Raw genomic sequence first — 230686 nt, 5'->3', positions numbered from 1 at the left:
GAGGCCCACGACCATCCCCAGGAACAGTTCGGCGGTCATCTGGGGATCGGCCCGGCGCAGCAACTGCTTGTCCATCGCCCGCGCAAACCATGCAGCGAGCTTGTTGGTCAGATTATCGCAACTATCGTGGAATACCGCTTGTGCCATCTCCGGGAACTGGTGTGCTTCGGCACACATCAGCTGGCCAGTGGCCACGGTCCAGGGGTCGCAGAGATGGTTGAGGTGCTGTTCGGCGAAGGCCATCAGCGCGGTCGCCGGGTCATCCTGGCGCTGGGCCAGGGGCCCGGTCGCCTGGCCCAGGTGCGATTCGATGACCTGGCGCAGCAGTTCCTGCTTGCTGCCATATTGGTTGTACAGGGTCTGCTTGGAGCAGCCGACGCGCGCGGCGACGGCCTCCATGCTGATGCGGAAGCCCTGTTCGGCCAACAGCCCGCGCACGGCATCTTCCACGCGCGCGCGGCGTGCATCGGAAGAACTGGTCCGTTCGGGGCTACTCATGGCGGGTTGGACTATACCGTCCAGTTCAGATTCTGCCTAGCTATGCAAACCGGGCCAACTGTGCACAAACGAAGGGTCCGACCGGATGTGCCGGAAGTCGTCGTCCAGAGTCGCTGCGGCGAGGTTTCATGACGCCGCGCAACAAGTGTTGTCATGGCGCGCGGCAGTACAATGAAACATTGTCTTCGAACCTGTTGAGCATTGGCCTGCATGAACGCTGCCCGCAACACCAAAAAGCCTGTAAAAAAACCCTCCAAGACCTCATCAAGCACCCCCGCAAGGAACGCCGCGCCGGCCAAGGCGAAGACCGCAAAATCGTCATCCGCGAAGCCGGCAGCCAAGGTTTCGAAGCCGCCACGAGCAGGCCATTTAACTACCACTCAGCAGGCCAGGACCTTGAAGGTCAACGATGCCGTTGATCGCTCGACCGGCTTCTCGCTCGACCCGATCCTGGCCGAGCTGCGCAAGATCGTGCCGGCCGCGCGCCAGGAAGAAGCAAAAGCGTTCACCACGTCGTTCTACAAGCGCATGGAAGACGACGAATACCCCAATCACCCGCCGCAGAGCTGGGCAGCCATCGCCAGCGAGATGCTGGCCTTTGCCAGGGTGCGCAAGCCCGGCGCCGCCAATGTACGGGTGTTCAACCCGAGCCTGAAGCAGGACGGCTGGGAGTCGCCGCATACAGTGGTGCAGATCGTCAACGACGACATGCCGTTCCTGGTCGATTCGGTCAGCATGGCGCTGGCCGACATGGGCATTGGCATCCACGTGCTCGGCCATCCGCTGGTGCGCGTGCAACGCGACAAGGCCGGCCGCATCCAGGCCATCGGCGAAGGCAAGCCGGAGTCGATGATGCTGCTGGAAGTGGACCGCCAGGCCGCCGCCGACATGGCCTCGATCGAGAAGCGTATCGCCGAGGTGTTGCAGCAGGTGCGGGCGATCGTCCGCGACTGGGGTCCGATGCGCGAGAAGATGCTGGCGTTGGCCGATGATCTGGCCACCCGGCGGCTGCCGGTCAGCGACAGCGGCCGGCACGAGGCGCAGGAATTCCTGCGCTGGGCGGCCAACGATCACTTCACTTTCTTCGGCTATCGCGAATACCGGGTCGAGAAGGGCAGCGGCGAAGGCATCCTCAAGGCGGTCGATGACACCGGGCTGGGCCTGCTGCGCGACAAGGACGCCGGCGCGCCGCGCAGCGTCAAGACCCTGGCCGCGCACCAGCTGTCAAAGTCCAACACCCTGGACGCGTTGATCCTGACCAAGACCAACCATCGCTCCAGCGTGCACCGCCCGGGCAACATGGATTACATCGGCGTGCTCGAATTCGACGCCAAGGGCACCCCGATTGCCGAGCAGCGTTTCATCGGCCTGTATACCTCCAGCGCCTACAACCGCCGGCCGTGGGAAATCCCGATGGTGCGCGAGCGCCACGAACACGTGATGCGCCAGTCCGGCCTGTCGCCCAGCAGCCACAGCGGCAAGGCGCTGCGGCACATCCTGGAGACGTTGCCGCGCGAGGAGCTGTTCCAGTCCTCGGCTGAAGAACTGACCCGCACCGCGATGGGCATCCTCGGTCTGCAGGAACGCGTGCGCAGCAAACTGTTCCTGCGCAGCGACCGCTACGGCCGCTTCTTCTCGGCGCTGGTGTACATCCCGCGCGAACGCTTCAATACCGACGTACGCCTGCGCATCGAAGCGCTGCTGAAGAAGGAACTGCACGGCGAATACGTCGATACCAACGTGCAGCTGGGCGAGTCACCGCTGGCGCAGCTGCATGTGACCATCCGGCCGAAGGATGGCGAGCGCGTCGCGGTCGACATCGCCCAGCTCGAAAGCGAACTGGCCCATCTGCTGCGCAACTGGCAGGACGATCTGCGCGAAACCCTGATCAGCCGCCATGGCGAGTCCGAAGGGCTGAAGCTGACCAACCATTTCGGTCGCGCCCTGCCGGCTGGCTACATCGAAACCGTGTCCGCCGAACTGGCGGCCAACGATGTCCAGAATCTGAGCGCCCTGAGCGGGCCCGAGGATCTGCGCCTGAGCCTGCACAGCGCCTCGCGGCCGCGCGCCGGCGAAGGCAACCTGCGCCTCAACCTGTACCGCCAGGCAGCCGACATCGCCCTGTCCGATGCGTTGCCGATGATGGAGAACATGGGCCTGCGGGTCATTTCCGAACATCCGTACCGGCTGGAAGCCAACGGCGAAGTGGCCTACATCCAGCAGTTCGAGGTGCAGGCGGCCAACGGCGAGTTCGACGTCGAGCGCATCAGCGGCATTTTCGAGGAAGCATTCGCCAACATCTGGCACGGCAATGCCGAGAACGATGGTTTCAACCGGCTGGTGCTGGCCGCTGGCCTGAGCTGGCGCCAGATCGCGCTGTTGCGTGGCTACTGCAAGTACCTGCTGCAGACCGGGGTGCCGTTCTCGCAGAGCTATATCGAGGAAACCCTCAACCGTTATCCGTTGCTGGCGCGGCTGTTGATCGAGCTGTTCGAGGCACGCTTCGACCCGGCCGTCGGGCGCGAAAGCAAGGCCGAGATCCAGGCCGGACGCGAACGCTTCGCGCAGCAGCTGCGCGCGTTGGCCGATGGTGACGACGTCACCCGCAAGGCCCTGCAGGAAGTGCTGGACGCACGTGAAGGCAGCCGCGAACAGCAGGCCAGCGTCACCCACCGGGTGCTGCTGAAACTGATGGATCGGGTATCGAGCCTGGACGACGACCGCATCCTGCGCGGGTTCATGGGCGCGATGGAAGCAACCCTGCGGACCAGCTACTACCAGCGCGACGCACACGGCCAGCCGGCGCAGACGATCAGTTTCAAGTTCGATTCGGCTCAGGTGCCGGACCTGCCCAAGCCACGTCCCTACCGCGAAATCTTCGTCTACGGGCCACGGGTCGAAGGCGTGCACCTGCGCTTCGGTCCGGTCGCCCGTGGCGGCCTGCGCTGGTCGGATCGCCGCGAAGACTTCCGCACCGAAGTGCTGGGCCTGGTCAAGGCGCAGATGGTCAAGAACACGGTGATCGTGCCGGTCGGTGCCAAGGGCGGCTTCTTCGTCAAGCGACCACCGCTGACCGGCGACCGCGACGCGGTGCTGGCCGAAGGCATCGCCTGCTACAAATTGTTCATCCAGGGCCTGCTGGACATCACCGACAACATCGTCGACGGCAAGATCGTGCCGCCGCAGAACGTGGTCCGCCACGATCAGGACGACCCGTACCTGGTGGTCGCGGCCGACAAGGGCACCGCCACTTTCTCCGACATCGCCAATGGCCTGGCCATTGATCACAACTTCTGGCTCGGCGATGCCTTCGCCTCCGGCGGTTCGGTCGGTTACGACCACAAGGGCATGGGCATTACCGCACGCGGTGCGTGGGAGTCGGTCAAGCGGCATTTCCGGGCCATGGGCCGTGACAGCCAGAGCCAGGATTTCACCGCGGTCGGCATCGGCGACATGTCCGGCGACGTGTTCGGCAACGGCATGCTGCTGTCCGAACACATCCGCCTGGTGGCGGCCTTCGATCATCGCCACATCTTCCTGGATCCGAATCCGGATGCCGCGCGTACCTTCAAGGAACGCCAGCGCCTGTTCGCGCTGCCGCGCTCCAGCTGGGCCGACTACGACAGCAAGCTGATTTCCAAGGGCGGTGGCGTCTATCCGCGCTCGCTGAAATCGATCGACATCACCCCGCAGATCCGCGAGGCGCTGGATATCGCCGAAGGCGTCAGCACGATGACCCCGAACGAACTGATGAGTGCAATCCTCAAGTCGCCGGTCGACCTGTTGTGGAACGGTGGCATCGGCACCTACGTCAAGGCTGTCGGCGAGAGCCATGCCGATGTCGGCGACCGCGCCAACAACGGTCTGCGCGTCAATGGCCGTGACCTGCGCTGCAAGGTGGTAGGCGAGGGTGGCAATCTCGGCCTGACCCAGCTGGGTCGCATCGAGGCCGCCCAGCAGGGCGTGCTGCTCAACACCGACTTCATCGACAACTCGGCCGGTGTCGACACCTCGGATCACGAGGTCAACATCAAGATCCTGCTGAATGGCGTGGTCCAGGCGAAAAAGCTGACCCAGCCGGCACGCAACAAGCTGCTCGCCGACATGACCAATGAAGTCGGCGAACTGGTGCTGTGGGACAACTACCGCCAGAACCAGGCGCTGAGCCTGATGGAGCGGATGAGTGCATCGCGACTGGGCTCCAAGCAGCACTTCATCCAGACCCTGGAATCACAGGGGCTGCTGGACCGGCAGATCGAATTCCTGCCTTCGGACACCGAACTGGCCGAACGCAAGTCGCGTGGCCTCGGCATGACCCGGCCGGAGCTGTCGGTGCTGTTGTCGTACTCCAAGCTGGTGGCGTTCCAGCAACTGCTGGAATCGGACATTCCGGAAGATCCGTACCTGTCCAAGGAACTGCAGCGCTATTTCCCCAAGCCGTTGCAGAAGAAGTACGCCAATGAAATGGAGAATCACCGGCTGAAGCGCGAGATCATCGCCACGGCGGTGACCAACACCACCATCAACCGGATGGGCGCGACCTTCCTGCTGCGCATGCAGGAAGACACCGGCCGGACCCCGGCCGAAGTGGCCAAGGCTTTCACCATCACCCGCGAAACGCTGGATGCACGCGAGCTGTGGACGCAGATCGATGCGCTTGATGGCAAGGTGCCCGAGTCGGTGCAGATCGATGCCTTGCAGACCATCTGGCAGGTCCAGCGCACCTTCACCCGCTGGCTGCTGACCCGGCAGGGGCCGATTCCGGCGATTGCCACCGCGGTCGACCGTTATCACGACGGTTTCAATGAAATCCGTGCCGCCGAAGGCGTGCTGCCGGACTCGCTGCGCCCGACCTACGACGCCAGCCTGGCGACCTGGAAGCGCAAGGGCCTGCCGGTCGGCCTGGCTGGACAACTGGCGGCGCTACCGTACCTGGAGCCTTCCTGCGACATCATCGAACTGGCACGCGAGCGCAAGCTCAAGCCGGTCGAAGTGTCGAAGGTCCACTATCGTCTGGGCGAGGCGCTGCACCTGCCGTGGTTGCTGGCTCAGATCGAGGCCTTGCAGGTGGATGGCCGCTGGCATGCGGTGGCACGTGGCGTGTTGCGCGATGAACTGGCCAGCCACCAGCGCACGCTGACCGGACAGGTGTTGAAGATGCCCGGTAACAGCGCCGAAGCCAAGGTCCACCAGTGGATGCAACGCGACGAGCCTGGCCTGCGCTTTACCCTGCAGATGCTGGATGAAGTGGCCGCGCAGAAGAGCCTGGACTATCCGACCGCATCGGTGGCCGTGCAGCGCCTGGCCCAGCTGGCCAGCAAGGCCTGAGCCAGCGGCCTGGGCGCGTCGTCGCCAGCCACGGGTGTCCGTGGCTGGCGAGCCTGCAGTCAACGGCCCGCATGATGCGGGCCGTCCTGTCTGTGAAGCTGACGGCGGTATCTGCACATCCGCGGCTGGCATCCGCCGGCAAGCGACACCTCGCCATGGCAACCGCTATGCTGTATCCATCGCACGGAGAACCGGATGAGCACGACGCCGCACATCGCTTTTTTTGCCAGCCCCGCCGAGGAAGCGCAGCGGGCGCTGCAGTTGCTGACCGAGCGTTACGGCAGTCATCAACCGGAACAGGCCGACGTGTTGTGCGCGCTGGGTGGCGACGGTTTCATGCTGCAGACATTGCACCGGCATGCCAACCTCGGCAAGCCGGTGTACGGGATGAAGCTGGGCACGGTCGGGTTCCTGATGAACCAGTACCGTGACGCCGATCTGCTCGAGCGCATTGCCGGCGCTGAACCGGCCAACCTGCGCCCGCTGGAAATGCTGGCATCGACCGAGTCGGGGACCAGCACTTCATCGCTGGCCTACAACGAAGTGTCGCTGCTGCGGCAGACCCGGCAGGCCGCGCACATCAGCATCGATCTCAATGGCCAGACCCGGCTGGATGAATTGATCTGCGACGGGGTGCTGACCGCGACCCCCGCCGGCAGCACCGCCTACAACTTCTCCGCGCATGGCCCGATCCTGCCATTGGGTTCGCGCACGATTGCATTGACCCCGATTGCGCCGTTCCGCCCGCGCCGCTGGCGTGGCGCGATCCTCAAGGCCAACACCGAGATCAAGTTCCGGGTGCTGGATCCGTACAAGCGTCCGGTCAGCGCCACCGCCGATTCGCATGAAGTGCGCGACGTAGTCGAGGTGACCATTCGCGAATCGCAGGACCGCATGGTCACGCTGCTGTTCGATCCGGAACACAATCTGGAAGAGCGCATCCTCAGCGAGCAGTTCATGGTCTAGCGGCCCACGCCGCTGGATCGCGCCCGTCCTGCCTTCTGTTCCACAGTCACCCGCTGCCACTGCAGCCGCCAACCACGCAGACGCATTCGCGAGCCTGCCACGCGGCGCACGGCATGCGCCGGCCGATGATGCTATAACCGGCTGCGGACTGGCCGGGGGAGGGCCTTGCCAGCCGGGAGAGGGGAGTTGCAGATGAAACGGTTGATACTGACCGCACTGTGCCTGCTGGCACCGGTGCTGGAAGCGACTGCGTGTGGATTGGAGACGGGCCTGCAGCCGTTTGCCATTGTCGACAACAGTCAGGACAGCGGCGACGGCGAGCTGGAGGCGCCGGAAATAGAAGTCACCAACGTCACCCGTGGCATTGGCGCGGGCATCGGCCGCTGTGATGACGTCGGCCTGCTGAGCGTGCGCCTGTTGTGGCCACGTGGCGATTTCAAGGTTGACGAAGTCGGCTTCGTGTTCAAGGTGGTATCGGGTGAAGCGCCGTCCGAGATGTTTCCCGACAGCCCGGTCGCGGTGGTCGGCAACAGTCGTCGCAACAACATCCTGTTCATGTGGAACGACAGCGCACCATCACAGCAGAAGCCGTTCCGGCTGGAAGTGGAGGCTCGCGCGGTCACCCACGACAACCGCTTGGGGCCTGCCACGCGCTTCATCGTCGATTCGCGCGGCCAGGGCTGAGGCGCGGTAGGCCCGCTGCGTGCGCAAGCGTAGCGGCGGATCCGACCACGGCGGCGCGGCAGGATACGGTTGCGCCGGGCGGCCGCTCGCGCCGGCGCGGCCGCACCGCCATACTGTACGCATGGCTGACAACACCCCCCGCTTGCTGACCGTCGCGGTGACATCGCGCGCCCTGTTCGATCTGGAAGAAAGCCATCGGCTGTTCGAAGCCGAGGGCATTACCGCCTACAGCGATTACCAGCGCCAGCACGAGGACGATGTGCTGGCCCCCGGCATCGCCTTCCCGGTGGTACGCAAGCTGCTGGCGCTCAACGTCGGTGCGCCGGCGGATGCGCCACGGGTCGAGGTCATCCTGCTGTCACGCAACTCCGCTGATACCGGTCTGCGCATCTTCAATTCGATCCAGCATTACGAACTGGCGATCAGCCGGGCGACCTTCACCGCCGGCGAACCGACCTGGCCATACGTGCGGCCGTTCGGCACCGATCTGTTCCTGTCAGCCAATCCGGAATCGGTGCGGCGCAGCCTGGAGCACGGCGTCGCCGCAGCGACCATCCTGCCGGCCAGTGCACCACAGCAGCGGCATGACCAGCTGCGGATTGCCTTCGATGGCGACGCGGTGATTTTTGGCGACGAGAGCGAACGCATCTCGCGCGAGCAGGGGGTCGAGGCATTCGGACGGCATGAGCGTGAGCGCGCCAGGGAGCCATTGTCGGGCGGCCCGTTCAAGAATTTCCTGTCGGCGCTGCATCTGTTGCAGGCGGCATTCCCCAGCGGCGAGGCGGCGCCGATCCGCACCGCGCTGGTGACCGCGCGCTCGGCACCGGCGCACGAACGGGTCATCCGCACCCTGCGCGAATGGGGCGTGCGTCTGGACGAGGCGCTGTTCCTCGGTGGCCGCCACAAAGGCCCGTTCCTGGAAGCCTTCGGTGCCGACATCTTCTTCGACGACTCCCAGCACAACATCGAGAGCGCCCGTCATCACGTCGCCGCCGGCCATGTGCCGCACGGTGTGGCCAACGATCCCTGAAGCAGGAAACCGGGGCCGGCTGATGCGCCGCTCAGCGCGGCAATTCGATATTGGTCAACTTCCAGCGCAGGCCATCGCGGCTGAACACGGCGACGATCGGCTGGCCGTCGTCGCCGCGGATGCTGGCAGTGAAACGCGAGGTGGACTGGTAATGATGCTCGGCATCCTTCAGCGGGTCGGCGGGTACCGCTGCGGCGTAGGTGTCGCCGTTGATGGTGTCGCCAATGGCCTTCTTCCACATCGCCCGGCCCTGCAGCAGGGCGCCGATGCCCAGCGGCGTCACCGCCGCATCGACGCCACTGGCGACCAGCTGATTGGCCACTGACAGACCGAAGGCACCGAGCAGGCTTGATTGCACCTCACTGCCGGCCTCACGTGCCAGTCGATCCTGCAGCTGGGCGCGGAGGTTAACCCGTAGCGCGGGGAAATCAACGTAGCGCTCCAGCCTGGCGGTATCCTGTTCAATCAATGCCTGGCGGATGCCGTGGATGGCGATGTATGGCCCGGCGGCGACATAGCCGAACAGTGCCACCACGATCAACAGCGCCAGCGCCAGCCACTTCTTCATCATCCACCCGCCGCGCGTTGTTCGAGATGGGCTGCCGAGGGCTGCAGCAAGTCCCACATGTTGCCGTAAAGATCGAGGAACACGGCGACGGTGCCGTAAGCCTCCTGCTTGGGTTCGCGGACGAAGACCACGCCTTTTTCCCGGTACGCGTGGTAGTCGCGCCAGAAGTCGTCGGTATACAGGAACAGGAACACCCGGCCGCCGGTCTGGGCGCCGATGTGCAACTCCTGTTCCGGTGTCGATGCCCGCGCCAGCAGCAGTTGGGTCTCGCTGGCACCCGGCGGCGACACCACCACCCAGCGCTTTGCCTGCTCGGGCACCGGAATGTCCTCGACCAGACGGAAGCCGAGCGTGTCGACGTAGAACGCCAGCGCCTCGTCGTAGTCTCGTACCACCAGCGATATCAGGCCGAAAAATTGCTTCATCAGAATTCCAGGTCAAGAGCGGCGCACAGATAATCGACGAACGGCCCCAGCACCGCCAAATCCCTGGACAGGGTCTGGCGCAGCCGCGTGCTGGTCATCGCTTCGTCGTCCAGTGCGCGCCAGAAGATGAAATTCTTGTGCTTGAGGTCGTCGATGAACTCGAAGTCGGCCGGAAATCCACGCGGTGGCCGGGTGAGCACTTCGCTGGTGTCGAACTGGAACCGCCTGCGCAGTGCCGGCGCATGCGTGGTGGTCTTCCAGTTGCCGGGATTGTCGAAGATGAACTGCCGGACCTTGCGCTGAGTCGGTGTTTCCGGATGCCACAGGCCGGCACCGACAAAGCTCTCGCCGGGCTGCAGGTGGATGTAGAACGACGGCGCCGGCACCTGCTTGCGCCGCTCGTGATAAAGCCGCGCGCCCTGCCAGGATTTGTACGGCGACTTGTCGTTGGAAAAACGCGCATCGCGGTAGATTCGGAACAGCGAACCGCCGACAGTCTTCGGGTCCGAGCGGAAATGCAGGCTGACCGCGGCCAGATCCGGCTGCAGATCCGCCAGCAGGCGCAGGAACGGCTGCCGCACATGTTCCTCGTACTGGTGCTTGTGCTGGTTGAACCAGCTTTTGTCGTTGTGGCGGGCCAGGCCTTTCAGGAACTTGAAACTGGCGTCGGAAAAATATTGGCTCATAGCGTGGATTCCAGTTGCCTGCCCCAGACCTGCAGCTGGTCAAGCAGGCGCAGTCGCGCACCATCGTTGGCATGCTGCTGGCGCAGGCTGTCAATCTCCTGGTAGTAATGGTCGAAGCTGTATTCGGACAGGCCGCTGTCCTGGCCAAGTCGGATGCGCCGGTAATCATCCCAGCGCTGGCGTTCGGCCGTGGTCAAGGTGTCGGCATGATTGCGTGCACGGTAGCGGAACAACAGCTCCGGCAGACGCGCATCGCGGAAGCCGAAATCGACCTGACCCAACGCCTGTGGCGCGGTGCTGCGCAGCTCGCTGAAACGACGTTTGTCGGCGTCAGCCAGGAAGCCGGCATACAGCGAGGCATCGGCATCCGGGGTGTCGAACGCGCGCTCGCTGGCGAACACCTGGCGGACTTTTTCCGCCAGCGGCGCAGCCGCCGCCTGCAACCGCGCGGCTTTGGCCTGCGCCTGCGGCAGATCGATCGACAACCGTTGCAGGTCCGGCTCGCGCAGGTGCGCCAGCGCGACCAGCGCCGGCGCCTTGTTCAGATGGATTTCTTTCAACGGCACCCGCTGCACGCCTTCCGGCAAATCAGCGGCTGGCGTGTACAGGCGATCGGTGATCTCGCTGACCGACAGATCCAGCAGTTGCGCCGGGTCGCCATCCAGATCGAAGACGATGACCCGGTTGTCGAACTGCGGATGGCGCGCCAGCGGCAGCACCAGCGCCGCGCACAGGCGGGCGGCGGGGTAGCGCTGCGACACATGCAGCAACGGGGTCATGTGGGTGGTGTCGAGCAGGCTGGCGGCAAAGCGCTTGTCACGCAGCTTCAGCGCGTAATCCCACAGCCGTGGCTGGGCCTGGCGCATCAGCCGGGCCATGCCAATAGTGGCATGGACGTCCGACAAGGCTTCGTGGGCATCACCCTGGCGCACGTCGTTGGCCAACGCCAGCTGTTCCAGCTTGAATGATGTAGCACCGTCTTCGCGTTGTGGCCAGTGGATTCCCTGCGGACGCAAAGCGTGCATCAGCCGCATCACGTCCAGCAGATCCCAGCGTGAGTTGCCGCTGCGCCATTCGCGCTCGTAGGCATCATGGAAGTTGCGGAACAGGCCGTGGCGGATGAATTCATCATCGAAACGCAGCGAGTTGTAACCCAGGGTGCAGGTTTCCGGCCGCGCCATTTCCTCATTGATACGGGCGAACGCTTCGGCTTCGCTGACACCATCCTGCAAGGCCTGCTGCGGAGTGATGCCGGTGATCAGCGTGGCCATCGGCGATGGCAGCAGGTCATCGGCCGGCTTGACGAAGAAACTGATCGGCTCTTCGATGATTTGCAGCTGCGCGTCGGTACGGATCGCGGCGAACTGGGCAATGCGGCTGCGGCGGGGATCGGTGCCAAAGGTCTCCAGGTCGTAGAACAGGAAGCTGGCGGCCATCAGGCACCATCCGCCAGTGGCGACAGCCGTTCGCGCACGCGTGCGTCGGTGGCTTGCCAGTCCACTTGGTGCAGGCTGCTCAGCCCGCGGGTGGACTCGACCAGGATCTCGCGTTGAATCTCACTGCGCTGCAGGGCCAGCGAGTACGGAATACGCATGAAACTGACCATCGTGTAGTGCGGGATGAAACGCCCCGGATGCCGTTCCTGCAGGCTGCGTTCCAGCTCGCGCTGCAAGAGGAAGTCAGGATTGTCGACCTTGTCGCGCATCTCCAGATAGTTTTCCAGCGCCATGTGCTGGATCGCGCGCGCATCCGGCTGCCGCTGCCGTTCGAACGCGGCGAACGCCTGTGCGCGATCGGTGCCGGCCAGCAGGTGATTGGCCAGCGCCACGCAGTCCTCGAACGCGCAGTTCATGCCCTGGCCGTGGAATGGCACCATCGCATGCGCGGCATCGCCGAGCAGCACCGCGCGACTGTCGATATGCCAGCGATCCAGGTACAGGGTGGCCAGCAGTCCGGGCGGATTGCTTTCCCAGTCACTGCGCAGGCGCGGTATCAATGGCACCGCATCGGCAAAGTCGCGCTGGAACAGGGCCATCGCGTCATCACCGCTGCGGATGCTGTCGAAGCCGGGATCGCCGTGGTTGGGCAGGAACAAGGTGACGGTGAAGGTCTTTTCGTCATTCGGCAGTGCGATGCACATGTAGTGGCCGCGTGGCCAGATGTGCAGCGCGTTGGGCTCGATCATGAAATCACCGTCGGCGGCCGGCGGGATTTCCAGTTCCTTGTAGGAATGATCGAGGAAGTCGGTGCGCTCACCGAGGTCGGTGTTGCGCATCATCGCCGCGCGCAGCGAGGAACCGGCGCCATCGGCACCGATCAGCGATTCGAAGCCGATGTCGTGATGACCATCGTCGCGATCATCGACGAAGCGGGCCACGCCGGCGTCGAAATCGACATCGTCAAGACGGCGGTGGAAGCACAGCGAGGCGCCAGCCTGTTCGGCAAGATTGAGCAGGGTGATGTTGAGGTCGCCGCGGTGCACCGACCAGATCACTTCCGAGTCGTCGCGGCCGTAGCGTTGCAGCTGGGTGCGGCCATCCAGCGAATGGACCATGCGCCCGCGCATCATCACCGCCTGCGCCATCACCGCGTCGTCGGCGTTGGCCTGGCGCAAGGCATGACGACCGCGTTCGGCCAGCGCCAGGTTGATCGAACGGCCACCTTCGTAGCCCTTGACCCGTGGGTCGCCACGTTTCTCGTAGACCGCGACCTGCCAGCCCTGGCGGGCCATCAGGGTGGCGAGCAGGGCACCGGCCAGGCCGGCGCCGATGATGGTCAGGGATTTTTCGTTGCGCTGGGTCAATGCCGGTCCTTGTCAGACGCCACGCCAGTTCTCGACTTCTTCGACGAAGCGATAGACGTCCATGTAGCGGTTGTAGAGCGGGGCGGGGGAAATGCGGATGACGTCGGGTTCGCGCCAGTCGCCGAGGATGCCGACCGAGGCCAGGTACTCGAACAGATCGCGGCCGCGCTGGCGACCACCGACCACCCGCAGCGACAACTGCGCGCCACGCTCGGCCGGGTCGGCCGGGGTGACGATTTCCAGCACGTCGCTGACCCGCGCCTGGATCAGTTCTTCCAGGTAGCCGGTCAGCTTGCGCGACTTGGCATGCAGTGCTGCCACGCCGCCGGCTTTTTCGAACAGCTCGACCGAGGCGCGCAACGGCGCCAGCCCCAATACCGGCGGATTGCTCAGCTGCCAGCCCTCGGCACCACGGGTCGGCACGAACTCCGGTGCCATCTGGAAGCGGGTTTCCTTCTCATGGCCCCACCAGCCGGCAAAGCGCGGGCAGTCGCTGTCGGCGTGGCGTTCATGGACAAAGCAACCGGCCACCGCGCCGGGGCCGGCGTTGAGGTATTTGTAGTGACACCAGACCGCGAAATCGACGTTGTCATCGTGCAGCTGCAGCGGCAGGTTGCCGGCGGCATGGGCCAGGTCGATGCCGACCATCGCGCCCTGGGCATGGCCCAGTTCGACGATGCGACGGATGTCGAAAGCCTGGCCGGTGCGGTACTGGATGCCGGGCCACAACACCAGCGCCAGGCGCGGGCCATGTTCGGCGATGGCGCGTTCGATGGCCTGCATCGACAGTGTTCCCTGCGCGGTGTCAGGCTGCACTTCGATCAGATCGGTGTCGGGGTTGAAGCCGTGGAAGCGGATCTGCGATTCGACCGCGTGCCGGTCCGACGGGAACGCGCCGGCTTCGATCAGGATCGCCGGCCGCTCCGCGGTCGGGCGGTAGAAGCTGACCATCATGAAGTGCAGGTTGGCGGTCAGTGAATTCATCGCCACCACTTCCGACGGCTGCGCGCCGACGATGCGGGCCAGTGGCTCGCGCAGCAGTTCGTGATAGGTCATCCAGGCGGTATCGCCGCGGAAGTGGCCTTCGACCGCGTGATCGGCCCACTTGTCGAGCACGTCCTGCAGATGTGCCTTGGCCGCTTTCGGTTGCAGGCCCAGCGAGTTGCCGACGAAATAAATCTGATCATTGTGCCCATGCCGGGGGATGATGAATTCACTGCGCAGCTGGCGCAGCGGATCGGCGGCGTCCAGGGCCATGGCGTGGGTACGGGATAGCGAGTCAGTCATGCGTTTTCAGTCTTCCGGGAAATAATACGAATAGTGTGCGTGGTGCCGGCATCAGGCGAAACGCGAGGCCGGCAAGCCCAGCCATTCCAGCGCGGTGCCATGGTACAGGCGCGCCAGTTGCGCCTGGTCCAGGCCCTGCGCGGCAATCGCGGCGCCGGGCTCCTGCTCGCCGAGCGGGAACGGGTAGTCGGTGCCCAGCATCACCCGATCGTGGCCAACGGTCTCGAGCAGGAAACGCAACGCGTGGGCATCGGCGACCCACGAGTCGAAATACAGCCGGCGGATGTATTCGCGCGGATTGCGATGATTGTCGGTGGCGACCAGATCCGGGCGCATGTTGAAGCCATGCTCGATGCGGCCCAGGGTGTAAGGGAAACTGCCGCCGCCGTGAGCGAAACAGACCTTCAGATCCGGCAGCCGTTCCAGCACGCCGCCGAAAATCAGGCAGCAGGCCGCGCGCGATTGTTCGGCCGGCATGCCGACCAGCCACGGCAACCAGTACTTGGGCATGCTGGCCGCGCCCATCATGTCCCACGGGTGGACCAGGATGGCCGCGCCCAGTTCGGCGGCGGCCTGGAAAAACTCGAACAGCTCCGGCGCGTCCAGATTCCAGTCGTTGACATGGGAACCGATCTGAACGCCCTGCAGGCCCAGCTGATCCATGCAGCGTTCCAGTTCCTGCACCGCCAGCCGCGGTGACTGCAATGGCACTGTGCCGATGCCGGCGTAATGGCGCGGGTACTTGCGGCAGGCCTGCGCGGTGTGATCGTTGAGCGACTGGTGCAGTTCCAGCGCATGCTGCGGCTTGGCCCAGTAACTGAACATCACCGGCACTGTGCTCAGCACCTGCACCTGCACACCAAAGCGGGCGTAGTCCTCGATGCGGACTTCGGCATCCCAGGTCTTGGGCCAGATCTCGCGGAAGAACTTGCCGTCCTTGTAGATGCGATGGCGGCCATCATCACCGTGATGGATGACCGGGAAACGGTTCTCGCCGTACTTGGTCGCCAGGTCCGGCCAGTCGCGGGGCAGGAAGTGGGCGTGGGTATCAATCTTGAGCATGGCGACAGTGTAGTGGCTGGGCCGGAGCGGGGCGAAGCACGATCACGCTTCGACCACGCGGCCGTCGGCCGCATCGGCGGGCGTGGCCACGGCCGGCGAACCGGGCTGGGCATTTCCGCGTCGCAGCAAATGGCGCAATGTGTCACAACTGTTGGCGATCCGGTCACAGGTATCAAGCAGCGTTGCCAGCAGTTCCTCATCCGCGTCTTCGCTGTTCATTTCAGCAGCCAACCGGGTTTCGTGCGGTCGCACTGCCGGGATGTCGGCCGCTTTGGCCTGGCCCTGCAGGACCGCGGCAATGGCGGCGAGCGAGCGATGGGTGGCTTCGGCGAAGTCCAGCAGCGCTGGCTGTGCCGGCAACCGCGCCCCTTCGCGCATCATCGCCTCCAGTGACAACGGCGCCCGCATCAGCCGGCTGACGTTGGCCAGCAGTGACTCGCCGAATTCTGCCTCGCTACGGTTGTTGCGGCGCCGCGGCTCGTTGCGCAGGCGTTCCAGCGAGGCCTGGGTGTTGGTACGGGCCACGCGCGAGGCGCTGCGGGTTTCGTCCAGTGCGTCGACGCGGCCGGCGAACAGCGCATCCAGATGGGTCTGGTAGGCCTGGACCAGGCTGGCCAGGGCGAAGCGCGCGCCTTTGCCCTCCCAGGTCGGCCACAACGCATAGGCAATCATCGCCAGCGCGCTGCCGGCGGTGGTGGCGATGACGCGTGCCTGCACCGCTTCGCCCGGCGCCATGCCTTCGAACGACAGCAGCAGCACCAGCATGCCGGTCAGCAGGGCCACGCCAATGCCATAGTTGATCTGCGCGGTCAGCCGGAAGCCCACGCACAACGCCGCCATCAGCAGCAATCGCACCAGCACCCCGTCCATCGCGTAGTGCGCCAGCACGGTGGTGATCAGCAGACCGGCGAAGGTACCGGCCACGCGCAGTGCGCCAAAGCTCAGAGTGCCGCCGAAGTCGGGCTTGAGCACGATGGCCGCGGTCATCGGTATCCAGTATCCGTGTGGAATCGCCAGGCTGCGTTCGAGCGCGGTGGCGATGACCAGGCAGACACCGCAACGCAGCGCATGGCGGAATGCGACAGAGGACAATTTGATGTTGGCGCGCAGGGTCTGCCACGGTGCACCCGGACGCAGCGCTTTCGGCAGGCGCGCCTCGGCTTTCTGCGCACGTAGTTCGCCGCGGCTGCCGGCCCAGTAGCTGTTGCGCAGCAGCGCGCGCAGTTGCGCCGACAGGCCGACCACGCGGGCCTGGGCGATACGCAGCAGGCGCACGTCCCGTGGCTGGCGGGCGGCGGCGGCAGCCTCGGCCAGTGCCTGGCTGATCACCGGCAGTTTTTCCAGCGCCAGCTTGGCCTGCGCCGGTGCGTGTGGTGCGCGCAAAGCGTCGGCCAGATCGTCCAGCACCAGCGCCGATTGCTTGAGCAGCAGTTCGATGGTTTCGCGGGCGCGGTTGTCGGACAAGCGCTCGTGCACGTCGATCAATGACAGCAGGTCGATGCGCAGGCGCTCGCAGACCTGGGCCATGATCCGGAACGCATCCACCGCCATGCCGCTGGCGCGATGTTCGCCATGCAGCATCACCAGGGTGTCCTGCGCGGCCTGCAGGCTGGGCGAGGGCGCACTGCCTTCGGGGCGGGTGCGTGCGGTCAGCGCCAGTTGCTGCAACAGGTCGGCCATCGCGAAACGTTCCGGCCGATAGCGCTGCAACGGCCAGGCGGCAACCGCCATCAGCATCTGCAGCAGGCCACCGCTGGCGATCAGCAGCGCCACCGGCAGCGCCCGGCTGGCAGGCAACTGCATGTGCGCACAGATCAGGAACATGATGATGCTGGTCAGGCCGACCCGGGCGGCAATCGGCCCCAGTGCCACCAGCAGGCCGCCGGCGCAACCCATCACGAAGACTGCCAGCAACAGCGGCAAGGTGTTCAGGCCAATCAGGATGCCAAGACTGGCGGCCAGCCCGGCCGCCAGCGCGGCGGCGGCCATTCGCCGCATCCGCAGCGCGTATGGGCCCGGCAGATCGGTGAACATGGTGTTGAGCGCGCCGCTGGCCACCGCCAGTCCGGCCGAGGTCTGGTCCAGGGCGATGCCCAGCACCAGCGGCAGCATGACCGCGGCGGTGTTGCGCAGGGCCACGCGGACCGGCACTTCGCGCGGTTTGAGTCTTAGCAGGGTCCGTAGCACGTCGGGCGCGGGCTGCTCAGGTGTCCGGCATCACGTAGTGATCGGGCGCCGGATTGAGGAAGCCACAATTCCCGCAGGTCCGGTGCTCGCGCGAGGAGTAGAACCGTTCGAACACTGGCGGGAAATCCTTTTCGATGTTCTGCAACGGGAAATACTCTTCGTAGATCTTGTGGTTGCACTGCTCGCAGAACCACAGCAGGCCGTCATTCTCATGCGGCAGGCGCTTGCGCTCGACCACCAGTCCAATCGAATCGGGCAGGCGTTGCGGTGAATGCGGCACCCGTGGTGGCAGCAGGAAGATCTCGCCGGCGCGGATCGGGATGTCGCGGACCACGGTACTGCCTTGCTGGTCATCCGGTTCCTGCACCCGCAGGATCATTTCGCCTTCCAGCTGGTAGAACCATTCCGGGCCTTCATCCCAGTGATAGTCGGTACGCGAGTTGGGCCCGCCGACCACCATCACGATAAAATCGCCGGCGTAGATGACCTTGTTGCCGACCGGCGGCTTGAGCAGGTGGCGGTGTTCCTCGATCCAGGCCTGCAGGTTGATCGGAGCTGGCAGCATGTCAGTTGGCCTCGTCGAGCACGGCAATGCACTTGAGTTCGATGGCAATCGGCGTGGGCAGTGCATCGATGCCCACGGTGGTGCGGCAGGGCGCGCTGGCCGGATCCGGGAAATACTCGGCCCAGACCTGGTTGTAAGCGCTGAAATCGCGTTGCATGTCGGTCAGGAACACGGTCACGTCGACCAGTTGCTGCCAGCGCGCGCCGCTGGCGTCGAGCACTGCGCGCACGTTGGCCATGACCGCATGGGTCTGTGCGCCGATGTCGTAGCCGAGCACGCGTCCGTCGCTGTCCAGCTGCTGGCCGGGAACATGGTTGTCGAGCGGGTCGCGTGGGCCGATGCCGGACAGGAACAGCAGGTTGCCCACCCGTCGTGCGTGGGGGTAGCGACCCACCGCCACCGGCGCCGTCGACGCGTGGATGCCCGCCTTCATCGCGGCGAATCCCCACCGGCCTGGTTGACCCTGGCCAGCGCTTCGGCATAGGCCGACGCCAGGGTGTCGGGATCCGCGACGTTGATGCCCAGGTCGTTGACGCGTCCATTCTTCAGGCTGTAGACCCAGCCATGCACGGCCACTGGCTGGCCACGCGCCCAGGCATCACGCACGATGTTGGTCAGGCACACGTTCTGTACCTGTTCGATGACGTTGAGTTCGCACAGGCGGTCATGGCGCTCGTTGTCGTGTGCGTGTTCGACGCAGCCAGCGTGCTTGTCGGCGACGTCGGCCACGTGCCGCAGCCAGTTGTCGGCCAGGCCGACGCGCTGGTTGCGCAGCGCCGCGTGGACGCCACCACAACCGTAATGGCCAACCACCAGGATATGCTTGACCTTGAGCACGTCGACGGCGAACTGGATCACCGACAGGCAGTTCAGGTCACTGTGCACGACCACGTTGGCGATGTTGCGGTGGACGAATACCTCGCCCGGTGCCATGTCGATGATCTGATTGGCCGGCACCCGCGAATCCGAGCAGCCAATCCACAGGAATTCAGGCGCCTGCTGCTGCGACAGGCGCTCGAAGAAGTGTGGATCCTCGGCATGGATGCGGTCGGCCCATTCGCGGTTTTTCTCAAGCAGGTCGCTGAGTGAGTTCAAGCTAAGACTCCTTCGTTTCAGGTGGTTGCCGGCGCGTGTTCAAAACGCGCGCGGCGAACGAAAAACTGGCTGAGGCGTGACAGGATGGCCAACAGTGCGCCTGGAATCAGGGTCACCGCCAGCAACCGGCCAGCGAGCATCGGTATGGCCGAGTTGAAGCCGCCGAAGACGTTGGTCGATGCCAATACCAGGGTGGTGATCGCCAGCACCATGCCCAGTATCACGGCGGCGTCGCCGATGCAGCGCAGGGTGATCAGGAAATTGATGACGTTGTGCTTGTTCATTGGGCTTCTCCTATATCCAGACAGACGTTGCGCGCTTCGGTGAAGAAACGCATGGCTTCCATGCCGCCCTCGCGGCCGAGTCCGGAGGCCGCACTGCCGCCGAACGGTGTGCGCAGATCGCGCAGCAACCAGCTATTGATCCAGACGATGCCGGTGTTCAGTCGCGCTGCCAGCCGATGGGCGCGCGACAGATCGCTGGTCCACAGCATCGCCGCCAGGCCGTAGTCGCTGGCGTTGGCCAACGCCAGTGCGTGGGCTTCATCCTCGAACGGCTGCAGGGTGACCACCGGGCCGAAGATTTCCTCACGGTTGCTGCGACAGTCCGGGCCCAGCCCCTCCAGCACTGTTGGCGCGATGTACCAGCCATTGCGATCCAGGGGTTCGCCGCCCAGCAGCACCCGCGCGCCTTCATCGTGGGCAATCCGCAGACACTGGCTGACCTTGTCGAAATGGGCTTGCGATACCAGCGGGCCGATGTCGGTGTATTGGTCATCGGGCGCGCCCACCCGCAGTTCAGCCACCCGGGCCACGAACGCGTCGCGGAATTGCTGGTAGATGCTGGCCTCGACCAGCAGGCGCGAGCCGCACAGGCAGATCTGGCCGGCGTTCTGGAATGCCGAGCGGACCAGGGTCGGCAGCTGTGCGCGCCAATCGCTGTCGGCGAACACGAGGGTCGGGTTCTTGCCGCCCAGCTCCAGCGAAACCTTCTTCAGCTGTGGCGCCGCCACCGCGGCGATGCGGCGACCGACGGCGGTGCTGCCGGTGAACGACACCGCGCGCACCTGCGGATGTTCGACCAGCGCCTGGCCGGCTTCGTCACCACGCCCGTGGACGATGTTGAGGACGCCGGCCGGCAGCTCGATTTCGGCGGCCAACTGGCCGAGCATGGTCGCGGTCAGTGGCGTGACCTCGGATGGCTTGGCCACCACCGTGTTGCCGGCGGCAAGGGCCGGGGCGATTTTCCAGGTAAACAGGTACAGCGGCAGGTTCCAGGGCGAGATCGTCGCCACCACCCCCAGTGGTACCCGCAAGGTGTAGTTGAGGCCGGCTTCGCCATGATGCGATTGGCTGGCGAACTGGGTTGCCGCGTGCGAGAAGAAACGCAGGTTGGCGATGGCGCGTGGGATTTCGATATCGCGCGCCAGCCGGTAGGGCTTGCCGCCGTCCAGTGACTCGGCGCGGGCGAATTCCTCCAGGTGGTTTTCCAGCGCCTGCGCCAGCTTTTCCAGCCAGCCAGCACGTTGCGAATTGCGCAGCGCCGACCATGCCGGGAACGCGCGGTGGGCGGCGCGGATCGCCGCCTCCACGTCCTGTGCATCGCCGCGCGCGACCTGGGCGTACTGGCTGCCATCGGTGGGATTGAACACCGGCAATGCGTCGCCGCTCGCAGCGGGGCAGGCATGGCCATCAATCCAGTGGGTCAGTAATTGCATTGTCGGTGGAAGGCTCGAATCGGCAACAGGATAGCCCACGGCGGGGCAGGTGAACGTGCACGGTGGCGGTTTGGCCGTCGCTCAGATCGACTGCATGCGCCCGCCATCCACTGCCAGGCTGACGCCATTGATGTAGGCGGCGGCGGGACTGGCGAGGAAGGCAATCGCGGCGGCGACTTCGCGTGCATCGGCAAAGCGGCCGGCTGGCACGCTGGCCAGCATCCGGGCGCTGACCTGGTCGGCGCTGTCGCCACTGCTGGCCACGCGGTCGTCGAGTATCTGCTGCAGGCGCCGGGTCAGGGTGTAGCCGGGCAACACGTTGTTGACGGTGATGCCATCGCCACCGAGTTCGCGCGACAGGGTCTTGGCCCAGCTGGCTACCGCGCCGCGGATGCTGTTGGAAACGCCGAGGTTGGCAATCGGCTCCTTGACCGAGGTCGACACCACGTTGATGATGCGGCCCCAGCCGGCGGCCTGCATGCCCGGCACCACGCATTGGGCCAGGCTCTGGTTGGCCAGCAGATGTTGCTGGAATGCCGCCAGGTATTGACTGGCGTCGGCGTCGATGGCGCGACCGCCCGGAGGCCCGCCGCTGTTGTTGACCAGGATCTGCAGCGGTCGTTGTGCGGCCAGTGCGGCGACCTGCTGGCGCAGCGCGGCGATGTCGTTGCCATCGGCGACCAGCCAGCCATGGCGCTGCGCGTCACCTGGACGTGGCAGGGCGTCGGCCACTTCGCGCAACGCGGCCTCATGCCGCGCCAGCACGGTGACATCGGCGCCGAGCAGGGCCAGCTCGATGGCGGCGGCGCGGCCGATGCCGACCGAACCACCACAGACCAATGCATGTTTGCCAGTCAGATCCAGATCCATCATTCAATCCTGTGAGGTGAAGTATTGAGCCGGCGTCCCCGCTTGTTCATCCAGTCGGCAAACGCGCGCGCATCATCGACGCCAGCAGCGGGCCATCGGGATGGGCCTGGCGGGAAAGCTGCGAAGCCGCGGCCTCGATATTGGCCGGCGGGTGGTTCTGGCTCAGCTTGAATTTCATTTCCACCTGTTGCACGTGCAGGCGGAAGCCGATGATGCCACCCAGCTGGCGTGCGTTCTGCCCGCGCCCGGCATCGAACAGCCAGTCGCTGCCAACCGTGGCCTCGTAATGCCGGCTCAGCCGGCCGACGATATCGGCCAATTGCTCATGGTCGTCGGTGGTCTGCAGATCGCCGTGCAGGTGGGCGACCGCATAGTTCCAGGTCGGCACCCGCGCAGCGCTGTCCTTGTCCGGATACCAGGACGGCGACAGGTAGGCATGCGGGCCATGCACGATGGCCAGTGCCTGGCCGGCATGGCCAGCCTGCGGATTGGGCCTGGCCCAGTGACCGGTCAGGACGATGTGTTCGCCGTCGCGCTGGTACAGCACCGGCACATGGCTGACCGTCGGCAGATTGTCGCGGCAGGTCAACAGGGTGATGAAGGCATCGCGTGCCAGCAATGCATCCAGTTGCTCCAGTTCAGTCTCGACGAAGGCGCGCGGACGGTACACGCTTGCCGGGCTCAGGCGCGCGCGCCGAGCTGCTGGACCATGCGCGCGCGCAACAGGTCATCGTTGCCGCCCTGCGGCGGTGACACTTCCGCCAGCGAGAATCCGCGGCTCAATGCGTCCTCTTCGTCGAGGCCGTCGTAGGCCACGAATTCGGCATCGAACAAGGCCGCGCGGGCGCTGTCTTCGCTGTCATAGGGCAGCGTGTTGCCGTCGCTGTCCAGGACCTCGGCGGTGCCGGCTTCCAGCAGTCGCAGCCGTGCCCAGATCAGCGTGCGACCCAGTGATGCCAGCCACCACTGGTCGGCGTGCGAAGGATTGTTCATGACACCACCTCGGAAAGCAGCCATAGCAGGCCGGCCATCGCCAGCGCGGCGAAAATGACGATCAACGAAATCCGCGCCGGCAACGCCAGCCCGGTCAGCGAGCTGTCGGCCTTGGCCCGATACCCGCCGGCCAGCAACCAGCCCAGCGCGGCCGGGCGCAGGAACGCGCCTTCGCCCCAGTCGCTGGACAGATCCAGGTGACGATCGCGGACATGGACCAGGGTCAGCGGCCAGAAGATCACGAAGGCGCAGAAACCGGCCACCGCGGTGGCGACGAACAGCAGGGCGAAAAACAGGATCACGACTCAGAATTCCGCATTGCCGGGCGCACGCGGGTAGGGGATGGCGTCGCGGATGTTGCTGAGGCCGCAGACGTACACCACCAGGCGCTCGAAGCCGAGCCCGAAACCGGCATGCGGGACGCTGCCGTAGCGACGGAAATCGCGATACCAGCCGTAGTGTTCGGCATCCAGTCCGAACTGGGCCATGCGGCTGTCGAGCACGTCCAGGCGTTCTTCACGCTGGCTGCCGCCGATGATTTCACCGATGCCCGGCGCCAGCACGTCCATCGCCGCCACGGTCTTGCCGTCGTCGTTCAGGCGCATGTAGAACGCCTTGATGTGCTCGGGGTAGTTCATCACCACCACCGGCCGGCCGACATGTTCCTCGGTCAGCCAGCGCTCGTGTTCGGTCTGCAGGTCCAGGCCCCATTCGACCGGGAACTCGAACTTCTTGCCGGCCTTCTGCAGCAGCCCGATCGCATCGCTGTAGTCGATCCGCTCGAACGGCGCATTGATGAAAGCCTCCAGCCGGGTGATCGCATCCTTCTGCACCCGTTCGGCGATGAATGCCATGTCGTCGCCGCGCTCATCCAGCACCGCGCGGAACAGATACTTGAGGAAGTCCTCGGCGACGTCGGCGTCTTCGGCCAGATCGGCGAAGGCAATCTCCGGCTCGATCATCCAGAACTCGGCCAGGTGGCGGGTGGTGTTGCTGTTTTCGGCGCGGAAGGTCGGGCCGAAGGTGTAGACCTTGCTCAACGACAGGCAGTAGGCCTCGACATTGAGCTGGCCGGACACGGTCAGGAAGGTTTCCTTGCCGAAGAAATCACGGCTGAAATCAACCTCACCCTTGCTGTTGCGGGGCAGGTTGGCCATGTCCAGGGTCGAGACCCGGAACATCTGGCCGGCGCCCTCGGCATCGGATGTGGTCACGATCGGGGTGCTGATCCAGGCGTAGCCGTGGCTGTGGAAGTAGCGGTGCACTGCCTGTGCCAGGCAGTTGCGGATCCGGGTCACGGCGCCGAACAGGTTGGTGCGCGGGCGCAGGTGGGCGACCTCGCGCAGGAACTCCAGCGAGTGTGGCTTGGGCTGGATCGGGTAGGTTTCCGGGTCCTCGACCCAGCCCACCACCTGCAGCTGTTCGGCCTGGATTTCGAAACTCTGGCCCTGGCCCTGCGAGGCCACCAGGGTGCCGGTGGCGATCACCGAGCAGCCAGCGGTCAGGTGGCGGATTTCGGATTCATAGTTGGCCAGCGCGGCCGGGGCGACGACCTGGATCGGTGCGAAGCACGAGCCATCGCTGACGTTGACGAACGACAGGCCCGCTTTGGAATCACGCCGGGTGCGCACCCAGCCGCGTACCGTGACTTCGCCACCTACCGGGATCTTGCCCGCCAGCGCATGTTCGACGCTTACCACCGTCATGACTTGAATCCTTTGAGAACAGAACCATTTCAGGAGCAGGGAGTTTAACGGGTGCGAGCGCCTGCTTGCGATAGAGCAGGCGATGTCCTGGCAGATGGCGTCCGCGTTCGGCCAGGCGCCAGCGCTGCAACGGCGCATCCCGCCGCTGCCGCCACCGCGACTGCCCGCAGCCCCTTATAATCCACGCATCCTGCGAGTAATTGATCATGGCTATTTCACTGACCCCGGTTGCCTTCCAGCGTGTCCAGCGCTTCGTCAACGAAACCCCCGGCGCGCTCGGCCTTCGCTTTGGCGTGACCCGCACCGGCTGCTCGGGCTGGGGCCATGTCACCGATATCGCCCGTGAACGGAAGGACGGCGACACCGTGTTCGAACAGGACGGCATCCGCATCTATGTCGATGCCGACAGCCTGGCCCTGGTCGACGGCACCCGCATCGATTTCGGCAAGCAGGGCCTGAGCGAAGTGTTCATGTTCGACAATCCCAACGCCACCGCCGAATGCGGCTGTGGCGAAAGCTTCACCACCCAGGCCGATCTGGCCTGACCGCCGTCGCTGCAAAGCCGCGCCACGCAAGCCACGGCGGCCTGAACGCCATGCCGGACGGGCTTGCATGAAATCACATCAAGCGCGATAATTGCCGGCTTCCTGCGGGCATCCGCCTGCGGGATCCTTGCTCCACCGCCTTCAAACTGAATGGCCGGGGAGCTGTCCCGCCCCGCACGCATCCCGTGCCGGGCCCACATCCGAAAGGTAAAAACGATGCGTCATTATGAAATCGTGTTCCTGGTCCATCCGGACCAGAGCGAGCAGGTGCCGGCCATGGTCGAGCGCTACAAGGGCCTGATCGAAGCCGGTAACGGCAAGATCCACCGCCTGGAAGACTGGGGTCGCCGCCAGTTGGCCTATCCGATCCAGAATCTGGTCAAGGCTCACTACGTCATGCTCAACATCGAAGTCGACCAGTCGGTCCTGAACGAACTGGTGGAAGGCTTCCGCTTCAATGACGCGGTGCTGCGCCACCTGGTCATCAAGCGCGACGACGCCGACACCGAGCAGTCCCTGATCATGAAGAACAAGGACGAGAAGGGCGACAAGCCCGAGCGTGGCGAACGCCGCCGCCGTGACGACGATGACAGCAGCGACAACGCTGAAGCATCCAAGTCCGACGCCGCCGATTCCGATTCCGACAACGCCGAAGCCGCGTAAGCGCGCCTTCTAGGAGCACGACACATGTCCAAGTTCTTCCGTCGCCGCAAGTTCTGCAAGTTCACCGCCGAAGGCGTGAAAGAGATCGACTACAAGGATCTCAACACCCTGCGCCAGTACCTGACCGAAACCGGCAAGATCGTCCCCAGCCGCGTGACCGGCACCAAGTCGCGTTACCAGCGCCAGCTGTCGACGGCCGTCAAGCGCGCCCGTTTCCTGGCCCTGATCCCGTACACCGACAACCACGACGTCTGATCCCGGTCAGGCGTGTCGGCATCGCGCCCGTCGCAAGGCGGCCGCGATTGCCGGTTCTTCATTCCCGTCCATTCGGACAGCATGCGTTGCAGGGCAGGGTGGCCATCCACCCACCTGCTAACGAATACGGAGCAATAAAATGGATCTGATTCTTCTGCAGAAAGTGACCAACCTCGGCGCCCTGGGTGACAAGGTCAGCGTCAAGCCCGGCTACGGCCGCAACTACCTGGTGCCGACCGGCAAGGCCGTGCCGGCCACCGCCGCCAACGTCGCCGAGTTCGAAGCCAAGCGCGCCGAATACGAAGCCAAGGCCAAGTCCATCCACGACGACGCCGAAAGCCGTCGCGCCAAGCTGGAAGGCGCCAGCGTGACCATCAAGGCCAATGCATCGGCCGAAGGCAAGCTGTTCGGTTCAGTCGGCCCGCGCGATATCGCCGATGCCTTCACCGCCGCTGGCCTGCCGCTGGAAAAGAGCGAAGTGGTGCTGGGCGAAGGCGCGTTCCGCAACATCGGCGAGTACGAAGCCATCGCCAAGCTGCATGCCGACGTCGAGACCACCATCAAGGTGATCGTCGAAGCCGAGGCCTGATAAGCCGAGCTTTCAGTACAGGTTTGACGGACAGGCGCCTTTCGGGGCGCCTGTTTCGTTTGCGTCGGGCAAATCTCAGCTGCTGAGATGCCCACCGGTTATTCCAGCCTTATCCACAGGGTTATCTGCAACGCACGACCCCGTGGGCCGACTACCATGACCGGTCGTTTCATCCATCGCACGCCGCATCCCGGCCGCAGGAGCTTCCCCGCATCATGCCCGCCACCCAAGGTTTCCGCCCCGATCCACACGAAGCACGCATCGAACAACTGCGGATACCACCGCACTCGATTGAAGCCGAACAGGCGGTGCTGGGCGGCCTGATGCTGGCGCCGGAAGCCTACGACCGCATCAACGACAAGCTGACCGAGCGCGACTTCTATCGCCGCGATCACCAGCTGATCTACCGCGCCATCTGCGAGCTGGCGGAAAAAAGCCGCCCCTACGACGCGGTGACCCTGGGCGAATGGTTCGAATCGCAGGGCCAGACCGAGATGGTCGCCGGTGGCAGCTACCTGATCGAGCTGGCCAGCACCACGCCGTCGGCAGCCAACATCACCGCCTATGCCGACATCGTCCGCGACAAGGCGGTGATGCGCCAGCTGATCGATGTCGGTACCGGCATCGTCAACGACGCCTTCCAGCCCGAGGGCAAGGAAAGCGCCGAGATGCTGGCCATCGCCGAGCAGAAGGTGTTCGCCATCGCCGAGGCCGGCGCCCGCGGCCGCACCGATTTCGTGCCGATGAACAATGCATTGAAGGACGCGTTCGAAGTGCTGCAGAGCCGCTTCGAGAACGGCGGCAGCGTCACCGGCCTGCCGACCGGCTACACCGAGTTCGATGAAATGACCGCCGGCCTGCAGCCGACCGACCTGCTGATCCTGGCCGCGCGTCCGGCGATGGGCAAGACCACGCTGGCACTGAACATGGCCGAATACGCGGCGATCAAGTCGAAGAAGGCAGTGGCGGTGTTCTCGATGGAAATGTCGGCCGCGCAGCTGGCGCTGCGCCTGATTTCCTCCAATGGCCGGGTCAACGCCACCCGTCTGCGCACCGGCCAGCTGGAAGACGAGGACTGGAGCCGGGTCACCAGCGCCATCCGCATGCTCAAGGAAACCAAGATCTTCATCGACGACACCCCCGGCCTGTCGCCCGACGTGCTGCGCTCCAAGGCGCGCCGGCTCAAGCGCGAACACGACCTGGGCCTGATCGTCATCGATTACCTGCAGCTGATGTCGGTGCCGGGCAACAGCGAAAATCGCGCCACCGAAATCTCCGAGATCTCGCGCTCGCTGAAAGGCCTGGCCAAGGAACTCAACGTGCCGGTGATCGCGCTGTCGCAGCTCAACCGCTCGCTGGAAACCCGTACCGACAAGCGACCGGTGATGGCCGACCTGCGCGAATCAGGCGCCATCGAGCAGGACGCCGACGTCATCGTCTTCATCTATCGCGATGACTACTACAACAAGGAAAATTCGCCGGACAAGGGCCTGGCCGAGGTGATCATCGGCAAGCAGCGTTCCGGCCCGACCGGTTCGATCAAGCTCAAGTTCTTCGGCGAATACACCCGCTTCGACAACCTGGCCCACGATTCGATCGGCAGTTTCGAATAAGCGACCGCGCATGGCCACAGCCCTGGTCTGGTTCCGCAACGACCTGCGCCTGGATGACCACCCGGCGCTACGGGCCGCGCTGGAAGCCGGCTACACGCCGGTACCAGTCTACATCCACGCACCCGGGGAAGAAGCGCCTTGGCAGCCGGGACAGGCGTCCGAACGCTGGCGCCAGCGCTCCCTGCAGGCGCTGGATCTGGATCTGCGCCAACGCGGCGCGCAGCTGTGCCTGCGCCATGGTCCGTCGCTGCCGGCGCTGCTGAGCCTGCTGCAGCAAACCGGCGCCGAAGCGGTGTTCTGGAACCGGCGCTACGAGCCGGCGGTGCAGGCCCGCGATGCGCGGATCAAGCAGGCATTGCGCGCAGCCGGTCATCTGGCGCGCAGCTTCAATGGCAGCCTGCTGTTCGAACCGTGGACCGTGCAGACCGGCCAGCAGGGTCCGTACCGGGTGTTCACTCCGTACTGGCGCAACCTGCAGACCCGGCTGGATCAATTGCCGGCGCCCTGGGATGCACCGGCGACGCTGCCGCAACTGCCGATGCCTCCGTCGTCGTTGCCGTTGCCGGCCTTGCGCTTGAGCTCCGCGCTGGCCTGGGACGCCGGCTTCTGGCAGCACTGGCAGCCGGGCGAAGCGGGCGCGCGCGAGGCCTTGCAGGTGTTCATCGAAGGCGCTCTGAACGGTTACCGCAGTGACCGCGATCGCCCGGACCGGGTCGGCACCTCGTTGCTGTCACCGCATCTGCATTTCGGTGAAGTCGCGCCCTGGCGTATCGCCCACCGGTTGCAGCAGCAACGCAATGCAGGCAGCAGTGCCGATATCGACGCCTATCTGCGTGAACTGGGCTGGCGCGATTTTGCCCATCACCTGCTGCACCATTTCCCCGACAGCGCCCAGCAGGACTTCAATCCGCGCTTCGCTGGCTTCCGCTGGGCCGAACCGGCACCGGCGCTGTTGCAGGCCTGGCAGCGCGGCCAGACCGGGGTGCCGATTGTCGATGCCGGCATGCGCGAGCTGTGGGCGACCGGCTACATGCACAACCGGGTGCGGATGATCGTCGCCAGCTTCCTGTGCAAGCACCTGCGCATGCACTGGCGGCACGGTGCGCAGTGGTTCTGGGACACTTTGGTCGATGCCGACCTGGCCAACAACAGCCTGGGCTGGCAGTGGACCGCCGGCACCGGCGCCGATGCCGCGCCGTACTTCCGGGTGTTCAATCCAGTGCTGCAGGCGCGCAAGTTCGATCCGAACGGGCAGTACATCGCCCGTTGGGTACCCGAGCTGGCGTCGTTGCCGGTGCCGGCGCGGTTCGCACCCTGGCAACTGCCGGCTGACGCGCGGCCGCCCGGTTATCCGGCCAATCCGATCGTCGATCTCGAGCAGGGCCGTGACGCGGCACTGGCGGCTTATCGCGACAGCAAGGTGTGAGCGGGCAGGGCGTGGCGGTCGCGGTGACGACACCGCCGGGACAAACCTGAACGACGTTGGCGCCGCCGCTGTATCGTTCACGGATCGTTAGCCACTGCCTCGCGTATCTTGACGACGCTGAACAGCCCCGGCCGATGCCGACGACGAGGAGACACTGATGAAGAACACCGCTTTGAAGACCAGTTTGATTGCTTTGGCCACCAGCATGCTGATGGTGTCCTGCGCCAGCTACACCGGCCAGACCAGCGACCCGAACGATCCCAACCGTACCCGCAACGGCGCGCTGATTGGCGCCGGCATCGGCGTGCTGGCCGGCCTGCTGACCGGCGACGACGCTACCGAGCGCCGCCAGCATGCAATGGTCGGCGCCGGCATCGGCGGCCTGGCCGGCGGTTCCATCGGTGCCTACCAGGACCGCCAGGAAGCCGAACTGCGCCGCCAGACCGCTGGCACCGGCATCGACGTCAGCCGTGATGGCGATGTGATCAAGCTCAACCTGCCCAATGGCGTGACCTTCGATTTCGCCAAGGCCGATCTCAAGCCCGAGTTCTATGGCGCGCTCAACAACGTCGCCAAGACCCTGGCCCAGTACAACCAGACCATTGTCGAAGTCAGCGGCCACACCGACAGCGTCGGCAGCGATGCCAGCAACCAGACCCTGTCCGAGCAGCGTGCCAATGCCGTGGCCAGCTATCTGGTCGGCCAGGGCGTGATCCGCGAGCGCCTGGAAGTCATCGGCATGGGCGAACGCATGCCGATTGCCAGCAATGACACCGACGCTGGCCGCGCCGCCAACCGCCGGGTCGAGATCCGCCTGCTGCCGGTCCAGGCTGGCGGCTGATACACGCTTGCAGAAACGCCGGGGCCGTAGCGATACGGCCCCTTTTTTTGCGGTAGAGCCGAGCTTGCTCGGCTGAAGTATTCCGCTCGCAGGCACTGCAACGGAGCGGGCAATGCAGTTGGAGCAAGCATTGCAGCGGAGCGGCATTGCAGTTGGAGCAGGCACTGCAGCGGAGCAAGCTCCGCTCTACGTGGGGTTAGAAGCCGCGGGCGCTGCACTCGGCGGCCAGCGATGTCGCATCGCGGCCGCGGCTGTAGGCGGCCGCGGCCTCGGCCGGCATGCCTTCAATCAGGCATTGATGCAGGCCCAGCCGCTTGATCCGCTTGCCGAGCGGCCCCCGCGCCTTGTTTTCCTCGGCCAGCATGCCGGCGTACAGCACCGTCAACAGCACATCCATCAACAGTGCGTCTTCAGCATAGGCCGCGGCCATCCGCGAAATGTCCTGGTTCAATTCAGCATCCAGCTGGTCGCTGGTACGCATGAACACCTGCACAAAGTCGAGATAGATGCGCCAATGACCATGGCGTTCGCCCAGTCGGACCAGCTCAGCGAAATACCAGCCATCGCGCGGCGCGAACCGGCGTCCGCCCGGCGGGGTGACGTAGACACACCAAGGGTCGAACATGCCTCGGTCGAACTCGATCAGGGTGCTGTCGCTGAGCGTCTTGAAATGACGTGGCATGGCCGTGTGTTGAAGTTCCAGGAAGCAGGTTGCAGCGCGGACGCGCCAGCATTGGCGCGGTTGTGACAGTTTCGGGCGGGCAAAATCCGCAGCCTGTCAACGGGTTCCGCTGCAGCGGCTAGCTTGCCACAATCGGGCTCCTGCCCGGGATGCCGGGCAACCGCAAATCACACGCAACGGAACCAGCAAGAGATCATGCAAGACACCTCGTCCAAACTCGCCCTGCACATCGCCCGTACCATTGCCGCCGAAATCGGCGCCGACACCTCGCAGGCGTTGTCCGCGATCACCCTGCTGGACGAAGGCGCGACGGTGCCGTTCATCGCCCGCTACCGCAAGGAAGTCACCGGCGGCCTCGACGATACCCAGCTGCGCAATCTGGAAAGCCGGCTGGGCTACCTGCGCGAGCTGGAAGACCGCCGCGCCGCGGTGCTGGCCAGCATCGAAGAGCAGGGCAAGCTGAGCGACGAGCTGCGCGCCGATATCGAAGCCGCCGACAGCAAGTCTCGGTTGGAAGATCTGTACCTGCCGTACAAGCAGAAGCGCCGGACCAAGGCACAGATCGCGCGTGAGGCCGGGCTGGAACCGCTGGCCGACAGCCTGCTGGCAGATCCGCAACAGGTGCCGGAAACCGTTGCCCAGAGCTATGTCGACGCCGACAAGGGCGTGGCCGATGCCAAGGCGGCGCTGGATGGCGCGCGCGCGATCCTGATGGAGCGCTGGGGCGAAGACGCGAGCCTGGTCGGCGAGCTGCGCAACTGGCTGGGTGAGGTCGGGGTAATCCGCGCGCGGGTAGCCAGCGGCAAGAAAACCGAAGGCGCCAAGTACCGCGATTACTTCGATCACGCCGAAAACCTGGCCCGGATTCCCTCGCACCGCCTGCTGGCGCTGTTCCGCGCGCGCCGTGAGGAAATCCTGCACCTGGACCTGGACCCGGGCAGCGATGCCGAAGCCGGCCATCTGCAGGGCGAAGGCCGGGTCGCGGTGCACGCTGGCATCAGCGCCCAGGGCCGGCCCGCGGACAAATGGCTGCTGGATGCCTGCCGGCTGACCTGGCGGGCCAAACTGCATATGCACCTGCTGCTGGATCTGTTCAGCCAGGCACGCGAGAAAGCCGAAGCCGAAGCCATCGCCGTGTTCGGTGACAACCTCAAGGACCTGCTGCTGGCCGCACCGGCCGGCCCGCGTGCGGTGCTGGGCCTGGACCCGGGCCTGCGCACGGGGGTCAAGGTAGCGGTGGTCGATGCCACCGGCAAGCTGCTGGCCACCGAGACCATCTACCCGCATGAACCCCGCCGGCAGTGGGACCAGTCGCTGCAGGTGTTGAACAGGTTGTGCGTGGCCCACCAGGTGCAGCTGATCGCGATCGGCAACGGCACCGCCAGCCGTGAGACCGACAAGCTGGCTGGCGATCTGATCAAGCTGGCGCCGCAGTTGAAGCTGCAGAAAGTAGTGGTCAGCGAGGCCGGCGCCTCGGTCTATTCGGCCTCCGAATTCGCGGCCAGGGAGTTCCCGGATCTGGACGTCAGCCTGCGTGGCGCGGTGTCGATCGCGCGCCGCCTGCAGGACCCACTGGCCGAGCTGGTCAAGATTGAACCCAAGGCCATTGGCGTCGGCCAGTACCAGCACGATGTCGATGGTTTCCGGCTGGCGCGGGCGCTGGATGCGCGGGTCGAGGACTGCGTCAACGCGGTCGGCGTCGACGTCAACACCGCCTCGGCCGCGCTGCTGACCCGGGTCTCGGGCCTGTCGGCCAGCGTCGCCGACAACATCGTCCGCTTCCGCGACCAGCATGGCGCGTTCCGCAGCCGCAAGGCCTTGCTGGAGGTGCCGCGGCTGGGCGAGAAGACCTTCGAGCAGTGCGCCGGCTTCCTGCGCATCGCCGACGGCGATCATCCGCTGGACGCATCGTCGGTGCATCCGGAAGCGTATCCGGTGGTCGAGCGGATCCTCGCCGGCAGCCAGCGCGACGTGAAGCAGATCATTGGCGACACCAGCTTCCTGCGCGCGATCAAGCCCGAGCAGTACACCGACGACAAGTTCGGCGTGCCGACCATCCGCGACATCCTCAAGGAACTGGAAAAGCCGGGCCGTGACCCGCGCCCGGAGTTCAAGGCCGCGCGTTTCGCCGATGGCGTCGAGGACATCAAGGATCTGCGCGAAGGAATGATCCTGGAAGGCGTGATCAGCAATGTCGCCGCCTTTGGTGCCTTCGTCGACATCGGCGTCCACCAGGACGGCCTGATCCATATTTCGGCGCTGGCCGATCGCTACGTCAAGGATCCGCGCGAGGTGGTCAAGGCCGGTGACATCGTCAAGGTCAAGGTGCTGGAGGTCGACGTGGCGCGCAAGCGCATCGCGCTGACCCGGCGCCTCGACGATGCGCCGCCGGCCGCTGGCCCGCGCGAGGATCGCGCGCCAGCCGGGCGCGGCAATCCGGCCGCCCGTGGCGACCGTGCTGACGCGCGCAGAAGCGGCGGCCCGGCCAAGCCCTCGGCGGCGCCGGCCGACAGCGCATTGGCCGCGGCGTTCGCCCGCGCCAAGGGCCAGGGCTGAGCGCGCTGGCGGCGTGCGGTGCGCGGCGGATGGCGCCACCGCACACGGCAGTGCAACGAAGCGGGGCATCACGGAGTTATAAGCGCGCTGCCCCGCCTGATCAGCCGGATATCACACGCCGCGCATTTGATTGAACTATAGTGTCGGCAGTCGCGGATCTGCCGATCCGCCGTCGTGGAAAACCTTTATCAAGGAGCGTGATCGTGTCCATGAAATATCTGCTCGCCAGTCCCGTCCTGGCACTCGCCGCCTGTCTGCCCGCGATGGCCCAGGACGCCGGTGCCGCCGCCGCGCAGGCCAACAACCCGCTGGCCAACTTCACCGCGCTCAACTTCCATGACTACTACATCGGGGAACTGACCGCGCCGGAAGACAAGAGCGCCAACCAGTTCTGGGTCCGCTTCGCCAAGCCATTCAAGATTGGCGAAAGCAACTGGCTGCTGCGTGCGTCGCTGCCGGTCAACAGCTCGCCGGTCGGCACCAACCTGAGCACGGTCACCGGCTTTGGCGACATCAATGCGTTTGCCGCCTACCTGATCGACACCGGCAACCCGGCGGTCAGCTTCGGTATCGGACCGCTGGTCAATGCGCCCAGCGGCAAGGACGAGGTCGGCAGCGGCAAGTGGTCGGCCGGTTTCGCCAACGTGCTGTTCAATGCGGAGTCGGCGAAGTTCCAGTACGGCTATCTGTTGACCTGGCAGCACAGTTTTGCCGGCGATGATGACCGCGCCAACGTCAACCTGGGCGCGTTCCAGCCGTTCGCGATGTACCAGCTCGGCAATGGCGCGTACCTGCGTTCGACCGGGATCATGGCCTACAACTTCGAGAACGATGGTTACAGCGTTCCGCTGGGTTTGGGCATCGGCAAGGTCATCCAGACCCCGGGCACGGTCTACAACATCTTCATCGAGCCGCAGTGGTCGGTCGCCGACAAGGGCCCGGGCTGGCCGGAATGGCAGGTGTTCGTCGGCTTCAACATGCAGTTTGCCAACTGACCGGCAATTGCCTGGAGCATGAAAAAAAGCGCCCGGACAGGGCGCTTTTTTCTTTGTGGCCCGCGGACCGTTGATGACGGCCCGCAGGGTTGTCGGCAACGCTTACTTGATCTGGTTTTCCGGTTGCAGCGGCAGTACCAGGTTCATGTTGTTCTTCATCCCGTTGTCGAACACGCTGGCAATCTTGTTCAGCACTTCCTTGTCACCGGTGATGGCGGCCTTGCCGTTGCCGGCCAGATCGTCGAGCTTGGCCTTGCCGGCGGCGACCGCGATCAGATCAGTCTTGCCGATGCTCAGCGCCGCATCAGGCTTGTCGGCCGAATAGCCCTGCAGGTAATTGAGCACACCGTTGTGCAGGTCCAGGCGGAACTTGCCTTCGCCACGCAGGTCGACGTTGACGGTGTAATCGCCCAGTGCCTCGGCCTTGGTCTGATCCACGGTCATGCTGATGTAGGACATGAACAGATCCGCGGGCAACGCCGCAATCACTTCCGGCGAAATCGTGCTCAGCGCATTCGGCACGCTGCCACCCATGCGCAGTTCCTTGGCGCTGGACAGGTACAGGTTGCGATAGAGCGCGTTTTCCTCCTGGTAACCGAGTTGCTCGAAGGCATCGGCCATCAGCAGGTTGACGTTCTTGTTGCTGCCGTCATAGGCGACGATGTTGTTGAGCAGGTCGACGGTGAAGCGGTAGTCGCCCTTCTTGTAGCTGGCCAGCGCCGCATCCAGCACCTTGCCTTCGCCGCCCATGGCTTCGACGTAGCGTTTGCCACGTTCGCCGTCCGGGTACTTGGCCAGCTCGGTCGAGTTGCCGTTGAACCAGCCCAGGTTGCGGACATAGGTCGCCTTGAGGTTGTTCTTGGTGCTGCCGTAATACGGACGGTTGTTCCACTCGTTGAACACCGACTTCGGCAGCGCCGCCGATTCGGCGATGTCATCCGGGCGGTAGCCGTAGTTGGCGTAGCGCAGGGTGGTGTTGTAGATCGACTGGTAGAGGTCGCGCTGGTCGGCCAGGTACTTGGTGACGTTTTCGTTGCCCCACACCGGCCAGGTATGCGGACCGAAGTTGACCTCCACGTCCTTGCCCCAGCGTGCCAGCGCCGCGCCCAGGTACGAGGCCCAGACGCTGGCATCACGGGTCTGCGCGCCACGCAGGGTGTAGATGTTGTGCTGCAGGTGGTTGAGCTCCTCGGCCATCGACAGCGCCTTCCACTGCGGGATGTAGAACACCATCTCGGCCGGGGCTTCGGCATGCGGGGTCAGGTAGAACTCGAAGGTCACGCCATCGATGGTGACCTTTTCGCCATCCTTGGTAATGCTCTTGTTGGGGATCGGCAGCGAAGAGGCGCCATTGGCCAGCGCAGCGCCCAGCGCCGCGGTGATCGAGCCCTTGGGACCGGGTTCCAGCACGTTGCCGTACTGGTAACCGGCGCGACGGGCCATGATGTTGCCGGCCATGACGTTTTCACTGACCGATTCCTTGACGAAACCTTCCGGTGCGATCAGCGGGATCCTGCCACTGCTGAAGTCTTCCCTGGTTGCCAGGCCTGCTTTGTAGATGCCGTCGAAACCACCGAAATGGTCGGCGTGGCTATGCGAGATGATCACGCCTTTCAGCGGCTTCTTGCCGCGATGTTCCTCGTACAGTTTGATCGAGGCCGCCAGGGTGTCGGCGAAGTACTCGATGTCGTAGAGGATGATGCCGTTGTCGGTTTCGATGATGCTCAGGTTGACCAGATCCTGGCCGCGCACCTGGTAGATGTGATCGGTGACCTGGTACAGGCCGCCGCGATTGACCAGCTGTGCGTGCCGCCACAGGCTGGGATTGACCGTGGCCGGTGCGTCCTTGTCCTGCATGAAGTTCATCTTGGTGGCGCTGAACACACCCTCGATGTCGCCGTTGTTGGGCAGCGGGGCGATGAAGCCACGGTCGACGTCGGCGAATGCGGTCTTGTCGGCGAAGTCGAGCTCGCCGAGTACCTTCTGGTTGGCGTCGCGGGTGTAGTCGGTGGCGTCCTTCTGTGCATCGCTGAACTGGTAATCGCCGCTGGAAGTATTGCCGGCGGCATTGGCCGAGGCGGTTGGCGCGCTGGCCGTATCGCCATTGGCGGCAGGGGTGCCGTCCTTGCAGCCGGCCACGCCGAACATCAGCGCGGTGCAGGCGAGGAACAATTTGCTATGGGTGTTTTTCATTTCAGACTCCAACTTTCCTGTGTAGAGATCAATGAGTCGCTGCTCGGGGGAACGCGGTGCACCAACGGCCTGCTATCCATCGGCAGGGAAACGGCAAGCGCCGTCTGGTGGTGTTTGTGTCAAGTTGATGGGTTCGTTCTGGGCTGGCTGGCGACGCGACCGGGGCGGGCAGGGCGGCGGACGAAGTGTTCCAGCGTGGCGGCTTGCCCCTGGCGGAGGAGGCAAAAGTGGCTCCGATGCAAGTATTGCCAACCGACCGGATCCGTCATCGAGGTCGGCACGTTGATGCTGTCATTACCGACACCAAAAGAGCATAAGGTGTTACTCGAGTCAATATTACCCGGTGCCGGCGCCGCTGTATTTGATTGAGATCAACGGCGGTCGTGGATGAAAGACAACGGTTGCTGCGCCGGTTGCTGCAACGCAAGACGGGTCAGTCGAGGCATGCCCGCTGAACAGCGGAAGGTTGTGGACCAGGCCGGGCCCACGCGGCGCGCAATGCCGTGATTACCGTCGCAGGCGTTGCCTTTCAGCCAGCCAGCAACGCCTGCAGCGTTTGATTGACGGCGAAGCCACCGACCAGCAGCCAGCCGAACAGCACTGCCGCCAGCAGCAGCGGCCGCACGCCGGCCTGGCGGATGGCGTCCAGCGAGGTGCGCAGGCCGAGCCCGGCCATCGCGGTGGCCAGCAGCACCGTGTCCAGCAGGTTGATCCAGGCCAGCGTCGTCGACGGCAACCACGACAGTGAATTGAATGCACTGACCGCGATGAACCCCAGCGCGAACCACGGCACGCTGATGCGCCGGCCAGCATGACCGCCCGGCTGAGCGGTACCGCGGGTGAGCCACGCCGACAGCAGCATCAGGAACGGTGCCAGCAGCATCACCCGCAACATTTTCTCGATGACCGCGACATGGCCGGCGTCGCTGCCGATGGCCTGCCCGGCGACCACCACCTGGGCGACTTCGTGGACGGTCGATCCGACATACAGGCCGTAGCCGTGCGCGCTGATCCCCATCAGTGGATACAGCAGCGGGTAGAGGAACATCGCCACGGTGCCGAACACCACCACTGTCGCCACCGCCACCGAGACCTTGTGCGCCGGCGCGCGCAGCACCGGCTCGGTGGCCAGCACCGCCGCGGCGCCGCAGATGGCGCTGCCGGCGCCAATCAGCATCGCGGTGTCGCGGTCCAGCTTCAGCCAGCGGGTGCCGACCCACACCGCCAGCAGGAATACCGAGGCCAGCATCAGCGCGTCGATGGCCAGGCCGGTCGGCCCAACCGCGACGATATCGGCCAGGCTGACCCGGAACCCGTACAGCACGATGCCCCAGCGCAACAACCGGCCCTTGCCGATATCCACGCCGCTGCCGATGGCCGCTGCCCAGCGCGGAAACACGGTGTTGCCCAGCACGATGCCGGTGATGATCGCCAGGGTCAGCGCGCCCAGCCCATGCGCCTGCAGCCATGGCAGCTGGCCCAGGGCCATGCCGGCCAGGGCGACTGCGAGACAGAGCATCAGGCCCAGTGCCGGTCGCGGCTGCGTTGTGGGTGCCAGGGTTGCCATGTCGCCAGTTCCATCGTTGCCAGCGACAAGCGTGGCTGGCTGGCCTGATGGAATCAAACGCATATACTTCATCAATACATGAATCTGGCTCATGCAGCGATGAATCTGCACCGGTTGCGCGTTTTCCTGGCGGTGGTCGAACACGGTGGCGTCAGCCGCGCCGCGCAGGCGTTGTGCCTGACCCAATCGGCGGTGTCCAAGGCGCTCAAGCAGCTCGAACACCAGCTCGGCCTGCCATTGCTGGAACGCAGCCCGCTGGACGGCAAGAGCCTGCGCGGCGTGCAGCTGACCGGCCACGGTGAGGCCTTGCACCAGCATGCGCGGGTCATCTTCGCGCTGGAGCAGGCCGCCAGCGACGACATGGCCGATCGCGCCCAGATCAAGGCGGGTGCCCTGCGCCTGGGTGCCAGCACCACCATCGGCGGCTACTGGCTGCCGCGGTGGGTGGCGCGCTACAAAACCCTGCATCCGGCCATTGATGTCGAACTGCGCATCGGCAACACCTGCGATATCGCCCAGGCGCTGCTGGACTACCGGCTCGACATCGGCTGGGTTGAAGGACAGGTCAGCGAAACCGGCATCCAGGCGGTACCGTGGCGAGAGGAACCGCTGGTGCTGGTCTGTGGCAGCCAGCACCCCCTGGCAGGCACGGCGACGGTGACCGCGGCGATGCTGACGTCCTGTCTCTGGCTGACCCGCGAAGCCGGTTCCGGCACTGGGCAGATGATCGAGGCATGGCTAGCACAACAGTCGCTGCTGCCCGAACGCCAGCTGAGGATGGGCAGCAACGAAGCGATTGCCCAAGCGGTGGCAGCCGGCGACGGGGTGTCATTGTTGCCGCGGGTGGTGGTTGCCGATCTGTTGCAGCTGCAACGGGTGCACGTGGTTGCATGGCCATCGTCTTCGGCATCGTCGCTGCAGCGTTCGCTGTACCAGTTGACGCTGGCCCATCGCCCGCCCTCACCGGCGCTTCGCGCATTCCTGGCGCTACTGGACAGCGTCGCCCTCTGAACAAGCGGTTGCCAGCGCGGCGGCGAGGTGGTGGCGGTGTTTTTTCCGCCGGAAAGTGTCAAGACGGCGTGCACGGATTGTATCGACGGTGTTGTTCTTCACCTCGAATCGGCAAACATGAACCTGCAACGTGAACGCTGCCGACCACGCCGTAAATTGTTCATGTTTCTGATCCAGACTTGTCTCCCACGCACATCAACGGAGGCTCATATGTGGCACAGCACCAGGACGCGTCAGTCGCAGGAAAATCCCCTGGCCCAGGTGGTCGACATCGAGTCCGAGCTCAAGTACTGGCAGAGCCAGCAGAGCGACGGCAAGCTGCAACTGCTGGGCGCCACCCGCGACGCGCTGGAGAACTGCATCAAGATTGGTTACGACACCTACCTGCTCAATCACCGGCAGAGCTTTGACGAAGTCCAGCCGACTTTGCAGGCCCGTTACCACAAATATCGCGCCGACGACCTGATTGCCTGGCAGAACGCGCAACCGGTGATGCAGGCGATCTGGCAGCGCTTGAAAGGCGAACCGGCACAGTCGCAGGCCAGCCAGCGCGCGGGTCGCTGGATGTAAGCGACAGCTGGCTCGAGAGCCAAAGAAAAAAGCCCGGCTTGCACCGGGCTTTTTTGCTGGCCAGCGGGATCGCCGGTCAAATCGCCGGTCAACCCGCGTTGTCATGGTTCAGCGTGGCGGGTCGACGTCCAGCACGTTCTGGATCGCGCGGAACAGCGCCGGTATCTCCGGTGGCTTGGCGACCACGCCATTGACCAGCGTCTCCGGCAGGACCTGGTGGGGCAGCGCTTCTTCCATTTCCTGCAGGGCGATGACCGGGGCGCTGACGCCACGGTTACGCAGGGCGGTCAACAAGGTCGCCGCCGACATCAGCGACAGGTCCGAGTCGACGATGATCAGATCGATCTGGCTGACTTCGGCCGACGAGCGCAGGGCCGCGGCACCGTCGGCGACGCTCAACGGCAGGTAGCCCTGCGCCGACAGCGCATTGGCAATCAGCGGCAGGCGGGTGGCGTCTTCGTCGACCACCATCACCAGGCGACCACCACCGTCGACGAAGCGATCGGCCAGCGCCGGTTCGGCATCGGCCATGTAGCGGGGCAGGGTGAGGATGAACTCGCTGCCTTCGCCGAGCGTGCTTTCGACCCGCACGCCGCCGCCGACACCATCAATGAAACGCTTGCACGACATCAGGCCCAGCCCGGTGCCGTTGGGCTTGGTGGTGTAGAACGGAGTGAACAGGCGCTGTTTGACTTCATCGCTCATGCCCACGCCCTGATCGCTGACCCGCAGCAGCAGGTGGGTGTCGGGGGAGTCGGGATGCGCTTCGACCGACAGCAGGATTTCGCCGCCGCGGCCCTGCATCGCATGCACCGCGTTGATGCACAGGTTGAGCACGCACTGCTGGAACTCGGTGAAGTTGGCGCGAACGCTGAACTCCTCGTCCGGCACCTGCAGGCGCAGGGTCACGCCGCGGCGCAGGGTGCCCTGCATCAGCATCTCGATGGCGTCCAGCAGTTCGTGGATCTTGACCACTTCGCTGCCGACGTTGCGCGAGCCCTTGACGAACGACAGCATCGATTCGGTCATGTCATGGCCGCGGCGGACGCTTTCGGCGATGATCTTGCCGAGCTTGTGCACGCGTGCGTCTTCGGAATAGGTCGACAGCAGGTCCGGCACGATCAACAACGGTTGCAGCACGTTGCGCAGATCGTGGCTGAGGCCGGCCGCCAGCATCGCCAGGCAGTCCATCCGCTGCGAGCGCAGCAGCTCCTTCTCGACCATCGCCCGTTCCTGCTCCAGTCGGGCCTCGCGCACCGCGCGCGCGGCCGCGGCCGGCAGCCGTACGGGGTTGTGCTTGAGGATGTAGTCGATCGCGCCGTTCTGCAGGGCCTGCACCGCGATGTCTTCGCCAATCGTGCCGGAGACGAAGATGAAGGGCAGTTCCGGGCGTTTGCTGCGCACGATCTTCAGTGCCACGTCGCCGGAGAAGCCGGGCATCTGGTAGTCGGACAGCACCAGATCGTAAGGCGTGCCATCGAGCGTGCGGCGCAGCTCCAGCTCGCTGTCCACGCGCTCGAACTCCGCCTCCAGCCCGGACACCAGCAACTGGTCCTGCAGCAGTTCCGCGTCCTCGGCGGAATCTTCAATCATCAGGACCCGGAGCGGGCCCAGTGCGGGCAATCCCTGCGGCACGGTCATCAATCCTCGTCAGGGGCCTGGTTGATGACCGCCCAGAACTTGCCCAGGGTCTTGACCGCCTGGAAGAACTGGTCGACGTCGACCGGCTTGACCACGTAGGCATTGACGCCCAGATCCCAGCTGCGGGCCAGGTCGCTTTCCTCGCGCGAGGACGACAGGATCACCACCGGCAGCTTCTTCAGCTGGGCGTCGCCGCGGATCTTCTGCAGCACTTCAAGGCCGTCCATGCGCGGCATCTTGATGTCCAGCAGCAGCACCGCCGGCAGGCCTTCCTTGCGGTCGGCGTACTTGCCGGCGCGGAGCAGGTAATCCATCGCTTCGACGCCGTCCTCGACGTGGACGATGGGGTTGGCGAGGTGGGCCTCGCGCAGCGCGTCGATCGCCATTTCGGCGTCGGGGGCGCTGTCTTCGGCCAATAGGATGGTGCGCATTTCGGTCATGTCGTTTCTCAGTGTTGGGCGTTGGCCGGCAGGGTGAAGTGGAAGGTGGCACCCTGGTCCGGTACGGCTTCGGCCCAGATCTGCCCGTTATGGCGGGTCAGTACGCGACGGACAGTGGCCAACCCGACGCCACTACCCGGAAATTCGTCGGCCTTGTGCAGCCGCTGGAACACGCCGAACAGCTTGGACGCGTAGTTCATGTCGAAGCCTGTGCCATTGTCGCTGACGCTGAAATGGTGGCTGCCGTCGGCCTGTTGCTCGTAGCCGACGGTGACCTTGGGATGCGCGCGCTTGCTGCTGTACTTGACCGCGTTGCCGAGCAGGTTGGACCACACCTGGCGCAGCATGTTCTCGTCGCCAGGCACCACCGGCAGCGCCGGAATCTGCCATTCGACATCGGCATTGCCTTCACCGGAGGACAGCATGCCGCGGGTTTCCTCGACCAGCGAATGCATGTCCACCGCCTGGTGCCGCAGCGCGGTCTTGCCCAGTCGCGAATACACCAGCAGATCGTCGATCAGCCGCGACATGCGCTTGGCCGACGAACCGATGATGCCCAGGTAATGCAGCGACTTCTCGTCGGCGGCCTCGCCGAGATGGCGGGACAGCTTGTCGGCGAAGCCGGCGACGTGGCGCAGCGGCGCACGCAGGTCATGCGATACCGAATAGCTGAACGCCTCCAGTTCGCGGTTGACCTCGGTGACCTGCTGGACCTTGGTCTGCAGTTGTTCGTTGAGGTCGGCCACGCGCTGCTCATGGACCTTCTGCGCGGTCACGTCGCTGACGGTCAGCAACGCCACCGGCTCTTCGGAGTCGGGCAGATGCATGCGCCGCGAATTGATCAGTACCACCCGCGAGACCTCGTCCTGGGTCTGCTGGCGGACCTCGAAATCCCACAACTCGCGGCCACGCGCCAGCACGTCGGTGAGCTTCTGCAACACCACCGGGTCGTCCCATGAGGCGCCGGGCAGTTCGGACAGGGCACGGTTGTCGTTCTCGCGACCGTAGAACTCGTCGAACGCGGTGTTGCTGAGCAGGATGGTCTGTTCGGCGTCGAGCAGCGCAATCGGCTCGCGCACGGTCTGCAGTACCGCCAGCGCGCGGCCGCTGGCGGCCTGCATGTCGCGTTCGGCATTCAACCGCCGCTCGACCTGCCGGCTGAGCAGGAACGCCAGCGTGCCCAGCACCACCAGCTGCAGCAGCATCGAGGTCCAGCTCAGATAGGTGGCGCGCTTCTGGCTGGTGGCGGCGATGCGGGTACGTTCGGCCAGCAGCGCATGTTCGTCGGCCAGCACCTGGTCCAGCAGGCCGGCAATCTGCACGCCTTTGATCTGTTCGAACAGCTCGGCCTGTTGCCCGGCCGGCGCGGTGGACAGGCTGCGGAACAGCGCCAGCCGGCGCTCGACCACTTCCTGCAACTGGCCCAGTCGCCGCTGCTGGTTGGGGTTGTCGACCGTCAGCCGGGTAATCGTTGCCAGCCCCGGTTTGATGTTGCGACTGCCTTCGCTGATGCGCTTGTTCAACAGTGGATTGTCGGCGTCGCGCTGCAGCGCCTGTTGCAGCAGCGCGGCCTCGACATCGCGTACATCCATCGCCAGGGTCTTGACCGCTGCTTCAACCTGATAGGTGTGCGAGACCGCCTTGGCGGCATCCAGGGTGTCCCGGGCCAGGTTCATCGACAACAGATGCGGCAGGATGACGATCAGGAACAGTGCGACAACGACGGTTGGCAGGTACCAACGCTTGCCCAGGGCTTTCAGTAACGCTTCCGGCATGGCTTCCCCAAAAGTGGCGCGTCCGGGTGCGTCGCCGCCCCCATCGAATGTGACATGGTCATATTACTCTCAATCACATTTTCTGTGAGAACTGGACATTCATGTTTTGCTCCGCTGGCGGCCTCGCTGGCGTGATGAAGGCGTGAAGGTGGTGGATGCCCACCACCGGCCTTCACGGCCCGGCGACGACGCTGACGCGAAACACCAGATCTGTTCAGCTTGGCGCCGCTTGCACACATCAAGACCACATCGCCGGGTCGAAGCTGGCCGCACGCAGAAGGAGCGGGGGCAAGCCGATGAACACGTTGTTTTCAGGATTCTTCATCACGCTGGGGCTGGGTATCGGCTCGGTCATATCTTCGTTGTCGGCCACCGCCGCTGACGGCTGGAATGGCGGCCAGCTGGATGGGGTGAACGCACCCCGGGTAGCCAGCCAGGACGCCGGGCTGCCGACGCCGCCGGAACTGCGCCGTTCCGAATCACAGGCACTGGGCATCATGCTGGCCCTGAGCCACCACGAACGCGAAGTGGCCCAGGCCATCAGCGCCAGCCACAACCCGCAATTGCAGCAGACGGTCGCCCGCCACATGCAACAGCACCAGCAGCACATGCAGGAGCTGGAGACGCTGCCGGTCGATCTGGATTCGGATGCGACCCGCGACCTGTGGCTGACCGCCGCCAGTGAGGAAGCGGTGATTGGCATGCAGGACGAAGGTGATCGCGATGGTGCCTATCTGCAGGCAGCGCTCAAGTGCAACCAGCACGCGCTGGCGGTCATCGACCAGCAGGTGCTGCCGGCGGTGAGCTCGGAACCAGGGCTACGCATGGTCCGGCAGTCGCGCCAGGACACCCTGCAACGGATCAATGAGCTGAAGACCCTGCTGGCCGACAACGACGTGGCGCGGCAGCATGGCAGCTACGCTGATGGCCCGACCGACACCAGCGTGGCCCCGGCCGAGGCGCGGCCGGTGCAGGCGCCGTGAGCACCGGACAGGCACAGGCCGGCCAGCGCTATCGCCGCTTCATCGTGATGGTGCTGGTGTCCACGTTGTTGATGTTCGGCCTGATGTACCTCAACACCTATGCGGCCTCGCACCTGTTCTTCAGCCAGACCCGGATGTGGATGGCGCTGCTGATGGGTGCGGCGATGGCCTTGCTGATGCTGGCCTTCATGCACGGCATGTACAGCAACGGCCGCGCCAATCTGCTGATTGTCGTGGTCTGCCTGCTGACGTTCGGGGTTGCGCTATGGCTGGTGAGAAGCCAACGCACCGTCGACGACGTGGCGTACATGAAAGCGATGATTCCGCATCATTCCATTGCCATCCTGACCAGTCGCCGGGCGCGGATCGTGGATCCGCGCGTGCGTGAACTGGCCGACGGCATCATCGCTACCCAGGAGCGCGAGATAGCCAGGATGGAAGCATTGATCGCCGATCTCGAAGACCAGCGCCAGACTGCGACGCAGGCAGCGGAAAAGCGCTGACAGGCCGTTGCGCCAGGGATCAATGCCAATGGTTGCCACAGGCACGACAGGACATCCGGCTGGCGCGGGCAGGGAAAGGCGCTGAAGCGACCAGACAGGTGGCGACCGCGAGCAGCTTCTGCGTCAGCGGCACCGCAGCGGCAATCTGCAACGAGCCGCAGGCCGGGCAGGTATCGGCCCGGCTGGGGTCATCTGCCAGGAATGCCTGTTCCAGGACACCGGCATGGTAGTCGTCGATCAATGCCGCGGCCTGTTCCCGGAATGCCAATGGCACCTGCAGTGCGACCCCGCCCAACGCCATCGACATCGGCCAGTTGGCGACCACGTGCTGATCGCCGGCGACGCTGGCGGGAATCCCCTCGGCAAGCAGCAGCCCGCGCAGTATGTAGGCCTCCCAAGGATCGATGTATCGTCCGATGATGATGAGCATCTGTGAATCGAATCCTGATTGGAATGATGATTATCGCCAAGGCCGCAGGTTGCATGTGCTGGTCACGATCAGTGCGCCTCCGAGCAGGGTGAAGCCGATGATCGGGATCGCCGCATACATGCCTGTGTAGGTGATACCCCTCAGCTTGAATAGCGGGATACCTGTTGCCAGCCAGCGCAGCGACGCTGAACCTCCCATCAGGAAAAGCAGACATCCTCCGAACAGGAGCATCCATTGCGTACCGCGCGTGGGCTTGTCCATGGTCGACCACATTCGTATGGCTGCCCGTCAGCCGAAGATGAGCTTAGTATACTGACGACGTGCTCCGGTAACCAGGAAGATGCCGCCGTTGGCGGCTACGCCGACGCATCACGCATATGCACCAGCCCCCAGCCGTGGCCATCCGGATCGACAAAACTGTGCGAATACATGAAGCCATCGTCTTCGGACTGGTCGTAGCTGGAACCGCCGGCCGCGAGTGCCCTGGCGACCAGTTCATCCACCTCGTCGCGGCTCTGGCAGGTCAGGGTCAGCAGGACTTCGACCGCCTGGCGCGTATCGCATACCTGCTTGGGGGTGAAGTCGCGGAAGCGGGCATGCGACAGCAGCATGACGATGACCGTGTCGCTGACGACGATGCAGGCGCCACCTTCACCGCTGAACCGTGGATTGCGGGAAAAACCCAATGCTTCGAAGAAGGTCGCTGACCTGGCCACGTCGGTGACGGGAAGGTTGATGAAGATTTTCCTGTTCATGGCGTAGCCTCTATGGGTGTTCGCTGGATCGGTTGGACTGGATGGCGGGCAGGCGTCCATGCCCTGATGCAATGACGCACCAGCCACGCCTGGATCGACATTTCATGCGCAGCGCTTTGAATGGTTCCGCGCGCAGCGGGGGCCGACACCGGGCAGGCTGGGGTAACCACGGCATGGCGCGATATCGCGTGCAGTAACCACCGCAGGGCGCTACGCCCGCTCATGACGCAGGCGATGGCGGCCGGCTGGCCGGTCCGGCCTCCAGCGGCAACGGCAGCTCCGCCGCGCGTGCCTGCAGCATCCGTTCGATCCGCGCGTCCACCCATGGCCGCTCGGCGGGTGCCGCCCGTAGACGTATCTCGTCGGCCAACGCCTGGAACTGCGGCCAGAACGCGGCCGGATGCGGCGCGCTGGCCAGCCATGGCACCAGCGCGGCTTCCAGCTGCGCCAGCTGATCCGCCAATGGCCGGCGGCCGGGCATCAATCGACCGCCGGATACTCGATGCGGACGTGGTGGACGTGGCCGTCATCGAGCAATGGGATGTCGCCGTCGGCGCTGGCTTGTTCATCCACCCAGACCTGCTGCGTGGCATGGTCACCGGGACGCAGCTCGATCAGGTACACCGCCTGGCCGTGGCGATACTGCAACTGATAGCCGTCGCGCCATGCAGCCGGCACCCGCGGTCGCACCCGCAGGCGATCGCCGATGCGCTCCAGACCCAGCAGTGATTCTGTCAGCAGGCGATACATCCAGCCGGCCGAGCCGGTGTACCAGGTCCAGCCACCGCGTCCGACATGCGGGGCCACCCCATAGACGTCGGCGGCCATGACGTAGGGCTCGACCTTGTAGGTGGCAAGCCGGTCGGCGTCGTCGCCATGGTTGACCGGATTGATCATGCGGGTCAGTTCCCATGCGGTGGCGCTGTCGCCCATCTCGGCGAAGGCCATCGCCGTCCACACCGCGGCATGGGTGTACTGGCCGCCGTTCTCGCGCACGCCCGGGACATAGCCACGGATGTAGCCGGGGTCCTTGGGGGTCTTGTCGAATGGTGGATCCAGCAGCTGGATCAGGCCGGCGTCGCGCTTGACCAGGTACTTGTCGAGCGAGGCCATCGCGGTACGCACCCGTTGCGGATCACCGGCGCCCGACAGCACCGCCCAGCTCTGCGAAATGGAGTCGATGCGGCACTCGTCGCTGAGGTGCGAGCCGACCGGCGTGCCGTCGTCGAACCAGGCGCGCCGGTACCATTCGCCATCCCAGGCATGCTGGTGCAGGTTGTCGCGCAGGGTGGCGGCGCTGCTGCGGCAATAGTCGGCCACTTCAGCGTCGCCTTGTGCCTCGGCCACGGCGATGAACTGGGTCAGGGTCTGGTACAGGAAGAAACCGAGCCAGACGCTTTCGCCCTTGCCGGCATCGCCAACCCGGTTCATGCCGTCGTTCCAGTCGCCGCTGCCCATCAACGGCAGTCCCTGCTGCCCGAGCAGCTCGGTGCCGCGTTGCAGCGCCAGCACGCAGTGCCGGTACAGCGTGGCCTGCTGGTGCGAGGTGGTTGGCATGTCGTAATACGACTCTTCGTCGGCATTGACCGGGCGGCCTTCGACAAAGCGCACGCTTTCGCCCAGCACCGAGCGGTCGGCGGTCACCTGCAGGTAGCGACTGGTCGCCAGCGGCAGCCACAGGTAATCGTCGGAGCAGCGGGTACGCACGCCGCGGCCCTGCGGCGGATGCCACCAGTGCATCACGTCGCCCTGCGGGAACTGGTGCGCGGCGCTGGCCAGCAGGTGTTCGCGGGTCAGCTCCGGCGCGGCGTGCACGCTGGCCATGGTGTCCTGCAGTTGATCGCGGAAACCGAACGCGCCGCCGGACTGGTAATAACCACTGCGGGCGATGTAGCGGCAGGCCAGGGTCTGGTACATCAGCCAGCCGTTGACCAGCATGTCGACGCTCGGCTCCGGGGTGCTGACCTTGATCTTGCCGAGCACGTGCAGCCAGTGGATGCGCACGCTGTCCAGTGCGTCGTGGGCCAGCTGCACGCCGCGGCTGCGCAGCGCAAGGCGCTGGGCCTCGCCGGCATTGGTGGCCATGCCCAGGCGGAACACCAGCTCGTGGCAGCGCTGGCCGTTGTCGGCGGCCAGCTCCAGCGGCACCTGGATTGCCGCGCACGGGTCCATCGCCACCCCGCAGCGCCCGGACAACTTCTGCCGGCGCAACGCCGCCGGTTGCGCCAGGCTGCCATTGCGGCCGATGAACTCGGCGCGGTCGCAGGTGAAGCTGCGGCTGCCGGCATCGACGTCGAAGAACGCGGTGCGGCCTTCGAACTCGATGTTGTACGGATTGCGCGCGGTCAGCAGCCCGGTCTGGCTGTCGCATTCGGTCAGCACGTGCATCTGGTTTTTCGCGCGCAGATCACCCAGCACCCATTCGACGTAGCCGGTGGCACTGATGCGGCGGGCGCGGCCGGAATGGTTGCGCAGCCGCAGCGCCGAATACTTGACCGGGTCTTCCAGCCCGACATAGACCCACAGCTCGCTGGCGATGCCATCTTCGATGTGTTCGTAGACGCTGTAACCGAAGCCGTGGCGGGTGCGGTAGGCGCCGCTGCCGGGGCAGGGCAGTGGCAGCGGTGACCAGACCTTGCCGGTCTCCTCATCGCGCAGGTAGAACGCTTCGCCGCTGGTGTCGCTGACCGGGTCGTTGTGCCACGGTGTCAGCCGCAGCTCGTGTGCGTTCTCGAACCAGGTATAGCCGGTCGAGCTCTCGCTGACCACGCTGCCGAGCATCGGGTTGGCCAGTATGTTGGACCACGGTGCCGGGGTCGGCTGGCCGGGCCGCGATACGGCGATGTATTCGCGACCGCTGGCGGCGAACGCACCGATGCCGTTGTCGAACAACTGCTGCGTTTCGACCGGTTCGAATGGCCACGGGTCCTGGTCTTCGCCCAGTGCGACCGCTGGCGGCAGGCCCAGCAGCGGATCCTCGGCTGGCGCGCTGCCGGCATCGACCGTGTCCACGTTGTCGGCAACGCTGATGCGGGGTGTCTCGGCCACCTCCAGCAATGGCGGCAGATCGCGTTCCGGTGCCAGCCGCTTGCCGACCTGGCTGGCCAGGCTGCCCTGCTTGTCGCTGATGATGGCGCGGGCGACGGTGCTGAGCAGGATGCGATCTTCCTGGGTCAGCTGCTGCGCCGGGCGCACGAAGATGCCGCCCGGACGATCCAGCAGGGTGGCTTCGGGATCCGTGGCGATCATGCCCAGGATCTGATCCTGCAACTGCTGGCGATAGCCGGTCTGGCTTTCGTTCCAGATCACCAGATCCACGCGCAGGCCCTTCAATCGCCAATAGGCGTGTGCCTGCACCAGCTGGCGCACCAGTTCGATGTTCTCGGCATCGGAGATCTGCAACAGCAGGATCGGCAGATCGCCGGAGATCGCATGGCCCCACAGCCCGGACTGGCCACGCCGGTTCTGCAGCAGGATCTCGCTGTCGGCGCGCATCGACGGATGCGTGTACAGCATCAGGCTGGCCAGTTGCTCGTAGATCTGGGCATCGGTCTGGCTGGCATTGATCTGGCGACGAATTACCTGACTGTGGGTCCAGGCCAGATCGAACACCCGGTCGGCGAGGCGGCGGTCGCGGTATTTGTCGACCAGGGCGCTGCAGGCGGCGCGGTCAGGACCAGTGCCGTAGACCATGTCGATGGTCGCGGTCTGCTCCGGCTTGAGCTCGATCCGGGTGCGGATGGCGACAATCGGGTCGAGCACCGAACCGCTGGTATTGGACAGCGCCTCCAGTTCATCCAGTGCCAGCGGATTGCGCGGGGTGCGGCCGCGGCCGAGGAAGCGCGCGCGATCGGTTTCATAGGACATCGACTGCACGTCGGCATCGTGCACCGCCACCAGGTGGAACATCCATGGCGGCACTTCGTCATGCGAACGCGGCCGCCGGGTGCACATCAGTGCCTGTTTGGCGGCGACGATCTCGGTCTGCACGAAAAGATTGCTGAAAGCCGGATGCAGCTCGTCGGCGATGGCCGGGGCCAGCACCACTTCGGCGTAGGTGGTGATCTCGATCACCCGCGTGCGCCGCGAACGGTTGCTGATCCGCAAGCGGCGCAGCTCGATGTCGTCCTCGGGCGAGATGGCGATCTCCAGATGGCTGTCGAAGGCGCGGTTCTTGCAGCGGAACTCGGCCTTGGCATCGGTGAAGATGGCTTCGTACTCGTCGGTGTCGACGCAGGTGGGCTGATAGGCCGCCGACCAGCTGTCGCCGCTGTACACGTCGCGCAGATAGCACCAGATGCCCCACGGGTCGCGGGTGCTGTCTTCGCGCCAGCGGGTCAGCGCCATCTCATGGATGCGGCTGTAGCCGCCACCGGCACTGGTCAGCATGCCGTGGTAGCGGCCATTGGACAGCAACTGCACCGCTGGCCGGCTGGGGCTGGGCGAGCGCATCACCCGCAGCTGCATTTCCGATTCGTTCTGGGCCAGGTTGGGCGCCTGTGCTTCGGTCTCGTGCGGATGGAACACGCCGGTGTGCGGAATGCGTTCCTGCAACAGCAGCAGGGTGGCCTGGAATTCGGCGTCGGCGGTGAAGCGCTTCTGCATCGGCTGCTGGCACAGCAGGTAATCCAGGGCCAGGAAGCCCATGCCCTGGTGATGGGCCATGAACGAACGGATCAACGCGTATTCCTGTCCCGGCGGCACCCGCGCCGGGGTGTAATCGACTGCTTCATACATGCCATAGCGGCCACTGAAGCCCAGCGTGTGCAGCCGTTGCAGGTTCTCGCAGGCTGCGCGCGGCGCGACCATCAACGCCATCATCGTCGCGTACGGCGCTATCACCACGTCCTGGCTCAGGCCGCGCTTCAGGCCCAGTCCGGGCGTGCCGAAGGCGCGGTACTGGTAGTTGAGGCGGCTGTCGACGGTGTTGTAGCCGGACTCGGATACGCCCCACGGGATGCCCTGGCGTTCGCCGTGCGCGATCTGCGCTTCGACCGCATGCTGCGAGGTCTGGTCCAGCAGCGTGTCCGGATAGCTGGGCATCACCAGTTGCGGCATCAGGTACTCGAACATCGAGCCGCTCCACGACAACAGCGTGGCATCGCCGTTGACCTCGGTCAGCAACCGGCCCAGTGCAAACCAGGTGTCCTGCGGCAACTGGCCTTGGGCGATGGCGACGAAACTGCACAGGCGGGCCTCGGAAGCCAGCAGATCGTAGTGGGCTTCGTCCAGGCGCCGCTCGTCGACGTTGTAGCCGATCGACAACAGCTTGCGGCCGCGGTCATACAGGAACCCATACTCCATCAGCGACATCTGCCCGGCCAGGTGCGCCAGCCGCTCCAACTGGTGGATGCGTTCGCGGGCGCGGGTCCGTGCCAGCGGATGCCCGGCCAGGTCCTTGATCTGGCGCAGGCTGGGGATGCGTGATTCGGCCACGCTCTCGGCGGCCGCGTCGGTGGCGGTGTCTTCCAGCCACGGGGCCAGATGGCGGATTTCACGCAGCGCGTGCTGCGCCTGTTCGCGCAGCGCGCGCAGCCAGTAATGCGGGCTGCTGGCATCGTCGTGCAGCAGGCTGGGCGGGAAACTTTCCTGCAACCGGGCGCATTGCAGTTCGATCGCCGACAGCACGGCCAGAGCCTGGCCCAGCGTCTGTGGCGGTTGCACGGCGGCGTCATCAATCCGCGCGGCTATTGCCTCCAGCGCCTGGCGCATGGTCTGGTCCAGCCAGTCGCTGTTGTGCACGGTTTCGCGCAGCAGGCCACAGGCGTGGGCCAGCCCGGTCATGGTGCTCGCCGCCAGCACCGGCGCGTCGACCAGCGCCAGTAGACCCTGGCGCAGGGTCAGCAGATGGCCGGCCAGATTGCCGCTGTCGACGGTGGAGATGTAGCGCGGCGGCAACGGCGCCAGGGTTTCGGTGTCGTACCAGTTATAGAAATGGCCGCGGTGGCGGGGCAGGGCCTCCATCGTCGCCAGCGTCGCGCTGGTGCGCTGCATGACCCCATCCACCTGCAGGTAGCCGAAGTCATACGCCGACAGGTTGGCCAGCAGCGACAGGCCGATATTGGTGGGCGAGGTGCGGCGGGCGACGACCAGCGAAGGGTGTTCCTGGATGTTGTCCGGCGGCAGCCAGTGATCCTCATCGCGCAGGTAGACCTCGAAGAACGCCCAGGTCCGTCGCGCCAGCCGGCCGAGAAATGCGGTCTGCTGTTCGGACAGATCGGCGGTGCGCGCCTGCGGTGGCTGGCCCAGCCAGGCCATCAGCCACGGCGCCAGCATCCACGCCAGGGTCAATGGTGCGGCCACTGCCAGCGCCTGCGGATTGAAGTGCGCCACCGCGACCAGTGCCAGCACCGCCAGCAATGCCGAAGGCAGCATCCCGACCAGCTCGATGTTGCCGCGCTGGCCAAGCCGTCGTTCGACCTCGCTGGAAGGATCCCATTGCAACAGGTGGCGGCGACTGACCAGCAGTCGCCACAGGGTGCGCGTGATCGCGGCGGCACTGAACAGTGCTTCGTACGGCAGGCAGGCGAGGTTGATCAACGCCTGCTGCAATTGCCGCGCGACTGCCTTGCCCACCTGCAGCAGGTGGGTTTCCAGGGTCATGTCTTCGGGCTTGACGAAGGTGTTGCGCAGCGCCGGCACGATCGCCGGCAGCAACAACAGGCTCAACAGCCACAAGGTCCAGGTCAGTGGATGCGGCAACACCAGCCAGCCGGCCAGCAACAGGATCAGCGTCGCCGACGGCACCAGGCTGCGGCGCAGGTTGTCCAGCAGCTTGCCGCGCGACAGCCACGACAGCGGATTGGCCTGCCAGCCGTTGCCGGCCATCGGTACCCACGGCAACAACCACGGCAGCAACTGCCAGTCGCCGCGAATCCAGCGCGAGCGGCGCTTGACGTCGGTGGCATAGCGCGAGGGATAGTCCTCGAACAGGCGGACATCGCTGACCAGCCCGGCGCGCGCATAACAGCCTTCCAGCAGATCATGGCTGAGGATGGCGTTTTCCGGGAAGCGGTTGTCCAGCGCGTGTTCGAAGGCGTCGACATCGTAGATGCCCTTGCCGATGAACGATCCTTCGCGGAACAGATCCTGGTACACGTCCGAGACCGTGCGGGTGTACGGATCAATCCCCGGTTCGCTGCCGAACAGGCGGGCGAAGCGGGTCAGCCGGCCGCCGCTCATGCTGCTGCCGATGCCCGGCTGCAGGATGCCGTAGCCGCGGGTGACCACGTTGCGGGTCTCATCGAAGCGGGCGTGGTTGAGCGGATGCGCCAGGGTGCCGACGAATTCGCGGGCGGCGTCACGCGGCAGCCGGGTGTCGCTGTCGAGGGTGATCACGTAACGCACGTTGGCCAGCACTTCGGTGTTGCCGACCACGCGCATGAAGTCGTCACCGGCGGCGGCATTGCGCTGCCGGTGCTGGCGCAGCAGCGCGTTCAGCGCCGCCAGCTTGCCGCGCTTGCGTTCGTGGCCCATCCAGGCCCGTTCCCGCGGGTTCCAGCGCCGTGGCCGGTGCAGCAGGAAGAAGCGCTGGCCGTGCTCGGGGTCATAGCGGGTGTTGAGGTTGGCGATCTGGCGGCTGGCGTAGTCCAGCAGGGCGTCGTCGCCGGGCATGGTCTCCTCGCTGGCATCGAGGAAATCACTGAGCAGGGCGAAATGCAGGTGCGCATCGCGGTTGGCCAGATAACGTACCTCCAGCCCCTCGACCAGCGCGTCGATGCCATCGGTGCTGCCGAGCATGCACGGTACCGCCACCAGCGAACGCGATTGCGCCGGGATGCCTTTGCTGTAATCCAGCCGCGGCAGTGGACGCGGGGTAACCAGGATGGTTGCCAGCCAGTTGACCAGGGCGATCGCCAGCTCGCTGAACGTCACCACCGACAACAGCGCCGCCAGCGCAAAAGCCCACAGCGGCCAGCCCAGCCCGGCCAGCTGCGCCAGCAGGATCGCGCTGGCAGCCACGGTCAGCATGGCGATCGGCGTCAGGTACGCCCATAGCGGCAAGCGCTGCGGGCTGGTATGGGCGACCCTGCCTTGTGGAGATGCAGCGGCAACCGCCTGCTTGAGCTGCTTCAAGCCGTCATCGATCAGGTAATAGCCGACATGTGCGTGCAGCGGGTCGGACCGGTGCTGCCCGGCCAGTTGCCGGGCCAGTGCCGCCACTTCGGGTTCGGCCACGCCGCTGCGCTTGGCCAGTTTTTCGACCATGTGCCGGTAGACATCGCGGGTGTTGAAGTCCATCAGCGAATAGGTGCCGGCCGGATCCTGGCGCAGTTCGGCATCGACCTGGCTCATGGTTTCGACAAACTCGCGCCAGTCCATGTTGGCCAGGAAACGCATGCTGTGGATGCTGTTGCTGATCGAGACCTGGTCGGCGGCCTGCTGCTGGTTTTCCGCGTAGACCAGATCCTTGATGCTGTGGCCGCTTTCGGTGACCCAATGTTCAACCCAGGCCAGCGGCATCGACAGCACCGCGCCGCCGCCCTGCAGGTTGCGGGTCAGTTCGGCGACGAACGTGCCCGACAGTGGCGGATTGGAACGCGCCATGTCGGCGACCACCAGGACCATGTCGCGTGGGCTGTCGAGGGCGGCGCGATTGAGCGCGCGCGCCCATTCCATCGCCGAGCGCTGCTCACCGGCGTCACGCATCACCCGCGAGGCGACCCGGCGCAGGTTGTCGATCAAGGCCAGTCGCAACATGATCGGGATCGCCCACAGTTCACCCAGCCGCAGCGGGCTGACGTCCTGGTAGGCGGAGACGAAACGGCTGATGCTCTGCGCGTCGATACGGCCATCGCCGTGGGCAATCACTTCCTGGGCGAGGTCGTAGACCCGCGGCAGGCCGGCAAACGGGCCGCTGTCCAGGCAGGGCAGCTCGCGGCTGTAATGCTTGGGCAGATAGCGGCGGGCGGTGCGGATCTGTTCTTCAACCAGATAGAAGTTGTCCAGCAGCCATTCGCCGGCCGGGGCGATGCGCAGGTCCTGGCGCACCAGCGAGGTGAGCAGGCTGCAGGCCGAATCCAGCAGCACCTCGTTTTCCTTCAACCGCCCCAGCAACTGGTCGGGGCAGGGCCGGGCGGCGATGGTGTGGGCACGGGCCAGTGCCCGGCCGCGGTCCTCCATCTGCTCGCTGCTCAGCAGGGTCGCCCGCAACGGGGCTTCCAGCGCCGGCGCCTTGCGCATGGCGGCGCGCCCCCATCGCCACAATCGACGACGCAATCTCAACCAACGACTCAGAATCCGCCACGCGTTAGGCATTCGCCATCCTGTCCTGTAGAGGTGTGGTGCAGTGCATCATGGCACTGTCGGTGCCAGTGGCGGGTGAAATCCGGCCCGATGCTTCACCCGCTCATGACCGTATCTGTACCAGCATCCTTGCATTCCCCATGTAAAGGAGCGTTCCGTGGCAACCACGCGCAAACCGCCGGCCAAGGCAGCCGGCAAGCCGTCCGCCAAGCGCACCAGCGCCCGCCAGAAGCAGCTGCAGGACCAGGCTGGAACCGCCAACGCCAAGGCCGCCAAGCCGACGCCGCCGAAGAAGAAGCCGGTGCAGGCGGGTGCCCGCAGGCAGCCCGAGCCACCGATGTCGGCCCAGCACCTGGCCAAGCCCGGCAAGGAAAAGGATCTGGACCTGGCGCCGCGCTACCTGGCCGCGGACTATGCCGGCAGCGGCAAGCTGGAAGGCAGGCGCGCGATCATCACTGGCGGCGACTCGGGCATCGGCCGCGCGGTGGCGGTGCTGTTCGCGCGCGAAGGCGCCGATGTCGCCATCGTCTATCTGGATGAGGATGAAGACGCCCGCCAGACCGCCGCCCAGGTCGAGAAGGAAGGTGGGCGCTGCCTGCTGATCGCCGGCGACGTGCGCGACTCGGCGTTCTGCGATCGCGCGGTCAAGCAGACCGTCAAGCAGTTCGGCGGCGTCGACATCCTGGTCAACAACGCCGCCTTCCAGCAGCACGTCGCCCGGCTGGAAGACCTGCACGATGACCAGATCGAGGAAACCCTGCTGACCAACATCGGCGGCTACCTGCACATGGCGCGCGCGGTGCTGCCGCACCTGGAGCAGGGCGACTGCATCATCAATACCGGCTCGGAGACGGCGCTGTTCGGCAGCAAGGAACTGCTGGATTACTCGGCGACCAAGGGCGCCATCCACGCCTTCACCAAATCGCTGGCCAGCCAGCTGCTGCCGCGCGGGATCCGGGTCAACGCAGTGGCACCGGGGCCGGTATGGACCCCGCTCAATCCCGCTGACCGCAAGGCCAGGGACGTGGCCAGGTTCGGCGCCGACAGCGACATGGGCCGGCCGGCGCAACCGGAGGAACTGTCACCGGCGTACGTGTTCCTGGCCTCGCCGGTGATGTCGTCCTACGTCAATGGCGTGGTGCTGCCGGTGATGGGCGGACCGCGCGGTTGACGCAGGTGGCGTGCTCACGGCCTCCGTATCCGGATGATGCAGAGGCCGCGGCCAGCCAGCGTGGTCAGAACCGGTAGCTCCAGCGCAGCCGCACGCTGCGCGGCTCGAACACGTGGTAGTGCAGGTTATGGACCCCTTCGGCCGGCTCGCCGGGCAGGTGCGCGCGGACTAATTGCAGCAGTGCCGCCCTGGATGTTGATCAATTCGCATAGAGATCTACGCCTCACTGCGCCGGCAACATTCCGTGTTCAACCATGCGGCGCGCACGTGGGTGAGCTGGATCGCGGGGCAGGCACCCGCCAGAGATGCTCGGCATGCTCGTCATCACCGACATAGAACGCAATGCGCCCGTCCTGCTCGCGACGGAGTGTGGGGCTGAACTGGATGCGGTGGATTTCGCCGCCCTTGCCGATGAAACGCATTTCACCGCCGCAGACGAAATTGGAGCCGGGCTCCGGTTGCAGTGCGCCACAGTTCAATGGTGAGGATTCGGCGCGGATCAGCTGCTTGACCCTGGGCTGGAAGAGTCCTTGGTCGGCCAATTCGCAGAAATAGTCCGCGATGCTGGAACGCATCTCGGCCTGTGAGGGCATCCACGCCGGACATTGGGATGCATCGCCTATGCAACTGCTGCCCGGGGCGTTGGAGGCAGCCGGTGTCGACGATGCCGCCAGTGCCATCGAGAACGGCAGCAGGCAGGCTGCGGCGGCAAGCGGTAGGCGAGCATAATTGAGCATGCATATTCCAGTCAGTTGAGTGGCGGCATGTTAACTCACGGCTTACTGCCCTCCATCCAACTGAAGCTGCCAGCTGTTGCGATGTGCGCGCATGGCAGCAGCAATCAGGCCGTGCATGGCGCGGCAACGACGAGATGATGTCGATGGCTCGCGCCAGGCAACCGTGACTGTGACCTGCTGACGCCGCCGTTGTACAGAAGAGGAAGCGCGACCGCCGGCGGTGCGGCCGCAAAGTTCGCTCAACGTGGCGACTGCGGCACCTTGCGCAGCTGGCGGATGTCGTAACCGAGGGCGGCGATGCGTTCGACCGCCTGCTGGTAATCGGCATCAGAGACCTGCGGGGTGCGCGCCATGTACCAGACGTAATCGCGCTTGCTGCGGCCGACGATGGTCTGTGAATAGTCCGCGTCGACCCAGGCAATCACGTATTCGGCCTGGATCGGCCAGACGAACTGCATGCTCCACAACGCGCCGTTGCCTTGTTGCTCGACCCGGCCAATCGGATGCATCGTTTTGAGCGGGGCGTCGAAGCTGCCCTTGCGATAGCTGAAGGTGGTCTGGATGCGGCCATCCGGGCGTTGCCGGTAGGACTCCAGCGCGTCGTAAGCCTCGCGTTCCGGCCACGACGGGATGTGCGCGATGACATACCAGTCGCCCATGAAGCGTGGCACATCGACCGCCGGCGGACGCGGCAGCGGGCGGGTCGAGTGGCTGCTGCAGGCGCTGGCGAGCAAGGTCAGGGCGAGCAGGGACAGCAGGTGGACAGTGCGCATGGGGCCTCCATCAGCGTGGACGGAACAGGTAATGGGCGACCAGCCACTGCTGGCCATCGTCGTAACCAAACAGTTCGGCGCAGGCCATCCAGAACATGCGCCAACGCTGCCACCAGATATCGGCGGCATCGCCATAGGTGGCCTGCAGGACCGGCATCAGCTGATCGCGTTGGCGGTCCTGGTTGGCCAGCCAGTGGTTGGCGGTGCGCTGGTAGTGGCTGCCTTCCAGCAGCCAGCGCTGCTGCAGCTGCAGGTCGTGCTGGAAATGCAGCAGGGTGTCGGCGGCCGGCATCAGTCCGCCGGTGAAGAAGTGCCGGCCCATCCAGTTGTCCTCGCCATCGCTGTCGAACGGATACATCAACGTGCGATGAGCAAAGATGTGCACGAACAGCGCGCCTTGCGGGCGCAGCCAGCCGGCAATGTTGCGCAGCAGGCGGCCGTAGTTGCGCATGTGCTCGAACATCTCCACCGACACGCAGCGGTCGAAGGCCTGCGCCGGCAGATCCAGCTGATTGACGTCGCGGGTGATGACCTGGACGTTGACCAGACCACGTGCCAGGCACTGGGCCTGGATATGCTGGCGCTGGCTGCTGGAATTGGACACCGCGGTGATGTTGGCGCGCGGGAATCGCTCGGCCATCCACAGCGTCAGCGAACCCCAGCCGCACCCCAGCTCGAGGATGTCCTGGCCGTCGGCCAGTTCGGCGCGCTGCGCGTACAACTCAAGCATCGCCAGTTCGGCCTCGGCCAGGGTCTCGTGGCCGCTGCGGTAATAGCAGCTGCTGTATTTCATCCGCGGTCCCAGGCAGGCCTGGAAGAACGCCGCCGGTACTTCGTAATGCTGGCGATTGGCGGCATCGACGTGCAACGCCAGCGGACTGCCGGCCAGTTCGGCAATGCGTTCGCTGAAGATCCGCGACTGCCGGGCCAGGCCGCCGTCGGACTCTTCGCGCAATCGCTGCGCACACAGGCGACGGATACCCCAGCGCAGCACGGCATCGGGAATCCAGCCGCGTTCGGCAGCGCCGAGCAGGCCGGGTTCGGTGGCCGGCACGGCCGTCGTCGGGATTGCGGTGCTCATGGATCAGCTCCTGGTTCGGAAGGTGTGCGTGGAAACCACGGGAACAACATCGAGGTGCTGCGCTGGTAGCGCCGATAATCCTCGCCGCGGCTGCGCAGGGCCTGTTTTTCGGTGTAGGGCACGCCACTGAGGTAGCGCAGGAACAGGTACATCAGCAGCGGGCCGCTCCACGCCAGCCACCACCACGGCGACCCCGCCGCCAGCAGCACGTAGGTAAACCAGTGCAGCCATTCAAAGAAGTAATTGGGATGGCGCGAGTAGCGCCATAACCCGGTCCGACAGGTACGGCCGCGATTGGCCGGGTTGTTGCGGAAGCGCGCCAGCTGGCGGTCGGCGACCGCTTCGCCGATCACGCTGGCCAGCCATACCAATATCGCTGCCACCAGCCAGCCCCAGCCGTCGTCGTCGGGATTGGCGGCAACCGCGGCAAATGGCAGCGCGAACAGCACGATCAACAGCGCCTGGGCCTGGAAGAACGCGAAGATCTTTCCCTGATGGCCGTGCCAGTGCTGGCGCAGGTACTGGTAACGGCCATCTTCGTCTTCATGGCTCACCCGTCGCCACAGATGCAGGGCCAGGCGCGTACTCCAGCTGCCGGCCATCAGCGCCAGCGCGACCCGCGGCAGCACCGCGCCTTCGCCGAAGATGGCCAGCAACAGCGCCGCCACCCCCAGTCCTGCCGCCCACAGCACATCGACGATGCCGATATTCTGATGACGCTGCTGCCAGTGCCAACCCCAGGCCATCGACAGCAGCGCATACAACGCAACCCAGGCCAGCGCGATCATGGGTGTGCATCCGCTGTGTCGAGTGCGGGCGGGGCCGTGCGCGACCAGCGTCGCGCGGCGGCCGCCAGCAATGGCAGTACCAGCGCCCAACCAATGCCAAGCAGCAGTATTCCTCGCCATGTCGGTGCCGCGAACTGCACCGCATCCCAGCCGCGCGCCGCCGACAGATAGGCCAGCGGCGCCAGCAGCAGACCGAACAGGCTGGCCAGCCACGCACGCCGCTGCAGGAACGCCATCGAGGTGGTCAGTGTCATCGCGAATGCCGCCCACAGCGCCAGGATCCATGGCGGTGGCAACGGCCCCGGCACGCTTGCCGCATAGACGACAAGACCGCTGCCGGCGGCGACGCCATCGACCACCGCGCCGCAGGCCAACGCCAGCCACAACAGCCGCAGTTCGACCCGTGGCCTGGGCGCACCGGCTAGCTGGCTGGCGATATACAGCGCGGCGGCCAGCAATGCCGGCCATTGCAGGCCGCGTCCGGCGCCAATTACCGCGCACAACCAGACCAACTGGTTGCCGAGCAGGTTGATCCAGAACCGGTGCATGTCAGCCCGCCAGTGCCGGTCGATGGCCGGGGCGTGCCAGCAACAACTGCGACACGCCGATCGAGCGTTCAAGGAAACCGCCTTCGCAATACGCCAGATAGAACTCCCACAACCGCGCGAAGCGGTCATCGAAACCTTGTGCGCGCACCGCCACATGCTGGGCCAGGAAACGCTGGCGCCAGGCACGCAGGGTCAGCGCATACGACTGGCCGAAGTCCAGCTGGCCGATCAATTGCAGATCGCTGGCCCGGGTCTTGGCCGCCATGATCGCATTGAGCGAAGGGATGAAGCTGCCCGGGAATACGAAGCGCTTGATGTAATCGACGCTGCGCAGGGCCTGCCGATAGCGATGGTCCTCGATGGTGATCGCCTGCAGCATGGCCAGGCCATCGGGCTTGAGCAGGCGTTGCAGGGTGGCGAAATAAGTGTCGAGGAATTCAGCGCCGATCGCTTCGATCATTTCGATCGACACCAGTTTGTCGAACTGGCCATCCAGATCCCGGTAATCCTGCATCAGCACGCTGACGCGCTGGTTCAACCCGGCCTGCTCGACGCGTGCCTGCGCCAGTGCGTGCTGCTCGGCCGAGATGGTGGTGGTGGTCACGTGGCAGCCGTAATGGCGTGCCGCATGCAGGGCAAAACCGCCCCAGCCGGTACCGATCTCGACCACGCGATCACCCGGCTGCAGGTCCAGTTGCTGGCAGATGCGATCGAGCTTGCGCGTGGATGCCTGTTCCAGCGTTTCGTCTTCGCTGGCGAACAGTGCCGACGAATACATCATGTCCGGCGACAGGAACAGCGAGAAGAACGCGTTGCCGAGATCATAGTGGGCGGCGATGTTGCGACGGCTGCCACGCCGGCTGTTGCGGCGCAGCCGGTTCCAGCCACGCAGCAGCCAGCCGCCCAGCCGCGCCGGACCGCGTTCCATGCCATCCAGCAGGTCGCGGTTGCGTACCAGCAGCCGCACCAGCGCGACCAGATCGTCGCAGCGCCAGTCACCGTTGATATAGGCTTCGCCGGCGCCGACGCTACCCTGGGCGGCGACCTTGCGATAGAACGCCGGGTCAGTGATGGTCACCTTGACCACGGTCGCGGCGGCCGGGTCACCCAGCACGGCCTCACCCAGCGCATCGCATACGCGCAGGCATCCGGCACGCAGTGGCGCCAGCTGTGCCAGCAATCGGCCACGCAGGAAAGCATCGAGCGCGCCGGGGTGGGGTAGCGACAGGGATGGCGTCATTTCGGTCATCTTTGCTCCTTGGCCAGGGCAGGGTGGGTGTGCACGGGATTGCGCTTCAGCCACAGGCGCAATGCATGCCAGTGAATGGCGGCGACCACCTGCGTGGTCATCAACGGGTAATGCAGTAGCACCCGCGCCAGCCCGCGTGCGTCCAGCGGTCGGCGCTGCATCAGCTGAGTCGCATCGAACTGGCGTACGCCGTCGCGCCAGACCTGCATGTGTACGCGCAGGTTCTCGCCGGGTGCATTCAGGCGCCAGTCGTAGCGGCAGTCCATCGCCATGAATGGAGAGACGTGGAAGCACTTGTCGAACTGCCAGCGCCAGCCGTTGCCGTGGCGAACACCATCTTCAACTGGCAACACGTAAGCATGGCGTTCTTTCCAAGGCGTATTGGTGATCTCGGCGACAATGCAATCCAGCTGCTGTCCATCGGCGCGGTAGCAGTAGTAGAAGCTGACCGGATTGAAGACATGGCCGGCGTAGCGCAGATGGGTCAGCAGCCGCACCGGTCCGGTCGGACGTCGCCCCATTACCGCGGCGGCGCGGTCACGCACTGCGTCGGCCAATGGGATCTCCGGATCGCCCAGATAGTCGCTGCGACGGAACTCGGCTAGGTTTGGCCGGTTGATCGACCACAGCCAGCGCCTGTCGAATACCTGCTCAAGCTCATCCAGATCCAGCAGTAGTTGCGCGACCGGATAGCGGAAGGCATGCGCATGCGGATGGTGGCGCCGGTGCAAGACCTTGCCGAAATAGATCGCACTGGCGCTCATGCCGGCACCATCGGCGGCGGTGCCGGCTGCAGGCCGGGCAGGGTTTCGCGTAATGCATCGACCACGTTGCGGGCGCTGCGGATGCCGTCCTCGTGGAAACCCCAGCCCCAGTAAGCACCAGCAAACCAGGTATGGCGGCGTCCCTGGATTTCACGCCAGCGGCGTTGCGCGCGCACGGCGGCGTGATCGTGCACCGGATGGGCGTACTGCAAGCGGCGCAGGATTTTGTCCGGGTTGATCGCTTCGCTGCGGTTGAGGGTGACCACCAGCGGCGTACTGACCGGCAGACCCTGCAGCAGGTTCATGCAGTAGCTGACCGTGCAGGGCGCCCGCGGGTCCCGCGGCACGTGCGCGTTCCACGCCGCCCACGCCTTGCGGTTGCGTGGCAGCAGCGAGGCATCGGTATGCAACACCACCTCATTGGGCTGATAGCGTATCGCGCCCAGCACGGCGCGCTCGCTGGCGTCGGCATCTTCCAGCAGGCGCAGCGCCTGATCGCTGTGGCAGGCCAGGATCACCTTGTCGAAACCCTCAATGCCGGCGGCACTGCGCACCCGCGCACCCCAGGCCAGGCGCTCGATGCCGTAGACCGGGCACTCCAGCCGTTCGCGTACCCGCCAGCGTGCGCGCAGCGCATCGACATAGCGTGCCGAGCCGCCGCTGACCACCCGCCAGGGCGTGCGTCCGCTCATCTGCAACATCTGGTGGTTGGCCATGAACTGGACCAGATAGCGTGCCGGGAATTCCCTGACCTGCGCGGTGGGTGAAGACCACAGCGCCGACGCCATCGGCAGCAGGTGCTCTTCGACGAAGGCGTCACCGAACTGCTGCTCCTGCAGGTACTGGCCCAGGGTCGGGCTATCCGCATCCCGCAGCAACGAGGGTGCGTCACGATAGAAACGACGCAGATCCGCCAGCATTCCCCAGAAGCGCGGTGACAGCAGGTTGCGGCGCTGGCAGAACAGGCCGTCCAGAGTGCTGGCGTTGTACTCCACGCCACTGCGCTGGCTGTGGACCGAGAAACCCATGGTGGTCGGCTGGCTGGCCACGCCCAGTTCATCGAACAGGGCGGTCAGCAGCGGATAGTGCGACTGGTTGAAGACGATGAAGCCGGTATCCACCGCCAGCGCCTGGCCGTCGACCTGCAGCGCGTGGGTGTGGGTGTGCCCGCCCAGGTAATCGTTGGCTTCGAACAGGGTGACCTCGTGCTCACTGTCCAGCCACCATGCACAGGACAAGCCGGCGATACCCGAACCGATGACCGCGATGCGCATCTCAGCTCCTTGCCTTGGCCAGCACCCAGGCCGGGATCGGTTTCAGCCCATGCACCAGCCGCAGCGCCGCCAGCATCCGCAAGCCGTACCAGGTCATGTCGATTTCCCACCAGCGAAAGCCCTGTCGCACCGTGCCCGGGAAGAAGTGATGGTTGTTGTGCCAGCCTTCGCCAAAGGTCAGCAGCGCCAGCCATGGATTGTTACGGCTGTCGTCGGCGGTCTCGAAGCGGCGCGTGCCGTACTGATGGGCCAGCGAATTGATGGTCACGGTCGCATGGAACAGCACCACAGTGGAGATGAAGAAGCCCCAGACCAGCAGCTGCGGTCCATCGGTACCGAGCGCGGGTGCGAACGCCTGCAACGCTTCACCCAGCCCGTACAGTCCGGCGGCCAGCAATAGGGGCACCACCGTATCGTAGCGATCAAGCCAGCGCAGCTCGGCGAAACGCGCCAGATCCGGTATCCGCGCAAAGTCGGTGGCGAAGGCGCCGCGGGTCAGGAACCAGCCCATGTGGCTGCGCCAGAAGCCGGCTTCACGTGGCGAGTGCGGGTCCAGCGCCTGATCGGCATGCCGGTGGTGATGTCGATGATGGGCAGCCCACCACAGCGGGCCACGCTGCACGCTGGCCGCGCCAATCACCGCGAAGGCGAACTGCACCGGCCGTGACGCCTGGAAGGTGCGGTGGGAAAAATAGCGGTGGTAGAAGCCGGTGATCGCGAACATCCGCACTGCATACAACAGCAAGGCCACCGTCACTGCCGTCCAGGAAGCGCCGACCCAGATCACCCCCAGGCAGCCCAGGTGCAGCCCGGCGAACGGCAGCGCCCGCAGCCAGTCAATACGCCGGGCCGCAGCCGGCTCCAGACCGGCATCACTGGCTACCCCGGTATCGAACCAGCGCCGCAAGGTAGGCAGCAGGCGCTGTCTGGTGCCGTTCGGTGACGCTGCGCTCTGCATGCAAGGCTCCCTGTGTCTCGCTTGTCTGGATCTACGCAGCCGGGTGGCGTTTGGATGCAGGCAGTTCATCATTTTTTCGACGCTGCACACTGCGCCACCAGCGGGCGCTGCCAGTCGCGCTGCCGCTGCTGATCGCTGGCGGTGGCAGGTGGCGCCGCGAAACGGACCACCACCTGCGGATAATCGCCGGCCTCATCGCGCAGGTTGCTGGTGCCATTGAACTCCAGCAGGCGCCGGTCGCTGTCCGCATACACCAGTGCCAGCCGCGGTGCGACCGCGCCATACCAGGTGTCCAGCTCCACCTGGATGGCCTGTGCCGGTTGCCCGCGCCAGTCGAGCGCACGTTGGCGTTGCACCTGCACCGGGTAGAAGCGCTGCCGGCCGGGGACCAGGAACGGCAGGGTGATTGCCTTGCCGTCCATCAGTTCCGACCAGTGCCTGCGCACCGCGGCATCGAAACCGGTATCGATTACTGCCTGCGCCGGCAAGGGCAGCTGCCGCTGCCGTGCGCTGGCGCCGCGCTGTTCCGTCCAGTCGATTGCCACGTTGTCGGCGGACACCGTGACGGTAGCCTGCTGGCCGCTGCGGCGGTCCTCCAGCCGGTAGCCGCGCGCCAGCGCGGAGGTTGCCGCTGGCAGCCATTTGCGCGCGAATGGTGCGCCGTCGGGGCAGGTGTACAGCACCCAGTGCTCGCCGGCATCGCCGCCGCGTTGCCAGTGGATTTCCCGGTACAGCGGCCGACCGTCGGCGTTGCTGGCCACACCCTCGCTGCGTTGCAACTCCGTCGCCGCCAGTGTCAGCGGCCAGGCCAGGACCAGGCAGGCAAGCCAGCGGCCGGAACGTCGGGTACGCATGTGTTATTCCGCGGATGGGTTGCTGTTCCTTACGCAGCAGGCAGTGCTTTGGATGCAGCACCGGGCCTGCATCCAAACCGGACGCTGGCACGTAGATACAGCAGGCCACCTTCACCCGAGCCCCTGCCGCAGATGTATCCTGACCCGCGCAAGCCACCTTCCTGCCTCGACAGCGCCCGCACCGTGTCCAGTTCACTGCAACCGACAACCGAGCCGTTGGACTGGGCGCCGGACATGGACGCCGTCGCGCGCCTGCGTGATCGCGGCTGCTTCATGCGCATCTACGATCATTTCATGCCGCGGCTGTGCACCTATCTGCGTGGACTGGGCGCCAGCGAGGCGGTGGCCGAGGAACTGGCCCAGGACTGTCTGCTGCGGCTGTGGCTGCGCGCCGGTGAATTCGATCCTGCCAGGGGCGCGCTCAGCACCTGGCTGTATCGGATCGCGCGCAACCTGCATATCGATCGGGTACGCCGCGAACGTGGCTGGCTGCAGGTGCAGGCCGCCATCGAACAGGCCGCGACCGACGACATGGCCGCTAGCAGCAGTGCCGAGCAGTACGCCGATCAGGCAAGACTGCACCAGCGGGTCAGCGAGCTGCCGGCGGTGCAGGCGCGGCTGGTGCGGATGTCGTATTTCGAAGCCAAGAGCCATGGCGAAATCGCGCTGGCGCTGCAGATGCCGCTGGGAACGGTCAAGTCGCACCTGCGCCGCGCGTTCCTGCAACTGCAATCCAAGGTCGGGGGCGCGAAATGAGTCCACGCCACCACCTGCACGAATCAACCCTGATGAGCTTCGCCGCTGGCGCCTTGCCGGCCGCGTTGAGCGTGGTCGCCGGTGCCCATCTGGAGAGCTGCCCGCATTGCCGCCAGCGCCTGCACCTGGCCGAGACTGTCGGCGCCGCGCTGATCGATCGCACCCAGCCCGACGTCCCCAGCCCGCGTCGCGAGGTATTGCGCCAGGCGATGCTGGCGCAGCTTGAGCAGGCCGAGCCCGGTGGCGAAGGGCGGTCACGGGAACCGGCACCGGCATTGCGGCAACCGCCACGCGAATGCCCGCAGGCGGATCCGGATTACCTGCCGGCATCGCTGCATCCGTATTTCGGCGATTCGTTGCGGTCGCTGCGCTGGCGCTGGATTGCCCCCGGCGTCCACTGCATCCGCGCGGCCGACATGCCGACCCTGATCATGCTGCGGATCGCCCCCGGTAAATGCCTGCCGATGCACAGCCATGGCAGCAGCGAACTGACCCAGATCCTGCGTGGCTCGTACAACGACGCGCTGGGGTTGTTCGCGCCGGGTGACGTGGCGGATCTGGATCAGGACGTCGAACACCAGCCGGTCACAGCCCCCGGTGCGGCCTGCATCTGCGTGTCCGCGCTGGATGCACCGCTGCGCTTCAGCGGCTGGCTGGCGCGCAGGATCCAGCGCTTCGTCAAGCTGTAGCGCCAACGGCCACAAGCCCGCGCGGCAATCGCCGCGCAGGCCTCATCCGTACAGCTTGGTTGCGGTCAGCGGCGCTGGGTTGCCGTCGCTGACTGCAACGCCGGCCACTCAACCAGCCTGGCCCAGACGCACGCGCAGCCGCTGGATGTCGCCATCGCTGAGGCCAATCGTTTTCAGGTAGCCGGCGGCATCGCCGTACTGCTGGTACAGCGCATCCAGGAACATCTGCATGTTCTCCGGCGCGGTGCCGTTCATGCCGGCCATCTTGCTGGCGATTTCAGGGTGCTCGCGCATCAGCGCCATCACCTCGGCCATCATCGCGTTGTCCCTGGGCTGGTCCTGCAGGTAGTGCGCTGAAATCGCATAGTTGTGGACGATGTCGCTGGCTGGCACGCCGGCCAGATCCAGCAGCAGTGCCGAGATCACGCCGGTGCGGTCCTTGCCTGCCGTGCAATGGAACAGCACGGTGCCCTGGTCATGCGCGGCGATCAGCTCGAACACCTGCTTGAACTGCGCCTGGTTGCCCGACAGCCATTGCACGTAGGCTTCGCCCAGCGAGTCCGGGAACGAGGTCATCATCTGCCGCAGGTCCATCTTCTCGGTGCCCATCAGCGAAATGCGCTTGTAGTCGAAGCGGGCATCGTCGGCCAGCCGATCCGGCGAGTGGGTTTCCTCGTCGCCGGTACGCAGATCGATGTCGAGGTTGACCCCGGCCGCGGCCAGTGCATCGCGGTCCGCGTCCGTCAACCCGCTCAGGTCGGCGGTACGCACGAATGCGGTGGCCGGGATCGGCCCGTGACTGCCTTGCAGGCCGGCGAACGTGCGGACATTCCACGCCCCCTGCAACGGCATCACCCGCTGGGCATCATCGGCGGTCGGGGCGACGTTGCTGCTATTGGCGGCGACGGCCGTGGCCGCGCTGGGCGCGGTGGTTGTCGCCGGCGCGGTTGCCGGCTTGTCGGCGAGCTGCGCGCTGGCGCAACCGCCAAGCAGCGGCAGGCCCAGTGCCAGGGTCAGGCTGATGGCCTGGGTCAGTTTGCTGGTGTGGGTGATCATTTTGTGCTCCGGTTGTTCAGAAGTGAACGGTCAGGTCCAGACCGTACGTGCGCGGGTCGTTGAAGATGCCGGTCTGGCCCAGAGCGGCGTTGTTGAGCTTGTAGAACAGGTGTTCCTCATCCAGCAGGTTGCGCGACCACAGCGACAGGTCGAGGGTGGCGCCGTCGCTGGCCAGCGGCACATCGACCAGTGCGATGCGCGCATTGACCACGAACGAACTGTCGGTGAGGGTCTGGTCGTACTCGCTGGTGTAGAAACCGTCGGACCAGTTGCCGTCGATGTGGAACTTCAGTGACGACATGTTGGAGAACGGAATCCAGTAATCGATGGCGGCGCTGCTGGCGTTTTTCGGTGCCAGCAGCGGTTGCACGGTGACTTCGACGCCGGCACCGAAGGGGTCGTTGGCGGTCAGCGCGTCGATGTCGGTGTAGGCGTGATTGAAGCTGAAGGACAGGTTGTCCAGCGGCATGATGTTGAATTCAAGCTCGGCGCCGCGTGACTCGCCTTCGTTCAGTGCGTTGGTGGTGACCATCGTGGTCCGCGTTTCACCGCTGTTGGGATCGAAGGGCAGGGTGAAGTCCATTTGCTTGTCCTTGATCTTCGAATCGAACAGGGCAAGGTTCAGACGGGCCCGGTTGTTCCAGAACTGCGTTTTCAGGCCCAGCTCGAACGCGGTCACTTCTTCCGGGTCAAACGCGGTGTAGGTGGTCGAGCGCGAGTTGGCGCCACCGGCCTTGAAACCGGTGCTGTAGCGGGCGTACAGCAGGGTGTCCTGGCCCAGGTCATAGGCGATGTTGAGCATCGGATCGAAGCGGCGCCAGGAATCGTCGAAGGCCAGATCGGTGCCGGCGCCATTGACGGTGTAGAGGATGCCGTTCTTGTCGTCGCGGGTGTAGCGGCCGCCGGCGGTCAGGTGCAGCCGTTCCAGCGAGGCCGGTGTCCAGGTGGCCTGGCCGAAGATGCCCAGGCTGTCGGTCCATGCCTTGCTGGCGCGGTCGATGCGCACGTTGGACAGGTCCAGCGGATTGGTCGCGGGGTTCAGCGTATAACTGTTGCCGCCCGGTCCCCACAGCAGCATGTTGGGGGTCTGCGCGTTATCACCGGCGGTCTCGTGGTAATAGAACGCGCCAGCCATGTACTGCACCTGCGAGGTGTTGCCAATCAGCTGGAATTCCTGGCTGTACTGGTGCTGGTAGACCTGCGCCAGGCTGTAACGCGCGAACGGTGTACCCGCCCCGGAGTAGGTGGAAATCGCATCGACCAGGCCCATGTCGAACTGGCCCTGTTCCAGTTCGCGGTAGGAACTGATCGATTTCAGGGTCAGGTTGTCCGACAGCGTCCAGTCCAGATTGAGTAAATGACCCCAGGTCCGGCCGATGTTTTCTTCCTGCGGACCGCCGATGATCGAGCTGTCGCGGCGGTCATCGCTGGCGCCGGCCTGTTGCAACGGGCTGAGGTAAGGCCCGGCCACCAGCACCTGGGTGTGGTACGGGGTGGTGCCATCGTAGGAACGGTCATAGGCGTACAGCGCGGAAAAATTCTCGCCCGGCTGCCACAACGCACTCAGCCGCGCGCCGCGCTTGTCGTAGCTGTTGAAATCCTGCTCGCCGCGCATCGGATTGTCGGTGGTGCCGCCACGCTTGGCCTGCACCGCATCAATCTTGAAGCTGACGTCGCCGACTTTCGGCAGATCCAGGTGCAGTCCACTGTTGTAACCGCTGTAGTTGGAGACACCGGCGTTGAACGAGCCACCGAACTCACCGCTCGGCTGGCGGGTAACGATGCTGACCGCGCCGCCTTCGGTGTTGCGGCCAAACAGCGTGCCCTGCGGCCCTTTCAGCACTTCGATCCGTTCGACGTCGTACAGCATCGTGCCCAGGCCCTGGGCACGGCCCAGGAACACGCCATCGACATAGATGCCGACGCCGGCATCGCGTGCCGGCTGGTTGGCATCACCGGATGCGCCGATGCCGCGGATGCCGATGTTCAAGGCCGAGCTGCGGGTGGCGAACGGGGTCACCCGCAGCGACGGTACCGAGCCATCGGCGAAACTGGCCAGCGAAATCGCGCTGCGATCCTTCAGCGCTTCGGCATCGACCACCGATACCGATATCGGTGTTTCCTGCAGGTTGGTGGCGCGCTTCTGCGCGGTCACCACTACCTGGTCCAGCGAGACCGCGTCGGGTACTCCGGTATCGGCGGTTTCGGCTTCTTCGGCGAATGCCAGTGCGGGCAGCAACATGGCGATGGAAACGGCAAGCACCTGCGGGCGCAGGATGGCGCGGGATAGGGAAGGACGCATGGGATCCGTACGGGGAGGTGGAAGGAACCCGGGCAATGTAGGCGTGCCCCATGACAAATGAATGACGGTTCATTCTCGGTGCGTATGTACTACCATCCGCGGTTTCAGGATGATCCCGGACCGCATATGACGTCTCCCGCTGCCCGTTCTTCCGCTACTGGCAGCAGTGCCAGCCAGCGTGCCGATGCACAACGCGGGCGCATTCTGGATGCGGCGCGCCGATGCTTCATTGCCCACGGTTTCCACGCCGCCGCGGTCAGCGAAATCGCCGCCGAAGCCGGCATCAGCCAAGGGCTGATGTATCGCTACTTCGACAACAAGCGGGCGATGATCCTGGCCTTGATCGAACACCAGCTGCGGGAAGGGCAGGATTCGATCAGCCAGGGGCCACCATCGCTGGACATGGTCGATGGACTGCTGGCCTGTTATCGGCAGTGGGCGCAGGGACAAACCATCGCCGGCCATGACACCGCCATCGCCAACGTCACCCTGTATGCGGAAATCACCGCCGAAGCCCAGCGCGACCCGATGGTCGCCAGCGTCCTGCGACGCCATGATCAACTGACCAGCGACAACGTCCGCGACTGGCTGCGGCAACATGATCAGGCACGTGGCCGGGACATTGACGAAGCGGCGCTGTGCCAGCGCACCCTGCTGCTGCGGATAGTGGTCGAAGGCCTGGCGATGCGCGCGATCCGGGATCCGGATCTATCCGCGGACACGCTGCGCGCAGTGCTGCGGCAGACCATTGCACGGGTGCTGGGCGAAGATGGATAACCAGGGCAGGGCACCCATGTCGCAGCAGCCTGTCGGCAAGCGGCTGCCAAGTCCAGCATCCAGCGGTTACAGTGTGCCCACGCAGGATGCTTCAGGGGGCTTCAATGACAATCGGCTGGATCGGTTTCATCTGTTTTCTGCTGTTGATCGTAGTGCTTGCCAGGCTGGGTACGTCACGGGCGTTCTCCGGCCCGTGGCCGTTCTATTCGAAAAAACTGCTGACTCCACCGGAGCAGACGCTGTACTGGCGGCTGGTCAAGGCGCTGCCTGCGGAAGTGGTATTCGCGCAGGTGCAGCTGTCGCGTTTCCTCGGGGTCAGGAAAGGCTTCCGCTTCCATGAGTGGAATAACCGGATCAATCGACTGAGCGCCGATTTCGTCATCTGCGGCATGGACGGCAAGGTGCTGGCCGCGATTGAACTGGACGATGCCACCCATCTGAAGCCCGAGCGCCGGGCCGCCGACGAGCGCAAGAACAAGGCACTGGCCGCTGCCGGCGTGCGCCTGATCCGCTGGCAGGTCTCGGCCATGCCGGACGAACAGGCAATCCACGCCGCATTGCATCCGGTCGAACCAGCGCAGCCGACCACCAGCATCACGCCGGCGCCGTCGCCGGCATTGAACCGGCATTGGCGGCCGTAGCGTCGACCCGCCAGGGCACCATACACAGGGGGATTCATGCGTAGATGGCTGTTGCTGATCCTGTTGACCCAGATGGCGGTGGCGTCCGCACAAACCGTGCACAGCTATCGCCCCCCGCAAAAATACAAGGCACCACCCCAGCGCCCGCTGCAGCCGTACAACGCGATGGCCAAGGACACCACGCCATTCAACTGCGAACAGTATCGACTGCACCCGCATCCCGGCATGCAGCCTTTCTGCGAAAACACCGAAAGCCGGACTTTGCAGGACGAAGCCCGGCGACAAGGCCGTCCGGGTCCATCCAGCGACGTCATCGACCTGCCCGCCATGGGCTCCGCCGCCGCCATCCGCACAGGCCTGGCATGCATTGGCGGACAGGCCATGCGCAAACTGGCCAACGGCTGGGAGCAGGTCAGCTCGCCGAACGGGGGCTGGCAGCGGTGCCGTGGTGGATAGGGACGGTGATGGTGATCAGGGATTTTGATCGGCTGCCGCTAGCGCAGCTTCCAACCCGGGGTAGACCGCCATGCAGCGTCTGCTTGGCAGCTGCATGGGCCGCTGCGGGAAAGGCAGGCGCAGTGCATGTCGATAGGTTATCTTTGGCGTCCTTTTCATGGCCCTCTCAGCACTGACGCATGCAAGCGATTTCGGCGATGGTTCTACACATGCGGTGGTTCAACTACTGGGTATGGTCTGTCGCGCTGTTGACCGCGGGCTGCACGGTTGAGGAGGCGAATGTACCTGGCAGGGATCTGGGAGCTGACATCGAAGAGGTGGCAGCAACGCTTCTGGAGCAGCCGTTGCTGCACTCGACCTCGATCGCAGTGGTATACCGGGGCCAGAAGTTCATCCGCCATCGCGGCGACATGGTGACAGACAGGCCAGGTCCGCCGACCGATGCGACCCTCTATGAAATCGGTTCGCTGAGCAAGACCATGGCAGGAACCCTGATGGCCGATGCCGTCCTGCAGCGCAGGCTTGCTTTGGACGATGATGTGCGAATGTATCTGCAGGGCGACTATCCGAACCTGCAGTACGAGGGCGAGCCGGTTCGCATCCGCCACCTTCTGTCGCACACCAGCGGACTGCCGAACATGTTGCCGGAACGGGCGAACACGGTACTTGCGGACTTCACCGATCAACGCACGCCACGCGAACTCAACGCTATCTACGCACGCTACAGCAAAGCGGATTTCTTCAGTGATTTGCACGCTGTCGAGATTCACCAGGCACCCGGAAAGGACTACGCTTACTCAAGCACGGGTACCGAGCTGGCAGCGCATATCCTGGAGACGGTCTACAAGAGCGACTATGAGTCGCTACTACGCGGATTTTTCGATAAGTCTGCGGGGATGACGGGAGTCAAAATCAAACTAAGTGAGGCCGAGACACCGCAACTTGCGCTCGGCTATCACAGCGACAACCCGGTACCGACCACGCCGATGCCGCAGCTGCCATGGGGCGCATCGGGGAACGTGAAGGCAACTGTCCCGGAATTAGTGAAATATCTTGAATTCCAGCTGGCCGATGAATCAGCGGTGAAGGAATCGCATCGTCCGCTTGCAAGATTCGATTCAGAGTTCAGCATCGGCTACTTCTGGAATATCGTCACCGGCGACCCGGTGAAGGGTACTTACTCGCGCATCATGGCGGTGTTCCTCGCTCGCAGTGCTACGTCTACATCATTCCGAAATACGATCTGGGCATTTTCGTCATCACCAACCAAAGTGGTGACAGAACAGCACATGCGATGGAGGCTGCAATCAACCGCCTGGTCGAACGTATTGCCGCACGTGAAAGTATCGCGGGTCAGGAGTTGTCCCGGTCACGCGTTGCGTATCGGCTTGACTGAAGCCGTCAATCGGCGAGGGAAGCCATCCACAGCCCCGCACCGAACAAGGTCCAGTCGTTTATCACGTGAGCGCCGGTGGATACCCACAGGTTGCGCGAGAAGATGTAGGCCAGGCTGAGCACCAGGCGGGCGCTGCCGATGGTCAGCAGGCACTGCATCAGATCCCATTGGTAAGTCGGCAGGTGCACCAGCGCAAACGGGATGGCCGACAGTATCCAGGCCAGCACCACGCTAGTACGCCGCTGCAGCTTCAGGCGTGTGGCCAGGCACCAGAGCAGGGCGAGGAAGGGAAGGATGGTCAGCAATTCCTCGCCCAGCAGTTGCGGCACCATCGCCGCGAACGTCATCCACCGCGTCGTCGCGTCCGCTTGTCCCATGGACTGGAACAACGGATTGACCGAGCCGTGGTGCAGGCCGTTTACCAGCGCGCCCAGCGGCAGCGTGACCACCATGTTCAACACGGCGATGCCGAACATCAGCAGTGCGTCGCGACCGGTCAGGCGATGGAACGGGGCGGTCCAGTGACGGCCGGCGACCAACGACAGCGCCACCAGCGGCACCGTACAGAACAGCAGTGCCGGCAGCCACCTTCCCCAGGGCGATAATGGATGCGTCCACGGCGCCGTCAGCAGATAGAAGGCGAGCACCACGCCTGCCAGCACCACCAGCCATTGCCGCCCGGACAATGAAACTGGCATGCCTGCGTAGAAGGGAAAGTCGCTACGATTCTGCGGGCGAGGCGGCAGCATGCACGGCTCCAGAGGGTCGACAGCTGCATTTATACAGTGTGCCGTGCCATATGTGACATGGCGCGCGGCGAGCGCTGACGTGGCGGATACTGTCGTCGCACCATGCACGCCAGCCCCTTGCTGTAGGCAAGAGGCCATTCCGGTAACGCTATTGCGTAAGATTCGAACCGCCACGGGCGCACCCGTCTGGCGCATCGAGCATGGGCAACGTGGTCTGGCCGATGCCGCATCCGCTGACGGGACCGGGGATTCCTGTCCCGTTTGAACCATCGAGGAGCACGCATGAAAGGCAGAAGAAAGTTCCTGGGCGATATGGCGCTGACCGCCGCTGCGGCGTCACTGGCCCGTGGCGTCATGGCCGGGCCTGCACAGAGCGCTGTCGCCAGCGGCGGGCGTGTGGTATCCACCTGGGACTTCGGTGTTGGCGCCAACCAGGCGGCATGGCGGAAACTGTCCGCGGGAGGGAGCGCATTGGACGCGGTCGAGCAGGGCGCGCGATGGGCGGAAAGCGAGCTGTGCAATCCCACCGTTGGACGTTGCGGCAATCCCGACCGGGACGGCGTACTGACGCTGGATGCGAGCATCATGGATGGAGACGGCCGTTGTGGTGCCGTGGCCGCGCTCGAGGATATCGACCATCCGGTCAGCGTTGCGCGCCGCGTGATGGAAGACACGCCGCACGTGATGCTGGTGGGCGAGGGGGCGCAGCAGTTCGCAATGGCCCAGGGTTTCCACAAACAGCGCCTGCTGACCCCGGAAGCGGAGCAGGCGTGGCAGGAATGGCGCGAACGGGCGGAGTACCAGCCGCGGATCAATGTCGAGCGCAACCTGAAACCGGGCAACAAGGAAAACCACGACACGCTGGGAATGCTGGCGATCGACGGCAACGGGCGGCTGGCCGGGGCCTGCACCACCAGCGGCATGGCGTGGAAGATGCACGGTCGCGTCGGCGACAGTCCCCTGATCGGGGCGGGCCTGTACGTCGACAACGAGGTCGGGGCGGCGACCGCGTCGGGCGTGGGTGAGGAAATGATCCGCAATGCGGCGAGTTTCCTGGTCGTGGAATTGATGCGGCAGGGAATGACGCCGATGCAGGCCTGCCGCGCGGCCATCGCGCGTGTCGTCCGCAAGCGACCCGAGGCCAGCAAATCGCTGCAGGTGTGCTTCCTGGCCATGAGCCGGGATGGCGAAGTCGGCGCCTTCGCCCTGCATCCGGGCTTCGTCTATGCCGTCTGCGATGCTGGCAGGCAGGACGCGCTGCACGCGTCCGATGCCGTGTACGACGGGGCGGCGACATGAGTCGACCCACAGCTCGGGTGCTCGAGATCGCGGCCGGGTCGCTGGTGTCGGCGCTGGCAGCACAACAGGGAGGCGCCGACCGCGTGGAGTTGTGCGAGGCGCTTGAGATCGGCGGCACCACGCCCTCGTATGGAACGCTGGCGCTTGCCCGTGAGCGCCTGCGCATCCCCTTGTTCGTGCTGATCCGCCCCCGCCCGGGGGATTTCGTCTACGACGCGCACGAGGCCGAAGTCATGCTGCGTGACATTGAAACCTGCGTGCGCATCGGCTGCGACGGCATCGTGGCCGGGGCACTGGATGCCGACGGCGACATCGACGAGCCGCTGTGCCGACAGCTGCTGGCAGCGGCGGGATTGCTGCCGGTGACGTTCCACCGGGCGTTCGACGTGGTCAGCAACCCGGCGGCGGCGCTTGAGCGGATCGCCGCGCTGGGATTCTCGCGACTGTTGACCTCCGGCGGGCGCGCCAGCGCCGAGCAAGGAAGCGCGCTGATCGCGGCCTGCGTGGAGCAGGTGCAGGGTCGTCTGCAGGTCATGCCGGGTGGCGGCCTCGACGAGGGCAACATCGCGCGGGTGGCCTCGCTCACCCGGGCACGCGAATTCCATGCGTCGGCGAAAGTACGGCGCACGTCGGCGATGCGCGCGCCATCGGTGGTGCTGCCCGGCCTGTCCACCAGCTGGAGCGAGACCGATGCAGTCCGGGTGCGTGTGCTGCGCGATGCGCTGGACGCGCTGGATGCAGGCTAGCGCCGCGCCACCCGACGTGACCAAAGGATGCCTGCAACGGCCTTGCTGATTCGGCGTGGCGGCTGCTGCGCAGCAGCATGCAAGCGAGGGATGGGCGTGATAAACATGACTTTATTGGATCGATCCAATTATGCTGCCGCACCGGTCCGGAGCGGGGCATGGAAGGAGCGATCCCCGCGCTTGTCGGCCCCCGCCACTGGAACCTGCATGCCCACCTGCTTCATTGCCGCCACGCCAGTCCAGGCAACGCACCGCCTGATCGTGCTGCGTGCCTTGTGCTTCATCGCGCTGTGCGCCGTGCTGTCCGGTGCGCAGGCGGTGGAGCAACGACAATTGGATCAGGGCTGGGAATTCCGCCAGCTGCCGGTGCGGGCAGGGGACCAGGATCCGGCCGGGGTCGGGTCTGCATGGCGGAAGGCTTTGATGCCCGGCACGGTGCACACCGACCTGTTGGCCCATGGCCTGATTCCTGACCCGTATGTCGGTGCGCCAGAAGCGGGATTGCAATGGATCGGCCTGGCCGACTGGGAATACCGCACCACTTTCGAAGTAAGCGCCGGCATGCGCGAGGCCGCGCGCAGCGAGCTGGCATTCGACGGGCTCGACACGATTGCCGAGGTATTCCTCAACGACGAGAAAGTGCTGGACGCGGACAATGCCTTCCGTACCTGGCGCATCCCCGTGCAAGGGCGACTGCGCGAAGGCGGCAACGAGCTGCGCGTGGTCCTGCATTCGCCCATCCGGCGCCTGCTGCCGGGCGTGCAGGCCATGCCGCACCGGATCGCCGGCAACTACCCCTCGCCCTACGGCGACGAGCCGAAAGACGCCATGACGGCGAACTTCGTCCGCAAGCCCGGCTACCACTATGGCTGGGACTGGGGTCCGCGCTACGTCACCGCCGGCATCTGGCGGCCGGTGCGACTGACCAGCTGGGACGTCGCCCGTGTCCAGGACCTGCAGCTGCGCCAGGACCATGTGGCCGAGGATGTCGCCGAACTGACCGCCATCGCGACCGTGGACATCGCCAGCCCAAGCGCTTACCTGGTGCGTGTGTGGCAGACCGTACCCGGCGGCCACAGGACGCTGGCGAAGGAAACCCGGGTGTCGCTGCCGCAGGGTATCGGCCGGGTACCGCTGTCCTTCAGCGTCCACCACCCGCAGCGCTGGTATCCGGTCGGCTACGGTGCGCAGCCGCTGTACCGGTTCGAGCTGGAGCTTGCGCAGGGCGGGGAAGTGGTCGATTCGCGCAGCGTGCGTACCGGCCTGCGCAGCGTAGAGCTGCGCCGCGATCGGGATGCGGCGGGACGCGGTTTCGCATTCGTCGTCAATGGCATCCCGATCTTCGCCAAGGGCGCGAATTCGATCCCCTTCGACATGTTCCCCTCGCGGGTGACGCCTGCGCAGCTGCGGCGCGTGCTGCAGTCGGCGGTGGACGCCAACATGAACATGGTGCGCAGCTGGGGTGGGGGATATTACGAAAGCGATGCGTTCTATGACATCGCCGACGAACTCGGGCTGCTGGTGTGGCAGGACTTCATGTTCGGCGGCGGCATGCAGCCGGCCTACGATCCTGCATTCCGGGCCAACGTGGTGGCAGAGGCGCAAGACCAGCTGCGGCGCCTGCGCAACCATCCGAGCATCGTGCTGTGGTGTGGCAACAATGAAGAAGAGATCGCCTGGAAGTACTGGGGACATGGCAAGACGCTGACCGATGCCGATCCCGCCTTCGCCGCACGGGTCTGGGACGGTTACGTGCAGTTGTTCGACCGTGACCTGCGCCGCGTCGTGGCCGAAGAGGCGGGCGGCATCGCTTATTGGCCCAGTTCGCCCAGTGACGACATGGCTGAAACGGCCAACACGCCCGCCAGTGGCGACATGCATTACTGGGAAGTGTGGGGCAATCCGGCTCGCCCACCCTCGGCATACCTGGATGTCACGCCGCGCTTCATGTCCGAGTACGGCCTGCAGGCCTGGCCCGTGCCCAGGACGATTGATCAGGTCATCGCTGGCGACCAGCAGCGCATCGATTCGCCGACGGTCGAAGCGCACCAGAAGTTCCTCGCCGGCAAAGGCAATGAACGGCTCCTGCACTATGTCCGCATGGAATTCGGCGAGCCACGCGACTTCGCCGGTTTCGTCTATCTCAGCCAGGTGATGCAGGCCGAAGGCATCGGACTGGCCGCGCGCCATCATCGCGCCAGCCGGCCGCACACGATGGGCTCGCTGTACTGGCAACTCAACGACGTATGGCCAGGTGCGTCATGGTCGGGCATCGATTGGTTTGGACGCTGGAAGGCGCTGCAGTTCCATGCGCGCCGCTTCTTCGCACCGGTGGCGGTGACGGCGCTGCGCAAGGACGGGCGCACGACGGTGTCCGCGGTGTCGGACCGCACCGTGCCGCGTCGCGGCGAGTGGCGATTGAAGGTAATGGATCTGCGCGGGCAGGTGTTGCGCGACGAGCGCGATGCAGTCGCGTTGGCGCCACTGTCGGCCATCCGCTTGGCTACCTATGACGATGCCGATCTGCTGGCGGGCGCCGATCCCGCCCGGACCGTGGCGGTGTTCGAGCTGCACGTCGAGGGCGAGCCGGTCTCGCGGCAGCTGGTCTATTTCACTGAGGCCCGCAACATCGCTTGGCCCGCATCCGCCGTCCATGCGCAGCTGCGAGCTGACCGCCGGGGCGCGACCCTGGAACTCTCGGCCGAAGCGTTGGCGCGTGCGGTCTGGATCGACTTCGGCGAGCTCGATGCCGAAGTATCCGACAATGCGCTGACCTTGCTCCCCGGCGAGCGCAGGGTGCTGCGTATTTCGTCCGACGCCACCCCGGATGCGCTGCGCCGGGCGCTGCACATCACCACCCTGGCGGACGTCCTGTCCGTGCCGCCATCTTCCCGGAGTACCGCTATCCCATGAGTCACACCGTTCCTCCGCACGCCGCGTTCCGCAGCGAATCCTTCCTTCGCGATCACATCCGCCAGACGATGGCCTTCTACCATCCGCGCTGCATCGATCCGCAGGGCGGGTTCTTCCATTACTTCAAGGACGACGGACGCATCTATGACACGTCGCACCGCCATCTGGTCAGCAGCACGCGGTTCGTCTTCAACTATGCAACCGCGGCGCTGGAGTTCGGCGACGACGACCCGGCGCTGGCTAGCGCCTACATCGATGCGGTACAGCATGGATTGAAGTTCCTGCGCGATCGGCATCTTGATCCGGTCAGCGGCGGCTATTTCTGGACCTTGCGCGACGGCGAACCCGAAGACACCACCCAGCACTGTTACGGTGCGGCTTTCGTGCTGCTGGCGTACTCCATCGCATTGAAGGCCGGGGTTGAAAGCTGCCGCGCGTGGATGGACGTGCACTGGAACCTGCTGGAAACGCGCTACTGGGATCCGCAATACGGCCTCTACCGCGACGAGGCCACGCGCGACTGGCAGTTCAGCGACTACCGCGGCCAGAACGCCAACATGCACATGTGCGAGGCGATGCTGGCCGCGTACGAGGCCAGCGGCCACACGCGCTACCTGGAACGTGCGCTGTTGCTGGCCAACCACATGACACGCCGCCAGGCCGGGCAGACCGAGGGACTGATCTGGGAGCATTACGATGCGCAATGGCAGGTCGACACCGACTACCACCGTGACGACCCCAGGCACCTGTTCCGTCCCTGGGGATTCCAGCCCGGGCACCAGACCGAATGGGCCAAGCTGCTGCTGATCCTGGATCGACACCTGGGTGATGCCGGCCATGATGTGGCGTGGCTGGTGCCACGTGCCCGGGAACTGTTCGACCGTTCGGTGGAGGCATCGTGGGACGGGGAGTGCGGTGGGCTGGTGTATGGCTTCGCGCCCGAGTCGCTGAGAAAGGACATCGCCGGACCCTCGCTGGCCGATGGCCGGCACTTCATCTGCGACGACGACAAATACTTCTGGGTGCAGGCCGAAACCATGGCCTGCGCCGCCCGGTTGGCGACGGTGACCGGCGACGACCGCTACTGGCAGTGGTACGAGCGGCTGTGGGAGTACGCCTGGACCCACATGATCGACCACGACCACGGCGCCTGGTTCCGCATCCTCGACCGGCACAACCGGAAGTACGACGATGACAAGAGCCCGGCGGGCAAGACCGACTACCACACCATGGGAGCCTGCCATGACGTTCTATCCGTATTCCGTGCGAATGACTGAGTCCCCGCGCAGGCACCGGGTGCCCATTGCCGCGACGCTGCTCCTGCTGGCGGCAGCGTTGCCGGCACAGGCGCGCGATCTGGACTTCGCGACTTCCTTCGAGCAGGCAGAGCCGGTACCCGCCCAGGCGCAGCCGGCAGCTGTCCGCATCGCCGTCGGCGACGGTCCGCAGCGGCCGTATGCGGCCAAGGCGAAAATGGGCTACAGCGGACAGCGGGCCCTTAACTACCGGGCGGATGCGGCGGGTAGCGCGCGCATGTTCGATGTCGATATCGAGGTGCAGAAGGACACGGTCCTGTCGTGGATGGTGCTTCCGGAGATCGTCGACGGCCACGCCGATGCATCCACTGGCGTATCCGTCGATCTCCTGTTCGACGACGGACGCAGGCTTTCCCAGCTGGGACTGATGGACCAGCACGGCGCAGCGGCCAACGCAGCGGGACAGGCTGCATCGAAGACGCTGTATCCGCAGCAGTGGGCGCACAAGCAGGTCCGCGTGGGCGATCTGGTGGCCCTGCGCGGCAAACACATCCGTGCCATCGAGCTGCAGGTCCAGCCCGGTCAGGACGCGGCCGCGAGCGGCTGGATCGACGACATCGCCGTGCGGCGCCAGGCGCAGCCGCGGATTGACCGTCCCAGCGATTACGTGGTCACCACCCGCGGCACCCAGTCCAACGGTACGTTCTCGCGGGGCAACAACATTCCCGCCACGGCCATGCCGCATGGCTTCAACTTCTGGGTGCCGGTAACCGATGCCGGCTCGCTTGGCTGGCTGTACCGGTGGAGCGAACAGAACGGCGATGACAACCGGCCGCGCCTGCAGGCGCTGTCGATCAGCCATGAACCGAGTCCGTGGATGGGCGATCGCCAGACCTTCCAGGTCATGCCGTCGTCGACCCGCGGTGTGCCGGAGGCCGACCGCGGCAAGCGTGCGCTCTCTTTCTCCCACGACCACGAGGAGGCCAGGCCGCAGGCCTACCGCGTCGACTTCGACAACGGCATCCGCGCCGAGATCGCACCGAGCGAGCGAGCGGCGATCTTCCGCTTCCGTTTCCCGCAAGGCGGCGATGCCAACCTGCTGTTCGACAATGTCGATGCCCGCGCAGGTCTGGCGCTGGATGCGGCGACACAGACCGTGCGTGGCTATTCCGATACCCGCAGCGGCCTGTCCAATGGCGCCACGCGCATGTTCGTCTATGCCCGCTTCGACCGGCCATGGCGGGACAGCGGCAAGATCGAGAGCGGACGAGCGACCGGTTACGTCAAGTTCGCGCCGGATCCGTCGGGCGAAGTGATAATGCGCATCGCGACTTCGCTGCTCTCGGTGGAGCAGGCGCAGCGCAATCTGGAGCAGGAGATCGGCGATGCCAGCTTCGATCTGGTCCGCTCGCGCGCGCAGGATGCCTGGGACGCCCTGTTGGGTCGGGTGAAAGTGGAGGGTGCCAGCTACGACCAGCGGGTCACGGTGTACTCCAACCTGTACCGTCTTTTCCTGTATCCCAACATCGCCTACGAGAACACCGGCACTGCCGGCCAGCCCGAATGGCGCCATGCCGACCAGAACAGCTGGTCCAAAGACAACAGCGGTGGCGATGACCAGCTGACGTCGGCGGCGGTCAAGCCCGGCAGGATCTACGTCAACAACGGCTTCTGGGATACCTTCCGCACAACCTGGCCGGCCTACGCCCTGTTCACCCCGCAACGGGCCGGTGAAATGATCGATGGCTTCCTGCAGCAGTACCGCGATGGTGGCTGGGTCGCACGCTGGTCATCGCCCGGCTATGCCGATCTGATGGTTGGCACCAGTTCCGACGTGGCGTTCGCCGATGCGTGGTTGAAGGGCGTGACCGGATTCGATGCCCACGAGGCGTACGAGGCGGCGCTGCGCAATGCCACGGTGGTGCCGCCGGTCTCGAACGTTGGCCGCAAGGGGTTGGCACGGTCGATGTATCGCGGCTATGCGGACAACAGCGTGCATGAAGGCCTGTCGTGGACACTGGAGGGTGCGGTCAATGATTTCGGCCTGGCGCAGATGGCCAGCGGACTGGCGGCCGCGGAAAAGGATTCCGAGCGCGCCCGGCGCTATGCGGAGGAAGCGGAATACTTCCGCGCCCGTGCGACCGACTATGTACACCTGTTCGATCCCGCCACCCGGTTCTTCCGCGGACGTTCGCCGGATGGCCGGTGGGACTCACCGGCAGCGGGATTCGATCCCCGCATCTGGGGTGGCGATTACACCGAGGCCAATGCATGGACCTTCGCCTTCACCGTGCCGCACGATGCCGCCGGCCTGGCCAGCCTGCTCGGCGGAGATGATGTGTTGGCGCAGCGGCTGGATGAGTTCTTCGCCACGCCCGAGACCGCGGAGCAGGAATTCGCCGGCTCCTACGGCGACATCATCCACGAGATGACCGAGGCACGCGACGTGCGCATGGGCATGTATGCGCACAGCAACCAGCCCTCGCACCACATTCCCTGGATGTACGTGGCGGCGGGGCAGCCGTGGAAAACGCAGCGCATCACCCGCGACATCATCGGCAGGCTGTATCTGGGCAGCGAGATCGGGCAGGGCTATCCCGGCGACGAGGACAACGGCGAGATGTCGGCGTGGTACCTGTTCGGCATGCTGGGCCTGTATCCGCTGAGGATGGGCGCGCCGGAGTACGTCATCGGCTCGCCCGCATTCCCGTACACCGAGGTTGATCTGAGGGGCGGACGGACACTGACCGTGATCGCCCGCAACAACAACGCAGACAACGTGTACGTGCAATCGCTGAAGGTCAACGGCAAGCCCTGGCCGCGGCCGTGGATCCGCCATCAGGACATCGCCAACGGCGCCACGCTGGAGTTCGTCATGGGCCCAGCGCCATCGGCATGGGGCAGCGGCAGCGATGCATTGCCGCCGTCGCTGACGCCGCCGGGCGAAGCGCCTCGTGGACTGGCTGACATGACCTCGAAAGCCCTCAGCGTGTCGCTGGGTGGACGGGGCAGGGCGGAGGCGCTGGTCGACGATGACGCGTCCACCACGCTGCCGTTGCCTGCAGATGCGGAGCTCGAGTTCCGCTTCGCGGCCCCGGCCCACGTCACCCACTACACGCTTACCAGCGCCGACGCCGCACTGGCAGGCCTGTCATGGACGCTGGAAGGTCGTTCCGGCAATGGCGCCTGGACCCTGCTTGACCAGCGGCGTGGGCAGGCGTTCCCGTCGCGCCGGCAGCTGCGTCCTTTCCGGGTCGAACATCCGGGCGACTATGCCGCGTACCGGTTGCGGCTCGATGCACCGGCAGCGGCAGCGCTGGCCGAGCTTGAGCTGTTGCAACCGGTGACGCGGCAGGCTGTGCCATGAGCTCGGGGCGGCGGCGCCGGACGGCCTGCCGTCGCCCGCTTGTTGCGCGGCAGCATGCAACCTGCAAAGCGCTGTGATAATTGTATGCCGCGTGAATTAGACCGATCTAAACCGGTCTTTCGCGGAGGGGCAGGGAGGGAACCGGGGCGCCGCATGGCGCATGGGTCCTGTAGCGGCAGACTTTGTTTGCCAACTATTTAGATCGATACAAAACCGAATCGTGTCGTCAGCTGTTCAATCTTGGGAGAGGGTGATTGAAATGAAATGCACGCCAAACGCACGCAACCGCAGCACACTGTATGTAGGGATTGCCATCGCGTTGTCCGCGACGGTCGCATCCGCCAACGCGCTGGCCCAGCAGGCCGACAGCGCACCGGCCACACCGGCCCAGACCGAGGTCCAGGCCACGGACCTGGATGCGGTGACGGTCAAGGGCTATCGCTACTCGATCGAGCAGAGCCTGGAGCAGAAGCGCAACGCGAACGCCGTGGTGGAAGTGATCACCGCCGAGGACGTCGGCAAGTTCCCTGACAAGAATGTCGCCGACGCGCTGCAACGCGTGCCGGGCGTGCTGATCACCCGTGATGGCGGCGAAGGCAAAAACGTCAGCGTGCGCGGCCTGTCGCCGGAACTGGTGTTGACCGAGTTGAATGGCAACTACATCGCCAGCGCCGAATCCAACGGTGACCCGACCCGTTCGTTCAATTACACCTTGCTGCCGTCCAACATGCTGGGCAGCGCCGAGCTGTTCAAGACGCCGGAGGCGCGCATCGACGAAGGCGGCATCGGCGGCACCGTTATCCTGCACACGCGCCGTCCGCTGGAGCTGGAGTCCAACTCGGGCTTCGTCAATGTGGAAGGCACCTGGGCCGACACCACCGACAAGATCGATGGGCAGTTCTCCGGCTCGTATTCCTGGCACGACAAGGAAGAGCGGTTCGGCGTCTTCGTCGGCTACACCCAGCAGAAGCGCACCACCCGCACCATGGGCGCCAGCACCGAAAGTTGGCAGTGGTACGGCCGTGACGAAGGCGGCAGCGCCGTCGACGTCAATGGCAAGCCATCGGACTTCAACTCCAACTGGTGGGGCGGTACCGGCTTCTGGGACCAGAACGGCAACTACTACACCGGTTTCATGATGCCGACCTCGGTCAACTTCAACGTCAAGGAAGAAGAGCGCGAGCGCAAGGGCGGGCAGCTGACCCTGCAGTTCAAGCCGACCGACAACCTGACCCTGACGGCAAACTACTTCCGCTTCGACCTGTCGCAGAATTCGCAGACCAACTCGTTGAAGATCCCGGAATGGAACATCGCCCGCTATTACGGTGATGGCAACTGGCCTGGCGGCCGTCTGCTCGACGGGCTGACGTTCGACCCCAGCGGGACCATCGTCACCGGAGCCGGCTACAGCCTGCATCCGGGCAAGGCGTATTACTGCAGCGAGGAAGAGGCCGCCGCCGCCGGCATGGCCCCGGGCGGCTGGGGGTCGGACGACTGCACCGTGCCGACGCCGCAGATCACCGGCAGCTACAACATCGAAGAGTCGCTTTCGCAGACCGCCGATTTCGGCGGCGAATGGCGCGGCGAGAAGCTGGACATGTCCTTCAAGCTCGGCCGCACCTGGGCCGAGGGCGGGCCTTCGCTGCAGTTCTCGTTGCCGATCAAACCGCGCCTGCAGAATGCGGACGGCAGCTGGACCAACGGCAACTACGCCAGTGCGTGGGACCTGACCGGCACGCCGTCGATGACGTTCTCGCCGGAGCTGCTGCAGAATCTGCAGAGCGGCATCCTGCAGGTTGACCTGGGTTCGACCGGCTCCTCCTGGACCCGCAACGAAACCGAGCAGAAGTACGCCCAGGTCGACGGCACCTGGCACTTCGATGGCGATGTCTTCGACTCGCTGCAGTTCGGAATCAAGGGGCGCGACGGTGGCATCCACCGCAACACCGGCAACAGCTACTGGGTATGCCCGGGCACCGACCCGAGCGATTATGACAACCGCTACTGGGCAGGCCGCTGCAACAGCGTCGCCACCCAGTTCTCGCCGGACCTGATCAACTCGCTGGGCAATCTGCCGGGTGGCATCAATGCCAGCGCGTACCCGGCGATCAATTTCCCCGGCTATATCGGCTACCTCAACAGCACCTACGGCCCGATGCAGACCCGCCAGGAGGACAATTTCGTCTACAATGTAGACGAGAAGATCTATTCCACCTACCTGCAGGCCAACTTCCGTACCGACCGTCTGCGCGGCAACGTCGGCGTGCGCGTCGCACGCACGAAGCAGCATGCCGACTCGACCGACAAGATCACCTCCTACAACGACTACTTCTTCGACGGCGCCGACGGCAATCCGCTGGCCTGCATCCAGGGCGACACGACGCCTGCCGGCGCGCCCGCCGATACATTCTGTGGCAGCGAGGGCTACTGGCGACTGCACGAACGGGTGGCGCGTCCGGAATCCTATGAAATCGCCGCGCTCGACCGCACCTACACCGACGTACTGCCCAGCTTCAACCTGGCCTACGATCTGACCGACGACCTGGTGCTGCGCGCTGCGGCGTCCAAGGTCATGTCGCGTCCGAGCTATGGCGATATCGCTTCGCCGGGCAGCCTGGAGTACTACAGCGAGGAATACGTCGACGATCGACGCCTGACCGGTGGCGCGGGCGAGCTGGGCTGGTACGGTTCGGGCAGCAACAAGGGGCTGGAGCCGTACCAGGCCAACCAGTACGACCTGGGCCTGGAGTGGTATTTCCACCCGGGCTCGGTCGCCGGCGTTGGCCTGTTCCGCAAGAACATCGAGAACTTCGCGGTGGATGTGATCACCGACGTCAACCTGCTGGTCGGTGGCGAGACGGTCACCGTGCAGAACTACAGCACCCAGGCCGGTGGCCAGGACGCGGTTTCGCAGGGCGTCGAACTGTACGCACAGCACACGCTGGATTTCGGCCTCGGCTTCCAGGCCAACTACACCTACAACGACGCCAGCAAGGCGGCGGTGACACTGGAGGACGGAACCGAAGCCGGCAAGACCTCGATGCCCGGCAGCGCGAAGAACCAGGCCAACTTCACCGTCTTCTACGAAACCGAGGCTCTGTTGTTGCGCGCCTCGTACAACCGTCGCGGTGAAGTGGTGCAGGGCCTCGTCAACGGGCTGAATGTCTACCAGGAGCCGTACTACCAGGTCGATCTGAATGCGGCTTACAACATCACGCCGGCGCTCAGCGTCAGCGCCTCGGTACTCAATCTGACCGAGGAGGAGACGCGCTCGCACCTGGGCAACGACACCAAGGACCGCTTCTACACCAACGGTTATGCCGGTCGCGTCGCGTATCTTGGCCTGACCTACAAGTTCTGAGCCTGTCTGGTCTTTGGGCCCCATGCTTCCTCTCCCGCCCGGCAACGGGCTGCATGGGGTCCATGGCCCGGCCATGGCCGGGCCACTTATCTCCCCGCGCGCGGCCATCTGTCCGGATTCCGCACGCTGAACCACAGGACAGGAACGGATGAAGCCAAACCTCCCGCTTTCACTGCTCAGCACCATGCCACTGCTGTTCGCGCTGGCTGTCTCTGCCGCCGCCTCCAGCCCCGCGGCAACGCAAGGCCTGAGTGCCGAGGTCAACACCTTCATCGGCAGCAAGGACGACGGCAACACGTTTCCCGGCGCGTCCGCCCCCTTCGGGATGATCCAGGTCAGCCCGATCGGTTCGCACTACTCGGGCTGGCGCTACGACGACCCGCGGATCCGTGGCTTTGGCCATTCCTTCCTGTCCGGCGCGGGCTGCTGGGAGCAGGGTGGGCAGGTGTCGGTGTTGCCAGTGAGCGGACGCATCGGTCCTGACGGTGACTTCGACACGACCGATCCACAGGCGTTCGACCACAAGCGTTACGGATCACGCTACCGCCACGACGGCGAAAGCGGCCAGGCCGGTTACTACAAAGTGCGGCTGACCGATTATGGCGGGATCGATGCGGAAGCCACCGCACTGACCCGCGCGGCAGCGGAGCGTTACACCTTCACCGCGGCGGGGGAAGGCCATGTACTGGTCAATATCGGCCAGGCCAACGAACGCCACGCGGTGATCGGCAGCAGCCTGACCGTGGTCGGTGACCACGCCGTCGAAGGCAAGCTGGTGACCAAGAGCTTCTGCGGTGGCCATCAGTACACCACGTGGTTCCGCCTCGAGTTCGATCGCCCGTTCAAGGCCTTCGGCACCTGGGGTGAAGCCGGTGGTGTGCCGGGATCGCGCCACGGGATGGAGGGCGAGGGCAAGCCCAGCGGTGCGTGGCTGACCTTTGACCTGGACGGCGATCGCAGCGTGACCGCGGTGTCGGCGATCTCGCATGTCGATGCCGAAGGTGCGCGCAACAACCTGCGTAGCGAGGGCATGGCCGGCGACAGCTTGCTCGGCTTTGACGAGATGCGCGCGCGTGCGCAGAAGGCATGGGACGCCGAGCTGTCCAGCGTGCGCGTGCACGGCGGCGGACATGATGATCGTGCGGTCTTCTACACCGCCTTGTACCACGCGCTGCTGCAGCCGATGGCTGGCAGCGACGCCGACGGCCGTTACCGGGGCTACGACGATCTCATCCATCGCGCCGATGGATGGACCTATTACGAATATTTCTCGCTGTGGGACACATACCGCTCGCAGAACCAGCTGATTGCGCTGTTGCGGCCACAGCGGGCCATGGACATCGCACGTTCGCTGCTGGCCATCGACCAGCAGGGCGGCTGGCTGCCGCGCTGGGGTTATGCCAACTTCGATACCAACATCATGACAGGCGATCCGGTCACCCCGTTCCTGGTGGATCTGTGGCGCTTCGGCGCGCTGCGGGGACGCGAGGCGGAGGCGTACGCGGCCCTGCGCAGGAATGCGTTCGGCGTGCCACCGTTGAATTCACGTCATGCCGGCCGTTCGGGCAATCCCAATTATCTGGCGCAGGGCTTCGTCCAGTACGATCGTGCATACCCTTCCAAAGGCATGGACGTGGATCCCCACCATGGCGGCTCCGCGACCCTGGAATACGCGCTCGCCGACTGCTCGCTGTCGCTGATGGCCGATGCGCTGGGACATGACGACGATGCCGCCGTGCTGAAGCGCCGCGGACGCAACTGGCGCACGCTGTGGGATGCGTCGGTGCGTGACGAGGCAGCCGGCTTCATCGGCTTTCCGCGTCCGCGCACCGCGGACGGGGAGTGGTACACGCCGTCGGACGGTCATTACAGCCCGCGTTCCCACCACGGCTTCCACGAGGGCACGGCCTGGCAATACCAGTGGCTGGTGCAGCAGGACGTGCCAGGCCTGGTGGAAGCGATGCACGGGCCACAGGAAGCCGCGCGACGCCTGGACGACTTCTTTGCCTACGATGCACTGGTCGCCGATCCGGATGGCGCGGCGCGCAAGCAATGGGTGGTCGGACCGTACAGCTATTACAACCAGTTTCGTTACAACCCGAATAACGAGCCCGACCTGCACGTGCCGTGGATGTACACGCTGATAGGCCAGCCGTGGAAGACCTCCACGGTGCTGCATGCGGCGCAGCAGCTGTTCACCAACGCGCCCAATGGCGTGACCGGCAACGACGACCTGGGCACGATGTCGGCCTGGTACCTGTTCAGTGCCATGGGCCTGTATCCGGTGGTGCCCGGCACCGGGCAGTTCGTGCTGCACGCGCCGCGCTTTTCCCGCATCGACGTGGACATGGGGCAGGGCCGCACGCTGCGGATTGAAGCGCCGCAGGCTGGCGACGGCAAGCCGCGCTACATCCGCAACGTAACGCTGGACGGCAGCAACCATGCGCCGGTGTGGCTGGATTGGGAGCGCCTGCGGCAAGGCGGTCGCCTGCACTTCGACCTGGCTGATGCGCCGCCATCGCAAGGCTGGGGCACGCAGGCGCAGGACCTGCCGCTGTCGCCATGCGCGGTCGAAACGGCGTCGACGGCAGGGGCCGGCCGTTGAGTCCGTGCCGGTTCCACCCATCGGAGTCCGCATGATGGTTTACGCTTGCTGCATTGTCGTCATGGATCGATACATATGAGTAAGAAACGCCCGCCCAAGGCAGCTTCCGCGCGAACGCCCACCGCCAGGTCTGCAAAGGCTGCGAAGGCGGACGCAGGCGCTGTTGCCCAGACGAGGACGGGCAAGGCGGCGCCGGCGGTGCGCGCGCGCGATCCGCAGCGGGTGGTGACCGTCACCGATATCGCCAATGCCATCGGTGTTTCACGCGCCACGGTATCGCTGGTGCTGCGCGACAGTCCGCTGGTTCACGCCGACACGCGCGCCCGCGTGGAAGCCGAACTGAAGCGGCAACGGTATGTCTACAACCGCGGCGCGGCCAACCTGCGTCGACGCACGTCGTCCAGCGTCGCACTGGTCATCAACGACCTGTCCAATCCGTTCTTCGCCGAATTCGCAGCCGGCGTCGACGAAGCCCTGGGCGAGAAGGGGTACGTGACGCTGCTCGGCAGTACCGGCGAATCGCCCGAACGGCAGCAGGCCGTGCTGGCCTCGCTGATGGAGCACACGCCGGCGGGGGTGATCCTGTCGCCGGCGGAGGGCAGCGATGCGGCCCAGCTGCACAAGGTGCTGGATACGCGCGCGAACGTGCTGCTGTTCAACCGCGAACTCGCCGGCGCCGACGACTGGGGCTTTCTCGGACTGGACAACCAGCGTGGCGCACAGTTGGCCACCGAACACTTGATCGCCCTGGGCCATCGCCGCATCGCGTTCTATGGTGGACATGCCGATTCAAGCTCGTGCCGGCAGCGACGCGCGGGCCATGCGCGGGCAATGAAACGGGCGGGCCTGCCGGTCGATCCGTCCTGGCTGATCGAATCCGCGCCCAACCGCCTGGAAGCGGCCGCGGGGACCGCGAAGCTGTTCGGAGACCAGGCGCCGCCGACGGCAGCGGTCTGCTACAACGACACGGTCGCGCTGGGACTGATGCTGGGCCTGCTGGCGCGTGGCATCCAGCCGGGCAAGGGCTTCGCCGTCACCGGCTTCGACGATATCCCCGAGGCGGCGGTGACCACACCGCCGTTGACCACGCTGGCCGTCAACCCACGCGAACGCGGGCGGCAGGCAGCGCAGCTCGTGCTCGCACAGCTGGCTGAAGGCACCGCGCCCGACAGGACCATCGCACCGGTCACCCTGTCCGTGCGCGAGAGCAGCGGGGCGGCGCTGAAATGAGCGTGCCGCCGACCTGCATCGCATCGGCGTGTCGTGCCCGCGGGCGCCGGCATCCGACCTTTGCATCTCCTCCAAGTTCCTCCTCCAATATCACCTTTGCCATGAAACCCATCGCGCTATTTGCCGCTCTTCCTCGCCGCGCCGACATCGTGCGGGCTCCGTGTGCCTTCCCGCAGAGTGGGCTCGCATGAGTTCTCCGGCGCGCAGGATCGTCTGCTTCGGCGAGGCCCTGATCGATATGCTGGCGCAGCCGCCGGCATCGCCCGAAGCTCCGCGCAGTTTCCTGCAGTACGCCGGCGGTGCGCCTGCGAACGTGGCGGTGGCGGCGGCGCGACTCGGTGCCGATGCGCACTTCGCCGGCATGCTCGGCGAGGACATGTTCGGCGACTTCCTGTTCGACAGCCTGGCATCGGCGGGTGTATCCACCGACTGCATCGTGCGCACCGGCGATGCGAAGACCGCGCTGGCGTTCGTGGCGCTGGACGAACATGGCGAGCGCAGTTTCAGTTTCTACCGGCCACCGGCCGCCGACCTGCTGTTCCGCGCCGCGCATTTCAAACCGGCGTGTTTCGAGGGGACGGGCGTGTTCCATGTCTGCTCGAACAGCCTGACCGAGGCGGACATCGCCGATGCCACCTACCAGGGCATGCGTCTTGCACGCGCTGGCGGCGCCATGGTCAGCATCGACATGAATCTGCGTCCGGCCCTGTGGCCGCAAGGCGAAGACCCCACGCCACGGCTGTGGAAGGCGCTGGCCGAGGCTGACCTGGTGAAGCTGTCGCGGGAGGAACTCGAGTACCTGGCACAACCACTGGGAGGCGAGCAGGCGGTCCTGCATCGCCTCTGGCAGCAGCGTGCGCAACTGCTGGTCGTGACGGACGGTGCAGGGCCCATCGCATGGCATACGCGTGCGGCGAGCGGGAAGGTGGATACTTTCCAGGTCACGACGCTGGATTCCACCGCGGCCGGAGACGCATTCGTGGGCGGGCTGCTGTTCCATCTGACCCGGCACGACAGGCTTGGCGAAGGCCTCGCCGCGTTCGTCTCGTGTCACGACGACATCGCCACCGCGATGCGCTTTGCCGCCGCCGTGGGTGCCCTGGCGGTCACCCGCAAAGGCGCGTTCGCCGCCATGCCAACCGAGCAGGAAGTCAACCAGCTGCTGTCGTGATCGTGCCGCGCACGTGATGCGGCGAACCCGACCAACCAGGATGAGGATCGACCATGACGGCTAGCGGCAACCCCATCGGATCCATCGTCGTCGTCGGCGGTGGCAGTGCGGGCTGGATGGCGGCGACCGCACTGGCCACGTACCTAGGCAGGCAGGCATCGGTCCGTCTGGTCGAATCCGAGGAAATCGGCATCGTCGGGGTAGGGGAGGCCAGCGTCCCTTACATGAAGCAGTTCAACGCAGGCGTGCTGGGCATCGACGAGTTTGATTTCGTTGCCCGCACCCAGGGTACCTTCAAGCTCGGCATCCAGTTCAATGACTGGGGCCAGATTGGCGATTCCTACCTGCACGGCTTCGGCAGGATCGGCCAGGGCATCGGGCCGCTGCCGTTCCATCAGTTCTGGCTCAAGTTGTTCCTGGCCGGCCGGGCGCGGCCGATCGGCGAATATTCGCTGCCAACCCTGGCGGCCCCGCTGGGAAAGTTCATGTCCAGCCCGGGCAACGTGCCGCAGGATTCGCCACTGGCCGACATCGCCTACGCGTATCACTTCGATGCGGGGCTGTACGCACGCTACCTGCGTGAGCTGGCAGAGCGGCGCGGCGTGCAGCGCATCGAGGGCAAGATCAGCCATGCCCTGCAGCGCGGCGAAGATGGCTTCATCGAAGCCGTGGTACTCGAGAGCGGGGAGCAAGTCGCCGGCGATCTGTTCATCGACTGCTCCGGCTTCCGTGGCCTGTTGATCGAACAGACGCTGGACACCGGTTACATCGACTGGACCCACTGGTTGCCCTGCAACCGGGCCATGGCCGTGCCGTGCGCCACCGCCGGCGCGCCAACGCCCTACACCCGGGCCACAGCCCGCACGGCGGGATGGCAATGGCGCATCCCCCTGCAGAACCGGATCGGCAACGGCTACGTGTATTCGAGCGAACACATCAGCGACGACGAAGCCGCCGCCACGCTGCTGGCCAACCTCGACGGACCCGCGCTTGCCGACCCGCGCCCGCTGCGCTTCACCACCGGCATGCGCCGCAAGCTGTGGAACAGGAACGTCGTCGCCCTGGGGCTCGCCAGCGGCTTCATGGAGCCACTGGAATCGACCAGCATCTACCTCGTCCAATCCGGTATCCAGCGACTCCTCGGCCTGTTCCCCGACCGTGGTTTCGACCCCATCCTGGAGCGCCAGTTCAACGAGGAATCCGCATTCGAATACGAAAGCACGCGCGACTTCCTGATCCTCCACTACTGCGCCACCCGCCGCAGCGACAGCGCGTTCTGGGACTACTGCCGGACGATGTCGATCCCCGACACCCTGCGGCGCAAGATCGACATGTTCCGCAGCGGCGGGCGCTATTTCCGCACCGGCGACGAGTTCTTCGCGCTGCCGAGCTGGGTGCAGGTGATGCTGGGGCAGGGCATCATCCCCGAAGGCTACCATCCGATCGTCGACGACATGCCCGAACCGGCCCTCATCGAACACGTCGCCCGCGTGCACCGTTCAATCGCCGATGGCGCGGCTGCCATGCCGGCGCACCAGGCCTACATAGACCGCTACTGCAGGGCGTCATAGGCATCAACTTCCGGCGGGTTCTGAGCAGCGAAGCGAGTTGGAATCCAATCTTCCAAAGGATCTGTGCCGCCGGGGACGCCGGATCAAGACCTGCTGGTCGAGTAGCTGCGGAGAACGACGTCAAAGCACGGGCTGATTCAGCATTCCGCGGCGCATGGCGATGTGGATGGCTTCCGTGCGATTGCGGGCACCGAGCTTCTCGAAGATGCGGGCAAGGTGCGACTTGATGGTTTCGGCCGAGATATCCAGCTGATTGGCCATCTGCTTGTTGGCCAGGCCGGCGGCGAGCAGCTGCAGGATGTGCTGTTCGCGGGCGGTCAGTGTCTCTTCGCCGACATGCTCGGCGATGTCGGCACAGACTTCGGCCGAGACGTAGCGTCTGCCGGCGTGGACTTTACGGATGCAATCGACCAGTTCGCTGCGCAACGCATTCTTCAGCAGGTAACCACAGGCGCCGGCCGCCATTGCTTCACGCGCATTGCCGTCGCCGCGGTACGTTGTCAGGACAACGACCCGCGCATGGGGGAACTCGGCCCGCAATGCACGCACTCCCAACAGCCCGCCCATGCCAGGCATCTGCAGATCCATCAGGGTGATGTCCGGCAGGTACTGCCGGAATGCCTCAAGCCCGGATTCGGCGCTGCCCGCACCAGCGACCACGTCCAGGTCATCGTCGGCGGACAGCATGGCGGCGATGCCTTCACGCAGGACTGGATGATCGTCGACGGTGAGGATGCGGATTGTCATGCCGGGTGAATTCCTCGGGGGGCGCCAATCAAGGCGGGGCCTTGGCGGCCAGCTACAGCATCTACGGGGAAAGTCGCTTGATCTACGGGGTTCGGCGGCTCGTCTGCCGATGAGCGTGGCTGCAACCCGCACCAAGTGGCGCACATCGGATATCCCGCTACCGTCCGGAGTCCAGGCCGCGTTACGGAGGCCAGTATAGTGGAGCAATTCCTGCGCGGCGCGTTTTCACCCAAACGGGTGAGCTTGTGGAGGCCCTTAACTGCGACGCCGGCAGGCCGCTGCGGAAGTAGCCTGCAGTCACTGGGCCCGTGCGGGATCAGCTGGCCACGGCAGCAATGGGAGTCCCACGAATGGTCATCAACGTCCCGCGGCTGGAGGCGATTCTCGGAGACCATGCCGACGCGTTGGGTACCAGCTTCGAGGGCTATCGCAACCACGTTTACAGGGTGCTCAATTTCCATCTGCTGCTGTCTGACGGCAGGAGCCCCGACCTCGACAGACTGGCCATCGCCGCTGCACATCACGACCTCGGCATCTGGACCGCCGGCACGCTCGATTATGTGGGACCATCGATTGCGTTGGCAGCGGCCTACCTGGAAAGAGCGGGCCTGCAAAGCTGGAAGACCGAAGTGGGTGCAATGATCCAGCACCATCACCAACTGAGCGCTTGTCCTGCCAGCGTGGCGAGGGAGGTGGAGCTGTTCCGGCGTGCCGACTGGATAGACGTGACGATGGGCGCCCGCCGGTTTGGATTGCCGCGCCGTGCGGTCAAGCAGGTGAGGGCTGTGTTTCCCGATGCCGGTTTCCATCGACGGCTGACAAAGCTGGTACTGATGCGATTCATGCGTCACCCACTCAATCCGTTGCCGATGGTTCGCTTGTAATCGTGATTGGACGATGCGTGCGGGAAGGACTGGACTATTCCTGCGTTAACTCGACTACCCACATTCCCTTTGTCACTCTTCCGCGGCGCGCTCCCCCCCCAGCGCCGCCGCGGAAGAGTTTTTTCCACGCTCGCTAAGCGACGGATTGAAAGGTGGCCGTTGCCCCGGCATGGACGTCGAACTCGCTGCTACTGACTGCGTTCGGGTAGTCCCTCATCAAGCAGCGTCGCGACGTTGCATCGCGACTTTCTCATCGCAACAGATGATCCGCCAGCAGGAATCCGGCAGTCATCGCCACCACCAGCAACGCACCCTGCAATCGCGGCGGCGCAGGTAGTGGGATGTCCAGCATCCGGCAAGCTGTGCCGATGGCAAGCGCCAGCAGGACGCCAGCCAGCACCATCATGCCTGGTCACCGACACCGGTCAGGCCGTCCGGTCCACCGCAATCACGGACATGGCGCGCCTTGCGTGCGGTAACGAAAAGGTCAGCGAACTGATAGCCAGCACTCATGGACACGACCAAAAGGGCGCCGACCAGCGCCGGTGGCGCCGGCACCGGGATGCCGAACCATCGGCAGGCGAAGCCAATCACGAATCCCAGCAGCAGGCCGATGGCGAATCTGATGTTCATGCGGCTGGCTCCGGATGCTCATGCGGCGCCATGGCGGCAGCATGTTTGCCGTCGCCGATGAAGTGACGGACGCGCGGTGCCCGCTGGCCTCGATGTAGATCGCGCAGTTGCTGCTGCAGACGCTGGTCATCGGCCGTGGTCCGGTGGTGCTGGCGCAGGTGCTGTAACCATGTCGGCACCAGGAAGTACTCCAGCCAGATGCCCGGCTGACTGATGTCTTCCACCAGATGCCAGTCGATGGCACCGTCGCGACGTCGTGTCCGGCCCAGCTCGCGGCCGAGGGCAAGGAAGCGCGACCGGTCCTCATTGGCGATGTTGTATTCGATGATCACCATCACCGGCCCGCGCTCATGTGCTGGCGGCTCGACGGCCAGCGGCTGTGGCCAATGCGCCGATGGTGTGAAGTCGAGCAGTTCGCTGGCACCCAGCCGGAATCTCCGTGCCACCAACGCCATGTTGGCCGCCCCCAGTGCCGCCGTCGCCAATGCGATGGTCACGCCCATGCGTTGTGCCAGCGCCCCCCATGCCAGGCTGCCCAGCGCCATGCCCAGTGCAAACACCATGATGTAGAGCGACAACGCACGCGCCCGCACCCATCCCGGCACCGACAGCTGAGCAGCTACCTGCAATGAGGAAAGGACGGTGATCCATCCGCTGCCGAATACCAGCAGCAATAGGCCGATCAGCAGCGTCGAGCGGGTGCAGGCAACGCCGATCGTCGCCAGCGCGCAGGCCAAGGTGGCGACCAGCACCAGCGCATCGCCGTCATGGTTGCGGCGCAAGCGTGGCAGCAGCAGGGTTCCGCCGACCGCGCCGATGCCAATGCAACCCAGCAGCAGGCCGAAGGTGCCCGGACCCGCGGCCAGTTCGCTGCGCACCAGCACCGGCAACAGCGCCGGTATGGCGCTGGCAAACAAGAAGAACGTGATCGCCTTGGCCAGCACCGACTGGAAAACCGGTGCCTGCCAGGCGAAGCGGATGCCGGCCCGCAAGCCGACAACGAACGACTCGCGTGGCAAATCCGGCGCGATCTTTACCGGCTGCCATCGCCACAACACCAGGATCACACCGACGAAGGACAGTGCATTGAGCGCAAACGCCAGCGCAGGACCGGCCTGGGCGAGGATGACTCCGCCGATGGCCGGCCCTATCGAGCGGGCGATGTTCATGCCGGCCGAGTTGAGCGAGATCGCCGACGCCAACTGTGGGCGTGGCACCAGTTCGGGCATGATCGCGGCCTGCGCCGGCATTGCCATCGCCGCCCCGGTGCCGAGAGCGAAGGTCAGCGCCAGCAACGACCAGGGCCCAAGCATGTCGAGTTGTGCCAACAGCGCCAACAACGTCGCCACCGACAACATCCACAGCTGGGCCAGGATCAGATAGCGCCTGCGGTCGATGCTGTCGGCCAGGGTACCGGCGACCAGGGCAAACAGCACCACCGGCAAGGTGGTCGCCGATTGTACCGCCGCCACCATCAATGGCGATGACGTGGTCTCGGCCATGACCCAGGCAGCGGCGACATCATGGACCCAGGTGCCTATGTTGCCGACCAGTACCGCCAGCCATAGTGCCCGGAACGTGGTCTGGCGCAGTGGAGACCACGGGTCGGCATCCACGGCGCTGGCATCACCGGGCTGCATGGTCAGAAGGCGAAACACGAGCAGCCCAGCGCACCCCAGAAACCCGCATCCCCGCTGGGCACTGGATGGTGGGCGGCGTGACCATGGCGATGAGCGCGGCAGCCATGGCCCCGGCCAGAAGCGATGGTGTTGGCCGGCGGCAGATGCCGCGCGCGCGCAGGCAGGTTGCGCGGCGACCAGTCGGGCATTGCCGGCGGCAGCGCCGGGGCCAACGGGGCGTAGTCGTCGTCAGCATGCACGATGCGACCACCGACCACCGTCAATACGCTGTGGATATCGGCGATGTCGGCAACTGGCACCTGCATGTAATCGGCCGACAGCAGCGCCAGATCGGCATACTGACCGACTGCCAGCGTGCCCTTGACTGCCTGCTCGTCGGAAAACCAGGCGCTGCCCTGCGTCCATGTCCGCAGGGCTTCCTCACGCTCGAGCAGATTGTCATCGCCGTACAACGGCATACCGCCAACCGTGCGCCCACTGACCAGCCAGTGCAATGCGGTCCACGGGTTGTAACTGGCAACACGGGTGGCGTCGGTGCCTGCGCCTACCGGTATGCCGGCATCCAGCATGCGCCGGATCGGCGGCGTGTGGGCGGCCGCGGCGGCGCCGTAACGTTCGACGAATGCCTCGCCCTGGAATGCCATCCGGTGCTGCACGGCGATGCCGCCACCCAATGCACGCACCCGTTCGATGTTGCGCGGCGAAATGGTCTCGGCGTGGTCGATGATCCAGTGCAGGCCTGCGAACGGCAGCTCGCGATCGATGCGCTCGTAGACATCCAGGATGCGGCTGATGGTTTCGTCGTAGGTGGCATGGATACGGAATGGCCAACGCTTCTCGACCAGCAACCGCACCACGCTGTCCAGGTCCGGCTCCATCCGCGCCGGCAGGTCCGGGCGCGGCTCGTTGAACAATTCGAAATCCGCGGCGGAAAACACCAGCATTTCGCCAGCGCCGTTATGCCGAAGCCAGTCATCGCCCTGGCGTGGTTGCAGCATTTCCGTCCAGCGCTGGAAGTCGTTGTATTCACCACCGTTGTTCTGGGTGAACAGGTTGTAGGCGATGCGCACGGTGAGCTCGTTGTCGGCGTGCAGCTTGCGGATGATCGCGTAGTCATCCGGCCAGGCCTGGAAGCCGCCGCCGGCGTCGATCACCGAGGTGATGCCCAGGCGATTGAGCTCGCGCATGTAGTGACGGGTTGAGTTGAGCTGGTATTCCGGCGGCAACCGCGGGCCTTTGGCCAGCGTCGCATACAGGATCAGCGCATTTGGCTTGGCCAGCAGCAACCCGGTCGGGTTGCCTGCCTTGTCGCGCTCGATGCGGCCGCCTGGCGGATCCGGAGTATCCCGGGTGTAACCGACCGCGCGCAGCGCCGCTGCGTTGAGTAACGCGCTGCCATACAGATGCAGAATGAACACGGGTGTATCCGGCGCCGCAGTATTGATTTCCTGCAGCGTCGGCAGCCGCTTTTCCTTGAACTGGTACTGGCTGAAACCGCCGACCACGCGCACCCATTGTGGCGGTGGCGTACGCAGTGCCTGGGCCTTGAGCAGGGCCATCGCGTCGGCCAGCGAACCCAAGCCCTCCCAGCGCAGCTCCATGTTGTAGTTGAGGCCGCCACGGATGAGATGGGTGTGACTGTCGTTGAGGCCGGGAATCAGGCGCTTTTTACATGCATCGATAACCGTGGTGGCCGGTGTGCGGTATGCCATCACTTCGGCATTGGTGCCTGTCGCCAGCACCCGGCCATCAGCCACGGCGATGGCCTCGGTCTGTCTGGCGGCGGGGACCAACGTCGTGACCCTGGCGTTATGGATGATCAGATCGGCCATGCGGGCTGCCTTGGTGGAAGGGGTGCCGCCGGTAGCACGCAGGGTCCATGCAGCGGCCATGCCAGCTGCGCCCATGGCCACCACGCGACGCCGGCCAGGGTCATGCTGGGCTTCAGTCACAGCAGGGATCCTCGTATCCCGGCAGGCGGTATCGGCGGATGATATGAACGTCCAGCGCAAAACGCCCGCCGCCAGTCAGCATCAGTGCGAACAGGATGGCTGCCCAGAACAGCGGATACTCGGCGCCATGATGGTTCCAGAACCAACCCGCTGATACTGAAAGGGTCGCGGTCACGGCGATGAACGCCATCGCCAGCAGTGCGCTCAGGCGCGTCCATGCGCCCAGCAGCACCAGTGCACCCAACGTGGTCTGCAGTACGGCCAGCAGCAACGCGACCGGCGCCGAGGAGGGCAGGTCGAAGGCCTGCAGTTCACTGGCAAACCCCGCCAGGCCCGGGCCGCCGAACCAACCCAGCAACTTGGCCAGCCCGTGGGGCAGCATGAAGCCACCGGCGACGATGCGCTGTACCAGCAACGCTACGTCCAGCAGCAGTTGGGCGTCGGCTGGGACAGGCACGGCCACACCTTCAGCGGCAACCGACCGCGAAGCGGTTTTGTGCGTGGATGCCGGGTGCGAGCTGGACATGGCGGTGCCTAATGGCCGCCTTCCTGGCCGTCGAACATGGCTTTTGCATACTGGATGCCGATGCCATAGCCGCCAGCCTTGTCACGGGCGATGCCGGTGGTCAACGCATAGGTCACGCCACGGGCCCAGTCGCGTTGCAGTTCGAGCAGATACTGCAGGCTGGTCATCGGTTCTGCACCGGCTTGAATCATGCGCTGCATCGCCCGTTCATGGGCCTCGTCGGATACATCGCCGCAGGCATCGGAGATGACGTAGACATCGAAGCCCTGTTCCAACGCCGACAACACCGGACCGACAATGCAGACGCTGGTCCACAGACCGGCAACCACCAACCGCGATTTGCCGATGGCATTGACGGCTGCAATGACCTGCTCGTCTTCCCAGGCATTCATCGTGGTCCGATCAATGGCCGCGGCCTCGTCGAATTCCGCGCTTATTTCCGGGAACAATGGACCGGAAAAACTCTTCGAGGCGACCGTGGTGACGATGGTGGCGACCGAAAATCCTACCGCTGTCCGGGCCAGAAGCGAAACGTTGTTGCGCAGCGCGCCGACATCAATCGAGCGCAACGGAAATGCCATCTGTGATTGGTGGTCGATCAGAATGAGGGTGTGGTCGTCCGGACAGAGCAGTCTGCTGGCGGCGGCGACTTTGGCAACGGTCATGGCGTTTCCTCGGGGGACACGATGGGGAGACAGGATTGCTTGCAGCTCATGGTGATGGGATTGGAATGGCGGCGGCACCCTGAAAAGCCGTGAGCGCCCACCCCTCGATCAGGTGAGGCCAGCCATGCCTGGCCGATCCATACTGGCGCGCGCGCTCAGGCATGCGGGCGCGCCAGGAACGCGGCGACATGCGCTGCCACCCGCTCTGGATGCTGGTGCTGTGGCGCATGGCCGGTTTGCGAATAGAAGACGAACTCCGCGTCGCGCAACTGTCCTATCAGCGGAAACCAGTTCTGGCCAGCGGTGCTGATGTCATGATCACCGGCGATGACCAGCAGGGGGATGTTCACCTGAGCCAAGCGGCCACGGCGCCCCTCATGGTCTGCGTGGTAGCCCTGGGCAGCAGTGAAATAGCGTTGAAGCAGCTCAGCGCTGGCAGGGATTCTGTCGACAACGCCGGGGCGCGCATAAATCCTGTCGTGTGATTGTCGTGCGCGCTGGCGACTGAGGCTGGAGGCTGGCTCGAAGAACAGCACTTCCTCGTCCGCCAGGTCATTGACCGGCTTGGTCGCCCGCTGCAGGAACTCGGGCTGCAACGGCACCTCCACCGGTCCCGGCGGATTGGTGGCGAGCAGGACCACATGGCTCGGCCGCTGCGGATAGTCCAGCAGGTAAGCCTGTGCGGCAAGACCGCCCCAGGACCAGCCCAGCAATGCAAACTGCGCCAGGCGCAGCGCGTCGGCAAGCGCGTCAATGAAAGCCGCGACCTGTGACATGTCGTCGGGCAACGTCCCGTCGGAATAGCCGATGCCGGGAAAGTCGAACGTCACCACCCTGTGCTGGCGCGCCAGCTCATCCAGGAACAACGGATCCCAGGTATCGAGGGTGCCTCGCAAGCGGTTGGCCAGCAGCAGTGGCCGTCCCTGGCCTGTGCTGCGATAGGCGATGCGATCATTGCCGACCTGCACATATTGCGTTGACGAATCCACCGAGCGGGTAGCGGTGGCGACTTCGTTCGCATTGATGGAGACAAGCGACTGCGACAACCAGGTTGGCATGAGTTTCATCACGGTAATCCTCCAGTGGTCTTGCTTTTCCACGTTGCAATCAACACGTGCAGCCGCCATTGCCGGAGCGCCGTACACCTGGGGGCATTCAGGCCTTCAAGCTGGCTCTGGCGAGGGCGTCTATCTGAGCATGGGCAGTTCGAACTGCATCAGGTTCCACCGCGTGACGTCTTCTTCCCACTCGTCACCGCTGGCTTCGGTAAGGGGAAGCGCAAGATTGGCAACGATCATGCGGTTGCCCTGGACCGCTGAAGCAGCGGGAAACAACAGGCCACGCGGTGAGCCATCCTCGGCAATACCGAGGAACGCACCGGCGCGAATCCTTTCGCGGCCGTGCTCGTCCAGCCCAATCACCGCGTCGTCCTGGTTGGCCGAGACCCACAGCAATCCATCGTGGAATAACAGGCCGTCGGCGCCATGGATGCTTTCAGCAAGGACGTGCAGCGGGCCCCCCGAGGGTGCCATCCACAACACGCGTCCATCGCCTGCGTTGTTGACATACAGCCTGCTTTCGTCGGCATTGAACGCGAGCCCATTGGCGCCGAATGGCAACGAGCCGGTCGTGGCCAGCAGGCCGTCGCGAGTCAAAACCTCGACCCGGCATGGTTTGCACGCAGCAGCATCGGCGATTCTGTAAATGGCGCCCTGGAACGAATCGGAGACAAACAGGTTGCCGGAACGGTCGAAGACCATGCCGTTGATGGCTGCAAATCCGGCGGAACCGAAATTCACCGTGTCCTGGCTACCGTCGGGGTTGTTGATGTGCCGTTGCGGCGGTGCGGATGGTGACAATGCCTGGAAGCTGGCCAGTTCCTCCACCAGCGAGTCTGCCGTGAAATCGGCCCGCATGCGCTGCAGTCGAGAGCTGCCAAAGTTGAGGAAGTAAACGTGGCCATCGTGGAGCGACACGCCGGTAATCGGCGTGTCGCCGAGGGACTTGGCCGCCAGCAACGTGCCCTCGGCCGACAATCGCAGCATCATGTTGTTGCGGCTGGCCTCCGGTATCCGGGCGTCGAAGGAACCGACATAGATCTGCCCAGTGGTCGGATCCACCGCCAGGCTCTCGGGATGGCGGAAGCCCTCCGGCAGGTTGCTCAACAGTTGGACCGGAACACGCAGCGGGGCGCTTTGCGCAACCACGTCTGGCGGCAGGCAGGCCAAACCGATCAACAGTGCGTGCAACAGGTGACGTGTCATGGCTATCCTTCTTTCGCGTGTAGGACTTGCTCGCTGGCAAGCCACTGGTGGAACGGGTGCGAACGTCAAGCCGGCTCGGGATGTGGCAATTCCAGTCCCAACGCCTGCGCCAGGCTTTCGCCGTAACGGGGGTCAGCAAGCCAGCAATTCCGCGCATGGCGCAACTTGACCTCAATCGGGGCATCGGCAAGCGCACGCACGGTATTCAAGATCAGGCGCTCACGTTGTTCCGGCTGCAGCGACCGGTATAACTCCCCGGGCTGCTGGTAATGGTCGTCATCGATGCGGTGATCCCAATGCGCCGCATCGCCATGCAAGGGCAGGGGCGGTTCCGCCCGCTCCTGGCTGTCGTCCCACTCGCCGTGGCTGTTGGGGAAATAGCTGAGGGTGCGCCCTAGGTTGCCGTCGGTACGCATGGCGCCGTCGCGGTGGTAGCTATGGAACGGGCACTGCGGCGCGTTGACCGGAATATGGTTGAAATTCACCCCCAGCCGATACCGTTGTGCGTCTCCATACGAGAACAGCCGCGCCTGCAGCATCCGGTCGGGTGAGAAACCAATGCCGGGAACGACGTTGGCAGGTGAAAATGCCGCTTGTTCGACTTCTGCGAAATAGTTTTCCGGGTTGCGGTCCAACTCCAGCACGCCGACCTCAAGCAACGGATAATCGGCCTTGGGCCAGACTTTGGTGACGTCGAATGGGTTGTGCGGATGGCGGGCGGCCTGTGCTTCCGTCATGATCTGGACATGCAGCGTCCAGCGCGGAAAATCGCCACGCTCGATCGCATAGAACAAGTCGCGATGGTGGCTTTCCCGATCGACGCCAATCAGTGCTGCTGCCTGTGCGTCGTCCAGGTTCTCGATACCCTGGACACAACGCAGGTGGAATTTGACCCAGACCCGCTCGTCCTGCGCATTGACCAGGCTGAAGGTATGACTGCCGAAGCCATGCATGTGCCGATAACTGCGCGGAATGCCGCGGTCGCTCATCAGTATCGTGACCTGGTGCAGCGCTTCGGGAAGCAATGTCCAGAAGTCCCAGTTGCTGGTGGCGCTGCGAAGGCCGGTACGCGGATCCCGCTTGACCGCATGATTGAGATCCGGGAAACGCAGCGGATCCCGGAAGAAGAACACCGGCGTGTTGTTGCCGACCAGGTCCCAGTTGCCTTGCTCGCTGTAGAACTTGACCGCGAAGCCGCGGATGTCACGCTCGGCATCGGCCGCGCCTCGCTCGCCAGCCACCGTCGAGAATCGAACGAACACTGGTGTCCTGCGACCGATTTCAGCAAACAGGTGGGCGCAGGTGTAGCGACTGATGTCGTGGGTCACGGTGAAGCTGCCATAGGCGCCCGAGCCTTTGGCGTGCATTCGTCGTTCGGGAATCACTTCGCGATCGAAGTGCGCCAGCTTCTCCAGCAGCCAGATATCCTGCAGCAGCGCAGGCCCGCGTGCGCCCGCGGTCAGCGTGTTGAGGTTGTCTACGACAGGAGCGCCGTTGGCGTGACTGAGGCGTTTGTTCATGGCGTTTGGCCAAACGGGGACGTAGCTGCATCATCGTCCATGCACCAGGCGACCGCCGTGCCTCATCGGGAGGTGAGGTGATTCCCCCATGCGGGGGAGGGCCGTTGCAACCGCGCCTTGACGGCGCCACCAAAGCGCCATGTCATCGCCGCGCCGGCGGTCAACCCGGCGCTATCGCCAAGGCCTTGATTGAGCCTGCTCGGAGCGTCGCCCAGGCCAATGCCATAGACCCGGTCGACTGCGACGATAGACATAGCGTCCAGGCACCACCAGCTCGACAATGGTGCCGCCTTCGGCGGCGGCCCGTATCGTCAGTCGTCCACCAATCCGCTGTGCGCGTTCGCGCATGCCAAGACACCCGAAATGGCCGTCACTGCGGTCAGCGGCCGCATCCAATCCAGTGCCGTCATCGCGGATCGACATCGTCAACCCCTGTTCGCGGTAGTCCAGAAGCAACCACACGTTGCATGCATTCGCGTGTTTGACCACGTTGCGCAGTGCTTCCTCGGCGATGCGCTGCATTTCTTCGGTCGCCGTGTCAGTGATGGGTTGACGCTTGCCTTCGAAGGACAAGTGCAACACCAGCGGCCGTGCTTCGACTACCTGGCTGGCGATGCCCTGTAAGGCTTCCGGCAGGTCGTCGCCCATCCGCGGATTACGCAGATCCTGGACACGATCGCGTCCTGTCTTGAGCGCCTCGTCCGCCCGGTCCAGGGCTTTGGTGAGGTCAGCGCGCATGCCTGCATCGACGGGCAGCTTGTTGACGGTGCCTTGGAAACGTAGCGTCAGCGCCTGGAACTCCTGCAGCAGCGTGTCATGCAGCTCGCGGGCGATACGCGCACGCTCGGCGACCTGACCGTCGAAACGATCCCGCAAGCGCGCCGTGGCGTGCCGCAGCCTGAGCAGGTAGAAGCCCCACAATATCAGCGCCACTGCCGTCACCATCATTGCCTTGAACCACATCGACTGGACGAAGGTGGGCGGCAGCTTGAAGTCAAACGTTGCGCCTTCCTGGTTCCAGACGCCATCGTTGTTCGCTGCGATCACATGAAAGCGATAGTCGCCGGGCCGCAGATTGGTATAGAACGCCTGGCGCCGGCTGCCTGCTTCGATCCAATCCTGATCAACGCCTTCCAGCCGATACCGGAAGCGGACCCGCTTGGGCACGCTAAGGCTCAATGCCGTGTAGTCGATCTCAAGCCGCGACACGCCAGCCGGCAATGTTGCCGACACCGGGTCACGGAGTCGTTGCGAACCGTATGCCACGCCGACAATCCTGACCGGTGGCGGCAGCGGGTTGCGGCTGATGCGTGTCGGATCTATCCGCACGATGCCGTCCGTGGTCATGAACCAGAGCGCGCCGTCGCCGCCGGCCACGGCATTGCGCGCATAGCCCGGTGCCGCGGGTGCCTGCAGGCCATCTTCGAAATCCAGAATTTCGACAGGCAGCTCCGGGGCAGGGTGGTCGAAGCCCCGCAGGAAATCCGCTCGCGGCACTCGAACTATACTGGCGCGTGACAACAGATAAAGGTAACCATCAGCGGTTTCAGCGATGCCGGTGATGCCCTTCAACCAGCTTTGCGGACTTCTGAATGGCGTGATCGTGTCATTACGAAGCCTGGCGATGCCGCCGAGGCTGGCGATGATCACGTCATCGCCCATCCGGTGCAGCAGGGTTACCTCGCCGCCTGGAATAGCTTTCTGCGGCCACAGCAGCTGCACCGCAGGCGGATCGATCCGTGCGACGCCACGTGCTCGTATGTAGGCCAACAAGCCATCTCCAGGCCCGGCCAGCATGGCTGATATCCGTTGCGGACCGTCGCTGCCGTCGGGCAGGCTGTCCTTCCATTCTTCGCGGCTGTACTGGATCAAGCCACCACTGTAGCGACTGAACAACATCCGGCCATCGGAAGTCACCACGCAATCCAGTACCGAACGGGGTTTTGCGGGTGTCTCAACGGCTTGGAACCGGCCCTGGACGCCGCGGAAGAGTTGGCTTCGGGTCTTCAACCAGGCGGTGCCGGTCGCGTCTTCGCACATGGCCTGCGGGTTATCCAGCCCGTCGAGTACGCGGATGGCATCGCCACCGGGGGGGGCGCGGAAAAGGCTGTCCGAATCCGCCACGTAGACACTGCCGTCGCGCGCACTCATCAGCACATAGCCGAATCGAGAGTGGGGCGGTATTCCGCCCGCAGGCTGGACAGCCGCGGACCGGAAGCGATCCAGGCCAGCACTCGTCCCTATCCAGATATTGCCTTCGCGGTCTTCCAGGACAGCTTGGGCCCGGTCGGAGCTCAGCCCGTCGCGGGTGGTATAGCTTTCTTCTATGGGCTGCTGCCCGCCGTACAGGCTACCCGGCTGGGCGATGCGGTAGATCCCGGCCGCGTAGGTAACCCCCCACAGGGCACCATCCCGATCGAACAAGGCGGCACGATAGGAGTGGCCGCCGACCGCGGGAGCTATCGTCGCTGGAACGTCGGGCGCGCGTTCGTTGGCCGGGTAAGCGGGCAAGCGCCACGTGCCGATCATTGCGCTGGACAACCACACACGCCCATGGGGATCGGTGGCCACGGCAAAATTATCGGCCGAGTGTTCGAGGGCCCTGACATCGACGTTGCGGAAGTGCCGTTGTCCTGGCGGCAGATAGGCGACGCTTTTCTCTTTGCCCAGCCACAAGCCGCCTTCACCATCTTCGGCGATCGACGACGCGTAGTTGCTGTCGAACCCCCAGGGCGTTCCGATATCCTGCCATCGGCCATCCTGGTAGCGCATGAGCGGATGCTTGATATTGCCGGTCATGGTCCACACCGCGCCGCTGCGATCCTGGTGGAACCGGTGTATCCAGCGATCACTGTACGGTGGCGTGCGTTCCAGCAGCCTGCCATTGCGCAGGACCGCCACGCGTCCCGACTGGTATCCAATCCACAGGTCACCGTTGCGTGATGCCATCAACGCGGATACCGGCTCGTCGCCAGCGCCGGTTACTGCCAGCGGTTCAAAGCGGATACCGTCGAATCGGTGCAAGCCCGCATCGCTGCCAATCCACAGGAAACCATCGGGGGTCTGCGCCAGCGCATAGATTCCCAGCGGCACCCCATCGTCGGCCATCCAGCGGCTGTGTTTGAGCTGGGTGATGCTGGCAGCAGGGTCCAGCGCGCAGGCCGGCAAGGCGACTGCGATCAGACCCAATATGCTCAACAGGATCGTTGACAGACAACGCAACATGCCGCCCTCCGCGGGCCCGGACAATTCGATGGATAGTTGGGCATCCCCATGAGCCCGGCGTATATGCTAGCGCGTCCGGGCAACGACATGCGGGGGCGAAACGGGAGTAGGGCTGGGTCTGTTTGCCGAGCAAGTGGGACCAGCCATTCTCCATGCGCTGGAAACGTCGTCCCTCGATGCAGCGCTGACCTTCTCCCAGGGGCGCCGGGCGTGCAGGGTGCTTTGCTGGGTACACAGGCTGCTGTTGAATGGCTGCAACAGGTGCCTGGACATTGTGCCCGAGTAGCTTCATGTTCTTGTTTAGCTGTTCGCTCGCCGCCCGCGCTTCGTATCGGGCATAGATGCCCAACGCGATGCTATGCGCCAGCAAGGCTAGGAATACGCCCAAGGCGACCTATTACCAGGGATTCGTACTCTCTCTGGATTCGGTATCGAGCGATAGTGTCCGGTGACGAAAGCGGACATTGGTCAGACCCGGCGATCCAGTCGCCCGATTTGACGAGGAGTGTTTGAACATGCCTCGGCACCGTTGGCTGGGCAAGGCACGGGTCCTGGCCGCATCCGCGGTCGTTGATAGCAGTTTAATGGGTCGGTTTTCGGTAACAACCATGCCAACGGGTATGACGGTCGCTCTGGCATCGCCAGACTTTAACATAATAGACATTATGCGAAATAGCGTAATGGACACGGAGGCGTCGATACGGCCGGCGGATGCCGCCTGTCTACCGCGGATAATTCCGTCGCGGCCAGGTAGATCCTGCTTGTTTGGGCGCGGCAAATTCCGTCGCCGAATCAACACAGGTCGAAGTTTGCGTATGTGGTCAGACGATACGCAGAAGTTTCCGATGCTAGTTCGACAGTACACGGACGCCCCGCGGAAATTCGAGGCTACGCCAGCCTTGCTAACCGGCGTCGGCGTCAGCCATGCCCTCACGGATCCCTTGTTTCCTTTCCCCTTCCGGTAGCTCGGGAATCCGCGCCAACTGTTCTGGTGAACACCGGTACGAACTCGGGGTCTTCCAAGGGTGCGGGCAATGGCTTTGTCATGTCGTGAATTGTTAGGTCGATGATGCAGTCTAAGTCCCGACACAGAGGTTGGATCGCGGTCATGACCAGTCTGGCAGCCCGTTCAGCATGGACCATGTCGGCCACAAGCCAGATGAGTAATCCTGGTTGCTGACTGCCCGTGGCTGATGGGGCCGTCTCCAAAACATAGGCCGCCGACACGAAACTGGCCTGCTGGAGGCTCGCTGAGATCGCGGGACCGAGCCAGCCTGGCGCACTGCGCGCAGGCCTCACATCCATTGCGGACGTCGGGAGCTTTTCTACTCTGGCCAAGAACCCGGTTTCCAGTAGTGTCGCGACTTCTTCCGGGTATAGGACGGAGCCACCGTCATTGGGGTTGAACATGAGGGTGGCGCCACGTGTGCCAGCCAAAAGGTCCCGACCCATCACCGCCAGTATCTTCACGGCCGAAGAGCTTGCCAACTGCGCCTTGGCGAGTGAAAGGAAGAACGGGATGGCATCAAACCCGTCGGGATGGCGGAACTGGACGAGCCTGGGTGTTTTGGAGTCGTCCGATACCGGTGCGTGCACATAGACGGGGGCATCCAGCAGTCGTCGGAAGAACGCCTGCTCTTCCTCGTAGCTTTCGCGGGCGCGCTCCAGAGCGGCTTCCAGGTCTGCTTCTGCCGAAGCCGTTCCACCTGCTTGTGGGCGGATAGGTCGTTTCAAAGTTCAAATCCGGTGGGGGCCCAAGGGATAGCTGCGAAACCAGTCTGCCTCAATTTTGCTCGCCAGATACGGGCGTACGAAGGCCGACTTGGTCAGCTCCTGCAGCCGCTCTTCGTGCTCCGCGATGGCCTCGATGTCGCTGACCGTCGGATAGTGCCGAAGCAGTCGATACGCCTCTTCCCTAACCGCTTTAGGCACCGCCTTGTTGGCAGCTAGTTCTTTCAGAAACGCACCCGCTTGGAGCGCGTTCCGTGTTCGCTCGCTGGGCATGGTCATGCGACTGCCTGATCTATGACTAAGGAATACTTAGCTTACAAGCTTGCGGTAACGACTGTGGATGTGGCTGCCAGGTCAATTGCTTTTGAGTGAAATATATAGTAATATCAATAACTTACTTCGCATAACATTCCTTATGTACGGAGTCGGTGTCAGGGGTCTGCCTGCGCTGACGGTATTGTGTGCTTCACCTGTACGGTCATAGGAGTTCGGTATGCGATCCGCCGGTCTTTGGGTACCAGTGTGGTGAGTCGAGCCTGAGGGCTGTAAAGCACGTTCGTGCTCCCTACCTGCCCCACATACAGTGCGGGCGCTGGAACGTCTGCACCAATTTCGCTTAGTGCAAGATCAACGTGCAGCCCTTTTTCCACACTCGTGAGCGTGGTGACTTCGCTCTTGCCGTAGTACGTGACAGCGCACGGTATGTAGGCTAACAGCAGTGCAAAGACAAGAACCAAGCTTGGTTCCGGGAGCCAGCGTTTGAGCCATTTACTTTGCGCTAGCACTAAGACGGTAAAGAAGTTCAGGCCCAAGCCCAGAAGAATCCAGTGCAGCGGGTTGCCAATGACTAATAGCCAGACCCAGAGTCCAATGGCTACGATCAAGCTCGCTGCGAATAGAAACGGTAGGTACTTAAGCGATTTCTCGCTCAGGTTCGGTGTCTTCTGGCCAAGCCATAGGCCGATGATGACCCCGAATACAAAGAAGACACCGAGCAATGTAAGGCTTCCGATTGCCGTACCCAACAGCTCAGCCGCACTGGCATGTTGATAGGGATTGATGCCGACCTTGCTCCAGAAGGCGAACAAGTAGAACGCCGCGATGGCAAAACCGTACGGCGCAGACAACATGGCGATGAATTTCGCCAATGAGCTTGCTGAAATCGGGATCCGTTCGTCGGTCACACTCTTCCCCCCCCTTCCCCTTCCCCGTCTGGCGTTCGGGCCCTCTGCATCTAGACAGGGTCAGGAAGCACGCTTGAGAAGCAAACACTAGCGGCCATGATCTCTTTTTGGATGCCAGGTACACCTGTCAGTGTCCCCAAGTGGTTGTAGGCCAGGTAGCAGAAGCCGTTTGAAATCCTAAACGTCTGCTCCATCAATTTTGGCGGGGACCCGAATCGTATTCGATGTATGGCGTGAATCCCGGCGTGTACAAAAGAATTGAGTGGTTGCCAGGCGCAGTCTCTGAACTCTCTTAGTGCCGCGGTCACGCCAAAAAGGTTAGGTCGCTTTTCCAGCTCGCTCAGCATCTCACTTGCCTGCGGGATGTTCTTCGCTCCCTGTTGTGTCTCCATCGACAGATCGGTCTGGTTGAGACGTGCCACTTGATTGTCGGTGGCGCAGTGGAAAGCCCACACACTTCTTGTCAGCGCCTCGAACTGGGAACGCAGGCAGGTACTTGCCCCGAGTAACTGACCACTGACGCATAGCAGTCTGACGGAGAAGGCAAAGTCAAGGGAGGCGTCGGCCAGTACGACGCTCAATCCGAGTCTTTCGGAGTCATCATAAAAAGGGTGATCAATTACCTGCTCAAGCACGTCGAACAACTCGTGCGCCCTGTCGACATCGATCGTGATCTCTTCGCTTGTGTTCATTCCTCTTCCCAGTCCGGCTCGTCAGCGTACTGCGCATCTTCAGCCGCACGCTCAGCCTCAGCTTGCGCGGACTCATCGGCCAATTGCTGACGATCCTCCACGAACGCTTCGCATCCCTCTACAAATGATTGTGAGTTTCCGCCACAGTCGGAGCCATCACTTAAATCGTTCTCCTGCGCCCAGACAAATCCTGCCTCGTGACCAGAGCAGTCCTGCGTGCAAACATAGTTCCCGCTGTCTTCTACGTCATAGGCATCTACCCGCATCGCATCGGCAGAGGTTCCATCACTGTTGGCGCCGTAGTCGTCATAGACAGATTGCCGTGCAGCGTCTCCAGCGTCTTCCGAATGCAACTCAATATCGTCGCTCGGCTCTGAGTAGCGCCCTCCTCCACTCGGTCCGCCGCATGCAACCAGATTGGTCGCCAGCATTGCCACGATAAGTACTTCGACGTATGAAGCTCGAATCATGGCGAAAGGGCGACTCCCAAGGCGTTCAAAGTGGGCGTAGTCATGGTACCCGTCGCTGGCAGGCCGTGGGCTGTTTGAAAAGAGGCCAAAGCGGCCTTCGTTTGCATCCCCATCACCCCATCTATCGCGCCCGGATCATAGCCGCGCGCGTAGAGAGCTGCTTGCACGCGCATGATCATGAGTTGCAGCTGGTCGGAACTAGGGCGCGGAGTGAGATTCTGCTTGGATCGCTGTACCGGTTCGAGCGTCAGAGGTTGTGAGTTCGAACCGGAGCTTGATCCCGAAGACGTGGTGCTGCTGTCGTTGTACGAAGATCGCGGTGCCGGTTGATACGTAGCCGGTGGCGGTGGCGGTGGCGGTGGAGGCGGCGGAGTATAGGTTGGGGCTCGGTATGACCCGCCACTGCCCGAATAGTGAGAACTGTGCGACCGATGAGAGCTATGCGAGCGGTGTGAGCTATGTGAGCGGTGACGCGCGTACATGTTGAACTGCTCGTGGTTCAGTGGCGCGGTTAGCGTCGTCGTGAACTTGCTCTCGTTGAGGACTAAGTCCATAAGGCCACTGGCCTGCCAGCCCTGGTCAGCCAAGCCGCCTAGAGGGCTTGCGCCATTGATAATGGCGGTTGCGACTGCAAGGGTCTTGCTCATCAGGCTGGCTCTCGTTGATTGATCGGTGCGATGCCGCGGCTCAACCAGTCCGGCGTCACCCAGGAAAAGAACCCCCCGCATCGATCACGAACCTGACAAGGTGCGCATTCGGGACGGTAGTTCTGTTTCCAATGCGAAATGCTTTGTCGCGAGAACGGCCATAGGCGTGGCGGCAGCGTACAAAGCGGCAAGTTGTAGAGCGAGACGGCAATGTTGCGCGAGCTCAGAAAGTCTACGGCCCCTTCCAACGCATCGGTTATGTCCATGGGATCCATCCAGAGCGCTTCCCGGTGGGCCTTGGCGAAGCCGATGGGCTCCACGCCCATGAGGGCAACATGTTCCACAAATGGCAGGTTGCGATAAATGTAGCGCGCGATCGCCTCAAGGCGGTGCACCACGTCCTTGACGAGCACAACTCGTATCTCGACCCGCTGCTTTGCTTGCTCAAGGGCGTATAACCCGCGAAGTGTTTGAGCGAAGGCCCCCTGGCGCTGGACGATGTAGTCATGCAGCATCGAAGTATCCCCATAGAGCGGAATGCCCCAGGTCAGCGATTCGTGCAAGCCGGTGAACCGTGCGGCATACGTGCCATCCCCCGCCAACCGCCCGTTCGAGAGGACATGGACGTGCGTCTGGGGCAGCGCGGCGTGGCAATGCGCAATCACGTCAACCAGGCCTTCTCCCAGGAGCATCGGCTCGCCTCCACTGATGGCGATCGATGGCTCGTCTTTGTCGATCAGTTCAATCAAGGCATGGAGTTGTTCGACCCTCCATAGATCATCCACTGCGCGCGGTGGCTGAGAGCACATCAGGCAATAGCTGTTGCACTGTTCGGTCGCAAACAGCACGTTCCCGTTGTCGCCGCGGCGATAGCGCAGTGCGACACGCCCAGACGACGGCTGGAGTTCTAGAACATCGCCTGGCGATGCCCAGTTTTCATCCGCCTCATATCGCACCCAAGGTCGACCTATGGGCGCCTGATTGGCGTGGTCCACCAGAAAGCCCGCCCAGGGCAGGCTGAATAGTGTATCCGTCTCACGCAGGCTCAGCGTACGCACATCCAGCAACATCTGCTCCAGCGGATAAGCTCCGCCCGCAAACTCCTTCAGGTCAGCCACTTTGAAGTGACCGTAGTCCATGCCATGGAACTCCGCCTTGGCTTGCTGTGGGCGCATCAGTGCACAGGCTCAAGAGCAGGGGCGATCTGTCTGGCTCCGATCGCCCACCCTTCCAAGATGCGCCGCTCGGTAGAACTCGCCTGCTCCATGCGTTCCAGCAACAGGTCGAACAAGCCCATTTGCTTGGTACAGAAGTCCGAGCTGGGTCGATGTCCGATGACATCACCTTGGCGCGCGAAATGGTCTACAGGATCGGCGCCGCACAGGGGGACGTACGCACAATCGGAGCAGCCTGGCAGCGCCTCTGCCACGCCACCGGCCTGAAGTTCTTGCATGGCCGGCGAGGTCAACCACTCATGCACGGACTGATCCAGGGTGCCCAAGCAGAACCTGTCTTCCCCTTGGGCAGCGAGCATGCGGGCCTCATCCGAGGGGTAGACCCGTCCATCGTAATCATAGACCACCGCGCCAACGCCCGCGCCCATCGGTGAGCGAAGATCTACATAGCCATGGCTGAAGGGAGTCAGTAGCTGGGTCAGCAGCAGGCTGGCGTGCGTCTCTTCAAGCGCATAGCCGTTCGCGTTCAGCTGGATAATCGCGTCCAGTGCCTTGCGGTAGAAAACTAGGAAGTCACGCATGCTGTATCCAATGCGATGGGCGGTCTTTCTCGCAAAGCCATAGGGACTCAGGGGGCGCAGCGAAATGCTGTGAAATCCTTGGAGGCGATACTCTTCGATGATGGCCTCTGGGGCGGTCAGGCTTTTTGCGGTCAATGTGGTCAGCGCGGACACGCTGTCGTGGCCGAGGACCTGGCGCGCGCGTCCAATGCCGGCAACCGTGCGCTCATAGCTGTCGCGCGAAGGTATCGGACGATTAGCGTTATGCAGCCAGGCGGGGCCGTCGAGTGAGGTTGAGAGCTCGAAATGATGCAGTCCGAAGAAATCCAACTGCGTGTTAGTGACGCCATGAAGCGTAGAGGCAATGACGAAGCGAAGTGCCCTTCCTTCCGTTCGATTGCGCGCTTGGATCAATTCGGTCAGCGCTTTGACTTGCTCAAAGTGTAGTAAGGGCTCGCCGCCTTGGAACTCGATCGTCAATGTCGGCGAGGGCCACTGGAACAGGCGCTCCACCAGTTTTGCGTTGTGCGCCTCACGCATATCGAACTGACGCTGCTGCGTGTCTTGGCGTGAGACTTGGCAATAGCTACATGAATGATGGCATCGCAACGACACCACCACGATATGCAATGCGGGGCCGCCCTCCATGTAACCTTTGCGCGTCCGCAGTTGCGAGAGCAAGGGCGCCAAGGTAAGGGAATCCAGCGGCCCGGCCACGATGTGGCGCGCCTGCAGGTCCTGCATCAAGGCCGAATCGAGGGGTAGCTCGCCTTTCAACAACGAGGCCAGTTCCTCATGGCGACAGGTCAACCAGTCGCCCGCCGCCGAGCTAACAAAGACGCGTGCTGAATCCCAAGGGAGCCGACGAAAGCGCAGCGGCAGCAACTGGTAGGACGCAGGTCCGCCAACGAATGCAGAGGCTGGCTGGAACTTCACAGTCGGTTATCACCTTTGGGTTCGGCACTCTCCAGTGCCTCGCGCATGAGCAGGCGCTGCAGATCGCCGGTGTGTAGTGCCACTTGGGCGCGCAAACGGTCATCACACGCGTCGGTCTGGAACCGCGCTGCCAAGTCGGCCATATCAATGTCAGACGTGCGTGGTCTTAATGTAACCACGTGATTTGCGCCGGCGCTCTTTACGAGCACGTAGAAGTCGCCGGAGTACCGGTATGCCGTCCGCGCAATAACGTCCACGTCGAAAAACATCGCGTCGAGTTCAAGCTCGATGCTATCCATGTCCCCACCCCGTGTGCCCCTAGATGCATTCTGCGCCGCTGATCAGGTCAATTCAAGTCCTACGGGCCCAGACCAATCGGTCCGATAATCCGCTAGTGAATGTGTGTAGGTGAGCTCCACCAGTATGGCTAAGCGACAGCAATTGGAAGGCCGCCATTAGCCTCGAGCAATGCTAAGACGAGCTTTTGCGTCGCCCATGGCCTGCTTTGGCCGTGGGCGGCGCGTTCGCTTTGCGTAGACGCGGCTTGGGTGCCTGCAGCCGCGCCAACGTGGCCTGCAAAGCCGCAGGCAACTCGCCAAACCCAGCCAACTGCTGCTCTAGCGTGTCGGCCCGGCCGCGCTGCACCCCGGCCTCGCGTTGCGCGGCCGCCGAGGCGGCCTGGGCGGCCTCTCGCTCCTGTCGAAGGGCCTCGCTACTGCGTTGCAAGGCTGCCAGCTGGCTGCGCACTCCCTTGGTTTCCTGGCGAGCGCGATCTATCTCGCCATGCGCCCGGTCCTCCAGCGCCCGCAGGTGCTGGGCTTGGGCATCGCGTTCGGCGATCAGACTTTCCTCGCGCTGTGTTGCGCGCTGTTGAGCGGCGTGGAGGTCAGCCTCCAAACGCGCACTGCGTGCCTCCAGGCTCGCGCGTTGCCCGCTCAGGTCTCGGATCTGCTCCTGCTGCAGATCGTTCGCCCGCAGCAGGTCAGCCAGACGCTGCTCGGTGGCCGCCAGTGCCTGGCTCGCTTGGTCTGCGGCGGCTGCCGCGTCGCGTAGCTGCGCCTGCCGCTCCCCTTCCCGGCTCTCTAGGTCACGGCGCTGCGCATCCAGCTGAAGCCGGTCCTGCACCACGCCCTGTTCGGCGTCGTTTCGGGCAATGCCCACCGCCTGCTCCCAGAGCTGCTGCGCCAGCCGACTGACCGGTGCTGGCAACTCCGGTATCGCATGCTGGACGCTATGAGCGAGCAAACGCGGCGCCAGCCCTCGCCACCAAGTCTCCAGCCAACGCGTGACCGTGTTCGGGGAGCCGGTGCCCAGATGCGCGCGGATGCGATCAACGGTGGGCCGTTCGCCGGCGACGACCAATTCATCGGCAGCGGTATGCACGTCGGTTTCGGTGATGCCGCGGGCCATTGTGGGTCTCCTACTTCGAATCGGTGAGGATCCGTGTTGTACTAACGATAAGTGATGATTATCATGGCTACGGACCATTATCCGTAGTAAAACATACATACTATGAAAGATAATCCCGCGATTCCGGGCCTTGCACAACCCGTTGCCGCCCTGACCCTGCCCGTTCAGCTGGCCGAACAGGCCGCCGACGCGGTGCGCGAACTGCTCGCCGAAGCGGCCGCCGCAAACACCACCCGCAGCTACACCAGCGCTCTGCGCTATTGGGCCGGCTGGCACGCGGCGCGCTACGGGATCGAGTTGAGACTGCCGGTGCCCGAGGCCGTCGTCTTGCAGTTCGTGGTCGACCACGTCGTACGTCGCAACGCCGACGGCGAGCTGGCCTGGGAGCTGCCGCCCGCCGTCGACCAGGCGCTGGTCGCGGCGGGCCTGAAGGCGAAGCCCGGCCCCTGGACGCTGTCCACGGTTCGGCACCGGGTGGCGGTGCTGTCCACGGCGCACCGGCTCAAGCAAGTGACCAATCCCTGCGAGCAGCCGGCGATCCGCACCGTGCTCAGCCGGGCCGCCCGGGCCGCAGTCAAACGCGGCGAGCGGCCGCGTAAGAAGACCGCCATCACCTTGGCCGAACTGGAGGCGATGCTGCGCACCTGTGACGACAGCCTGGAAGGCCTGCGCGACCGCGCCCTACTCTGCTTCGGATTCGCCAGCGGCGGACGCCGGCGCAGCGAGATTGCCGCCGCAGACCTGCGCGATCTGCGCCGGCTCAGCGACACGGGCTATATCTATCGCCTCGAGCACAGCAAGACCCAGCAGGCCGGTGTCAGCGCGTCCTCGACGCCGGACAAGCCGGTGCTCGATCGGGCCGCTTTGGCTTTGAAGGACTGGCTCGAAGCGTCCGGGATCACCGAAGGCGCGATCTTCAGGCGGCTATGGAAACAGCGCCTTGGCCCTGCCCTGTCCCCCGCCGCGGTAGGTGAGATAGTGCAGCGGCGGGCGCGCTTGGCCGGGCTGGAGGGGGATTTTGGCGGGCACAGCTTGCGCTCCGGGTTCGTGACGGAGGCGAGTCGCCAAGGCGTGGCGCTGCCGGCGATCATGCAACTGACCGAACACCGTGCGGTAGCCAGCGTGATCGGGTACTTTCAGACGGGCGGAGCCGCGGCTAATCCCGCAGCTCGCTTGCTGGAGGGTTCATTGCCCTGACCGGACTATGGGCGCGGGTAGTTATCACCGAAGGCGGCAGGCGAGGCGTCGCCATTCCCGACTTGATGGCGTTCACCGAGCACCGCTCGGTGGCGCAGGCGATCGGTTACTTCCAGGCCGGCGAGATCACCCACAACCCCGCGGCCCGCTTGCTCGACGGCGATGCAGTGCCCGCCTGCTAGGCTGCATCGTTCCCGTCCAGGAGTGTTTCGCATGGAGGCCGGCCACAAGTCCGCGGGGGTTACTTACACCGAGCGCATGCTCGCGGACTTCTGCGAACGCTCCTTTCTGAAGTTGTGGACCTACCCCAACCCGTATAAGGACGACGGCAAGGAGCTGTGCGACGTCCTAGCGGTGTTTGGTGACCATATCTTTGTCTTCTTCGATCGCGAGAAGGCCTATGCGGAGACCCCCGACGCCGATCCCCTGATCGCCTGGGACCGCTGGAAGCGGCGCGCGATCGATCGCCAGATCATCACGGCCCACGGCGCCGAGCGCTATCTGCGCAGCGGCCGCCCCATTTACCTGGATGCCAAGCAGACCGTGCCGTTCCCGTTGTCGGTCAACCCGGTGGCCACCGTCCACAAGATCGTGGTGGCGCACGGCGCCAAGGACGCTTGCGCGCGCAGCTCCGAGCAGAACATCTACGGCAGCTTGGCCATCACCTACTGCGGTCTGGACAAGGGCTGCGCACCCCGCCGCTTCCACGTCGACCTGGATCGGCAGGATCCGGTGCACCTGTTCGACAGCCACAACCTCCCGATCGTTCTGGGCGAGCTCGATACAATTAGCGACTTCTCGCGCTACCTCGACGAGAAGGTGCGCGCCATCCGACGATTCGACGTGCTGGCCTACTGCGGCGAAGAGGACCTGCTCGGACACTACCTGCTCAACTTCGACCAGGCGACGAACCTGCACAGGATCGGCTCCGACGAGCCGGTCACCGGGGTGATGATCGGCGAAGGCGAATGGCACGGCTTCGTGAGTTCGGCGCTGTACCAGAACACCAAGCGCGAAGACGAGGTCTCCTACTTCTGGGACGAGCTGATCCTGCGCACCTGCCAGAACCTTCTGGACGGCACCCTGGGCGGCAACGCCGATCTGCTTCGCGGCCAGAGCGCCATCGTAGAGATGGTGAAGGAACCTAGGTTCGTGCGACGCGCCCTGTCGAGCAAGATTCGCGATGCCGTCATCAACTTCCCCGACACCGGCGGGTCGACACGTCACGTGTCCCTGATGCCGTCGTTCTTTCCGGAGGTCGGCTACGTCTTCTTCCAGTTGCGCGTGCCCGAGGCGATCCGCGCGCAGCCCGATTATCTCGACAAGAGACGCACGTTGCTCGAGATCGCGTGCGGCGCGGCGCGCAACAAGTTCCCGCAGCTGCATAAGGTGATCGGCATCGGCATGGATGCGCCGAAGTTCGCTGGGGGCACCAACTCCGAAGACTTCATCCTCATGCCCTGCGAGCCATGGCCGGACGACCTTCGCGATCACTACCAGACGCTCAATAGGGATTGGCGCTTTTTCGACACACCGCAGCTTCAACAATACGAACAGACAGTCACCCAGTTTGTTCCGCCGAAGGCGGCTTTCGTCAGGAAAAAGGTCGGGCGCAATGAACCGTGCCCCTGTGGATCAGGCAAGAAGCACAAGAAGTGCCACGGCGCATGATCCGTGCGCCGGCAGCGCTCCCGCCCGGTATCCTTGTGACATGCACCCAATTTCCCTGCCCAGATTCAATGCGTTGGCGGCGTGGTGCCGCTTCGGCCCGACCATGTGGATTCTGGACGAGGTCGCCTGGTTCGAATCGGCCGACGGGCAGCTGCTTGGGGTGATAGTGCGTGACCGCACCGACGGCGACTTCCTCGGCATTTATTTGGCTCAGGATCGCGTCAGGCGGTTCCGCCAGATCAGCCAGACCGACGCCTTCTTCGATACCGCCGAGGCCGCCGCTGCCGCGCTCGTGGCCGGAGCCCCAGCGTTGTTGACCCGCCTTGAGGCCGAACGTGGCCAAGGCGACGAAGGGCCCGCGCCGGTGAATTTCTTCCGGCTCGAGGTGGCGCGCGAGCGCCTGCATCCGAGCTTCGCCACACTCTTGGACAAAGAAGGATTCAGCCCGGCACGCGCCATCGTCGAGGCGATGATGCGCTGGTACGAGGACGTCGATGGCAACTTCATCGAGCAGTTTCAGACCGGTGCCTTCGACGCGCGACTGCTCGAGCTCTATACATACGCAATGCTCGTCGAGAACAGCTTTTTGCTCACGCGCGAGCATGAGGCGCCCGACTTCCTCGCCCGGGATATCCTCGGCACGATCGCGGTGGAAGTCACTAGCGTCAATCCGACCCAGGACAGTCAGGGCAATCTGCAGCCACCACCGGAAATCACGACCGAGGACGAGCGGCTCGCCTACCTCAAGCACTACATCGCAATCAAGTTCGCCGCTGCGCTGAAGAAAAAGCTCCGCAAGGCTTACTGGGACCTGCCGCATGTCGCCGGCAAGCCGTTGGTGTTCGTCATTCAGGACTTCCACGCGCCGGCGGCGATGACATTCGCGCGCGGCGGGCTGATCAACTACCTGTACGCATACGAGCACAATGCGCACCACGACGCGGACGGAAGGCTCGTCGTTGTGGCGACGAAGTTGGAAGAGCATCGTTGGCGCGACAGGAGGGCGGCGTCAGGATTTTTCGATCTGCCTGGGGCCGAGCATGTGAGCGCCGTAATCTTCAATAGCGGCGCGACACTGCCGAAGTTCAACCGGATAGGCTACGTAGCCGGTTTCGGCTCCCGGCGGGTACGGATGATTCGCCACGGCACCGTCTGGAACCCCGACCCAGACGCGGCCGAACCGATCCCGTTCGCAGTGCGCGTCGACGATCCGGACTATGCCGAATCGTGGACCGAAGGCCTGGACGTTTTTCACAACCCACGTGCGGCAATTCCGCTCAACCCGGAGCATTTTCCGGCGGCCGTGCACCATTACCTGCAGGCCGACGGCAACATCAGTTCCGTCCAGGCGGGCGACCTCGTGCAACCGTTGGCCTCCTGGACGCAGATTTTCATTTCTGAGGATGTTGAGGCCCCCTAGCCTCGCTGCCGCGACAGATACTGCTGCGTAATTCGAAGATGCCAGCCGGCAGGAAGCCCCAAGGGCGGCGCCATGAGCCACCAGCGCGTCGTTCGCGCAGCCATAAAGCCATAAACCTAGAGGCCGACTGGCGTGTACGGACGCAGCCCCCCTGCCCGCGAACCCACTTGTGCTGTTGCAAGTTTCTGTGCAACACTATGCAACACGTGCAACATTGGGGCAATCATGACAGCACCATCTTCCGAGGCGGAGTGGTTGGCACTGGTGCGGGAGGGCTGCGCGGGCAACGCCCCGGCCTTCCAACTGCGCCTGAGCCGATTGATCGCACGCTTGCGTCGGGAGAAGTCCGCCTTGGCCCCGCTGCTGGCCAAGGCGCTGACCGAAGCGAACAGCTCCCGTCTCACGCTCGCCCGCGACGCTGCCGCGCAACAGGCCCTAGTCAGCCCGGTCGACCTGGACAGCAACCTAGCCCTGTCCACGGTGCAGTTTCCCGCTTTCGTCGAACACACGCCGGTCTGGCCGCCCGCGGTGGAAGAGTCGCTCGACGGCCTCGTGCGCGAATGGCAGAACGCCGATCGCCTGCGCGAGGCGGGCTTATCGCCATCGGGTACGTTGCTGCTGTCCGGTCCCCCGGGGGTCGGCAAGACCTTGGCCGCAACGTACGTGGCCGAGCAACTGCACTACCCGCTGATCACGCTCAACCTGGCCGCGGCCGTCAACAGTCTGCTTGGCAAGACCGGCGCCAACCTCACTCGCGTGCTCGCCCATGCCAAGGCACAGCCGTGCGTGCTCTTGCTCGACGAGTTTGATGCCTTGGCCAAGCGTCGCGACGACGGCCAAGACGTGGGCGAGCTCAAGCGCGTGGTCAACGTGCTGCTGCAAGCCATCGATGAATGGCCGGGAACCTCGTTGCTGGTGGCCGCGACCAATCACGAGGAGTTGCTTGATCGCGCGGTGTTTCGGCGCTTCGATCTGTGGCTTCGGTTCCCGGAAAGCACGGCGCGCCAGGTGGAGACGCTGCTCTCCAAACTGGGCGCCGGCCACGCCGTAGCTCGGCAGATGGCGCCGGCCCTGGCCGGCAAGCCGCTGTCGGACGCCAGCCGTCTGGTGATGAGGGCGCGCCGTGAAATCGCCTTGGGCGGCGGCGAACTCGACGAGGTGCTGATGCGCTTGGCCCTGCCCGGCGCGACTGATCGGTCCGAACGCGACCGTTTGCTGCAGGTCATGCGCCTGCACGCCGACGGCCTGTCCATGCGCGCCATCGCCAAGCAGGTCGGGGTGAGCGCCGCCACCGTCTCGCGCTGGTTGAACAAATAGGAGCGCATGTATGGCCGCTACTCCGCGCAACACACTGATCGCCAATGGCCAGGCCCTCATTGGCGACCTGGCGTGGCCGACGAACGGTGGCCCGAAGTGGCACCCGTACGACATTGCGCAGACGCGCGAGGCCCTGCGCCCCCAGCTCGCAGCGGTGGCCCGGGCCGCGCGGGTGGTGCCGCCTGAGTACTCGCCCCGGGGCGAGATCACCGCGCGGCTGATGCTGCACCCGACCTTTCTGGCCAAGTCCCATTTCCCTGCCCATATCCTGCGCGACGCGGGCCTAACCGTGCTGGGCTCCCGCGCCACGCAAGTCACGCCGCGTGTCAGCCAAAGGGGCAAGCAAGGCCCGCAGGACACGGCCGAGATCTTGGTGGCGGGCACGCCGGAAGGGTTCGAAGCGATGGATCGCCAGCTCGATGATCCGGCCATCGGCAAGGGCCGCCAGGAAGAGTTCACCCACATCGAATCGGTTCTTGCATACGCCTGTGAGAACAAGTTGCGCTTGGATCCGGAAACCCCCTGGCCGGATTTCGTGCACGTCACACTGCACGCCGGGGAGCACGATGGCGACATCCTGACTGCTTTTCAAACATTGGCGTTGCAGCTGGGCGGCGAGATCAGTGCGCGCGGCTTCCGTTTCGTGCCAGGCTTGGCCTTCGTCGCCGTCCAGCTGCCGGCGGCCCGCGTGCCCGAGCTGGCGCGCTTCGAGCGGGTTCGCCTGCTGCGCTCGATGCCGCGCCTACGCGAGGAGCTCGACCTCTCCGCGGCGATGACGCGCAAGTTTCCGGCCTTGGGGCTGCCGGCGTCGCGGCTCACCGCAGCGGGTCCACGCGTGGCCGTGTTCGACGGCGGCACGCAGAACGCCTTTGGTGCCCATGTGGTGGAGCTGGCCGCATCCGGCTTGCCGCCGGCGACGGTCGCGGATCTGGCCCATGGGGTCAACGTCACCTCCGCCCTGCTGTTCGGCCCCGTCGATCCGTCGCATACGGCGTTGCCCGCACCGCCGTGGATGGTCGAGCACCACCGCGTGTTGCCGACCAACGACAGCCCCGAACAGGCCTTGGATGTGCTCGACCGCATCGTCACCGCCTTGCGCATTGCGCGCACAGCCGACCGTCCATATCGCTTCGCCAACATCAGTCTGGGGCCGGTGGCGACCTTCTTCGACGATGACATCCACGAGTGGACTTCGCGGCTGGACACCGAACTGGCGGACGGACGCACACTGTGCACGGCGGCGGTGGGCAACAATGGCGCGCTGGTCGGCGAGCTCGGTCGCATCCAGCCGCCCGGCGATGCCGTGAATCTGTTCGCCATCGGCGCCGCGGATACGCGCCACCCCAAGTGGAACCGCGCTCCGTACAGCGCCATCGGACCCGGCCGCAGCCCTGGATTCGTGAAACCGGACGTGCTCGCCTTCGGCGGTTCCCACGCCGAGCCCATGCCCGTGTATAGCCCGCTGGCGGGCGGCGTGGTAGCGGTGGGTGGTACCAGCTTCGCCAGTCCCCTAGCCTTGCGCACGGCGGTCGGTGTGGACGTGCTGAGCCAATCGCGCTTCGATCCGATTACGTTGCAGGCCCTGCTGATCAATGCCGCCGAATACCGGCGGGGTCACAAGCGCACCGATGTGGGCTGGGGCCGCATTCCGCTGGACCCGGACGCCATCGTGCACACCCCGCTCGATGTTGTGCGCGTTGTCTACCAAGGCATCACCCATCCCGGCCATCCGCAAAAGGCGGTGATCCCGGTGCCTCATGGGCTGCCGGCGGGCACCCGTGTGCGCATCGGCGCGACGTTCTGTTATCGCGCCCCAGTGGACTCCGCCCACGCGATCAACTACACCCGAGCGGGGTTGTGGGTGCGCTGTTACAAGGCGCCCGGCCAGAGCCTGCCGCTGTTCGGTAGCGGCATGTACAAGTCCGAGGAGGAACTGCGCCGGGACGCGATGCGCTGGGACACGGTGCTGAACAACGCGTGCACGGTAGATGCGGCCGAACTCGACGCGCCCTACTTCCACATCAACTACCAGGTGCGCGACGAGAGCGAGGCGGTGCGTTGGGAGGATGCGGTGCCGATGCCCTACGCCCTGATCGTGACGCTGCAAGCGCCCGGCGTGGTCGATCTGATGGCGCGGGTCCAGGCGGAATTTCCGGTCCTGCAGACGCTGCCGGTCGAGGTCCTGGTGCCGGTGGACGGCCGACGCTAGCGCAAACACATGCCGCGGGCCTCCGGGGCAGCCCGCCGCATCCCCTTCGCCCCGACGGAGAAGCCGCATGGCCAAGAAGCACGAGTCCTCGGGTCCGAAGGTGACGCGCACGGCGTCCTCGGTGTTGCGCGACAGTAGCGCCAGCAAAACCGCCAAGAGTCTGGCGGGCAGCGCCCTCGCCCAGTCCGGCACCCGCAAGGTTTCCTCGGCGACCACGGCCCGCACTGCGGCCAATGCCCTCAATGACGGACGCACCAGCGCCGGCACCAAGGCCTTGGCCGGCAGCGTGCTCACGCAACGGCCCGGCAAGCGCAAGTAGCCGGAGTCCCCCGCCGGGTGGGCGGCGCCGCCCGCCCGCCCCGGCCGCTCGGACCGTTTGCCGGTTGCTGGGGGGCATCGAAATCGGCGAGCAAATGGTTGTTTCCGATTTCTGTGGGGAGTTGCGACTTGCACTAGAGGGATGCTCGCCACGGTGGCGGAGAGTGTCCCCCGACCATGGAAACCAAAGATGGACGCACCCGAACCTGAAGATTTAGAAAATTTGGCTGACCCGGACCTGGTTGAACGCCTGAGCTGCGTCGACTGGAACGACTCGCAGTTCGTCAGCGAAGAACGGCTTGTACAGCTGTTCGTGGCTGCGCGAACGGCAGGCGACACCGCCCGCGTCGGCCTGTATAGCAGCGAACTGTCCCGACGTCTGCTGAAGCGGGCGTTGGCGTTCGCCAGGAAGAACACGCTGGTTCCGCAACACTTCTCCGACTACGAAGAGGCCGCCCAGGACTTGGCCGGATATGTGTGGGAACGCCTGCTCAGTGGAAAGAATGCCGAGTTCGCTGCGCGTCGGTTCGGAGTGTTCTTCGAGAACAAGGCAATTTCGTTCCTGCGCGCCTTGCTGGCCCAGTGCCGCCAGAGGATGGACAGCCTCGAGGAATGGCATCAGGCCGGGCACGACGACGCCGAGGTCGACGACGAGATGGCGTCACCGGGCGAGGATAATGACGTCGAGGATACCGACGCTACCTTGCGCGACGATGCGACGCCGGACCGGGCGCTGGGCCACGCACTGCAGTTCCACCAGGTGCACGCGCGACTGCACGTCCTGCTCACCCGTAACGAATACTCGGTCTTCGTGATGCTGTGGCGCGAGGAGTTGAAGATCAAGGACATCGCCGCTGCGCTGGGCGTCACCCCGCGCATGGTCAACAACCACAAGCGCAGCATCGAAGCCAAGATGAAGAAGGAGTTCAATGTATGACTTCGCCCAACCGTAGGCCTTCGCTCGAGGACGTGTTGGATGCGCTGTTCCTGCGAGACGACGCGCCGACACCCGAGATGATCGTCCAGACCTGCCAGGCGCATGCGGAGTACCGCGAGGAGATCTTGGAGTTCGCGGCCCTGCAGGCGGCACAAGCCGCGCTGCCCGACGTAGCCGAGTCCGAGCTGGAGGTTTCCGACGCGTCCGTGATGCGCCTGCAAAGCCACGTGCTCAACTTGCTGTACGGCGCGCCACCCGCCCGCGCCGATGCCGACGCCGTCCGCCAGGCGGTGCGTTCGTTGGCCGGGCAGCGCCTCCAGACCGCGGCCCAGGCAGTCGACCTGGGCTCGACCGTGCTCCTCCACAAGGTTCTGACGCAGGCGATCATCGATACGCCGCGCGTGGTGTTCGTGCGCCTGGCGCAGTTCTTGAAAATCGGTGTGGACGGGCTCGTGGAGGCCTTGGGGCCCCAACTGGCCTTGCACCGCAGCTACAGGGCTGCGGACAAGCCGACCATGGTCAGACAAGAGTCCTGGGAACAGGCCGTGGCCGCCCTCGCCGTCGACGAGGCCGAGAAGGCACGGTTGCGCGCAATGCAGGACCGGAGCGATTCTGCGTGACCCCGTTTCGGCGAGCGCGACTGGCGGCGCAGCAACTGCGCCGGCAGCACTGTCCGGAGGCCGCCGCCGATGGCCTCCGGTCGTTCGATCTGATCGCCCGTATCGCCGCCGCCGAGGCCGAGGATTTCGACATTTCGGCGACGCGTCCGGACGACGCCGCGTTGTGCGGAGCCGATGCGGTGCTCGTGCGGGACTTTCGCCAGATCCTGGTGCGCAACGATGTCGAACCACCGGACCGGGCGTTCCTGGTGGCGCACGAGTTCGGGCACTGGATCTTGCACCCGGAAGAGCATGAGGGTTGCCGGCAAGTCATCGCCAGTACCCTCAATCCCGCCGAGGACGACACCCTCGGGGCCAAGCGCGTGGAGGCGTACGGCGCCCGAGAGCGAGCCGAGTTGCAGGCCAACGTGTTCGCGCGCGAGCTGCTGCTGCCGCGCACGCTCGCCCGAGCGCTGTTCCTGGGCGGCCGCACCGCATCCCGGATCGCCGCCGATTTGGCGTTGCCACTCGAACTGGTCAGGCAACAGTTGCTCGATGCCCTGTTGCTTCCCGAAGACGGGCTCGCGGACGATGCGCCGCAGCCGGCCTTGACACCGACCGACGAACAGCTCGATGCCGCGCGATCGTCCGCGCGCACCTCGCTCGTGGTCGCCGGCCCGGGCACCGGTAAGACGGCCACCTTGCTCATGCGCATGGAGCACCTGCTCGCGAACGGCGCCAAGCCCGCCGAGCTGTTGGTGCTGACCTTTTCCAATCGGGCGGCGCGAGAGCTGGTCGATCGACTCGCGGCTACCGGGGTTCCCGACGCGCACGAGATGTGGGTGGGTACCTTCCACGCCTTCGGCCTGGAGTTCTTGCGCAAGAACCACGAGCGCTTCGGGTTGCGACCGGGGTTCGGCGTGGCCGACAAGATGGCCCAGATCGCCCTGCTCGAGCCGCACATCTATGGCTTGCCCCTGCGGGTGTTCAACCCGCTGGGCGATCCGTTACCGTGGCTGGACCAGGCCGTCAAGACGATGCAGCGCGCCAAGGACGAGCTGCTAGATGCGGACGCATTCACGCGCATCGTCGAAGCCGGCGCCGCGCGGGCCGACGCCGATCGACTGGCGTTGGACCGCGACCTGGCCCTGCTGTATCGCACGTATGAGGCGTTGCTGCGGGGCAACAGCGGCCTCGTGGACTTCGGCGACCTCATCCTGTTGCCCGCGCAGGCTCTGCGCGCCAACCGAGCCGAGTTCGCGCCCAGCATCGGCCGCTTCCGGCATGTGCTCGTCGATGAGTATCAAGACGTCAATCGCGCCAGCGCGGAACTGGTGAAGGCCATGGCCGCGCAGGCCGACTGCCTGTGGGTGGTCGGTGATCCGCGGCAAGCGATCTACCGGTTCCGGGGCGCCTCAATTCGCAACATCGTCCGATTCGCGGACGATTTTCCCCAGCATCGCGAGTTTCGGCTCAACGAGAACTGGCGCAGCTTTGAGGAAATCGTGCGCGTGGTCGAGCACACCGGCCGCGATGACAATCCCCTGCAGGGCGTGCTGCCGCTCGGCGGGGTCGCGCCGGTCCGTGGCCAAGGCGGCGTACGCCCGACGCTGGTCAGCTGCGAGAACGAAAGCATTGCGTATGGCGAACTCGTCTCGCGCGTGCGCCGGCTGCAGGCCGAAGGCACCGCCTTTCGCGAACAGGTGATTCTGGCCAACCGCCACGATACCTGCGATGCGGCCGCCGCCGCCCTGGTGGCCCTCGGCATCCCGGTCCTGCATCTGGGCGACATCTTCCAACGTCCCGAGGTCAAAGACCTGCTGGCGCTGTTGCAACTGTTCGTCGACCGCTCGGGCAGCCCCTTGGTGCGGATCGCGCAGTTGCCCGGCTTGGCCCTGCCGGCTCCCGACGTCGACGTGCTGATCGACCACCTTCGGGACACGCGCCCGGCGCCCTTCTCCTGGCTCCACGCGCCACCGGCCACCCTGTCGCCCGACGGCGCGCAGGCGTTGCACCGATGGCGCGACACCTTCGGTGGACTAAGTTCGCACGACAGCCCGTGGGACGTGATCTGCTCGCTGTTGTTTGAGCGGACACGATGGCTCGCCGATTACGCGAACGGCAGCGACATGCAGGCCGTCACCCGACGATTGGCCTTGTGGCAAATCATCTACTACCTGCGCGTTCCCGACGGAGGGCGCGCCTACCAGACTGTGGGCACGTTCTTGACGCGGCTTCGCCGACGCTTGCGCCTGGCCGACGATCGCGATTTGCGGATTCCCCCGCCGGAGGCCGATCTCTTGGACGCGGTCGCGGTGATGACCATCCACCAGAGCAAGGGCTTGGAATTCGAAGCGGTTCACTTGATGGATGTCGACGCGCGCCACTTCGAGCGCTCGGACGATGCGACGTGGCTTCCGGAGGTCTTGACCCAATCGGCCGGCGGCGTGGATGAGGCGAGGTCGGAGGCCGCGAACAGGCTGTATGTGGCCCTGTCCCGCGCACGTTCGTCGCTGACTTTGTACGAGGAAAAGAGCTACTTCAAGGCGGCCCGCGCGCCGGCAGTGCAGCGCGCCGCACACTTGCTCAACTGCGTCGTCGGCACCGTGGCTTACGCAGTCGGCCACCATGCGGCCGCACCCCCGACGCTGGCACCGCAAGTGCCCGTGGATCTGAGGGAGTTTGTCACCTACCGCACCTGCCCCCGACGCTATTACTACGACGTGATGAGGCAGCTCAGCCCGGCAGCGGGGCTGCACCCGGCGGCGCGTATCGAAGCGGCTGTGATGCGGGAGCTGTTTGCGCCGGCGGGCGGGGATGTATCCGCGCCGGCCAATGATGTCGCGGTCGAACTGGCGATGTTGGCGGAAGAGTACGAGCCGGCCAGGCTGCACCTGTCGGCATACGCCATGCAATTGCTTGATGCCGGACGCGCGTGGTCCGGCGTCAGCCGCGCGGCGATGGCGTCGCCGATCGACGTCGTCTGCGACGGCTTGCCGGTGCGCGTGATTGCCCATCGCGTCACGCGGCAGGACAATGTCGTCACGTTGCATTTTGTGCGTGCACAGCCATCCAGTCCGTATGCCAAGCAGCACAAGATTCTTCGGTGGGTGCTCAAGTGCTTGAACCAACAGTACCGGCAGTATCGCTTTCAGGGCAGCCTGTACGTATTGAGCTCGCGCGTTTCCGAGCACGTTTACCCGTACCAAGACCGGGGGTTCGACCACCTCGTCGAAATGGGACGCGAACTGATGGAAGGCCGATTTCCGGCTAAGCCCAACTCATGGGCATGTGCTGGATGCCGACACTTCCTGTACTGCCCGGCGTGAATCTCGCCGCAGTTCGACTTCCGATTCGTATTTGTCGCCGCGACTTACTCCTTAAGGGCCACACAATTTCGTGCGGCCCGGACCGAAAAGGAGTAACACCGCATGTCCACCATTCGCGTCTATGTGCAGTCGGAGCACTTCTCCGACATCAAGCTGGTGGAGGTCGACGACCACGCCACAGTCGCTGACCTCAAGCGCGCTGCGCTCACCCTGCTCCCGGCCGGCACCGATTCGACCGGCCTGTCGCTGTCCATCGAGGATGACGACGTCGATGACGACGAGGCCGCGTCGAAGCGCCGCCTCAAGGACCTGAACCCGGACCGCGGGGTGCGCGTGCACCTGCACCGGTGCAAGCAGGTCGCGGTCACGGTCCGCTTCGGCGGGCGTACGGAAGAGCATCCGTTCCGCCCGGCGACGACGATCGGTCGCATTCGCCAGTGGGCGGGTCGCCGGTTCGGCCTGAAGGCGGGCGACATCGCCGAACACGTCCTGCAGATCGCGGGCTCCAACGAGCAGCCGGACATGGACACGCACGTGGGCACGTTGGTGCAGCACCCGCGCTGCGCGATCGTGTTCGACCTCGTGCCCGCGCACCGGATCAACGGCTGATGGCCGCGCAGGTGCCGCCGGATGAGCAGTCCTTGCGCGCCGACCTCGCGTCGGCGCGCTTCCTGTCCGGCCAGGATCGTGGGCGCTGGCGGCTGCATCGGCTCGACTGGCCGTTCGTCTTCATCGGCGTCTTCGCCGGTAGCGGACTGGAGTTCGTGCTGCGGCTCGACTGCCAGGGGTTCCCGACCGCGCCGCCCACCGGCACTTTCTGGGATCCGGGCGCCGGCGTGCGTCTGCCGGATGCCCGATGGCCGCGCAGCGGCGAGCGAATGAGTATGGCTTTTCGGCCCGACTGGAAAGGCGGGATGGCGCTGTACGTGCCCTGCGACCGGGAGAGCCTGGTCGGTCACGACGCCTGGCCGGCGCAATACCCGCAGCTCATCTGGAACCCCGCGAAGGGGATCTCGCACTACCTCGAGGTGGTGCACGACCTGCTGCAAGGGTTCGAGCATGAACGCGCCGCGGCTTGAGGTCGCACCGGCGCTGTGGACGGCGGTCCTCGCGCACCTTCGCCAACAGGGCGCGGGGGTGCGCGAGAGCGGCGGCTTCCTGCTGGGCCAGATCCACAGCGGCGTGCGTGTGGTCACCGGCTTCCTGCCGTACGAGCAGTTGCAGGCGGACGCGCTGCAGGCGGACTTCGTGCATCTGTCCGGCGCCAGCTTCAGTCGGCTGTGGGACTACTGCGCCACGCATGGCCTCGAAGTCGTTGCCGACGTGCATACGCACCGTTACGGCGCAGGACAGAGCCGCAGCGACAGCGAGAACCCGATGCTGGCGATCGCGGGGCACGTAGCCTTGATCGTTCCCGACTTCGCGCAGGGGCCCACCGGCCTCGACCACCTCGGGCTCTACGTCTACCAAGGCTCTCATCGTTGGGCCCGCTACCGCGGAGCGGTCGTGGCGCAGGTTTTGAAGTTCACACCGCCGGAGGGCGAGCGATGACTCATTTCGATGCCGATGCGATGCACCGCCTGGCGAAGCTGGCGCTGGACGCTGGCGAAGTCACCACACCGGATGCGGCGCTTGCACTGTTCCTACAGTACCGGCTGCGCATCCACCTGGGCGTGGGCTGGGCGAACACGCTCGCGGGCCAAGCCTGTGTCGTCACGGCGGTCAGTACCGCCTCGCGAGCGCTACTGGGCGGCGTGGAAGTGACCGGCGATCTCACCCCGGTGATGCAGGTGCCGCTGTTCGCGGGTCAGCGGGCCGCGGACGTCGTGGCGGCGCTCGGCGGCGCCGTGACGGCGGCGCCGACGCCACGGCTGCCTTCGCTGATGATCGGGGACGGGCCGCCGCCGGAGGGCGTTGCGCTCACCCTGCGCCCGTCCTGGGATGGCTGGTGTGCGCAGATCGCCCCCGCCGACAGCGCTGACCACCTGACCGTCGGCGACGACAACCCGTTGGCGGGCGTCTGCGCCGGTGCGTTGGCCGTGAGCGAGGTGTTCTCCCACGTGCGCGGCGACTCGCCCGAGGCCGGCTATCGCCGGATTGGCTTGTCGCTGTGGAACCCGCTGGCGATCGAGGACTGGCATGCGCCCGAGAACCGGGGGCCGGCATTGGCGTACCTGCCGACCGATCTGTGGTTGATCGGCCTCGGGCACCTCGGGCAGGCCTACGCCTGGGGTCTGGCGATGCTTCCCTACCCTGCGCAACGCCGACCGCGGCTGGTCCTGCAGGATGTCGACCGCGTCACCGAATCGAATTTGAGCACTTGCCTGCTAGTGGGCGCCGACGACGTCACGGCGCGCAAGACGCGCGTCATGGCACGACGCCTGGAGGCGATCGGCTTCGACATCGACCTGGTGGATCGCCGCTTCGGCGCGCAGCACCGGCTGCAGCCCGGGGAACCGACCGTGGCGCTGTTCGGCGTGGACAACGTGGCGGCGCGGCGCGATCTCGACACCGCGGCGTTTGCCCTGGTCGTCGAGGCCGGGCTGGGCAGCGGCTATCGCGACTTTCGCAACCTGCGCCTGCATACCCTGCCCGGACCGCGCCCGGCCACGGAGCTGTGGCCGGCCCAGGCCGCGAGTCAGCCGTCGACGGCGCTCAACACCGCCTACCAGCAGCTCGCACAAGACAGCGGCGACCTGTGCGGCGTGACGATGTTGGCGTCCAAGGCCGTGGCAACGCCGTTCGTGGGCGCTTTCGCCGCGGGCCTGGTTTTGGCCGAGCTCGTTCGGCCCCTGCATGGCGGCGGCGTCCACGCCAGCCTCGACTGCGCTCTGCGATCGCTCACGCATCGTCTTGGTGAGCCCACCCCTGCGAATGCGCGCTGCGCGTTCATTGCACTGCCCTAGGACAACGATGAAAAAGTCCCGCCATTCCAATCGACAGGTTGCGGTCGCTGACAACACCCTGGCGCTGACGAACTGGGCCGAACGCAAGCTCATGTTCCTGCGGGCGTACGAGGGCGAACGCGGCGTCGCCTATTTGCTCGGGGCCGTGGGCGTGTTCGCGCCGACGACCGTCGCCTTGTTCCTGATCGATCGACCGGCTTATCTGGAGATGGGCTGGAGCCAGTCCCTGCTCGTGGTCGGCGCCGTCGGCGGCATGGTGACCGCGATGCTCATGTGCGTTCTCGTGATTCAGGCCGTGGCCGAGCGCCGCACGCCCGTGCCTGCCGACGAGCGCCAACGCCTGATGCGCGGCGCGTTGGTGTGCGGGCCGGTGCTGGCCATGTTTGCGCAGTTCGGCGGCCTCACCATTGCGCTCACTTCGCGCATGGCCTTCCCGAGTTACGCCTACACCGTCCTGCTGATCGCGGTGGGATTCGCCACGACGCAGGGCGCCTGGGCCTTCCTGACGCGCGCGCGGCAGAATCTGGTGACGCGCATCCGTCGCTGGGTTCGCGCGCGGCGCGCCGCTGACTCGGATACCCCATCACGGTGATCGCGCGAGGGTCCCGTGCAAGATCCACTAGCGCAGTATCAGTGCACGACGACGCTATTCTCGACGACGCGACGGCGGCATCGGCCCGCCTCGTGACGGTCGAGATCAGTCGCTGTAAATGAACTCCGCCCGGCTGACGGCGGGATCGGGCTCACCCACGACAAAACGAATGAAAACGCCGTGTGCGTATCCCAGGTGACGCCCGTACGCGCGCAGTTTCTCCAAGTCCCGGTCATCGGGCAGGCGATTACTGGATTTCTTAAGCTCGAATACGACGTGGTTACCACCGGGGCCTCGGTGGTGGACGATGATGTCCGGCAACACAGCGCTACCTTCGTCGTCATCGTTGCCGGTTCCATCCGGAATCATCTTTCGCGCCGCGCCATCCCGGTCGTACTCGCAGTCAACGTCCCAGCCGGGGAACTGTGCCTCCACGTAGATCGCCAGCCGATGCGAGAGGGTCCGCTCACCGACGCGATGAACGAAGAGGTAGCGGTCTCGAACCAAGAGTTTCTCCACGGCTACGATCACGCGCTCGGCGATCTCAACATCTCGCGAGGTGCGTCGAAGATCGTGTTGCCACGGCATAGCCTCTACTCCGTTGTATACATTGCCATACAGAATGCTACCAATGTGTTCAAGGTACGCCACGGCGGGGAAGTGAACATCCACCTCATCGCGCTCGCCAAGTCATCACCGCGCAACCTCTAGCGAAGCCTCGAGTGCATGGGAGAACCCGGGAATTTGCACGATTGATCCTTCTTACCCCCGATAAATCTTCCTAATTCCCTGCCCCGCCGATGTCCGCTTCCGGCCAGATGCAGAGTTCGGCCATCGCTCGAGCCTTGCCGACTCGCGCGGCATGGAGTTAGCTTGATTGGACTTCCATGAATCATTTGCGGCCAATGCAGCTTAGACGCGTGCGTACTTGTTCAGCCACTCAAGTCGCTTGACGTCGATTCTGGTCTTGAACGTGCGCCTTACCTCGATAGGTTGCGGAGCTCGTTTGGCGGTTTCCCAGGGGAAGACCGGATAAGTTCCTCGCGCAAGGACATGAACTTCTATGCCGTGAGATCCATGGACGTTGCCAGTGTGTACGTCCCATTGGACTCGCGCATTGGGCGTTCCCATCGCGTGGGCGTAGGTAACCGCGTGCTCCTTCTGACTCTTCAATGTGAAAGAATGAGGCACTTCGAGCGCCATTTCGTAATCCCAGCGGATGTAGTCGCGGTAAAACGAAGGGAGTCCAGAGTTCTCAAGTTCGAACTCAATTACTATGTCGCGACCCTCATGAACCGCACGATCACGGACTCGGATGAAACCTTTGATTCCGATTCCGCCGTGCGACCCGTCTGCGCAGCAGTTTACGAAAGGATTAATCTCACTCAATCGCTTAAAGGAAAGCACGCGAAGTCGCCCGCCGCCGTATCCACCAAACCTATCCCGCGGCCATGGATCGTGAACAATGAAGCCCTCCTCGTCCCAACCGCACAGGACGACCCCGTGGCCGGATGTGTCAAGTACGCTTGCCATCTCGTCTGACATCGCATACTCGTCCGTGTCAAAGTGAACCCGGGCGAATATCGGCGTTTTTGACCCGAAGATTGCTGACTTCATGAGTAGCTGATCGATCTTCGATATCTCTCCGAAGTTCTTGGCGATGAAATCGGCCCCGAGATAGCCTTCTTCGAATGCCGGAAGCACGAATCTACCGGGGTAGTATTCATAGGGAAGTAGACCAACTTTGATCATGGCTCTGGCAAAGTCTTCCGCCAGAGTCTCGTGATTGAAGCTCTTCCAGTCTGCCTCAGTCTCCTTGATCATCGTAAGCCCTGGCGACGGGTCTAGACCCTGAAACTCCGCCAGCATCTTTAGGCATGCCGTTCCAGAGCCCTGGATAGAATCCTGCTCTACATATGGCACGTCGAGACAGAATCTTTCTGGAAGAGAGTCGAACAACGCTACGTCCTCCTTAGTAGGCTTCGGGAAGTACTTGGCAGCATCACTTTCGAACAATGTGGAGTTACTCATGTCGACATCTCCTTTATTCTAATTTGTCGGATACCCGTGCAAGCTGAGAATCTTCCTCATTCTGGATAAGCAAACTGGGTCTCTTCTAAGTGGACCTCCATTCAGTTCTGTAACCTCAACTACACCACTAAGGCAGTTGGTCGCGTAAAGAGGCCCTTCTGTGGTCCAGCTAACGCTGGCCAGCTTTGCATCGGCCTCTTCTAGCAATACCTGCCTGATGACACCGGCCAGTCCTCGATCAGTAACATCTGGCGTCACAAGTGCTCCTGACCTGAGTTCGAAGATGTTGTGGCAGGTGCCCTCGATAATCTCGCTATCACTGACGAAGATTGCTTCGTCGGCACCCGAAAACAGGGCGGAACGAAGTGAGAACATCGCAGCCACTCGATTAGTTGTCTTGGCGTCTCTAAATGCATCTCTCGGATCGCTGCATGTTCTTGCTGCAATGGGGGAGCTAGAGAACGTCGCGCTAGAGGTCGTGATTATCGAGCTGGGGTCGAACGCCTTAAGCGTTACTAAGTCAAGTCTGGTGCCTCTAGTTATTTCAGCGCGAACGTAACCTTCTAGAACGCTGTTGATAGCAAGCAGTCTCTTGATCCTAGTCACAAGGGAGAGTCTGGCAACCTCGATGCCAAACATCAAACGGTCGGCATCCCGCTGGAGCCGCGCGAGATGTCTATCTAGAAGTAACGGCTCGCCACCGCAAACGCGCAAAGTCGTGTAGATTGCATCGCCGTAGGTAACAGACCTGTCGAGCACGGATATCCTCGCCTCGGAGGCTAGGGCGACAAAGTCGTTTACATCAACCAACTCGCTCTCGCGGACGTTTGTCGCGAGATATGGCCATTCATGAGCTCCCCCACCCATACTCGGCATCGGCCCATCCTCTTTGCTCCTAACCGGGAAGGCCGCGGGGTTCGCCCGAGCCCTATATACGAGCTACAACGCAGGGGGGGCGCGGTGCCGGCCACGCTTTTTCTTTACAGCGAAATTGGGGTTCACCCCCGTTTTCACGGACACTATCAAGAAGGCCGATTCAGGCCATGAGGAGTGTTCATGTCGAAGCGAAGGAAGTTCAGTGCGGAGTTCAAGCGCGGTGCGGTTGAGCAGGCTAGCCAGCCTGGTGTCAGCTGTGCCCAGGTGGCCCGGGAATTGGGGATTCGGGACAGCCTGCTGACCCGCTGGAAGCGGGAGGCCCAGAGCCAGGGCGCGGTGGCCTTCGGCGGTGCCGGGACACCCCGGGACGAGGAGCTGGCCCGCCTGAAGCGCGAGCTGGCCCGGGTCAAGAAGGAACGCGATTTTTTGCGAGAAGCGGCGACGTTCTTTGCCAAGGCATCATCCTGAGGTATCAGGTGATGGAACGTTGCCGCGACGAGTTTCCGGTTCGACTGATGTGCCGCTGCCTGAAGGTGTCGGCCAGTGGCTACTACGACTGGAGCAAGCGCCTGCCCAGCGCACGACAGCGCGACAACACGCGTCTGCTCGGACTCATTCGCGAGCTGCACGAGGACAGCCGGGACACGCTGGGCGCCGGCCGCATGCATGAAGACCTGGTCGACCAAGGCCAGTCCGCCAGCCTGAACCGGGTCGCCCGGCTGATGGCCGCCGCCGGGCGTGCGCAACCTGCTGGAGCGGGACTTCACCGCCCTGGAACCGGAGACCAAATGGGTCACGGACATTACCGAGCTCAAGACCGGCCAGGGCAAGCTTTTCCTGTGCATCGTGCTGAACCTGTTCGACCATCGCGTGGTGGGCTGGTCGATGCACCACCGGCAGGACCGGCAGATGGTCATCCGGGCCGTGCAGATGGCGCTCTGGCAGCGCCAAGGCAGCGACACGGTGATATTGCATTCGGACCGCGGCAGCCAGTTCCGAAGCGGTGATTATCAGCGTTACCTGTCGTCCCACGGGCTGGTGTGTTCGATGAGCGCGGTGGGCCATTGCGGTGACAACGCGGCCTGCGAAGGATTCTTCGGCTTGCTCAAGCGCGAGCGGGTTCACCGCATGTCCTACCCGACGCTCGATGCCACCAGGACAGATGTGTTCGAATACATCGAGCGGTTCCACAACCCGAGGATGCGGCGAAGAGCCGCACGGCAAGACAATAAGTTCTCAACCCTTTTACAACCGTCCGTGATTGCGGGGTAGAACCCCGAGATCCTCAAGCACACCTTAGCGTCCGAACTCCCACGCCGGCTCAAGCTTGCACAGGGATCTTTTGAGGGCAAGTTGTGCTTCTCACCATCTCATTCCCTGCCTGACAGTGCACTGACCCGGATCTTTTCCACGACCGCAACCGGCTTGGAGGATCAGTACTGGATCGCACCGCCCTCGCTCGCAGCGTTGCAGTCGGTGCTGCCCCTGACCTGAGCGGAAACAGGAAGCCACTGAAAGCGTGCTTCCGGCCTACCCGGTATTCGCGCCAAGGTTCATGCTGCGGTTCGATTCCTGATGGAAACCGCACCATGCGTTGTGCAACCTAAGACGCGGCGACTATTCGGCCTCCCGCACCGAAATCAGCTCAAATAGTTTCGCGAGCCTGAAGCCGGTTGACGGAATCTCCCTGCCCATCGGACGAGTCCGGGTGGAGAAGATGTGCGGCGGCATGATCAGGGCGTGTGGCTGTGTATCCGTCGCCATATTGCCCGGCGACCGCAGGCTATCCAAGGCCCAGAATACCTGCTCTCTGATGCGGTCTCGGTTTGCCGTCAACCAGCAGAGCAGATCCGTCCCGTGCACGTAATGTACGGGTAGTTCTTGCGAGAACATCGCCGCGCAGGCGTGCACGAAAATTTTCCTGCGATCACGGCGCGGCAAGGGCGGTGCATCAGAAGCGGCATTCAGCTCCTCACCTTCACCATCAAGACGCACCCAAGCATCTCGCCAGTGCGCGAGTTGCAGCGGCTCCGGCTTTAAGTAAGGGCGCCAGCTCAGCATGCGCGAGTGCAGGACCCAGTGCCACGTATCCTGAATCTCGATGTCGTCGGCCCAGCGGGACTCGACGTAGAGGGATACAGCTTCTTCCAGCGTTTGGCCGAAGACACCTGCAAATGTCAGCGCGCCTTCATGGATCGCACTGCGATACAGCTGTAGCAGCACATACAACCCGTCCAACGAGGCAAAGTCCTCAGGCTTCAACCGCAGATCCGCCGCGCCGGGCAACTCGGCCGTGGGATGGGAACGAGGCAAGCCCAGCGCCATGCAATAGAAGGCGTCTTCCAGTTTCATGCGCACAATGCCGAAGGCGTGCATCTTTTTCAGCAACTCGCTGGTGTCGCTATAGCCTGTGTGCGGTTGTCTTTCCACCTTCGCACGTGTCAGCGCATCCCACAGCGCATGCGTGCAGTCCTGATAGGCCCCCTGCCCTTGGGCGCAGGCCGCAACGGCTTCTGCCAACGAGCCTTCTCCAGCCTGTAGCCGTTGAGGGTCTGCGCCGTCATCCTGCACTTTCCGAAAGTGCGATGCGCGCGTGGTGCTGAACAGCCGGGCCAGGTCTGTGGGGGCTTCGAGCCCGGTATCGATATACAGGCGCGACGCCCAAGCCCAGCTCTTGAGTCGGGCAACAGGGTCGCCAAAAGTGTCCGGGGGTCGCCCACGGCTGGCCATGTTTAATCCCTTTAAGGGTGGACCTGACACGGCTCAAAGTGTGCTCCCATGGCGGCCTGGGTCCAACGGATTCCTGCCATGGCCGACCAGATGCCTGCCTCACCTCTCTTGGCCGCCGAGCACGCGCTCGTGCAGCGCTACGGCGAACTGATGGACAGCGCGGCATTGACCGAATTCTTCAAGTTCCCCCATGAGCGGGCCTTGGGACGGGCCGCCTCCAAGGACGACTTTCCGGTTCCGGTGTTCCGTTTGGCTGGCCGCAACGGCTGGTTTGCGCGCACGCGCGACGTGGCGGCGTGGCTGACCCAACTCGCTCCCCCTTCCCCCTGATCCAGGAGGTGTCCCGCCTTCTCTCCCGCTTGCCCCTTTCGCAACGCCCGGGGCCCAAAAACAGGAAGCCCCGGCAAGGGTAGGACCTTGTCGGGGCTCGCGTACTGCTAGGACTTCCACCTACGACCTGACGGTACTCCTGACTGTGGCCGATTGTCTACCCCCGCCCCGATGGGCGGTCGGGTACGGGCGCCTTTGACCTCGGAGAACCGTCAGATGAACGTAACCGCCTCCCGCGCGGCGCCGCCGGCGTCGCCCCGTTTCTATCTCTATCCGACTCCCGCCGAACCCGACACCACCGGCGTGCTCCAGCGGATGGGCGTTCGTCGTGTCCGGGTGGTGCCCGACGCGGCGTGCGCCGATCACGTCAGCTGGGCTTGGCTGGACGGCGTGGCGCTGTTTGATCCCCACGGCACGTTGACCGGCCTGTTCGTGCGCGATCCCGAGCTCGATCGCTGGCTGGAATGGCGTCTGCCTTCGCGGCGCAGCGAAGGAGCCAACCCATGAGCGCCCAAGTCACGCAAGATGCTGGCCTGCAGGCGCGCGAGCTGAGCCTGCGCGAGCTAAAGCGCCAGGACATCTACTTCTACGACTCCCCCAAGCTAGGCCGACGGGTCACCGTGGTGGAGCCCTCCCGGCTGGCGTTGGCGCTGGAACTGGAGTTCGACCCCGCCGTGGTGACCTACGTCCCGCGTCCTCGGCTGCTGGATACCCAGGCAGGCCGGATCGAGCTGTGCTTCTGGTCGTGCACAAAGGCAGGCCTTGAACAGTTTCATTCCATCACCTACGGCGCCGCCGGCGATCGCAAGACCGAGCAGCGCAGGACCGCCCTGCTCGCGGCCGCCGCGGCCGCGCAGATCGCGTTGCGTCTGGAACCGCAGGCCCAATACCTGCACCGCGCTACCGCCAACGCCAACCGCCTGCGCCTGCTGCCGTACGTGCAGACCGCTCTCCATCTGGCACAACGAGAAACGCTAAGTGCACGCGTTATGGAGGCTTTCCGGTTTCATCCCCGACAAACCTTCCACCAGCTTGAGCGGACGATGGACGGGTTTGACCCGAGCGATGTCAGGGCCACGGCGTGTGCCCTGGTGCATGCCGGTCACCTCAAGCTGGATTGGTGCACGCGCTTGCAACGCTACAGCGCCCTGGAACAGGGAGAAGGCGCATGAGCCAGATTCCGCTAGCGCTGGAAGAGGTCCAGGCCTGGCCCGAACCGATCGTTACGACGTTGTCGGCCGCCAAGCAAAGCCAATACGAAAAGCGACGCGGCGCCCTGCTGTCCATGGCCGATGGCCTCGCTCTGAAAACGGCTGCGAACAAACACGGCGTACGCGAAGGCACGCTCAACGACACGCTTGAGAAGGCAAGGACACTGGCCCCCGACGGCATGCCGTGGGGGTGGCGCGCCTGCGTTCCGCATCGCGTGCGCGGCGCCTCCACGGCCCCGACACGGTTGCCGGAAAATGCCGTGCCCGGTGCCTTCAAGCAACTGGTACGGCATGTGGAAGGTCTGCAGGACCTGCTGGGCGGGTTCAAGGGGACTCTGCCCACGCGGGTGAAAGCCTCCAGTCAGTTCGAAAAGTTCTTTGAGAAAGTGTTGACGCACGTGCGCACGCGCACCGGCAGTAGCGGCTACCCCTTCAACGCGCCGGACAAAGGACGCCGAGCCCTGCTCGAGTTCCTGAAACGAGCACGCCAGCGCATCGTGGAGACCGAGCCTGAGGGCGAAGCCGACGAGGCCGCCGAAGCCAAGCAACTTCAGCAGGTCTTCGAGCTCGATGTGATGGAGCGCCTGGAGTTCGATGCGCACAAGATGGACGCCGAACTCTACATGGAGGTCGAGAGCACCCGCGGGCGCAGCGTCCTGCGCAAGATCCCCTGCGTCTGGTTGCTGCTGGTCATCGATTCGGTCTCCCGGCTGATCTTGGGCTGGTCGCTGGTCATGGGGCGTGCGTACACCCAGATCGATGTGCTGCGCGTGTTCTCCATGAGCCTGCTGCCATGGGAGCCACGAGACCTGCTGGTCCCTCAGATGAAGTACGTGGTCGGGTCCGGTGTGGGGACCTCATGCATAGAGGGACAGGTGCTGCGCGGCATCGTGACGGCGGCAGACAATGCCATGGCCCACCACGCCAAACTGACCACGACCAACCTGGCCCGCTATCACCGCGGCGTCATTCATCTGGGGCGGCCTCGCGTTCCCGAGACGCGCGGAATACTGGAGGCCATGTTTCGGCAGATCGAGAACGGCGCCATTCGCATGTTACCGGGCGGGTTCGAGCCTGCACGGGACCAGGACACTCCTCAGCACGCGACCACGCCGTACAACCCGAAGGACTATCCGATCAACCTGGAGGCCATGCATGACCTGCTGGACGTCATCATGGCAGGTCACAACGCCACCTCATTGGACAGCCTGCACGATCACTCGGCCTTGGATGTTGTGCGTCGGCATGTGCAAGCCGGACGCTGGAGTTTCCAATCCTCTCGCAACGTCGATGATGCAGAGCGACTGATGTGGGACCTGCAATGGGTCACCATCAAGGGAAATATCAAAGAGGGCCGGCAGCCTTATGTGAACTTCCTGCGTGCCCGCTACCGGGGTTTCGGGATGCGCGATCGCTGGGATCTGGTAGGCGACAAGTTCCTTGCGTCCTACAACCTCAACGATCTGCGCACAATCAATCTGATCGACAAGAAAGGCGAGTTGTTCGTCAAGCTGACTGCGCTGCCGCCCTGGAGCCGGACACGACATGACTTTGACTTGCGCAAATTGATCTCCCGCTGGAGCAAACGCGGATTGTTCTCCATCGCCGGGGTAGACGATGCCGTGGATGCCTATCGGGCCTACGTCAAATCCCATGCCCGCACATCGCCATTGGCGCCGACCCAGATGGCACACCTGCGCCCTCAGCCGGAAACGGCCCGGCCTGGCAGGACCACTGCATCCGAGCGTGCCTTCGTACCGCGCAGCGGCTCGGTCACCTTCGACTATGTCAAGGATCCCACCAAATGAGCACCTACCTCAATCGCATGGGTCTCTTGGACGCGCTCCTTCATGCCATGCGCCAGCAACCGCGAAAGTTGGTGATCCACGGGATGTCGCGTATCGGCAAGAGCGCGGCATTGGCGACCGCTGAAACAGGCCCCCTGTACCCGAAATCGTTCCATCTCGGGCCACTGGTGCCCTGCTCTGACAGTGAGCCCGGCGAAGACTCGGAAGCCATCGCCACGGATCCGGAGTCCCTCTCATGAGCACCCATCCGTTGCTGATGCGGCTGCGGCCGCCGTTTGCCACGCGTCCGATCGAACGCATGACTAACGCCATTCTCAGCGCGATCGACTGCGAGTATCGCGGCATTGTCATTCACGGCATGGCCCGCTTCGGTAAATCCTGGGCCGTGAGGTACCTGACCAGTACCAGCGCCTGGCTCCAAGATGCCTTCTACTCGGCGCGCATCAGCGTACCGAAGAGTCACAAGCGTACCGAAGGCGCGTTCTTTAGCCTGTGGCTGGATCGCTTCAGCTTGGTCCTGCCCGAACGCTGCAGCGCGATGCAGCGGCAAGCCCGGTTGCGCAATTTCCTTATCAGTAAGTGTCAGGAGTATGGCGGGAATCTGATCATCGTCTTTCTTGACGAAGCGCAGCGACTGTTTCCCGACGACTACGAACATCTGTGCACGTTGGACAATGACCTGACCGACGCAGGCTACATGTTGTTTGTGGTGTTGGTCGTCCAGAGCGACTACACCGGGACGGCCATGGAGAAGATCTACGATGGCAACCCGCCCCCGCATGTGCGCGGACGCTATCTGGTGCGTCGGCACGAGTTTGGCGGTCTGAACGGTCCGGAAGAGATCGCCCACGCGCTGGGGCGCATGGATGACAACAGCGAATGGCCGGAGGGTTCGGGCTGCAGTTACAGCGCTCACTTCGCCAAGGATGCCTTCAGTACGGGCTGGCGCCTGCGCTCGCATGCCGAGCAGATCTACCAGTGCGCCACTCGCCTGCGCGAAAAGGCGACGTTGCCGACGGGATGGACGTGGCCGATGAAGAGCTTCGAGGTGTGCGTGAACTACTTGCTCACCAACGTCGCGGCCAAGCGCCAGGACTTCGCCGGCTTCTCCGACGAGGACATCGATGAGGCGTTGGCTGCGGCAGGCTTCATCGAACTCGAGCGCTCGCGCGGCAGCGGGCAGGAAGAGGAGTAGCACGATGATCCTTACCCTGCCCTCCCATGCGCATGGTTTCGTCCATGCGCGTCTGGATCGCCAACCCGGAATTTCCGGGTTTGGCACCGTGCTGCATCTGGCCCGCTTGAATCATTTCAGCGCCCGCGACTTTGCCACGGCATTTGGTTTCGGCTTCCAGTACCGCGAGGATCTCTCGCAGGTACTGGCCTTCTCCGCGGCGCGCCAGGCTCGCCTGAAGCACGTAGTCACTGGCGTCGAAGACGTGCCCGAAATCTGGCGTCCCCACGAATGGCAACCGTTCGAAGGACACCTTTGGCAATGGTTGCCGTGGCGTCTGCGCCTGTGCCCGTGTTGCGCACGAACCGGATACCACACCAACTTGTTTCAGATGCCTTGGATCGAACGCTGCCCTTGGCATGATGTGCCGTTGTTGGAGCAGTGCCGTCGCTGCGGCACGCCATGGTCGGAGGGTTTCAAGCGCACCGGCGTTCTGCTCCAGTGCCCCTGCGGGGTGGATTACGTCAAGGAACATGAGGTGCTGGACAGTGCCTTGGTGCTGGAAGGCGAGCGCCAAGCGCTGATAGAGACGTACCTATCATGGGCACAAGATCAACGTAGCCAGGCGGTTCTGATCGGGCCCGAGGAGCCCGATCCCGGTGCCAGGCTTGCCATTGCAGCGTTGGTCACAGCGCCAGCCAGCTTGCGTCCGTGGACATCCATGTGGCATCGCGCCTCGTACGAAACCCACCGCCGCGACCTGCTGCGCCGGCCTGCGTCACAGCCTCCCAAGGAAGACGCTCGCACAGCCACTACCCAGTATGCCAAGAGCTTCTGGCCAGGCTTGCCCGGCATGGCCCAGCTTCCGGCAACCCTTGCGCCCACCTTGGTGGCTGTGACGCGTGAATTGGCAGCGGGATTGTCGGATTCGGCGCTGACCTCTCGCGAGCGGGAAGCGTGGTCGCTTGCGCCCAACAAGCGCGCAGTCATAGGCAGCTCGCGGCAGGAACTTCTGTTGCTGCCGTTGCAGCGGGTTGTTGGCGGGTTGTATCTCGACGTCAGGATGCTGCCCCGCTCTGCGTATCGGACCCTGAGTCTGTTGGCCCACCGCTTGATCAACAACGATCCGGCGTATGCGCATGGCGCCAGTGGGTCGCACGCTCTGCTTGGGGCGGCCATGAGCAAAGTCTTGGCGCCGGCCTACGCGGCCGGATTCACGGTGGTAGCGGGTCGTTACCTTCCGGCCCTCTACGACCACTACCGCCTGCGGGCCGGCTACCGTGCACCGTGGCTGCTGCTGAATTGCGACCAGCAAGGGGCCTCAAGCGTGCGAATTGCATGGTCGCAGCGTCGTTCGTGGGCCAGCATCGAGGTGGCCGATCAGGCCAAACAGACGGTTCGCGGCGGATCACGCCATGTTAAGAAGACCACTCGGGGGCCCCAACGCGCTCGGGGCTGAAGCATGGGTTGCGAGCGTAGCGGGACCGCCACAATCTGGCGCGCCTCCTGCTTCACCATTGGATAGCAGCCCGCCCAACGGCCCTCGGACTACGTGCTCTGTTGGGCATATCCTTATGGGGTTAGACCCGGCACTGGGGCCGTTCGCTGAACGTCGCTTTTTTCAGCGTAGTGTTCAACCGACAACCAAATTCTCAGCGCTGTCCATCTAGCTACGGAATACTCGACGCTTAAGGAGGTAGAGCCGGTAACCTCGGTAAACCAAAAGTGCAATGTATTCAGTCACTTATGATTTTCGGTGGTTTTCGCGGTGAACACCACCGATAAGTTCCGGCAGCGCTGAAGTCCACGTTCGTCTGCTCAAAGCAGACCGTCGGCCTGACCCACGCAGAAGATTCCATGCAGTGCAATCAGCATCGCTTCAACGCGGCTGTCATCGATGCGATAGAAGACTGAACGTGATTCGCGCCTTGTCGCAACCAGATGCCGTTGGCGTAGTTCGGCAAGCTGCTGGGAAAGGGCCGGCTGCCGAATGCCGGTGGCCTCTTCCAGGGCGCCCACGGTCGCCTCCCCTTGGGACAGTTGGCAGAGCAACAGCAATCGCGACGGAGTGGCCATGAAGCGCAGCAATTCGGCCACTTCAGGCACCCGCTCCTTCATGTCGGCCAGGTTGTTTGCAGTAAGGCGTTCGTTCAAGAGCGGAGGCACCGGAAAGGACAGCGAGAGCGTACCCGTTCATCCGCACGGTAGCTGAACCGGAAAGTAGGTACCAGACAATAGTTACACACTTTATGTAAGTCTTAAGTAATATCCATCTTCCAAACGCCGGGAGCATGCCGTGAATACGCCTGTCATCGTCGATTCTGCTCTGGAGAGAGCTCAAGACATCGTGCGTAGGGCGCGAGGTGGCCTCATGCCTTCGCCTTCCGTGAAGACGTTCTTTGACCCCGTTACCTTTACGGCCAGTCACGTAGTACGTGACCCCCAGTCTTCGGCGTGCGCCGTCATCGACACCGTTCTTGATTTCGATATGCCCTCTGGACGCACCTCGACCGGTTCCGCCGCAGCGCTGGTCCAGTACATTCGTGATGAAGGCCTGCAGGTTCAATGGCTGCTGGAGACGCATGCCCACGCCGATCATCTTTCCGCTGCACCGTGGCTGCAGCAACAGGTGGGCGGAAAGCTTGCCATTGGTGAGCACATCACCACCGTGCAGGACACCTTCGGCAAGGTGTTCAACGCGGGTACGGAGTTCAGACTCGACGGAAGCCAATTCGACCATCTGTTTACCGATGGCGCCGAGTTCGCCGTTGGAAATCTACAGGCAACGGCATTGCACGTGCCGGGGCACACCCCTGCATGCATGGCCTACGTCATCGGGGACGCGGTGTTTCCGGGCGACACTCTGTTCATGCCGGACTACGGCACGGCCCGCTGCGACTTCCCCGGGGGCTCGGCCCGCCAGCTCTATCGCTCCATCAAGCGTCTGCTGGCTCTGCCGGATGAAGCCCGGGTGTTCCTCTGCCACGACTACAAAGCCCCGGGCCGGGATCGGTTCGCATGGGAAACCACCATAGGCGCGGAACGAACTGCGAATGTCCATGTGCATGAAGGCGTGACGGAGGCCGTGTTCGTGGAGATGCGCGAGAACCGCGACGCGACGCTCCCCATGCCGAGGCTGATTCTGCCCTCTGTGCAGGTCAACATGCGTGCGGGCCATCTGCCCGAGCCTGATGACAATGGGGTGCGCTACCTGAAGCTGCCGGTGGATCTGCTATGACCCTGCCCTTCCTGGCGTGGTACTGGCCACTCCTCGGCGGCCTGATGATCGGCACGGCAGCAGGTGGATTTCTGGTGCTGACTGGTCGCATTGCCGGCATTTCCGGCTTGCTTGCCAACACGCTTGGCCTGTCGCGATCGGGCGACCGCGCCTTGTCCAGCCTGTTCCTGGCTGGGCTGCTGGTGACGTCCGGCGTGGCGCTGGCGATCAGACCGGTTCCGCTGCCCTCTTTAGCGAGCTCCAATACGCCGCTGCTCATCCTGGCAGGGCTGCTGGTCGGCTTTGGAACACGCCTCGGATCTGGCTGCACGAGCGGGCACGGCGTTTGCGGCCTGGCCAGGCTGTCACCGCGCTCCATGGTGGCCACTGGCGTTTTCATGTTCATGGGCATGGCCACCGTGGCGGTTGTGCGCATGATCATCGGAGGCGGAGCGTGATCCGGCTGGCGGCATTGCTGTGTGGTTCGCTGTTTGGCCTTGGCCTGGTCGTCTCAGACATGGCCAACCCCGCACGCGTTCTAGCCTTTCTTGACGTCGCAGGCTCCTGGGATCCTTCACTGGCGCTTGTCATGGCCGGGGCTCTGATTCCGTCAGCCATCGCCTATTGGTGGGTCCGCGCACGCAATACGCCGGTGCTGGCAGCAGCGCTGCATATTCCCAGTCAGCGTCAGATCGACCTGAACCTGGTCATCGGCGCGGCAGTATTTGGCATTGGGTGGGGGCTGGCAGGCGTATGCCCGGGCCCGGCCATTGCACTGTTGGCGACCGGTCAAGTGTTTGCGTTCGTTTTCGCGGCTGCAATGGTCGTCGGCATGCTCCTCCACTGGCTTCTGCACCGCTTGCGCACAACAGAGGTTTTGCCATGAATCTGCAATCTCTTGCACCTTGCCTGCGCGTGACCGACCAATTGGTTCCCACAGATATCCCCGCGCCATGGTGAGCGCGATCCCTTGCCTGACGTTGCCAACGACCTCGTGCGATCGGCGCACATCACAGCTTCGACAAATTAAAGCAGGTGAAAGTCAAGAGTGGTAGCCTCGGCGTATTCGATGGCTTGGGAAATTTGTCTACCGCTTTTTCTGTCGAATCACCACGAGAATTCTGGAAGTAAACTTGAAGGAGCAGCAAATGCGTAGGAAACGCGGAAGAAGTACTACAGGCATCGCGTTATCGATGGTGATGGCTTCAACATTCTCGGTGCCGGTGATTGCACAGACATATGTCCCAGATCACGAGCAGACGTTGACACCAGCGGGCGCCCGAGTACTGGTGCAGCTCGAGCCTGACCTGCAGAAGTTTGTTGATCAACTGCAGCGACTGCCTGGCCAGGACCAGAATATTCCAGTCCGAATCACCCCTGATCTGAGTACAAGCTTTATTTGGGTGGACCTCGGGCTAGGCTTCATGCCAAAAGGTCAGATGGACTTTGACGATGGCCTTGGCGAAAAAGTGCGCGAGATAACGCAGGAGCTTGATAACTACATTCAGGGGGAAATTACGTTCCTATCCATCAGAACCCGTATCGGCGGAAAGACGCTTAACGAGTGGTTTCCACCCATCTACATTCTCGAACGGGAGAGGAAAGAAGAGCGTGGCTCCATCGAATCCGAAAAAACCAGGCGAGTACAATCCAAGGCCTGGCAGTGATTGACCCCGGTCGTGGCCGATATCTTTCATAAGGCCTTGCAACAGACAGCCCCGATTCGATTCCATTGACGGATCAAGGCAAGTCGTATCTCCAGCTGGCATCCAGGATCGTCGAATGCGCATGCGTCCCCCCAGCATTGATGGACTCGCCGCCAGCACGCTGCAACTGCCGCCTGGGCCGTGGCTGACGGTGCTGGAATGCTTGTGCGACCACTTCCCCGCCGTCACGCCTGCGCAATGGCGGGATCGGATGGAACGTGGCCGTATCCTGGCTGATGACGGGCAACCGCTGACTTCCGAGTCGCCCTATCGTACCGGCCTGCCTGTCCACTACTACCGCGAAGTGGCAGACGAACGCCCTATTCCGTTCCAGGAAGCGCTGCTGCATATCGATGATGACCTGCTGGTGGCCGACAAGCCGCATTTCCTGCCGGTCACCCCTGCCGGCATCCACGTCCACGAAACCCTGCTCGGCCGACTGATCCGGCACACCGGCAATGCTGCGCTGGCGCCGTTGCACCGCATTGATCGCGACACCGCCGGATTGGTGTTGTTCTCGACCAACCCGCGCAGTCGTGCGCGATATCAGGCGCTGTTCCGCGAAAGACACATCGACAAACGCTACGAGGCGATTGCCCCGCCGTTGCCGGAGCTCGCGTTTCCCTGCGTCCGCTCCAGCCGCCTGGTCACCGGACACCCTTTCTTCCGCATGCAGGAGATCGAGGGCCAGCCCAACACCGAAACCCGGATTGACGTCATCTCGCGTGGGCCACGGTACTGGCGTTATGCCCTGGCGCCCGTGTCCGGGCGCAAGCATCAGCTGCGCGTGCACATGGCAGCGCTGGGGGCGCCTATCGTCAACGACGCGCTGTATCCATCGCTGCGTCAGCGCGCCGCCGAGGACTATTCGGCGCCGATGCAACTGCTGGCAAAAGAATTGTCATTCGTTGATCCGCTCAGCGGCGTCGAGCGACGGTTTGTCAGCCGGTTTGCGCTGCTGGCTTGAGCAGCAATGTATTCGCGTCATCCGTGACCAGATACCATCGTCTGCGTGCCCGACCTCCCCTGCCGGGAAATCGGACAGGCCTTTCACGGCAACGCTTGAACACGCGCAGGCGCGTACCCACGGCTTGGCAGCAACGAAATCTGGCCCTGCCGGAAGCGAATCAAGAGCAAGCGTAATCGGTCGATGGAATCCGGCGCCACCGTGCTGGCCCGGAACTTGCATGCATTTTCCTGGAGCGGACAAGCCGGGTGAGCGATCTGGCGAAAGCCGTTTCGACATGATCGCGCTGGCCGAGGCGTTGGCCAGGTGATCGGCCGCTGCCACGCCAGGCACGCTGGCTTGCCATGTCGCAGGGCGGCCCTGTTTGCTTGTTTTCATGCGGAAGCTGGGCGATTCTAGCGATGCATCAGGGGGATTTGTGTTGGAACATCAGGATTCTTCAGCGACGCCGGGGGCGCCGCTGCTGGGGGTATGGCGATTTGGCGATGCGGTGCTGGATGAGCAGCAGGCCGCGCTGAGGCTGGGCGGGTCCAGCGTCGATCTCGACCGCAGCGGTTACGACGTACTGCTGGCGCTGCTGAAGCATGCAGGCGAAGTGGTGACCAAGGAAGAGTTGCTGGAAGCCGGTTGGCCGGGCCGCGTGGTGTCGGAAAACTCGCTGGCCAAGGCGGTCAGCCGGTTGCGACAGGCGCTTGGCGCACAGGGGGCCAGCCTGCGCGCGGTCCATGGCTATGGGTATCGGCTGGCGACCCCGGTCAGCTACCTGCCTGTCAACGACAGCGACGCCGGTACGCGCCCGGACACGGAGCCGGAACTGCACGCCGGCGATGCCCTGCCGCACCGCCCCGGATGGCGGCTGCTGCGCCGGCTGGGCGAAGGCAGCATGGGCGTGACCTATCTGGTCGTCGGGCCGCAAGGCCAGCAGCGCGTGGTCAAGTTCGCCACCGGTGAAGCCGGCCTGCGCGGACTGAAGCGGGAAGTCGCTCTGTCGCGCTACATAGGCGCCGTGCGCGCGGACTTGCCCAACATCGCGCGCGTCATTAGCTGGAATCTCAGCTCGCCGCCGTTCTTCATCGAACTACCCTACTTCGCGCAGGGCCATCTGGGCGAGTGGGCGACGCAGGCGGACGGCCTGGCGACCCTGTCGCGCGCGCAACGCGTCGATATGTGCGCACAGCTGTGCGACACCGTGGCCGGGCTGCATGAGATAGGCGTGATCCACAAGGATCTTAAACCGGAGAACCTGTATCCGGTCCGCGACGCCGCAGGCGACTGGCGCATCGTGTTGTCGGATCTCGGCGCGGCGGAAGCGGTACAGACACCACGCATGATCGATCTGGGCATCACCCTGAGCATCGCCGCCGAACACCTGCGCGAGCGCGCAGGCAGCCTGCTCTATCTGGCCCCGGAAGTCATCGCCGGCGAGATGCCTACCCAGCGCAGCGATGTGTTCGCGCTGGGAGTGCTGGTTTACCAGTTGCTGGTCGGCGACATGCGCCGTTCGCTGGCGCCGGGCTGGGAAGCGGCGATCGACGACGAACTGCTGTGTGACGACATCGCCCTGGCCGCGGCAGCCACCCCCTTGCGACGCAGGCCGGCGCGTGGTTTCGGCCGCAGCCTGCGTCACCTGGACGAGCGCCGCGCGCAAGCTCAGCAACGCAAGGATGGCGAACGCCAACGCCTGCTCATGCAGCAGCTGGTCGAACGCCAGCGCGCCCGGCGCCCGTGGTTGATGGCCACCGCAGCCACCCTGGCACTCGGGCTTGGCGTCGGTTCGCTGCTGTACCTGAAGGCGCTGGACGCCGGCCGCGAGGCGCGCGAGAACGCGGCCATCGCCGACGCGGTCAACCGCTTTTTCAACCAGGACGTGCTTGGCGCTGCCTCACCGTATGCCAGCAGCGGCAAGCACGAGCCCACCGTCCGCGAGGCATTGGACCAGGCGGTGCTGCGCATCGATGATCGTCTGCATGACCAGCCGATTGTCGAGGCCAGCGTGCGCATGACCATCGGTCGTGTCTACGGCGAGGCGATGCAGATCAGCCAGGCGATCGAGCAGGAACGCCGCGGGGTGGATCTGTTCGAACGCCACCTCGGTCCCGGCGACCGGCGTACCCAGCAGGCCCGTTACCACCTGGCGACGGATCTCACTGACGACTCGCGCTTCGTCGAGGCCAGAACCTTGATCGACGCAACCGATGCATTGCGCGACAAGCTGGACATGGACGACGTCGAAACCACCCTGCTCTCGCACCGCGCCGGCTGCTACTGGTACATCCGCCGTGCGCAGTACGATGCTGGCCTGGCCGCATGCGAAGGCGTGGTTGATTCGCAGCTGGCTTTCGACCCGGATGACCATGCCGCCTTGATCAAGGCACGTAGCAACCTGGCGGTGCTGCACAGCCGCGCCGGGCGTATCGACAAAGCCGAAGCACAGTTCGTCAAAGTGGATGAAAGTTTCACCGCGCTGGATGATCAGGACAGCCCGATGCGCCTGCGCGTCGATTATCTGCACGGCATGAACCTGCTGGCGCTGGGACGCTATGACCAGGCGGCGCACAGGCTGCAGGCGGCCTATCAGGGTTCGGTTGCCGCGCTGGGCGCCGACAATCCGCATACGCTTGAAGTGCAGATGGGTCTGGCGAAGCTGCACGTGTTGCGTTCACAGGTCGCCGCGGCGGTGCCGCTGCTGCGCCACGCCTACACGGCCTACAAGCGCCAGCTCGGCGAGGACAGCCACTTCACCATGGAAGCGCGCGAGGCGCTTGATGCCGCCCGCTGTGAACTGGCCCGGGACAAGGCTGCGAACCGCGACGAAGCCGCCGCGCGATGCCTCGGTGCGGGGGACAGTGGCAGTCCTCCACATGCATGATGGCCAGCGCTGCCTCGCCTCACTGGGGAAGCAAGGCAAGCTGCCGGCAGTTTATTTGGCGGGCAGCGGAGACGGACGCACATCGCCATTGCCGACTAGGCGCTGTCTGCCCGCTGTGCGAATGCGCTTGGACTGGATTACGGCGCCAGCGGTGCGGGTGCCGGTGCCGGCCCCTCGGCTGCCTCGCTGAACTGTACGCCGCCGCTGAAAACGAAATAGACGTGGACACTTTCGCCCTTGGCCAGCACTGTCTCGTGCACTTCCTGCGTGGACTGTCCAAAACGGCAGGTGCCACGGCCCTGCGGATCAGAAGCCACCGCCACCTCGACGTCGCCGGCCGGGACGATGAAATGCGCGGTTTCGTCACCCTGCAACCGCGCCGCCCAGCGACCGTTGATGTAAACGGCGGCGTAGCAGGCACCGGCTTCCCATGCCTTGCCGCGGGTGACCTGGAGCGTGCCGGACGGGCCGCGCACGGGCTCCTGGTAGGCCAGTACGCGGTCACTGGGAGCATCGATCAGAGGGCCGGCCGGCACCCCCTTCTCGCGTAGTGCCGCACGCGCTGCGACCTTGTCCGCGGCGGCTTTTTCGACCTGTTCCTCGGCATGTGCCGCGTAAGCATCCGATGCGGTGTCGCGATAGATCGCCATCGCCTGCACTTCGCCACGCCTGACGACTTTCATCTCGAAACCGGCATCGACCAGGTGCACGCTGCTTTCGTACCCGAACGCCTGGTCGAAGACCAGCGTGTCGGCATCGACCACGCGGCCGGTGGCATTGGGCGCACGCGGCACGTCGAACAGCAACTCACCGGGCTGCTTGCCCGGCAGGATGCGCATCGTCGGCAGGTCCTTGCCATTGCTCTGTACGCCGCTCTCGACCATTACCCTGCCCGGCTCTTCCCACTGCACGCTGCGCGACTTGGCGGCATAGTTCGGCCAGCCGCTGACATCCTCGCCGGCAAACGTGCGGCCAACCAGTTTCGCGTAAGGCCCCCACACGGCCGGATCCGCCGCCACCACCTCCTGCGCCGCGGTGGTCTGCCAAACCAGAGCCCACGCCAGGCCCAGCATCATCATGGATTTCAGCTTGCGGCCCATTTCATTCTCCTCCCGCCAGGGTTTCATCGGCCGACAGCAATCGGCGCTGCATGTCGTCGCGGAACGCCAGGTCACGCGCCTGGTTGCGCTTGTGCAGTGACTTGCGCTCGCTGGCGGACAGGTTGCTCACCGCCTGCGGCCGCAGCGTTCCCGGCTGGCGCGTGCGATACAGCAGCAGCCGGCAAGCGCCGGCGGTGTGGTCGATGACCGGCGCAGCCAGCGGGTAACGCTCGCCGTCGCTGGTGTGCTCGGCGATGGCCAGCGCCTGCACGTCGTCTTTCAGGAACGTGCCGTAGATGCGGTCGGGCAGGTTGTCCCAGTAGCGCACGTCGGCCTTCGGCTTGCTGGCCGAACTGATCAGTACCGCGGCAATGCCGACCACCGCCAGCGCACCGGCCGCGCCACCGCCGTCGTCCAGGCCGATTGCCATCGTCGCGCCTTGCAAGCCGATGTCGGCCACGGTTTCGCTGCCCTGGCGGAAACTCGCCTTGCCGCCAAGGATGACGTCGACCTGGCGGCCGCCCAGCGTTGATGCCTGCCAGCCGAGGTCGCCAAGCAGGGCAAGTGGCTGATCGCCGAGCGACGCCGACACGAACGGGTTGTCACCGCGTCTGAGCTGCAATGCCTCGCCGTAGGATCCGGTCGCGGTCTTGACCGGTGCGGTACCCGATTCCACCAGCACCAGGGTATTGCGATCCGGCGCCGGGGCGTCCAGCCCCTGCGGCTGTTGGGTCCCGGCCCGCTGGTAGAAGTCCGCCGCCATGCCGGGATCGTCCGCACACGTGGACGCCCAGCCGGACAGCAGTGACATCAACCCGAAATCACCGGCATAGGTCTCATCGCCGGAAATGGTGTCCTGGTATTCGGCCGAACGGAAACTGGCGCGGGCGTTTTCGTAATCGCCCTGGACCATGAACAGCAGACCACGGTAGTAATAGGTCATCGCCCGTTCGTAGGGCTCGCCCTTGAAGTCCTTGCTGCCTTCGGCCGCCCACAGCGAGCGCGCTTTCCTGGCCGAGTCGGAATCGGCGTAGATCAGCTCGATGCGCTCCAGCGCGCTGTCGAAGGCGCGTTCGGCGATCGGCAGATGTCCCTGGTCGATGGCTTCCAGGCCGAGCCGCTGCAGATTGAGCACCGCGCCCCACTCGCCCTCTTCCAGCAGCGTGTCGTAGTACGGGCGCAGGCTGGGCGGAAGCGTTGAATCAGCGGTCTGGGCGAGGGCCGGCAACGTCCAGGCCAGCATCACCGTGAACAGCATAGCCGATACACGTCGCTGGACACCACGGGCGCTCATCGGCGCACCATCGCATCGGCCATCCGGCGCCCGGTTTCGGTCGCCAGCACACGCGCCGTATCGGCTTCGCTGGCCGGCGTCGGCGTGCCGCGCTCGAAGCCGTTGGCGGTGGCGACGTAGGCCATGGTGGCGGGGCTGCCCGTATCGGCGGATGTGTCGAAGTCGACCACGGTCTCGCCATCGCTGACCGAGCGCAAAGACACATGAAAGCGGCGTCCGCTGCGCGCATCGGCATCGGCGCTCGAGGTTACTTCCATCAGGTAGTCCGCATGGCCGGTCAACGCGCGGGTCTCGATCGCGTGCACGTTGGGGCGTTCGCCTTCCACCGTGCCACCGGCCAGGCGCGTGGCCAGGGCGCGGTCGATGAAGCGCACACCGCCCTGGCGGAGCTGGGCCATGAATACCGACTGCATCGCCCGCGCATCGGCCGACAGCCGTGCGTGTGCCGGGCCCTCGCCTTCGACGAAGGATTCGCTGCGCTGGTGCAGATGGGCATTGCCACCGGCGACGGCAACGCCCAGCGGGCCTGCGGCACTGTCAATTACGCCATCGACCTGGGCGGCATTGCCGTGTACCTGGCGGTCCAGCGTCTGCACGTCGCGATAGCGGGTGCTGACGCTGTCGTCCAGTGTGGATTCCCAGAACAGCATCACCCGGTTGTGCGAACCCAGTCGGCCACGCAGCGCGGCCCACGGCGTGTTTTCCTGCTGGGTCGGCGCTGCCGCGGGGCTCAATACCTGCGGTTGTCCCGGACGCATCTGCGCGCTGGCGGCGAACGACAACGCCAGCGTCGCCGCGATGCCGCCGCTGGCGACCCAGGCTGGCCATCTCCGTGCACTCACGGATTGCGCGCCAGTTCGATGTAGTAATACGCCGCCTTGTCCGCGGAAAACGAAGATTCCTGGTACACACTCATCCCGCCGGCGGGCAGGAATACCGTGCGCCAGGCCGATACCGGTTCGGCCGGGCCCATGTTCGCATCGAGGAAGGCGGTGCGCGCCCGCACGCTGAAGCCGACACCGGTGCAATTGGCCAGCCGGGCCGTCGCTTGCATGGTGCCGCCGGCGGTACGCTGCGTACTCAACTGCTGGACAATGACGCTGTTGTACAGGCCTGCATCACTGATCAGCACGGCATCGGCCGGGATGTCCCTGACCGAACCGTAGGCCATCGAGGTCAGCGCCGGACCACCGGTCAACGCATTGGCCTTGAGCGCTTTGTAGTCGCACTTGAGCAGGGTCTGCGGACCGGCGCTGGGCGAGGACGCGCAGCCTGCCAGCATCAGCGCAATGAGCGCGGCAGGAGCGAGCAACAATGCAGTGGATTTCATGATGTCTCCTTGAAGGTGTCGTGGACGAGGCCTGTACGGGTGCGCAACGCAGGCCGCAAGTGCCCGCTGCCGGAGGATCGTGGCCAGCGGCATGGACGTTGATGTGGGTGCGCCGGCAAGAGCGCGATGGTGATCAGCGGTAGATGATGTCGTCGGCGGCAGCGCGCTGGAACTCGTACATGCCGCTCCAGACGACCGACCCGGACTCGGCATCGACCAGGTCGAAGGCGATCTGGTTGTAGCGCTGGATCACGCCCGAGCGCGGGTCGCGACTGTCCAGGGTCATGATCGCCCCGCCGAGGAAATAATCGACGCCAGCCTGGCCCCCGGTCATGCCGGTGGTGCCCACGTCGGTAACCCCTTCGCGCTTGAGTTCGCGCTGCTTGGCAACCATGCCGGCGTAGCGCTGGCCGACGAAGCTCATGCGGCCCTGCGCGGCACGGTTGAGCTCGGTCATCAGGCGCTGGGTAATCATGCGACGGTTGATGATCTGGGATCCTTCATTGCGGAATTCCTGTTCGTCGATCAGGATCCGCGGCGGCGATGCCAGCCCATTGAGGAAGCCGCTGGCGAACATGTCGCGTGCCATCTGGTTGGTCATCGACTGGATGTCATGGGCCTCGATCCCCACCCCGGTCACCAGCCCCTTTTCGGCCGGGTCCAGATCGCGGGCCTGGACCCCGTTGCGATTGTCCAGCGTGCGCTCACGCGCCTGCCCCACCCCGACCGACAGCCACAGGGCTGCGACTGCCAGGCAAAGCCAGGCACTGTATTGTCTTGCGCTCACGTATTCCCCCTGGAGTTCTGGATCGCCCGGCGCCAGGCCGGACGTCGTCGCGCCCGGCAAGTTCGCTGGCAGCAACGACACAAGCTAACCACGAGCGCAGCCGGCGATTCTTTTCCGACTGCTGAAAAATCCTGAAAAGTTATGAATCGTCCATCGCGCGGCCATGCAGGACCTTTGCAATCAACCGGTTAGCGAACCGCCGTATCAGGGTTGCCGGCGGGCCCATGCATCGCACTGCCGCCACCGTTACTTCACAGGGCAGCACGAAGAACCGCCAGACATGCAAACGGACCAGATGGCGATCAGCCAGCAAAGGCTCCAGCGTCCGTCCGCCTGCTTCGCTGCCAACCGGCACGCCGGCCTGTGCTTTGCCGGGGAGGCACCGCAGCGCTGCGTCGTCGCCCCGCTTGGACTATCCTGCCCCGACCCGTCCGATCGACACCGGAGTGCAACATGGCAAACCGCCACCCGTGGTGCGTGCTGCTGGCGCTGAGCCTGGTTCTGCTGTTGCCGCGGCCGGCGCTCGGCCAGGCATCGTCGGTCATCACGGCAACGGGTAATCCGCTGTTCCATGACCGGTTCACCGCCGATCCGGCGCCGCTGGTCGTCGGTGACCGGCTGTATCTGTACGTTGGCCACGACGAAGCCCAGCGCGACGAAATGTTCAACATGCGCGAATGGCTGGTCTATTCCACCGCCGACATGACGACATGGCAGTACCACGGCCCAATCATGAGGGTGTCCGACTTCAAATGGGCGAAGGCCGACGCCTGGGCGGCGCAGGCAATCGAGAAAGATGGCAGGTTCCGGTTCTATGCCGCCGTCGAGCATGACCAGACACACCCGGGCAAGGCCATCGGCGTCGCGGTATCGGACAGTCCCAGCGGTCCGTTCGTCGACGCCAAGGGGGCGGCGCTGATCACCAACGAGATGACTCCCAAGGGCACCCACAGCTGGGAAGACATTGATCCCACGGTGTTCACCGACGATGACGGCAGCACCTGGATCGCCTGGGGCAACCGCCAGTGCTACATCGCCAGGCTCAAGCCCAACATGATCGAGCTCGACGGTCCGATCACGGAAATCACCCCGCCGCACTTCGAAGAAGGCCCATGGCTGCACAAGCGTGGGCCGCTGTATTACCTGACATACGCGTCGCTGGATCGCTCCCGCCACCGCGATGAAAAAGTGTCCTATGCCACCGCGCCGTCGATCCAGGGCCCCTGGACTTACCGCGGTGAGCTGACCGGGTCCGGCAAATACAGCTTCACCATCCATCCCGGCATCGCCCAGTTCAAGGGCAACTGGTATCTGTTCCTGCACAATGCGGCCCTGACCATCGGCGACCAGAACGGTGCCACCGGCAGGCGTGCGGTAACGGTCGAATATCTGCGCTACAACGAAGACGGCAGCATCAAGCCGGTGTTGCAGACCGATGCCGGTATTTCGGTGCCGCCGGCGCGCTGAATGCCGCGGCTCGGCCCGGATCGCGGACCGACGGCCCTAGCCGATGCTGCGCCCGAACGGCGGCAGCGCCCCGAGGATGCGCTTGCCGTAGCTTTTCGACAGCAGCCGTGAATCGAGCAGATGGATGGAACCGGTGTCGGTGGTCGTGCGGATCAAGCGACCGGCGAACTGGGTCAGCACCCGGATCGCGTGGGGTACCGACAGCATCGCGAAACTGTTGAGCTGGCGCGCCTCGTACCATTCGCTGAGCGTGGCGACGATTGGATCGGTCGGCACCGGAAATGGCAGCTGGGTGATGATGACACTGGTGCAGTACTTGCCGGCCAGATCCAGCCCCTCGCCCACGCTCTGCAGGCCCAGGATGATCGATCCCTCGCCCTTGTCGATGCGTTCGACGTGCCGCTTGACTAGCTGCTGCACCGGTTCCTTGCCCTGCAGCAACACCTTGGCGGTTATCCGCGCCGGCAACTGGTCGAACACCGCCTTGAGCTTGGCCTTGGAGGTGAACAACACCAGCGACCCGGCGTCCAGGTCCAGGTGCTGTTCCAGGTATCGGACCACTTCATCGGTGTGCGCGTCGCGCTGCTGTGGCGTCGACTGCATGCGTGGGACCACCAGCCGGGCCTGGTTGGGCAGATCAAACGGTGATGGCAGGCTGACCATCTCGGCATCCCGGGGTACGCCCATCTCGCTGGCGATACCGTCGAAGTTGCCGCCGGCGGAGATGGTGGCCGATGTGACCACCACTGAATCGACCTTGCCCCAGAGGATGCTGCGCAGGGTCTGGGCGGCGCTTGAAGGCGAGCAATGGCAAAGGATGTCGTTGCCATCCCGGCTCTGCGTGATCCAGCGCGCATGTGGTGCCGCGCCGGCGGCATCGGCCCTGGCCCAGGTATTCCACAACAGCGCCTGCTCACTGATCGATTCGGCAAACAGCGCCACCGTGGTCACCAGACCGCCGCGCTCGGCATCGCTGACCTTGTTCGAGCCCTGCAACTTGCCAGCGGCCGCTTCCAGCACCTTGAGGATGGTCCGTGCCGCCTCGGCCAACTGCTCGCAATGCGCGACCCAGCCCGGCGGCAGCTCTCCGTGCGGCGCACGCCACATCGGTTCGTGCTCATCCGGATCAGGTGCCCAGGCGTGGTTGATTTCCGCCTTCAGCAGTTTCAGCTGGCGGCCGTACTCGCTCACGCATTCGACGAACTCGCTGGCCTCGGTACTGGCCAGCTTTTCGGCTTGCAGTGCGCCGTAGACCTTGGCCATCAGCGGCGGCAGCTTGACCAGCTTGCGGATCGTTGACGACAGCGCAACCGTGGCGGCACCGGTTTCAATGGCGATCGAAGGCAGATGGTGGCCTTCATCCAGCACCACCAGCATTTTCTTCGGGTCGCCCAGCAACGGCTCTTCGGACACCTGCGCCAGTTCCAGCGCCGACAGCAGCAGCGCGTGGTTGACGACCACGATCTGCGCTTCCTGGGCCAGCTTGCGCGCCTTCAGTGCCGGGCACGAAGCAACGAACGGGCAGCGCCGGCCCAGGCAGCCACTGGCGTTGGTGGTGACGTGCGGGCGGACCGAAGCCGGCACCGGGATCGGCGGGTTGTCGAGGTCGCCGGCCCACTGTTCGAGCTCGAACCGGGCAGCCAGTTCATTGACGACCTGGGCGTCGGTATTCGACAGCGGCGCGTCATACAGCGGCCCCAGTTCGTCGAACAGCGCATCCTGCTCGCTGCCGCCGCTCGCACCGGAGGCCTTCTGCGGGCAGAAGTAGCGCGCCCTGCCCTTGAGCAGCGCCACCGTTGCCTGGGTGCCAGTGGCTTTCAGATACGCCGGCAGATCGCGATCATAAAGCTGTGACTGCAGCGCGACGGTGCCGGTGCTGAGCACCAGCTTGCGCCCGGATTGCAGCGCCACCGGCACACCGGCGGTCAGATAGCCCAGGCTCTTGCCGACCCCGGTGCCGGCTTCAATCAATGCCACCCCGTCCGACCGTCCCAACGCCCGCGAGGCGACCGCGATCATCTGCGTCTGTGCACGACGCACGGCAAAGCCAGGCGTATTGGCCTGCAGTTCGACATAAGCGCTGCGGATGCTGTCGCGGACAGGCTCGGTGAGCGTCCGGCTGGTGGTGGCTTCGGTCATGGGGTATTGCGGGGCTACGGCGTTTCTGCTTGCTGGAGGCGCGGGATGGCTTCCGCCGGCTATTGTAGCCTCTGGCTCCCGTGCGGCAGTGGCACGCCCTGTTTACCATTCCGAACTCAGGTTGGTTGACGGCAAGTCGCTTTTTTCCTGGATTTCCGTGGGCGTGCCGTCATCCCTGCGGCGTTCAATGGCCGGATGACCAGTCAAGCCGGGCTTTAAACTGTCGAATGTCCGGTCGCCCACCTTTCTCTTCCCCGCTTCGAACAAAGGCTGGATCCCGGCTTGCGCCGGGATGACGATCAACATCGGTTCGCAGCCACTGACTTGCTTGTTGGCGTCATGGTCCTGGGTTCAGGAATGCTGATACTCGATGCGAGTTCAGCAGAAGAGCTGGATGAAACTTCGCCTCGTGCAAGCGACACCATCGCGTTGGAATCAATCGCGAAGCAACTGGTTGCTCTCGGTGAGGAGGATCAGCGAGACCGCACGGAAGCGATGAGCGCTGGTTTTGATGATGCGAAGCTCGCCTATGCGGACCGGCGCAGACCGGCAGACTGACTATGCGCTTCGGGCAAAGGCTGGTTTCCGGCTTGCGCCGGGATGACGAACAAAAACGGGTGCCCCGGACCAGAAGCCACCAGATCCGGGCCAGGTAGCGTTTCGCCAAGTGCGCCGGGCCAGGTCTGGCTTATCCTCGCTTTTTATCCGTTACCCGCCGCAGAACTTCCACCCGGCAGGCCTCCAGGATCTCGTCCGCCAGCGCGGAGTCGTCGGGGCAGGATCGGGACATGACCAGTGCGCCGATGGCCTGGGCCATCAGGGCGATGCGCTGGGCGCGCGTTTGCCGGTTGGCTGGCTTGGCAGATGCCTGGGCCGCGCCCGCCGGTGCAGACAGGCGGTGTTCGATGCCTGCCGCGAATGCGGCCTTGACCGAATCCGGCTGTCTGGCGGCATCGGCGCAGAGGGCGGCCATGGTGCAGCCGCCGCCAGGGTTGTCGCGGTGGGCTCGCGACAGGTAGTCGCCGAGCAAGTCGAGCGGATCGCGATCGCGGCTGGCGTGGTTGGAAGCGGTCAGGCCGCAGGTCGCGGCTTCGGCCATCAAGTCGCTCTTGCAACCGAAGTGCTTGTAGAAACCGCCATGGGTGAAGCCGGCGGCGGCCATCAGTTCAGCGACGCCGACACCGTCGTAACCTCGTTGCTTGAACAGTGTGGCGGCGGTCTCGACGATATGGGCGCGATTGGCCTGCGCCTGGGCCTTGCTGACCTTCATGGCGGTTGTCGGTGTGCTGGCTGTGCGGAACCGCGACTATAGCACTTTTGATTATGGTCATAATCAAACCATTGACATCAATGATGACGGTCATCATCATTGCGCAAACGCGGAAGCATGCACTAGTTCCTGCCCGCTGCTGCTCGCCGCTTCCCTTCCCCACTTCCCCCCGGAGATGACATGACCGACGCCACGCTTTTCCAGCCCTATTCGCTCGGCCCGTTAACCCTGGCCAACCGTATTGTCATGGCGCCGTTGACGCGCAATCGCGCCGGTGCCGGCCTGGTCCCCAGCGAACTCGCCCCTACCTACTACGCGCAGCGCGCTTCGGCCGGGCTGATCATCAGCGAAGCAACCCAGGTCTCGGCACAGGCCCAGGGCTACCAGGACACCCCCGGTATCTACACCCAGCAGCAGATCGACGGCTGGCGCCAGGTCACCGATGCCGTCCACCAGCGCGGCGGCCGCATCTTTGCCCAGCTGTGGCATGTCGGCCGCATCTCCCATGTCGATCTGCTTGGCGGCGCCGCGCCGGTAGCGCCATCGGCGATTCGCGCGCAGACCAAGACCTTCGTCAACAATGCATTTGTTGATGTGTCCGAGCCGCGTGCCCTGGGTATCGAAGAGCTGCCGGGCATTGTCGATGACTTCCGGCAGGCCGCCGCCAACGCCATCGCCGCCGGCTTCGATGGCGTCGAACTGCATGGCGCCAACGGCTATCTGCTGGAACAGTTCATCAAGGATGGCGCCAACCAGCGCAGCGACGCTTACGGCGGTTCGATCGAAAACCGTGCACGGCTGCTGCTGGAGGCGACCGCGGCGGTGGCGGCTGAAATCGGCGCCGACCGTACCGGTGTACGCATCTCGCCGGTATCCCCAGCCAATGGCATCACCTGCAGCGATCCGCAGCCGCAGTACGACCATATCGTTGAACAGCTGGACGCGCTCGGCATCGTCTACCTGCACGTAGTCGAAGGCGCCACCGGTGGTCCACGCGATGTCGCGCCGTTCGACTTCGATGGCCTGCGCCGCCGTTTCAGCCGCACCTACATCGCCAACAATGGCTATGACCTGCCACTGGCCAATGCCCGGCTTGCCGAAGGCAAAACCGATCTGGTTGCGTTTGGCCGTCCCTTCATCGCCAATCCGGATCTGGTCGAACGCCTGCAGACCGGCGCGCCGCTGGCCGAGCTCAACCCGGCCACCTTGTATGGCGGTGGTGCCGAAGGCTATATCGATTACCCCGCTTTGGACGCTGACAGCAAGCAGTAAGACGCAGGCAAACGCACTTCATCGCTGGCTGCCTGCTGCAAAGCTGTTATGGCCAGGCGGCCAGGCATTTGCTGGCAGTCAGTCTACTTGAATGCTCGATGTCATGGCCTTGGGGCCGGCCCGCGCAACGCGCGGGTCAGTTGTTACGTCCGCCCAGCGCTTGCATGTCGACCGCTCATTCAACCGGGCCCTTCACTGGCTGGCGTGGCGTGTATCCTGCGCGCTGCTGCTATGCGAGGTAGTGTGAGATCCGGCGAATTCCGGAAAGGTATCTGCTATCGACGCCTTCTCCGGAAGGATGTAAAACACCCCGCCGCGCTTGAACGCGGAACTGACGACCTGCTCATAGAACGTGGGCGACACGTTGATGCAGCCGTGGGTGATGCGGTTGTCATCCGGCGAAGGCGATGCAAGGCGTTCGGGGCGCTTCTCGGATGGCACGCCGGTTGCTGTCGGATGGATGGAGACTGCCGAGTCGTAATCCACCCATAGCACCCGCCCCGCGTCGATGGAGGGACCATAACCGCCCACGTAGCGACCCGCAGGCGTCGTTCGGTCGCGGCCCGGAATCTCGCGAAGCGCAAGGCCAGCGACGCCGGGGGCGGAATGGTCGCCGATGGCAGAACCCAGAAGTGCCGGTGCCGCACCGCGAAGCCGACCGTCGCCGCCAAACACCAGCACTTGCGCGGCGGTCTTGTCGATGACGGCGAAGGGGTAACCTTCGCTGTCGTTGCTGGCGACGACCCAGCCTGCCAGCTCAATCACGGTTTCGGACACTTTCTGGTCTGGCGGCAACTCGTCGATGGAGGTGGGCGATTGCGCCACAGCATTGCCGGCGTGGGCCACGCCGACGCTCAGCATCAATGCCATGGCCAGCTTGGCACGGCAGGTTCGCATGGCAGGGAACAGAAGCGTACGGATGGGAAAGCTCCTTGGAACGAGACGGCATCTCAAAGGAACCCAGTGGCCGGCATCGGCCACCGGTCCTTCAGCCGAAGATTTCTCAGTACATGCTCAGCGGCGGTTACCCACGTGGCTGGCGACCAGGGGATCCTTCCAGCTGCTGCACGCGGCCTTCAATCTGATCCAGACGCTGGTTTGCCTGCTGGGCGGACTGGTTGGCGGATTCGGCGCTCTGCGCCGCGCCCTGCACTTGCGTGTCGAGCCGATCGAGACGCGTGTTGATGGTCGCGAACTCGTCGTCATAGGTGGCACAGGAACTCAGGCCTGCGGCGGCGATGGCCACGGCAAGCATGCGGGTCATTGTCAGATGTTGTCTGGTCAGCAGCATGGGACGTTCTCCTTGGTCAGGGGCATCTGAATATAGCGGCCTTTTCGCCGTAGTCACAATTCAGTTTCAGCTGTCATTACAGGATGTGGATGGAGCGTGAAGAATGGCGAATGATGTCAACGGGAATTTCACTTTTGGCGTGATCCGTCGCTACTGCCTCAAGAGATACGACACCCTGCCCCCGCTCGGACATGCCCCCTGCCATCGCTGCTCAATCGCCGAGATAGAAATCCAGCGGTACCAGTTCGACAGTCCAGCCGGCCTCTTCACCGATCATCGCCGCCGGATGCATGGCGGCTATGCGCAGGGCTTCGTCTTCGTTGTCGGCCTCGATGATGAAAAGCCCACCGATGACCTCCTTGGTCTCTGTGTACGGGCCATCGGTGATCCGGGGCTTGCCGCCAGTCGGTCGCAGGGTCTTCCAGCGTTCCAGATCGCCCAGTGACGCCGACACCAGCAGCTTGCCGGTGGCATTCATCTTTTCATCCAGCGCCGGACATTGGCTGACCAGTGCACTGACCTCATCGGCGCTCATCGCTGCGAACTTTTCCGGGGTGAAGTAAGCCAGGCCCAGGTATTTCATCGCTCATCCTGTCGGTTGCGGTGGTGGGAATGAAGAGTAGACGCTGGCGAGAGGTGGCAATCGACAATCATCGGCATGACGAGGATCGCCAGGCATGGCTGCTTGCCGGCAACGGTCGCCCAGCGGCGGCCTTCGCATGGTGCCGGAAAAAAAAGCCCGGCGCGTGGCCGGGCTTTTGCGTTGACAGGTCAGTGGCCGCGCGACTGTCGCCGGCAGGCGCCGCCGCGGCAATCCTCGCCGGATCCCGGTTCCGCCGAAGCACTGTTGCCCTGCCCGGCCGTGCTGACCGGTGCGGCCTGCCCGCCGTAGCTCAGACGCAGACCGACGCTGTTGGCCTCACTGGAATGGCGTGCCTGCTCATGTCCCAGCAGCAGCGACAGCACCCAGCCGCGATGCAGTTCCATGTCGATGCCGGCGGACAGCGACAGTGCATCGTCGTTATAGCTGGACATGCGTAGCAGGTAGTCACCGCTGCGTGGCGCCACGACATAGTTGATGGCAGCGGTGCCGCGGTCCTGCAAGGCTTGACGGTATTCGACGCTCCAGAACGGGCGCATCCGGCCCTGCTGCCCAGACAACCAGCTGCCTTCAATACCGAGAGCGGCCGTGCTGTTCTCCACGGTCTGTTCGCGGTATGCGAGGTCGTACAGATCAAGACCCCGCTCGCGGTAGCCGTCCAGGGTGGTACGACTGGTATCCAGCCGTCCGTAACCGGTGAGGCTCAACCGCGGGCCGCGCAACTCGTAACCCATGGACACCGAGGCGAACCACTGGTCACCGTCGCGGTTGGCCCGCCCCAGTGCTTCGGCATCATCGCTCCAACGCCGCAGATCGAAGTCCAGTTGGCCGGCACCGGAGACCGCATCGACAAACAGGTGGTCCCCTGCACGCCACAGGCCGTACAACGCAATCGAACGTTGCTCGGCCTGCATCCGCGAGGCGTTGTTGCCATCCAGCTGGCTGTTGTTGCTGGCCAGGCTGCCTGCGATACCGAACAGCAGGCTGTCACCGACGATGCGGTCAAAGCCCAGGGTAATGCCGTCGGTATCGAAGTCATAGCTGTTGCCACGGCCACTGCCGCCAAAGCTGGCGGTACCTGACAGCCATCCGCCCCAGCCCTGCGGCAACGCAGGCCACAGCGTGTTGGCGGCCTGCCCCACCGGCATCGAAACGCCCTGCGCTTGATCGCCACCGGCATACGCCAGGGTCAGGTTGCTGGAAGTGGCATTGCTGCCGCCACGCACCTGGCGCAGGCGATCGCGGATGTTGGATTGCTGGGTCGTGGCAAAGCGCACGCTGGCATCGACCTGTGCCTGCAGCAAGCCCGTCACGCCCGGGTCACGCGTCGGGTCCGGACGCTCGACAACGGTCAACTGCAATTCGATGCTGGCGGCGGTGAAGTTACCCGCGGCGGCCTGGGTCGCGGTGATGACGGTAGTACCGGCACCGGCCAGAGTGACGGTCCGGCCCTCGACGCTGGCCACGTCCGGATCACTGCTGCTGAAGCTGAAGCTGCCCGGACTGTTGCTTTCCGGCTCATCAAGTTCGAATGCCGGCTGGCCCAGCAGCTTGGACAGCTGGGCAGGCCAGCGCAGCTCGGGGGTCGCGGCTGCGATGTCGACATCAAGTCTTGCCTGCGCGGCCGGTTCGAAATTCGCATCACCGGCCTGATCGGCGACCAGACTGCAACGGCCAGCGGCGCGCATCGCGACGCTACTGCCACTGACACTGCACACTGCAGGCGTGAGGCTGGCAAACACGATTGAACTGCCTGATCCGCCACCTTGGGCGCTGACCTCGAAGCTGGCATCGGCCGCATAGACCGGCGCCGACGGATTGGCGATGAAACCGCTGATCACCTGGCTGGCGCGCTCGATCACCAGCACCAGCACTTGTTGCGCGCTGAAGCCATTGGCGTCCTTGACTTCAATGGTCAGCTGGTGGCGGCCGGCTTCACTGGCGCTGCCAGACAACCTGCCATTGACCTCCAACGACAGGCCACGCGGCAGCGTGCCGGCGACTATCGCGAAAGCATACGGCGCGCTGCCACCGCTGGCGGTGAGTACCTGTTCGGTGTTATCACCCGAATGCAGCTCCGGCAGGGACAGGTCGAGTGTGATTTCGGGCGCCGCCACCGTCAGCGTGTACGCCTGTTGCACGCTGAACGGGCCGATGCCGGTACTGCTGTCGGTGGCTTTGACGGTGAACGCGAAACTGCCATCCACGGTCGGGGTGCCGGACAGCAGCCCGGTGTCGGCGAGTTTCAGGCCATTGGGCAACGCGCCTGCGGCCAGCGCGAAGGTGTAGTGACCGCTGCCTCCGTCGACGACGAACTGATGGCGATAATCACTGCCAGCCAGGGTTGCCGGCGGTGCGGTCGCATCCAGCGTCAGCGTGGCTGCTTGCACCGTGACCGACACGGTCGCCGGTGCGGTGGTGGTGTATGCGTCACTGGCGGTGTAGCTGAAACTGTCGCTACCGGCATAACCGGCGGCGGGCTGGTAGCTGATACTGGTGCCGCTGATGGTGGTGCTGCCATGGCTTGGTGCGCTGGTCACGGTCACCGCGCTCGCGGTACCGGTGATGTCCAGGCTGACCGGCACCGCGGCTGATCCATAAGCCACCGAGATGGCGCTGTCGTTGGCCAGTAACTGCGGAGCCGGCGACATTGGAGCCGACCACGCAGACGCACTGCCGGAACCGGCGCTGTTGCTGGCGACCACGCTGAAGCGGTAGTCGGTGCCTGCGTCCAGGCCGGTCACCGTCAGCGGGCTGCCATCGCCGCTGACACTGATGCCACCCGGACTGGAGCTAACCGTGTAATCGGTGATCGGCGCCCCGCCGCCGAACGCTGGTGCGTTGAAGCTGACTTCAATCGAACCGGCACCCACCACGCGGGTGCTGCCGATAACCGGAGCGCCCGGCACTACTGCATTGATTGCGAATGAACGGCTGATCTGGATCGCCGGCCGGACATGAGCGTCGCCGGGCTGGTCGGCGTTGACCGTGCAGCTGCCAACGCCCAGCGTCTCCAGCACGCCGGCACTGCTGACGCTGCACACTGCAGGCGTGGTGGTGCTGAAGACCACTGGCAAACCCGAATCGCTGCTGGCAACCAGGCTCGGCGTGCTGCCGAAATCCTGCGGGCCGGGATTGTCGAAGGTGATGGTCTGGCCGGATGCCGGGGTGACGGTGTTGGATGCAGTGGAAGCCGGACCGGTGCCGGCGACATTGCTGGCGGTCACGCTGAAACTGTAGGCCTGGCCGTTGCTCAGTCCGCTGACGATGATCGGCGAACTCGAGCCATTTACCGGAGCGACGTCGGCGGGGCTGACCGTGACCGTGTAACCGGTGATGGCGCTGCCACCGTTGTCGCTGGGCACGCTGAACGCGACGGCCACCTGGGCATCGCCGGCCGTGGCAACCACCGAACCCGGTGCCCCGGGCTGCACCGGATTGACGCTGAACGTCCGGCTGACCCGGGTGGCTGGCAAATAGCCGTTGTCACCGGCCTGATCGGCATGGATGGTGCAGTTGCCGGCGGCAACCAGGGTCAGCGCGCCACCACTGGTGATGGTGCAGACGCCGGTAGTGGCCGAAGAGAACGATACCGTCAATCCGGAGTCGGTACTGGCGGTCAGCGTCGGCGTGGTGCCAAAGTTCTGCGCACCGGGATTATTGAAGGTGATGGTCTGTGCCGCGGCGGGCGTCACCGTGTTGCTCGCCAGTGAGGCCGCGCCAGTGCCGGCACTGTTGGTCGCGGTCACTGTAAAGGTATAAGCCATGCCGTTGTCCAGGCCGGGCACGGTAATCGGCGAACCGGCACTGCTGGCGACGCCACCAGCGGGATTGGAGGTCACGGTATAGCCGGTGATGCCGGCCCCGCCATTGGAGGCCGGTGCGCTGAAGGTCAGCGTGGCCTGGCCGTCGCCTGCAGTCGCGGTACCAATCACCGGAGCCCCCGGCACTACCGCGGCCACGGCGAAGGTCTGCTGCACGTCGCTGGCCGGCAGTCTCGCCGCATCACCTGGCTGCGAGGCCACGATCGTACAACTGCCCGCACTGACCAGTGTCAGCACCCCGCCACTGGTCGTGGTGCAGACCGTTGTGGTCGAGGAGGTGAAGGAAACCGGTAGGCCCGCGTCCGAGCTTGCGACCAATGCTGGCGTGCTACCGAAAAGCTGGGTACCCGGATTGTCGAAGGTCAGCACCTGGCTGGCCTTCGGGGTGACCGGATTCGATGCCGCCGATGCCGCGCTGGTGCCGACCGCATTGCTGGCAGTCACGCTGAAGGTGTATGCGATGCCATTGCTCAGTCCGCTCACGCTGATCGGCGAGGCACTGCCCTGCGCGGCAATCCCGCCAGGACTGGAGGTCACTGTGTAAACGGTCACGGCGGAGCCACCATCATTGGCCGGCGCGGTGAAGGACACTTGCGCTTGCCCGTTGCCAGCGGTCGCGCTGCCGATCTGCGGTGCACCTGGCGCGGTCGGCACATTGACCAGGTGTACGCCACCGCTGCCGAATGCCGCTGGCGGACCGTTGCCTGCGATGTCAGTGACATCGCTGCCGCTGTTGAGGTTGAGCCTCAGACTACCCTGCCCGTTGACGCCGCTGACGGTGATGTCCGCGGTGCTGCCACCGGTGATGGTGATGCCGCTGATCGACGCCGAGGCAGTGCCGGTGGCCGTCAGGGAAAAATCATCGACCGAAAGATGGGAGACCGGTTCGCTGAAGTTGGCGTTGTAGGTCAGCGTGGTATCGGCAGCGCTCGCCGAGCCGGATGGTGTTATCGCCAGCACCGAAGGCAGCCGAAGATCGACCACCGCATTGCTGGTGTCGGCCACGGTGGTGGTGTTGCCGGCGTTGTCACTGGCAGCCACGCTGATATTGCGATTGGAAGCTTCGATGCTGCCCGGCGCCAGCGTGTAAGTCGCCGTCCACACGCCACCGCTGTTGCTGGCTGCGACAGCGGCAGCGCCACCGAACTGGCTGAAGTCGACGTTGACCGCTGCGATCACGTCGTTGTTGCTGTCGCCACTGGCCGTGTTGTTCCAGGTCGCGGTCACGGTGTCGCCAATCCGGTATCCGCCGCCGGTGCCGCTGCCCCCGGAAATACTGATCCTCGCATCGCTCACTACCGGCGCGATGTTGTCGACCGCCACATTGCTGGTGTCGGCCACGGTGGTAGGGCCGTTGGCGTTGTACGCGGTGACCGCGACATTGCGACCGATCGCATCGATGCTGCCGGCCGTCAGTGTGTATCGGGCCGTCCATATGCCCCCCGCGTTGGAGGCGGCCACGGCCGTGCCACCGCCGAACTGGCTGAAGTCAACGGTAACGCCGCTGACGTTGTTGTCCAGGCCAATGTTGTCGGCCGATGTACTGTTGTCCCAGGTCGCAGTCACCGTGTCGCCGATCCGGTAACTGCCGCCGGTGCCGGTGGCGCCGGAAATGCCGATGAAGCCGTCACTGACCCGCGGCGGCAGCGGCGACACCGCATCATCGATGAAGATATCGTTGATCGAATGCGCACTGCTGCTCTGGTCGTGCAACCAGCCACCGGCCGAGATGTAGAGAACCACCCGGTCCACATTCTGGAACGCGGTCCCCAGTGGAATCGTCCGTGGCACGAAATTGGGGTCGTAGATGTCCAGGCTGGTACTTGCCACCAGTGCGCCGTGGCGGTAGCCGGCAATGGTGATGGTGGTGCTCTCGGTCTCGCCCCAGTTGTAGTAGCGGAACGACGTCAGCTTGAAGGCGCTACCGTCTGCGGAACGGATCGCCATGCCCTTGGGGCCATTCTCGGAATCGTAGGTCAACGCCGAATATGACGGATCATTGCTGTACAACCAGCTGTTGTCACGCCAATCGATCACGCCGATGCTGTTGCCTGTCGTATCGAAGGTGTTGACTATCTGGATTTCCCTGCCGGGGATATCGACCGAGCCACCATCGCCATCCGAGGCGATGCCATCCCCCAGGCCTGCCGCACTGCTGAAGTGCAGCACCGTCGGCGCGGCATGTACGACCGACGCGCATGCGAGCGCCGTCAGCAGGGCCAGCGCCCGCAGCGCCATCAGAATCCTGTTGCTCATTTCCAACCGCTTCCCCTTCCGGTGCCGGCGGCGGACTGCCATCGGCATTACTTGTCATGTCGTGCCCGGCACCAGCCGCGAGACCGCGAACAAACGGCTCCGCCCGGGTGGCACCATCCCGCCCGATGTCGTTGATTCAAACCTGCAATGGGCACCGCTGCTGCATCACTCCCCCCGATGCAAGACCCGTGCCTGGGCTGGCGGACGGCACTCAAGCCGTCCATATCGGCAATCGCCGCGCAACCTTTAGTCACCCCGTTACAAGTATAGCCGGCAGCGTCGTTGCCGATGGCATTCCTGCAACGACCATGCATTCGGCGTTGATCGACAACCGACGCCAAGCCGGTAAGCGGGCCTTGCCATCATGTTGACGTTGGCCGGTATAGCCTGGATCAGGCCTTCCCCACCTGGAGCAAACGCATGGCATTGCTGCATTCGATCCTGATGGGTGCCGTCGCCGGCATGCGTGCGCTGACGCCACTGGCCGCGGTCAGCCAGGCCGCGTGCAGCGGCAGGCTGCCAGCCGACAACGGTGCGCCGCGCTTGCTGCGCAACCACCAGCTTGTCCGCGTGGCGATGTTGACACTGGCCGGCGGCGAGTTGCTCGGAGACAAGATGAAGGCCGCGCCCAACCGCATCGCCAGCGCCGGTCTGCTGGCGCGTGCTGCCAGCGGCTCGATGGCCGGCGCCGCGCTCGCCCCGCGGCAATCTCGCCACATCGGCGCCCTGCTTGGCGCCGGCTCCGCGATTGCCGCGGCGTATCTGTCGTTCCACCTGCGCAGGCGGGCGCTCGAACACTTTGGCCAGGCCAGCGCCGGGGTGGTCGAGGATGCCATCGCGGTCGGCAGCGCGGCGCTGATCGCCTCGCGCCAACGCTGAGGCATGTGGCTGACGGCGCCGGCCTGCAGCGCGGTTCAGGCCGTGGCCAACCTCATCGGTTCGGCTGCGACCATCATCGCGACAGCGGCAGCCAGATCCAGAGCGCGATGAGCGTGATCAACAGGACCGGAGGCGTCAGCATCAGTCCCACCTTCATGTACTGGCCCCACGTGATCCGCTGCCCCTTGCCGGCAAGGACATGCAGCCACAAGAGGGTGGCAAGTGAGCCGATGGGGGTAAGTTTCGGGCCCAGGTCATTGCCCACCACATTGGCGTAGATCATCAGTTCGCGGGTGGCGGCGGGAACACTGGCGCCGTCGATGGCAAGCGCGCCCACCAACGTTGCCGGCATGTTGTTCATGATCGAAGCCAGGGTCGCCACCGCCAGGCCAGTACCGAGCGTGGCGACAAAAGTGCCCTGCGCTGCCAACCACTCAAGACCGGCACTTGCCACCTCGGTCAGCCATGCATTACCGAGCCCGTAGACCACCAGATACATGCCGACCGAAAACAACACGATCTGCCAGGGCGCGCCGCGCAGGATCCTGCCCACGGCCACGGTGGCGCCGCGGCCACCGGTCGTCCATCGGCCGGCAATCGCCATCAGCAGCAGCGCCGCCGCACCCGTTACCACCGCAATGGGAACGCCGAGCGGCCCGGTAACGAAATAAGCAACAAGCAGCAATCCGAGAAGCGGCAGGGCGGCGCGGAACACCGCAGGGTCGCGTATCGCATCACGTGGCAGTTCCAGATCATCGACCGGGTAGCTGCGGGGAATGTCGCGGTGGAACCATACCCGCAGCACGATCAGCGTTGCCGCGACCGAGACCAGGTTCACCGGCACCATGACCGCGGCGTAGCGTCCGAACGACACATCGAAGAAGTTCGCGGTGACGATGTTGACCAGATTCGAGACGACAAGCGGCAGGCTTGCGGTATCGGCGATGAAACCGCAGGCCATGGTGAATGCCAGCGCGGCGGCGGGCGGGAAGTTCAAGCGCAGCAGAATGGCCAGAACGATCGGCGTCAGCAGAAGAGCCGCGCCGTCATTGGCGAACAATGCCGCGATCGCAGCGCCCAGCAGGATGATCAGCGGAAACAGCTTGCGACCATTGCCGCCGCCCCAGCGGGCCACGTGCAATGCGGCCCATTCGAAGAACCCGGCTGCATCGAGGATAAGCGAGATGATGATGAGTGCGACGAACGTGAAGGTCGCATCCCAGACAATCGCCCACACCGTGCCGACATCATTCCAACCGACCACGCCGGTAGCCAAAGCGACTGCGGCGCCAGCGAGTGCCGACCAGCCTATGCCGAGCCCGCGCGGCTGCCAGATGACAAAAACCAGGGTAACGATGAAAATCGCAAGGGCAAGCATGCAGCGTTCCGACAACGGTTAGATCGAGCGCTGGTTCACGCGCTTGGACAGTTCCTGGGCACTCTCGACACGCTCGGAGTAGCGATCGGTCAGGTAGGCCGCGCGGCCACGGACCAGCCAGGTGAACTTGACCAGCTCCTCGCAGACATCGACAAGCCGCTGGTAGTACGCCGACGGCTTCATGAGGCCGGCCTCATCGAACTCCTGGAATGCCTTCGCCACGGACGACTGGTTGGGGATCGTGAGCATCCGCATCCAGCGGCCGAGTACCCGCAACTGGTTGACCGCGTTGAAGCTCTGCGAACCGCCGCAAACCTGCATGACAGCCAGGGTCTTGCCTTGTGTCGGACGCTTGGCGCCGTCGGCGAGAGGTATCCAGTCGATCTGCGCCTTCATGATCCCGGTCATGGCGCCGTGGCGTTCCGGGCTGACCCAGACCATGCCTTCCGACCAGTATGCGAGTTCGCGCAGCTCGGTCACCTTCGGGTGATCGGCAGCGGCTCCGTCGGGAAGTGGCAAGTCATGCGGATCGAATATCCGTACCTCGCAGCCATACCAGCGCAGCAGCCGGCCGGCCTCCTCTGCCAGCAGCCGGGAATAGGAACGCTGCCGCAGCGAACCATACAGAATGAGCAACCGCGGCGGATGCTTCGGCTCGCCCGGCGCAGCCAGTGCGTCGACGTCGATTGCGGCAAGTTGCGTTGGTTCGACGCCCGGCAGGTCCGCGGCAATGCGATCGATCACTTCGGCGCTCCGGCTGCCGTCACCGTCTCGCCGTCTTCCTTGGTGAAGGACGACACCGGGTTGTCCAGCAGCGCGAGCACCTTCTCCGAAGGCCGGCACAGCGCCACGCCGCGTTCGGAAACCACGATGGGACGGTTGATGAGGATTGGGTAGGCAATCATCGCGTCCACCAGTTGCTCATCGCTGAGCGCGGGATTGTCCAGGCCCAGCTCCGCGTAGGGGGTTCCCTTCTGGCGCAGCAGTTCGCGCGGCGCGATCGCCATCGCGGCGATCAGCTCGACCAGTTCCGCGCGCGTCGGTGGGGTCTGCAGGTACTCGATGACCTCCGGGTCTTCGCCGGACTGGCGCATCATCTGCAACGTGTTACGGGACGTGCCGCAGGCCGGGTTATGATAAATCGTCAGCGTCATGATGATCTCCTCAGGCCGCGTCGGGACGCGACGATGAGCGGCCTTGCAACCGTCCGATTTCGTTCACATGCGCCTGCCGGAAGGCTGCGCGTTGCCACATGTCGCCGCGGGTTTCGCGGCTGGGATCCGGGTTCATGCACAGGTCTCCGCGCTACAGGGATTTACCAGGTCGAAGAGGGTTCCGCAGATTTCCGGCTTGCCGGAGCAGCAGTCCTCGGTGAGAAACGCAAGAAGCTGGCGCATGTCCTCGTAGCTTGCGGCGTACAGCACGCGCCGTCCGTCGCGCCAGCAGCGCAGCAGGCTCGCGCGCTCCAGGGTCGCAAGATGGAAGCTCATGCGCGTTGGCGGAATCGCCAGTGCTTCTGCGATTTCGCCCGAGGCCATGCCTTCGGGCCCGGCCCGGACCAGCATCCGGAACGCGGCGAGGCGGTCGCCGTGAGCGAGAGCCGACAGCGCGGAGACGGCGGAATCATCATTCATTGGCTGACTATACAACTATCCTTGTAGAATGCAATTGTCGTATGCAAACGCACCGCCGATGCCACTCGCCAGTGCGATCGTCAGGATCGCCGCATGGAACTGTTTGACGCTACCGATCAGAGACTCGCACCGAGCAACCATGTCGTTACCCTGCTCTGTCGTTGCGGTCACCGCTCTGGCGGTGGCGAGCGCTCATCACCTGTATCAAGCGGCGGTGGCAGCACGGATCCGGCTGCTGCGCACCCAAGAGCTTTGAAGGTCAACCGGGTGAGCCCGCCATCGCTGAGGCAGCGTTCAGCCCGACAACGCGCGCTGGATATCCTCCAGCCGATGGCCGCGGGTTTCTATGCCGCTGCGTGCCAGCATCACCCCCGATACCGCCATCGGCAGCGCAATCAGCAGCGCCGACATCGCCAGATGATTGAAGAAACCGAACAACGCCAGCCCGGCGCCAAGAATGCCGCCGAACTTGGAAGCCGCGGCAACAACGCCCGAACCGGTGGCGCGCAGGTGCACCGGGTAGATCTCAGCGGCATACGGAATCAGCATTGCGATGACGCCGCTGACGCTGACCAGCAGTGCGGCGGTGGTGATGACGGTGGCGGTCACCGATTGCAGCTGCATCCACCCCATCAGTGCGAATGCCAGCAACGACAACGTGCTCAATGCAATGAACAGCACCAGTGCCTTGAAGCTGCTCCAGTAGTGGTACAGCCACACCACCACTGTGATGCCCGGCAGCGCCAGGATGGCCGAGCGCGCCAGCAGTGCGCTGGCGGCCCTGGGGTCGACGCCCAGTTCAACCAGATTGGTTGGCAACCACAGCAGGAAGCCGAAGTTGGCCAGCCCCCATGCGACCCCGCAGACCAGCAGGCCCCAGCTGATGCTGGCATGGCGCCCACGCAGCAACTGGCGCATGCCGGCAATCGGGTGCTGTTCGTCGACTTCGATCTGATCGAGCGGCGCGCTGGCGTCGTCCTCGATGGCATGGCCGGAATCACCGGAGAACCGGCGCAGTACCTGGCGTGCCTGGTTTTCCAGCCCGGCATTGGACAGGAAACGCGGTGATTCGGGAATCCAGCGATTGAGGAAGATGATCAGCGCACCGGTCGGCAGCCCCAGCAGCCACAACACCCGCCAGCTGAACATCGGCTCCAGGATCGCCGCCGCCCCCGACGCCAGCAGGTAGCCAACCGAGGTGCCGATACCGCCCAGCGCCACCAGCAACCAGCCTCGGTGCGCGGCGGGCACGGTTTCAGCCATCAAGGTGAAGGCGATCGGCAGCAGCCCGCCGGCCGAGGCACCCATCAGGAAACACATCGCCAGGTTCCATTCGAACGTGGGCATGGCGCCACAGATGGCAGTGCCCATGAACATCAGCGCCGACAGCAGGATCGCCGCACGGCGCCCAATCAAATCGCCAAGCCGTCCCCACAACACCGAACCGACGGTGGTGCCGGTCAGCGCGAACAGCGCCAGCAGGCTGGCCTTGGACTGGCCAATTGCGTACTCCGAACGCATGCCCGGCATGACGAAACCCAGCGTGGCCGGCTTCATCACGTCGACCGCCAACGCGATGATCAGCACCACCACCAGCGTCCAGTGTTCGCGGTTGAGCGGCACGCCGTCGGCAATATGGAAGAAGCGTGCATCGCGGGCACCCTGCGCGGTCTGCCGCATCTGTTGCAGGCGCGGCATCAGTCCGTACATCGACAAGGCCAGACCCAGCGGAATCAGCGCCATGCCGATCCACATGCCGGTACTCATCGGCATGCCGACCATCTGCCAGTGGGTGTAACGACCCATCATGAACATCGGCACGTGTGCCAGCACCCCGGCCGCGACCAGCAGGCAGCCGAGCCAGAATGCAATCGGGTGATGGAACGAAATGCTGCTTGTGCGCATGAGGGTCGAACGCAATAAAAGGGGTGCCGCCGGCACCATCAATGAAAAAGATGGTCGCGAAGGCAACGCAGATTGAGTCGGTTGTCGAGCGCTGTCAATGTAAATTTCGACCGGCCACGTCACCGGTGCCACGGGCTGACCGCTACCGGATCAGGGCGGCGACGGACGGCTCTTCAACTTCTTCATGAAAGCGCCCAAATGCGGGGCCAAGTCGGCGAACAGTTCGTCCTTGCGATGTTCCAGCAGCACTTCACTGAACAACTTCAGGCCCACCGCGAAGGCGGTGGCGGTCTGCGGTTCGAACAGCTGCTTGCCAAGGACTTTGGCGACCACCTGCTGGATGTCATCGTGGTTGCGGGCTTCGAAAACCAGCGGCGAGGCATCATCAAGGGCGTGCCCGCTGGCATCACGCAGATGCTCGACCGTGATCCGGTACAGGTGTTGTTTCATTGTCTGCTGCCGTGAAGATGTGGTGGCTGCCGCACATATGCCGCATCGGCAGCCGATGATGGCGCCCTGCCCGTTTGCCACCGCAACGTGTACGCGCCGGCGGCAGCGGCCGTGGCCATGGGCTTGCCTACTTGATCCGGCGCTTCTCCAGCTTGCGCGCCAGCGTACGGCGATGCAGGCCGAGCCGGCGGGCGGCTTCGGAAATATTGAAGTCGCTGGCGGCCAGTGCTTCGTGGATGTGTTCCCACTCCAGCGTCTTGATCGAGGTGGTGCGGTGGGTCAGCTCGACCTCGGCATCGCCGCCGGTGCGCTTGAACGCGGCCTCGATGTCGTCGGTGTTGGAGGGCTTGGCCAGGTAATGGCGGGCGCCGAGTTTGATCGCCTCGACCGCGGTGGCGATGCTGGCATAGCCGGTCAGCACCACGATGATCAGATCCGGGTCGAAATCATGCAGGTGTTGCACGCAGGCCAGGCCGGAGACATCGCCACTGAGTTTGAGGTCGACCACCGCGTGGGTCGGGTTGAATTCCTCCAGCAGCGCCGCCAGGCCGGCATCGCCCGGCAGGTGCCGGACCGCGTAACCGCGGCGTTCGAACGAACGGCTCAGGGTCCGGGCAAAGGCGGCATCGTCTTCGATGATCAGCAGCCGGCGTTCATCACTCATCGTCGGGTTCCTCCAATGCGATGGCCGCCAGCGGCAGGCTCAGGGTCACCACCGCGCCGCCGCCAGGCCGGTTGCGCGCGTGCAGGCTGCCACCCAGCGTACGCGCGACGTTGACCGACAGGAACAGCCCCAGTCCGCCACCGGCACGTCCCTTGCTGGAGTTGTAGGGCGTACCCAGCCGCTCCAGGATGTCGCTGGCAAAGCCGTCGCCGGCATCGCTGATATCCATCAGCAGTTGCCCGTCGCGGCAATCCACCTCCATGGCCAGCCAGTCCGGCGAGGCTTCCAGTGCGTTGTCCAGCACGTTGAACACCATCTGCCGCAGCCCGGTATCGGAGACGATGCGCGGATTCTCGTCGCAATCGCGCTGATAACGGAACTGGACCGGGCTGCGCGCCGCGCGCCATTGCCCGGCGATGTCATCAAGCAACGCGTGCAGGGTGGTTTCCACCGGTGCCTCGCCGCGGGTTTCGCCGGCCGCCAGCAGGATGTTGGTGACGATCGATTTGCAGCGGGCGACCTGCGCCTGCATCTCGACCACGTCATGGTACAGCTCGCCTTCCGAACTGACCGTCGGCAGATGCTGCCAGTCGCCGAGGATCACCGACAGCGTCGACAACGGCGTGCCCAGCTCGTGCGCGGCGCCGGAGGCCAGCAGGCCGATGCGGACGATGTGCTCTTCTTCAGCAGCGCGTTGCCGCCATTCGGCCAGCCGCGCATCGCGCTCGCGCAGGATCCGGCCGATGCGGGTGATGAACACCACCAGCAGCGCGGCCACCAGCAGGAAACAGATCAACAGGCCCTGGACGTAATGATCGGCCAGGCCGTCGCCGGGCACCGCGTCCAGTTCGATCGGGGTTGGCAGCAACGCCAGCGCGGTGACACAGGCACCGGCGGCGGCGGCGACGATCCAGCTCCACGGCGACGGCAGCAGGACCGTGCCCAGCACCACCTGCAGCAGGAACAGGAACACGAACGGATTGGTGATGCCGCCGCTCAGGTACAGCTGGATGCTCAGCGAGGCCACGTCGACCAGCAGCCCGACCAGCAGCGCCACGTGCGAGACCCGCTTGCGCCGTTTGCACCAGAGCTGGCTGAACAGGTTGAACACCGCGAGCGCCGCCAGTACCGCCATCATCATGGCCAGTGGCAGCTGGATGTCCAGCACGTAGCGGACCATCAGGATGGTCAGCACCTGGCCGATGACCGCAATCCAGCGCAGCTGGATCAGCTGCTGCATGTTGCGCAGGCCGCTGTGGTCGCGTGACTGTTTCACTGCCGGGCGCTGACGCCCGGTGCCTGGATTGCGCTCATCTGGGCGGGTGGCCGCGTGCATGCCGGCCATGGTGCCGCAAACGCCGCTCCGACGCTAACAGATAGCCACCGGCGAGCAGGCTCAGCAGCGCCAGCGCGAACCAGGTCAGCGCGTACTGCAGATGGTGATCGCGGAACCTGACTACGGTCATGCCTGCGCGAGGCCATTGGCCGTCGAAGACCGGTGCGCTGGCATCGGCATCGACGAAGTAAGGCGCCACCTGCCCCGCCGGCAATCCGTAGGCAGCGGCGATGGCGGCGACATCGCGCGAGTACCAGCGGCCACTGGCCGGCCGGTTGCGACGCAGGAATCCACCGCCGGGTTCGCTGATCCGCAACAGGCCCTGCAGCTCGACCCGGCCGCTCGGTGGCGCTTCGCCAGCCTGCCCGGTGGGGACGAAGCCGCGGTTGATCAGTACGTAATCGCCGGCATCGGTCCGTAGCGGCAACAACTCCCAGCTGCCGCCACCCAGTTCGGTGACCGCCAGGGTGCGGGTGGCCGGCTGTTGCAGCCAATGGCCGGACAGGTGGACCCGACGGTATTCATCCCTTTGCGCAGTGATGCCAGCCCAGCGATCCCGGGCCGGCGCAGCGACGGCGGGCGCGTGGATGCGGGCATCGACGCGGGCGATCAGATCATGTTTCCAGGCCAACCGTTGCAGCTGCCAGACGCCCAGCGCGGTGAACCCGGCAAATGCCAGCAGCAGTGCGCTGGCGAACAGCGCCAGCAGCCCCCGGCGCCGCCCTCGCCGGGGCGCGCCCGCGGTCACGGCGTCGGGCTGGCCGGGCCGGTGCTGCCGGCACCACCGCCAAGCATGTCCTGCATATCGTGCATGCCCGGCATCATGTTGGCATTCATGTGGTGCATCACCCACATCGAACCGGTCAGCACGATGATCACCAGGACCACGGTGAAGATCAGCGCCAACGCATTCCAGCCGCCCTCCGACTTGGTGTTCATGTGCAGGAAGTAGACCATGTGCACGACTACCTGCACCGCGGCGAACAGCAGCAGCACGCCGGCAATCGCGGTCGAGCCGTGGACCACGTTGGTCATCACCAGGCCGAACGGGATGGCGGTCAGTACCACCGCCATCACGAAGCCGGTCAGGTATTCGCGCGCCGAGACATGCGGGATGCCGTCGTCGATGTGTTCGTCGTGATCGTGTTGGTGATGGTTCATGGCAGTACGCCCATCAGGTAGACAAAGGTAAACACGCCAATCCAGACCACGTCGAGGAAGTGCCAGAACAGCGACAGGCAGGCGACCCGGCGCATGTTGGCACGGGTCAGCCCACCGCGACCGACCTGCACGCACAGCACCAGCAGCCAGATCACGCCAAACAGCACGTGCAGGCCGTGGGTGCCGACCAGGGCGAAGAACGAGGACAGGAATGCGCTGCGCTGCGGTCCGGCACCGATATGGATCAGGTGATGGAACTCGTACATTTCGATCGACAGGAACGCCAGCCCGAGCACACCGGTCGCCAGCAGCCAGCCGATCACCGCCTGCTTGCGGCGCTTCTGCATCGCGATCATCGCAAAGCCATAGGTGATCGAGGACAGCAGCAGCACCGCGGTGTTGACCGCGATCAGCGGCAGCTCGAACAGATCCGCGCCCGACGGCCCGGCCGCGTAGCTGCGCCCCAGCACCGCATAGGTCGCGAACAGACAGGCGAAGATCATCAGATCGCTGAGCAGGTACAGCCAGAACCCGAACAGGGTGCCGTTCTGTGGGTGGTGCTGACCCTGCTGATCCAGGAACACCGGCTTGCCGTCGGCAAGCGTCATCGCAATCGGCTCAGACACGGGCAGCCTCCAGTTGTGCGGTGCGGGCCTGCTCGGTGGCGGCCACCTGCTCGGCCGGGATGTAGTACTCGCGGTCGTAGTCGAAGCTGTTGTAGATGGCGTAGGCGACGGTCGCCAGCAACGCCGCAATCACCAGCCACCAGACGTGCCAGATCAAACCGAAGCCACAGACCGTGCTGAACAGCGCCAGGATCACCCCTGCCCCGGTGTTGCGCGGCATGTGCACCGGCAGGAAGCCGCTGGTCGGGCGCTTGAAGCCGCGCTGTTTCATGTCCCACCAGGCGTCGGTGTCATGCACCACCGGGGTGAAGGCGAAGTTGTATTCCGGCGGCGGTGACGAGGTCGACCATTCCAGGGTACGGCCATCCCAGGGATCGCCAGTGACATCGCGCAGCTGCTCGCGGCGACGGAAGCTGATGTAGATGCAGAACAGGAACGCGCCGATGCCGATCGCCACCAGCACCGCACCAAAGGCGGCAATCTGGAACCAGATCTGCAACGACGGATCGTCGAAGTGGCTCATGCGCCGGGTCACGCCCATCAGCCCCAGCACGTACAGCGGGGTGAACGCGAACCAGTAGCCGGCCAGCCAGAACCAGAACGAGACCTTGCCCCAGAAGTCATCGAGCTTGAAGCCGAACGCCTTCGGGAACCAGTGAGTCATCGCCGCGAACAGGCCGAACACCACCCCGCCGATGATCACGTTGTGGAAGTGGGCGACCAGGAACAGGCTGTTGTGCAGCACGAAGTCGGCCGGCGGCACCGCCAGCAGCACCCCGGTCATGCCACCGACGACGAAGGTGATCATGAAGCCCATCGTCCACAGCATCGGCACTTCGAAGCGGATCCGGCCACGATACATGGTGAACAGCCAGTTGAAGATCTTGGCCCCGGTCGGGATCGAGATGATCATCGTGGTGATGCCGAAGAACGAGTTGACGCTGGCACCCGAGCCCATGGTGAAGAAGTGGTGCAGCCAGACCAGGTACGACAGCACGGTGATGCAGACGGTGGCGTAGACCATCGACGAGTAGCCGAACAGGCGCTTGCCGGAATAGGTCGAGACGATTTCCGAAAACACCCCGAACAGCGGCAGGATCAGGATGTAGACCTCCGGGTGGCCCCAGATCCAGATCAGGTTGACGTACATCATGGCGTTGCCGCCAAGATCGCTGGTGAAGAAATGAGTGCCGACGTAACGGTCCATCGCCAGCAGCGCCAGCACCGCGGTCAACACCGGGAACGACACCACGATCAGGATGTTGGTGCACAGCGAGGTCCAGGTGAACACCGGCATCTTCATCAGGCCCATGCCCGGTGCGCGCATCTTGATGATGGTCACCAGCAGGTTGACGCCCGACAGCAAGGTGCCTATGCCGGCTATCTGCAATGCCCATATGTAGTAGTCGACCCCGACCCCGGGACTGAACGCGCTGCCCGACAGCGGCGGGAACGCCAGCCAGCCGGTGGCGGCGAACTCACCGAAGAACAGCGAGATCATGACCAGCACCGCGCCAGCGGTGGTCATCCAGAAGCTGAAGTTGTTGAGGAACGGGAACGCCACGTCGCGGGCGCCGATCTGCAATGGCACCAGGTAGTTCATCAACCCGGTCACCAGCGGCATGGCGACGAAGAAGATCATGATCACGCCGTGGGCGGTGAAGATCTGGTCGTAATGGTGCGGCGGCAGGTAGCCGAGGTTGTCACCGAAGGCCATCGCCTGCTGCAGGCGCATCATCAATGCATCGGAGAAGCCGCGCAGCAGCATCACCAGGCCCAGCACCATGTACATGATGCCGATCTTCTTGTGATCGATGCTGGTGAACCATTCCTTCCACAGGTAGCCCCACAGCTTCTGCCGGGTGATCAGGGCGACCAGCGCCAGGCCACCGAGCATGGTGGCGATGAAGGTCACCGCGACGATCGGCTCGTGCAGCATCGGCACCGCGTCCAGGCTCATGCGGCCGAAGATCGGCGACGCCGGCGGATTGAAACTTTCAGGAGACATCGGCAGTTCCAGGGTAATCAGGTTATCGGCGCGCTTATGGCGCCTTCATGCCGCCAAGCAGCGACAGCGGTTTGGCGGATGCGGACGGATTGACTTCGCAGACGTCGGCCGACACATACGTGCCCAGGCGCGGGTCGCCCTTGCGCGGGGTGGCCAGCGAATCCAGGCCTTTCATGCCCAGTCCACCGGCGGCATCGATGGCCATCATCTGGTCCATGCACAGCCGTTCCATGTCCACGCAGCGGTTGAGGATGGCGTTGTACAGGCCGCTGTCGACGCTGGCATAGTGGTGCACCGGTTCGCGCTCGCTGGGCTTTTCCAGCTCCAGGTAGGCCTCGCGGCTCAACTGCTCCTGGCTGCCACGCACTTGTTCAATCCAGCGATCGAAGCCGGCTTCGGACACGCCGTGCAGCTTGAAGCGCATGTGCGAGAACCCGGCGCCGCTGTAGTTGGCGGAAAAACCGTCGTATTCACCTGGTGCGTTGATCACCGCGTTGAGCTGGGTTTCCATCCCCGGCATGCCGTAGATCATGCCGGCCAGCGCGGGCACGTAGAAGGTGTTCATCACCGACGAGGCGGTGATCTTGAAATGGACCGGGCGATCGACCGGGATGGCCAGCTCGTTGACCGACGCCACGCCCTGCTCCGGGTAGACGAACAGCCACTTCCAGTCCAGTGCGACCACCTGCACTTCCAGCGGCTTGACCTCCGCCGGTACCGGCCGGCCCTCGGAAATCCGGTCCAGCGGCCGGTACGGATCGAGCAGATGGGTGCTGATCCAGGTGATCGCGCCCAGCGCGATGATGATCAGCAGCGGCACGCCCCAGATCACCAGTTCCAGCTGGGTCGAGTGATCCCAGTCCGGGGTGTAGGTGGCGCTGCGGTTGCCGGCCCGGTAGCGCCAGGCGAACCACACGGTCAGGCCGATCACCGGCACGATGACCAGCAGCATCAGCAACGTCGCCACGACGATCAGGTTGCCTTGGCGCGCGGCGATGTCACCGGCCGGGTTGAGCACCAGCAGATTGCAGCCGGACAATAGACCTGCCGCGGGCAGCAGCACGGCGGATCGCAGGAGTCTGCTCAGGTTGGACATGATGGGGGAATTTGCATCCTGATTGATCCGGGTCAATGTAATCCGCCACGTCCGCCCGGACTATTGGACATTTTGTCCTATCGCAACCGTGGCCGGTCTCTGTCAGGCTTGGCTGGCAGATTCCCCCTCCCTTCGTTTCGCACCTACCGCAGATGGCTACCGTGACCGGCCCCACCGCATCCTCCCACGATCATGGCGTGCGCGCCCATGCCGACGTCGCCCCGGGCGAAATCGCCGTCGGTGTCGTCGTCGGCCGTGCCTCGGAGTACTTCGATTTCTTCGTCTACGGCATCGCCTCGGCGCTGGTGTTCCCGTCGGTGTTCTTCCCGTTCATGGACCGCCTGCACGGCACCCTGTACGCCTTCGCGATCTTCGCCCTGGCGTTCATCGCCCGGCCGCTGGGCACGGTGTTGTTCATGTCGATCCAGACCCGCTGGGGCCAGGGCGCGAAGCTGACGATTGCGCTGTTCCTGCTGGGTACCGCCACCGCCGGCATGGCATTCCTGCCCGGCTACGACAAGCTGGGCGTGTTCGCGATCGTGCTGCTGGCGTTTTTCCGCATCCTGCAGGGCATCGCGATGGGCGGCTCGTGGGATGGGTTGCCGTCGCTGCTGGCACTCAACACGCCCAAGGAACGCCGTGGCTGGTACTCGATGCTGGGCCAGTTGGGCGCGCCGGTCGGCTTCATCGTCGCCGCCAGCGTGTTCGCGTTCCTGTACGCCAACCTCAGCGAACAGGACCTGCTGAGCTGGGGCTGGCGTTATCCGTTCTTCGTTGCTTTCGCGATCAACGTGGTCGCGCTGTTCGCCCGCCTGCGACTGGTGGTCGCCGATGAATACCAGAGCAAGATGGGTGAACTGGAACTGGAGCCCACGCCAATTGGCGAACTGTTCCGGGTCAAGGGCCGGCACGTGGTGGTCGGTGCCTTCGCCGCCCTGGCCAGCTATGCGCTGTTCCACATCGTGACCATCTTCCCGCTGTCGTGGATCACGCTGTATTCGGATCAGTCGATCGTCGGCTTCCTCAGCGTGCAGATTCTCGGTGGCTTCATTGCCGCCGCCGGCATCGTCGCTTCCGGCATCATCGCCGACCGCGTCGGCCGCGCCCGTACCCTTGGCGGGCTGGCGGTCTGCATCGCCATGTTCAGCGGTTTCGCCCCGACCCTGATGGCCGGAGGCGCGACCGGTCAAAAGGCATTCATCCTGATTGGCTTCGCCCTGCTCGGCCTGTCCTACGGCCAGGCCGCCGGCGCGGTGACCGCCAACTTCGGCCGCCGTTACCGCTACACCGGCGCGGCGCTGACCGCCGACCTGGCCTGGCTGATTGGCGCGGCGTTCGCCCCATTGGTGGCGCTGGGGCTGTGCTCGCAGTTCGGACTGGCATGGCTCGGTGCCTATCTGCTGTCCGGCGCCATCGGCACGCTGGCCGCGCTGGGCATCAACCGGGCGATGAACTACAAGAGCTGAGCCGGCGCCGGCGCAGATCCGGCGACCGGCCGGGCCAACGCTTTCACCTGCTGTTGGCAGCGTGCCGACTAGCGTGATCGGCATCGTCCATCAGCCGGTCCTGAAATGATCGATCTCATCGGCTGGACGGCATCGGCCATCCTGCTGGCCACGCTGATCCGGCAAATCATCACCCAATCGCGCAGCGCCCAGGCCAATGGCGTGTCGCACTGGTTGTTCATCGGACAGGCCAGTGCATCGGTGCTGTTCGTGGTGTATTCGGTACTGCTCGAAAACTGGGTATTCACCGTTACCAACAGCTGCCTGCTGCTGACTGCCATCGCCGGCCAATGGCTGACACGGCACCGCCGCACAGCCGGCGCCGACCCGGCACGGGAAGGCGGAACAACAGCGGGATGAGCGAGATGGCGACACGCCTATCACCATTGCCGTTGCCGCCATGAGCGACCGTCACGCCGCCGGGGCATGTGCCCTGCTCATCATCGACATGATGAATCGTTTCGACTTCGAGGGTGGCGAGCGCCTCGGCCGGGCGGCGGTCCCCTGCGCCAGGGTCATTGAGCGACTGCGACGCCGCTTTGACCAGGCCGCCGCACCGGTGATCTATGTCAATGACAACTTCGCCCAGTGGCAGGCTGGTTTCGCTGATCTGGTGGCCGAATGCCGCGCCACACCGGGTCCGCCGGCGACCATCGCTCGTTTGCTGGCGCCGCGGCCGGGCGACTATTACATCCTCAAACCCAAGCATTCGGCGTTTCTGGCCACGCCACTGGCGGTGCTGCTGGCCAAACTGGGCGTGCGGCGGCTGGTACTGACCGGCGTGGCGTTGGACTCGTGTGTGCTGGCCACCGCGCTGGATGCCGACATGCGCGAATATCGGTTGTGGGTGCCTGGCGATGCCGTAGCCGCCATCACCCCGGCACGCAAGCGGCAGGGACTGGCGATGCTGGAAACGACGCTGGCTGCCGACATCCGCGGTATCCGCGCCGTACGCGGCCCGTTTCCGGTCGCGACGCGGTCGCTTCGAAAATCGCACCGGTCATCGTCTTGAAAACCACAACGCTCTTCGCCAGCTGCTAACAATGCGCTGGCAATACTGCTCCCGTGCCCAGCCGAAACCGCCACCCAGCCCCTGTCAGGATCGGATGCGCCGGCTGGTCATTGCCGGGCCGTTACCACGCACTGTTCAATGACGGCGACAGCATGCTGGCGCGCTATGCCACGCGCTTTGATGTGGTGGAAATCAATTCCTCGTTCTATCGGCCGCATCGCCACGCCACCTATGCCAGGTGGGCAGCATCGGTGCCGGCCGGGTTCGCCTTCAGTGCCAAACTGCCACGCACCATCTCGCATGAACTTGGCTTGCGCGGGTGCGCTGATGTGTTGCAGCGCTTCCTGGACCAGGTCGATGGCCTCGGCGACAAGCTCGGCGGCCTGCTGCTGCAGTTGCCGCCCAGCCTGGCCCTGGACATGCGCGTTGCGGCCGGCTTCTTCCGCGTGCTGCGCAACCGCAGTGCGGCTGATCTGGTCTGCGAACCACGCCACCCCAGCTGGTTCAGTGACGCGGCGGCGGCGTTCCTGCAACGCCATGCGGTCAGTCGCGTCATCGCCGACCCGCCGCGCGTCACCGGCGCAGTCGCCCCGCTGGCCGGCACCGCGTGGCCGTACTGGCGCTGGCATGGCTACCCGCGGGTGTACTACAGCGACTATTCGGAAGCTGCCCTGCAACAGCTGGCACAGGCGGCCCGTGCCAGCGCCAGCGCGGCCGGCCGCGCGCCGTGGGTGATCTTCGACAACACCGCACATGGCTTCGCGATCGCCAATGCGGCGCGACTGCAGCAGCTCCTGCTTCAGCAACCCGCTTCCCATCGTCCGCAGCGCCATCATGCCTGAAGGACCCTCACTGATCCTGATGCGGGAGGCCGCCGCCAAATTCCGCGGCAAAACCGTACGCAGCGCGAGCGGCAACAGCAAGCAGGATCTGGCCCGGATGGAAGGCCGGCGGGTGATCGCACTGCGGACCTGGGGCAAGCATTTCCTGATCGAGTTCCGTGGTTTCAGCATGCGCGTGCACATGCTGATGTTCGGTTCGTGGCTGGTCGATGAGGAAAAACCCGCCAGCCCGCGGATGTCGCTGACTTTCGACAATGGCGTGCTCAACGTCTATGCGTCGTCGCTCAAGTACATCGAAGGCCCACTGGAAGACAGCTATGACTGGCGTGGCGACGTCATGAGCGATGCCTGGAATCCGGCGTTGGCGCGCGGGAAGTTGAAGGCACAGCCGCACACGCTGGTCTGCGATGCGTTGCTGGATCAGGACATCTTCGCCGGCGTCGGCAACATCATCAAGAACGAGGTGCTGTTCCGCATTGGCGTGCATCCGGCCAGCGAAGTCGCTGCGTTGCCGCCGCGCAAGCTCGGCCAGATGATAAGCCAGGCGCGCCAGTACAGTTTCGAGTTCCTTGAGTGGAAGCGGCAGTACGTGTTGCGCAGGCACTGGCAGGTACACAACAAGTCGATATGTCCGCTGTGCGGGCGCAAGCTGGTGCGCAGATACCTCGGCATCCGCAACCGCAGGACGTTCTGGTGCGAGCACTGCCAGCCGCCATATCCACCGCCCAGCCGCTAGCGGGCGGGCTTGTCAGTCGCGTTTTCACCTGCTCTTGCCGGGCCTGCGCCTAGCTTCGGTGCGGCGGCACGGCCGCCCTACCCTTCATCAGCAGGAATCTTCCATGGACACACAGGACCTTTCCAACGGTTTCCTCATCCTCGGCAGCATTGCCGCGGTATTCCTTTTCATCCTGGCGATCCTGTGGATCCTGGTGCCGTTTGCGGTATTCGGCATCAAGCCGCTGCTGCGCAGCCTGATTGCCGAGCAACGACGCAACTACGAAATGCTCACCGCCGTGTCGCAGCAATTGCACAACGCGTCCACCACCGTGGTCCGCGAGCGAGCGCTGGTCGAGGACGTGGATGACCGCCGCATCGATCCGCGGGTAGAGCCGCGCTATGTCGATCCACCGCCGCGATACTGACGCTGGCAGACGCTGATCGGGCGGTCGTGAACGCAGCGCGCACGCCGTTGCCGTCTGCGCTCACAGCCGCTTTATATCCGCGATGCGAGCATGGCTGCATGCTTTCCCATACTGATAACGCGCCCCTGTTCAACGTCGGTCCACGACTGCACTGCACGCAAGTACTGCCCGATTGGGATCTGGTCATCGGCCACGGTCCGGTGCTGGTGACCGCCATCCACGACGGCCATGCCATCCGCAACAGCTTGTTGCCGCACCTGGCCATCGACGAGGCTTCGCGGCGACGCGAAGAAGATCCGATGACCGCGGCACTGACCCGCGCCGGCGACGTTCGCCTGGTCGCGCGCCAGTCCCGCTTCCAGGTTGACCTCAACCGGCCGCGGCACAAGTGCATCTCCAGCGATCCCGCCGACACATGGGGGCTGCAGATCTGGAAACCCGGCCTGCCGGGCGCGGAACTGGACGCTTCCATGCGCGAACATGACCAGTTCTATACCCTGGTCCGCGCCCTGATCGATGCGTTGTTGAAGCAATGGGGCAAGGTCCTGCTGGTCGATGTACACAGCTACAACCATCGCCGCGACGGACCGCAGGGGCCGGTGGCGCCCATGCTGGGCAACCCCGATATCGAGCTGGGCGTGACCACCCTGGATCGCACCCGCTGGGGTTCGGTGGCCAAGCGTTTCGCCGACGTGCTGCGCGACCATCCGATCAACGACGCCAAGCCGGATGTCCGCGAAAACATCCGCTTCCCGACTGGCGGCTATTTCCCGGAATGGGTGTATGCGACCTACGGCGACAAGGTCTGCACGATTTCGCCGGAGTACAAGAAGATCTTCATGGATGAGTGGACCGGCAAGCTCGACATCGCGGCACTGGAGCACTGCCGCGACGGCCTCCAGCACGCCATCGATGCGGTTCGCCCGGAGTTCCTGGCATGACGGTGACGCTGCCGGCGCCAAGGCCGCTGCCGGAGATCGCCGCCCATGTCGACAACGAGCTGGCCGCGCTGGACGCACGCATCGACTGGTTGCTGGCGCTGTCGCCCATCCACAACGATCTGCTGTGGCAGTCGTTCGAGGCCAGCGGTCGCAGCGCGATTCCCGAGTTGCATTACCCGGACCTGCCGCTGGATCTGGCCGCGACCCGCGAACGCCTGCATGCACTGCCGGTGCAGGAGGTCGAATCCAGCCTGCTGTCGGCGCTGCTGTCGGAAAAACAGCGCGAGCTGGAACGCCAGCTGGAACTGATACGGCTGCGCGGCAGCCGGGGTTTCATCAATGCCAGCCTGGATCTGTTTGGCGGCGTCGAACCGACGTTGCTGGCGCTGGCGCGGGAGATCATGGAAAGCGTGCCGCCCGGCGCGCCACTGCCAGCCGATGCCGGCATCGACGAAGTGCTGCAGGCGGTCAACGACGAACTCGCCTGGTACCGGCGGATTGCACCGGATCTGGATTGCGAGGTGGTGGTCGATCCCGACCTGGGCTCACTGATGATGGTCTCGCATGGCCGCTTCTACGTCGATGCCAACATCCGCCTGCCACGCGCGCGCATCCAACCGCTGGTGCAACACGAAATCGGCACGCACGTGCTGACCCGCCACAATGGTGGCCGGCAACCCCTCAAGCAGTTGCAGGTTGGCCTGGCCCATTACGACCCGCTGCAGGAGGGCCTGGGCGTGCTGGCCGAATACCTGGCCGGTTATCTGCCGGGCGAACGCCTGCAGGTACTGGCGGCGCGGGTCATTGCCTGCGACATGGCGATCCATGGCAAAGACGTGCCGGAAATATTCGATCTGCTGCACCGGGTCCACGGCATGGCCACCGACGACGCCTTTGACGTAGCGGTGCGCGCCCGCCGTGGCGGCGGCCTGACCAAGGACGCGGTGTATCTGCGCGGCCTGCGCGACCTCATCGACTATCTGCATGAGGATGGCGATCTCGCCGCCTTGTACATCGGCAAGTTCGCACTGACCCATCTGGTGGTGCTGGAACAGCTGATCGAGCAAGGCTGGGCGGTGCCCGCGCAGATGCTGCCACGGTGTCTGTCCGATGCTGCCGCCAGACAACGTCTGCAGGAATGCCGCAGCCGGCCGGTACAACAACTTTTCCACAAGGAACCCTGCGCATGACCGCACGTTCAGACAAGCCATCGACCCGGTCGTCGGCCAGCAAGACCGCTTCCGGCAAGGCATCGCCAGCCAAGCCGTCGACCGCCAGGAGCGCTGGCGGCAAACCGAAAGCGAAGAAGCCGGCAGGCGCGCGTGCCGGCAGCGGCAAATCCAACGGCGCCGCGATCGCGCTGGGCTTCGTCATCAATGACATGGCCACCGAGCAGGACAACTACACCACCATCCGTCTCGCCCGCACTGCGATCGAGCGTGGCCACCAGGTGGTCTTCATCGGCCTCAGTGATTTCATCTACGACGCCGATGGCACCATCCGTGCCCATGCCTTCCTGCCGCGCGACAAGGCCTATGCCAGTGATGCCGAGCTGCTCGCCGACCTGCAGGCAACCGATGCCCAGCGGCAGGCGGTGTCGGTCGATGCGCTCGACGTATTGATGCTGCGCAGCGACCCGGCCGAGGAGATCGAAGACCGGCCATGGGCCCCCAACAGCGCGCTGCTGTTCGCCCAGCTTGCGGTACTCAAGCACGTGATCGTGCTCAACGATCCGGCGCATCTGACCGATGCCTCCAACAAAACCTATTTCCAGCATTTTCCCGAGGAAGTACGCCCGGCCACCTGCATCAGCACCGATGCCGACATCATCAAGGCCTTCATCGCCGAACGCGACGGCTACGGCGTCATCAAGCCGCTGCAGGGCTCCGGCGGCCAGGGTGTGTTCGTGGTGACCCCGGACAGCGGCGGCAATCTCAACCAGATGATCGAGGCCGTCACCCGCGACGGCTATGCCATCGTCCAGGAATACCTGCCCAGGGCCGCCGACGGCGACCTGCGTCTGTTCATGCTCAACGGCCGCGCCTTGCGGGTCGATGGCCAGTACGCCTGCATCCGCCGCTACAACGATGGCGACGACGCACGCAGCAACATCAGCGCCGGCGGCAAGTTCGAGATGGCCAAGCCCGATGCCGACGCCCTGCGCCTGGCCGAGATTGTCGGCCCCAAGCTGTCACGCGACGGCATGTACCTGGCCGGACTGGACATCGTCGGCGACAAGATGATGGAGATCAACGTCGACACGCCCGGCGGCATCACCATGATGGAAGACCTGACCGGGATCGATTTCAGCGGCCTGATCATCTCCGACCTGGAGCGCAAGGTACGCCTGCGCGATCTCTACAACCGCACCCTCAGCAACACCGAGCTGGCAATGATGTAAGCCCGCACGCTGCGGGCTGCGCGGGGCGCTAGAACGTGATCGGCACCCGCGCGGTCACCGTCAGATCGGGGGTGTCGCGGGTCAGCCCGGCCCCCAGCGCCATGTTGAACGACACGTTGTCGTTGAAACGATAGGTGCCGCCCAGCAGCAGGGTGCCCTGGGTGATGCGTGCCGAACCGGGGATGTCCTTGCCGTTCTGTTTGGTGCGGTCGATGATGCTCTGGTCGTAGCCCATGCTGATCGAAGCTTTTTCGTTCAGCGCCAGGCCCAGGCCGAGATTGAAGCCGATGATGTCGCCGGCTTCGATGTCACCGATGTTTTCCTCCGCGCCCAGCAGCAGGGTGCGGGTGACATTGCTGCGCTTGAAGTTGTGCAGATAGCTCAGGCTGCCGAAGAACACCACCGGGTCGGATGGAAACAACCAGGTCACTCCCGGCTGGATCGCCTCGAAGCCACTGCCGGTCGGTGACTCCAGCGGCAGACCGGTGCCGGTGGTGTTGGCCACGCAGCGGGTCACGCAATCGGTCACCACTTCGAACGGATCGCGGCCGGTGCGGCTCTTGTAACGCAGCCAGCCGATGTAGAACGGCTTGTCCGGCCCGCCCTGGTTGATCTGGTAGCGCGCGGTCATCTCGACATCGCCAACGCCGCTGCCATTGACGTTGAACACCCGGTCCTGGGCCGAACCCGTGAATACTTCGCGGCTGATGGTGTCGGTGTTGACGTAGACGTAGGGCAGCTTCAATTCCAGTTCGAAACGCTTGCCGACACCGTAGCGGGTGGTCAGGGTCGATACCCCGGTGGTGGTCTTGACCTGGCGCACGTCGATCAGCCCGATAAGGATCGCCGGGATCACCGTGTAGCCGACCAGCGCCACCCGATCATTGGCGTAGTAGCCGTATTGCAGCGATGGCTCGAGCACGAATTTGCCGGGCGGTGTCAGCACCCCGGGCTGATCGAAGATCTGCGCCACTTCCGGCGGCCGGCTGTCCGATTCCGGTGCCTGCCCCACCCGTTGCCGGGGCACCTCCGCATTGGGCTCGGGCGCTTGCTGCTGGGCAACCGCCGCGGGCGCCGGCGTGGCCGCGCCGACCGTCGCCGACGGCGCGTAGCCGACACCCTGCGACAACGACGGCAGCAACACCGGCGCGGGCGCGCCTCGGGCGCGGGCGCTGGCCAGGATTTCCTCGTTGAGGCTCTGCTGCAGCTGCGCCAGTCCGGCTTCCTGTTCCTGCAGCGATTGCCGCATCTGCGCCAGCTTGCTGGTCTGCTCGTTGATCTGGCGCTGCAGTTCATTCAGCCGCGCGTCCTCGCCGCCGGCCTGTTGCGCCATCGCCGGCGGCACCGCCAACAGCCCCAACGCAACCATCCCGGCCAAGGGGGCGGTCCAGCACATCGACGTCCTTTTCATCCGGGTCACCTGCTCAGCTGGGAAGGAGATTTGACTGCTTGATGGACCTGCTACGGCGACACACTGCCGGCCAACGCATCACTGATGAGATTGCTGAAATTGATCGCCTGCAGGGTGGCCACGCTGTCGACCGCCACATCGATGCGGGTCAGCGTGGTGATGGTCTGGTTGTCCAGGGTGTTCTGGACCACCAGAGCACCGGCCATCTGCGCCGGCATCACCACATTGCCCTCGCCTATCTGTACAACGCGGCCACGGTTGAAATCGGCCACCTGTGCCGCCTGCTCCGGCGTGATGGCAGCGATGTCGGGGATGTTGAGCACGGTGTTGGCGACCAGGTCGCCGTTGACGTAGACCGCGCGTTCGATGCCGAACGACACGTTCAGTCCCGATGGCATTTCGAAGCCACCGCGCATCTGCTCCAGTTCAGCCGGGTCCACTGGCTGCCATTCGCCGCCGAGGAACGAATCCCCATCGCCAGATGACGCGGACTGCGCCCACGCCGGCGCCGCCAGCAGGGCCAGCGCAGCCGTGCCCATCAGTCCGCCAGATCGCATCAATCGAGTCGTGATGTCCATTTCAGATATCCCCGGGGCCACGTCGCGGCAACGTCGAGTTGCGCAGGCCATCGCGCTGGATGCCGACGTCGATCGGTGCCGGCGGCGCCGTGCGCCAGTCCTGTTCCTGGTTGAACAATGCCCGCTGGCGCTGGTTGTGGACCACGAACAGTACGCGGTTGTCCCACAGCGCTTCAAACCGCGAGCGCGGCATCGCCCGGGTGCCGCGTGCCGGGTCACCGAGCAGCACCCGTTGCCCGCGCAGGCCCTTGATCACCACGAAATGGCGGTAACCGCGATCATTGAGCAGCACGATCGCCGGCACTCCCTGGTCGGCCAGCTTGTCCAGCGGCAGTTCGAAACCATCGGCGCGGAAGCCGAGGGTTTCCAGATAGCGGCGCATGTCCAGTAACGAAAATCCTTCCTGCCGGATCTTGCGCTGGTCGCCGTTGCGGTACATCTGCATGAAAACATCCGCCTCGCTGACCGGATGGCCGTACTGGTAGGTCAGCAGCGTGGCGGTGGCGGCCGAGCCACAACTGAAATCGTACTGCTGGGCCACAGTGGTCTTGAACCGCGCTTCTTTCAGGCTGGTCACGCGCAATGCGTAGTTGGCACCTCCCGGCGCCCTGACCTGCAGATCCGCTGCCGCAGCCAGACCGCTGGCCAGCCACAGGCCTGCCGCCAGCAACGCCAACCCCGGCCGCCGGCCAGCGTTGGCGCGGCGGCCAACGGCAAGGTTTGCCGCGGGCGAGTTCACGGCACCGGCGCCGTGAACTGCACGTTGAGCGCCATCCCGTTCTGGATCAGCACGTTGCTGCCGGTGTTCTGGATGACGGTGGAAATACCGCTGGCCTGGTTGAAGCCGTTGTCGATCAGATTGGAACCGCTGAAGACGCCCTCAGCGGTATTGCCGCTGACGTCGCCATCCACGACGACGATGCTCTCGCTGCTGTCGGTACCGCCGCGAAGATTCCGCAATCTTTGGGCGCCGACCGCCGGCCCAAGCTCGTCGATGGCGGTTGCCGGCGATCCCAGCCAGGTCGCCGTTGCCGTCTGCGGTGGAGGTGGCGCTGACGCGACGTCTCCAGCGATTCCGTTAGGGTCCGCCGCCGGCAGCGGTGCTGGCTGTGACGCCGTCTGCGCGGCCGCGGCAAGAATCTGGGTGGAACACAACAGCGCGCCCAGCAGCCACCACGGCATGCGGCGCGATAATGATTGGCGATGCATGGTTGAACTCCTTTGCCATGCGTCCGCATACCGCCCAGCGCAACCGCCCCCCTGTTCGGATCACGCTGACCGGTGAATGCAACCGGCAGCCGAGGCCACCGGTTGCCTCGCGGACCCCGGTCTTATGGACCGACGGTGAGGTTGGCCTGCACGGTCAGGCCCTGCTGGATCAACGAAGCCGCGCCACTGTTCTGCGCTGCGACGAAGATGCCCGCGGCCGCCTGGCCGGCGCTGCCCATGCTGTTGGACATGTCGAACATGCCCGCATCGTTGGCCACCGAACCACCTGCGCCGCCAGTGCCACCTGCACCACCGGAACCTGCGCCGCCACTGGCCGCGCCACCATCGCCACCGGCACCATTGCCGCCGGCGCCGCCGGTGCTGGCCACGTTGCCGTTGCTGCCTGCGGTCGCCGAAGCGTCGCCACTGGTCGCGGTCGAGGCGCCAGCCGATCCGCCCGCACCCGAGCCAGTGCCACTGCCGCTGCCGGTGCCGTCACCGGTGCTGCCACCGGCACCGCCATCACCCGCGGTATTGGTATCGTTGCCCAGCCCGAGCAGGCCACTGCCGGCACTGCCGGAGTCGCCGCCATTGGAACCATTGCCGCTGGCTCCAGCGCCCCAGCCCGCGCCCGCACCGTCGCCACCGCCGGCCAGACTGGCCGCGCCGGCGTCGCCGCTGCCGGCACCGGCGTCACCGCCGCTGCCACCAACACTCAAGGCTGTGCCACCGTCTCCGCCGGTACCACCATCCCCATCGCCGCCCAGGGCAATACCGCCCAGGCCAGCACCGCCGTCACCGGCGCTGCCACCGCCGGCACCGCCGACATTGGCTGCGACATTGCCGACGCCACTGACGCTGAGGCCGGAAACGCTGCCGTTGAGCGTGGTTTCGGCGACTGCGTTACTGGTGTTGAAGGAATCGGCGAAGCTCGAGGAAGCGGTGCCACCATTGTTGGCCGCTGCCGTGCCCATGCCACCGCTGGCCGCGCCACCGCCGTAGTTGCCGTCCTGGGTGCTGCTGTCCGTGTTGGTGCTGTTGTCCGAATTGTCGCTGTTGTCGTCCAGAGCCACGGCGATTTGCAGGGCATCGCCGGAATTGTCATTGGTCGCCTGTGCGAATGCCTGACCGGTCAAGCCCAGCCCTACCAGCACCGCAGTAGCAATAAGCGTCTTACGAATGCACATGGTGTTCTCCTTGATCGCCGTCCCCAGCGCCCAGGGGAGGCACTGTTCGAAACGACGCGCGTCACGTTTGCACGTAAAACGTTATGAACGCCGTGGTATTAGGTTAAATAATCGTTATGAAATATGCCGCTCGTCTGCAATAGTGCGACAAGTGTCACAGTCGGTCGCTACGCAGGCGCGAACGACCGCTCATCGGCAGAGCCGTGAACGTGCAAGGTGAACAGGGAGATGGCACGCCGCCGGCCCAGCCGCGCCGAGCCGCAAGTGCTTACAGAGGCCGCAGCATCGTCGCCAGGCGTGCACCCAGCCAGACCAGCGCCAACCCGGCCATCATGCTGGCCCCGAGATACAGCAGCATGGCCCCGCCGCGCTCGCTGCGGCTGAAGATCAGGCACTCGACCATCAGCGCCGAGAATGTGGTCAGTGCGCCGAGCATGCCGACCATCAGGAATGCCCGCCAATACAGTGCCGATGGGCCGCGTGCTTGCAGCCACACGACCAGGAAACCGGCGGCGAATGCGCCGATCAGGTTGGCCGTCAGCGTGCCCCACGGAAAGGCATTGCCGGCGTGCCGCAGCATCAACCCACCGAGCCAGAAGCGACCGGCTGCGCCCAGCGCGCCGCCAGCCATGACCAACAACAATTGCTGCCACCAGATCGAGATCATCGTTTGCCTTTGTGGTTGCCGGACCTGGCCTGCTCACGTGCCGCACGCAGGCGGTCCAGCTTTTCCTTCAGTTTGATTTCCATGCCGCGTTCGACCGGCTGGTAATACACCCGCTCGCCCATCGCATCGGGAAACGCAGTCTGGTCGAGGGCAATGCCGCCCTCCGCATCATGATCGTATTGATAGCCAGTGCCATAACCGAGCTGCTTCATCAGCTTGGTCGGCGCGTTGCGCAGATGCATCGGCACCTCCTGGGTGCCATGTTCGCGAACGTCGCGCTTGGCCTGGTTGAAGGCGGCGTAACCGGCATTGGATTTGGCGGTGCTGGCCAGGTACAGCACCAGTTGCGCGAACGCCAGCTCACCTTCCGGGCTGCCCAGACGGTCGTAGATGTTCCAGGCTTCCAGCGCCATCTGCTGCGCACGCGGATCGGCCAGGCCAATGTCTTCAATCGCCATCCGGGTCAGCCGTCGCGCCAGGTAGGCACGATCACAGCCACCGTCGAGCATCCGCGTCAGCCAGTACAGCGCGGCATCGGGATTGGAACTGCGCACTGACTTGTGCAGCGCCGAGATCTGGTCGTAGAACTGCTCGCCCCCCTTGTCGAAACGACGAGTACGATCAGCCAATACCTGCAGCAGCGACTGCGCGGTGATTTCACCATCATCAGTGCTGGCCAGCTCGGCGGCGATTTCCAGCAGGGTCAAAGCCCGTCGCACATCGCCATCGGCGGCACTGGCGATTTCATGCAACGCCTCATCGCTGACACGGATGCCCTGCCCGCCCAGTCCGCGCTCTTGATCCTGCAAGGCCCGCTGCAATGCCTGCACGATGTCATCGGCCGAGACCGGTTCCAGCACATGCACGCGACAACGCGACAGCAGTGCCGAATTGAGCTCAAACGAGGGATTTTCGGTGGTGGCACCGACAAAAATAATCGTGCCGCGCTCGATATGCGGCAGGAAGGCATCCTGCTGGGCCTTGTTGAAGCGGTGCACTTCGTCGACGAACAACACCGTCTTGCGGCCACCACTGAAACGCTGCGCGGCTTCGGCCAGCACCTGGCGGACTTCCGGCAGCCCGGACAACACCGCTGAAATCGCCTTGAATTCGGCATCGGCGTACTGCGCCAGCAACAATGCCAGGGTGGTCTTGCCGCAGCCTGGTGGCCCCCACAGGATCATCGAATGGACATGCCCGGCTTCGACCGCCTTGCGCAGCGCCGAGCCCTCGGCCAGCAGCCGGCGCTGGCCGACCATTTCATCCAGTCTGCGCGGGCGCATGCGCTCGGCCAGCGGACGCATGCTGTCGCGATCCACGCTGAGCAGATCGCCGGTTTCGGCAAGGGGATTGCGAGTCTTGGCCACGCTCGATTCTAACGTGGCTGGACACAGCCGGGCGAGCTTCCATCACCCGGACGATTCAACTCAAGCCCCTGTGTTCGCAGCAGAACACCGTGCAGGCAGTCGTGACGACGGACAGCGGTTGCGGTTGGCTGCTGCGCCGCCGTCAATCGCCTGCGCAGCAAGTCCGGCGGCGCTTACTCGTCGCCGACCACGTCCACGCCCTTGCCCGGGGTGTAGTTGAAGGTGCCACGGGCAAAGGCCGGGTTGCGCTGCCAGTTGTTGAACTGGACCACGGTGCGCTGGCCAACCACGTCCACCACCTCCATCTGCGCCAGGCTGTTGCCCTTGAAGCCCAACCGCGCGCTATGGAAGTTGGCCATGCCTTCGTCCTTGGGCTCCAGCGTCATCCACTCCAGGCCCTTGGCCGCGGGTTCCTCGATGACATGGAACTGGCGCGCCAGCGCGCCCGGATCCAGCAACGCGGCCAGTGGCGTGTTCTGCTCTTCACTGCCCTGGTCGCGTACGGTGACCTGCTGCAGGTCGGGGTCATACAACCAGACCTTCTTGCCATCGGCAACGATCAGCTGCGGGAAGGGCTTGGCGTATTCCCAGCGGAACTGGTTCGGCACCGCCAGCGCGACGCGGCCGCTGGAGGTTTCCTTGAGCTTGCCACCACCGTCGAACACCTGCTGGGTGAACTGGCCATCGAGCCCTTTCAAACCCTGGGTGAAGGCCTTGAGATCATCATTGGCGCCGGCCTGCGCGTGGCTGGCGACAAGGCTGCCGGCGAGCAGGCCGGAGGTGACGACGGCGAGACGGACGATGCGAAGCATGGGCGGTTCCAGATCGAAAGTGGTTTGAGTGTGCAAGCGCGCAAATGAACGCTCGCCGAGAAACAGGACCATCGGCGGCAGCCTGTTCAGCTTGCCGCGTGGCTGGCATCAATCACGCGGTGGCGGGGGCGCCAGTACCTGGCGATCGCCGTTGTGTTCCGGTGGCGTGACCACGCCGGCGGCTTCCATCGCCTCGACCAGGCGCGCGGCGCGGTTGTAGCCAATCTTCAGCCGCCGCTGGACGCCGGAAATCGAGGCGCGCCGGCTTTCGGTGACCACCCGTACCGCATCGTCATACAACGGGTCGCTTTCATCGCCACCACTGCTGGTTTCCGGCAGCCCGGTCGGCCCGACCACCACGCCGTCGCCCATGGTCTGCACTTCTTCCAGCACGCCTTCGATGTACTCCGGCTTGCCGCTGGCCTTGAGCTGTTCGACCACCCGGTGCACCTCATCATCGCTGACAAAGGCACCGTGGATGCGGTCCGGCATCGCCGTACCCGGCGGCAGGTACAGCATGTCACCGTTGCCGAGCAGGGTTTCGGCACCGGACTGATCGAGGATGGTGCGCGAGTCGATCTTGCTGGAAACCTGGAACGCGACGCGGGTCGGGATGTTGGCTTTGATCAGACCGGTGATGACATCGACCGACGGACGCTGGGTGGCCAGGATCAAATGGATGCCGGCAGCACGTGCCTTCTGCGCCAGCCGCGCGATCAGTTCTTCGACCTTCTTGCCGACGATCATCATCATGTCGGCGAATTCGTCGATGAAGATGACGATGAACGGCAGCGGCTCCAGTGGCCGCGGTGCTTCACCCAGTTCGGCATTGGGCTTGAACAACGGATCCATCAGCGGCTGGCCGGCGTCCTGCGCGTCCTTGACCTTCTTGTTGAAGCCGGCCAGGTTGCGCACGCCGACCGCGCTCATCAGCTTGTAGCGGCGCTCCATTTCAGCCACGCACCAGCGCAGGCCGTTGGCGGCTTCCTTCATGTCGGTGACTACCGGCGCCAGCAGGTGCGGAATGTCCTGGTAGACCGACAGTTCCAGCATCTTGGGGTCGATCATCAGCATCCGCAGATCCTGCGGGGTGGCCTTGTACAGCAGGCTCAGCACCATCGCATTGACCGCCACCGACTTGCCCGAGCCGGTGGTACCGGCGACCAGCAGATGCGGCATCCGCGCCAGGTCGGCCACGGTCGGCCGGCCACCGATATCCTTGCCCAGCGCCAGCGTCAGCACGCTGTTGGACTTGTCGTATTCCTTCGAGCGCAGCAGCTCGGACAGGTAGATCATCTCGCGGCTGGTGTTGGGGATTTCCAGCCCGACCACCGACTTGCCAGGAATCACGTCGACCACGCGCACCGACTTGACGCTCAGGCCGCGGGCGATGTCCTTGTCCAGCGAGCTGATCTGGCTGACCTTGACCCCCGGCGCCGGTTCCATCTCGAAACGGGTGATGACCGGCCCCGGATAGGCGCCGACCACCTGTACGTCGATACGGAAGTCCTTGAGCTTGAATTCGATCTGCCGCGACAGGGTTTCCAGGGTTTCCTCGGAATAGCCCTTGGTCTGCGGCTTGGGATCATCCAGCAGCGACAACGGCGGCAGCCCCGAGCCATCGCCACCGGTGCCATGGAACAACGGGATCTGCTGCTCGCGCTTGGCGCGTTCGCTTTTTTCGATGATCGGCGCGGCCGGTGGCTCGATCCGCACCGGCTCACGGCTGGCGCGCTGGACCGCGTCGACCTTGCGCACTTCCTCGCGCTCCTCGCGCATGGCCCGGGTCTGTTGCCAGTCATTGGCCTGCTTGGAACCCTTGCGGAACCACTCAGGGATCTTCAGCACCCAGCCACCGACCCGCTCCATCACCGCGAACCACGACAGGCCGGTGGCCAGGGTCACCGAAACCAGGAACAACGCCAACAGGAACAGATTGCCACCGAGCTCGCCAAAGCCACGCAGCAGCGATTTGCCGACCAGGGTGCCAAGGATGCCGCCCGGGCCGGCCGAGAAACTGGCTGCCGACACCCCGCGCACATACAGCAGGCCGGACGCTGAAATCAGGAAACCGACCATGCCGACCAGGCGCAGCGCCGGACCGAGATCGGGTTCTCCATCGCCATCGCTGTCCATGCCGAACAACGCCACCCAGGCGATCGCGCCGAGGATGACCGGCAATACGAACGCCACATAGCCGCACAGATACAGCAGCATGTCCGACAGGTAGGCGCCGACCCGGCCACCCCAGTTATGGATCGGTGCGGTCAGGCTGCCCGACTGCGACCAGCTTGGGTCATCGGGCGAAAACGACAGCAGGCTGGCGAACAGGTACAGCAGTACCGGCGCAATCACAATCAATGCGAGGTCGCGCCACAGCCGTTGCCGGCGCGGATTGGGCGGCGTCGATGTCCTGCGTGCGGAGGATTTCCCCGATTTGCTCTTGGCGTTCTCTGGAGCCAGTTTTGCCACCTTCAACCAGACCTTAAAAAAATGTCATTAGTTATTGATAGTAAACGAAATGACAGCAAATATCAGCCATCGTCCGGTTCCCCGTGCCGCTGCCGGCTCCGCGCGCCACACAGAAAAAAAGCCGCGCGGAGGCGGACTGCGGGAACAACGGTCTGGCCCGTGGCTGCATCAACGCATTCCATTCACGTGCCTTGATCCTGCCCGGCGCCGAGGCCACTCTATGGGACTGCGTGACGGGCCCGGACGACCGGCTCGCACCGCCTTCCCACCCATTTTCGCGAGTATACATGAGCACTTCGAAGCACTGCCGCCTGTTGATCCTTGGCTCCGGCCCCGCTGGCTGGACCGCGGCGGTCTACGCCGCCCGCGCCAATCTGAAGCCGGTCGTGGTGACCGGACTGCAGCAGGGCGGACAGTTGATGACCACCACCGAAGTCGACAACTGGCCCGGCGATGCCCACGGTCTGATGGGTCCGGATCTGATGGCGCGGATGCAGGCCCATGCCGAGCGCTTCGAGACCGAGACCATCTTCGATCACATCCATACCGCCGACCTGTCCCGGCGTCCGTTCCGGCTGACCGGTGACAACGGCGAGTACACCGCCGATGCCCTGATCATCGCCACCGGCGCCACCGCCCGTTACCTGGGACTGCCGTCGGAAGAGGCCTTCAAGGGCCGTGGCGTCTCTGCCTGCGCCACCTGCGACGGCTTCTTCTACCGCGATCAGGACGTGGCCGTGGTCGGCGGCGGCAACACCGCGGTCGAGGAAGCATTGTACCTGTCCAACATCGCCCGCAAGGTCTATCTGGTCCATCGCCGTGACAGCCTGCGCTGCGAGAAGATCATGCTCGGCAAGCTGGACGCCAAGATCGCCGCCGGCAAGATCGAGATGGTCTGGAATCACACCGTCGACGAAGTGCTGGGCAATGACGCCGGGGTGACCGGCCTGCGGGTCAAGTCGACCCTGGACGAAAGCACCCGCGAGCTGACCGTACACGGCTTCTTCGTCGCCATCGGCCACACCCCCAACACCAGCCTGTTCGAAGGCCAGCTGGCGATGAACAACGGCTACCTGACCATCAGGAGCGGTCTCGACGGTGGCGCCACCGAAACCACCATCCCCGGCGTGTTCGCCGCCGGTGACGTCGCCGACCAGCATTACCGGCAGGCGATCACCTCGGCCGGTTTCGGCTGCATGGCGGCGCTGGATGCGGAACGTTACCTCGACGCTGAAGGCTGAACCGGGCCACGTCAGCGGATTGGCATGACCGTGCAGCATCACTGCCTGCACGGTCGGCCAACGGCGATGCGCTAAGCTGCCCTGCCCGGGCCAGGACAGCGAGGCAATGATTTCAAACTGGAAACTGGTCGCCCTGCGGCTGACCCGCAGGATGTGGTTCCGCGCCACGGTCTACTGCGCACTGGGCGTCATTACCGCGCTGGTCGGCGCATTCGCCAAGCAGGCGATTCCTTCCGGACTGGCCGGCAGCATCGGTGCCGGTTCGGTCGGCAACATCCTCAGCATCCTGGCGGCGTCGATGCTGGCCGTCACCACGTTTTCGCTGTCGACGATGGTGGCCGCCTACGGCGCGGCGTCCAGCGGGGCAACACCGCGTGCAGCCAAACTGTTGATCGAGGACACCAGCGCGCAAGGCGCCCTGGCGACCTTCATCGGCGCCTTCCTGTTTTCCATCGTCGGCCTGATTGCGCTCAGCACCGGGCTGTACGGCGACAGCGGCCGGGTCATCCTGTTGGCGGCGACGGTGCTGGTCATCGTCCTGATCACGGTAACCCTGCTGCGCTGGATCGAGCAGTTGTCGCGCTTCGGCCGCATCGCCGAAACCATCGGCCTGGCCGAGAACGCGACCCGTGCAGCGATGCGCTCCCGCGCCCAGTCGCCGTGGCTGGGCGGTGCCGCCGCCATCGGGCTGCCAGGCGACGGCGTCGCCATCGAAGCGTCCCGGGTCGGTTACGTTGACTACCTGGACATGCATGAACTGCACGAAATCAGCGAAGAGGCCGACGTCGATCTGCATGTCGTCGCGGTGCCCGGTACTTTCGCCTCGCCCGACCAGCCGCTGGTGGTGGCCAGCGGCACGCTGGACGAGCACGCCAGCGAGCGGGTCCGCTCGGCATTTAAGCTGGCCGATTCACGCAGCTTCGAAAGCGATCCGCGCTACGGCCTGATCGTGTTGACCGAGATCGCGCAGCGGGCGCTGTCGCCGGCGATCAACGACCCCGGTACCTGCATCGGCATCATCGGCAGCGTGGTCCGCCTGCTGGTGCAGTGGTCGCAGCGGATGGCCGAGCAGGAGCCGCCGGAAGTCCGCTACCCGCGGGTATACATCCCAGCGTTGCGCGAGGACGACATGTTCGCGGACGTGTTCCCGAAGATCGCGCGTGACGGCGCCGGCATGCTGGAAGTCGCCATCCGCCTGCAGAAGGCATTCGCGGCATTGGCTGAAACCGGCTACGCACCCAGTGTGAAGGCGGCGCGGGAGCAGGCACGGCTGGCGTTGGCGCGCAGCCTGCAGGCGCTGGATTTCGAGCCGGATCGGCAAGCGTTGCGCGCCGTCGCCGAACAGGTAAACGGCATCACCACGCCAGCGTCATGACCGGGCTACGTGTGCTGGCGGATCTATCCGCTGTGCCGGCAGCGCAATGGGACGCGCTGCATGAAGGGCAGCCGTTCGTTTCGCATGCGTTCCTGTCCGGGCTGGAAAACTGTGGCTGCCTTCGCCCGGACTGGGGCTGGACGCCCCAGCATCTGACCCTGTGGCAAGACGGGCAATTGCTGGCCGCCGCCCCCGGTTACCTGAAAACAAATTCCCACGGCGAGTTCGTGTTCGATCATGCCTGGGCACATGCCTATGCCCAGCACGGCATGGATTACTTCCCGAAGTGGCTGTGCGCGGTGCCCTACTCGCCGGTCACCGGCCCGCGCCTGCTGGCCCCTGACCCGGCGCACAGGGCGCTGCTGCTGCGGGCCATCGTCGCGCATGGCCAGCAACTGGGCCTGTCGTCAGCGCATATCAACTTCCATCGCGAGGGCGAGCTTGGCACGGTCAGCGACGACTGGCTGCCCCGCCACGACCTGCAGTATCACTGGCGCAATCTGCAGGGCTGGGTGGATTTCGATGATTTTCTCGCCGGCATGGATCACAAGCACCGCAAGAACATCCGCCAGGAGCGGCAAAAGGTAACCAGAGCTGGCGTGAGCTTCCGCGTCGTCCACGGCGACCAGGCAGCTGCCGGGGACATCGCCGCCATGCACGGCTTCTACCTGCAGACATTCGCCGAATACGGCAATTCACCCGCGCTGACCCTGCCGTTCTTCCAGCACCTGGCAAACCAGCTCGGTCGCCAGTTGGTGATGTTCCTGGCGATGGACGACGGTCACGCGATTGCCGGCGCGCTGTGTCTGCGCGATGACACCACCCTGTACGGTCGCTACTGGGGCAGCGAAGTCACCCTCGCCGGCCTCCATTTTGAGACGTGTTACTACCAGGGCATCGAATACTGCCTGCGCGAAAATCTCGTTTCATTCGAGCCCGGCGCCCAGGGCGAGCATAAAATCGCCCGTGGATTCCTGCCGACATTGGTCCGCAGCCATCACTGGATTGCGGACCCGATGTTCCGGAACGCCCTGAAAACATGGTGTTCGCAGGAATCAGACTTGCAGTTGCAACGCATGCAGGTGTTGGCCAACAACTCTCCCTTCAAATAATCCACGCCACCTCATATTGAGAGCGGAAAAACATTAACGCGAAAAGTTAATCGCTCACATTTTTATTCTCGCTTCAGGTTGGCTAGGCTCGGACCACGCCCAGCATTTAACGGACTTCCACGTCCGCTGTGCGCACCACATTCCGGCTGCAAGCCATCAGGGAGAGAGAAGCAATGCGTTACAGGAATCATCCACTGCGGGACGCCGTCGTCCTCGCATTGATCGCGTCCACTGGCAGCCTGGCCGCCGAACAGGCCCAGGCCCAAAGCGCCACCGACCTGGACACCGTCGTCGTCACCGGCACCCGCATCAAGAGCCAGACGATGACCGCGTCTAGCCCGGTCACCGAGATCAGTGCCGAGGAGTTCGAGAAAGTCGGCGCCACGACAGTCGAGGAACTGGTCAACCAGTATCCGCAGCTGACCTTGTCGAACGACAACTTTGAGAACAATGGTTCGACTGGCTACTCCACGGTAAGCCTGCGTGACCTCGGTGCCTTACGCACGTTGACCTTGGTCAATGGCCGCCGGTTACCGCCGGGAACCACCAGCGAGGTTCCTGATATCAGCATAGTGCCCCCAGCTGCGCTTAAGCGGACTGACGTGCTGACTGGCGGTGCATCCGCGGTCTATGGCGCCGATGCGGTTGCCGGCGTAGTCAATTTTGTACTTGACGATGAATTCCAGGGTGTCAAAGCCAATTTCGGCTATTCCACCTACCGGCATGACAACAGCAATGGCTATATCCAATCGCTGATGGATGACGCTGGCTATTCCTACCCGACTGGCAAGGACAGCTCCGGCGGGACCACCAAGAACATTGATCTGGTGGTAGGTGGTGATATTGGCGACCGTGGCCATATGCTGTCATGGCTGACTTGGCGTGAGAATGATGCGTTGCTGCAGGGAGATCGTGATTACTCTTCCTGCGCGCTTAACAATGCAGGGACCGCTTGTGGTGGGTCAGGTACTGCACCTGACCCTAACTTTATTGTCCTGCCGTATGCAGGCATGCCCAACACGATCAACGCCCATCAGAACGCTGACGGCAGTTGGGAACGTGGTTTTGGCGGCTTCTACAATTACGCTCCCATCAACTACTACCAGCGCCCGGACACTCGCCTGACGGCGGGGAGCCATATCAAGTACGAGGTCAATGATCACTTCAAGCCGTATCTGGAGGCTATGTTCCTGAATCGCGACAGCGGTACCCAGATTGCAGAATCCGGGACGTTCTTCAATAGCGTCGATGTGCGCTGTGATGATGCAATCATCGGCTCATTCTGCAATGATCTGGGCATTGATACTGACGATCTTACCGTCCTGGTCGGCAAGCGGAATGTTGAAGGTGGACCTCGCTTCACCCAGAACAACACCACCACCTATAACCTCGTTACTGGCGCCGAAGGTGAAATAAGCGATTATTGGACTTATGACGCTTCATTTCAGTTCGCACGCAATGAAGAAAATACGACCGGACGCAATGACTTCTTGAGTGATCGCATTCAGTCTGCTGTTCTGCAGTGTCCGCCTGGCAGCTTTGCTGGTTGCCTGCCGTACAATGTATGGGTCCCGAACGGTGTCACTCCCGAAGCGGCGGCGGCACTGGCGGGTGTCAGCCATGTAAACACGACCACCTATCTGAAGGCATTCAATGGCTTTGTCAGTGGTGACCTTGGTTTTGGGCTACCATCAGCCAAAGGCGATACCATCAAGCTGGTCGCTGGTTACGAATGGCGTGAAAACACCTACAAAGTATCGGCTGACGCCAATAGCGTAGCAGGAAACTTCGCTGGTGCAGGCGGCAAAACAAATGAAACCACTGGCAGTGTAAGTGTAAGTGAAGTGTTCATGGAAGCCTCAATACCACTCATTACTGACGTAGGCGTGTTGAGCAATCTTGGCGCGGAACTTGGTTATCGCAACTCTGATTACAGCACGTCCGGGCGTGTAAATACTTTCAAGGCGGGTCTTGGCGCCGATTTTGCTGATGGCAAATACCGGATTCGCACCGGCTGGAATCGGGCTATCCGTGCACCTACGATCACCGACTTGTTCCTGCAGCAATCAGTTCAACTATTCAATGGCGAAGACAGATGCGCCGGTCCAACGCCCAAGTTTTCACCAGAACAATGCGCCAACACAGGCGTCAGCGCTGCTCAGTACGGCAATATCACACCCAGCCCAGCCGGGCAGTACAACCAATTCGTTGGGGGTAACCCTGACCTGAAACCAGAGGAGGCAGAGACCTTTACGTTCGGCGTTGCGGCAACGCCAATCAGAAATCTCGATCTGAGTATCGACTATTACGATATCAAGGTAGAGAAACAGATCGGCTCAATCGGAGCCAATGTCATTCTCAATGGCTGTGCCACCACGGGCAATCCGATACTTTGCAATTTCGTTAGGCGCGATGCGGCTACCGGAGATCTGTGGACCGGCCAAGATGAAGACGCAGGCCAGATAAGCAATCTAAGAGGAAATAATGGGGTTTTGACTGCTCGCGGCATTGATCTGATTGGTCGTTATGCTTTTGATCTTGGCGCAGGCAGAATGAGCGCCTCACTTAATGGCAACTATGTTCTTGAACAAGGCCAAGAGCCCTTTCCAGCTCTGCCCGAGTTGAACTATGACTGCGCGGGAAAGATCAATACGTCTTGCCAGCTGCCCGAGTGGCGTCACATTGCCAATATTGGCTATTCAATCGGACGCTATAATTTCAATCTGCGCTGGCGATACATTGGCGAACTCGACTATGAAAATACCGATGGAACCACTGTTGATCTGACAGACACAATCGTGAGCGACAATGGCAATAAAATTGACGCTTACAATTATTTCGATCTTTCCGCATCCGCACGACTGGGCGACCACATTGACTGGACCATCGGTGTAAACAATATCGCCGACAAAGAACCGCCGTTAGTCGGTAATACGCTGGCGACCAATGGCAATTCTCCTGGCGGTTACGATCAGGCAGGACGTTTTGTCTTTACCAATGTGAGCTTCCGCTTCTGAATACCATAACGTCGGCGTGAAAACGGCGGGCTTCGGCCCGCCGTTTGCTTGTGGGTTTGGCTAGGACAGGGGTCATTGCCGGTACTGCGGGTACTTGCAACGGCCTGCGGCAGGTTCTTATATCCTGTGCTCCCGTTATCGTTCTTCGCCAATGTCACCGCCCTCCCGCCCATTCCCGCTGCCCTCTTCTGCCGACGCGCCCTTCCCCTCCGCGGCGTTGGCGCTGGACGATCCCGATGGCTTGCTGGCCATCGGCGGTGATTTGTCGCCGCAACGTCTGCTCAATGCCTACCGCCACGGAATCTTTCCCTGGTATTCGCAGGGCCAGCCAATCCTGTGGTGGTCGCCGGATCCGCGGATGGTGTTCCTGACCGACCAGGTGCGATTGTCTTCGCGCATGCGCCGCACGCTTCGTGGAAGTGCCTGGCGGGTCACTGCGGACACTGCTTTCGAGCAGGTCATCGCCGGCTGCGCGATGGCACCGCGACCCGGCCAGGACGGGACCTGGATTACCTCGGCCATGCAGCAGGCGTACCTGCGCCTGCACCAGTTGGGACACGCGCACTCGGTGGAGGTGTTCGACGGCGCCCGCCTGGTCGGTGGCATCTATGGCGTTGCGGTGGGGCGGATGTTCTTTGGCGAAAGCATGTTCAGTGCCGCGTCCGGGGCGTCCAAAGTAGCGCTGGCAGCGCTGGCGCTGCGCCTGCATGAATGGGGTTGGCCGTTGCTGGACGCGCAGGTGGAAAACCCGCATCTGCTATCACTGGGCGCGGTCCGTTGGCCGCGCAGCCGGTTCCTGCAGGTGGTGAAGCAACAGGCCGCACTGCCAGAGCCAGCGAGGGCCTGGACGCGGCGCTTCGGGATGCTGCCGGCCTCGGATCTGGCGCAGGCCGGAGCGGCCGGCGCCAGGCGCGAGTGTTAACACGATTTTTGCAATCAGGCCATCGCTGGCGTACAATACCCGGCTTTATGGCCTTGGCCATTACCCGCTGCAACCAACAGGTCTACATGTCGAAAGACGACTCCATTGAATTCGAAGGCACCGTTGCCGAGACGCTGCCCAACACCATGTTCCGGGTCAAGCTGGAGAACGGGCACGAAATCATCGCCCACATCTCCGGTCGCATGCGCAAGAACTACATCCGCATCCTCACCGGCGACAAGGTCAAGGTCGAAATGACCCCCTATGATTTGACCAAGGGTCGAATCACCTATCGCATGAAATAATTGCGGCAAGTGTTTGAAAAATAAAGCGGCCATTGGCCGCTTTATTTTTTCTGGTCCTGCGCGGCAGCCATCGGGCCGCCGCGCTTCGGACATGCTCAGACCGTCGCCGGCAACAGCTTTTCCGGTTCGGCCTGGGCATCGACCACCAGCTCCCCATCCTTGACGTCGATGCTGACCCGGCCGCCATCGACCAGTTTGCCGAACAGCAACTCGTCGGCCAGCGGACGCTTGACCTTGTCCTGGATGACCCGTGCCATCGGCCGCGCGCCCATCAACGGGTCGAAGCCATGCTGGGCCAGCCAATCGCGGGCTGCCGGGGTCGCCGACAGGCTGACGTGCTTTTCCTGCAGCAGCATTTCCAGCTCGATCAGGAACTTGTCCACCACCCGCAGGATGTGCTCGAAGCCAAGCCCCTGGAACTGGACGATCGCATCCAGCCGGTTGCGGAACTCGGGGGTGAAGCTCTTGCGCAGCACCTCCATTGCATCGGTCGAGTGATCCTGCTGGGTGAATCCAATCGTCCGCCGCGATGCCTGGGCGGCACCGGCGTTGGTGGTCATCACCAGGATGACATTCTTGAAATTGGCCTCACGGCCGTTGGTATCGGTCAGCACGCCGCGGTCCATGACCTGCAGCAGGATGTTGAAGATGTCCGGATGGGCCTTTTCCACCTCGTCCAGCAACAACACGCAATGCGGGGTCTTGACGATCTTCTCGGTCAGCAGGCCACCCTGGTCAAAGCCGACGTAGCCCGGGGGGGCGCCAATCAGGCGACTGACCGAGTGCGGCTCCATGTACTCGCTCATGTCGAAGCGCACCAGCTCGATGCCCAGCTGCAACGCCAGCTGCTTGGTGACCTCGGTCTTGCCGACACCGGTCGGGCCGGTGAACAGGAAATTGCCAATCGGCTTTTCCGGATTGCCCAGTCCCGAGCGCGCCAGCTTGATCGCCGACGACAGCGTCTCGATGGCCGGGTCCTGGCCGAAGATCACCATTTTCAGGTTGCGCTCCAGATGCTGCAGCACGTCCTTGTCGGACGAGGACACCTGTTTGGCCGGGATACGCGCCATCTTGGCCACGATGGTCTCGATTTCCTCGATGTCGATCAGCTCCTTGCGCTGTTCCTGCGGCAACAGCCGCTGGCGCGCACCGGCCTCGTCGATCACGTCGATGGCCTTGTCCGGCAGCAGCCGGTCGCCAATATGCTTGACCGACAGGTCCACCGCCGCCTGCAGTGCCTCATCGGCATAGGTGACGTTGTGGTGCGCTTCGTATTTCGGCTTCAGCCCCTGCAGGATCTCGAAGGTCTCGCCGACGGTGGGTTCGACGATGTCGATCTTCTGGAAGCGACGCGCCAGCGCACGGTCTTTTTCGAAAATGCCGCGGTATTCCTGAAAGGTGGTCGAGCCGATGCAACGCAGGTCGCCCGATGCCAGCGCCGGCTTGATCAGGTTGCTGGCATCCATGGTCCCGCCGCTGGCCGAACCGGCGCCGATGATGGTGTGGATTTCATCGATGAACAGGATCGCGCCCGGCAGCTTCTTGATCGCGGTCAACACGCCTTTCAGGCGCTTTTCGAAGTCGCCACGATACTTGGTGCCAGCCACCAGCGCGCCCAGATCCAGCGAATAGATGGTCGCGTCCAGCAGCACCTCGGGGACGTCGCCGTCGACGATGCGCTTGGCCAGGCCCTCGGCCAGCGCGGTCTTGCCAACCCCGGCCTCGCCCACGTACAGGGGGTTGTTCTTGCGCCGGCGGCACAGCACCTGGATGGTCCGCTCGATTTCGTCGCCGCGACCGACCAGCGGGTCGATCCGGCCTTGCTGGGCCATGTCATTGAGGTTGCTGGCAAACTCGTTGAGTGCGTCGCCCTTGCCTTCTCCTTCGGCCGCTTCGGCCCGGCCTTCGCCATCGGCCGCGGGATGGCCTTCACCATCCTCGCCCTGCTTGGCGATGCCATGCGACAGATAGTTGACGATATCCAGCCGGGTCACGTCCTGCTGGGTCAGGAAATACACCGCGTGCGAGTCCTTTTCGCCAAAGATGGCGACCAGCACGTTGGCGCCGGTGACTTCCTTCTTGCCGGACGATTGCACGTGGTAGACCGCGCGCTGCAGCACGCGCTGGAAGCCCAGCGTGGGCTGGGTGTCGCGGCCATCATCCTCGGCCAGTTTCGACACCGAGGCGTCGATGGCCTGTTCCAGGTCCGCCTGCAACTTGGGTGAATCGGCGCTGCATGCTTTGAGCACGGCCTGCGCCGAGGGATTTTCCAGCAGCGCCAGCAGCAGGTGTTCGACGGTCATGAATTCATGCCGGGCTTCACGTGCGCGCTTGTAGCACTGGCCGATGGTTTGCTCGAGATCTTTGCTGAACATGTGTGCCTCCGGGGCCTATGCCAACAATATGCGGGCTGGATGGGGTATTTCCATCTCCCGGATGGATTTCAGTGTTCAGCAATCGTTGTCTTGTGATTGCCCCTTGCCGGGTCCATGACTGCCCTGCTCAGGACTTCTCCATGGTGCACAACAACGGGTGCTGGTTGATCCGGGAGAACTCGTTGACTTGCGCCACCTTGGATTCAGCCACTTCGCGAGTGAAGACGCCGCAAACGCCGCGGCCCCGCGTGTGCACGTGAAGCATCACCTGGGTGGCTTTCTCGATGTCCATCGCAAAGAACTGCTGCAGTACCACCACCACGAAATCCATCGGGGTGTAGTCGTCGTTGAGCAGCAGCACTTGGTACAGCGGCGGCGGCGCCACCTCGGGCTTGCTGGTTTCGACCATGACGCCATGGTCGCGTTCGTTTTCGTGGGAATGGGGCATGCTGTCAATTATACGGATTGGACGCGCTGGCCGGCTGCCCGCACAATTCACCCCGGTATTTCGTAGAGTCGCCCCATGCCCCACCGTTCCATCGCCGTCCTGCTGGCCGCCGCCCTCGTCATTGCGCTGCCCGCCTTGGCCGAAGACAGCACCCCCACCGCGGGTGGCAGCCCTGCCCCGGCACCGGGCCGTGCGCCGGACCCGACGATTGCCGCGCAACTGAAACAGCTGGGCTATGAGTACGAGGTCGACCAGGACGGGGACTACCGCCTGCTGATGGGGTTCAACGACAGCCCGCGCAGCCAGATTGTGTTCATCCGCTCGGCAACCGAAAGCTATGGCAAGTACCGGATCCGCGAAATCTGGTCTTACGCCTACCAGTCCAGCGGCGACGCGTTGCCGGCGCTGGTCGCCAACCGCCTGCTTGAGGCCTCCAACCAGTTGATCCTGGGAAGCTGGGTCAAACAGGGCAACCACGCCGTCTATGTCGCCAAAATCCCGGCCGACGCCCGTGCCGAGGCCCTGGGCGATGCGCTGGATGCCGCCGCCAGCAGCGCCGACGACATGGAGCTGGAACTGGCCGCCGACATCAATACCGACGAGTTCTGAAGAGTAGATGCCAATGAGCAAGTGCCCATGAGTTACCGCCAGGGACGTTTCTGGCAACCCGATGTCACCGTCGCCACCGTGGTCGTCGATGACGGGCGGCTGTTGATGGTGGAGGAGCGCGCCCAGGGCCAACTGGTCTTCAACCAGCCCGCCGGCCATCTGGAACCGGACGAGAGCCTGCAGCAGGCGGCCCTGCGCGAGACCCGCGAGGAAACCGGCTGGGAGGTCGAGCTGACCCACTTCGTCGGCGCCTACCAGTGGAAGACCGAGCCCGCCGCCGATGGCAGCGATGGTCGCCATTACCTGCGGTTCGCCTTTGCCGCCCGGCCGCTGCGGCATCACCCGGAACAACCGCTGGACGAAGGCATCGTGCGGGCGCTGTGGATGAGCCCGGCGGAACTGCAGGCGCAGGCCGGTCGCCACCGCAGTCCGCTGGTGTGGCAGGCAGTGCAGGACTATCTGTCCGGGCGCCGCTTTCCGCTGTCGGCGTTGCAGCAGATCGCATGAGCGCGCCAGCGGTCATCGTCGGGGTATCAGGGGGCGTCGACTCGTCGGTCGCCGCCTTGCAGCTGGTCGAACAGGGCGTGCCGAGCGCCGGCTTGTTCATGCAGAACTGGGCCGATGACGGCAGCGGCGACTGCCGCGCCGAAGAGGATCGCCGTGATGCGGTGGCGGTCTGCGGCCGGCTCGGCATTCCGTTCCATTTCCGCGATTTCTCGTCGGAGTACTGGGCCGGTGTGTTCGAGCATTTCCTGGCCGAATATGCCGCCGGGCGCACCCCCAACCCGGACGTGCTGTGCAACCGCGAGGTCAAGTTCAAGCACTTCCTGGATGCCGCCCGCGAACTGGGCGCCGACAAGATCGCCACTGGTCATTATGCGCAGGTAGCCTTGCGCGACGGGCATTGGCGACTGCTGCGCGGCGTCGACCGCAGCAAGGACCAGAGTTACTTCCTGCACCAGTTGGGGCAACAACAGCTGTCGGCCACCCTGTTCCCGATCGGCGGCATGCAGAAATCGGATCTGCGCCGGATCGCCCGCGAGGCTGGCCTGCAGACCCACGACAAGAAGGATTCCACCGGCATCTGCTTCATCGGCGAACGTGACTTCCGTGAGTTCCTCGGCCGCTACCTGCCGGCCAAGGCCGGTGAGATGCGTGACCCGCAAGGGGTCCGGATTGGCGAGCATCCCGGGGTCTTCTACTTCACCCTTGGCCAGCGCGAAGGCCTGCAGATCGGTGGCGTGCGCGGTCGTCCGGCGGCGCCGTGGTACGTGGTCGGCAAGGACGTGGCCAACAACATCCTGTACGTCGATCAGGACAGCGGAAGCCGGTACCTTCAATCACATCGGCTGCAGTCGGAAGCGGCCCACTGGATCAGCGGCAGCGCGCCGGCGCGGCAGTTCGAATGCACTGCGCAGACCCGCTACCGGCAGGCCGACGAGCCATGCCAGGTGACCGTCAACGATGATGGCACCGTGGCGGTCAGATTCACGCGCGCACAGCGCGCTGTCACGCCAGGGCAATCCCTGGTGCTGTATGACGGAGACGAATGCCTCGGTGGTGCGGTCATCGCCAGTACCGACGCACCACTGGAGCAGAAAATTGCGGAGCAGAAAGTTTGAGCAGTAATTCCTACACCGATCGCGTGCTGGCCCTGGCCGGCATGGCCCAGGCGCTGCAGCAGGTGCGCCGGATTGCCGATACCGGCCAGTCCGACGCGTCCGTGGTCGAAACCGCGCTCGACAGCGTGTTCCGCATCGATGCCGATACGCCGTTGCAGGTCTACGGCCGGATATCCGATGTCGCCCCGGGGTTGCGGCTGGTCAGCAGCTACCTGACCCGCCAGGGCCAGGACGAATCATTGATGCGGCTGGTGACCTCGGTGCTGCAACTGGAGCGCCGCTTCAGCCACGAGCCCGACACCCTGAATGCAGTTGGCCAGGGCATCAGCCATATCGCCGTGCAGGCCAGCGATCTCGGCAGCCATGTGCACCCGGACATCATCGCCGCGCTCGGCGGCCTGTATGCCGACACCATCAGCACCTTGCGACCGCGGGTGATGGTGCAAGGCAATCCGCACTATCTGGCACAGCCGGGCGTGGTTGCCGAAATCCGCGCCATCCTGCTGGCGGCGGTGCGCTCGGCGGTGCTGTGGCGGCAGGTCGGCGGCAGCTACTGGGATTTCCTGTTTTCGCGCAAGGCGATGGCCGAGGCGGCGGGCGATTTGCTCGGTTGAATGCATGTGGCTGCGTTCAACAACGCATGCTCAACAGTAGCGCAGTAAATCCAGAAGCAGCGCAGCGAGCTGCGCTCTACCGGGAGTTGTCTATCGCAGCAGGAAAAAACCCGGCTTTCGCCGGGTTTTCCTGTATTGCGTGACGCCGTTGATCAGGCCGCGGCCAGCTTGTCGGCCACCTCGGTGTATTCCTGGATCTGATCGAAGTTCATGTAACGATAGATCTCGGCACCGTTGGCACTGAGCACGCCCATGTCGGCCATGTACTCGTCCCTGGTCGGGATCCGGCCAAGCCGCGAGCAGATCGCCGCCAGTTCCGCCGAGCCCAGGTAGACATTGGAGTTCTTGCCGAGGCGATTGGGGAAGTTGCGGGTGCTGGTCGAGAACACCGTGGCGCCCTCCTTGACCTGCGCCTGGTTGCCCATGCACAGGCTGCAGCCCGGCATCTCCATCCGCGCACCGGCGCTGCCGAAGGTGCCGTAATGGCCTTCGCGGGTCAGCTCGGCGGCATCCATCTTGGTCGGCGGCGCGACCCACAACTTGGTCGGGATGTCACGCTTGCCTTCCAGCAGCTTGGAGGCCGCACGGAAGTGACCGATGTTGGTCATGCAGGAACCGATGAACACTTCATCGATGACCGCACCGGATACTTCGCTCAGGGTCTTCACGTCGTCGGGATCGTTCGGGCAGGCGACGATCGGCTCGTGGATGTCGGCCAGATCGATCTCGATGACCGCGGTGTATTCGGCATCGGCATCGGCCTTCAGCAGTTGCGGATCGGCCAGCCAGGCCTCCATCGCCGTGATCCGGCGCTGCAGGCTGCGGGCATCCTGGTAGCCTTCGGCAATCATCCACTTCAACAGGGTGATGTTGGAGTTGATGTACTCGATGATCGGCTCCTTGTTGAGGTGCACGGTGCAGCCAGCGGCGGAACGCTCGGCGGAGGCGTCGGACAGTTCGAATGCCTGCTCCACCTTCAGGTCCGGCAGGCCTTCGATTTCGAGGATGCGGCCGGAGAACACGTTCTTCTTGCCCTGCTTGGCCACGGTCAGCAGCCCCGACTTGATTGCGTACAGCGGAATCGCATTGACCAGGTCACGCAAGGTCACGCCCGGCTGCATCTGGCCCTTGAAGCGGACCAGCACGCTTTCCGGCATGTCCAGCGGCATCACCCCGGTGGCGGCGGCGAAGGCGACCAGGCCGGAACCGGCCGGGAACGAAATACCGACCGGGAAACGGGTGTGCGAATCACCACCGGTACCGACGGTGTCGGGCAGCAGCATGCGATTGAGCCAGCTGTGGATCACGCCATCACCGGGGCGCAGCGAAATGCCGCCGCGGTTGCTGATGAATGCAGGCAGCTCGTGGTGGGTCTTGACGTCGACCGGCTTCGGATAGGCGGCGGTGTGGCAGAACGACTGCATCACCAGATCCGCGCTGAAGCCCAGGCAGGCCAGATCTTTCAGCTCGTCGCGGGTCATCGGGCCGGTGGTGTCCTGGCTGCCGACCGAGGTCATCTTCGGTTCGCAATAGGTACCCGGACGCATGCCCTGCCCTTCAGGCAGACCGCAGGCGCGACCGACCATCTTCTGCGCCAGAGTGAAGCCCTTGCCGGTGTCGGCCGGCTGCATCGGCAGGCGGAACAAGGTCGAGGCCGGCAGGCCCAGCGCCTCACGCGCCTTGGCAGTCAGGCCGCGGCCGATGATCAGCGGGATGCGGCCACCGGCGCGCACTTCGTCAAACAGCACGTCCGACTTGACCTCGAACTCGGTGATGACCTTGCCGTCCTTCAGCGCCTTGCCTTCGTAGGGGCGCAGCTCGATGACGTCGCCCATGTCCATCTGGCTGACGTCCAGCTCGATCGGCAGCGCGCCGCCGTCTTCCATCGTGTTGTAGAAGATCGGCGCGATCTTGTTGCCCAGACAGACGCCACCAAAGCGCTTGTTGGGAATGAACGGAATGTCTTCGCCGGTCCACCATTGCACCGAGTTGGTCGCCGACTTGCGGCTGGAACCGGTACCGACCACATCACCGACATAGGCGATCGGGTGGCCTTTTTCCTTCAATGACTGAATGAAGGCGATCGGGCCGCGCTTGCCGTCTTCTTCCGGTTCGAACGGAGCGCCGTCGCGCTTGTTCTTCAGCATCGCCAGTGCATGCATCGGGATGTCGGGACGGGTGGTCGCGTCCGGGGCCGGTGACAGGTCATCGGTATTGGTTTCGCCCGGCACCTTGAACACGGTCACGGTCAGGCTGGCCGGTACTTCCGGCTTGCTGGTGAACCATTCGGCGTCGGCCCAGCTCTGCAGCACCGCCTTGGCGTTGGCGTTGCCCTGGTCGGCTTTCTGCTTGACGTCGTGGAAGGCATCAAACATCAGCAGGGTGTGCTTCAGCGCATTGGCGGCGATGCTGCCCAGTGCGGCGTCGTCGAGCAATTCGACCAGTGGGTGGATGTTGTAGCCGCCGAGCATGGTGCCCAGCAGTTCGGTGGCGTGTTCGCGGCTGATCAACGGGCATTGCTCGCTGCCGAAGGCGACCGCGGCCAGGTAGCTGGCCTTGACCTGGGCGGCATCATCGACGCCGGCCGGCACGCGGTTGCTGATCAGATCCAGCAGGAAGGCTTCTTCACCGGCTGGCGGAGCTTTCAGCAGCTCGATCACCTCCGCGGTCTGCTGCGCGGACAACGGCAATGCGGGGATGCCCAGCGCGGCGCGCTCGGCGAGATGGTGGCGATAGGCTTCCAACATGATGACTCCGGTGTTGATGTGGCGTGGTGATTCGAAAGGGAGGTAACGGGCTATTCGGCGCTCGGCACAATCAGCTTCAAACCCTTGAAATAGTCGCGATAGAAACGGTCATCGCGGGTGATCAGGCCATTGCATTGCAACAACGCATGCGCCCCGATCAGGAAATCCGGCACCGCGCGGGCACGCGCCCCGGCACTGCCGCGCTGGCGGTAGCGGCGCTGCATTTCGCCGGCGCGCAACGCCGACTTGGCTTCCAGCGGGCTGAAACGGATGCTCATGTCTTCCAACACCGCCAGCGCTTCGGAACCATCGCGCAGCGCGCTGCAGACCTCGGCCAGGGCAATGTCGCTGATCACCACCGGCCCGCTGCTCAGGCATTGCCGCAGGCAGGCTTCGGCAGCGTCGGCCTGGGGCCCATCGGCCAGCAGGTCGACCAGTACGGAGGAATCGAGTGCGATCATCACAAGGCCTTATTGCGCCGGGTCCAGCGGCTCACCCGGGGCGCGGCCGCGGATGGTGCGCATGGCGTCGTCGGTGGACTCGAAACCGTCCAGCTTGAAACGTCCGCGGGCCCGGGAAATGGCATCGTCGACGCTCTTGCGCAGCACGATCCGGCTGCCGTCCAGCTCGACCTTGAGCACGCTGCCCTTGGTCAGGCCCAAGGCATCGCGGACTGCCTTGGGCAGCGTGATCTGTCCGCGTTCGGCAACGGTGGCTTCCATCGGCGTCTCCTTGAGTATGCGGAAATTATACGTACTTTTTTATACATACTCAACTAAACGTAACGTTTGAGGCGCTATCATGAACGGGTAATGGAACAAGTCGGCACCGCAATCGACCGCGCCGGCTCGGTCTGACCTCCCCATCAGCTACAGGAGCCTCTTTCGATGAGCGATTCCTTCGCCACCCGCGCCACCCTGGATGTCAACGGCACGTCCTACACCTATTACAGCCTGCCCAAACTCGGCGAGCGCTTCGACATCGCCCGGCTGCCCTATTCGATGAAGATCCTGCTGGAAAACCAGCTGCGCTGCGAAGATGGTGTATCGGTGACGCCGGAGCATATCCAGGCCGTTGCCGAATGGCAGGCCAGTGCCGAGCCCGATACCGAAGTGGCGTTCATGCCGGCACGGGTGGTGCTGCAGGATTTCACCGGTGTGCCGTGCGTGGTCGACCTGGCGGCGATGCGCGACGCAGTGGTCAAGCTGGGCGGCAAGCCCGAGCAGATCAACCCGCAGATTCCGTCCGAGCTGGTCATCGACCATTCGATCCAGGTCGATGTGTTCGGCAAGCCTGAAGCGCTGGATCTGAATGGCAAGATTGAATTCCAGCGCAACAAGGAACGCTACGGCTTCCTGCGCTGGGGCCAGAAAGCCTTCGACAACTTCAAGGTGGTGCCGCCAAACACCGGCATCGTCCATCAGGTCAATCTGGAAAACCTGGCCCGGGTGATGATGACCGCCGAGCGCGATGGCCAGATGCTGGCCTACCCCGATACCGTGTTCGGCACCGATTCGCACACCACAATGATCAATGGCATCGGCGTGCTCGGCTGGGGCGTTGGTGGCATCGAAGCCGAAGCGGCAATGCTCGGCCAGCCTTCCTCAATGCTGATTCCGCAGGTGGTCGGCTTCAAACTGACCGGCAAACTGCCGGAAGGCGCAACCGCCACCGATCTTGTCCTGACTGTCACCCAGATGCTGCGCAAGCATGGCGTGGTCGGCAAGTTCGTCGAATTCTACGGCGATGGCCTGCAGCACCTGCCGCTGGCCGACCGTGCCACCATCGGCAACATGGCGCCCGAATACGGCGCTACCTGCGGCATCTTCCCGATTGATGCCGAATCGCTGACCTATCTGCGCCTGTCCGGTCGCAGCGAAGAACAGATCGCACTGGTCGAGGCCTATGCCAAGGCCCAGGGCCTGTGGCACGACGCCAACAGCCCGCATGCCGAATACAGTGCCACCCTGGAACTGGACATGGGCCAGGTGCAACCGTCGCTGGCCGGGCCCAAGCGTCCGCAGGATCGGGTGTTGCTGCAGGACCTGAAGAGCAACTACCGGCAGAACCTGAGCGTGTTTACCGAAGCGCGCAACAAGCGCAGCGGCGAAATCGCCGATTTCATTGCCGAAGGCGGTGGCGCCGCGGTCGGCAACGAAGCCACCAACAAGGGCTACGCCGACATCGAGATTGACGGCAACAAGGTGCGCCTGAAGGACGGTGCCGTCGTCATCGCCGCCATTACCTCGTGCACCAACACCTCCAACCCGGCGGTGATGCTGGGCGCCGGCCTGCTGGCCCGCAACGCAGCCGCCAAGGGGCTGACCCGGGCACCGTGGGTCAAGACCTCGCTCGGCCCAGGTTCACTGGTGGTCACCGACTATCTGAAGAAGGCCGGCCTGCTGGATGATCTGGAAAAACTCGGCTTCTATGTGGTCGGTTATGGCTGCACCACCTGTATCGGCAACTCCGGTCCGCTGCCGACCGAAGTCAGCGCCGGCATTGCCGAGGGTGACCTGGTGGTGACCTCGGTGCTGTCTGGCAACCGCAATTTCGAAGGCCGCATCCATTCCGAAGTGAAGATGAACTACCTGGCCAGCCCGCCGCTGGTAGTCGCCTATGCCATCGCCGGCACCACCGACATTGATCTCAGCAGCGAACCACTGGGCACCGGCAGCGATGGCCAGCCGGTCTACCTGCGGGACATCTGGCCGAGCAACAAGGAAATCGGCGACTTCATCGCCCGCACCGTCGGCCCGGAGATGTTCAAGAACAACTACGCCGACGTATTCAAGGGCGATAGCCGCTGGAACAACATCGACTCGCCTGACGGCGATCTGTATGCCTGGGATCCGGCCTCGACTTACATCAAGAATCCGCCCTACTTCGATGGCATGACCATGCAGGTCGGCCAGATCCAGGATGTGCACGGGGCGCGGGTGCTTGGCCTGTTCGGCGACTCGATCACCACCGACCACATCTCGCCCGCCGGCAACATCAAGAAGGATTCGCCAGCGGGACGATTCCTGCAGGAACGCGGGGTGCAGCCGGCCGACTTCAACAGTTATGGCAGCCGTCGCGGCAACGATGACGTGATGGTGCGCGGCACCTTTGCCAACATCCGCATCAAGAACCTGTTCTTCGGTGGCGAGGAAGGCGGCAACACGCTGTACTTCGGCAGCGGTGAGCCGGAAAAGATGGCGATCTACGACGCGGCGATGAAGTACAAGGCCGATGGCGTGCCGCTGGTGGTGCTGGCCGGCAAGGAATACGGCACCGGCTCGTCGCGCGACTGGGCGGCCAAGGGCACCTTGCTGCAAGGCGTCAAAGCCGTCATCGCCGAGAGTTTCGAGCGCATCCATCGCTCCAACCTGGTTGGCATGGGCGTGCTGCCGTTGCAGTTCGACGACGGCCAGAGCGCGACCTCGCTGGGGCTGGATGGCACCGAGATCTATGACATCACCGGTCTTGAAGACGGCGCCGCCAAGCGTGCACTGGTCACCGCCAGCCGCGCCGACGGCCGCCAGGTCAAGTTCCAGGTCAAGGTGATGTTGCTGACGCCGAAGGAAGTGGAATACTTCCGCCACGGCGGGCTGCTGCACTACGTGCTGCGCCAGTTGGCTGCCAGGGACTGAGCCGACTATTCAGTGCTGCTGGCCTGCACCAGCGGCGGCGGCACTGATGACGTTTACCGTATCGGCGACCACTGCGCGTGATGGATGCGCCAGTGGCCGTCCTGGTCGCGCCGCCAACCGCTGACGACCTGCCATGTGCGCGCGGCTTCCGGCAGCCAGCGGCGATTGCCGGCGGTCAGCAGCAGCGGAAAGGTGACCGTGGCATGGCGATCATCGACCATCAGTACCTCGATCGGTCCAACGGTGGCGCCGATCTGGCGATTGAGCAGCATCCGTGCCGTGACCAGTTGCTGCAACGCAGCACGATCCATGCCCTGATTACCGATGAAATCCTCGCTCACCGGCTCCATCACCGCGTCGACGCCGCGTGATTCCAGTGCCTGCGTGATCCCGGCCAATTGTTGGCGCAGCTGCTGTTCCGCCGTGCTGGATCGGCAGCCAGACAACAGCGCGCATACCAGCATCGATGTCACCAGCCACGCGCGATGCGTGCGCGTCCGGCTGAGCCGCCTGCCGCCAGGACAGGGGTTTGCCGACAGCTGTTTCAAGCGCTTCGCCTTTTCCATCCGGGAGGGTATGCTCATCACGGTCTCGACCCGATGCGGGTCACGTCACCCATCCACCCGTTTACCGAACACACCCTGGGGAGGGAGAACACAAGATGAGTCAGGATCGTCCATGGTTCAGCAGCTATCCGCAAGGCGTCCCGCATACCGTGGATCTGGAGGAGTTCCATTCCATCCTTTCCGTGCTCGACAACGCGATTGACCATTATCGCGACCGTCCCGCTTTCAGCAATTTCGGCAAGGTGCTCACCTATGGCGAAATCGACACCCTGAGCCGCCAGTTCGCCGCCTACCTGCTGGGCGAGCTGCAACTGAAGAAGGGCGACCGGGTATCGATCATGATGCCCAACTGCCTGCAGTACCCCATCGCCATCTTCGGCGTGCTGCGTGCCGGGCTGACCGTGGTCAACGTCAACCCGATGTACACCCCGCGCGAGCTCAAGCACCAGCTGATTGATTCCGGCTCCTGCGTGCTGCTGGTGGTCGACAATTTCGGCATCACCGCCAGCGAAGCGATCAAGGACACCCAGGTCCGCCACGTGATCACCACCGGCCTCGGTGACATGGTCGGTTTCCCGAAGGGCCCGATCATCAACTTCGTGCTCAAGTACATCAAGAAGCTGGTGCCCGACTACAGCATCCGCGGCGCGGTCCGTTTCAAGCAGGCGCTGGCGCTGGGCCAGCGGCACGCGCTGCCCGACGTCGACATCGAACTGGATGACATCGCATTCCTGCAGTACACCGGTGGCACCACCGGCGTAGCCAAGGGCGCGATGCTGACCCACCGCAACCTGGTCGCCAACATGCAGCAGGCCGGTGAATGGCTGGCAGCCAACGACCTCAAGCTTGGCCATGAGATCATCATCACCGCGTTGCCGCTGTACCACATCTTCGCATTAACGGCCAATTGCCTGGTATTCATGAAGCTGGGAGGCCTCAATTACCTGATCTCCAATCCGCGCGACATGCCCGGCTTCGTCAAGGAACTGAAGTCGATTCCGTTCACCGCCATCACCGGCGTCAATACCCTGTTCAACGGCCTGCTCAACACACCCGGTTTCAGCGAGATCGATTTCTCGACGCTTAAGATGACCCTGGGTGGCGGCATGGCTGTGCAGCGGGCGGTCGCCGACAAGTGGAAGAAGGTCACCGGCGTAACCCTGGTCGAAGCGTACGGGCTGACCGAAACCTCCCCGGCCGCCTGCATCAACCCGATGGACCTGAAGGAATACAACGGCGCCATCGGCCTGCCGATTTCCAGCACCGATGCCTGCCTCAAGGATGAAGACGGCAACCTGGTCGCCACCGGTGAAGTCGGCGAACTCTGCATCAAGGGGCCGCAGGTGATGAAGGGCTACTGGCAGCGCCCGGAAGAAACCGCCAAGGTGCTGGACGCCGATGGCTGGCTGCACACCGGCGACATGGCCAAGATGGACGAACGCGGCTTCTTCTACATCGTTGATCGCAAGAAGGACATGATCCTGGTCTCCGGTTTCAACGTCTATCCGAATGAAATCGAGGACGTCATCGCCGGCATGGATGGAATCCTTGAAGTGGCCGCCGTCGGCGTACCCGATGAGCGCTCGGGCGAGTCGGTCAAGGTGTTCGTGGTGCGCAAGGATCCCAATGTCACCGCCGATCAGATCAAGGCCTACTGCCGTGAAAACCTCACCGGCTACAAGCAGCCCCGGCACATCGAGTTCCGCAACGAATTGCCGAAAACCAATGTTGGAAAAATCCTGCGCAAGGAACTGCGCAACGAGCCGATGGAGCCGGCTGCTACCGCGCATTGACGCCTCAGTCTGACTCAGGACAAAAAAGCCGGCCTCGTGCCGGCTTTTTCGTGACTGATCCGGCGGCTTGTTTCTGTGCTGATGGTCGCAGAAACCGGGCAGGATCCACTCCCAGACCCGCCTTGGGCGCATAAGTGACCGTTTTCATTGGCATTTCCTGAACGGTTCAGGTGTAGCATCACTGTGTATGTCGAGCCAGTCACAGTTTTGCCGCACCCACCCAGCCCGAGGAAATCCCATGAGCAATATCGAAAAGCTGCAGCGCACCACCCAGTTCCCGACCATCCGCATCGAGTCCGCGCCGGACAACGGCAGCCACTGGATGTTCATGCACAACGACGCCGCGGCCGGCGCCCGTCCCTGCTTCCGCAGTGATCTGCTGGACGACATGTGGAAGTTCACCTCTTCCATCACCCTGCGTGAAAGCGAGCGGCAACCGGGGCGTTTGCGCCATTTCGTGCTGGCTTCGGCCGCCAACGCCTTCAATCTGGGCGGTGATCTGGATCTGTTCGCCAAGTTGATCCGCAGCAACGACCGCGAACACCTGCTGGGCTACGCACGTCGATGCATCGATGGCGTCTACACCCTGAACACCGGCCTGGGCGGCGACGTCCGCACCATCGCTTTGCTGCAGGGCGATGCCCTCGGCGGCGGTCTGGAAATGGCACTGGCCTGCCACACCATCGTCGCCGAGGAAGGCGTCGAGATGGGCCTGCCGGAAGTCCTGTTCGGCCTGTTCCCGGGCATGGGCGCGTACTCGTTCCTGTGCAAGCGGGTGTCGCCGCAACTGGCCGAGCGGATCATCCTGGAAGGCAACATGTACAGCGCCGAGGAATTCCACCGGATGGGCATCGTCGACGTGCTGGTGCCGAAGGGCGAAGGTGTCGCCGCGGTCGAGAACCTGATCCGCCAGCAACAGCGGGCGCCGTACTCGCACCTGGCGATGAACCAGGTCCGCGGCTTGGCCCAGCGGGTCAGCTACGACGAACTGATGGGCATCACCGAAATCTGGGTGGACACCGCGCTGGCACTGGGCGACAAGTCGCTGCGGATGATGGAACGCATCGTCCGCGCGCAGGAGAAGCGCGCCGGTATCAAGGCTGCCTGATCCACTGCTGCCACGACCACGGCCGCTGGAGTGGGAGCGTCCGTACGGTCGGCGCGGCAGGCATGAGGGCTGGCTGACAGGGGGCGGGATGGGCAACCACCCGCCGGGCCAGCGCGGTTCCGGCTGGCATCCCCGATGCTCTCCGAGTCGATGCTCCGAGCAACGTGCGACCCGGCCCCAACCAGATCAGGTGGTACGGTCGCTGCCCTGTTCGGGCGACTGGCGGGTGCGCTCGCGCGCGTCCAGTGCCGCCCTGCCCTGTGCCAGATAGGAATTGACCGCGGCCAGGCGCTGGCGCCATTCGCGCGAAATCTGCCAGTCACTCAGCCGCATCAGTTCGCTGGCGGCGGCCGCCACCCGGACCAGCCCCAGATTGCTGGCCACGCCCTTCAGGGCATGCGCATGGTCGCGGATGTTCTCGCCGGCACCCTGCTCCATCGCGTGGGCCATGGCACCAATACAGCCATCGGCATCATTCAGGCACTGAGCGATGAATTCCTGCTCGAAGGCCTTGCCCATGCCCAGCGCACTCAATTCGTCCAGCACGGTCATGTCGAGGATTTCCTCGCCCATCCGCGCCGGTGAGATCTGGCTGACGCTGTTGGCCTGGGTGATCGCGCCGTTGTTGGCGATATCGCCAAGCACGTCGAGCAGCCGCGAAGCGACCACCGGCTTGGCCAGGAACGCCCGCGCGCCGGCCCGCTCGCAACTGGAAATGGCATTGGGCGTGACGTCGGCGCTGAGGATGATCACCGGGGTCGACTTGCCACCGCCGGCGTTCATGACCCGCAATTGCTTCAGCAGATCCAGGCCGCTGACTTCGGGCATGTGCAGATCGCAGATGATTGCATCGTAGTCGGCGTTGTCCAGCGCATCGAATACTTCCGCACCGCCGTTGACGCAGACCACCCGGTGACCGGCCTTCTGCAGCAGCCGCTGCACCACCATGCGGTTGGCTTCATGATCGTCGGCGACCAGCACCTGCAGGCTGCGCACGCGTGCGCGATGGCGCAGGAACGGATCCGAGAACGCGATGACGTTTTCCGCCTGCGGTTGCGCGTCCTGATCCTGCGCCCAGCTGGCCGGTTCTGCGACCGCCGGTAGCGGCTGCCTGGCCACTTCCGAGAACGGCAGTTCGACCCAGAAACAGCTGCCCTGCTTTTCGCTGCTCTCGAAACCGATGCGGCCGCCCATGGCTTCGGTCAGGCCCTTGGCAATGGTCGTGCCCAGCCCGGTGCCGCCGTAGCGCCGTGCCAGGCCCGCATCGGCCTGTTCGAATGCTTCGAACAGGCGCGTGCGCACCGCCACCGGGATGCCGATGCCGGTATCGGTGACGGTGAATCGCAACATGGTCGCGCTGCCGTCACCCGGCATCACCGACACATCCAGCTTGACCTGGCCGCGATCGGTGAACTTGACCGCGTTGCCGACCAGATTGAGCAGCACCTGGCGCAGGTGGCCGGGGTCACCCATCAATCGTTGCGGCACCGCGTCCGAGACCACCGCCTCGTAATGCAGCTGTTTGCTGCGCGCCTGCGGCAACAGGATCAGGCCGATGCCCGAGACCAGCTCGCGCGGCGCGAACTCGATATTGTTCAGCTTCAGCTTGCCGGCTTCGATCGCCGAGATGTCGAGCACGTCCTCGACCAGCGCCAGCAGGCTGCGGGTGCTGGCCTGGATGGTCGACAGACATTCACGCTGCTCCTGATCCAGACGGGTGGTCGCCAGCAGCTCGGACATGCCGGACAGGCCGTTGAGCGGGGTGCGGAATTCGTGGCTCATGTTGGCCAGGAATCGGCTCTTGGCCTCGTTGGCGCGACGCGCCTCTTCGGTCGCCCGGGTCAGCTTGCGCAGCAGGCCGGACAGGTACATCGGCACCGCGATCAGCCCGATCCACAGGCCGATGCCCAGGCTCAGGTTCTGCCGCCAGTAGTCATTGAAGGCAATGACCGCGCCAAAAGTGACGCAGGCCGACACTACCGCACCGACCAGGTAGCGGTTGCCGTAGCGCAGGCCGTTGCCTATGGTCACCCACATCAGGATGACGTACAGCCACGCCAGTGGCTCGCCCTTCAGCACCATCGCCACGCCCATCAGGCCGTAGTCGACCAGCATGCCCAGGATCCGGCGCAGGTCGGAACGGCCGGGCCGGAGCAGGATGCCCAGGAACAGCAGCGCGCCCAGTCCGGCGCCAATGCCGGACATCGCGATCGCGGTGCGGTAGACATCCGGCGGCAGGCTGCCGTGCAAGGCGCCGGCCAGCATGTAGATGATCACGCCGCTGAAGATCGCGATCCGGATCAACGCCTGGCCGTGCTCGCTGTCCGGTCGATGGGACAGGCGGCGGTGCAGCCAGGCAGGCAGGCGGGTCATGGCTATTCCATTCCCGGACGGCTCTGCACCGTCGAGTAGCGTTCACAGATTTCGTCCAGCCGCGCCCTGCCGCGGATCAACGCATCGACGCAGGCCGGGTCGAACAGCCGGCCACGCTGCGCATATAGATACGCCAGAGCGGCGTCGCGCTCCCAGGCCTTCTTGTACGGACGCGGTGAAATCAGCGCGTCGAAGACGTCCGCCACGGCGACGATACGGGCTTCCAGCGGGATTTCCTCGCCACGCAGGCCATCCGGATAACCGCTGCCGTCATAGCGCTCGTGATGGCGCAAGGCGATGACCGCGCCGGTCTGGATGAAGCGGTTCTGGCTGCCGGACAGCAGCTGGTAGCCAATCTTGGGATGACGCCGCATCACGTCGGTTTCTTCCGGCGTCAGCGGCCCGGCCTTCATCAGCACCGAGTCGGGAATCGCGATCTTGCCCATGTCGTGCAGTGGCGCGGCCAGCTCGATGGCGCGGATGTCTTCTTCCGACAGCCCCAGTTGTTCGGCAATGAGGGCGGCGACATGGGCCATCCGCTCCAGGTAGGCGCTGGTGCCGCTGTCGCGGTACTCGATGGCGCGGGCCAGTCGCGACAGCGTCTCGCGCTCGCGCTCTTCGACCTCGTGCATGCTCGACAACAGGCGCTGCTCCAGCGACAAAGCGCGCTGCTTGACGTTCTCGGACTGCTGGCGCAGCTGCAGCAGGTTGCGGCAGCGGGCCCGCAGTTCACGCGGACGCACCGGTTTGACCAGGAAGTCGATGACCCCGGCTTCCAGCGCCGCCTGGCGGATCGGTTCGTCGCCGACCACGGTGATCAGGATGATCGGGATATCCCGGTGCAATGGCAGGCGGCGGAAACGGCGGGCCAGCTCCAGTCCATCCATGCCGGGCATGCGGTAGTCCAGCAGCAACAGGTCGACACGGTTGCTCTCGCACCAGTCCAAGGCCACCTGCGGATCGCCAAAATCACGAACCACCAGTTCCTGTGCGATGTCCTCGATGACATGGCGCAGCATGGTCCGTGCGGAGGCTTGATCATCAACAATGACAATGTTCAAAGGAGACACCGCCTCCGGCGGCCAAGCGGATTGGCTATCGGGCAAGCATACCTCCCTGAACGCGACCGGTATATCGAGCATAAGCTTTGTGTCCCGCGTGACGAATGCATCCATGTTAGCGCGGGCGAGCGCTTCTCACATCGCTGCCCTGCCGCGCCAGTCTGGCGGACCCGCCCGGCGCTTGCCTGAAATCCATGCATGGACCGTGCCAGATGCTCGCCAGCATTGCTTCGGGCCCCTTGGAATTGACGCGGTCCGGGACCGCTTGCGGCCATTGAACCCGCCGCCAGCTTGCTCCGCTGGGCGGGCGGATGGCCACATGTGACGCTGGGGTGGCTCAGCCGGTGCTCTCGGGGCGCATGTAGGGAAACAGCAACACGTCACGGATGGAGTCGGAGCCGGTCAGCAGCATGACCAGCCGGTCGATGCCGATACCCAGCCCCCCGGTCGGCGGCAGGCCGACTTCCAGCGCCCGGATGTAGTCGGCATCGAAATGCATGGCTTCGTCGTCGCCACCTTCCTTGGCCTGGACCTGGGCCATGAACCGCGCCGCCTGGTCTTCCGGGTCATTGAGCTCGGAAAAGCCGTTGGCGATTTCCTTGCCGTTGATGAACAGCTCGAAGCGGTCGGTATAGCCCGGCTCGGTATCGCTGGCGCGGGCCAGCGGCGAGACTTCGACCGGGTGGTCGGTGATGAAGGTCGGCTGGATCAGGGTGTGCTCGACGGTGGCCTCGAAGACCTCCAGCAGCAGCCTGCCCCAGCCGTAACCCGGCTTGACCCGGATTTTCAGCCGCTCGCAATGGCCCAGCAGGGCGTCGCGGTCGGTGCAGTCGGCGACCGAGATTTCCGGGTTGTAATGGCGCACGGCCTCGTCCATGCGCCAGCGACGGAACGCCGGCTGCAGGTCGATCAGGTTGCCTTCCCAGCTCACCTGGGCGCTGCCCAGGACCTTGTTGGCGGTATCGCGGATGACGGCTTCGGTCAGGTCCATCACCTCATGGTACGAAGCGTAGGCCTCGTACAGCTCGAGCATGGTGAACTCGGGGTTGTGGCGGGTGCTGACGCCTTCGTTGCGGAAATTGCGGTTGATCTCGTAGACCCGCTCCATCCCGCCGACCACCAGCCGCTTCAGGTACAGCTCCGGCGCCACCCGCAGGAACAGGTCCAGGTCCAGGGCGTTGTGATGGGTGGTGAACGGCTTGGCGGTAGCGCCGCCGGGGATGTAATGCATCATCGGCGTTTCCACTTCCAGGAACCGCCGCGTATCCAGCCACTCGCGCATCGCGCGGATGATCCGCGAGCGCTTGAAGAACACTTCGCGTGCCTCCGGGGTGACAATCAGATCCACGTAGCGCTGGCGATAGCGCTGCTCGACATCCGACAGGCCATGCCACTTGTCCGGCAATGGCCGCAGTGACTTGGTCAGCAGCCGCAGGCTGGCCGCCTTGACCGACAGCTCGCCGGTCCTGGTCCGGGTCAGGCCGCCCTCGACGGCGATGATGTCACCGACATCCCAGCTCTTGAAGGCGTCATAGACCTCGCCCAGCGCGTTGGCCTGCAGGAACAGCTGGATACGGCCGGATTCGTCCTGGATCTGGACGAAACTGGCCTTGCCCATGACCCGCTTGGCCATCAACCGGCCCGCCAGCTTGACCGTCTGCTGCGCCTGTTCCAGCGCCTCGGCGGTCCAGGTCTCGTTGTCGGCGTAGCGCGCCTGCAGATCGCCCGCGAAATCACTGCGGCGGAAATCGTTGGGATAGGCAATGCCCTGCCCGCGCAGTGATTTGAGCTTGGCGCGACGTTCGGCTATCAGGCTGTTTTCGTCAGCGGGCTGCGGTGCGGGGGTCTGCTCGGTCATGGTCTGGGTGGGGGCCAAAGAATGGGGGG

The 230686-nt window shown here is 64.3% G+C and carries 201 protein-coding genes and 1 pseudogene (1 of these 202 cut by a window edge); 90 read left to right on the top strand and 112 right to left on the bottom strand.

From position 1 onward, the window contains the following. Positions 1–498: the 5' portion of a TetR/AcrR family transcriptional regulator gene (locus tag ABB29_RS06165; RefSeq protein WP_057657731.1), read on the bottom strand. It extends 117 nt beyond the left edge of the window; 498 of the gene's 615 nt are visible here — the first part of the coding sequence; the start codon lies at positions 496–498; the stop codon falls past the left edge of the window. 128 nt (positions 499–626) lie between these two features. Between ABB29_RS06165 and ABB29_RS16650 the strand changes: the two genes are divergently transcribed. The 5 genes from ABB29_RS16650 (at position 627) to ABB29_RS06145 (ending at position 8506) form a co-directional block, all read left to right on the top strand. Beyond that, positions 627–917: a hypothetical protein gene (locus ABB29_RS16650; RefSeq protein ID WP_245622548.1), complete on the top strand. Its 291-nt coding sequence runs from the start codon at positions 627–629 to the stop codon at positions 915–917. A gap of 52 nt (positions 918–969) precedes the next feature. Beyond that, positions 970–5826, top strand: coding sequence for an NAD-glutamate dehydrogenase (locus tag ABB29_RS06160; protein WP_425414737.1), 4857 nt, complete (start codon positions 970–972; stop codon positions 5824–5826). Between the two features lie 195 nt (positions 5827–6021). Continuing rightward, the gene (locus tag ABB29_RS06155; RefSeq protein ID WP_057657729.1) at positions 6022–6792 is read left to right on the top strand and encodes an NAD kinase; all 771 of its coding nucleotides are present in this window, start codon (positions 6022–6024) and stop codon (positions 6790–6792) included. Between the two features lie 192 nt (positions 6793–6984). Then, positions 6985–7476: a hypothetical protein gene (locus ABB29_RS06150; protein ID WP_057657728.1), complete on the top strand. Its 492-nt coding sequence runs from the start codon at positions 6985–6987 to the stop codon at positions 7474–7476. A 121-nt stretch (positions 7477–7597) separates the two neighbouring features. Next, complete coding sequence (locus ABB29_RS06145; RefSeq protein WP_057657727.1) at positions 7598–8506, top strand: 5'-nucleotidase; 909 nt, start codon at positions 7598–7600, stop codon at positions 8504–8506. 31 nt (positions 8507–8537) lie between these two features. Here ABB29_RS06145 and ABB29_RS06140 read toward each other — a convergent pair whose 3' ends face one another. From ABB29_RS06140 to asnS, 18 genes are all read right to left on the bottom strand, one after another. Continuing rightward, a complete protein-coding gene (locus ABB29_RS06140; RefSeq protein WP_057657726.1) occupies positions 8538–9074 on the bottom strand; it encodes a DUF2939 domain-containing protein in 537 nt (178 codons plus the stop codon). Continuing rightward, positions 9074–9499, bottom strand: coding sequence for a VOC family protein (locus ABB29_RS06135; RefSeq protein ID WP_057657725.1), 426 nt, complete (start codon positions 9497–9499; stop codon positions 9074–9076). The genes ABB29_RS06140 and ABB29_RS06135 overlap by 1 nt, the downstream gene beginning before the upstream one ends. Then, entirely contained in the window at positions 9499–10185 is a 687-nt protein-coding gene (locus tag ABB29_RS06130) for a DUF2461 domain-containing protein (RefSeq protein WP_057657724.1), read from the bottom strand. The genes ABB29_RS06135 and ABB29_RS06130 overlap by 1 nt, the downstream gene beginning before the upstream one ends. Further along, positions 10182–11621: an exodeoxyribonuclease I gene (gene sbcB, locus ABB29_RS06125; RefSeq protein WP_057657723.1), complete on the bottom strand. Its 1440-nt coding sequence runs from the start codon at positions 11619–11621 to the stop codon at positions 10182–10184. Before sbcB ends, ABB29_RS06130 begins: the two co-directional genes overlap by 4 nt. Continuing rightward, positions 11621–12988: an FAD-dependent oxidoreductase gene (locus ABB29_RS06120; protein WP_057657722.1), complete on the bottom strand. Its 1368-nt coding sequence runs from the start codon at positions 12986–12988 to the stop codon at positions 11621–11623. The genes sbcB and ABB29_RS06120 overlap by 1 nt, the downstream gene beginning before the upstream one ends. Before the next feature lie 12 nt (positions 12989–13000). Continuing rightward, entirely contained in the window at positions 13001–14275 is a 1275-nt protein-coding gene (gene kynU / locus ABB29_RS06115; RefSeq protein ID WP_057657721.1) for a kynureninase, read from the bottom strand. A gap of 51 nt (positions 14276–14326) precedes the next feature. After that, positions 14327–15337: an amidohydrolase family protein gene (locus tag ABB29_RS06110; RefSeq protein WP_057657720.1), complete on the bottom strand. Its 1011-nt coding sequence runs from the start codon at positions 15335–15337 to the stop codon at positions 14327–14329. Between the two features lie 42 nt (positions 15338–15379). Further along, positions 15380–17524, bottom strand: a complete 2145-nt coding sequence (locus ABB29_RS06105) for an FUSC family protein (protein WP_057657719.1) — start codon at positions 17522–17524, stop codon at positions 15380–15382. A 16-nt stretch (positions 17525–17540) separates the two neighbouring features. Continuing rightward, the gene (locus ABB29_RS06100) at positions 17541–18089 is read right to left on the bottom strand and encodes a 3-hydroxyanthranilate 3,4-dioxygenase (protein ID WP_057657718.1); all 549 of its coding nucleotides are present in this window, start codon (positions 18087–18089) and stop codon (positions 17541–17543) included. 1 nt (position 18090) lies between these two features. Then, positions 18091–18522 carry a RidA family protein gene (locus ABB29_RS06095; RefSeq protein WP_057657717.1) on the bottom strand — a complete coding sequence of 144 codons (432 nt, stop codon included), beginning with the start codon at positions 18520–18522 and terminating at the stop codon, positions 18091–18093. Next, positions 18519–19184 (bottom strand): carbonate dehydratase, encoded by a 666-nt coding sequence (gene can, locus ABB29_RS06090; RefSeq protein WP_057657716.1) that lies wholly within the window; start codon positions 19182–19184, stop codon positions 18519–18521. The genes ABB29_RS06095 and can overlap by 4 nt, the downstream gene beginning before the upstream one ends. A gap of 17 nt (positions 19185–19201) precedes the next feature. Further along, on the bottom strand, positions 19202–19468 hold the full coding sequence (locus tag ABB29_RS06085; protein ID WP_057657715.1) for a hypothetical protein: 267 nt from the start codon (positions 19466–19468) through the stop codon (positions 19202–19204). After that, complete coding sequence (locus ABB29_RS06080) at positions 19465–20901, bottom strand: aldehyde dehydrogenase (RefSeq protein WP_057657714.1); 1437 nt, start codon at positions 20899–20901, stop codon at positions 19465–19467. Before ABB29_RS06080 ends, ABB29_RS06085 begins: the two co-directional genes overlap by 4 nt. A gap of 81 nt (positions 20902–20982) precedes the next feature. Next, positions 20983–21771, bottom strand: a complete 789-nt coding sequence (locus ABB29_RS06075) for an SDR family oxidoreductase (protein ID WP_057657713.1) — start codon at positions 21769–21771, stop codon at positions 20983–20985. Positions 21772–21817: 46 nt separating this feature from the next. Beyond that, positions 21818–22441 carry an FMN-binding negative transcriptional regulator gene (locus tag ABB29_RS06070; protein ID WP_057657712.1) on the bottom strand — a complete coding sequence of 208 codons (624 nt, stop codon included), beginning with the start codon at positions 22439–22441 and terminating at the stop codon, positions 21818–21820. 11 nt (positions 22442–22452) lie between these two features. Beyond that, positions 22453–22764 carry a hypothetical protein gene (locus ABB29_RS06065; RefSeq protein ID WP_057657711.1) on the bottom strand — a complete coding sequence of 104 codons (312 nt, stop codon included), beginning with the start codon at positions 22762–22764 and terminating at the stop codon, positions 22453–22455. After that, positions 22761–23066, bottom strand: coding sequence for a hypothetical protein (locus ABB29_RS06060; RefSeq protein ID WP_057657710.1), 306 nt, complete (start codon positions 23064–23066; stop codon positions 22761–22763). Before ABB29_RS06060 ends, ABB29_RS06065 begins: the two co-directional genes overlap by 4 nt. A gap of 3 nt (positions 23067–23069) precedes the next feature. After that, positions 23070–24470 carry an asparagine--tRNA ligase gene (gene asnS / locus ABB29_RS06055; protein ID WP_057657709.1) on the bottom strand — a complete coding sequence of 467 codons (1401 nt, stop codon included), beginning with the start codon at positions 24468–24470 and terminating at the stop codon, positions 23070–23072. 206 nt (positions 24471–24676) lie between these two features. Here asnS and ABB29_RS06050 point away from each other — a divergent pair, with 206 nt between their 5' ends. The 7 genes from ABB29_RS06050 (at position 24677) to ABB29_RS06020 (ending at position 30402) form a co-directional block, all read left to right on the top strand. After that, the gene (locus tag ABB29_RS06050) at positions 24677–25015 is read left to right on the top strand and encodes a HesB/IscA family protein (RefSeq protein WP_057657708.1); all 339 of its coding nucleotides are present in this window, start codon (positions 24677–24679) and stop codon (positions 25013–25015) included. A 216-nt stretch (positions 25016–25231) separates the two neighbouring features. Continuing rightward, positions 25232–25678, top strand: a complete 447-nt coding sequence (rpsF, locus tag ABB29_RS06045) for a 30S ribosomal protein S6 (RefSeq protein ID WP_057657707.1) — start codon at positions 25232–25234, stop codon at positions 25676–25678. Between the two features lie 24 nt (positions 25679–25702). Beyond that, a complete protein-coding gene (gene rpsR / locus ABB29_RS06040; protein WP_057657706.1) occupies positions 25703–25933 on the top strand; it encodes a 30S ribosomal protein S18 in 231 nt (76 codons plus the stop codon). A gap of 139 nt (positions 25934–26072) precedes the next feature. Then, the gene (rplI, locus tag ABB29_RS06035) at positions 26073–26522 is read left to right on the top strand and encodes a 50S ribosomal protein L9 (protein ID WP_057657705.1); all 450 of its coding nucleotides are present in this window, start codon (positions 26073–26075) and stop codon (positions 26520–26522) included. A 215-nt stretch (positions 26523–26737) separates the two neighbouring features. Next, entirely contained in the window at positions 26738–28135 is a 1398-nt protein-coding gene (locus ABB29_RS06030) for a replicative DNA helicase (protein WP_057657704.1), read from the top strand. Positions 28136–28145: 10 nt separating this feature from the next. Continuing rightward, positions 28146–29561, top strand: coding sequence for a cryptochrome/photolyase family protein (locus tag ABB29_RS06025; protein ID WP_057657703.1), 1416 nt, complete (start codon positions 28146–28148; stop codon positions 29559–29561). A gap of 157 nt (positions 29562–29718) precedes the next feature. After that, the gene (locus ABB29_RS06020; RefSeq protein ID WP_057657702.1) at positions 29719–30402 is read left to right on the top strand and encodes a YiaD family glycine zipper/OmpA-like lipoprotein; all 684 of its coding nucleotides are present in this window, start codon (positions 29719–29721) and stop codon (positions 30400–30402) included. Between the two features lie 196 nt (positions 30403–30598). Here ABB29_RS06020 and ABB29_RS06015 read toward each other — a convergent pair whose 3' ends face one another. Beyond that, positions 30599–31084 carry a DUF7004 family protein gene (locus ABB29_RS06015; RefSeq protein ID WP_057657701.1) on the bottom strand — a complete coding sequence of 162 codons (486 nt, stop codon included), beginning with the start codon at positions 31082–31084 and terminating at the stop codon, positions 30599–30601. 195 nt (positions 31085–31279) lie between these two features. Here ABB29_RS06015 and ABB29_RS06010 point away from each other — a divergent pair, with 195 nt between their 5' ends. Both ABB29_RS06010 and ABB29_RS06005 read left to right on the top strand, forming a co-directional pair. Further along, positions 31280–33640 (top strand): Tex family protein, encoded by a 2361-nt coding sequence (locus ABB29_RS06010; protein WP_057657700.1) that lies wholly within the window; start codon positions 31280–31282, stop codon positions 33638–33640. Between the two features lie 209 nt (positions 33641–33849). Further along, on the top strand, positions 33850–34635 hold the full coding sequence (locus tag ABB29_RS06005) for a hypothetical protein (RefSeq protein WP_157062522.1): 786 nt from the start codon (positions 33850–33852) through the stop codon (positions 34633–34635). Positions 34636–34737: 102 nt separating this feature from the next. On the opposite strand, the gene ABB29_RS06000 is transcribed toward ABB29_RS06005, so the two are convergent. Then, positions 34738–36828, bottom strand: a complete 2091-nt coding sequence (locus ABB29_RS06000) for an alkyl/aryl-sulfatase (RefSeq protein ID WP_057657699.1) — start codon at positions 36826–36828, stop codon at positions 34738–34740. 529 nt (positions 36829–37357) lie between these two features. Further along, entirely contained in the window at positions 37358–38395 is a 1038-nt protein-coding gene (locus tag ABB29_RS05995; RefSeq protein ID WP_057657698.1) for a YeiH family protein, read from the bottom strand. A gap of 78 nt (positions 38396–38473) precedes the next feature. Between ABB29_RS05995 and ABB29_RS05990 the strand changes: the two genes are divergently transcribed. Next, the gene (locus tag ABB29_RS05990) at positions 38474–39406 is read left to right on the top strand and encodes a LysR family transcriptional regulator (protein WP_245622547.1); all 933 of its coding nucleotides are present in this window, start codon (positions 38474–38476) and stop codon (positions 39404–39406) included. Positions 39407–39616: 210 nt separating this feature from the next. Continuing rightward, on the top strand, positions 39617–39976 hold the full coding sequence (locus tag ABB29_RS05985; protein WP_057657696.1) for a hypothetical protein: 360 nt from the start codon (positions 39617–39619) through the stop codon (positions 39974–39976). 108 nt (positions 39977–40084) lie between these two features. On the opposite strand, the gene ABB29_RS05980 is transcribed toward ABB29_RS05985, so the two are convergent. From ABB29_RS05980 to ABB29_RS05970, 3 genes are read right to left on the bottom strand one after another with little or no spacing between them, the layout of a single operon-like run. Continuing rightward, complete coding sequence (locus tag ABB29_RS05980) at positions 40085–41611, bottom strand: response regulator (RefSeq protein WP_425414736.1); 1527 nt, start codon at positions 41609–41611, stop codon at positions 40085–40087. Positions 41612–41616: 5 nt separating this feature from the next. Beyond that, the gene (locus tag ABB29_RS05975; protein ID WP_057657695.1) at positions 41617–42057 is read right to left on the bottom strand and encodes a response regulator; all 441 of its coding nucleotides are present in this window, start codon (positions 42055–42057) and stop codon (positions 41617–41619) included. A gap of 8 nt (positions 42058–42065) precedes the next feature. Beyond that, entirely contained in the window at positions 42066–43832 is a 1767-nt protein-coding gene (locus ABB29_RS05970; RefSeq protein WP_057657694.1) for a sensor histidine kinase, read from the bottom strand. Positions 43833–44128: 296 nt separating this feature from the next. Here ABB29_RS05970 and ABB29_RS05965 point away from each other — a divergent pair, with 296 nt between their 5' ends. Together ABB29_RS05965 and ABB29_RS05960 are read left to right on the top strand one after the other, a co-directional pair. Next, positions 44129–44815 (top strand): hypothetical protein, encoded by a 687-nt coding sequence (locus ABB29_RS05965; protein ID WP_057657693.1) that lies wholly within the window; start codon positions 44129–44131, stop codon positions 44813–44815. Beyond that, complete coding sequence (locus tag ABB29_RS05960; protein WP_245622546.1) at positions 44812–45318, top strand: DUF305 domain-containing protein; 507 nt, start codon at positions 44812–44814, stop codon at positions 45316–45318. The genes ABB29_RS05965 and ABB29_RS05960 overlap by 4 nt, the downstream gene beginning before the upstream one ends. Positions 45319–45337: 19 nt before the next feature. Here the strand turns inward: ABB29_RS05960 and ABB29_RS05955 are convergent, their stop codons facing one another. From ABB29_RS05955 to ABB29_RS05935, 5 genes are all read right to left on the bottom strand, one after another. Continuing rightward, positions 45338–45748 carry a hypothetical protein gene (locus tag ABB29_RS05955; protein ID WP_057657692.1) on the bottom strand — a complete coding sequence of 137 codons (411 nt, stop codon included), beginning with the start codon at positions 45746–45748 and terminating at the stop codon, positions 45338–45340. 30 nt (positions 45749–45778) lie between these two features. Continuing rightward, a complete protein-coding gene (locus tag ABB29_RS05950; protein WP_157062521.1) occupies positions 45779–46009 on the bottom strand; it encodes a hypothetical protein in 231 nt (76 codons plus the stop codon). 95 nt (positions 46010–46104) lie between these two features. Further along, complete coding sequence (locus ABB29_RS05945; protein WP_057657690.1) at positions 46105–46503, bottom strand: VOC family protein; 399 nt, start codon at positions 46501–46503, stop codon at positions 46105–46107. A gap of 220 nt (positions 46504–46723) precedes the next feature. Next, the gene (locus ABB29_RS05940) at positions 46724–46984 is read right to left on the bottom strand and encodes a hypothetical protein (RefSeq protein ID WP_057657689.1); all 261 of its coding nucleotides are present in this window, start codon (positions 46982–46984) and stop codon (positions 46724–46726) included. Further along, the gene (locus ABB29_RS05935) at positions 46984–55686 is read right to left on the bottom strand and encodes a glycoside hydrolase family 94 protein (protein ID WP_245622545.1); all 8703 of its coding nucleotides are present in this window, start codon (positions 55684–55686) and stop codon (positions 46984–46986) included. Before ABB29_RS05935 ends, ABB29_RS05940 begins: the two co-directional genes overlap by 1 nt. A 220-nt stretch (positions 55687–55906) precedes the next feature. Between ABB29_RS05935 and ABB29_RS05930 the strand changes: the two genes are divergently transcribed. Next, a complete protein-coding gene (locus tag ABB29_RS05930) occupies positions 55907–56920 on the top strand; it encodes an SDR family oxidoreductase (RefSeq protein ID WP_057657688.1) in 1014 nt (337 codons plus the stop codon). A 248-nt stretch (positions 56921–57168) separates the two neighbouring features. On the opposite strand, the gene ABB29_RS05925 is transcribed toward ABB29_RS05930, so the two are convergent. The 10 genes from ABB29_RS05925 to ABB29_RS05880 form a co-directional block, all read right to left on the bottom strand. Next, complete coding sequence (locus tag ABB29_RS05925) at positions 57169–57657, bottom strand: hypothetical protein (RefSeq protein ID WP_057657687.1); 489 nt, start codon at positions 57655–57657, stop codon at positions 57169–57171. Between the two features lie 239 nt (positions 57658–57896). After that, the gene (locus ABB29_RS05920; RefSeq protein ID WP_057657686.1) at positions 57897–58430 is read right to left on the bottom strand and encodes a lipocalin family protein; all 534 of its coding nucleotides are present in this window, start codon (positions 58428–58430) and stop codon (positions 57897–57899) included. Between the two features lie 10 nt (positions 58431–58440). Continuing rightward, positions 58441–59511 carry a cyclopropane-fatty-acyl-phospholipid synthase family protein gene (locus ABB29_RS05915; protein ID WP_057657685.1) on the bottom strand — a complete coding sequence of 357 codons (1071 nt, stop codon included), beginning with the start codon at positions 59509–59511 and terminating at the stop codon, positions 58441–58443. After that, positions 59508–60299, bottom strand: coding sequence for a DUF1295 domain-containing protein (locus tag ABB29_RS05910; protein WP_057657684.1), 792 nt, complete (start codon positions 60297–60299; stop codon positions 59508–59510). Before ABB29_RS05910 ends, ABB29_RS05915 begins: the two co-directional genes overlap by 4 nt. Then, entirely contained in the window at positions 60296–60847 is a 552-nt protein-coding gene (locus ABB29_RS05905; protein WP_057657683.1) for a DUF2878 domain-containing protein, read from the bottom strand. The genes ABB29_RS05910 and ABB29_RS05905 overlap by 4 nt, the downstream gene beginning before the upstream one ends. A gap of 1 nt (position 60848) precedes the next feature. Further along, on the bottom strand, positions 60849–62096 hold the full coding sequence (locus tag ABB29_RS05900; protein ID WP_057657682.1) for an SAM-dependent methyltransferase: 1248 nt from the start codon (positions 62094–62096) through the stop codon (positions 60849–60851). Then, a complete protein-coding gene (locus ABB29_RS05895; RefSeq protein ID WP_057657681.1) occupies positions 62093–62860 on the bottom strand; it encodes a DUF1365 domain-containing protein in 768 nt (255 codons plus the stop codon). The genes ABB29_RS05900 and ABB29_RS05895 overlap by 4 nt, the downstream gene beginning before the upstream one ends. Further along, complete coding sequence (locus tag ABB29_RS05890) at positions 62857–64134, bottom strand: NAD(P)/FAD-dependent oxidoreductase (protein WP_057657680.1); 1278 nt, start codon at positions 64132–64134, stop codon at positions 62857–62859. Before ABB29_RS05890 ends, ABB29_RS05895 begins: the two co-directional genes overlap by 4 nt. 1 nt (position 64135) lies before the next feature. Continuing rightward, complete coding sequence (locus ABB29_RS05885; protein WP_057657679.1) at positions 64136–65092, bottom strand: acyl-CoA desaturase; 957 nt, start codon at positions 65090–65092, stop codon at positions 64136–64138. A gap of 68 nt (positions 65093–65160) precedes the next feature. Continuing rightward, the gene (locus ABB29_RS05880) at positions 65161–65946 is read right to left on the bottom strand and encodes a hypothetical protein (protein ID WP_245622544.1); all 786 of its coding nucleotides are present in this window, start codon (positions 65944–65946) and stop codon (positions 65161–65163) included. A 132-nt stretch (positions 65947–66078) separates the two neighbouring features. On the opposite strand from ABB29_RS05880, the gene ABB29_RS05875 reads away from it, so the two are divergent. Together ABB29_RS05875 and ABB29_RS05870 are read left to right on the top strand one after the other, a co-directional pair. Then, a complete protein-coding gene (locus ABB29_RS05875; RefSeq protein WP_057657678.1) occupies positions 66079–66702 on the top strand; it encodes a sigma-70 family RNA polymerase sigma factor in 624 nt (207 codons plus the stop codon). Next, the gene (locus ABB29_RS05870) at positions 66699–67391 is read left to right on the top strand and encodes a ChrR family anti-sigma-E factor (protein WP_057657677.1); all 693 of its coding nucleotides are present in this window, start codon (positions 66699–66701) and stop codon (positions 67389–67391) included. The genes ABB29_RS05875 and ABB29_RS05870 overlap by 4 nt, the downstream gene beginning before the upstream one ends. Positions 67392–67499: 108 nt before the next feature. Here the strand turns inward: ABB29_RS05870 and ABB29_RS05865 are convergent, their stop codons facing one another. Together ABB29_RS05865 and ABB29_RS05860 are read right to left on the bottom strand one after the other, a co-directional pair. Beyond that, on the bottom strand, positions 67500–68447 hold the full coding sequence (locus ABB29_RS05865) for a tyrosine-protein phosphatase (protein ID WP_057657676.1): 948 nt from the start codon (positions 68445–68447) through the stop codon (positions 67500–67502). A 16-nt stretch (positions 68448–68463) separates the two neighbouring features. Continuing rightward, positions 68464–70749 carry a TonB-dependent receptor gene (locus ABB29_RS05860; protein WP_057657675.1) on the bottom strand — a complete coding sequence of 762 codons (2286 nt, stop codon included), beginning with the start codon at positions 70747–70749 and terminating at the stop codon, positions 68464–68466. Positions 70750–70875: 126 nt separating this feature from the next. On the opposite strand from ABB29_RS05860, the gene ABB29_RS05855 reads away from it, so the two are divergent. The 4 genes from ABB29_RS05855 (at position 70876) to ABB29_RS16075 (ending at position 74137) form a co-directional block, all read left to right on the top strand. Next, positions 70876–71526 carry a TetR/AcrR family transcriptional regulator gene (locus ABB29_RS05855; RefSeq protein ID WP_057657785.1) on the top strand — a complete coding sequence of 217 codons (651 nt, stop codon included), beginning with the start codon at positions 70876–70878 and terminating at the stop codon, positions 71524–71526. Between the two features lie 104 nt (positions 71527–71630). Continuing rightward, the gene (locus tag ABB29_RS05850; protein WP_083487541.1) at positions 71631–72167 is read left to right on the top strand and encodes a DUF2726 domain-containing protein; all 537 of its coding nucleotides are present in this window, start codon (positions 71631–71633) and stop codon (positions 72165–72167) included. Positions 72168–72239: 72 nt separating this feature from the next. Beyond that, complete coding sequence (locus ABB29_RS05845) at positions 72240–72623, top strand: hypothetical protein (protein WP_083487560.1); 384 nt, start codon at positions 72240–72242, stop codon at positions 72621–72623. A 179-nt stretch (positions 72624–72802) separates the two neighbouring features. Next, positions 72803–74137 carry a serine hydrolase domain-containing protein gene (locus ABB29_RS16075; RefSeq protein WP_245622543.1) on the top strand — a complete coding sequence of 445 codons (1335 nt, stop codon included), beginning with the start codon at positions 72803–72805 and terminating at the stop codon, positions 74135–74137. Here the strand turns inward: ABB29_RS16075 and ABB29_RS05835 are convergent. Next, the gene (locus ABB29_RS05835) at positions 74025–74768 is read right to left on the bottom strand and encodes a CPBP family intramembrane glutamic endopeptidase (RefSeq protein ID WP_170185850.1); all 744 of its coding nucleotides are present in this window, start codon (positions 74766–74768) and stop codon (positions 74025–74027) included. The two genes, ABB29_RS16075 and ABB29_RS05835, sit on opposite strands and share 113 nt — an antisense overlap. A gap of 282 nt (positions 74769–75050) precedes the next feature. Here ABB29_RS05835 and ABB29_RS05830 point away from each other — a divergent pair, with 282 nt between their 5' ends. The 10 genes from ABB29_RS05830 to ABB29_RS05785 all read left to right on the top strand — a co-directional run bounded on the left by ABB29_RS05830 (position 75051) and on the right by ABB29_RS05785 (position 94287). Next, the gene (locus ABB29_RS05830) at positions 75051–76067 is read left to right on the top strand and encodes a glycosylasparaginase (protein WP_057657671.1); all 1017 of its coding nucleotides are present in this window, start codon (positions 75051–75053) and stop codon (positions 76065–76067) included. Continuing rightward, positions 76064–76813, top strand: coding sequence for a copper homeostasis protein CutC (locus ABB29_RS05825; protein WP_057657670.1), 750 nt, complete (start codon positions 76064–76066; stop codon positions 76811–76813). The genes ABB29_RS05830 and ABB29_RS05825 overlap by 4 nt, the downstream gene beginning before the upstream one ends. Positions 76814–77020: 207 nt before the next feature. Beyond that, entirely contained in the window at positions 77021–79726 is a 2706-nt protein-coding gene (locus ABB29_RS05820) for a beta-mannosidase (protein WP_057657669.1), read from the top strand. Next, a complete protein-coding gene (locus tag ABB29_RS05815; RefSeq protein WP_057657668.1) occupies positions 79723–81003 on the top strand; it encodes an AGE family epimerase/isomerase in 1281 nt (426 codons plus the stop codon). Before ABB29_RS05820 ends, ABB29_RS05815 begins: the two co-directional genes overlap by 4 nt. Beyond that, positions 80996–84349: a GH92 family glycosyl hydrolase gene (locus tag ABB29_RS05810; RefSeq protein WP_057657667.1), complete on the top strand. Its 3354-nt coding sequence runs from the start codon at positions 80996–80998 to the stop codon at positions 84347–84349. Before ABB29_RS05815 ends, ABB29_RS05810 begins: the two co-directional genes overlap by 8 nt. Positions 84350–84608: 259 nt before the next feature. Continuing rightward, on the top strand, positions 84609–87710 hold the full coding sequence (locus ABB29_RS05805; RefSeq protein ID WP_057657666.1) for a TonB-dependent receptor: 3102 nt from the start codon (positions 84609–84611) through the stop codon (positions 87708–87710). A 184-nt stretch (positions 87711–87894) separates the two neighbouring features. Further along, positions 87895–90315, top strand: a complete 2421-nt coding sequence (locus ABB29_RS05800; protein WP_057657784.1) for a GH92 family glycosyl hydrolase — start codon at positions 87895–87897, stop codon at positions 90313–90315. 45 nt (positions 90316–90360) lie between these two features. After that, the gene (locus ABB29_RS05795) at positions 90361–91545 is read left to right on the top strand and encodes a LacI family DNA-binding transcriptional regulator (RefSeq protein ID WP_425414733.1); all 1185 of its coding nucleotides are present in this window, start codon (positions 90361–90363) and stop codon (positions 91543–91545) included. Between the two features lie 187 nt (positions 91546–91732). Beyond that, positions 91733–92716, top strand: coding sequence for a carbohydrate kinase family protein (locus ABB29_RS05790; RefSeq protein WP_057657664.1), 984 nt, complete (start codon positions 91733–91735; stop codon positions 92714–92716). A 53-nt stretch (positions 92717–92769) separates the two neighbouring features. Continuing rightward, positions 92770–94287: a tryptophan halogenase family protein gene (locus tag ABB29_RS05785; protein WP_057657663.1), complete on the top strand. Its 1518-nt coding sequence runs from the start codon at positions 92770–92772 to the stop codon at positions 94285–94287. A 120-nt stretch (positions 94288–94407) separates the two neighbouring features. Here the strand turns inward: ABB29_RS05785 and ABB29_RS05780 are convergent, their stop codons facing one another. After that, complete coding sequence (locus ABB29_RS05780) at positions 94408–95034, bottom strand: response regulator (RefSeq protein WP_057657662.1); 627 nt, start codon at positions 95032–95034, stop codon at positions 94408–94410. 350 nt (positions 95035–95384) lie between these two features. Here ABB29_RS05780 and ABB29_RS05775 point away from each other — a divergent pair, with 350 nt between their 5' ends. Then, positions 95385–95918, top strand: a complete 534-nt coding sequence (locus ABB29_RS05775) for a hypothetical protein (RefSeq protein ID WP_057657661.1) — start codon at positions 95385–95387, stop codon at positions 95916–95918. A gap of 250 nt (positions 95919–96168) precedes the next feature. On the opposite strand, the gene ABB29_RS05770 is transcribed toward ABB29_RS05775, so the two are convergent. The 20 genes from ABB29_RS05770 to ABB29_RS05675 form a co-directional block, all read right to left on the bottom strand. After that, positions 96169–96324, bottom strand: coding sequence for a XapX domain-containing protein (locus ABB29_RS05770; RefSeq protein WP_425414732.1), 156 nt, complete (start codon positions 96322–96324; stop codon positions 96169–96171). Continuing rightward, positions 96321–96551 carry a DUF1427 family protein gene (locus ABB29_RS05765; RefSeq protein WP_057657659.1) on the bottom strand — a complete coding sequence of 77 codons (231 nt, stop codon included), beginning with the start codon at positions 96549–96551 and terminating at the stop codon, positions 96321–96323. The genes ABB29_RS05770 and ABB29_RS05765 overlap by 4 nt, the downstream gene beginning before the upstream one ends. Next, positions 96548–98191, bottom strand: a complete 1644-nt coding sequence (locus ABB29_RS05760; RefSeq protein ID WP_057657658.1) for an MFS transporter — start codon at positions 98189–98191, stop codon at positions 96548–96550. The genes ABB29_RS05765 and ABB29_RS05760 overlap by 4 nt, the downstream gene beginning before the upstream one ends. 2 nt (positions 98192–98193) lie before the next feature. Further along, positions 98194–100023: an amidohydrolase gene (locus tag ABB29_RS05755; RefSeq protein ID WP_057657783.1), complete on the bottom strand. Its 1830-nt coding sequence runs from the start codon at positions 100021–100023 to the stop codon at positions 98194–98196. Between the two features lie 112 nt (positions 100024–100135). Next, the gene (locus tag ABB29_RS05750; RefSeq protein ID WP_057657782.1) at positions 100136–100600 is read right to left on the bottom strand and encodes a DoxX family protein; all 465 of its coding nucleotides are present in this window, start codon (positions 100598–100600) and stop codon (positions 100136–100138) included. A gap of 77 nt (positions 100601–100677) precedes the next feature. Next, complete coding sequence (locus ABB29_RS05745; RefSeq protein WP_057657657.1) at positions 100678–101334, bottom strand: hydrolase; 657 nt, start codon at positions 101332–101334, stop codon at positions 100678–100680. Positions 101335–101489: 155 nt separating this feature from the next. Then, on the bottom strand, positions 101490–102401 hold the full coding sequence (locus tag ABB29_RS05740; protein WP_083487529.1) for an alpha/beta fold hydrolase: 912 nt from the start codon (positions 102399–102401) through the stop codon (positions 101490–101492). A gap of 120 nt (positions 102402–102521) precedes the next feature. After that, entirely contained in the window at positions 102522–103571 is a 1050-nt protein-coding gene (locus ABB29_RS05735) for an SMP-30/gluconolactonase/LRE family protein (RefSeq protein WP_157062519.1), read from the bottom strand. A gap of 92 nt (positions 103572–103663) precedes the next feature. After that, positions 103664–105118 (bottom strand): catalase, encoded by a 1455-nt coding sequence (locus ABB29_RS05730; RefSeq protein ID WP_057657654.1) that lies wholly within the window; start codon positions 105116–105118, stop codon positions 103664–103666. 171 nt (positions 105119–105289) lie between these two features. After that, the gene (locus ABB29_RS05725; protein WP_170185849.1) at positions 105290–108226 is read right to left on the bottom strand and encodes a sensor histidine kinase; all 2937 of its coding nucleotides are present in this window, start codon (positions 108224–108226) and stop codon (positions 105290–105292) included. Between the two features lie 1047 nt (positions 108227–109273). Then, entirely contained in the window at positions 109274–110077 is an 804-nt protein-coding gene (locus tag ABB29_RS05720) for an SseB family protein (protein WP_057657652.1), read from the bottom strand. Positions 110078–110080: 3 nt separating this feature from the next. Beyond that, a complete protein-coding gene (locus tag ABB29_RS05715) occupies positions 110081–110353 on the bottom strand; it encodes a BPSL0761 family protein (RefSeq protein WP_057657651.1) in 273 nt (90 codons plus the stop codon). 152 nt (positions 110354–110505) lie between these two features. Beyond that, the gene (locus ABB29_RS05710) at positions 110506–111258 is read right to left on the bottom strand and encodes a hypothetical protein (RefSeq protein WP_157062518.1); all 753 of its coding nucleotides are present in this window, start codon (positions 111256–111258) and stop codon (positions 110506–110508) included. A gap of 50 nt (positions 111259–111308) precedes the next feature. Beyond that, positions 111309–111950, bottom strand: coding sequence for a DUF6988 family protein (locus ABB29_RS05705; protein ID WP_211260686.1), 642 nt, complete (start codon positions 111948–111950; stop codon positions 111309–111311). After that, on the bottom strand, positions 111947–112420 hold the full coding sequence (locus ABB29_RS05700; protein ID WP_057657649.1) for a hypothetical protein: 474 nt from the start codon (positions 112418–112420) through the stop codon (positions 111947–111949). The genes ABB29_RS05705 and ABB29_RS05700 overlap by 4 nt, the downstream gene beginning before the upstream one ends. Further along, on the bottom strand, positions 112417–113067 hold the full coding sequence (hxsA, locus tag ABB29_RS16795; RefSeq protein ID WP_083487527.1) for a His-Xaa-Ser repeat protein HxsA: 651 nt from the start codon (positions 113065–113067) through the stop codon (positions 112417–112419). The genes ABB29_RS05700 and hxsA overlap by 4 nt, the downstream gene beginning before the upstream one ends. Then, positions 113067–114242, bottom strand: a complete 1176-nt coding sequence (gene hxsC / locus ABB29_RS05690; RefSeq protein WP_057657648.1) for a His-Xaa-Ser system radical SAM maturase HxsC — start codon at positions 114240–114242, stop codon at positions 113067–113069. The genes hxsA and hxsC overlap by 1 nt, the downstream gene beginning before the upstream one ends. Further along, the gene (gene hxsB / locus ABB29_RS05685; RefSeq protein WP_057657647.1) at positions 114242–115738 is read right to left on the bottom strand and encodes a His-Xaa-Ser system radical SAM maturase HxsB; all 1497 of its coding nucleotides are present in this window, start codon (positions 115736–115738) and stop codon (positions 114242–114244) included. The genes hxsC and hxsB overlap by 1 nt, the downstream gene beginning before the upstream one ends. Next, entirely contained in the window at positions 115735–116037 is a 303-nt protein-coding gene (locus ABB29_RS05680) for a hypothetical protein (RefSeq protein ID WP_057657646.1), read from the bottom strand. Before ABB29_RS05680 ends, hxsB begins: the two co-directional genes overlap by 4 nt. 172 nt (positions 116038–116209) lie before the next feature. Then, positions 116210–117148 carry a DNA-binding protein gene (locus ABB29_RS05675; protein WP_057657645.1) on the bottom strand — a complete coding sequence of 313 codons (939 nt, stop codon included), beginning with the start codon at positions 117146–117148 and terminating at the stop codon, positions 116210–116212. Between the two features lie 102 nt (positions 117149–117250). Between ABB29_RS05675 and ABB29_RS05670 the strand changes: the two genes are divergently transcribed. The 14 genes from ABB29_RS05670 (at position 117251) to ABB29_RS05605 (ending at position 133643) form a co-directional block, all read left to right on the top strand. Then, entirely contained in the window at positions 117251–118345 is a 1095-nt protein-coding gene (locus ABB29_RS05670) for a site-specific integrase (protein ID WP_057657644.1), read from the top strand. A 213-nt stretch (positions 118346–118558) separates the two neighbouring features. Further along, the gene (locus ABB29_RS05665) at positions 118559–120016 is read left to right on the top strand and encodes an SEC-C metal-binding domain-containing protein (RefSeq protein WP_057657643.1); all 1458 of its coding nucleotides are present in this window, start codon (positions 118559–118561) and stop codon (positions 120014–120016) included. 40 nt (positions 120017–120056) lie between these two features. Next, positions 120057–121436: a hypothetical protein gene (locus tag ABB29_RS05660; protein ID WP_083487523.1), complete on the top strand. Its 1380-nt coding sequence runs from the start codon at positions 120057–120059 to the stop codon at positions 121434–121436. A gap of 225 nt (positions 121437–121661) precedes the next feature. After that, the gene (locus ABB29_RS05655) at positions 121662–122753 is read left to right on the top strand and encodes an AAA family ATPase (RefSeq protein ID WP_057657641.1); all 1092 of its coding nucleotides are present in this window, start codon (positions 121662–121664) and stop codon (positions 122751–122753) included. Between the two features lie 10 nt (positions 122754–122763). After that, positions 122764–124962: a S8 family peptidase gene (locus ABB29_RS05650; RefSeq protein WP_057657640.1), complete on the top strand. Its 2199-nt coding sequence runs from the start codon at positions 122764–122766 to the stop codon at positions 124960–124962. A gap of 67 nt (positions 124963–125029) precedes the next feature. Further along, the gene (locus tag ABB29_RS05645) at positions 125030–125281 is read left to right on the top strand and encodes a hypothetical protein (RefSeq protein ID WP_057657639.1); all 252 of its coding nucleotides are present in this window, start codon (positions 125030–125032) and stop codon (positions 125279–125281) included. Between the two features lie 189 nt (positions 125282–125470). After that, on the top strand, positions 125471–126217 hold the full coding sequence (locus tag ABB29_RS05640; protein WP_245622542.1) for a sigma-70 family RNA polymerase sigma factor: 747 nt from the start codon (positions 125471–125473) through the stop codon (positions 126215–126217). Continuing rightward, positions 126214–126837 (top strand): hypothetical protein, encoded by a 624-nt coding sequence (locus tag ABB29_RS05635; RefSeq protein WP_057657637.1) that lies wholly within the window; start codon positions 126214–126216, stop codon positions 126835–126837. The genes ABB29_RS05640 and ABB29_RS05635 overlap by 4 nt, the downstream gene beginning before the upstream one ends. Next, positions 126834–130145 (top strand): UvrD-helicase domain-containing protein, encoded by a 3312-nt coding sequence (locus tag ABB29_RS05630; RefSeq protein ID WP_057657636.1) that lies wholly within the window; start codon positions 126834–126836, stop codon positions 130143–130145. The genes ABB29_RS05635 and ABB29_RS05630 overlap by 4 nt, the downstream gene beginning before the upstream one ends. Positions 130146–130247: 102 nt before the next feature. Further along, on the top strand, positions 130248–130754 hold the full coding sequence (locus tag ABB29_RS05625) for a hypothetical protein (protein ID WP_057657635.1): 507 nt from the start codon (positions 130248–130250) through the stop codon (positions 130752–130754). Further along, a complete protein-coding gene (locus tag ABB29_RS05620; RefSeq protein WP_057657634.1) occupies positions 130754–131224 on the top strand; it encodes a DUF7665 family protein in 471 nt (156 codons plus the stop codon). Before ABB29_RS05625 ends, ABB29_RS05620 begins: the two co-directional genes overlap by 1 nt. Next, complete coding sequence (locus ABB29_RS05615; protein ID WP_057657633.1) at positions 131205–131696, top strand: hypothetical protein; 492 nt, start codon at positions 131205–131207, stop codon at positions 131694–131696. The genes ABB29_RS05620 and ABB29_RS05615 overlap by 20 nt, the downstream gene beginning before the upstream one ends. Continuing rightward, positions 131693–133051 carry a ThiF family adenylyltransferase gene (locus tag ABB29_RS05610; RefSeq protein ID WP_057657632.1) on the top strand — a complete coding sequence of 453 codons (1359 nt, stop codon included), beginning with the start codon at positions 131693–131695 and terminating at the stop codon, positions 133049–133051. Before ABB29_RS05615 ends, ABB29_RS05610 begins: the two co-directional genes overlap by 4 nt. Positions 133052–133058: 7 nt before the next feature. Next, positions 133059–133643: a hypothetical protein gene (locus ABB29_RS05605; protein WP_057657631.1), complete on the top strand. Its 585-nt coding sequence runs from the start codon at positions 133059–133061 to the stop codon at positions 133641–133643. Between the two features lie 105 nt (positions 133644–133748). Here ABB29_RS05605 and ABB29_RS16065 read toward each other — a convergent pair whose 3' ends face one another. The 3 genes from ABB29_RS16065 to ABB29_RS05590 form a co-directional block, all read right to left on the bottom strand. Further along, positions 133749–134231 (bottom strand): hypothetical protein, encoded by a 483-nt coding sequence (locus ABB29_RS16065; RefSeq protein WP_083487521.1) that lies wholly within the window; start codon positions 134229–134231, stop codon positions 133749–133751. A 324-nt stretch (positions 134232–134555) separates the two neighbouring features. Beyond that, positions 134556–135674, bottom strand: a complete 1119-nt coding sequence (locus ABB29_RS05595; protein WP_057657629.1) for a hypothetical protein — start codon at positions 135672–135674, stop codon at positions 134556–134558. Between the two features lie 18 nt (positions 135675–135692). Next, positions 135693–136550 (bottom strand): aminotransferase class IV, encoded by an 858-nt coding sequence (locus ABB29_RS05590; protein ID WP_057657628.1) that lies wholly within the window; start codon positions 136548–136550, stop codon positions 135693–135695. 180 nt (positions 136551–136730) lie between these two features. Between ABB29_RS05590 and ABB29_RS05580 the strand changes: the two are divergent. Next, positions 136731–137822: pseudogene (locus ABB29_RS05580) on the top strand (IS3 family transposase). Between the two features lie 345 nt (positions 137823–138167). On the opposite strand, the gene ABB29_RS05575 reads toward ABB29_RS05580, so the two are convergent. Next, positions 138168–139280, bottom strand: a complete 1113-nt coding sequence (locus ABB29_RS05575) for a hypothetical protein (RefSeq protein WP_057657626.1) — start codon at positions 139278–139280, stop codon at positions 138168–138170. Between the two features lie 78 nt (positions 139281–139358). Here ABB29_RS05575 and ABB29_RS05570 point away from each other — a divergent pair, with 78 nt between their 5' ends. The 7 genes from ABB29_RS05570 (at position 139359) to ABB29_RS05540 (ending at position 145262) form a co-directional block, all read left to right on the top strand. Further along, positions 139359–139610 carry a hypothetical protein gene (locus ABB29_RS05570; protein WP_157062517.1) on the top strand — a complete coding sequence of 84 codons (252 nt, stop codon included), beginning with the start codon at positions 139359–139361 and terminating at the stop codon, positions 139608–139610. A gap of 216 nt (positions 139611–139826) precedes the next feature. Further along, positions 139827–140117 (top strand): hypothetical protein, encoded by a 291-nt coding sequence (locus ABB29_RS05565; RefSeq protein WP_057657624.1) that lies wholly within the window; start codon positions 139827–139829, stop codon positions 140115–140117. Continuing rightward, complete coding sequence (locus ABB29_RS05560; RefSeq protein ID WP_057657623.1) at positions 140114–140782, top strand: hypothetical protein; 669 nt, start codon at positions 140114–140116, stop codon at positions 140780–140782. Before ABB29_RS05565 ends, ABB29_RS05560 begins: the two co-directional genes overlap by 4 nt. Further along, entirely contained in the window at positions 140779–142629 is a 1851-nt protein-coding gene (locus ABB29_RS05555) for a hypothetical protein (protein WP_057657622.1), read from the top strand. The genes ABB29_RS05560 and ABB29_RS05555 overlap by 4 nt, the downstream gene beginning before the upstream one ends. Beyond that, entirely contained in the window at positions 142626–142868 is a 243-nt protein-coding gene (locus ABB29_RS05550; protein WP_057657621.1) for a hypothetical protein, read from the top strand. Before ABB29_RS05555 ends, ABB29_RS05550 begins: the two co-directional genes overlap by 4 nt. Next, complete coding sequence (locus ABB29_RS05545) at positions 142865–143824, top strand: AAA family ATPase (protein WP_057657620.1); 960 nt, start codon at positions 142865–142867, stop codon at positions 143822–143824. The genes ABB29_RS05550 and ABB29_RS05545 overlap by 4 nt, the downstream gene beginning before the upstream one ends. A 4-nt stretch (positions 143825–143828) precedes the next feature. After that, positions 143829–145262: a hypothetical protein gene (locus ABB29_RS05540; RefSeq protein WP_057657619.1), complete on the top strand. Its 1434-nt coding sequence runs from the start codon at positions 143829–143831 to the stop codon at positions 145260–145262. Positions 145263–145621: 359 nt separating this feature from the next. Here the strand turns inward: ABB29_RS05540 and ABB29_RS05535 are convergent, their stop codons facing one another. Further along, positions 145622–145921 carry an ArsR/SmtB family transcription factor gene (locus ABB29_RS05535; protein WP_057657618.1) on the bottom strand — a complete coding sequence of 100 codons (300 nt, stop codon included), beginning with the start codon at positions 145919–145921 and terminating at the stop codon, positions 145622–145624. A 253-nt stretch (positions 145922–146174) separates the two neighbouring features. Between ABB29_RS05535 and ABB29_RS05530 the strand changes: the two genes are divergently transcribed. From ABB29_RS05530 to ABB29_RS05505, 6 genes are all read left to right on the top strand, one after another. Next, complete coding sequence (locus tag ABB29_RS05530; RefSeq protein ID WP_057657779.1) at positions 146175–147041, top strand: MBL fold metallo-hydrolase; 867 nt, start codon at positions 146175–146177, stop codon at positions 147039–147041. Then, positions 147038–147478 carry a YeeE/YedE family protein gene (locus ABB29_RS05525; protein WP_057657617.1) on the top strand — a complete coding sequence of 147 codons (441 nt, stop codon included), beginning with the start codon at positions 147038–147040 and terminating at the stop codon, positions 147476–147478. Before ABB29_RS05530 ends, ABB29_RS05525 begins: the two co-directional genes overlap by 4 nt. Continuing rightward, positions 147475–147906 (top strand): DUF6691 family protein, encoded by a 432-nt coding sequence (locus ABB29_RS05520; protein ID WP_057657616.1) that lies wholly within the window; start codon positions 147475–147477, stop codon positions 147904–147906. Before ABB29_RS05525 ends, ABB29_RS05520 begins: the two co-directional genes overlap by 4 nt. A 262-nt stretch (positions 147907–148168) precedes the next feature. Then, positions 148169–148687, top strand: a complete 519-nt coding sequence (locus ABB29_RS05515; RefSeq protein ID WP_157062516.1) for a hypothetical protein — start codon at positions 148169–148171, stop codon at positions 148685–148687. 115 nt (positions 148688–148802) lie between these two features. Then, on the top strand, positions 148803–149693 hold the full coding sequence (locus ABB29_RS05510; RefSeq protein WP_057657614.1) for a pseudouridine synthase: 891 nt from the start codon (positions 148803–148805) through the stop codon (positions 149691–149693). A gap of 421 nt (positions 149694–150114) precedes the next feature. Then, on the top strand, positions 150115–152562 hold the full coding sequence (locus ABB29_RS05505; protein WP_057657613.1) for a protein kinase domain-containing protein: 2448 nt from the start codon (positions 150115–150117) through the stop codon (positions 152560–152562). 137 nt (positions 152563–152699) lie between these two features. Here ABB29_RS05505 and ABB29_RS05500 read toward each other — a convergent pair whose 3' ends face one another. From ABB29_RS05500 to ABB29_RS05480, 5 genes are all read right to left on the bottom strand, one after another. Next, complete coding sequence (locus tag ABB29_RS05500) at positions 152700–153662, bottom strand: hypothetical protein (RefSeq protein WP_057657612.1); 963 nt, start codon at positions 153660–153662, stop codon at positions 152700–152702. A gap of 1 nt (position 153663) precedes the next feature. Further along, positions 153664–154956: a hypothetical protein gene (locus tag ABB29_RS05495; protein WP_157062515.1), complete on the bottom strand. Its 1293-nt coding sequence runs from the start codon at positions 154954–154956 to the stop codon at positions 153664–153666. After that, a complete protein-coding gene (locus ABB29_RS05490) occupies positions 154953–155798 on the bottom strand; it encodes a hypothetical protein (RefSeq protein ID WP_057657610.1) in 846 nt (281 codons plus the stop codon). Before ABB29_RS05490 ends, ABB29_RS05495 begins: the two co-directional genes overlap by 4 nt. Continuing rightward, a complete protein-coding gene (locus tag ABB29_RS05485) occupies positions 155795–156286 on the bottom strand; it encodes a putative periplasmic lipoprotein (protein WP_057657609.1) in 492 nt (163 codons plus the stop codon). The genes ABB29_RS05490 and ABB29_RS05485 overlap by 4 nt, the downstream gene beginning before the upstream one ends. 133 nt (positions 156287–156419) lie before the next feature. Then, positions 156420–157073, bottom strand: a complete 654-nt coding sequence (locus ABB29_RS05480; RefSeq protein WP_057657778.1) for a penicillin-binding protein activator LpoB — start codon at positions 157071–157073, stop codon at positions 156420–156422. Between the two features lie 453 nt (positions 157074–157526). On the opposite strand from ABB29_RS05480, the gene ABB29_RS05475 reads away from it, so the two are divergent. Further along, on the top strand, positions 157527–158540 hold the full coding sequence (locus ABB29_RS05475) for a family 43 glycosylhydrolase (protein WP_057657608.1): 1014 nt from the start codon (positions 157527–157529) through the stop codon (positions 158538–158540). Between the two features lie 36 nt (positions 158541–158576). On the opposite strand, the gene dinG is transcribed toward ABB29_RS05475, so the two are convergent. Then, positions 158577–160679 (bottom strand): ATP-dependent DNA helicase DinG, encoded by a 2103-nt coding sequence (dinG, locus tag ABB29_RS05470; RefSeq protein ID WP_057657607.1) that lies wholly within the window; start codon positions 160677–160679, stop codon positions 158577–158579. A 102-nt stretch (positions 160680–160781) separates the two neighbouring features. Continuing rightward, positions 160782–160985: a hypothetical protein gene (locus ABB29_RS05465; RefSeq protein WP_057657606.1), complete on the bottom strand. Its 204-nt coding sequence runs from the start codon at positions 160983–160985 to the stop codon at positions 160782–160784. 51 nt (positions 160986–161036) lie between these two features. On the opposite strand from ABB29_RS05465, the gene ABB29_RS05460 reads away from it, so the two are divergent. After that, on the top strand, positions 161037–161237 hold the full coding sequence (locus ABB29_RS05460; RefSeq protein ID WP_157062514.1) for a hypothetical protein: 201 nt from the start codon (positions 161037–161039) through the stop codon (positions 161235–161237). Positions 161238–161367: 130 nt separating this feature from the next. Here the strand turns inward: ABB29_RS05460 and ABB29_RS05455 are convergent, their stop codons facing one another. Continuing rightward, on the bottom strand, positions 161368–161949 hold the full coding sequence (locus ABB29_RS05455; protein ID WP_057657604.1) for a TetR/AcrR family transcriptional regulator: 582 nt from the start codon (positions 161947–161949) through the stop codon (positions 161368–161370). Between the two features lie 180 nt (positions 161950–162129). Between ABB29_RS05455 and ABB29_RS05450 the strand changes: the two genes are divergently transcribed. Further along, a complete protein-coding gene (locus ABB29_RS05450) occupies positions 162130–163221 on the top strand; it encodes an alkene reductase (protein WP_057657603.1) in 1092 nt (363 codons plus the stop codon). Positions 163222–163413: 192 nt separating this feature from the next. Here ABB29_RS05450 and ABB29_RS05445 read toward each other — a convergent pair whose 3' ends face one another. The 4 genes from ABB29_RS05445 to ABB29_RS05430 form a co-directional block, all read right to left on the bottom strand. Further along, on the bottom strand, positions 163414–164091 hold the full coding sequence (locus tag ABB29_RS05445) for a hypothetical protein (protein WP_157062513.1): 678 nt from the start codon (positions 164089–164091) through the stop codon (positions 163414–163416). Positions 164092–164245: 154 nt separating this feature from the next. Then, on the bottom strand, positions 164246–164512 hold the full coding sequence (locus tag ABB29_RS05440; RefSeq protein ID WP_057657602.1) for a hypothetical protein: 267 nt from the start codon (positions 164510–164512) through the stop codon (positions 164246–164248). A 211-nt stretch (positions 164513–164723) separates the two neighbouring features. Further along, on the bottom strand, positions 164724–165095 hold the full coding sequence (locus ABB29_RS05435) for a YciI family protein (protein WP_057657601.1): 372 nt from the start codon (positions 165093–165095) through the stop codon (positions 164724–164726). Between the two features lie 188 nt (positions 165096–165283). Continuing rightward, positions 165284–171193 (bottom strand): fibronectin type III domain-containing protein, encoded by a 5910-nt coding sequence (locus tag ABB29_RS05430; RefSeq protein WP_057657600.1) that lies wholly within the window; start codon positions 171191–171193, stop codon positions 165284–165286. 420 nt (positions 171194–171613) lie between these two features. Here ABB29_RS05430 and ABB29_RS05425 point away from each other — a divergent pair, with 420 nt between their 5' ends. Beyond that, the gene (locus ABB29_RS05425) at positions 171614–172072 is read left to right on the top strand and encodes a DUF4126 family protein (RefSeq protein ID WP_057657599.1); all 459 of its coding nucleotides are present in this window, start codon (positions 171614–171616) and stop codon (positions 172070–172072) included. Positions 172073–172145: 73 nt separating this feature from the next. On the opposite strand, the gene ABB29_RS05420 is transcribed toward ABB29_RS05425, so the two are convergent. The 13 genes from ABB29_RS05420 to cyoA all read right to left on the bottom strand — a co-directional run bounded on the left by ABB29_RS05420 (position 172146) and on the right by cyoA (position 184330). Next, a complete protein-coding gene (locus ABB29_RS05420) occupies positions 172146–173450 on the bottom strand; it encodes an arsenic transporter (protein ID WP_057657776.1) in 1305 nt (434 codons plus the stop codon). A gap of 18 nt (positions 173451–173468) precedes the next feature. Continuing rightward, positions 173469–174194 carry an arsenical resistance protein ArsH gene (gene arsH / locus ABB29_RS05415; RefSeq protein WP_057657598.1) on the bottom strand — a complete coding sequence of 242 codons (726 nt, stop codon included), beginning with the start codon at positions 174192–174194 and terminating at the stop codon, positions 173469–173471. Then, positions 174191–174604, bottom strand: a complete 414-nt coding sequence (gene arsC, locus ABB29_RS05410) for an arsenate reductase (glutaredoxin) (protein ID WP_083487515.1) — start codon at positions 174602–174604, stop codon at positions 174191–174193. Before arsC ends, arsH begins: the two co-directional genes overlap by 4 nt. A 132-nt stretch (positions 174605–174736) precedes the next feature. Continuing rightward, positions 174737–175084, bottom strand: coding sequence for an ArsR/SmtB family transcription factor (locus ABB29_RS05405; protein WP_057657596.1), 348 nt, complete (start codon positions 175082–175084; stop codon positions 174737–174739). A gap of 294 nt (positions 175085–175378) precedes the next feature. After that, on the bottom strand, positions 175379–176989 hold the full coding sequence (locus ABB29_RS05400; protein WP_057657595.1) for an MFS transporter: 1611 nt from the start codon (positions 176987–176989) through the stop codon (positions 175379–175381). Between the two features lie 150 nt (positions 176990–177139). Further along, positions 177140–177439 carry a DUF3861 domain-containing protein gene (locus ABB29_RS05395; protein WP_057657594.1) on the bottom strand — a complete coding sequence of 100 codons (300 nt, stop codon included), beginning with the start codon at positions 177437–177439 and terminating at the stop codon, positions 177140–177142. A 127-nt stretch (positions 177440–177566) separates the two neighbouring features. Continuing rightward, complete coding sequence (locus ABB29_RS05390; protein ID WP_057657593.1) at positions 177567–178103, bottom strand: response regulator transcription factor; 537 nt, start codon at positions 178101–178103, stop codon at positions 177567–177569. After that, positions 178096–179379, bottom strand: a complete 1284-nt coding sequence (locus tag ABB29_RS05385) for an ATP-binding protein (RefSeq protein ID WP_057657775.1) — start codon at positions 179377–179379, stop codon at positions 178096–178098. The genes ABB29_RS05390 and ABB29_RS05385 overlap by 8 nt, the downstream gene beginning before the upstream one ends. Before the next feature lie 34 nt (positions 179380–179413). Then, positions 179414–180187, bottom strand: a complete 774-nt coding sequence (locus tag ABB29_RS05380; RefSeq protein ID WP_057657592.1) for an SURF1 family protein — start codon at positions 180185–180187, stop codon at positions 179414–179416. Then, positions 180184–180600, bottom strand: a complete 417-nt coding sequence (gene cyoD / locus ABB29_RS05375) for a cytochrome o ubiquinol oxidase subunit IV (protein ID WP_057657591.1) — start codon at positions 180598–180600, stop codon at positions 180184–180186. Before cyoD ends, ABB29_RS05380 begins: the two co-directional genes overlap by 4 nt. After that, positions 180597–181208: a cytochrome o ubiquinol oxidase subunit III gene (cyoC, locus tag ABB29_RS05370; protein ID WP_057657590.1), complete on the bottom strand. Its 612-nt coding sequence runs from the start codon at positions 181206–181208 to the stop codon at positions 180597–180599. Before cyoC ends, cyoD begins: the two co-directional genes overlap by 4 nt. A gap of 10 nt (positions 181209–181218) precedes the next feature. After that, positions 181219–183198 carry a cytochrome o ubiquinol oxidase subunit I gene (gene cyoB, locus ABB29_RS05365; RefSeq protein WP_211260691.1) on the bottom strand — a complete coding sequence of 660 codons (1980 nt, stop codon included), beginning with the start codon at positions 183196–183198 and terminating at the stop codon, positions 181219–181221. A gap of 70 nt (positions 183199–183268) precedes the next feature. Continuing rightward, a complete protein-coding gene (cyoA, locus tag ABB29_RS05360; protein WP_057657588.1) occupies positions 183269–184330 on the bottom strand; it encodes a ubiquinol oxidase subunit II in 1062 nt (353 codons plus the stop codon). Between the two features lie 161 nt (positions 184331–184491). Here cyoA and ABB29_RS05355 point away from each other — a divergent pair, with 161 nt between their 5' ends. The 9 genes from ABB29_RS05355 (at position 184492) to ABB29_RS05315 (ending at position 192173) form a co-directional block, all read left to right on the top strand. Further along, the gene (locus tag ABB29_RS05355; protein ID WP_245622540.1) at positions 184492–185796 is read left to right on the top strand and encodes an MFS transporter; all 1305 of its coding nucleotides are present in this window, start codon (positions 184492–184494) and stop codon (positions 185794–185796) included. A gap of 105 nt (positions 185797–185901) precedes the next feature. Further along, positions 185902–186195: a hypothetical protein gene (locus tag ABB29_RS05350; RefSeq protein WP_057657586.1), complete on the top strand. Its 294-nt coding sequence runs from the start codon at positions 185902–185904 to the stop codon at positions 186193–186195. Positions 186196–186235: 40 nt separating this feature from the next. After that, a complete protein-coding gene (locus ABB29_RS05345; RefSeq protein ID WP_057657585.1) occupies positions 186236–186847 on the top strand; it encodes a cysteine hydrolase family protein in 612 nt (203 codons plus the stop codon). 110 nt (positions 186848–186957) lie between these two features. Further along, complete coding sequence (locus ABB29_RS05340) at positions 186958–187689, top strand: DUF72 domain-containing protein (protein WP_425414731.1); 732 nt, start codon at positions 186958–186960, stop codon at positions 187687–187689. After that, positions 187682–188425 carry a DNA-formamidopyrimidine glycosylase family protein gene (locus ABB29_RS05335; protein WP_057657583.1) on the top strand — a complete coding sequence of 248 codons (744 nt, stop codon included), beginning with the start codon at positions 187682–187684 and terminating at the stop codon, positions 188423–188425. Before ABB29_RS05340 ends, ABB29_RS05335 begins: the two co-directional genes overlap by 8 nt. Positions 188426–188528: 103 nt before the next feature. Then, positions 188529–188831 carry a hypothetical protein gene (locus ABB29_RS05330; RefSeq protein WP_057657582.1) on the top strand — a complete coding sequence of 101 codons (303 nt, stop codon included), beginning with the start codon at positions 188529–188531 and terminating at the stop codon, positions 188829–188831. Between the two features lie 98 nt (positions 188832–188929). Then, positions 188930–189772 (top strand): N-formylglutamate amidohydrolase, encoded by an 843-nt coding sequence (locus ABB29_RS05325; RefSeq protein ID WP_083487513.1) that lies wholly within the window; start codon positions 188930–188932, stop codon positions 189770–189772. Further along, positions 189769–190962, top strand: coding sequence for a peptidase MATCAP family protein (locus ABB29_RS05320; RefSeq protein WP_057657581.1), 1194 nt, complete (start codon positions 189769–189771; stop codon positions 190960–190962). Before ABB29_RS05325 ends, ABB29_RS05320 begins: the two co-directional genes overlap by 4 nt. Continuing rightward, positions 190959–192173, top strand: a complete 1215-nt coding sequence (locus ABB29_RS05315; RefSeq protein ID WP_211260684.1) for an ATP-grasp domain-containing protein — start codon at positions 190959–190961, stop codon at positions 192171–192173. Before ABB29_RS05320 ends, ABB29_RS05315 begins: the two co-directional genes overlap by 4 nt. Positions 192174–192201: 28 nt before the next feature. Here ABB29_RS05315 and ABB29_RS05310 read toward each other — a convergent pair whose 3' ends face one another. The 9 genes from ABB29_RS05310 to ABB29_RS05270 form a co-directional block, all read right to left on the bottom strand. Then, positions 192202–193542, bottom strand: a complete 1341-nt coding sequence (locus ABB29_RS05310) for a coiled-coil domain-containing protein (RefSeq protein WP_245622551.1) — start codon at positions 193540–193542, stop codon at positions 192202–192204. Between the two features lie 92 nt (positions 193543–193634). Then, positions 193635–194162 (bottom strand): hypothetical protein, encoded by a 528-nt coding sequence (locus tag ABB29_RS05305; RefSeq protein ID WP_157062512.1) that lies wholly within the window; start codon positions 194160–194162, stop codon positions 193635–193637. Position 194163: 1 nt separating this feature from the next. Then, a complete protein-coding gene (locus ABB29_RS05300; protein ID WP_245622538.1) occupies positions 194164–194901 on the bottom strand; it encodes a C39 family peptidase in 738 nt (245 codons plus the stop codon). Further along, the gene (locus ABB29_RS16645; protein WP_157062511.1) at positions 194898–195371 is read right to left on the bottom strand and encodes a hypothetical protein; all 474 of its coding nucleotides are present in this window, start codon (positions 195369–195371) and stop codon (positions 194898–194900) included. Before ABB29_RS16645 ends, ABB29_RS05300 begins: the two co-directional genes overlap by 4 nt. Before the next feature lie 122 nt (positions 195372–195493). Beyond that, on the bottom strand, positions 195494–196558 hold the full coding sequence (locus ABB29_RS05290) for a hypothetical protein (RefSeq protein ID WP_211260683.1): 1065 nt from the start codon (positions 196556–196558) through the stop codon (positions 195494–195496). Positions 196559–196826: 268 nt separating this feature from the next. Continuing rightward, positions 196827–197225, bottom strand: a complete 399-nt coding sequence (gene crcB / locus ABB29_RS05285) for a fluoride efflux transporter CrcB (RefSeq protein ID WP_057657575.1) — start codon at positions 197223–197225, stop codon at positions 196827–196829. Beyond that, positions 197222–198529, bottom strand: coding sequence for a replication-associated recombination protein A (locus ABB29_RS05280; protein ID WP_425414735.1), 1308 nt, complete (start codon positions 198527–198529; stop codon positions 197222–197224). The genes crcB and ABB29_RS05280 overlap by 4 nt, the downstream gene beginning before the upstream one ends. Positions 198530–198765: 236 nt before the next feature. After that, the gene (gene lolA, locus ABB29_RS05275; RefSeq protein WP_057657772.1) at positions 198766–199404 is read right to left on the bottom strand and encodes an outer membrane lipoprotein periplasmic chaperone LolA; all 639 of its coding nucleotides are present in this window, start codon (positions 199402–199404) and stop codon (positions 198766–198768) included. A gap of 108 nt (positions 199405–199512) precedes the next feature. Beyond that, positions 199513–201876: a DNA translocase FtsK gene (locus ABB29_RS05270; RefSeq protein ID WP_057657771.1), complete on the bottom strand. Its 2364-nt coding sequence runs from the start codon at positions 201874–201876 to the stop codon at positions 199513–199515. 287 nt (positions 201877–202163) lie between these two features. Between ABB29_RS05270 and trxB the strand changes: the two genes are divergently transcribed. The 6 genes from trxB (at position 202164) to infA (ending at position 209848) form a co-directional block, all read left to right on the top strand. Then, complete coding sequence (gene trxB, locus ABB29_RS05265) at positions 202164–203117, top strand: thioredoxin-disulfide reductase (RefSeq protein WP_057657573.1); 954 nt, start codon at positions 202164–202166, stop codon at positions 203115–203117. 106 nt (positions 203118–203223) lie between these two features. Beyond that, positions 203224–204492, top strand: a complete 1269-nt coding sequence (locus ABB29_RS05260) for a DUF2254 domain-containing protein (RefSeq protein ID WP_057657572.1) — start codon at positions 203224–203226, stop codon at positions 204490–204492. After that, entirely contained in the window at positions 204489–205604 is a 1116-nt protein-coding gene (locus ABB29_RS05255) for a GNAT family N-acetyltransferase (RefSeq protein WP_057657571.1), read from the top strand. Before ABB29_RS05260 ends, ABB29_RS05255 begins: the two co-directional genes overlap by 4 nt. A 173-nt stretch (positions 205605–205777) precedes the next feature. After that, entirely contained in the window at positions 205778–208621 is a 2844-nt protein-coding gene (locus ABB29_RS05250; RefSeq protein WP_057657570.1) for a TonB-dependent receptor domain-containing protein, read from the top strand. A gap of 151 nt (positions 208622–208772) precedes the next feature. After that, positions 208773–209543 carry a leucyl/phenylalanyl-tRNA--protein transferase gene (gene aat / locus ABB29_RS05245; RefSeq protein WP_057657569.1) on the top strand — a complete coding sequence of 257 codons (771 nt, stop codon included), beginning with the start codon at positions 208773–208775 and terminating at the stop codon, positions 209541–209543. 86 nt (positions 209544–209629) lie between these two features. Then, positions 209630–209848, top strand: a complete 219-nt coding sequence (infA, locus tag ABB29_RS05240) for a translation initiation factor IF-1 (RefSeq protein WP_055943174.1) — start codon at positions 209630–209632, stop codon at positions 209846–209848. Between the two features lie 95 nt (positions 209849–209943). On the opposite strand, the gene clpA is transcribed toward infA, so the two are convergent. Further along, positions 209944–212223, bottom strand: coding sequence for an ATP-dependent Clp protease ATP-binding subunit ClpA (gene clpA / locus ABB29_RS05235; protein WP_057657568.1), 2280 nt, complete (start codon positions 212221–212223; stop codon positions 209944–209946). Positions 212224–212350: 127 nt separating this feature from the next. Then, complete coding sequence (clpS, locus tag ABB29_RS05230; RefSeq protein ID WP_057657567.1) at positions 212351–212671, bottom strand: ATP-dependent Clp protease adapter ClpS; 321 nt, start codon at positions 212669–212671, stop codon at positions 212351–212353. 75 nt (positions 212672–212746) lie between these two features. On the opposite strand from clpS, the gene ABB29_RS05225 reads away from it, so the two are divergent. The 4 genes from ABB29_RS05225 to hflD are packed head-to-tail and all read left to right on the top strand — an operon-like array spanning position 212747 to position 215516. Then, positions 212747–213280 (top strand): hypothetical protein, encoded by a 534-nt coding sequence (locus ABB29_RS05225; RefSeq protein ID WP_057657566.1) that lies wholly within the window; start codon positions 212747–212749, stop codon positions 213278–213280. A 27-nt stretch (positions 213281–213307) separates the two neighbouring features. Next, positions 213308–213787: an NUDIX hydrolase gene (locus tag ABB29_RS05220; protein ID WP_057657565.1), complete on the top strand. Its 480-nt coding sequence runs from the start codon at positions 213308–213310 to the stop codon at positions 213785–213787. Further along, positions 213784–214902, top strand: coding sequence for a tRNA 2-thiouridine(34) synthase MnmA (gene mnmA / locus ABB29_RS05215; protein WP_057657564.1), 1119 nt, complete (start codon positions 213784–213786; stop codon positions 214900–214902). The genes ABB29_RS05220 and mnmA overlap by 4 nt, the downstream gene beginning before the upstream one ends. Beyond that, positions 214899–215516, top strand: coding sequence for a high frequency lysogenization protein HflD (hflD, locus tag ABB29_RS05210; protein ID WP_281177426.1), 618 nt, complete (start codon positions 214899–214901; stop codon positions 215514–215516). The genes mnmA and hflD overlap by 4 nt, the downstream gene beginning before the upstream one ends. Positions 215517–215668: 152 nt before the next feature. Here hflD and acnB read toward each other — a convergent pair whose 3' ends face one another. The 3 genes from acnB to ABB29_RS05195 are packed head-to-tail and all read right to left on the bottom strand — an operon-like array spanning position 215669 to position 218985. Further along, a complete protein-coding gene (gene acnB / locus ABB29_RS05205) occupies positions 215669–218263 on the bottom strand; it encodes a bifunctional aconitate hydratase 2/2-methylisocitrate dehydratase (protein ID WP_057657563.1) in 2595 nt (864 codons plus the stop codon). Positions 218264–218313: 50 nt separating this feature from the next. Further along, a complete protein-coding gene (locus tag ABB29_RS05200) occupies positions 218314–218724 on the bottom strand; it encodes a type II toxin-antitoxin system VapC family toxin (protein ID WP_057657562.1) in 411 nt (136 codons plus the stop codon). Positions 218725–218733: 9 nt separating this feature from the next. After that, the gene (locus ABB29_RS05195; protein WP_057657561.1) at positions 218734–218985 is read right to left on the bottom strand and encodes an AbrB/MazE/SpoVT family DNA-binding domain-containing protein; all 252 of its coding nucleotides are present in this window, start codon (positions 218983–218985) and stop codon (positions 218734–218736) included. A 165-nt stretch (positions 218986–219150) separates the two neighbouring features. On the opposite strand from ABB29_RS05195, the gene acnA reads away from it, so the two are divergent. Next, complete coding sequence (gene acnA / locus ABB29_RS05190; RefSeq protein WP_057657560.1) at positions 219151–221898, top strand: aconitate hydratase AcnA; 2748 nt, start codon at positions 219151–219153, stop codon at positions 221896–221898. 53 nt (positions 221899–221951) lie between these two features. On the opposite strand, the gene ABB29_RS05185 is transcribed toward acnA, so the two are convergent. Continuing rightward, complete coding sequence (locus ABB29_RS05185; protein WP_157062510.1) at positions 221952–222296, bottom strand: Cif family virulence factor; 345 nt, start codon at positions 222294–222296, stop codon at positions 221952–221954. Positions 222297–222559: 263 nt separating this feature from the next. Between ABB29_RS05185 and ABB29_RS05180 the strand changes: the two genes are divergently transcribed. Further along, complete coding sequence (locus tag ABB29_RS05180; protein ID WP_057657558.1) at positions 222560–224257, top strand: long-chain fatty acid--CoA ligase; 1698 nt, start codon at positions 222560–222562, stop codon at positions 224255–224257. 238 nt (positions 224258–224495) lie between these two features. Next, complete coding sequence (locus tag ABB29_RS05175; protein ID WP_057657557.1) at positions 224496–225365, top strand: crotonase/enoyl-CoA hydratase family protein; 870 nt, start codon at positions 224496–224498, stop codon at positions 225363–225365. Positions 225366–225551: 186 nt separating this feature from the next. Here the strand turns inward: ABB29_RS05175 and ABB29_RS05170 are convergent, their stop codons facing one another. From ABB29_RS05170 to lysS, 3 genes are all read right to left on the bottom strand, one after another. Next, positions 225552–227738 carry an ATP-binding protein gene (locus ABB29_RS05170; RefSeq protein ID WP_057657556.1) on the bottom strand — a complete coding sequence of 729 codons (2187 nt, stop codon included), beginning with the start codon at positions 227736–227738 and terminating at the stop codon, positions 225552–225554. A 2-nt stretch (positions 227739–227740) separates the two neighbouring features. Further along, entirely contained in the window at positions 227741–228880 is a 1140-nt protein-coding gene (gene rpfG / locus ABB29_RS05165) for a cyclic di-GMP phosphodiesterase response regulator RpfG (protein ID WP_057657555.1), read from the bottom strand. Positions 228881–229136: 256 nt separating this feature from the next. Next, positions 229137–230657, bottom strand: a complete 1521-nt coding sequence (lysS, locus tag ABB29_RS05160; RefSeq protein ID WP_057657554.1) for a lysine--tRNA ligase — start codon at positions 230655–230657, stop codon at positions 229137–229139. Between the last annotated feature and the right edge of the window lie 29 nt (positions 230658–230686).

Origin of the sequence: Pseudoxanthomonas dokdonensis (genome assembly GCF_001431405.1) — a bacterium.
Lineage (GTDB): Bacteria > Pseudomonadota > Gammaproteobacteria > Xanthomonadales > Xanthomonadaceae > Pseudoxanthomonas_A > Pseudoxanthomonas_A dokdonensis.
Note: the sequence above shows the minus strand (reverse complement) of the source record. Positions and strands in the feature narration are given on the sequence as shown.

Excerpts from the sequence above, each read along its gene's own strand:
- ABB29_RS16650 (WP_245622548.1), top strand. The coding sequence starts at position 627 with ATGACGCCGCGCAACAAGTGTTGTCATGGCGCGCGGCAGTACAATGAA.
- ABB29_RS06155 (WP_057657729.1), top strand. The coding sequence starts at position 6,022 with ATGAGCACGACGCCGCACATCGCTTTTTTTGCCAGCCCCGCCGAGGAA.
- ABB29_RS06150 (WP_057657728.1), top strand. The coding sequence starts at position 6,985 with ATGAAACGGTTGATACTGACCGCACTGTGCCTGCTGGCACCGGTGCTG.
- ABB29_RS06145 (WP_057657727.1), top strand. The coding sequence starts at position 7,598 with ATGGCTGACAACACCCCCCGCTTGCTGACCGTCGCGGTGACATCGCGC.
- ABB29_RS06140 (WP_057657726.1), bottom strand. The coding sequence starts at position 9,074 with ATGAAGAAGTGGCTGGCGCTGGCGCTGTTGATCGTGGTGGCACTGTTC.
- ABB29_RS06135 (WP_057657725.1), bottom strand. The coding sequence starts at position 9,499 with ATGAAGCAATTTTTCGGCCTGATATCGCTGGTGGTACGAGACTACGAC.
- ABB29_RS06130 (WP_057657724.1), bottom strand. The coding sequence starts at position 10,185 with ATGAGCCAATATTTTTCCGACGCCAGTTTCAAGTTCCTGAAAGGCCTG.
- sbcB (WP_057657723.1), bottom strand. The coding sequence starts at position 11,621 with ATGGCCGCCAGCTTCCTGTTCTACGACCTGGAGACCTTTGGCACCGAT.
- kynU (WP_057657721.1), bottom strand. The coding sequence starts at position 14,275 with ATGACTGACTCGCTATCCCGTACCCACGCCATGGCCCTGGACGCCGCC.
- ABB29_RS06110 (WP_057657720.1), bottom strand. The coding sequence starts at position 15,337 with ATGCTCAAGATTGATACCCACGCCCACTTCCTGCCCCGCGACTGGCCG.
- ABB29_RS06100 (WP_057657718.1), bottom strand. The coding sequence starts at position 18,089 with ATGCTGCCAGCTCCGATCAACCTGCAGGCCTGGATCGAGGAACACCGC.
- ABB29_RS06095 (WP_057657717.1), bottom strand. The coding sequence starts at position 18,522 with ATGAAGGCGGGCATCCACGCGTCGACGGCGCCGGTGGCGGTGGGTCGC.
- ABB29_RS06085 (WP_057657715.1), bottom strand. The coding sequence starts at position 19,468 with ATGAACAAGCACAACGTCATCAATTTCCTGATCACCCTGCGCTGCATC.
- ABB29_RS06080 (WP_057657714.1), bottom strand. The coding sequence starts at position 20,901 with ATGCAATTACTGACCCACTGGATTGATGGCCATGCCTGCCCCGCTGCG.
- ABB29_RS06075 (WP_057657713.1), bottom strand. The coding sequence starts at position 21,771 with ATGGATCTGGATCTGACTGGCAAACATGCATTGGTCTGTGGTGGTTCG.
- ABB29_RS06065 (WP_057657711.1), bottom strand. The coding sequence starts at position 22,764 with ATGAACAATCCTTCGCACGCCGACCAGTGGTGGCTGGCATCACTGGGT.
- asnS (WP_057657709.1), bottom strand. The coding sequence starts at position 24,470 with ATGACGGTGGTAAGCGTCGAACATGCGCTGGCGGGCAAGATCCCGGTA.
- ABB29_RS06050 (WP_057657708.1), top strand. The coding sequence starts at position 24,677 with ATGGCTATTTCACTGACCCCGGTTGCCTTCCAGCGTGTCCAGCGCTTC.
- rpsF (WP_057657707.1), top strand. The coding sequence starts at position 25,232 with ATGCGTCATTATGAAATCGTGTTCCTGGTCCATCCGGACCAGAGCGAG.
- rpsR (WP_057657706.1), top strand. The coding sequence starts at position 25,703 with ATGTCCAAGTTCTTCCGTCGCCGCAAGTTCTGCAAGTTCACCGCCGAA.
- rplI (WP_057657705.1), top strand. The coding sequence starts at position 26,073 with ATGGATCTGATTCTTCTGCAGAAAGTGACCAACCTCGGCGCCCTGGGT.
- ABB29_RS06030 (WP_057657704.1), top strand. The coding sequence starts at position 26,738 with ATGCCCGCCACCCAAGGTTTCCGCCCCGATCCACACGAAGCACGCATC.
- ABB29_RS06025 (WP_057657703.1), top strand. The coding sequence starts at position 28,146 with ATGGCCACAGCCCTGGTCTGGTTCCGCAACGACCTGCGCCTGGATGAC.
- ABB29_RS06020 (WP_057657702.1), top strand. The coding sequence starts at position 29,719 with ATGAAGAACACCGCTTTGAAGACCAGTTTGATTGCTTTGGCCACCAGC.
- ABB29_RS06015 (WP_057657701.1), bottom strand. The coding sequence starts at position 31,084 with ATGCCACGTCATTTCAAGACGCTCAGCGACAGCACCCTGATCGAGTTC.
- ABB29_RS06010 (WP_057657700.1), top strand. The coding sequence starts at position 31,280 with ATGCAAGACACCTCGTCCAAACTCGCCCTGCACATCGCCCGTACCATT.
- ABB29_RS06005 (WP_157062522.1), top strand. The coding sequence starts at position 33,850 with ATGAAATATCTGCTCGCCAGTCCCGTCCTGGCACTCGCCGCCTGTCTG.
- ABB29_RS06000 (WP_057657699.1), bottom strand. The coding sequence starts at position 36,828 with ATGAAAAACACCCATAGCAAATTGTTCCTCGCCTGCACCGCGCTGATG.
- ABB29_RS05995 (WP_057657698.1), bottom strand. The coding sequence starts at position 38,395 with ATGGCAACCCTGGCACCCACAACGCAGCCGCGACCGGCACTGGGCCTG.
- ABB29_RS05990 (WP_245622547.1), top strand. The coding sequence starts at position 38,474 with ATGAATCTGGCTCATGCAGCGATGAATCTGCACCGGTTGCGCGTTTTC.
- ABB29_RS05985 (WP_057657696.1), top strand. The coding sequence starts at position 39,617 with ATGTGGCACAGCACCAGGACGCGTCAGTCGCAGGAAAATCCCCTGGCC.
- ABB29_RS05975 (WP_057657695.1), bottom strand. The coding sequence starts at position 42,057 with ATGACCGAAATGCGCACCATCCTATTGGCCGAAGACAGCGCCCCCGAC.
- ABB29_RS05970 (WP_057657694.1), bottom strand. The coding sequence starts at position 43,832 with ATGCCGGAAGCGTTACTGAAAGCCCTGGGCAAGCGTTGGTACCTGCCA.
- ABB29_RS05965 (WP_057657693.1), top strand. The coding sequence starts at position 44,129 with ATGAACACGTTGTTTTCAGGATTCTTCATCACGCTGGGGCTGGGTATC.
- ABB29_RS05955 (WP_057657692.1), bottom strand. The coding sequence starts at position 45,748 with ATGCTCATCATCATCGGACGATACATCGATCCTTGGGAGGCCTACATA.
- ABB29_RS05950 (WP_157062521.1), bottom strand. The coding sequence starts at position 46,009 with ATGGACAAGCCCACGCGCGGTACGCAATGGATGCTCCTGTTCGGAGGA.
- ABB29_RS05945 (WP_057657690.1), bottom strand. The coding sequence starts at position 46,503 with ATGAACAGGAAAATCTTCATCAACCTTCCCGTCACCGACGTGGCCAGG.
- ABB29_RS05940 (WP_057657689.1), bottom strand. The coding sequence starts at position 46,984 with ATGCCCGGCCGCCGGCCATTGGCGGATCAGCTGGCGCAGCTGGAAGCC.
- ABB29_RS05935 (WP_245622545.1), bottom strand. The coding sequence starts at position 55,686 with ATGCGCAAGGCGCCGGCGCTGGAAGCCCCGTTGCGGGCGACCCTGCTG.
- ABB29_RS05925 (WP_057657687.1), bottom strand. The coding sequence starts at position 57,657 with ATGCTCAATTATGCTCGCCTACCGCTTGCCGCCGCAGCCTGCCTGCTG.
- ABB29_RS05920 (WP_057657686.1), bottom strand. The coding sequence starts at position 58,430 with ATGCGCACTGTCCACCTGCTGTCCCTGCTCGCCCTGACCTTGCTCGCC.
- ABB29_RS05915 (WP_057657685.1), bottom strand. The coding sequence starts at position 59,511 with ATGAGCACCGCAATCCCGACGACGGCCGTGCCGGCCACCGAACCCGGC.
- ABB29_RS05910 (WP_057657684.1), bottom strand. The coding sequence starts at position 60,299 with ATGATCGCGCTGGCCTGGGTTGCGTTGTATGCGCTGCTGTCGATGGCC.
- ABB29_RS05905 (WP_057657683.1), bottom strand. The coding sequence starts at position 60,847 with ATGCACCGGTTCTGGATCAACCTGCTCGGCAACCAGTTGGTCTGGTTG.
- ABB29_RS05900 (WP_057657682.1), bottom strand. The coding sequence starts at position 62,096 with ATGACCGAAATGACGCCATCCCTGTCGCTACCCCACCCCGGCGCGCTC.
- ABB29_RS05895 (WP_057657681.1), bottom strand. The coding sequence starts at position 62,860 with ATGAGCGCCAGTGCGATCTATTTCGGCAAGGTCTTGCACCGGCGCCAC.
- ABB29_RS05890 (WP_057657680.1), bottom strand. The coding sequence starts at position 64,134 with ATGCGCATCGCGGTCATCGGTTCGGGTATCGCCGGCTTGTCCTGTGCA.
- ABB29_RS05885 (WP_057657679.1), bottom strand. The coding sequence starts at position 65,092 with ATGCAGAGCGCAGCGTCACCGAACGGCACCAGACAGCGCCTGCTGCCT.
- ABB29_RS05880 (WP_245622544.1), bottom strand. The coding sequence starts at position 65,946 with ATGCGTACCCGACGTTCCGGCCGCTGGCTTGCCTGCCTGGTCCTGGCC.
- ABB29_RS05875 (WP_057657678.1), top strand. The coding sequence starts at position 66,079 with ATGTATCCTGACCCGCGCAAGCCACCTTCCTGCCTCGACAGCGCCCGC.
- ABB29_RS05870 (WP_057657677.1), top strand. The coding sequence starts at position 66,699 with ATGAGTCCACGCCACCACCTGCACGAATCAACCCTGATGAGCTTCGCC.
- ABB29_RS05865 (WP_057657676.1), bottom strand. The coding sequence starts at position 68,447 with ATGATCACCCACACCAGCAAACTGACCCAGGCCATCAGCCTGACCCTG.
- ABB29_RS05860 (WP_057657675.1), bottom strand. The coding sequence starts at position 70,749 with ATGCGTCCTTCCCTATCCCGCGCCATCCTGCGCCCGCAGGTGCTTGCC.
- ABB29_RS05855 (WP_057657785.1), top strand. The coding sequence starts at position 70,876 with ATGACGTCTCCCGCTGCCCGTTCTTCCGCTACTGGCAGCAGTGCCAGC.
- ABB29_RS05850 (WP_083487541.1), top strand. The coding sequence starts at position 71,631 with ATGACAATCGGCTGGATCGGTTTCATCTGTTTTCTGCTGTTGATCGTA.
- ABB29_RS05845 (WP_083487560.1), top strand. The coding sequence starts at position 72,240 with ATGGCGGTGGCGTCCGCACAAACCGTGCACAGCTATCGCCCCCCGCAA.
- ABB29_RS16075 (WP_245622543.1), top strand. The coding sequence starts at position 72,803 with ATGCAAGCGATTTCGGCGATGGTTCTACACATGCGGTGGTTCAACTAC.
- ABB29_RS05835 (WP_170185850.1), bottom strand. The coding sequence starts at position 74,768 with ATGCTGCCGCCTCGCCCGCAGAATCGTAGCGACTTTCCCTTCTACGCA.
- ABB29_RS05830 (WP_057657671.1), top strand. The coding sequence starts at position 75,051 with ATGAAAGGCAGAAGAAAGTTCCTGGGCGATATGGCGCTGACCGCCGCT.
- ABB29_RS05825 (WP_057657670.1), top strand. The coding sequence starts at position 76,064 with ATGAGTCGACCCACAGCTCGGGTGCTCGAGATCGCGGCCGGGTCGCTG.
- ABB29_RS05820 (WP_057657669.1), top strand. The coding sequence starts at position 77,021 with ATGCCCACCTGCTTCATTGCCGCCACGCCAGTCCAGGCAACGCACCGC.
- ABB29_RS05815 (WP_057657668.1), top strand. The coding sequence starts at position 79,723 with ATGAGTCACACCGTTCCTCCGCACGCCGCGTTCCGCAGCGAATCCTTC.
- ABB29_RS05810 (WP_057657667.1), top strand. The coding sequence starts at position 80,996 with ATGACTGAGTCCCCGCGCAGGCACCGGGTGCCCATTGCCGCGACGCTG.
- ABB29_RS05805 (WP_057657666.1), top strand. The coding sequence starts at position 84,609 with ATGAAATGCACGCCAAACGCACGCAACCGCAGCACACTGTATGTAGGG.
- ABB29_RS05800 (WP_057657784.1), top strand. The coding sequence starts at position 87,895 with ATGCCACTGCTGTTCGCGCTGGCTGTCTCTGCCGCCGCCTCCAGCCCC.
- ABB29_RS05790 (WP_057657664.1), top strand. The coding sequence starts at position 91,733 with ATGAGTTCTCCGGCGCGCAGGATCGTCTGCTTCGGCGAGGCCCTGATC.
- ABB29_RS05785 (WP_057657663.1), top strand. The coding sequence starts at position 92,770 with ATGACGGCTAGCGGCAACCCCATCGGATCCATCGTCGTCGTCGGCGGT.
- ABB29_RS05780 (WP_057657662.1), bottom strand. The coding sequence starts at position 95,034 with ATGACAATCCGCATCCTCACCGTCGACGATCATCCAGTCCTGCGTGAA.
- ABB29_RS05775 (WP_057657661.1), top strand. The coding sequence starts at position 95,385 with ATGGTCATCAACGTCCCGCGGCTGGAGGCGATTCTCGGAGACCATGCC.
- ABB29_RS05770 (WP_425414732.1), bottom strand. The coding sequence starts at position 96,324 with ATGATGGTGCTGGCTGGCGTCCTGCTGGCGCTTGCCATCGGCACAGCT.
- ABB29_RS05765 (WP_057657659.1), bottom strand. The coding sequence starts at position 96,551 with ATGAACATCAGATTCGCCATCGGCCTGCTGCTGGGATTCGTGATTGGC.
- ABB29_RS05760 (WP_057657658.1), bottom strand. The coding sequence starts at position 98,191 with ATGCAGCCCGGTGATGCCAGCGCCGTGGATGCCGACCCGTGGTCTCCA.
- ABB29_RS05755 (WP_057657783.1), bottom strand. The coding sequence starts at position 100,023 with ATGGCCGATCTGATCATCCATAACGCCAGGGTCACGACGTTGGTCCCC.
- ABB29_RS05745 (WP_057657657.1), bottom strand. The coding sequence starts at position 101,334 with ATGACCGTTGCCAAAGTCGCCGCCGCCAGCAGACTGCTCTGTCCGGAC.
- ABB29_RS05740 (WP_083487529.1), bottom strand. The coding sequence starts at position 102,401 with ATGAAACTCATGCCAACCTGGTTGTCGCAGTCGCTTGTCTCCATCAAT.
- ABB29_RS05730 (WP_057657654.1), bottom strand. The coding sequence starts at position 105,118 with ATGAACAAACGCCTCAGTCACGCCAACGGCGCTCCTGTCGTAGACAAC.
- ABB29_RS05725 (WP_170185849.1), bottom strand. The coding sequence starts at position 108,226 with ATGGCCGACGATGGGGTGCCGCTGGGAATCTATGCGCTGGCGCAGACC.
- ABB29_RS05715 (WP_057657651.1), bottom strand. The coding sequence starts at position 110,353 with ATGACCATGCCCAGCGAGCGAACACGGAACGCGCTCCAAGCGGGTGCG.
- ABB29_RS05705 (WP_211260686.1), bottom strand. The coding sequence starts at position 111,950 with ATGAACACAAGCGAAGAGATCACGATCGATGTCGACAGGGCGCACGAG.
- ABB29_RS05700 (WP_057657649.1), bottom strand. The coding sequence starts at position 112,420 with ATGATTCGAGCTTCATACGTCGAAGTACTTATCGTGGCAATGCTGGCG.
- hxsA (WP_083487527.1), bottom strand. The coding sequence starts at position 113,067 with ATGAGCAAGACCCTTGCAGTCGCAACCGCCATTATCAATGGCGCAAGC.
- hxsC (WP_057657648.1), bottom strand. The coding sequence starts at position 114,242 with ATGCGCCCACAGCAAGCCAAGGCGGAGTTCCATGGCATGGACTACGGT.
- ABB29_RS05680 (WP_057657646.1), bottom strand. The coding sequence starts at position 116,037 with ATGGATAGCATCGAGCTTGAACTCGACGCGATGTTTTTCGACGTGGAC.
- ABB29_RS05675 (WP_057657645.1), bottom strand. The coding sequence starts at position 117,148 with ATGGCCCGCGGCATCACCGAAACCGACGTGCATACCGCTGCCGATGAA.
- ABB29_RS05670 (WP_057657644.1), top strand. The coding sequence starts at position 117,251 with ATGAAAGATAATCCCGCGATTCCGGGCCTTGCACAACCCGTTGCCGCC.
- ABB29_RS05665 (WP_057657643.1), top strand. The coding sequence starts at position 118,559 with ATGGAGGCCGGCCACAAGTCCGCGGGGGTTACTTACACCGAGCGCATG.
- ABB29_RS05660 (WP_083487523.1), top strand. The coding sequence starts at position 120,057 with ATGCACCCAATTTCCCTGCCCAGATTCAATGCGTTGGCGGCGTGGTGC.
- ABB29_RS05655 (WP_057657641.1), top strand. The coding sequence starts at position 121,662 with ATGACAGCACCATCTTCCGAGGCGGAGTGGTTGGCACTGGTGCGGGAG.
- ABB29_RS05650 (WP_057657640.1), top strand. The coding sequence starts at position 122,764 with ATGGCCGCTACTCCGCGCAACACACTGATCGCCAATGGCCAGGCCCTC.
- ABB29_RS05645 (WP_057657639.1), top strand. The coding sequence starts at position 125,030 with ATGGCCAAGAAGCACGAGTCCTCGGGTCCGAAGGTGACGCGCACGGCG.
- ABB29_RS05640 (WP_245622542.1), top strand. The coding sequence starts at position 125,471 with ATGGACGCACCCGAACCTGAAGATTTAGAAAATTTGGCTGACCCGGAC.
- ABB29_RS05635 (WP_057657637.1), top strand. The coding sequence starts at position 126,214 with ATGACTTCGCCCAACCGTAGGCCTTCGCTCGAGGACGTGTTGGATGCG.
- ABB29_RS05625 (WP_057657635.1), top strand. The coding sequence starts at position 130,248 with ATGTCCACCATTCGCGTCTATGTGCAGTCGGAGCACTTCTCCGACATC.
- ABB29_RS05620 (WP_057657634.1), top strand. The coding sequence starts at position 130,754 with ATGGCCGCGCAGGTGCCGCCGGATGAGCAGTCCTTGCGCGCCGACCTC.
- ABB29_RS05615 (WP_057657633.1), top strand. The coding sequence starts at position 131,205 with ATGAACGCGCCGCGGCTTGAGGTCGCACCGGCGCTGTGGACGGCGGTC.
- ABB29_RS05610 (WP_057657632.1), top strand. The coding sequence starts at position 131,693 with ATGACTCATTTCGATGCCGATGCGATGCACCGCCTGGCGAAGCTGGCG.
- ABB29_RS05605 (WP_057657631.1), top strand. The coding sequence starts at position 133,059 with ATGAAAAAGTCCCGCCATTCCAATCGACAGGTTGCGGTCGCTGACAAC.
- ABB29_RS16065 (WP_083487521.1), bottom strand. The coding sequence starts at position 134,231 with ATGCCGTGGCAACACGATCTTCGACGCACCTCGCGAGATGTTGAGATC.
- ABB29_RS05595 (WP_057657629.1), bottom strand. The coding sequence starts at position 135,674 with ATGAGTAACTCCACATTGTTCGAAAGTGATGCTGCCAAGTACTTCCCG.
- ABB29_RS05590 (WP_057657628.1), bottom strand. The coding sequence starts at position 136,550 with ATGCCGAGTATGGGTGGGGGAGCTCATGAATGGCCATATCTCGCGACA.
- ABB29_RS05575 (WP_057657626.1), bottom strand. The coding sequence starts at position 139,280 with ATGGCCAGCCGTGGGCGACCCCCGGACACTTTTGGCGACCCTGTTGCC.
- ABB29_RS05570 (WP_157062517.1), top strand. The coding sequence starts at position 139,359 with ATGGCCGACCAGATGCCTGCCTCACCTCTCTTGGCCGCCGAGCACGCG.
- ABB29_RS05565 (WP_057657624.1), top strand. The coding sequence starts at position 139,827 with ATGAACGTAACCGCCTCCCGCGCGGCGCCGCCGGCGTCGCCCCGTTTC.
- ABB29_RS05560 (WP_057657623.1), top strand. The coding sequence starts at position 140,114 with ATGAGCGCCCAAGTCACGCAAGATGCTGGCCTGCAGGCGCGCGAGCTG.
- ABB29_RS05555 (WP_057657622.1), top strand. The coding sequence starts at position 140,779 with ATGAGCCAGATTCCGCTAGCGCTGGAAGAGGTCCAGGCCTGGCCCGAA.
- ABB29_RS05550 (WP_057657621.1), top strand. The coding sequence starts at position 142,626 with ATGAGCACCTACCTCAATCGCATGGGTCTCTTGGACGCGCTCCTTCAT.
- ABB29_RS05545 (WP_057657620.1), top strand. The coding sequence starts at position 142,865 with ATGAGCACCCATCCGTTGCTGATGCGGCTGCGGCCGCCGTTTGCCACG.
- ABB29_RS05540 (WP_057657619.1), top strand. The coding sequence starts at position 143,829 with ATGATCCTTACCCTGCCCTCCCATGCGCATGGTTTCGTCCATGCGCGT.
- ABB29_RS05535 (WP_057657618.1), bottom strand. The coding sequence starts at position 145,921 with ATGAAGGAGCGGGTGCCTGAAGTGGCCGAATTGCTGCGCTTCATGGCC.
- ABB29_RS05530 (WP_057657779.1), top strand. The coding sequence starts at position 146,175 with ATGCCTTCGCCTTCCGTGAAGACGTTCTTTGACCCCGTTACCTTTACG.
- ABB29_RS05525 (WP_057657617.1), top strand. The coding sequence starts at position 147,038 with ATGACCCTGCCCTTCCTGGCGTGGTACTGGCCACTCCTCGGCGGCCTG.
- ABB29_RS05515 (WP_157062516.1), top strand. The coding sequence starts at position 148,169 with ATGCGTAGGAAACGCGGAAGAAGTACTACAGGCATCGCGTTATCGATG.
- ABB29_RS05510 (WP_057657614.1), top strand. The coding sequence starts at position 148,803 with ATGCGCATGCGTCCCCCCAGCATTGATGGACTCGCCGCCAGCACGCTG.
- ABB29_RS05500 (WP_057657612.1), bottom strand. The coding sequence starts at position 153,662 with ATGGGCCGCAAGCTGAAATCCATGATGATGCTGGGCCTGGCGTGGGCT.
- ABB29_RS05495 (WP_157062515.1), bottom strand. The coding sequence starts at position 154,956 with ATGAGCGCCCGTGGTGTCCAGCGACGTGTATCGGCTATGCTGTTCACG.
- ABB29_RS05485 (WP_057657609.1), bottom strand. The coding sequence starts at position 156,286 with ATGAAATCCACTGCATTGTTGCTCGCTCCTGCCGCGCTCATTGCGCTG.
- ABB29_RS05475 (WP_057657608.1), top strand. The coding sequence starts at position 157,527 with ATGGCAAACCGCCACCCGTGGTGCGTGCTGCTGGCGCTGAGCCTGGTT.
- dinG (WP_057657607.1), bottom strand. The coding sequence starts at position 160,679 with ATGACCGAAGCCACCACCAGCCGGACGCTCACCGAGCCTGTCCGCGAC.
- ABB29_RS05465 (WP_057657606.1), bottom strand. The coding sequence starts at position 160,985 with ATGTTGATCGTCATCCCGGCGCAAGCCGGGATCCAGCCTTTGTTCGAA.
- ABB29_RS05460 (WP_157062514.1), top strand. The coding sequence starts at position 161,037 with ATGCTGATACTCGATGCGAGTTCAGCAGAAGAGCTGGATGAAACTTCG.
- ABB29_RS05455 (WP_057657604.1), bottom strand. The coding sequence starts at position 161,949 with ATGAAGGTCAGCAAGGCCCAGGCGCAGGCCAATCGCGCCCATATCGTC.
- ABB29_RS05450 (WP_057657603.1), top strand. The coding sequence starts at position 162,130 with ATGACCGACGCCACGCTTTTCCAGCCCTATTCGCTCGGCCCGTTAACC.
- ABB29_RS05445 (WP_157062513.1), bottom strand. The coding sequence starts at position 164,091 with ATGGCATTGATGCTGAGCGTCGGCGTGGCCCACGCCGGCAATGCTGTG.
- ABB29_RS05440 (WP_057657602.1), bottom strand. The coding sequence starts at position 164,512 with ATGCTGCTGACCAGACAACATCTGACAATGACCCGCATGCTTGCCGTG.
- ABB29_RS05435 (WP_057657601.1), bottom strand. The coding sequence starts at position 165,095 with ATGAAATACCTGGGCCTGGCTTACTTCACCCCGGAAAAGTTCGCAGCG.
- ABB29_RS05430 (WP_057657600.1), bottom strand. The coding sequence starts at position 171,193 with ATGAGCAACAGGATTCTGATGGCGCTGCGGGCGCTGGCCCTGCTGACG.
- ABB29_RS05425 (WP_057657599.1), top strand. The coding sequence starts at position 171,614 with ATGGCATTGCTGCATTCGATCCTGATGGGTGCCGTCGCCGGCATGCGT.
- ABB29_RS05420 (WP_057657776.1), bottom strand. The coding sequence starts at position 173,450 with ATGCTTGCCCTTGCGATTTTCATCGTTACCCTGGTTTTTGTCATCTGG.
- arsC (WP_083487515.1), bottom strand. The coding sequence starts at position 174,604 with ATGACGCTGACGATTTATCATAACCCGGCCTGCGGCACGTCCCGTAAC.
- ABB29_RS05405 (WP_057657596.1), bottom strand. The coding sequence starts at position 175,084 with ATGAATGATGATTCCGCCGTCTCCGCGCTGTCGGCTCTCGCTCACGGC.
- ABB29_RS05400 (WP_057657595.1), bottom strand. The coding sequence starts at position 176,989 with ATGCGCACAAGCAGCATTTCGTTCCATCACCCGATTGCATTCTGGCTC.
- ABB29_RS05395 (WP_057657594.1), bottom strand. The coding sequence starts at position 177,439 with ATGAAACAACACCTGTACCGGATCACGGTCGAGCATCTGCGTGATGCC.
- ABB29_RS05390 (WP_057657593.1), bottom strand. The coding sequence starts at position 178,103 with ATGAGTGATGAACGCCGGCTGCTGATCATCGAAGACGATGCCGCCTTT.
- cyoD (WP_057657591.1), bottom strand. The coding sequence starts at position 180,600 with ATGAACCATCACCAACACGATCACGACGAACACATCGACGACGGCATC.
- cyoC (WP_057657590.1), bottom strand. The coding sequence starts at position 181,208 with ATGACGCTTGCCGACGGCAAGCCGGTGTTCCTGGATCAGCAGGGTCAG.
- cyoA (WP_057657588.1), bottom strand. The coding sequence starts at position 184,330 with ATGTCCAACCTGAGCAGACTCCTGCGATCCGCCGTGCTGCTGCCCGCG.
- ABB29_RS05350 (WP_057657586.1), top strand. The coding sequence starts at position 185,902 with ATGATCGATCTCATCGGCTGGACGGCATCGGCCATCCTGCTGGCCACG.
- ABB29_RS05345 (WP_057657585.1), top strand. The coding sequence starts at position 186,236 with ATGAGCGACCGTCACGCCGCCGGGGCATGTGCCCTGCTCATCATCGAC.
- ABB29_RS05335 (WP_057657583.1), top strand. The coding sequence starts at position 187,682 with ATGCCTGAAGGACCCTCACTGATCCTGATGCGGGAGGCCGCCGCCAAA.
- ABB29_RS05330 (WP_057657582.1), top strand. The coding sequence starts at position 188,529 with ATGGACACACAGGACCTTTCCAACGGTTTCCTCATCCTCGGCAGCATT.
- ABB29_RS05325 (WP_083487513.1), top strand. The coding sequence starts at position 188,930 with ATGCTTTCCCATACTGATAACGCGCCCCTGTTCAACGTCGGTCCACGA.
- ABB29_RS05320 (WP_057657581.1), top strand. The coding sequence starts at position 189,769 with ATGACGGTGACGCTGCCGGCGCCAAGGCCGCTGCCGGAGATCGCCGCC.
- ABB29_RS05315 (WP_211260684.1), top strand. The coding sequence starts at position 190,959 with ATGACCGCACGTTCAGACAAGCCATCGACCCGGTCGTCGGCCAGCAAG.
- ABB29_RS05310 (WP_245622551.1), bottom strand. The coding sequence starts at position 193,542 with ATGGTTGCGTTGGGGCTGTTGGCGGTGCCGCCGGCGATGGCGCAACAG.
- ABB29_RS05305 (WP_157062512.1), bottom strand. The coding sequence starts at position 194,162 with ATGGACATCACGACTCGATTGATGCGATCTGGCGGACTGATGGGCACG.
- ABB29_RS16645 (WP_157062511.1), bottom strand. The coding sequence starts at position 195,371 with ATGCATCGCCAATCATTATCGCGCCGCATGCCGTGGTGGCTGCTGGGC.
- ABB29_RS05290 (WP_211260683.1), bottom strand. The coding sequence starts at position 196,558 with ATGTGCATTCGTAAGACGCTTATTGCTACTGCGGTGCTGGTAGGGCTG.
- crcB (WP_057657575.1), bottom strand. The coding sequence starts at position 197,225 with ATGATCTCGATCTGGTGGCAGCAATTGTTGTTGGTCATGGCTGGCGGC.
- ABB29_RS05280 (WP_425414735.1), bottom strand. The coding sequence starts at position 198,529 with ATGCGTCCGCTGGCCGAGCGCATGCGCCCGCGCAGACTGGATGAAATG.
- lolA (WP_057657772.1), bottom strand. The coding sequence starts at position 199,404 with ATGCTTCGCATCGTCCGTCTCGCCGTCGTCACCTCCGGCCTGCTCGCC.
- trxB (WP_057657573.1), top strand. The coding sequence starts at position 202,164 with ATGAGCACTTCGAAGCACTGCCGCCTGTTGATCCTTGGCTCCGGCCCC.
- ABB29_RS05260 (WP_057657572.1), top strand. The coding sequence starts at position 203,224 with ATGATTTCAAACTGGAAACTGGTCGCCCTGCGGCTGACCCGCAGGATG.
- ABB29_RS05255 (WP_057657571.1), top strand. The coding sequence starts at position 204,489 with ATGACCGGGCTACGTGTGCTGGCGGATCTATCCGCTGTGCCGGCAGCG.
- ABB29_RS05250 (WP_057657570.1), top strand. The coding sequence starts at position 205,778 with ATGCGTTACAGGAATCATCCACTGCGGGACGCCGTCGTCCTCGCATTG.
- aat (WP_057657569.1), top strand. The coding sequence starts at position 208,773 with ATGTCACCGCCCTCCCGCCCATTCCCGCTGCCCTCTTCTGCCGACGCG.
- infA (WP_055943174.1), top strand. The coding sequence starts at position 209,630 with ATGTCGAAAGACGACTCCATTGAATTCGAAGGCACCGTTGCCGAGACG.
- clpA (WP_057657568.1), bottom strand. The coding sequence starts at position 212,223 with ATGTTCAGCAAAGATCTCGAGCAAACCATCGGCCAGTGCTACAAGCGC.
- clpS (WP_057657567.1), bottom strand. The coding sequence starts at position 212,671 with ATGCCCCATTCCCACGAAAACGAACGCGACCATGGCGTCATGGTCGAA.
- ABB29_RS05225 (WP_057657566.1), top strand. The coding sequence starts at position 212,747 with ATGCCCCACCGTTCCATCGCCGTCCTGCTGGCCGCCGCCCTCGTCATT.
- ABB29_RS05220 (WP_057657565.1), top strand. The coding sequence starts at position 213,308 with ATGAGTTACCGCCAGGGACGTTTCTGGCAACCCGATGTCACCGTCGCC.
- mnmA (WP_057657564.1), top strand. The coding sequence starts at position 213,784 with ATGAGCGCGCCAGCGGTCATCGTCGGGGTATCAGGGGGCGTCGACTCG.
- acnB (WP_057657563.1), bottom strand. The coding sequence starts at position 218,263 with ATGTTGGAAGCCTATCGCCACCATCTCGCCGAGCGCGCCGCGCTGGGC.
- ABB29_RS05200 (WP_057657562.1), bottom strand. The coding sequence starts at position 218,724 with ATGATCGCACTCGATTCCTCCGTACTGGTCGACCTGCTGGCCGATGGG.
- ABB29_RS05195 (WP_057657561.1), bottom strand. The coding sequence starts at position 218,985 with ATGGAAGCCACCGTTGCCGAACGCGGACAGATCACGCTGCCCAAGGCA.
- acnA (WP_057657560.1), top strand. The coding sequence starts at position 219,151 with ATGAGCGATTCCTTCGCCACCCGCGCCACCCTGGATGTCAACGGCACG.
- ABB29_RS05180 (WP_057657558.1), top strand. The coding sequence starts at position 222,560 with ATGAGTCAGGATCGTCCATGGTTCAGCAGCTATCCGCAAGGCGTCCCG.
- ABB29_RS05175 (WP_057657557.1), top strand. The coding sequence starts at position 224,496 with ATGAGCAATATCGAAAAGCTGCAGCGCACCACCCAGTTCCCGACCATC.
- ABB29_RS05170 (WP_057657556.1), bottom strand. The coding sequence starts at position 227,738 with ATGACCCGCCTGCCTGCCTGGCTGCACCGCCGCCTGTCCCATCGACCG.
- rpfG (WP_057657555.1), bottom strand. The coding sequence starts at position 228,880 with ATGCTCGATATACCGGTCGCGTTCAGGGAGGTATGCTTGCCCGATAGC.
- lysS (WP_057657554.1), bottom strand. The coding sequence starts at position 230,657 with ATGACCGAGCAGACCCCCGCACCGCAGCCCGCTGACGAAAACAGCCTG.